This window comes from Georgenia halophila (assembly GCF_039541595.1).
Window position 1 is genome coordinate 172,429 of the sequence record NZ_BAABGN010000002.1, and the last position, 230,686, is coordinate 403,114.

The following is a 230,686-nucleotide window of genomic DNA, read 5'->3' on the forward strand; positions in this document are numbered from 1 at the left end:
CCGGGTGGCCGCACACGGACGTCGACAACCTGCTCTACGGCACCGCACCGACCGACGACGGCGGCCTGCTGGCCCTGTCCACCATGCTCGACGCCCTGGAGAAAGAGGTCCACCGATCGTGAGTCAGCCCCCTATCGGCCCGTCCCCCGCGAGTCCGAACCAGCCCGCCCACGCCGGTCCCCCGCAGCCCACGGGCGACGAGCGTTTCGCGCCGCAGGCGTCGGCACCGTCGGCACCGCGGGCCGGCGGCGACGTCCCGACCGGGCCGACCCCGGGGCCGGCCCCGGCCGTGGCCGAGTCCGTGGCGCGGAGCCGGCTCGGCTCGTTGCGCACCGAGGTCGGCAAGGCGGTCGTGGGCCAGGACGCGGCCGTGACGGGTCTCGTCATCGGGCTGCTGTGCGGCGGCCACGTGCTCCTCGAGGGTGTGCCTGGCGTCGCCAAGACGCTGCTCGTGCGGACGATGGCCGCCGCGCTCGACCTGGGCACCAAGCGGGTGCAGTTCACCCCCGACCTGATGCCCGGCGACGTGACCGGTTCACTGGTCTACGACGCCCGCACCGCCGAGTTCTCGTTCAAGGAGGGCCCGGTCTTCACGAACCTCATGCTCGCCGACGAGATCAACCGGACGCCGCCGAAGACGCAGGCCGCGCTGCTGGAGGCGATGGAGGAGCGGCAGGTCTCCGTGGACGGCATGCCCCGTCTGCTGCCCGAGCCCTTCATGGTCATCGCCACACAGAACCCCGTCGAGTACGAGGGCACGTATCCCCTGCCCGAGGCACAGCTGGACCGGTTCCTGCTCAAGCTGCTGCTGCCCCTGCCCGAGCGTCGCGACGAGATCGAGGTCCTCGTCCGGCACTCCCTCGGCTTCAACCCCCGGGACCTCGCGGCGGCCGGCGTGAGCCCCGTCGGGCGACCCGAGGACCTGGAGGCGGCCCAGGCGGAGGTGCGCGAGGTCCAGGTCGCACCGGAGGTGATCGGCTACGTCGTCGACATCGTCCGGGCCACCCGCACGTCCCCGTCGTTGTCGCTGGGCGTCTCACCACGCGGCGCCACGGCCCTGCTCGCGACCGCGCGTGCCTGGGCCTGGCTGTCCGGCCGCGGCTACGTCACCCCGGACGACGTCAAGGCGCTCGCCCACCCGACCCTGCGCCACCGCGTCCAGCTGCGCGCCGAGGCGGAGCTCGAGGGCGTCACCGCGGAGACGGTGCTCGACGGCGTGCTCGGCACCGTGCCCGTCCCCCGCTGATGATCCCCACCACCCGGGCGGCGATCGTCACCGCCGTCGGCGCCCTGCCGGCGGCCCTGTGGCCGCGGGCGTCGACGCTGCTGCTCTGGGTCGGCCTGGTGGTGCTCGCGTGCGTCGCCGACGCGGTGCTGGCCGCTTCCCCGAAACAGGTCGCGGCCGAGCGTTCGGTGTCCGGGTCGGTACGACTCGGCGAGCCCACCTCCTCGGCGGTCACTCTGACGAACACCGGACGACGTCGGCTCCGGGCCCTGGTCCGCGACGCCTGGCCGCCGTCGGCCGGGGCGGAGCAGAACCGCCACCGGGTCACGGTGCCGGCGGGCGAGCGTCGCCGCCTCCGCACCGAGCTGGTGCCGAGCCGGCGCGGCGACCGGCAGGCCGACCTGGTCACCGTCCGTTCGTTCGGCCCGCTGGGGATGGCCGCCCGCCAACGCTCGCTCCGCGCCCCGGCCACCCTGCGGGTGCTCCCGCCGTTCCACTCCCGGCGCCACCTGTCCTCGCGCCTGGCCCGGCTGCGCGAGATCGACGGCCGGGCCGCCGTCCTGATCCGCGGGCAGGGCACCGAGTTCGACTCCCTGCGCGAGTACGTCATCGGCGACGACGTGCGCGCGATCGACTGGCGGGCCACGGCACGCCGCGCCGACGTCGTGGTGCGTACCTGGCGCCCGGAGCGCGACCGCCGGGTCCTGGTGATCCTCGACATCGCCCGTCTCTCCGCCGCCCGCCTGGGAGACGCCCCGCGGCTGGACGCCCAGATGGAGGCGGCCCTGCTGCTCGGCGCCCTGGCCACGCGTGCCGGCGACCGGGTGGACCTCGTGGCGGTCGACAGCGAGGTCCGGGCGCGAGTGGCCGGGGAGACCGGCCCCCGGCTCATCGGCGCGCTGGCGCAGGCCATGGCGCCGCTGGAGCCGTCCCTGGTCGAGCTGAGCACCACGAAGGTGACGCAGGTGGTGCGGGACACGCTGTCCCAGCGTTCCCTGGTGGTGCTGCTCACCGCGCTGGAGCCCTCGGCGATCACCTCCGGCCTGCTGCCGGCGCTCGGGACGATCGCCGCCGACCACACGGTGGTGCTCGCCTCGGCGTCGGACCCGGAGGCGGTCGAGCTGCGCGCGGACCGGTCCAGCGCCGACGCGGTGTACGACGCCGCCGCGGCCGAGCGGGGCGCGCTCGAGCGCGATGCCGTTGCGGTCCGCCTCAAGCGCCGCGGTGTCGAGGTGGTCGAGGCCGCACCGGACGACCTCGCCCCCGCACTGGCGGACACGTACCTGGCGCTCAAGGCAGCGGGGCGGTTGTAGGTCCCCGCCCGCGGGGCCGGTGCGGCGGGGAGGCCCACAGGGCCGGTGCGGCGGGAAGCCTGTCGCGGGACGTCCGGTCGCTCCTCGGCCATGGTCCCGACAGTCAACCCGGGCCGGCGACCAACCCGGGCCGGCGCCGCGGCCGACGGCCAACCCCGACCGGCGCCGCGACCGGTCAGCTCGACCTCGGCCGATGAGCCTGTCGGTCGTGTGACTCGCTGCGGCTGGAATCCCGCAGGTTATGCCTGCTGAAGCTCGACCGCTCCGCCAGCTGCCAACACGTCGCTGGCTCCGCCGTCGCCCCGGCTGGAGAAGGGAAGGGTATGCCTTCGGAACGGGCGCCGTTGTGCCGGCGCCGCCCAGACCCGCCGAGACGTGGATCCCCGCCGGCAAGCCCCTCGGCCCACGTGACGGGCAAGGGCTGAAATGCCGAAGGCCATGCCTGCTGAAGTCGGACCGGGACACCGGTCGCCCGCCGTCGGCCTAGGCTCGGGGCATGGCGACCGCAAACCCCACCTCGACACGGGTGGACCGGTGGATGTGGGCGGTGCGGCTGTTCAAGAGCCGGTCGCTCGCCACGACGGCGTGCCGGGCCGGCCACGTGCGCGTCAACGGCGAACGGGCCAAGCCCTCGACGACGGTCGCCGTCGGCGACGAGGTGGTCGTCCGGGGCGTGGAACGCGACCGCCCGGAGCGGGTGCTCGAGGTGCGCCAGGTCCTTCTCAAGCGGGTGGGTGCGCCGGTCGCGGCGCAGGCGGTCATCGACCGGAGCCCGGCGCCCGTACCGCGAGACCTCTTTGCGGTGCCGCGGCGCGAGAAGGGCTCGGGCCGGCCGACCAAGCGCGAACGTCGCGAGATCCAACGCCTTCGCGGCTACTGACGCTCCACGACGCGCTTCACCAAAGACCCATCGGGTCGATCGTGGACCCGTTCTTCCACACCTCGAAGTGGACATGGCAGCCGGTGACGGCGCCGGTGGCACCGGTGTAGCCGATGGTCTGCCCCTGGGAGACCCGCTGCCCCTGCGAGACGGCGAACCGCGACAGGTGGTTGTACACCGTGACGTAGGAGGAGCCGTTGATGATGCCGTGGTTGATCATCACCTGGTTGCCGTGCGTGCCGTTGCCGTAGGCCCCCCGGACCGCGGACACGGTTCCGGACGCCGCCGACGCCTGGGCCTCACCGCAGGCTGATCCGAGGTCCACGCCGTTGTGCATGAACCAGCCGCCGGTCATCGGGTACACGCGGTAGCCGTAGGACGAGGTGACGCGCAGCGGCGTGACCGGCGGCATGATGGCGCTGCTGCTGCCACCTCCACCGCCGCCACTGCTGCTTCCGCCGCCACCGCCGCCGCCGCTGCCGCTTCCGCCGCCACCGCCGCCGCCGGACGGCGCGGACTGCTGCTGCTGTTGCTGCGCCCGCTGCTCGGCCTGCTGCTGCGCGCGCCGCTCTGCCGCCGCGCGCCGGCGAGCCTCCTCGGCTGCCCGCCTGCGGTTCTCCTCGTCGATCTTGGCGATCTCCGAGGCGATCTGCTGCTGGTCCTCCTCCAGATCCGCGAGCTGGCTCTGGTACTCGTCCTGCTGCGCCTCGAGCTTCTTCGACAGCTGCGACATCTCGGCCTCGATCTGCTCGATCTCGGCCTTGCGGGCGGCGGCCTCGTCCCGGGCTTCGTTGGCCGCCACGACGGCGGCGTCGGCCTCCACCTTCAGCTCACCGATGCGCACCTTCACGGCCTCGTGGCGCTCCTGCCGGTTGCGGGTGATCGCGGTGGCGGTCTCGAGGTCCCGCAGCACCCGCGTCTGCGACCGGACCGCCGAGGTGGTCACGGAGTAGCTCTCGAGGAAGTCGTCGGTCGAGGAGGCGTCGAGCACGACGTCGAGCGTGGACGTGGCGTTGTCACCGCGGTAGGTGCTCCGTGCGAGGGCGCCCATCGCCGACTCGGTCTGATCGATCTTCTCGGTGCCGGCAGCGATCTCCTCCTCGAGGCTCGCTGCCTCGGCCTCGGCGAGCTCCAGGCGGGCCGCCACCTGCTCCTGCTTCCGCTCGGCGGCAGCGAGTGCCTCCTCGGCCTCGGCGAGCGCCGCCTCAGCCTCCGGCAGGCGGGCACGGGCCCTCTCCAGCTTGAGGTAGGTCTCCGTGAGGTCGGCGTCCACGCCCTCGAGGGATGACTCGAGCTCGGCCTGGCGGTCCTCGTTCCGCTCGCGCTGCTCGACGAGGTCGTCACGGTCCTCGGCGTAGGCGCCGGGAGCGAGCAGGGCGACCGCAAGGACAGCGGCGACGGCGGCCCGGAGGGCGGTCGGTCGGGCGGTGCGTCGGGGGGAAGGACGGCGCACAGTAGTACCTCAGACTTTCGTGTAGCGGCCGAGGGTCACGATCGAGCTGATCCCGGCGAGCAGGATCGCGGCAAGAACGAGGAAGGGCGCGACGGTGAGCACGTCGCCGGTGTCCACGAACTGCACCCACGGTGTCGACGTCGCGAGCCACTCCTCCACCAGGTATCTGACACCGAGGAAGAGCCCGCCCACGGCCAGCACGGCCCCGAAGAGGGCCGCGACGGCGCCCTCGAGCATGAACGGGAGCTGGATGAAGAAGTTCGAGGCGCCGACGAGCCGCATGATCCCGGTCTCGCGCTGACGCGACATGGCGGAGAGCCGGATCGTGGTCGTGATGAGCAGGACGGCGGTGACGATCATGACGCCGGCGAGGCCGATCGAGAGCAGCGTCGTGCGGTTCAGGATGAGGAACAGCGGCTCGAGCTGCTCGCGCTGGTCGACGACGACCTCGACGCCGGGCCGCCCCTCGAGCTCGTCGGCGACGATCTGGTACTGCTCCGGATCGACCAACTTGACTCGGTAGGAGACCTGCATCTGGTCGACGGTCACGGTCTGCGCCCAGACCGTGTCCTCCATCTGCTCCTGGAACGCCTCGTAGGCGTCCTCCTTGGTCTCGACGTAGACCTCCTCGACGTACGGGGCGAGGGCGTCCGAGGCGAGCAGGTCACCGATGGCGTCGATCTGTTCCTGGGTGGCCTCGCCAGTGGCGCAGTTCGGCGTCGAGGAGTTCGCCGGGCACATGAAGGCCGAGACCTCGACCTTGTCGTACCAGTCGCTCTTCAGGTTGTCGACCTGGATCTGCAGCAGTGCCGCCGCCCCGACGAAGGTCAGCGAGACGAAGGTGACCAGGGCCACCGAGATGGTCATCGCGAGGTTGCGGGACAGCCCTTGGAACGTCTGGGAGAGAACAAATCGGAGTCGCATCGCAGTCGTTCCCCTTACCGCGCCGCGCCGTAGACGCCGCGGGACTGGTCACGGACCATGACACCGTCGGAGAGCTCGACGACGCGCTTGCGCATCTGGTCGACGATCTCGTCGTCGTGGGTCGCCATGACGATGGTGGTGCCGGTGCGGTTGATGCGGTCGAGCAGTCGCATGATGCCGATCGATGTCGTGGGATCCAGGTTGCCGGTGGGCTCGTCCGCCAGCAGGACGGCGGGGCGGTTGACCATGGCGCGAGCGATGGCGACGCGCTGCTGCTCTCCACCGGAGAGCTCGTGCGGCAGGCGCTTCTCCTTGCCCTCGAGGCCCACCATCTCGATCACTTCGGGAACGGTGGTCAGGATGTGGTGGCGCGGCCTGCCGATGACCTGCGGCGCGATGGCGACGTTCTCGAAGACCGTCTTGTTGTTGAGCAGCCGGAAGTCCTGGAACACCGTGCCGATCTGGCGGCGCAGATGCGGGACCTTCCAGCGCGAGATCTGGCCGAGATCCTTGCCGAGGGCGTGGATGCGGCCGGAGGTTGGACGTTCCTCTCGCAGCACGAGGCGGATGAAGGTGGACTTACCGGACCCCGAGGCCCCGACGAGGAACACGAACTCGCCGCGCTCGACCTCCAGGCTCACCTGGTCGAGAGCGGGGCGCGCTCCTCGGGCATAGACCTTGGAGACGTTCTCGAATCTGATCACGGCGACTTCTCGGCCAGTCTCGACAATGGGGGAAGGACAACCACTGGCCTCCGCGCAGACTAGGCAGTCCGGGCAGCGCCACCGTCTCCGACACGCCGCTGCGACGGGGCGGAACTGTGCGCCTCTCCCCGGCCCGGTGCCGCGGTCCGGTGGCGCCCCGGAGCCTGGTCAGACCGTCGGCGACGCCACGACCTGGGACGTCGCTCTAAAGACTGGCCACACCAGCCACCCTGAAGGGCGGGACGAGTGCTCGATGCCACAGCGTCGTCGTCGGGCGGTACGCCGGCCGCTTCAGGACCTCAGGCCGCTTCGCTCTCCTGGTTCTTGCGCCAGCGGATGCCGGCGTCGATGAAATCGTCGATCTCGCCGTCGAAGATCGCCGCCGTGTTGCCCGACTCGTACTCCGTCCGCAGATCCTTGACCATCTGGTAGGGCTGGAGCACGTAGGAGCGCATCTGGTCGCCCCAGGACGCCTTGACATCACCGGCGAGCGCCCGCTTCTCGGCGGTCTCCTCCTTCTGGCGCAGCACGAGCAACCGCGACTGCAGGACGCGCAGGGCGGCCGCTCGGTTCTGGATCTGGGACTTCTCGTTCTGCATCGACACGACGGTGCCCGTCGGGATGTGCGTCATGCGGACCGCGGAGTCGGTGGTGTTGACGGACTGTCCGCCGGGCCCGGACGAACGGAAGACGTCGACCTTGATCTCGTTCTCGGGGATCTCGATGTGGTCCGTCTGCTCGATGAGCGGGACGACCTCGACCGCGGCGAAGGAGGTCTGGCGGCGGCCCTGGTTGTCGAACGGTGAGATCCGCACGAGGCGGTGCGTGCCGCCTTCGACGGACAGGGTGCCGTACGCGTACGGCGCCTTGACCTCGAAGGTCGCCGACTTGAGACCGGCCTCCTCCGCATAGGAGGTGTCGAGCACCTGGGTGGGGTAGCCGTGCCGCTCGGCCCAGCGCAGGTACATGCGCATGAGCATCTCGGCGAAGTCGGCGGCGTCGACCCCGCCGGCGCCGGCGCGGATCGTGACGACGGCCTCGCGCTGGTCGTAGGGGCCGGCGAGCAGGGTACGGACCTCGAGCTCGCTCAGGGCCTTGCGGATCGAGGTCAGCTCGGCCTCGGCATCCTCGAGGAAGGCCACCGCGTCGTCGCCCACCTCCTCCTGCCCGAGCTGAACGAGGGCCGCGAGGTCGTCGATCCGCTCACCCATCTTCTCGACCCGGCCGAGGTCGGTCTGGGCGTGGGAGAGCTTGGACGTGATGGCCTGGCCCGCATCAGGGTCGTCCCACAGGTAGGGGTCCGCAGCCTTGTCCGAGAGGTCGGCGATGGTGGCCCGGAGGCCTTCGACATCGGTCACGGCACGGATGGAGTCGAAGGTCGCGCGGAGCTGGTTGATCTCGGCGGAGAAGTCTGTGGCCACGGGCCGCAAGGTTACGCGATACGAGCTGACGACGGCGCAGCGCAGGGTGGGGGCGAGGAACGAGCTCCCGCCCGCAGCGGAGCCCGAGGAAGCGAGACGTCAGGTCCGCCTGTACGCGGGGGTTGCGACCGCCACGATGACCAGTGCGGTGAGCACGGTGCCGAGCATGACGGTGGCCATGGCCGCGCCGTTACCGCCCAGTGCGCCGACCAGCGGAGAGACCGTGCCGGCGATGCCGGCCTGCAACGAGCCCACCAGGGCGGCTGCCGCCCCCGCCCGCTCCCCGTGCTTGGACAGCGCCAGCGCCGAGGCGTTGGGCATCAGGAGCGAGTTCACGGAGATCAGGAGGAACAGGGGAACCAGGAGGGCGATCAGGCCCCCGGTGCCGTCGCCCGCGCTCATGGCGACGCTGAGCAACCAGATGCCGAGGACGGCGGAGGTGGGCGCGACCACACGGATGACGCCGAGCGGCGTGAACCTGCCCATCAGCGCCGCATTGATCTGCGCACCGCCCACCAGGCCGGCGCCGTTGAGCGCGAAGATCAGCGCGAACTGGGTCTCTGTGAGGCCGTACTGCTCCTGGAAGACGAACGGCGAGCCGGCGACGTAGCTGATGATGGCCCCCAGCGCCAGACCCGGCAGCACGGCGAGCGCCATGAACTGGCGGTCACCGAGCAGGGCACGGTAGCTGCGGGCGGCACCGCCCAGGCCTTCCCGGCGCCGTCGCTCCGGCGGCAGGGTCTCCGGCAGCGCGAGCGCCACGACGGCGATCATCACCGCGCCGAGGACGGCGAGAACGACGAAGGTGGCCCGCCACCCCCACCAACCGGCGATGAGGCCGCCGGCGGTCGGCGCGAACAGCGGTGCGACGCCGATCACGAGCATCAGTCGGGACATCAGCACCGACGCGCCGGAACCGGTGTACCGGTCGCGGATGACGGCCATGGCGGTGACCGTGGCGGTCGCGTTGCCGACGCCCTGCAGCACCCGCAGCACCACGAGGGGCCAGATGCCGGGTGTCAGCGCGCACAGCACGGAGACGACGACGTGCAGGCCGAAGCCGACCATGACCGGCAGGCGGCGACCGAAGCGGTCGGAGAGGGGCCCGGTGAGCAGCTGACCGATGGCTCCACCGACGAGCACCCCGGTGATCGTGGCCTGGACGAGCGTCTGTGAGCTGTCGAGGTCGTCGGCCACGGCGGGCAGGGACGGCAGGTACAGGTCGGTGGTGATGGCCGGGAGGGCCGCCATCGAACCGAGCAGGAGGACCAGGGATACGGGGGGCCGCACTTTGGCGGGAAAGCTCACGGCCGTCATCGTTCCACGTCGGCGCCCCTCCGACGACTTCGAACGGGAAGCCCTACCGCCTGGTCAGAACGCCGTACGCACCCTCACAGCGGCTCGAGGGCGGCCGCCACCCGCACCATCTGCTCGAGCACGGCGAGCGTCGCGGCCCGTGGCTCGGTACGCGTGACGCGGTGCCGGACGAACAGTCGCCGAAAACCGAGCCCGGGCAGGGCGACCCACTGCGCGTTCTCGGGCAGCTGCCTGCGGATGGCCAGCTCGGGCAGCAGGGCGATGCCGAGGCCGCCGGCCACCATCGAGAGGGCGACGTCGAAGTCCCGGTAGGTGTGCGCGGCCCTCCGGGTGAGGGACATCTCGGTGGCCAGCCGGCTGAGCGCTCGGGAGGTCGCGCCGCTCTGTCCCGGCATCAGCCAGGCCCGGTCGGAGAGATCGAGCAGGCCGGTCGGCGCGGCGTCGGTGGCGGGGATGGCCACCACCCACGGCTCGTCCAGGAACGGCACGTCGAACGTTCCGGAGGGCGCCGTGGTGGGGACTGCGACGTCCTGTTCCGTGACGAGCAGGTCGAGCTCACCCCGCCGCAGCGCCCGCTGGCCGTGCTCCTCGGCCACCTCGTGCACGATGAGGTCGATGCCGGGCAGTGCCTGCTCGAGCTCTTCGAGCAGCGGGACGAGGACCGCACGGATCACTGTCTGGAAGGCGCCGACCACGACGACGCCCGAGACGTCACCCCCCAGTTCTGCCAGTGCCCGGCGAGTTTCACCGAGCTCGGCCTCGATGCGTTCGGCGACCTCGGCGAGCAGGCGGCCCGCCGAGGTGAGGACCGCACCGGACGGCTGCCGGTCGAGAACTGTGACCCCGGTCTCCGCCTCCAGACGCGCGATTTGCTGCGAAACGGCGGACGGGCTCACGCGGAGCACATCGGCGGCCGCAAGCACTCCTCCCGACCTGCTGACGGCCAAGAGAACGCCAAGTCTGCGTGGGTCGATATCCATGAAGCATAACTGTACTCCGGATGCAGCGACGTTCGATTGAACTTTACTCGTCAGGGCCTCAGGATGGTGGTGTGCCTGAGTTCCTCGTTTCCGTTGTCGCTTCCCTCGGTTGGATCGGCGTCGCCGTCCACCTCTTCGCCTACGCCCGCATCTCCAGTGGTCGCATGCTGCCCGCATCGCTGACCTATCAGACCCTCAACGTCACCGGGGCGCTGGCGGTCGGCGCCAGCTCCGCGGCGAGCGGTGCGTGGCCGTCGGCCGTCGCCAACTTCATCTGGATCGGAATCGGGTTCGTCGCCATCGTGGCGCTGCGCCGCCACATCCTGGAGCGCAGGCTGCGCGCCGCCCGCCAGCGCGCCGCGGAGCTCGCCGAGAAGCGCTTCCGCCGGTCCGCGCGCCGGTCGGTGATCTCACCCGCGGGCGCGACCGTGGACGACTCCTCGGTCGACCTGGAAGCCTTCCCCGAGCGTGCGGCGCCGAGCGCGGCCACCCGCCCGGCGGGCCGCAGCAAGACCCGTCGCCGCCGCTCCAAGGTCGCCGCCTAACCTCGGCCCAGGCGCGGGACTCGCGACGCGAAGGACCGATTCGAGAGCCGGCTCGCTCAGCGGAGCACTTCTAGCAGGTAGAGCCTGTCGGAAGTGCTCCGCTATCGCGTGAGGGGCAGCGGCCCCCTGTTCTGTGGTGTGGATCCGGAAGGCCTTACCTGCCGAAGTCGCGCCACCGGTCGGTCAGTCCTTGTCCTCGAGGCGCGCCAGCGTCCTGCGGGCCTCCTCGACGGCGTCACGCGCCTCCTCGGCCGCGGAGACTGCCGAGTCGCGGTCGTCCTCGGCAGCCTCGAGCCCGTCCTCGGCACTCATGAGCGTCTGCTCGCGTTCGACGAGCTGACGCCGGAGCTCCTCGATCTCCGACCTGAGCTGAAGCGCACGGGCCTCGAGCTTGGAGACCTTCTCCTCGTGCTTGCGCTGCTCGCGCGAGGCCGATTTTGCCGTCCGCTCCGCCTCCGCGAGCGCCTCCTTGGCTCGTTCGAGCGCGGCGCGGCGCTCGGCGGCCTCTTCCTTCGCCCTGGCGGAGTCCTTCTTCGCCTTGCTGCCCTTCTTCTTGCGCCCGCCCTTCGCCGGCTTGGCGCCCCCGCCCCGCTCCCCCAGTGCGTCCGGGACCGCGAGCACGCCGCCGAGGTCGACGGAGTCGAATCCGCTGCTCTCCATGGGTTGGACCAGGAAGCCGGTGCGCAGCGCGGCCGCGGCGTCTTCGTCGGCCATCGCGGCCTGGAGGGTGTCCGCCGTCTGCTCGGCGACTCCGGCGCTCACCTTCTGGCCCTCCTCCTCGGCAAGGTCTCGCGCCTTCCCGACGACGGCGGAGAGCAGCTTGCGGCGCTGCTGGCCTAGGGCCCGGAGCTGCGCGGCGTCGAGCTCGTCCTGGGCCTGGCGCAGCGTCTCGCCGAGCTCGAGGATCTGATCGACCTCGTCCTCCATCTGCCGGACCATGAGATTGGCCAGCCAGGCGGCGACCGACGGCTTGGCCAGGCCCTGGATGGCCCAGGCGAGGTCGGTGTTCCCCTCCTTGCGGACCCCCTTGGCGCGAGCGTTGCGCGTGGAGATGAAGTCGCCGAGCGGCAGGCCGTAGAGCTCGTTCGCGACGGCGACGAGGTCTTGCTGCTGGCTCGGCATGACTCCATTGTGTCGGGCAACGCCGCGACGGCGGCTGTTCTCGGGACCGTACGGCGGCGCCGACGGACATCAGTCCGCACGGGCGCCGGCCGTCACGCGGAGCGTGATGCCGTCGCTCCACGGCACCAAGGCCCACGGGACGAGCGGCGGACGCGAGCGGGCGACGAGCGTGACCTCCGCCGTGGTCCCGTCAGGCGTGCCGGTGGGCTCCGCGACGGCCAGCTCCTCGAACTGGCCGACCACCGGGCCGGGCACGGAGGCGAGGTAGTCGTCCACGGTGCTCCCGGACCAGGGTACGGGCAGCCAGGATCTGGGCAGGCGTCGGTCGATGCGTGACCAGTTGGTCGGTTCGCCAGACACTCAAGCTCCGATCCAGGAGGACGAACGAGTCACGACAGCCACTCTTCGGGATCTACCCGTGCCACGGTAGGTGTAGCCACTCCTGCGTTTATCCGGTTCGCAGCTCACCGAGAAGCCAGCACCATGGGGCCATGACGACTCATGAATAAGCCATCGAGTCCGTGATCCCCGGTCTGGCGTTCCTGGTGCCTTCACCGCCGGCGCACCCATGCAGGCGTTCGGCACGCTCCGCACGGAACGCTTCGAGTGCGTGTGGAAGCGGCACACTGCGTGGCTCGCCGTCGGACAGCCAGCCAAGGAGCAGCCGTTCACCTCTGACGAGCTTTCCGCTCTGGCTCGAGGATCTCCTGCGTCCGCTCGATGCAGACGTTGTCGAGGCGATCCGCGAGAGGCATCGAGCCGACGAGAACCCACACAAAGCGTGGATCATCGTCACCCCCAGCAAGCACGCCGTGCTGACGACGACAGCCGAGGACACTGACAACCTTGTCGAGGTCTTCCTTGAGCTCTACGGCAACCTTGTGGACGCCACCGCTTGAGGAGGGGTGGACGCCAGGAGCGCAACCGTCACGGTGTGTAGCAGACCACCTTGAGGAGGTGAACAACCAATGTCCGTAGAGATCAAGGCACTATCGGAGGAAGAAGTCCGAGTGTGGTTCGTGATGCAGATGAGCGGGGTATCGAGCCCACGCCCTCATCGGCAACGACAGCGACTGGGATGAGTTCCGCGACATCAAGTCGCAGGCCGCAGCGAATAACCACCTCCGCGGTACGAAGCGCCCTGGTTCAACCACCAGGGCGCTTCGTCGTGTTTAGGCGCGCTTCGACCGAGCTGCGCGTCGATCGCGCAGCTGCACCCATGCTCGGCGCAAAGCCGCAACTTCTTCAGGACGGAACCCGAGGCTCTCGACGAGCACTCTCTCGTCAACCAGATCGAGTGCGTCTTCAAACCGTCGTTCCCGAACCAGTTCGTCCACCTTCTGGTGCAGCGTGTCAGAGACGACTGTCGGGTCCACAACGGGCAAGAGCCCACACTCACTGGGCTCGAGTTCGAGGATGCCTCCACCGTAACTACGGCCCAGCACTTCCGAGAGGGCGAATGTTGCCGAGTTGAACGCGCCGACAGCTAGGCGCTTCATGTCGACACCGTCCTTGACGCGAACCCGATGGACGGTGTCTGTGCTCGTCGCACCGGCGCTGTTTGCGATCAAGCGTGGGTGAGTTGATATCTGACGCAGCATGAACCCGTCAGGAGCCCACAACGAGGGCACCTCCCACCAGGCTCGGCGGATACGGCATTTGTATCCCTGGGGTACGCCAGCTCCCTCACCGGCTGCGAGGTAGCTAGCGAGTTGGGGATGCTTCTCGAGGTCGACGTCTTGAGACACCGTAAGAAGGCGCGTCCGAGCCGTCGTGCCATCCTGCTCATCCAAGTCCTCGTTCGTGAAATGCAGACCGCCCACCTGGGTGCTTCGAGCAACCAGAGGCATGGTGAAGTCTGCAAGTCCCCGGTGGTCAACTTCTGATTTGGTCATGCAGAAGAACGAGTTGCGTCCTGTGACCACACCGACGTTCACGTCGGCGTATGTGCCCAGTGGAGTCAGGCGGTGGTCTCTTCTCACGCTACGCAGCAGCTCGATGGCTTCAGTGTCGAGGAAGTACTTCGTCCACTTCTCCGAGTCATGCAGCGGAGCTCGAACAGCGGAGGTATCCGTCTCCCAGAAGGCATCTAGATTCGTAGCATCTGTCAGCTCGACTGTCCGGATCACAGCTGGTCCGTCACCGCGCTCGGCGAGCAACAGCACGACCTCCTGCAGGATGCCTGGAAAGACCAGTTGTTTGAAGGCGACCACCGTGATGCTTGAGCAGTTGTCGACCAAGTAGGAACGGAGGGCTGCCGCGTACCCCACCTGAAGGAGTTCCGCTGGGAGAACAAGGCCGACACGTCCACCGGACCTCACCGCAAGTAGAGAACCCACAACGAACGGGACCCATGCGTTGGTGAGCTTGGTCGGGCGCATGCCCTGGGTGCGCATCAGATCAAGGGCAAGCTCGCGCGAACTCGGATCCCAAGATCCGAAACGGATGTACGGCGGATTGCCGGCGACTCCGTCGAAGGTCGCCTGACGCTGGGGCGTCAACCAGGCGAAGAAGTCAGACACCTCCACGTCTGCACCGATGCTCGCCGCCTTCGCCGCCTCCTCGGGGATCAGCTCGACGGCGGTCACTTGGTCAATGCTGGCAGCTCTGACCAAGTGCTCCAGGATGGCTCCGTCGCCGCAGGCAGGCTCCAGAACCTTGGATCCGGCGGCACTCACCCAGTCAGTGATGAAGCGAGCGATTGGCTCCGGGGTGTAGTACCCACCCCGCAGCTTGTCGCCCTCAGGAGCCGCCTTCGCCGTGAACTGTGTCGCCATACGGCTCATCATCGCGCAGAGCACTGACGATCTCGGTACTGGCGTCTCCGGCGTGCCAACGAGGGCTGCCAGCCCCGACCCAATACGGTCAGTTCTGTGCCGTTCCTACGACCGTCGAAGATCGAGGCCAAGGAACAGATGGCTGCGCTGGTCGATGAGTACCAGCAGCAGGCCAGTGACTTGGAGGCCTCCAACTCTCGTTACACCGAGACCGAGGCACGCGGACAGTTCATCGACCGCTTCCTGACGATCCTCGGGTGGGACGTACACAATCTCGCAGGTCAGCCCCAGATCCTCCGTGATGTCGTGCTCGAACGCATCAGCGAGAGTGACGTTGGGGGCCGCCCCGACTACCGCCTTCGTCTAAACGGCAAGGACCGACTGCCGGTCGAGGCTAAGAAGCCATCGGTACCGCTCGCTTCGGCTGCTGCTGCCGCGCGGCAGACTCGCTCCTACGGATGGTCCTTGTCACTGCCCGCTGCAACTCTGACGAACATGGCCGAGACCGTTGTGTACGACACGACGTTCGCGCCCTCCCCCGAGGATGGCCCCGACGTCGCGGTCGTCCCTGACGGAAGGTTCACTGTCGATCAGTACGTCCCACGGTTTGACGACCTGTGGACGTTGCTCTCGTACGAGTCGGTGACGAGTGACGACTACTACGCGATGTACTCCTTCAGTGAGCCACGGCGGGGAACGTCACCGTTCGACAGAAGTTTCCTGGAGCAGTTCCGCTCGTGGCGACTCAAGCTGGCCCGCGACATCGCTTCCACGAACCCCGGTCTGTTGGCCGACGAGGTGGGCCGTAGAACCCAGCGGCTCCTCAACGCATTGCTGTTCCTCCGCGTGTGCGAGGACCGAAACATCGGGCAGTACGAGGCGCTCCTGAAGTCGGCTCAAGGGAACATGCTGCTGGACGCCTTCCGGGATGCCGATCGGGCGTTCAATGCGGGGCTCTTCGACGTCCTTCAGACCACGAACTACACCTCGACGGCCGTCGCCTCGATCATCCGGGAGATGTACTGGCCGCACAGCAAGTTCGCGTTCGGTGTCTTGCAGCCAGACGTTCTGGCAGCTGTCTACGAGCAGTACCTGGCGGAGCGAGTGCAGATCGACACCCACGGCCAGGTACGACTCGAAGAGAAGCCCGAGCTGACCCACGCAGGCGGCATCGTCGCTACGCCCGCTTGGGTTGTCGAGGATCTGGTCGACTATGCGCTGGAGGACAAGCTCACCCGTGGGCTGCCTGTGCCGGCCGGGCTGTCCCTGGTCGATCTTGCCTGCGGTTCCGGGCCGTTCCTGATCGAGGCGATGAACCGACTCATCGAAGCCGAGGAGGAAGCTGGACGCCACGTCGGTCTGGTAGAACGCGCAGCACTAGCGCAGAACCACCTGTACGGCGTCGACATCGACGGAGCGGCTGTCGAGGTAACTAGGCTGTCGATCCTTCTCACTGTGTTGGGTGAGGAAGTTGTGGACCCATCTCGCGACCGTGGCCTCCTGCCTGACCTCTCCCACAACCTGATCGTCGGCAACTCCCTGATCGAGCCGAAGTTCGATCGCGTTGTTCCAACGGCTGCCATGACCCCTGAACGCCGCTCGGCGGTGGCTCCCCTCGACCTTTCAGCGGCCTTCCAATCGGTGTGCGCGGCTGGTGGGTTCGATGTCGTGGTAGGAAACCCGCCGTACATCCGCATCCAGGTGCTGGCCGAGTTCATGCCTGACCAGCTCGACTACTTCCAGGACGCCCGGAGTGGGTACGGATCGGCCCAATCCCACAACTTCGACGTCTACCAGCTGTTTGTTGAACGCGCTTTTCAGTTCCTCAAGGAGGACGGCCGGTTCGCCTACATCGTGCCCAACAGGTTTACGAACTTGGTGCCCGCCGCAACCATGCGCAGCGTCCTCGGTCCTCGCCTCTCTAGGCTCGTGCACTTCGGCGACCAGCAAGTCTTCGACGGCCGGATGACGTACACCGCGTACGTAATGGCAGGGCCGAAGACAGACGAGCCTGCCGAGTTCTCCATCGTCAGCGATCTTGATGCATGGCAAGACTCGAGAGCCTGCTCTACCGTGCGAGTCGACCGGGCAGATCTGACAGCTGCGCCATGGCCTGTTGCTACCGAAGCACGCACCAAGGTTTTCGAGAAGATGGAGCAGACGGCAGTCGCTCGGCTCGGAGACGATGGATGGGTCAACATCTTCGTGGGCGTCCAGACGTCTGCCGACGGCATCTTCTTCATCCACCCTGACCAGAGCAGATCGACGGACGAAGTCGCCGTCTTCATCGACATCAACGGAGCCCGTCAAGAGGTCGAGTGGGGCATTCTTCGTCCAGCGGTGAAGGATCGGACCTTCGAGCCCTACGGACAAGACCCGATCCCCGACTCTTACGTCATCTTCCCGTACGACGTTCAGCCACCTGCACCAGGCCGAAAGCGTGGCACTGCAACGGTATACGACGAAGCGACCATGCGGGCACGCTTCCCGAAAGCGCTCGACTATCTGATGGCTCATCGCCGAACCCTGACAACCGGACGGAACGTCTCGCCTGACCCAGGACCATCCTTCTGGGCCTACGGCAGGTCCCAGTCACTGACCAAGCTTGACGAGCCGAAGCTCATCGTCCGTGTGCTGTCCCGTGCTCCGCAGTACATGTTCGATGAGGCGGGACTGGTGGTCCCTGGTGGTGGCGATGGCGGCCCCTACTACCTCCTCCGTCCCGACAGCGCTTGCCCATACTCGATCCGTGTCATACAGGCCCTGATGTCCCATCCTGCTGTTGACGCCTACGTGGCTTCACGCGGTCGGGCTTACTTAGGTGCGTACATAGTCCACCGCAAGGCGTTCATGGCGTCGGTGCCAATCCCAACGTTGGACGACGCGCAACAGCAAGCTATCGAGGAGGACGTGGAGGAGGTGCAATCGATAGTTGTCCGACTCCGCACCGAGACCGACGCAGCGCTGCGCACGACGCTCCTCGGCCGCATGGAGGTGCTGCAGGCACAGGTGAATCGGCTGATCTCCGACGCCTACATGCTTTCTGACGCAGACACCTCTGCAATCGTCGGTGACTAGGGCGTGTCTGTTTATCGGTGCGTGCGGTGGTAGGTGACGGTGGCAGCCAAGAGCACGCCGCCGAGGAAGGTCAGCGCGTACTTGTCGTAGCGGGTAGCGATCGCGCGCCACTGTTTGAGGCGGTTGAAGCCTCGTTCGACGGTGTTGCGTTCGCTGTAGAGGGCGGGTTCGAACTTCGGTGGTCTGCCGCCGGCCGCGCCCTTGACCTTGCGGCGCGCGATCTGGTCGCGGCGTTCGGGGATGGTGTGCGCGATCCGCATCCAGCGCAGCCTGGCTCGGGTCGAGTCGTGGGAGTAGGCCTTGTCCGCGAGCAGCTGGAACGCCCCGGCCAGGGACCGGCCGGTCTCGGCCCGGCGCTGGTCCAGCAGCGGCCACAGGTTCGGGTTGTCCCCGCCCTGACCTGGGCCGAGCAGGACGCTCACGGGGGCACCGCCCTGGCTGAGAGCCTGGGCTGGACCGTGGCTGAGGTCTACGAGGACAACGACGTCTCCGCGTCCACCGGGAAGGCGGCCGGCGTACCAGCGCATGATGCGCGACGTCGCCGAGGGGCACCTCGACGCGGTCGTCGTGTGGGACGTCGACCGACTCACTCGAACGCCCCGTGAGCTTGAGGACGTCATCGACCACGCCGACCGCGCTGGCCTCAGGCTCGCGTCCGTCGGAGGCGACATCGATCTCGCCACTGAGCAGGGCCGCATGCTCGCCAGGATGAAGGGCACCGTTGCGCGCTACGAGGTTGAGCAGTCGGCCCGGCGGCTGCGTCGCAAGCATGCCGAGCTCGCCGCTCAGGGAGCCCACAATGGGCGCCGCCCGTTCGGATGGGACCTCGCCCCCACCGGCCTCACCATCAACCAGGCCGAGGCCGCCGTGGTCCGTGAGTGCGTGTCGCGGGTGCTCGCCGGCGAGGGACTGTGGCGGATCCGGAACGACCTAACCAGCCGCGGCGTCACGACCACCACGGGTGGGCCGTGGCAGACGCAGACGCTGCGGCGCATGCTGCTGCGCTGGCGGAACTGCGGCGTCCGCACACACAACGGCACCCCGGTCGCGACCGGCCAGTGGAAGCCAATCATCGATCGAGAGACCCACGATCGCGTCGTCGCCACGCTGACCGATCCGGCACGCAGGAGCAACAACCGCGGCACCGCCATCAAATACCTGCTGACGTCGATCGCAGCCTGCGGCGAGTGCGCCCGACCCATGGTCGGCGTGGCCGAGCACACCTACAAGATCCGCGTCCGCCGCGCCTCCGGGCCGGGTATCCAGACCCGCACCTACCCCCGCTCCTACAAATGCCCCCACGCCGGCTGCATGCGCGTCTCCCGAGGCATGGACGACATCGACGACCTCGTCACCCGCGTGGCCATCGGCGTCCTCGAACGCGACGGTGTCCGCGTCCTCGGCGGAGACCCGGACATCGCCGCGGCGGCGCGGGAACGGATCGACGCACTGCAGGCGAAACTCGCCCTCGCGGCGGACCAGTACGCGGACGACATCATCACCGGCGAGCAGATGGCCAGGATCACCGACCGCGTCCGACCACAGATCACCGCCGAGCACGCACGGCTGCGGACGGCGCTGCCCGCAGAGGGTCTCGCGGCCTTCGCCGGACCCGGCGCTGCTGACGCGTGGGACTCCGCTGACGTGGAGACACGGCGCCGGATCCTGACCGCCCTGGGCATCGAGCTGCGAGTCGATCGCGTGGGCCCGGGGCGTGGCGGCGTGTTCGATCCGGAGTCCGTCCAGATCACCTGGGGGCGCTAGGCGCCACCCTCGGCCTCGAGGTAGGCGTCGACGAGCATCTGCCGCTCCCGGCTACGCCAAGGTCCTCCAGAACGACGAGCAACTCAAGGCCGCCCTGACGCTCAAGGGCCTCGACATCAAGGACAACCTGCCGGCCCGCGAGTACGACGTGCTCCTCGACCTGGCCGTGCGTCCCTCGTCCCAGGCCGCGTCCAAGGAAGTACTCGACGCCATTTCGGCCGAGGCCAAGAAGGGAGCCTGACTCATGAGTATCTGGACCGGCCAGTTCTGGAAGGCCACCGCCGAGCGAGCGATCGCCACCGCCGCACAGTCCGCCATCGTCGTCCTCGGCGCGGAACAGCTCAACGTCCTAGAGGTGGACTTCGTCGAGGTCGGAGGGTTCGTCGCCGGCGGTGCCGTCCTCGCGATCCTCAAGGCGCTCATCGCGAACGCCGCCACGAAGGAAGGGCCGTCCACCACACATGCAGAGGTGGTCAACCTGCCCGGCTGGCACGAGGCGTAGTGACGATGCACCCCCAGTGCGACCACTGCCCCAGGGAAGGTGTCGCCGCCCGCTATTGCGCCAACGAGTGTGACACGGCCGACCGCGAGTGGGCCGCCAAGGTCAGGTCCGCCGAGCGGCCGCGGCGAGGTGAATGAGTTAGACGCTCTTCCGTCTGGCCAGATGCTGAGCAGATCCTGTGGACGTTCCGAGGCGGCCTAGAGCCCGACCTGAGCGACCAGGGCTAGTTTTCATTCCAGAGGCGCTGGCGTTTCACCCCCCGCTACGTCAGCACCCCACACAGAGCCCCCGTCCACCCTCACCGGGTGGGCGGGGGCGTTGGTGTGTCTGCGGTCGGCGCGACCATGAGCACGTGCCCGAGATGCGAGTCCTGGCCTGGAACGAGGGACGTCAACGGATCCTGAACGCCCACCCCGTGCCAACCAGGTTCAGCCGCGCTCGAGAGCCATCCCGGTGACGGCCCGGATCGATTGGGAGCGTGACGGCGTCGAGCGCCGGGCCACGGTCGCCACCGCCTGGACGCACAGTCTCGTCCTCGTCGACGTCTCGGACCCACGCAACCTGCTCACCGCCGCGTGGATCCGGCTCGAGCACGTCGCCCGACGTTAACTACGCTCGCAGACGCCCGGAACGTCGACTGACACAACGCCCTACTCGCAGCCGACGCCGTCGCCGTCACGATCGAGATGGGACCCGTAGCCGGGGTCTCCGGCGTAGACGGGGTCCGCGCCGGCAGCTCGAGCAGCGTCACAGTTGTCGTAGTAGACGTTCGCCGGTGCTGGCTCTGGCGCTGGTGCTGGCTCGGGCTCCGGCTCTGGCTCGGGTGCCGCGGCGGCGGCTTCTTCTCGTTGTTGGATCTCCGCTTCGCGTTGATCAAGCGCTGCGGTTCTGGCTTCATCCTCGGCTTCCCGCGCGGCGAGGTCTTCCTCTCGCTTGGCCAGGGCTGCTTCCCCCTCAGCCAGCTCCGCCTCAGCGGTTTCCACCGCCGCCTGGGCGTCCTCCAGTTGCCGATTCGCAGTTTCCAACTTGCTACTCGTGGAGGTCAGTTCCTCTTGCGCCTGTTCGAGCTCATCCTCAAGAGCCATGTACTCCCCGGTGGCCGTCACGTCGACCGGAGTGCTGCCGGCGCCGAAGCCGAGGAAGAAGGCCAGGAGGAAGGCCACCGCGAGGAGAAGCCGTCGGCGCCATGGACGCTTCTTGCGAGTCGTCTCCTCGTGTGAGCTGTCATCAGCCGGCGTACCTGCTGGCTCTGCCGAGTATTCGTGCTGCTGTGCTTGCCATGTCATCGTGTCTGCCCACCAAAGATCACAGCGACCAGCGGGTAGGACCACTTCGTCCAGAAGACCCCGGATACTGGCCGCGCCCGCTCGTCCGTGTTCCGAAGCCTAGGGCGCGGTCCGGCGGAAAGTCCTGGGATCAGTCCGTGGGCGAGCATCCCCCGTATATCGCCAGCACAGCCGCGGTGATCCTCGCGGCGACGTCGCGTCGACGTGGGCGCCGCTCAACGATGTCCACCGGCGCAAGGACAGCGCTAACGAAACTTGCCCGGTTCGTTGATCCAGATCTCCTCGATCTCAGGATCATCCAGATAGCGCTGCAGGGGGCCGAGACCGGCGACGGCGTTGACCACCTCGGTGACCGCACCGTCGGGATCCGTCAGCGGCGGGACGAGCCCGGCCACCGAACGGTCGTCGTAATCGGCGATCGCCGCCGTAGCCAGCGCACGCACACCGTCCGTGTCGCGTGCCGGATCGACTCCGCGGCGGCGGACGAGCTCACGCACCTCTCCCTCGAGCAGCGCGACGCCCTCGTCCATGCCTGCTGCTCCCTGCGCCAGCTCGCCAAGTGGTGTAATCCGTAGACGGGCAACATACGCGAACTGTGAGATTGCGCATAGCCGCCGTCTCAGCCCTGTGGACGAGCACGATCCGCAGGCTCCTCAAGGCCGAGTCGAGGTGGTCCGCCAGAGCACGTCGTCCGCGACGGCGACGGCGGCCGTGCGCGAGGAGACGCCGAGCGTGGCGTGGATGTTCTCGACGTGCTTGCGCACGGTGCCCTCGGCGATCCCGAGCCGACGCGCGATCGCCGCGTTCGTCGCCCCTTGCCGCACCAGGCCCAGCACCTGGCGCTGCCGTGCCGTCAGGGCCGGTCCGCCGTTGGCGCGCCCGGGCGTCTGCTGGCAACCCCGCCGATAGATGCGGGCGACGTGCGGGCGCAGCAGCCCGAGCAGGAACCGGTCTCCCTCGGTGAAGTCCGGGCCGGCAGCGCGACTGAGGCACAGCCGGATCGTGCTGCCGGTCGCGCCGTCCGGCAGCACGAGCAGGGCATGGTGCTCGAGTCCCAGGGGTTTGAAGTACTCGACGTACATGGGGCTCGCGTGGAGCTGCCGGCTGCTGAGGAAGTCCGTGGCGATGGTGACGCTCGCCGTGTCGCCGGTGCGGTCCGGATAGCTGCAGGGCTCGAAGTCCCAGAAGTGCCTCCAGAAGGGTGGCGTGCCGGGGAGGACGTCGGGCCCCGGACCGACACCGCCGAACACGCGGACGCTGCCACCCTCGAGGTCCTGGCTCCACCGGCAGGTCTCACGCAGGCTGTCGACTGCGCGGAAGGTCGCGACGTCCGAGCGCAGCACGTTCGCGAGGGAGCACAGCAAGGACCGCGGCAGGCCCCGACCGGGTGCCGGTGCCCGCTCGGCCTCGTGGAACGCCTCGGCCAGCTCCGCCAGCTCGACACGTCCGGAACGCCGCGAGGTCGTGGACCTCACCGCCGTCGGCTCCTCATCGCCACCATGGGCTCCACCTCGACCGGGGCGTCACCGGGCGACACGCTGCGCACTGACTCGAGCGACCGTACGGGCAGACCGACGGCGGGCCCGACGTCCCGCGGGACCTCGCGCAGGTCCCACCACTCGTCCGGCCCCCAGACCCGCTCCGTCGCGGTACCGGTCATCGCTCCACCGTCCCGGTTCGTGCTGCCTCCATGGTGCCACGATCGTGAGCCGCAGACACCGTCCTTGGTGCGTACGCAGATCTGCGTATGGCGCCGCAGCCGGCACAGGACGACCGTGGAACCGCTCACCGGACGCGACGAGGCGAAGGAGCACCACCATGACTGCTGAGCCGACGACCGAGCCGGCCATCGCCGATCAGGCCCCGAAGCTGCTCGGCCACATAGCCGGCTACGTCGCGCACCGCTGCATCGGCCTCGGGCTGCGCGCAGGCCTGCTCGCCGAGCTGGCCGACGCACCGGGTCTGACTGCCGACGAGCTGGCCGAACGGTGCCGCCTCGATCCCTTCTACGTGTGGGTCTGGTGCCGCGGCACGCTCGCCGCCGGTGTGCTCGAGCGCGACGACAACGGCGGCACCGCCCTGTCCCGCGACGCCCGTTACCGGCTCGCACCGCACATGGCGACCCTGCTGCTCGACCGCGACTCGCCCGCCTACATGGGCGCGGTCTTCTCGGTGCTGCTGCAGCCCGAGATCTTCGAGCGCTTCGAGCAGACCCTGGCGAGCGGTGAACGCATGTGGTGGGAGGACACCAGCCCCGAATGGATCCGCGCGGTGTCCGGCTCCGGGCGTCCCTTCTACACGCGGCTCGTCCCCGCAGGTCTGGACCAGGTCCCCGGCCTGGCCGAGCGGCTCCGGGACGGCTGCCGCGTCGTCGACACCGCCTGCGGCACGGGTACCGGGTTGCTCCGTCTGGCCGAGCACTACCCACGCTGCGAGCTCGTCGGCGTGGACGGGGACGTGCACTCGCTCGACCAGGCGCGTGCCGCCGTCGCCGCGGCCGGGCTCGACCAGGTCGAGCTGGTCCGCAGCCCGCTGGAGGAGATGACGCTCGACCGCCCCGCCGCCGTGGTCATCAACAACATCTCGATGCACGAGTGCCGCGACATCGACGAGGTGACGCGCCGCGTGCACGACACGCTGGAACCCGGCGGGTGGTTCGTCATCTCCGACTTCCCCTTCGCGGACAACGAGGAGGCGCTGCAGACACCACCCGGGCGGGTGATGTCGGGCATTCAGTTCTTCGAGGCGCAGATCGACGATCAGCTCCTTCCCCGAAGCACCTACGACGAGCTGCTCGCCCGCCACGGCTTCACCGACGTCGGCCACGTCGCGCTCACACCCATGCACGCCGTCACCTGGGGCCGGCGCGTCTGAGCCCCCGCTCGACCTCAGCAACCACCACACAGAGAGGAAGGATCATGTCCATCACCGGCCAGCCGACCCGCAACGGGGTGAACGTCGAGCAGCTGACCCAGACGGTCGGCGCGATCCAGGACGACCCGTCGCTGGCGAACTTCACCTTCCGGGCGACCAACACCTGGCTCGACGGGGGCCGCTCGCGCACCTCCGTCCAGGGCTTCTGGGGCGCCGGGCGCGAAGACGACTCGCGCGGCAACCCATTCGTGCTCGAGGGCGACGAGCCTCCGGTGCTGCTGGGCACCAACCACGCCCCGAACGCCGTCGAGACCGTGCTGCACGCGCTGGGCTCCTGCCTGGCCGTCGGCGTCGCCTACAACGCCGCCGCGCAGGACATCGAGGTACGTCACCTCGAGATCGAGCTGGAGGGCGATCTCGACCTGCACGGCTTCCTGGGGCTCTCCGAGGACACCCGGGCCGGCTTCCACGGCATCCGGGTGACCTGCCGCATCGACACCGACGCCCCCGACGACAAGGTCGCGGAGCTCATCGCCCACGTGCGACGAACCTCGCCCGTGGTGGACATCGTGAGCAACCCGGTACCCGTCGAGATCCAGCGCACCTGAACAGCAGGATCGGCCGGGTGCGTCGCCCGGGCGGAACTCAGCACCCGGGGAGGTGTTCCGCCCGGGCCGTCGGGTCCCCGGGCCGGTGGCGTGGTGGCTCCGAGCACTCGTCTCGGGGTCACCGCGGCCGGGTGCACCCGTTCGTGCCCGCCGGCCGGGAGCAGATCCGCCGTCGGGCGGGAGCCTGCAGGCCGTACGTACCGCGAAGAGCTCACCCCTCCACGGCGCGTGCGCCTGGTCCCGCACCCCGGCGCGTTCTAGGTTGGCCGTGTGGTCCGTTCAGCACTCGCTCTCGCCGCCCTCGCCACCACGGCCGTTCCCGGCCTGGACGTGGTGGCGACGCGGCCACCCCAGGCCACGTCGAGCGAGTACCAGACCACCGGCCTGCTCGACGCCGGAGGCCGCAGCTGGGTGGTGCGCGCACCCCTGACGACGGCGGCCGGTGCCGCCCTGGAGGGCGAGGTCGCCCTGCTGTCCCAGCTCGTCAGGGAGGTCGACGAGGGCCGGCTGCCGTTCGACGTCGCCCGTCCGGTCGGTTTCGCCGAGCTGCCCGAGGGCGGCCGGGCCATGGTCCACCGCGCGCTCGTCGGCCGACCCCTGGAGCTCGAGGAGCTCACGGCCGGGCCCGGGCTCTCCGCCGCGCTCGGGCGCGCCATCGCCGCGTTCCACGAGCTCGACGCCGCCGTGATCGCCGATGCGGGCCTGCCGGTCTACGACCCCGACGCCTACCGCAAGCGCCGCCTCGCCGAGGTGGACGAGGCCGCCCGCACCGGCCGGGTGCCGGCCGCACTCCTGAACCGGTGGGAGCACGCCCTCGAGGACGTCAAGCTGTGGCGATTTCGCCCGACGCCCGTGCACGGAGACCTCGCCCCCGAGCACGTCCTCGTCACCGACGGCAGGGTCAGCGCGATGCTCGGCCTCACCGACGCCCACGTGGGTGACCCGGCCGAGGACCTGGCGTGGCTGCAGGCGTCGGCGCCCGAGGAGTCCCTCGACGCCATCGAGGAGGCGTACGCACTCGCGCGCACTGAGAGCGCCGACGAGACGCTCATGGAGCGCGCCCTGCTGGTCTCCGAGCTCGCCCTCGCGCGGTGGCTGCTCCACGGCGTGCGCACTGGCGAGGCCACGGTCGTCGAGGACGCGACCGAGATGCTCCACCAGCTGGCCGACGAGGTCACCGACGCCCCCGAGATCGGGGCTCGCGAACCGGCCCCTGGCTGGGCCTACGAACCGGACGAGACAGACGCTGCGGGCCAGATCGACGAGCCGGACGAGGCTGTGGGCGACGACCCCGAAGCCGACGACCCGGATGCCGAGCAGCCCGACACGGAACCGGACGGTGACGACGCGCCGGTCGAGCCGGACTCCGCGGGTGCGACCGAGGACCTGCACCTGGGCACGAAGCTGCCGGACTTCCTCGCGGAGCGTGAGGACGACAGCGAGACACGCTGACGCGGCCCGTTGACAACCACCTGGTTGACAAGCGCCGCTCTCGGTGCTGTGATCAACCTCATGGTTGACAACATTGGGGCCGAGGACACTGCCCCGGCGGACGAGTACCGACAGATCGCGGCAGGCTTCACCGCACGCGTGCACGGCGCCACGGCGGCCTCCTGGGACAACCGGTCCCCGGTGCCCGAGTGGACGGCTCGCGACGTCGTCCGGCACCTCGTGGAGTGGTTCCCGCCCTTCCTGACGGACGCCACCGGCATCGAGCTGCCGCCCGTGCCGTCGGTGGACGACGATCCTGTCGCGGCGTGGGACCAGCACAGCGCCGCCGTCCAGGCGCTGCTCGACGACCCGTCGCACACCGACACCCCGTTCCGGCACCCGCGACTGCCGGAGATGCCGCTCGGTACCGCGGTCTCGCAGTTCTACACGGCCGACGTCTTCATGCACACCTGGGACCTGGCCAGGGCCACCGGCCAGGACGAGCGGCTCGATCCGGAGCGCTGCCGCGTGATGTACGAGGGCATGCTCCCGCTGGACGAGATGCTCCGGGCGAGCGGGCAGTACGGGCCGCGCGTCCCGGTCCCGGACGACGCCGACTGGCAGACCAAGCTGCTGGGCTTCATCGGCCGCCGGCCGTAGCCGTCAGCCGCCGGCGGCGATCGCGCGCGTGATCCGCGCGATGACCTCTTCCTCGCCGAGGTCGCCGGCACGCACCGTCTCGTCGTGCCCGACGTAGTAGAAAGCACCACGGACCCGCTCCAGCGGGATGCGCCGCGAACGGGACCAGGCGAGGCGGTACAGGGCGAGCTGCATCTCCTTCTCGGCCAGGTCTTCGGCGTCACGTGGCGGCCGACCGGTCTTCCAGTCGACCACCTCGACATCTCCCCCGTCCTCGAAGACGGCGTCGATGCGGCACCGCACGATCGTCCCGGCGACCGGCGTCTCGAGGTCCACCTCGATGTCCGAGGGCCGTCGGCTCGCCCACTGCGAGGCCGCGAAGGTGCGCTGCAGGCGCGCCAGCTCGGCGTCGGTGATCGTGAGGGTGCCCTCGTCCTCCCCGCTGCCGGCGACGTCGTCGACGTCCAGCAGCGCGGCCCGCCCGTAGAAGTGCTCGACCCACTGGTGGAACCGGGTGCCGCGGCGGGAGACGACCGTGGGCTCGGTCGGCACGGGCCGGCGCCGGTCGCGCGCGAAGGACCGCGGGTCCTGGACCAGGCCGACCACGGAGGAGGCCGACAGGTGACCGGCAAGAGGGACGTCGCGCTGCCCGCCGCGATCACGTTCCTTCAGCAGCAGCTCGGCATCCTCACGCCAGCGGTCCACGACCGGCTCACCTGTCCGGGCGGTGAGGTCGACGGCGGAGCCGCGGGCTGCCCGGACCTCCTGCGCCGCTGCCTCGCGCGGAGCCCGGCGTGGCCCCAGCGGGTCGAAGGGCCACTGGACCGGCTCTGCGTCGGCACCGGGGTTCTCGGCGCCGTCGGGCGGCTCGGCGGCCCATTCGTCGAGGTCGTCGACCAGGCCGGCCCGGCGCGGCTCGGCCAGGAACCGCGACGGCGGCAGCGTCGACTTGCCCTCCCGGAACCACGACCCGGACAGCAGCAGGCTGTGGCGCGCGCGGGTGAGCGCCACGTATGCCAGGCGCCGTTCCTCGGCGACCCGGTGCTGACCGGCGGCCACCCGGAACGCGACCCTGGCCTCCTCGACCTCGCTGTGCGTGGCGGCGCCGGCGACGTCCAGCGCGGGCAGCGCGTCGGCATCCTGGCGCAGCGGGTACGGCAGCTCGCCGACGGCGGTCAGCCACGCCGAGCTGGTGACGCTCAGGTCCGGTTTGGGCCTGGTGTCGTAACCGGGGAACTGTGACTCGACGAGGCCGGGGACGGCGACGACGTCCCACTCCAGCCCCTTGGCCGCGTGCACGGTCAGCACCTGCACGACGGCGGAGTCGGGCTCGACGTCGCCGGTCTCGACGGCGTCCAAGCCTCGTTCACGCTCCTCGGCGGCGTCCAGCCAGTTGAGGAACGCGCCGAGGGCGGGCCGCTCGGAGTCGCCGGCGAAGGAGGCGGCGACGTCGGCGAACGCGTCCAGCGCGGCACGGCCCGCCCCGGAACCGCCGGAACGGACGGCCACCTCGATGTCGAGGCCGAGCAGCTGCTCGGTGGCGACGACCAGCTCGGGGAGCGTGAGGTGGCGCAGGGACCGGATCTGTCGCAGCACGCCGCCGAGGCGGCGCACGCGTGCCGCACCCGTTTCGCTCATGGTCTGCCCGCGTGAGCCGGTCCAGCCGGCGTGGGGCGGCTGCTCGACCGCCTCGACGAGGCTCGCCTCCTCGCGGGCGTCGAGGCGCCGGTCCGTCTCGTCGCTGAGCGGCTCGATCGCCTGCTTGGCGAGGTGCCGCGCCCAGTCCTGAAGGGCGTGCAGGTCGGCGACGCCGAGCCGCAGGTTCGTCAGCAGCCGGACCATCGCGTCACCGCGGGTGGCGTCGTCGGCCACGCGCAGGGCGGCGCGCACGTCGACGATCTCCGGCGTGGCGAGCAGCCCGCCCATGCCGATTACGCGGTGCGGCAGGCCACGGTCCTCCAGGGCACGCACCACGCCGGCGAACTGGCTGCGCTTGCGGCACAGCACGGCGGCGGTCCGCTCGCCCGCGGGCTCCCAGCGTTCGGCGAGGAAGCCGGCGACCCGCTCGGCCTCCTCGACCTGGCCGGTCACGTAGAGGCCGCTCACCTCGCCGGGGGCCGCGTCCGGCCGCGCGCGCAGCTGCGGCACCTCGACGTCGGGTCCGCGGCCACCGCCGGCTCGCAACGGTCCGGAGACGGCGTTGGCGGCGTCGAGGATGCCGTGGTCGTTGCGCCACGAGGTGCTCAGCGCGAGCGTCTCGGCGGGCCGGTCCCCGGCCTGTGGGAAGCGCTCCGGGAACTGCGCGAGCGAGGCGGCCGAGGCACCGCGCCAGCCATAGATCGCCTGGTGGGGGTCGCCGACGGCGGTCACCGGGTGGCCGTCCCCGAAGAGGTGGGCGAGCAGTTCGAGCTGGGCGACGGAGGTGTCCTGGAACTCGTCCAGGAGCACCACCCGGTACTGGGCCCGGAGCTGGGCGCCGACCTCGGGCACGGCACGCGCGACGCGGGCGGCGAGGGCGACCTGGTCGGCGAAGCTGATGAGGCCGCGGTCGCGCTTGCGCTGCTCGAAGGCCTCGATGACGTCGAGGAGGGCCGCGCGCTCGTCGAGGGAGGCCACGATCTTGAGCACGTCGGCCTTGGGCGCCTTGAGCCGGTCGGGCTGCTTGTCGACCAGGTCCGAGCGCAGGTCGGCGAGCATGGCGCGTGCCTCGGCGACCGTCAGGACGTTCTCGGTGAGCCCGGCCGCCAGGTCGAGGACGGCCTGGGTGACGGTGCTGACCGCCTTCTCGGTGTCCAGGTCCTCCTGCCAGTTCTGCACGATGTCGTCCGCGAGCTGCCAGGCGCCGGCCTCGGTGACCAGGCGTGCGTCGGGGTCGGCACCGACCCGCAGCGCGTGGTCCCGCGCGAGCGTGCCCGCGAAGGAGTTGTAGGTGGCGATCTGCGGCCGATCGACGTCCAGGCCCGACGTCTGCGCCGCACCGGCCGTCTGGTCCTCGTCGCGCTCCGGCGGCGTGATCCCGGCGGCGCGCAACCCGCGCAACCGTGCCCGGACGCGGTGGGCGAGCTCGGCGGCGGCCTTTCGGGTGAAGGTCAGGCCCAGGACCTCCTCACCGCGGACGTAGCCGTTGGCGACGAGGTAGACGACCCGGGCGGACATGGTCTCGGTCTTGCCCGATCCCGCACCGGCGACGACCAGCAGTGGTGCGAGCGGCGCCTCGATGACGCGGGTCTGCTCCTCGGTGGGCGTCGGCAGGTCGAGACGGGCGGCGATCTCGGCGGCCGAGTACGTCGCCGGACCGGCGGGCTTGGACGTCCCCAGCTCGGGGCCGAAGAGCTCGAGCTGCTCGCTGCGGATGGTCATCGGACCCGTCCCCCGTCCTCCTGCAGCGGGCAGGACGTGCGCACCGGACAGGTGCGGCACTTGTCGTTGACGGTGGCGACGAAGACCGCGCCGCCCATCGTCTCGGCCGCCTCGCCGAGCAGCTCGTGCGCCCACCGGGGGTCCTCGGCCCGGTCGATCGGGTCCTGCTCGCGGGAGGTGGGGCCGCGCTTGCCCGCGCCCAGGTAGACCAGCCGGGCACCGTCCGATCGAACGTCGTCGCCCCAGGCGCCCGACTCGACCGCGACCTGGTAGACGCCGAGCTGGGCGTGGCGCTGGCCGTCGTCCTTGGAGACCGGGGACTTCGAGGTCTTGAGATCGACGACGCGGACCTGGTCCTCGCCCACGTGCTCGACCCGGTCCATCCGTCCGATGAGCCGTGCCCGGCCGACGTCGACGGCGAAGGCGCGTTCCACGTCGACCTCGCCGGGGACGGAGGCGACGTACGCGGCCAGCCGCTCGATCATCTTGTCGGCCTGCTCGCGGCGTCGACGGCCCACCCAGCCGTCGCCCGTGCCGAGCTCGTCCCACCGTTCGTCGAGCGCGTGGCGGAGCTCCTCCAGCGTCCCGTGGGGGTGCTCGGCGGCGATCTCGTGGACCAGGTTGCCGACCGCCTGGTCCGCCGACCCGGCCGTTCGTCCCCCGGCCTGCTCGAGCGCCCAGCGCAGCCCGCAGGTGGTGGCCTGCTCGACCCCGGACGGGCTCACGGGTACCGGCGCGTCCGCAGGACGCAGCGGCTCGGTGGTGCTCTCCGGCTCGAGCCAGCCCCAGGTTGCCGGGTCGGCGCCGGGCACGCCCTGCTCGGCGAGGTGCGCGAGCAGCGCCGCGGCCTCGGTGCGTCGGGAGTCCGCCCCGCCCGCCTCATCCGTCTCGCCGACGGGGCGCTCGAGCACGGTGCGGAGCTCGGCGACCAGTCCGCGCAGGTCGAGCGCGGGCGGCACGTCGCGGACGTCGGTCGGGTCGTGGTCGGGGGCGAGCAGGTCGAAGAAGGCCGAGGGACGCGAGTCCTCGTCGAGGACGGCCGTGACGAGCAGTCGCCGGCTCGCCCGCGAGATCGCGACCGCCAGCATCCGGAGCTCGTCGTCGAGCACCGCCCGCCGGGCCGCGCCGAACGTGTGACCGCCGCCGTTCCCGCCCGTGCCGAACGGGCTGCCGCGGCCTGCCTCGAGGTCGGCCAACGCACCGGCCCCGAGCGTGGAGTCGCGCAGCCGCAGGTCGGGCCACAGCTCCTCCTGCAGGCCGGCGACCGCCACGACCTGCCACTCCTCGCCCGCGGCCCCCGCCGGGGTGAGGACCTGGACCGTCTCGCCCCGCACGCCGTGGGCGGCCAGGCTGTCGGCGGGCAGGTCCTGCGAGCGCAGGTGCTCGAGGAAACCGGCGGGGCCGGCCCCGACGGTGCGGTCGGTGTACTGCTCGGCGGCGCGGAACAGCACCATGACGGCGTCGAGGTCCGCGTCGGCCCGTTCGGCGCCGGGTCCGCCGGACAGCGCGCGCTCACGCCACGGCTCGGACAGGTCTGTGGCGTCCCACAGCGCCCACAGGACCGTCTCCGCCGTCGCGCCGTCGTTCGCCAGCGCCGCTCGGCCGGCGGCGAGGACGGCGGCGACCCGGCCGGCGACCGCGCCGGGGCCTGCCGGCAGCCCGGCGGCGAGCTCGGGGTCGGCGACGACGGCGGACAGCACCTCGTCGACCGGTCGTGAGCCGCCCGCGGCCCGCTCGATCCCGCGGAGGGTGCGCCGGAGTCCGCGCATCCCGACGGCGTCCGCACCACCGATCGGGGAGGTCACCAGCTCGGCGGCCTGCTCCGGCGTCGGGCGGCCCGCGAGGACGGCGGCCAGCGCGACGAGCAGCGGACGTACCGCCGGCTCCTCGCGCAGGACTCCGGGTGCCGCCTGCCCACCGACCGGGACCCGCCAGGCCCGCAGGGAGCGCTGCAGCTCGCGGACGTGCCCGGCGGACCGGGCGACGACGGCCATCTCGGACCAGGGCGTCCCGCGGCGCAGGTGCTCCTCGCGCAGGTGCCGAGCGATCCAGGCTCCTTCCTGGGGTCGCGAGCGCAGCACGGCCGGTTCCAGGCCGCCCGCCGCCCGGGCACCGGGGCCCGCGCCAGCGGTGTCGATGTCTCCGGCTGCGCTGTCGCCGATCTGACGACCCGCCGTGGCGCGGCGCTGGCCGGCGGTACCGGTGGTGGAGATCGCCGAGGTGACCGCCATGGTCACCGCTCGGAGTTCCTCGTCCTGCCGGTGGGCGGTGCTCAGCTCGATCCGGGCGGCCTCGAACCCGCCGAGCTCCTCACGTGTCTCGGCGAGCCCGACAAGAGCGGGGGTGCCGCCGCGGAAGCCTTGGACGCCGGCGTCGGGATCGCCGTGCAGGAGCAGCTGCGCCCCGTCGTCGGCCAGGACCCGGAGCAGCCGCGCGGTGGCGAGGGTGGAGTCCTGGTGGTCGTCGACGACGGCCGCCGACCACCGCGGGCGTGGGTGTGCCGGCACCTCGTCCTCCCAGGCACGCAGGGCCGCGGTGGCCTCGTCGACGATCCGGGCGGCGTCGAGCCGGCTCCCGCGGTCCGGCGTCAGCTCACCGAGCGAGGTGACCTGCTGGTACTCCTCGAGCAGGACGGCGGCGGCCGTCCACTCGGGACGGTCGTGACGCCGGCCACGGTCGGCGAGCTCCTCGGGGCCCAGACCGAGCTCGGCGGCGCGCATGAAGAGGTCGCGCAGCTCGTCCCGGAACGCCCCCATCGCGAGCGTCTCGGGACCGATGGTGTCGGGCCAGTGGACGGGGGCGCCGAGGCCCGCGCGGTGCCCGTCGAGGAGCTCGGCGAGGATCTGGTCCTGCTCGGGACCGGTGATGAGGGTCGGTGCGGGCTCGCCCAGCAGCGTGGCCCGCATGCGCAGGACGGAGTAGGCGAAGGAGGCGGGCGTACGGACCAGCACGCCCGTCGTCGTGCGGCCCAGGCGCCTGGCGACGGCGTCCCGGACCCGGGCGGCCCCGCGCCGTGTCGGCACGAGCAGCAGGACTCCCTGCTCGCCCGGGCGGGCGGACGGCTCCTGGGCGGCGCGGGCGAGGAACGACTCGACCGCCGTCGTCGTCTTGCCGGTGCCGGGCGCGCCGACGACCAGGAGGTGCCCCTCGTCGGCGGGCCAGTCCACGGCAGCGGACTGCTGAGCGTCGAGTCGCGGCGGGGCGGGCGGCTGCTCGGGCAGCGCGAGACGCAGCGTGGTGGTGTGCGCAGCGCCAGGGGATTCCGCCATGTTCACGATGTCATCACGGGCCACCCACATGGCTCCGCGCGCCGCGCGGGCGGACCCTCGACGTGTCGTGACCGTCGCAGGTCTCAGCGGGTGGTGGCGGGCCAGGCGTTCGGTTCGCAGCCGTCGAGGGTGATGGTCTGCTGGACCATGATCGGGGCGGGCTCGCCCGGCGCCGGGCAGTCGACGTGCGGGTTGCCCAGCAGATGCCCCACCTCGTGGCTGACCAGGTACTGGCGGTACTCGGTGATGTTGCCGCCGCCGTTCAGGAACGGCTCGGCTCCCTCGGACCAGCGCACGGCGTTGAGCACGGCGCGCCCGTTCCGGCCGCACGAGTACTTTCCTGCCGTCTCGAGCGGCACGCAGAGCTCGTCGGTGAGTTGCGGCGAGGCCAGTACCACGGAGAAGTCGGCGGTCTCGCCGTCGACGCCCACGAACCGGACGGAGCCGTCGTGGCCCCAGCCTCGGTCGTCGTTGAGAACCTTCATGACGAAGCGAGCGAACGCGGGCCCGTCCACCGTCAGGCCGCGCTCGACCTGGACCCGGACGGTCATGACGTCGACGCCGCCGTCCTCGATGATCGGCGGGTCGGGGCTGCGGGAGATGGTCTCGAGGTCGCCGGACGCCTGCTGCGGCATCGGTTCGGTGGTCGGCAGGCCGGCCCGCGCCCGCAGCGCGAGCGCGAGCTCCTCGAGGGTGCGGGTCAGCCAGGACAGTGCGCCGGCGTCCGCGCCGGGCCCGGCCTCGTCCTCGAGCACCTGCTCGCGGTCCTGCGGATCACGGGTCTCTCGGGCCGCGTCGTCGTCCGTGCCGGCGGAGGCCGTCACGCCGGGAGAGACGGCGTCCGTGATCGAGGGGTCGGCGCTCGCGGGCACCGCCAGAGGCAGCACCAGGCCGAGGCCGGCCAGGGCTCCGAGGGCAACACGAGACGCACGCACGTCCCACATTGTCGCACCACCGGGGACCGGCACGCTTGCCGACCTTCTCTCCGGAGCGTCGGCGCCCCCTACGGAGCGTGCGTCACGGGCAGCCACAGCAGCACAGACGGACACGACCTACGATGAGGTGCAGCAACGCTCCCGCCTGCTCGTGACGAGCGGCGGGCCCTCATCGAGACGAAAGCAGGAGGCCACCAGGTGGAGATCACCATCGGCGTGAAGCACGTCAACCGCGAGCTGACCCTGGATTCCGATCAGAGCACGGACGAGATCCAGGCGGCCGTGGACAAGGCGATCTCCGACGGCACGTCGCTCGTCCTCGGCGACGACAAGGGACGCCAGGTCGTCGTGCCCTCGTCGTCGCTGGCCTACGTCGAGCTGGACGCGAAGGAACAGCGCCGGGTCGGTATCGGCATCGTCTGAGTGCGCCGCCCTCCGGGGCGCACGGATGGCACGAGATGAGGATGTGGTCGCTGCGGCGGCCACATCCTCATCATCGTTCACGCCCGTGTCCCGGCCGGTCTCCCGGGCCTCTTGCGCGGAGTGCGCTGGCGACGCGCCGGGTGAGTCTGCTCACCGCTCCGTGAACTCCTGGCGCCACGCGGTATCCTAGGAGATGTACACGGTTGCCCGGTCGTCACGCAGCCTGATCCGCGTGAACGCACGCGGCGAAATTCACGATCGGCTGCCGAAGCAGGCGCGCCGCCGCCCCCTCCCGACTCATCGGGGTGCCGCGCACCGCGCCACGATCGAAGGTTCACATGACTGACCAGAACACCGGTGTGCTCGATGCCACCATCACCGACGAGATGCTCGCCACCCCGGACGCCCCCGGCGTCACGCCCGACATCACCGAGGAGCTGGCTCCCGCCGACCTCGAGGAGAAGACGTTCGCGGACTTCGGTGTCGAGGACGAGATCTCCGGCTCGCTCCGCGACGTCGGCATCACCCACCCCTTCCCCATCCAGGCGCTCACCCTCCCGGTGGCACTGAGGCGGCAGGACATCATCGGCCAGGCCAAGACGGGCACCGGCAAGACGCTCGGCTTCGGCATCCCGCTGCTGCAGAACGTCACCGGCCCCGGCGAGGGCGGCTGGGACGACGTCGAGGACCAGGGCAAGCCGCAGGCCCTCGTCATCGTCCCCACCCGTGAGCTGGCCAAGCAGGTCGCCGACGATCTCGCGACCGCCTCCCGCCGTCGTACCGTGCGCGTGGTGCAGGTCTACGGTGGCCGCGCCTACGAGCCGCAGATGGACGCCCTGGCCCAGGGCGCCGAGGTCGTGGTCGGCACGCCCGGTCGGATGATCGACCTGATGAAGCAGCGGATCCTCGACCTGCGCCGCGTGCGGACCGTGGTGCTCGACGAGGCCGACGAGATGCTCGACCTGGGCTTCCTGCCCGACGTCGAGACGCTCCTCGCCGCCACGCCCGCTTCGCGTCACACCATGCTGTTCTCGGCGACCATGCCGGGGCCGGTCGTGGCGATGGCACGTCGGTACATGACCCGTCCGACGCACATCCGTGCGCAGGACCCGGAGGACACCGGCGCGACGGTGAAGAACACGCGCCAGGTGGTCTATCGCGCCCACGCCCTCAACAAGGTCGAGGTGCTCGCCCGGATCCTGCAGGCCGAGGGCCGTGGCCTGACCATCGTCTTCACCCGCACCAAGCGCACCGCGGCGCGCGTCGCCGAGGACCTCGCCGAGCGTGGCTTCGCAGCCGCCGCGATCCACGGCGACCTCGGCCAGGGCGCCCGTGAGCAGGCCCTGCGCGCCTTCCGCGCCGGCAAGGTCGACGTGCTGGTCGCGACCGACGTCGCCGCCCGCGGGATCGACGTCGACGACGTCACGCACGTCGTCAACTACCAGTGCCCCGAGGACGAGAAGATGTACCTGCACCGCATCGGCCGCACCGGCCGCGCGGGCAACGCCGGCACCGCCGTCACGTTCGTCGACTGGGACGATATGCCGCGGTGGGCGATGGTCAACAAGTCCCTCGACCTCGGCGTGCCGGAGCCGGTGGAGACCTACCACACCTCCCCCCACCTGTACTCGGACCTCAGCATCCCCGAGGGCATCACCGGCCGCCTCCCACGCTCGGCTCGCACCCGCGCCGGCCTGGGCGCCGAGAAGGTCGAGGACCTGGGCGAGACGGGCCAGAAGAACGGCCGCGGCGGATCCGGCGGCGGAGGCCGCGGTGGAAGCCGTGACGGCGGGCGCGGCTCCGGCCGAGGCTCTCGCGACGGTGGCCGGAGCTCCCGCGACGGCGGACGCCAGGGCGGCCGCAGCGAGGGCGACGGCGAGCGTCCGGCCCGCAGGCGTCGTCGCCGCACGCGTGGCGGACGTCCCGCCGAGGGCAACCAGGGCTGAGGCCCCCGCCTGACGCACCGCTGCGCCGAGAGCAGCAGAATGCGCCGAAAGCAGTCGTTCGAACGACTGCTTTCGGCGCTTTCTGCTGCTTTCGGTGGTCCTTGCGGCTCCAGCGGGTCGAGTGGCTCCGGCTGACCGGCGCCGGCGCCGGCGCGGACTCAGAGCCGGGGGATCCCCTGCCGCAGTCCTTCGGCCAGCTCGCGCACCTGCTCGTCCGTCATGACGAACGCCGGCGAGATCTGCAGCGCTCCGGCTCCGACCGCGCGGGTCGCCACCCCGATCTCGCGCAGAGCGAGGACCAGGCGCGGGGCGAGTGCGGCGTCGTGCAGCTGGACGGCGGCGAGCGCCCCCGTGCCGCACCGGACCTCGGCCACCGCGTCGAGCTCGGCGAGCGGGCCCAGCTCGCGCGCGATCGTCACCTCCAGGCGGGCGGCCTCGTCCAGCAGGCCTTCCCGCTCGATGATCTCGAGGTTGGCCAGGGCGACGGCGGCCGCGGTGGCGTGGCCCGAGTAGGTGTAGCCGTGACGCAGCCACGTCCCGGGCTCCCGGAAGAACGGCTCGGCCACGTGCGGGCCCACGAGTACCGCGCCCATCGGCAGGTAGCCCGACGTGAGGCCCTTGGCGGTGGCGACCATGTCCGGCTCGAGGCCGAAGCGGGTCGAGGCGAACCACGAGCCGCCGATGCGCCCGTACCCGGTGACCACTTCGTCGGCGACGAAGAGGATCTCGTACTCGGTGCAGATCTTGCGCACCTCGGTCAGGTACCCCTCCGGCGGCGGGTAGACGCCACCGGCTCCGAGCACGGGCTCGCAGAAGAAGGCCGCGACGTTCCCCGGACCGATGCGCTCGATCGTCTCGCGCAAGGACTCCGCGGCGTCCCAGCCCACGATCTCCGTGCGCGGACCGAGGTCGCCGTAACCCTCGCGGTTGCCGGGGATGCCGCCCAGGGCCGTCCCCGCGACGTGCATGCCGTGGTAGGCCTTCTGCCGGCCGATCACCACCGTCTTCTCGGGCCGCCCGACCTCTACCCAGTACCGGCGGGCCAGCTTGGCGGCGGTCTCGACCGAGTCTGAGCCGCCGGAGGTGAGGAAGACGCGGCTGCCGGCGACCGGCGCGATCCCGGCGAGCTTCTCCGCCAGCTCGATGGTCGGGCGCGCGGCGTTGTCGCCGAACGTCGAGTAGGCCGCCAGCGTCGCCATCTGCTGCGCGGCCACCTCGCCGAGCTCGGCCCGGCCGTGCCCCACGTTGGCGAACCACAGGCCGGCCGTGGCGTCGAGGTACCGGGTGCCGGCCTCGTCCCACACGTACGCGCCCTCGCCTCGGGCAAGCACGAACTCGCCGGCGCGCTCCACCGCCGCCATGTCCGAGAAGGGATGCCACAGCGCGCCCATGGATGACCTTTCGTGCCGGGTTCGGGGTCGACCCGAAGACTATCGGCCCGCAGGGGCGGCCGTGCCGGAGACTGCTACTCCGGCGGGCGATCTTCGGCACCGTCGTCGGGCGAAGGACCCCGCGCCCCCGTGTCGTCGGATCGACGATCCCTCTCCCATCGACGCACCACGACCAGCTCCGCCTGGTCAGATCTGCGCCACAGCAGAGCGAATGTCACACCGGCTGTCACCGCGAGGATCGCCGCCGCCCACGTCGGCAACACCTCGCCCGGCCCGAGAGACCCGCCGACGAACTGCATGGCGAGGATCATCAACAAGAGAGCCACGAACCTGGGCCACCACGTCCCGGGCAGCGGCGCCTTCAGCGCGATGGCACTCTGGGTGGCCGTGAAGTACGTGTAGCCGGCGCGGCGGCGCAGGACCTCGAGCAGCACGAGGAGGACGAAGGCGAGCACCAGGAGAGCGAGGTGAACCCGGAACGCGACGACTGCCGAGGCGACGACCACGGCAGCACCGGTGTAGTACCACCAGGCCGGCAGACGTCGGTCCTCCACGACCGCTGCGTCGTCGTCGCCATCGGTGGCGCTCATCTGATCACCGTATCCGCCGGTTTCACGCCCCGGCAGACGGTTGCGACGTCTGCACTCCCTTCAACGAGACCGCGATCATGTTCCACCGTTCTCAAGGTAGTCCTCAGCCGGAGAGGCTGTTCTCAGCCGCCGCGCCGTGATTGTGCGCAGCCGTTGGCGCTCCCACCCCCAGACGGCGGCGACCGCGCCCACGACCACAGCGACAACCACCGCCGACCAGGTCGGCAACGCCTCGCGCGGGACCCACGACGTCACGCCCGAGACGAGCAGCACCCCAACGGGGACGGACATGAAGCCCGCGACGTCGAGGACAACGTTCGGCCGAGGTGTATGGCGTCGGATTTCACGATGCCGGTCTTTGATGCGGGTAGCCGCCTCGGCGTTCCAGCAGCGCGAGAACAGCGAACAGCAAGCAGGCCGGAACGAAAAGCGCGAGGTGGCGGAACGCCATGACCCCGAGGGCGGTGGCCGCACCCCCGCCGACGAAGTGCCACCACGGAGGCATGCTGAGGTCGTCCAGGACCCCCTCGTCGTCGCCATCGGTGGCGCTCATGCAAGGACCGTAGCGCGCCTGGGGGCTACAGCTCCTGCTCGATGAGCGCGAACACCGCGTCCGCCATGAGCTGGACGGCGATCGCGGCGAGCAGGAGGCCGGCGAGCCGGGTGACCAGGGTGGTGCCGCCGTCGCCGAGGACCCGGTGGATGACCACCGAGAACCTCATGCCGAGCCACAGGCACAGGTGCACACCGACGAGCGCGACGGCGATCGCGACCCAACCGGCGACGTCTCCGTCGGCGTCCTGGACGGCGAGCATGGCGGCGACGATCGCACCGGGTCCGGCGAGCAGGGGCGTCCCGAGCGGCACGAGCGCGACGTTGACGTTCGCGGAGTCGTCGGACGCCTCGGGCTGCCTCCCCCAGCCCATGAGCAGCTCCATCGCGACGAGCAGCAGGAGCAGACCGCCGGACAGCTGCAGCGCCGGCAAGGAGATCTGCAAGAAGCCCAGGATGTACTGGCCGAACAGGGAGAACACGAGGATCACGCCGAACGCGACGGCCGTGGCCTGCAGCGCCGCCTTGCGGCGCTGGGCGGCCGTCATCCGCGAGGTCAGCGCGAGGAAGACGGGCACGGTACCGACCGGGTCCATGATCACGAAGAGCGTGAAGAAGGTCGTCGCCAGCAGCGTCAGGTCGACGAACTCGCTCACGGCCGGATCAGCGGCAGGCGCCCGGCCTCCTCGATCTGCGCGAGCACTGCCGGGGACGTGAGACGCTCGCCCAGCCTGTTGGGCTTCCCCTCGCCGTGATAGTCGCTCGCCCCGGTCCTCGCCAGCCCGAGCCGGTCGGCCAACGCCGCGAGATGGGCGACGGCGGACGGCGTGTGGTCGCGGTGGTCCACCTCGAGCGCGAACAGCCCGGCCTCGGTCATCGCCTCGATCACCGCGTCGCCGACGATCCGCCCACGGGCGTCGGCTCGTGGGTGCGCCATCACGGGGACCCCGCCCGCGGCACGCACCCGGCCGACGAACTCGACCGCGTCGGGTGCGTCGTAGCGGACGTAGTAGGGGCCCTTGGAGGACACGATGGTCTCGAACGCCGTCGACCGGTCGTCGACCACGCCGGCCGCGACGAGCGCGTCGGCGATGTGCGGGCGCCCGATCGTGGCCTCCCCGGCCGCCTGCGCGCGCACGGACTCCCAGGTGATCGGGTAGTCCTCCGCCAGCCGGGCCACCATCTTCTCCGCGCGCCCCATCCGCGAGTCCCGCGACCGCTCCATCTCCGCGGCCAGGGCCTCGTTCCCAGGATCGTGCAGGTAGCTGAGCAGGTGCACGGAGACTCCGTCGGCGCGGCAGGAGATCTCCGCGCCGCGCACGAGCGCCACCCCGGTCTCGGGCACGACGGCGGCCGCCTCCTCCCAGCCGCGCACCGTGTCGTGGTCCGTCAGCCCGACGACGCGGAGTCCGACGCGCGCCGCGGCTCGAACCAGGTCGGCCGGGCTGTCGGTCCCGTCGGACGCGTCGGAGTGGGTGTGCAGATCGATCCGCGTCTCAGCTGGTGACACAGGAGTCAGGGTACGGCGTCGGCAGAAGTCCACCGACCGCGTCCGAACGTTCGGTCGAGGGGACGCGCTTCACGGTCGAAACTCACGCCGTCCGGGTCAGTAGTCCAAGCTCTCGCCGTCGCGGCGTCCCAGCCGCTCGAGGTGGGTGCGTCGCGCCAGGCGGATCACGGGCCGGAGCACGAAGTCGATGCTGCCGAGCAGGAACATCGTCGTCGCCCACGTCTGGAGCGAGCTGAAGTAGAACATGATGCTGCCGGCGACGAAGAACACGCCGATGAAGATGTCGTTGACGATCGACATGGTCTCGTACCGGTTGCTGATCATAATCTCTTCGTCCGGAGCGACGCGGATCTCGGCCGGCGGATCGGTGTCCTCGTTCGTCTTTCCCATACCGCCACGCTAGGTTCGCCGCGCCGTCGCTGCCCATCGAGCGAACGGCCCGCTTCGGCGACAACCACTACCGGTGCGATCATGGCGACATGACGGACTCCCAGCCGACCACCACGTCCCAGCCGCTCAGCGAGCGCGTCAACAACAGGTCCCAGCGCCCCTCGAGCCAGGCGTTCCGCGAGTTCATCGCCGACGGATGGGCCACGAGGAAAGAGGGCCTGCCGGAGCGCTCCCCGGCCGCCGACTACGCCGCAGCGCGACGCGCCGCCGTCGGCGGGCTCTTCCCCGGCGAGCGGCTGGTCGTCCCGGCCGGTCAGCTGGTCACCCGCAGCAACGACACGGACTACCGGTTCCGGCCGCACTCGGCCTTCGCGCACCTGACCGGCATGGGCACCGACGAAGAGCCCGACGCCGTCCTCGTGCTGCACCCGCTCGAGGGTGCGAGTGCGACCGGCGAGACCCACGAGGCCGTGCTGTACTTCCGCCCGCGGGCCGGCCGGGACACCGAGGAGTTCTACGCCGATGCCCGCTACGGCGAGCTGTGGGTCGGCGAGCGGCCCTCGCTCGAGGAGGTCGCCGCGGCCACCGGTCTGCGCACCGACCACATCGACTCCTTCGCCGACGCGCTCGCCAAGGATGTCGGCGCGGGACAGGTCAACGTGCGGGTGGTGCCGCAGTCCGACGCGGCGGTCGAGGCGCAGGTGACGAGCGTGCGCGAGCGTGCGCAGCTGTCCCAGGGCGCGGCCGCGGCCGACGCGGCCCTGGCCGAGGCGCTCTCGGAGCTGCGGCTGCGCAAGGACGCCTACGAGGTCGAACAGGTGCGGGCCGCCGTCGACGCGACGGCGGCGGGCTTCGAGGAGATCGTCCGCTCACTCCCCCGGGCCGTGAGCCATCACCGCGGTGAACGGGTCATCGAGGGCGCGTTCGGCGCCCGTGCGCGCGAGGACGGCAACGGCATCGGCTACGACACCATCGCCGCGGCCGGCAACCACGCGAACACGCTGCACTGGATCGGCAACGACGGCCAGGTGCGGCCGGGTGAGCTGGTGCTTGTCGACGCCGGCGTCGAGGTGGACTCGCTCTACACCGCGGACGTCACCCGGACCTTCCCGGTCGACGGGACCTTCACGCCCGCCCAGCGCCGGATCTACGGCGTCGTGCTCGAGGCCGCCGACGCCGCCTTCGCGCGCGCCGGGCAGCCCGGCACGAGGTTCCGGGACCTGCACACGGCAGCCATGGAGATCATCGCCGCACGCCTCGCCGAGTGGGGCATGCTGCCCAGCTCCGCCGAGGAGTCCCTGGAGCCGGAGGGCCAGTACCACCGCCGCTGGATGGTGCACGGCACCAGCCACCACCTCGGCCTCGACGTGCACGACTGCGCCCAGGCGCGCCGCGAGATGTACCTCGACGCCGAGCTCGAGCCCGGCATGATCTTCACGATCGAGCCGGGCCTGTACTTCCGTGCCGACGACCTCAAGGTGCCCGAGGAGCTGCGCGGCACCGGCGTCAGGATCGAGGACGACGTCCTCGTGCGCGAGGACGGCTCGGTGGAGAATCTCTCGGCCGCGCTGCCCCGGACGCCCGACGAGATCGAGACCTGGATGGCCTCACTGCGTGGCTGAGGCGCTCCGCCGCGCACCTGACGAAGTGGTCGTGATCCGCCTGCGATCAACGATCACTTCGTCAGGTTCGGCGGCCGGGGCGGCGCACGAACGTCGAGGGCCCCGGCGCCCCGTACGAACGAGACGACCGGAGCCCTCGGCGCAGTACCGACGCCTCAGATGAGGTCGTGCCCCTGCTTTCGCGCCTCGCGGACGTCCTTGACGAAGCCGCGGAAGATCACGCCCATGATGACGAGGACCGTCGCCGGCCACACCAGTACGTACGCGCTCAGGATGGTCTCCATGTCTTCCTCCTAGTCAGGCGAACGATCCCGGCGCGCCTGCCGGGACGTACTCGTCGGGGTCCTCGTCGACGTTCTCGTGATCGAAGTCGCCCGTGCGCTTCTTGATGAGCGCGAAGTCGAAGGACTGCTCGGCCCGGAACGACATGAAGTAGCACACGAGGGTGCTCACCGCGTAGGCGACCAGCGAGGCACTGAGCGTCGTGTACTCGTGGAGGGCGCCGATGGCGAAAGGTGCTGCGGCGATCGACGCCACGGCACCGACGATCTTCGCCGGCTTCAGGCCGAAGAAGCCGAACGTCATCAGGCCCAGCACGACGCCGATCCCGACCACCGAGAGCACGTCGACGACGATGCCGACGACGCCGGCCATCGGGACGAGCGAGAAGCGCACCGGGAGGAAGAGGGCCAGCGCGGCGAGCACGGAGATCGTGAACGCCTTGTTGGTGACCTTGTCCCAGTAGAAGCTCGCGATGACCGGGAAGACCAGCGCGCCCCAGAGCGCACCGACGAACACCAGCAGGTCGAGGATGCTCAGCTGCATGCTCGCGAAGGCGACCGCGAGCGCCGTCGCGATGATCATGGTCACCCGACCCACCAGGAGCATGACCTTGGGGTCGGCCTTCTCCTTGCCGGCCACGTTCTGGCCGTAGACGTCGGCCATCATGATCGACGACAGCGCCGACAGGTCGGAGTCCGCGGTCGAGGACAGCGCCCCGATGATCATGATGAAGAACACCGCGAGCAGCACGGGCGGCAGGAAGGTGGCCGCCATCTGCGGGACCAGGTTGTTCAGGTCCCCGCCCTGCGGCTCGATGCCGAGGTAGAGGGCGAGCACGCCGAGCATCCCGACACCGATCACCATCGCGCCGTACCCGATCGTCGCGGTGACGAACGTCGGCTTGATGAGGTCCTCGCGCACGGCGAAGAGGCGCTGGGCGATGGTCTGGTTGCCGATGGCGTAGGCCAGGACCGCCGCGATGTACGGCGCACCCTGGTTGAGGAAGGCGTCGGAGGAGAAGAAGTTCCCCTGCTGCGCCGTCAGGTTGTCCGCACCGCTGGTGAACACGGTCGGGAAGTCGGCGGCGAAGAAGATGACGGGGACGAGGACGGCAACCGCCCCGAGCATCGCCATGACCTGGGTGAAGTCCGTCAGCACCGAGGCCCGGAACCCCGACCACAGCGTGTACAGCAGCACGCCGCCGGCGACGATGAGGACGCCCTGGACGAAGTTGATCGGCGAGAGCAGCGAGATCAGTGCGCCGCCCGCGATGAAGTTCGACATGAGCGAGATGACGCTGCCGACGATGTTCGAGCCCGCGAGCATCAGCTGGCTGGAGCGTCCGTGCCGGGCGTACATCACCTCGGCCAACGTGTGGGCCTTCGGTGCCACCTTCCGGATGCGCTTCCCGAACGGGTAGATGAACAGGATCATCAGCGCGCCCCAGAGCCCGTAGTGGATGGGCCCGGAGATGCCGTAGGTGTACCCGGACGTGGCCGAGGCGTACATCGAGGACGCCCAGATCCACGTGGCGGTCATGCTGGCGGCCGAGATGCCGAAGCCGACCTTGTTCCCCGCGGTCATGTAGGCGTCGGCGTCCTCGTTCTTCTTGCCGATGCGGGTGGACATGAGGAATGTCCCCCCGTAGAACGCCACCAGCAGGATCACGACGACCCCGATTCCGAGCTGAGCGAGTTCCTGGCTCGCCACACGCACCACCGCCTTCTTGATCGGTCCTTCCAGGTCACGGCGGGGGACGTGTCGTGCGTCCGGGCGCTCGCCGGCCGCGCATCTGCGGCGCAGGCGGGAGCGCACCCGCCACGCGCCGCGTCGCGGCGCGGGCAGCCGGGGTCTGGCCCCTTGCGCGCTGGCGTGCGACCTTGACGAGTCGCGGTCGCGGCCGCGTCGGGGCGGCGGCACCAGCAGGCGGCTGCTCTGTGTGTCGTCCGCAGGCCCGGTGCCGACCGCGTGGGTGGCAGGTCATTTGCGACAGTTTGACGCTTCGATGACCTGGCCCGAGGAACGGCCAAGAACGTACCACATTGCCGTCGAGGGCCGTCCGGAACGTCCGTCACCGGCGGCGAGCAGCCCCGCCGCGCCGTCGCGACCGGGGTCAGGCCTCTTCGGGTGTCCCGGCGACGCCGCCGGAGGTCCTCATCCGTCGTCCGGCCTCGAGGTGCTTACGCGCGAACGTCAGGGAGTCCGCGAGCGCCGATCGGCGCCCGACGGCGGACATCTTCCGGGTGCTGACCTCGACCACGACGGAGCCGCCGAACGCCTGAGCACCGAGCATCCGCAGAACCTCCGCACAGGGCTGCTCGCCGCTGCCGGGCACGAGGTGCTCGTCCATGAAGTTGGGTGTGCCGTCCGCGAGGTGGAGGTGGGCGAGCCGGTCGCCGAGCTCATCGGCCATGGCGAGCGCGGCGTCGTGGTCCAACCCCGCGGTGGCGGTGTGCGACAGATCGAGGGTGATCGAGCGGTAGTCGTGCTCAAGGGGATCCCATCCAGGCAGGTACGCCTGCATGGTGCGCTCACGCCTCCGGGTCCTGACACGCCAGGGGAACATGTTCTCCACGGCCAGTCGCATGCCGTCGAGGCGTTCCCGCTCGGCGATCGCGCCGACGAAGTGCTCCGCGTAGCTGCGCTGCCACCGAAACGGGGGGTGCAGGACCACGACGTCGGCTCCGACGTCGTGGGCCAGCTCGGTGGCCTTGTCGACCTTGTCCCACGGGTCGCTGCCCCACACCCCCTGGGTGAGCAGCAGGGTGGGCGCGTGGATGGCCAGCACCGGCATCCCGTACGTGTCCGAGAGCTGGCGCAGCCGTTCCGGGTGCTGGCTCTCGGGATCGCGCAGCACCATGATCTCGACGCCGTCGTATCCGAGGTCCTGGGCCAGCGCGAACGTCTCGTGGATGCTGCCTGGGTAGACGGACGACGACGAGAGCCCGACCGGGACCGACCGACTCATCCGCGGTTGCCGGCCTCGCCGGAGGCGCTGTCGCGGTCGCCCTCCTTGTGCTCGGGGCGCTGCTCGATGTCCTCCAGACGAAGCCCGTACCTCGGCTTCTCGCGTCGCTCGGGCTCTTCGCCGGCCGGGCGCTCGATGGACGCTCCCGCCGGTGGCGCCCCGTGCCCGGGCGGGACAGTCTGCGCCGCCCCGGACGACGGTGAACCGGACGACGTTGAACCGGAGGACGGCGAAGCGGCCGACGCGGGGCCCGTCGGGCGCACCCGTCCGCCGAAGCCGCCCTCGGTCAGCAGCTGTCCCGCCCTCGCGGCCTCCTCCGCCTCGCACAGGACGGCGTATCGGGAGGCGACCACCTGGCTCGCCGACGTGAAGTCCCGCTTCCCGCCGGTGATGGCGTAGGACACGACACCGGCGAGGATGCCGAACGCGGCACCCATCAGCACGCCGGCGAACAGCGGGAACTCCCCGGAGGGCGTGAACCACACCAGGAGCAGGGAGATCAGCAGGCCGAACCAGGCACCGCTCATCGCGCCCGCCCCGGCGACTCGTGCATAGGTCAGGCGCCCCGTGATCCGCTCGACCATCCGCAGGTCGGTGCCGACGATCGTCACGTGCTGGATGGGGAAAGCCTTGTCGGACAGGTGGTCGACGGCCTTCTGCGCCTCGAGGTACGTGCCGTAGGACGCCACCTCCACACCCGTGGGAGGGGTGGGGACAGAGGTGCGAGGCTGCTTGCCGGTCAATGACATACGTCGATCTTCCTCCGGGGTGCGCTGCAGTGCCAACCAACGCGGGCGTGCCGTGCGCCACCTGGACCGTCGTCAGGCCCCAGGACGGCGGTGCTGGCTAGTCTGGCCTGGTGAGCCAGCCGACCTCCCGACCGACCACCGCGACCCGCGTGTACCTGGCACGGCTCAAGGGCACGGCGGTCTTCGACCCGCTGGGCGACCAGGTCGGCCGCGTGCACGACGTCGTCGTCGTGATGCGGCTCAAGGGCGCCCCGCGCGCCGTAGGCCTGGTGGTCGAGGTGACGGGCAAGCGGCGGGTCTTCGTCCCACTGACCAGGGTGACGAGCATCGACGCCGGCGCGGTGATCACCACCGGCCGGCTCAACATCCGCCGCTTCGAGCAGCGCCCCACCGAGACCCTCGTGGTCGGCGAGCTGCTGGACCGGCAGGTCACGTTCCGCGACGACTCGGGCACGGCGACCGTCAAGGACGTCGCGATGGAGCAGCAGCGCAACCGCGACTGGCACGTGACGAAGCTGTTCGTGCGGCGCGCCGCACGCGGCGGTCTCATGGGCCGGCGCGGCGAGGGCCTGGTCGTCGACATCGAGGACGTCACCGGCCTGGCCGTCAACCCGGCGCACCAGGGGGCCACCGCACTGCTCGCCACGCTGGAGGACCTCAAGCCCGCCGACCTCGCCGACGTCCTGCACGACCTGCCCGACACGCGCCGCCTGGAGGTCGCCGCGGGCCTCCCGGACGATCGCCTGGCCGACGTCCTCGAGGAGCTCGGCGAGGACGATCGCGTCTCCATCGTCTCCGGCCTCGACGTCGAGCGGGCCGCGGACGTCCTCGAGGCCATGGAGCCCGACGACGCCGCCGACCTCGTCAGCGAGCTGCCCGACGCCAAGGCCGCAGAGCTCCTGGAACGGATGGAGCCCGAGGACGCCAAGGACGTGCGGCGCCTGCTGGCCTACGAGCACCTGACCGCGGGTGGTCTGATGACCACCGAGCCCGTGATCCTGCCGCCCGAGGCGACGATCGCGACCGCGCTCGCCCACGCCCGCCGCCAGGACGTCACCCCGGCGCTGGCCGCCATGCTCTTCATCGTGCGACCACCGTTGGAGACCCCGACCGGACGGCTGCTCGGCGTGATCCACCTGCAGCGCGCCCTGCGGGAACCTCCGCACGAGCTCATCGGCGCCATCCTGGACAAGGACGTCGAGCACCTGCTGCCGGACGACGACATCGGCAAGGTCACGCGCCTGCTCGCCACCTACAACCTGACCGCGCTGCCGGTCGTGGACGAGGACCGCCGGCTGCTCGGCGCCGTCTCCGTCGACGACGTCCTGGACAACCTGCTGCCGGACGACTGGCGCGGCGCGGACGAGGAGATCACCGACCAGGCGATGACAAGGACGGCACATGGCTGATCGGCTCGACACGCCGCTGGAGGGCGGGCGCTTCCGTCGCCCGAGGGTCGACCCCGAGTTCTTCGGTCGGGTCTCCGAGGCGATCGCGCGATTCATCGGCACGCCCCGCTTCCTGTTCTACCTGACCGTGTTCTGCGCGGCCTGGATGCTCTGGAACGTGCTGGCGCCCGTGCGGCTGCGTTTCGACAGCCCGGACATGGGCTTCATCGCGCTCACCCTCATGCTGTCCCTGCAGGCGTCCTACGCGGCGCCGTTGATCCTGCTCGCGCAGAACCGCCAGGACGACCGGGACCGGGTCAGCAACGAGCAGGACCGCCAGCGCGCCGAGCGGAACCTGGCCGACACCGAGTATCTGGCCCGCGAGATGGCGGCCGTGCGCCTGTCCCTCGGCGAGGTCGCCACCCGCGACTTCGTCCGCTCGGAGCTTCGAGGCCTGCTCGAGGACATGGTCGAGGAGCGGGAGGAACGCATCCGTGAGCTGGAGCGCGAGCTGGCGCACATGGCTCGCGAAGGCGTCGGCAGCGGGGACGAGCGCCACGGTGATGAGGCCGGTGACGGCGGTCCCCGGGGCGGGTCCCGGGACGGGCCCCACGCCGGACCGCGTACGCCACCTACGATGGAAACATGAGCGCACCCACCGCCGAGGCCGTCCAGGCCGAGCTGGTCAACGTCATGGATCCCGAGATCCGCCGCCCGATCACCGAGCTGAAGATGGTCCGGTCCGTCGACGTCGAACCCAGTGGTCTGGTGGTCGTCGGCGTCGACCTGACGACCGAGGGATGCCCGCTCAAGGAGACCATCACCCGGGACGTGACGAACGTCGTCAGCGCGCTCGACGGCGTCTCCGACGTCCGCGTGGAGATGGGCGTGATGACGGAGGAGCAGCGCAAGGAGCTGCGGAGCACCCTGCGTGGCGGCGCCGCCGAGCCGGAGATCCCGTTCTCCAAGCCGGGCTCGCTCACCCGGATCTACGCCGTCACCTCCGGCAAGGGCGGCGTGGGCAAGTCGTCCGTGACGGCGAACCTCGCCGCCGCGATGGCGGCCGACGGCCTCAAGGTCGGCGTGGTCGACGCCGACATCTACGGCTTCTCGATCCCCCGCATGCTCGGCGTCGAGCTGCCGCCGACCAAGGTCGACGACATGATCATGCCGCCGGTCCAGCACGACGTGAAGGTCATCTCGATCGGCATGTTCACCCAGAACGGCCGGCCGGTCGTCTGGCGCGGCCCGATGCTGCACCGCGCGCTGCAGCAGTTCCTCGCGGACGTGTTCTGGGGCGACCTGGACGTCCTGCTCCTCGACCTGCCGCCCGGCACCGGTGACATCGCGATCTCGGTGGCCCAGATGCTGCCGAACTCCGAGATCCTCGTCGTGACCACCCCGCAGGTGGCCGCCGCGGAGGTGGCCCAGCGGGCCGGCATCATCGCCGAGCAGACCAACCAGCGCGTGGTCGGCGTCGTGGAGAACATGTCCTGGCTCGCCCAGCCGGACGGTACCCGCGTGGACCTCTTCGGCTCCGGCGGCGGCGAGCGCGTCTCCGCCGAGCTGAGCGAGTCGCTCGGTTACGACGTCCCCCTGCTCGCCCAGGTCCCCATCGAGCTGGCGCTGCGCGAGTCCGGGGACACCGGCACCCCGTTCGTCCTGCGCGACGGCGACAGCCCCGCCACCGAGGCCCTGCGCTCCCTGGCGAGCTCGCTCTCGCACCGCTCGCGCGGCCTCGCCGGTCGCTCGCTCGGCATCAGCCCCGTCGGCGGCCGCTGAGTCCCGGCACCCGGCACGTCACCCGTCGAGTCTCTGCCGCCGGCGCGCCAGCCTCAACGGCGCGGCTTCCGAAGGAATCTCCTTCGCAAGTCGCCCCGTTGTCGCGTGGCGGCCGCCCACGGCGTCCGTCCACCGCGTCTCAGGGCGCGAGCGGACCGAGGTACTCCCGCGGCTCGGCGTCGAGCTCGAGGGCGTCGAGGACGGCCAGGAGCTTCCGCTCCTCGTAGCGGAAGTGGGTAGGCCTGGTCGGGCGACGCACCGTCGGCGCTGTCGAGGGCCGTGCGAGTGAGGCTGAGCGCCTCGCGGAGGCGCCGGTGGACGGATCTGAGCTCGTCGCCCCAGGCGACGACGCGGTGGTTCTCGGTGTCGGCGTGATTCTCGGTGATGAGCAGACCTTTCGTACGGGTCGTAGGGTCCCAGACCGGCGCCGGTCGCGGCGATGGCGCGAGCGGGATGCGCGGACGTCAGGAAGCTCGCTCGCGGGTGTGCATGGCGCGTCCGATCGCCGTAGGCGCGGGTGTCGCCGACAGTACGCTTCGACGATGGAGCAGCAGCACCGCACCGGGTCGGACGCCCGGCGCTCCGGCAGCGACACGTCGGCGCCGCAGCGTCGGCGCCAGGCACGGGGCCTGCGACGCATGAACGAGATCCTCGACGCGGCCGCCCACGTCTTCGCCCGCGACGGGTACGAGGCCGCGACGACCAACGGGATCGCCGCAGAGGCGGGGATCTCGCCCGGCTCGCTGTACCGGTACTTCCGCAACAAGGAGGAGATCGCCACCGCGCTCGTCACCGAGTACTCGGAGCGACTGCGTGCCGCGCACGATGCCGCCTTCGGCATGAGTGACGTGGCGACGCTACCCGCCGAGGAGGTCGTCGGCCGGGTCGTCGACCCGATCCTCGCCTTCGACGCCGAGAACCCGGGCTTCCGTGCGCTGCACGGCCGCCCGGACATGCCGGCAGGGCTGTCCGACGCCGTCCGTCCCGTGCAGGAGGCGATGCTGGAGCGGGTGAGCGCGCTCCTGGACGCCCGCAACCCCGGACGGCCGGCGACCGAGCTGGACCGCGTCGCCCAGATGATGATCCGGACCTTCCAGGCGACCATGCCCGCGATCGCCGCGGCCGATCCCGCCGAGCGCCCCGCCGTCGTCGCCGAGCTCGAGGCGATGCTCGGCGCCTACCTCACGGCGTTCGAGAAGCGGTAGCAACCCTTCGGAACGACCGCCCCTACGGACCGACCGCGGCCTCGACCTGCGGCGCGGCGACCCGCCGCCAGCCCTCGGCGGTGACGTCCGCCGGCGCACCGGGGTGGTACTCGACGGCGGCCCCCGCGACGTCGATCGCGATGGTCAGCTTGGTCTCCGGCCGCCGGTGCGGCGGCAGCACCGGGTTCGGCCGTACGGAGATCGCCGGGTCCGGGAGCGCACCGAACGCCAGCGCCCGGTCGAGCGGCGCGGGGATCGCCGCGAGCTCGGCGTGCTCGGTCAGGCACGCCATGCGCGCATAGGTGGTGCTGTCTCCCGCGACCGCCTCGCCGGCCGCGAGCACCGGGTCGAGGAAGTGGTTGGCGTGCACGAGCGGCACGCCCGGTGCGGCGGGCACGACGCCGACGCCGGCCGGCGAGATCTCCAGGCAGGCGGCGGCGGGCTCACGGGTCACGACCGTCAGGACCGTCGACGCGCTCACCGGTACGGACTCGGCGATCCGCACGGCGCCGTCGAGGTCACTCGCCTGCTCGAGGATCAGCCGAGCGAGCACGTGCACCGGGACGCCACCGCCGGCGCCGTCGTCGGCGTGGTTGAGGATGTTGAGGTGTACACCGACGCCGCGGCTGCTCACGCCGAACTTCGCGGCCTGACCGTGCTCACCGACCGTCACGAGGCCGGTGCCGTCCGCCGTGCGGAAGCTGCGGGCGATCCCCTCGTCACCGACCCCGACGTTCCAGTCCCAGGTCTGGAGGGTGCGCGGAGCGCTCCCGTCGCGCGGGAGGTAGACCGCCGTCGAGCACTCCTGGAGGCCGGCCCGCGCGACCGCGAGAATCTCGGTGCGGGCGTTCAGCGCCATGACCTGCCAGGGCTCGAGCCCGCTCCCCCGGGCGACGCCGTCGAGCTCGGCGGCAACGCCGGGCGCGTGCTCGGCGGCCGCGATGCGGGAGGTCTCCGCGAGCTCTCGCCAGTCCTCGGTGGGCATGCCGAAGGCGGCGAAGAGATCGCGGTAGTCCGCGGTGGCGACGGCGAGCTGCGGTGCCCAGCGGGCGCCGTAGGCCTCGCCGAACCGGACGGCGCTCGTCTCACCGCTGGACCAGGTGTCGACCTTCACGACGCCGACGCTACCGGGCTGCTCGGGTGCTCGGGCTGGGTCACTCCATCGAGGTGCGCCACGCGTCGAGGTTCTGCTGGATCTCCTCGTCGGTCTTGTCGGTGATACGGGACATCACGGTCCACCGCACCCCGTACGGGTCCTGGATCGAGGCGAACCGGTCTCCGGTGACCTCGAAGTCGACCGGTTCCTCCCGCACCCGGGCGCCACGGGCACGCGCCTCGTCGGTGACGGTGTCGACGTCCGCGACGTAGATCGCGAGGCTGAAGGTCACGTCATCGGTGCCTGGGGCGTTGCCGACGGTGTGGAACTGCGGGTTCGGGTCCATCACCTGCAGGCGTCCCGTGCCGAGGTCGAGCTCGCAGTGCCACACGGACCCGTCGGGTCCGTCCATGCGTGTGGTGACGCGGGCGCCGAAGACGTCGGTGTAGAAGTCGATCGCCGCACGCGCGGGAGAGACGACGATCAGCGGCGTGAGCGTGGTGAAGCCCTCGGGCCGGTAGGAGGACGGGGTCGGGACGGCGGAGCTGGCGGGGGATGCGGTGGTGTTCATGTCGGCCAGCCTGCCTACAGTCTGGCTCGTGGCCCTTGAACATTCGCGACACGTCCGACGGCCGGCCGGTGTGCTGTGGCCGAACGCGGGGACGGAGGTCTTCGAGACCGCTCAGGAACCGGTCCCGGATCCGGTCTCGCTCGTCGTCGACCACTACTGGTGGGTGTCCTGGCGACGCGACCGCGTCCTGCCCTTTCGGGCGCGGGTGCTCGGGGACCCGGTGGCGCACCTGACGGTCGAGGACGCCGACGGCGAGCTGCACGGGCACGCCATGCCGGCGGCCCTGGTGCACGGGGTGGTCACCCGCGTCTTCACCGTCGATCTGCCGGTGGCCGGCCGGGTCTCCGGCCTCGCCTTCCGGCCCGGTGGGCTCGCCGCCCTGCGCGACGTCGACGCCGGTGAGCTGACGTCGCGGGTTGTTGATGCCTCTGAGGTGCTCGGGCCGGGAGTGGCGGAGCTGCGCACGGCGGTGCTCGCCGAGCCGGACGAGCCGGCACGGCTGCGTCTGTTCCTGGAGTATGCCGCCGAGCTGCTGGCACCGCGGCTCGAGCAGATCGCCGACGACCCGGGGTACGGGACCGTGCGCGAGGCCGTGGCCCTGATGCGTGGCCGCGGCCAGGTGACGCTCGCTCCGGTCGCGTCGGCGGTGCACGTCTCGCCGCGGACGCTGCAACGGCTCTTCGCGCACTACGTCGGCGTCTCGCCGCTGTGGGTGCTGCGCCGTTATCGGCTGCAGGACGCCGCTCGCGCGATCGACTCCGGGGACGGCGCAGACCTTGCCGACCTTGCGGCGTCGTTGGGCTTCTCCGACCAGGCGCACTTCACGCGGGCCTTCACCGGGGTGATCGGCGTGCCTCCCTCGCGGTACCGCAACGGCGAACCGGCCTGAGCGGGACAGCGGCGGCACATGCCCACCGTCGAGACTTCTCCGCGGCCGGCCGCACCGACGGTGCGGTCAGGTCGCCTCGTTGTCGAAGGGGACGACGTAGTCGTCGGTCGCCGTGCCGTTGGCGGCCGCCGCTGTGGTCGGCTCTGCCGAGGCGGTGTTCTCCTCTGCGGTGTCCACCGCGACGGCGGCGCCTGCCGCGGCTGCTCCGGCCGCAGCGGGCGCAGCGGCCGCCGACGTCGCCGGCGTGGCCTTCGGTGAAGCAGCCGCGGTCGATGCGGGGGCGCCAGCCGCGGCCGTCTCCGTCACCCTGCCCGCGGCCTCGGCCGGTTCCGCGCGGTCGCCGGCCTGCGCGCCGTCGGTGGCCTGCGACGCCGGACCCGCCGTGTCCTCAGCGGGCTTGTCCTGCCCAGTGGTGGACTTGCCGGGCCGGTCCTCCCGAGGGGACTTGTCCTCCCGGGTGGATTCGTCATCCTCGGCGGCCTTGTCCTGGGAGGTCGGCCCGGTCCCGGCAGCCGCCGCTGCGCCCGCGGTGGCCGCGGCCGCGGCCTTCCCGGCGCGCTCGGAGGGCCGACGTGCGGCCCGCGGCTTGGGCTTCGGCTTGGGTTCCTCGTCCTCCATGAGTGCCTCGCGCACGATGCGGCGCGGGTCGTACTGGCGCGGGTCGAGCGAGGCGAGGTCGTCGAACTCGGGTCCGAGCTCCTCACGTACCTTCTCCCGGGCGCCGAGCGCGATCCGCTTGACCTCACGGGTCAGTCGGGCGAGCTGCTGCGCGAGCTCGGGGAGACGCTCGGGGCCGATGACGAGGAACGCGAGGATGGCAAGGACGACCAGCTCACCACCGTTGATCCCGAACACCCGCCCAGGATACGGGTCTCAGGCGACCGGGGTGTCCGGGTCGGCCGCGCAGGCCCTAGCCACTGGCCCTTTCGTCCAGGATCACGGTGATCTCCTCGACCTCGCCGCCGCGCCGCACCCCCAGCACCACCTCGTCGCCGGGGGCCCTGGCGCGCACGGCCACGATCAGCTCGTCGGGATCGGTCACGGGGCGGCCCTCGATGCTGACGATGACGTCGCCGGGACGGATGCCGGCCTCGTCCCCCGGGCCGCCCGGAGCGACCGGAGCGTGGCCGTCGACCTCCTGGTCGATGACCCGCACGCCCTCGCCGCGGTACCTGGCATCGAGGGTGACCCCGATGATGGGGTACGTGGCGTGGCCCGTGGCGATGATCTGCTCGGTGGTGCGTCGGACCTGGTTGGACGGGATAGCGAACCCGAGACCGATGCTGCCGGCGGCGCGCCCCGTTCCCGAACCCTGCGCGATCGCCGTGTTGATGCCGATCACCTGGCCGTCGCGGTTCACCAGCGGGCCGCCCGAGTTGCCGGGATTGATGGCGGCGTCCGTCTGGATCGCGTTGATGAACGTCGTGCTGCCGCCGGCGCCGGCGGTCACCGGCCGGTTGAGCGCGCTGATGATCCCGGACGTCACCGTGCCCTCGAGACCGAGAGGGGCACCGACCGCCACCACGGGCTCGCCCACCACGACGCTGTCGGAATCGGCCAGGACGAGCGGCTCGAGGCCCGTCCGGGACACCTTGAGCACGGCGAGGTCGTAGTCGGGTGTGCGGCCCACGACCTCGGCCTCCTCCTCGCTGCCGTCGGGAAACCCGACGACGATCGTGCCGTTCTCGGCGGCGACGTCGATGACGTGGTTGTTGGTGACGATGTACCCGTCCTCGCGCAGCACGAGACCGGTGCCGGAGGCCGCCTCGGTCGGGCCGCCGCGTGCCTGGATGTAGACGGTCGAGGGAAGGACCGACTCGGCGATGCCGGCGACCGACTCCGGCAACGGTTCCGGGCTGGTGGCGGTGGGCAGAGCGGACGGATCCTGCCCACGGGCGAACAGCAGCTGGGCACCGGCACCGCCGAGAATCACACCGGCCAGGAGGGCCACGACGATCAGGAGCATGGCAACCCCGAGAGGCAGACGACGGCGCGCACCGGCCGCCGTCGCGGGGCCCGCGAACCCGATGGCGGCGGACTTCGGTACCGGCGGAGGCGGGTAGGAGGCCGGTCCGCCCGGCGCGGCAAAACCAGGGAATCCCTGCGGTGGCCCGGATTCCGGCGGACCGGGCGAGTACGGGCCGGGTGCGTACGGGCCGGGTGCGTACGAGTCGGGTGCGTACGAGTTCGGTACGTGCCGCCCGTGGGCGTGGTGCTCGTTGCCCTGCGGTCTCGGGGACTGCGGGGGGTCGTACGCCGGCGGGCGCTCGTTGGTCGTCATGCTGGCTCCTTCGCCACCGGGGCGCCCGTCATTGCGGCTGCAGCAGGAGGTCCGTCCATCCGACGAGAGTCTGCCATCCCCGGTCGATCCGGTCGCCCACGCCGGGGCCGGGCTGGCTCGCAGGCATCCCGGCCGCGATCGCGCGCACGAGCTCGGGGCTGTTGTCGCTGGTGACGAGCACCGTCGTCCCGGCGCTCTGCAGCACGACGGTGGCGCTCGAACCGGGCAGCTGGTGCACCTCGTTCTCGCCGAGGTCGACCTCCTCCAGGCCCGCCAGGTCGGCAACCTCGAGGACGCCGCGCTGCTGGACGACCGTCGCCGTGCGCCCGTCCTGGCGGAAGTCGACGACGATGACCTCGTCGTCCTGCGCGCCCACCGGTTGCTCGGGGTCGGCGGGGTGCAGAGAACCGACCGACCCGACGAGCGAGATGCTGGCGCCGTCGGGGACGTGCTCGGGCGCCACCCAGCCGTTCTGCCGCAGCCATGCGAGCGCGGCCTCGGTACTGTCGGCCTCGTCCGCCGACGCCACGGCGTCCGCCGTCGCCATGACTTGCAGCGGGCTCTCGGCGGGACCGTCCACCTCGTTGAGCATGGTGACGGGATCGCCGGTGCGCTCGTACAGGGCGCCGACCAGCACCAGCACACCGAGCACGCTGGCGGCTCCCGCCAGGACGAGTGAGCCGCGTGCGGCCGCTCGGCGCCGCACCGGGCCGTAGGTCAGGGGCTCCCAGGCGCGCCCCACGAGGGCCCGCGCGCCGCGGGGAGCCGGCGGAACGGGGCCCGAGCCGAGCTCCATCAGTCGGGCGGTCAGGTCCTCGCTCGGCAGCACGTCCCGGGCCTCGGAGAGCCGGCGCCGGAAGGCGCGCTCGGCGGCCAGCACGGTGGCGCACTCCTCGCACGCCACCACGTGCTCGAGGGCGGCCTCCGTCTCCTCGGGCGCGAGTCGGCCGTCGACGAGCGCGGTGATCTCGTCGCGGAGATGGCTCATCGAACCTCCTGCCTGGAGGTTTCGACCGCCTCGACCGTCCTGATTGGGCGCCGGTGCGCGAGCTGATCGCGCAGCAGCGCCCGCGCCCGGTGGATCCTGGAACGCACGGTGCCCATCTTGACGCCGAGGGTAGCCGCGATCTCCTCGTAGGACAGCCCCTCGATGTCGCACAGCACGACGGCGGCACGGTACTTCGGCGGCAGTGCGTCCAGCGCGGCCTGGACGTCAAGGTCCAGGTGGGCGTGCTCGAAGCCACGCTCCGGCTCGCCGGAGTCGTGCGCGGCCGGGAGTCGCTCGCCGGCGTCACCGATCGGGTCCATACGCAGCCGCGAGCGCCGACGTGCCTGGTCGAGGAAGAGGTTCGTGGTGATGCGGTGCAGCCAGCCCTCGAAGTTGCCGGGCTGGTAGCTGTGCAACGACCGGAACACCCGGACGAAGGTCTCCTGGGTGAGATCCTCGGCGTCCGCGGTGTTGCCGGTGAGGCGGTACGCCAGCCGGTAGACCCGCGGGGTGTGCTCGACGACGATGTCCTCCCACGACGGCGGCGACCAGACCGGCCGCTCGGCCGCGTCGTCGTCGGGAGCAGGCGCCACCGCGCCGTCGTTGCGCGGTGCCTCGTCCATGGCCGTCCCCTGTCCGCCTGGTGGTGCAGGCGTTGTCGGAAGTCGTGGCGGGTCATGCTACGGAGCGAACCTGAAGACTACCTGGGTACCTCCTGGGCCACCGTTCTTCCGCCGCAGCGGCCTCCCGAGCGTCCGCTGCGCGGCCGGTGGGCGGCCGGCGAGCGGGCCACCGGTACGATCAGCGCAAGCAGCCGTGGGAATCACCCCAGGAGGTCACCATCAGCGCCGACAAGGCCCAGTCCTGGGCCTACACCGAAGAGTTCGTCACCGAGGACGACGCCACGGCCGAGGCACGTGCCCGGGCCGAGGAGCTCGGCGTCACGCCGGTCACTCCCGGTGTGGGTGCGGCGCTGCGCGTCGTCGCGTCCGCAGCCCACGCACGTGCGGTCGCCGAGGTGGGGACGGGCACGGGCGTCTCCGGCCTGTGGCTTCTCGGTGGGATGGCGCCCGACGGTGTCCTCACGACAATCGACGTCGAGCCCGAGCACCATCGCGCGGCCCGGGAGGGTTTCGCCGCCGCCGGGCTGAAGCCGGCCCGCGCTCGCCTCATCGGTGGGCGCGGGAACGACGTGCTCCCCCGCCTGGCCGACGGCGTCTACGACATGGTGCTGCTCGACGGCGACCCCTCCGAGGCGGTCGACGAGGTCTCCCAGGCGATCCGGCTGCTGCGCCAGGGCGGCGTGCTTGCCGTCAACGCCGCCCTGTGGCACGACCGGGTGGCCGACCCCGCCCGGCGGGACGACGCGACGGTCGCGGTCCGTGAGCTCGGCAAGCAGATCCGCGACGACGACCGCATGGTCAGCGCTCTGCTGCCCAGCGGTGACGGCCTGCTCCTTGCCGTCCGCCGCTGACGGGCCGCGCAACCTTCGACAGGTGCGGGCTCGGGAGTCGCCCGATCAGCCGGAGAGGGACTCCAGCCAGCGCAGCAGCAGCCGCGCGCCGTAGCCGGTCGGCGCGTTCGCCGGCAACTCGCTGTCGGCCTTGCCGGAGCGTCCGGCTCCGGCGATGTCCAGGTGTGCCCACCGCGCATCGCCGGTGAATCGCTGCAGGAACAGGGCCGCCGTGATCGATCCTCCGCCGACGTGGGTCTCGCGCACGGCGTGCCCGACGTCGGCGACGGCGGAGTCGAGCGCCGGCCGGTACTCCTCGACCAACGGCATCCGCCAGAGCCCTTCCCCGGTCTCCTCGCCCGCGCGCGTGAGCGCCTCGGCGAGGTCCTCCTCGGCGGCGTACAGGGCGGCGTGCGAGCGCCCGAGACCCAGCGTGGCCGCGCCGGTGAGGGTGGCGACGTCGACGACGTCGTCCGGGGCGAGAGTCGCGACGGTCCAGCCGAGGGCGTCGGCGAGGACCATGCGTCCCTCGGCGTCGGTGTTGGAGATCTCAACGGTGGTGCCGTCGTAGGTCGTCACCACGTCGCCCGGTCGGTAGGAGCTGCCGCTCATCGCGTTCTCGGCGAGCGGCAGCACGGCGGTGACCTGCACGGGTAGGCCGAGCTCGGCCGCGGCCAGGGCGGTGGCCAGCACGGTGGCGGAGCCGGCCATGTCGGTCTTCATCGGCACCATCGACTCTCGCGGCTTGAGCGAGATGCCGCCGGTGTCGAACGTGATCCCCTTACCGACGAGCGCCACGGAGCGCACGGCCTCGTCGGGCCGCCAGGTGACGACCACGAGCCGCGGCGCGGTGGCCGAACCGCCGCCGACGGCGAGGATGGCGTCCATGCCCTGCCGGGCGAGCCACTGCTCGTCGTGGACCTCCACGCCGAGGGTCCCGCCGGTCATCGGCGCGTCCGTCACGAGGGCGGTGGCCTGCCGGGCGATCCAGTCCGGGTTCTTGGTGCTCGACGGCGTCGCGGAAAGCAGCCGGGTCAGCCAGGTGGCGCGGGCGCCGGCGCGGGCCTCCGCCAGGGCCTGCGGGGCGCCCTCGACCCGGCCGACGAGGACCAGCGCCTCGGGCGCCGGCGGTGCCTTCGCGGGTGTCCGGCCGGTCCGGGGCATCCGGTACGCCGAGAGCAGGAAGCCCTCCACGAGGGCGCGCAGGGTCTGTGCGTCCAGCTCGTCGCCGATGGTCAGCGCCACCTCGCCCGTGCCGGCGGCCGCCCGGCCGAGGGCCAGGCCGGCCTCGCGCGCCGCGGCGGCTCCGCCGTCGCCGATGCCGACGAGCACGATGGTGCCGGGCAGCCCTTCCCACGGCAACGCGGGCGTCCCGGGCAACGCCCGTGGCAGCCGGACGACGGCGGTCCACCCGGCCGAGCCGGCGTTGCCGGGCAGGTCACGTTCGGCCTCGGCGAGCAGGTCGACGCCGTACCGGGCGGCGACGTCGGAGCCCTCGCCACCCAGCCGCGCCCGTTCCGCCTCCTCCACCGGCGGGTGGACCGGCACGGCCAGCACCGCCGGTTCCCGGTCCAGCCACTCGGCGCGGCACTCGAGCGGCAGCACCGGCTCGTCGAGCAGGTGGGTCTCCGGGAGGGTGATGGCGGGCGGGTTCTCGGGGTGCGGCACAGCCTTCTCCACACAATGGACATGGCGACGGCCGGCAGGCATCAGGCCGGCCGGCCGTCGATGGTTCGGTTGGGGTCAGCCAGCGACCGCGTTCAGCGCCTCGCTGAGCTCACCGGCCTCGGTGGGAGTGAGCTCGACGACGAGCCGACCACCGCCCTCGAGCGGAACCCGCATCACGATGCCGCGCCCCTCCTTGGTGACCTCGAGCGGCCCGTCTCCGGTCCTCGGCTTCATCGCGGCCATGTGGTGTACCCCTCTTCTCCATGGATCCTCGACCACCCCCGCGGGTGGAGCTCCCCGCCCTGGCGGGGTGATCGCTGGGGCAAGTCTAGTTCACTCGGGGGCGCCCCCCGCGTCGTCTGCCGCAGCAGCCTGCGCCTCTGCTTCCCTGAACAGCTCCTCCATGCCGTGCACGACGGCGTTGACCGCCTCCTCGGCGGTGTCCACGACGGGCAGCAGGCCGAGGTCGGGCTCCGAGATGGTCCCCCGCTCGAGCATGGTGCCGCGGAGCCAGTCGACGAGGCCGCCCCAGTAGTCGGAGCCGACCAGCACGATCGGGAAGGACGACACCTTCTGGGTCTGGACGAGGGTCAGGGCCTCGAAGAGCTCGTCCATGGTGCCGAACCCGCCGGGAAGGACGACGAAACCCTGCGTGTACTTCAGGAACATCGTCTTCCGGGCGAAGAAGTACCGGAAGTTGATGCCGAGATCGACCCACTTGTTCATGCCCTGCTCGAAGGGCAGCTCGATGCCCAAGCCCACAGAGACGCCCTGGGCCTCCACCGCACCCTTGTTGGCGGCCTCCATGGCGCCGGGACCGCCGCCGGTGACGACGGCGAAGCCGGCGTCGACCAACCGACGGGCGACGTCCTCCGCGAGGGCGTACTCGGGGTCGTCCTTCCTGATCCGGGCGGAGCCGAACACCGAGATCGCCGGGCCCAGGTCGGCCAGCGCGCCGAAGCCCTCGACGAACTCCGCCTGGATGCGCATCACCCGCCACGGGTCCTGGTGGAGCCAGTCGATGTCCTGCTCGGGAGCCAGCAGCCTCGCGTCGGTCGTCTCGCGCGGGATACGGCCCCGGCGCAGGAGCACCGGCCCCCGGCTGTAGATGCGGCTGCCGTCACTGTCGCGGTTGCTGCGGACCTCACGGTTCATGGCGCCATTGTCTCTCGGCGCCGGAGGTGGTGCGGTCCGGCGGGGTGTCGCCCCCGGCTGCCCGCCGGTCTCAGGCGAGCCAGGTGTGCAGGGCCCGCGCGCAGGAGCGGATCTCCTCGACGGCGCAGCGCTCGTCGTCAGCGTGGGCGAGCATCGGGTCACCGGGGCCGAAGTTGACCGCGGGGATGCCGAGCTCGGCGAACCGCGCCACGTCGGTCCAGCCGTACTTCGGCCCCGGGGCGCCGCCGGTGACACCGGTGACGGACTCGACGAAGCTCTGCACGAGCGGGTCGTCGAGACCCGGCCGGGCTCCGCCGGCGAGGTCGGTGATCTCGATGTCGAAACCGTCGAAGAGCTCACGGACGTGGGCCTCGGCGCCGGCCGGGTCCAGCGACGGTGCGAACCGGTAGTTGACGGTCACCACGCAGCGGTCGGGGATCATGTTCGAGGCGATGCCGCCGGTGACGCCGACGGCGCTCATCCCCTCGCGGTAGACCAGGCCGTCGACGTCGACCTCGCGGGGCGTGTAGGCGCGGAGCCGGTCGAGGATCTCGCCGGCCGCGTGGATCGCGTTGACCCCGCGCCACGCACGCGCCGAGTGGGCGGTGCGGCCGGTGGTGGCGATCTCCGCCCGGAGCGTGCCGTTGCAGCCGCCCTCGATGCCGCCGGCGGTGGGCTCGCCGAGGACGGCCAGGTCGCCGCTCACCCAGTCGGGGTGGTTGGCCACGAGGCGGCGGAGGCCGTTGTCGTCCGCGGCGACCTCTTCGTGGTCGTAGAAGACCCAGGTGATGTCCCACCGCGGCTCGGTGAGCACGGCCGCGAGGTGCAGGGCGACGGCGACGCCGCCCTTCATGTCGACGGTGCCGCGGCCCCAGAGCTCTTCGGTGCCGTCGAGGGCGGTCTCCCGCCAGGTGGGCACGTTGGTCTTGATGGGCACGGTGTCGATGTGTCCCGCGATGACGACCCGGTGATCGCGCCCGAGGTTGGTGCGGGCGACGAGCGAGTCGCCGTCCCGGAGCACCTCCAGGTGTCCCAGCGGCTTCAGCGCGGCCTCGACGGCGTCGGCGAGCCGGGTCTCGTCGCCGGAGACGGACGGGATGTCGCAGACGGCGGCGGTGAGGTCGACGACGTCTCCGGTCAGCTCGGGCAGGACGGCGGCTCGAGAGTGCGCGGGCATGCCCCGACCCTAGCGGCCACGACCGTGCTGAGGTCGCTGCCTCAGGCGCGGTGCAGCGTCCGTGCCGCCTCGGAGATCGACCCTGTGAGCGAGGGGTAGATGGTGAATACGTTTGCGACCTGGTCCACGGTGAGCCGCTGTGTCACGGCGATCGCGATCGGGTAGATCAGCTCGCTGGCCCGCGGCGCGACGATGACGCCGCCGACGACGGCGCCGGTGGCCCGATCGGAGAACATCTTCACGAAGCCCTCGGTGATGCCGAGCATCTTCGCGCGCGCGTTCCGGGCGATCGGTAGATGGGTGACGTGGCCGTCGATCTCGCCGGAGTCGATCTGCTGCTGGGCGACGCCGACGGTGGCGATCTCCGGCGCGGTGAAGATGTTGGCGGTGACGGCGCTGAGGTCGAGGGGGGCGACGGCGTCGCCGAGGGCGTGCCACATGGCGATCCGGCCCTGCATGGCGGCAACGGACGCGAGCGGCAGGACGCCGGTGCAGTCCCCGGCGGCATAGATGCGGAACGCACGGGTGCGCGAGACCCGGTCGACCTGGATGTGACCGGACTCGGAGAGCTCGACGCCGGCCTCCTCGAGGCCCATCCCGGAGGTCGACGGCACGCCGCCGACCGCGACCAGGCAGTGCGAGGCGCTGACGATCCGGCCGTCGGTGAGCTCGACGTCGACACCGTCCTCGGTGCGGCGGACGGCGGCCGCGCGGGAGCGCGAGAGGACGGTCATCCCACGACGGCGGAACACGCCTTCGATGAGCTCGGCGGCGTCCTCGTCCTCCCCCGGCAGCACGCGGTCCCGGGAGGAGACGAGCGTGACCTTGGCGCCGAGCGCGTTGTAGGCGCCCGCGAACTCCGCCCCGGTTACGCCGGAGCCGACCACGACGAGGTGCTCGGGAAGATCGGTGAGGTTGTACATCTGCGCCCAGGTGAGGATCCGCTCGCCGTCCGGCTCCGCCGTCGGCAGGACGCGCGGCGTGGCACCGCTGGCGACGAGGATGATCTCGGCGTCGAGCGTCATCTCCTCCCCCGCAGCGGTGGTGACCCGGACGCGGCGGGTGCCCACGCGGCTGATGTCCGGCTCGACGTGGCCGGTACCGTCGACGATCTTGATGCCCTCGCGCTCCAGGCGCCCGTGGATCTCCTGGGACTGCGCCTTGGCCAGGCGCACGACCCTGTCGTCGACGACGGCCATGTCGGCGTCCAGCGTGCCGGGGTCGCCGTCCGGACCGCCGTCGGACCTGATGCCCAGCTCGGGCGCCTGCTCGGTGACGGTCAACCACTCGGCCGTGGCGATGAGGGTCTTGGAGGGCACGACGTCGGTCAGCACGGCCGAGCCGCCCATCCCCTGCCGCTCGACGACGTGGACGCGCGCACCCAGCTGTCGTGCCACGAGTGCGGCCTCGTAGCCGCCGGGCCCGCCCCCGAGGATGACGACACGGAATCCCTCACGTACCGGGGAGGCGCCGGCAGCGTGGTCGCGGCGCGCCTCCTCGGGTACGCCGGTCGTGTGCTCGGCGGTCGGTGGGGCGGAAGTGGGATCGCTGCTCACCCAAGGCATTGTGCCGAAGATGTCCTCGGGATGCCGCCGCGACCCGGCGGGCGCCGGCTCACAGCAGCCCGGGGACCACGACCGCGGCCACGGCGTCGGCCACCTGCTCGGTCATGCCCAAAATCATGCCGGAGGCGGTAGCTCCTGAGCATCGAGCCAGCCCAGCAGCCGGTCGGGCCGGTCGGTGATGATCCCGTCGACGCCGGCCACCGTCGCCGCGGCCCAGTGGGCCGCCTCATTCAGGGTCCAGACCATGACCTGCATGTCCCAACCGTGCAGGGTGTCCACGAGCTCGGGGTGGTCGACGAGGAGGCGGCCGTGCGGGTTGCAGGCGGTCACGCCGAGCTCGGTGCACACGTCGAGCATCTCGGCCGTGAACCGGCTGACGAGCAGCCCCCTGCGCAGCTCCGGCGCCAGCTCACGGACCGTGGCCATGGTGTCCACGGACGCACTCTGGGCGAGCACGCGGCCCCCGATCCCGGCGTCGCGGATCGTCGCGAGCAGCGCGCGGGCCGGCTCGGCCGGCCAGGCGCCCTTGAGCTCGAGCAACAGCTCGAGGTTCGGGTACCGGACCAGGAGCTCGACGACCTCACCGAACAGCGGCATGGTCGTACGGGCGTAGACCGGCTCGAACCACGAGCCGGCGTCGAGGTGGCGGACCTCGTCGGAGCCCAGATCGGCCACGCGGCCGGAGCCGTCAGTGGTCCGGTCGACCGTGTCGTCGTGGACCACCACGCCGCCGCCGTCGGCCGAGATCTGCACGTCGATCTCGATCATGTCCGCGCCCGCGAGCGCGGCAGCGACCAGGGCCGGCATGGTGTTCTCCGGTGCGATCGCCGAGCTGCCCCGGTGGGCGATGACGAGCGGGCGGCCGGTCACAGGTAGGGCTCCACGTTGTCCGCGTACGCACGCTCCAGCTCGCTGGTGACGTTCGGGAACACGTCCTCGGCGGAATCGCCGTTGAGCACGATCCGCTCGAGCCCGTCGGTGAGGATCTGGTCGCCTCCGGGGGTGAAGACGCGGACGTAGTCCTGGGTGCGGGTCTTCTCCTGCAGCTGGTTCACGGAGGTGAGGAACTGGGGTGTCTCCTCGTACAGGGCGCTCATGATGTCGCCCTCGATGGCGGAGGTGCGCACCGGCATGTAGCCCGTGGTCTGAGAGAACCGGGCCGTGTTGTCGGTCGCGGTGAGGAACTTCAGGAACATCGCGGCCGCGAGCTGCTGCTCCGGCGTCTTGTCGGCGGCGACGGCGACGCCGGTGCCGCCGGTGGGCACGTTCGGCCCGGACACCGGCCCGTCCGGGAGGTACGCCGTCCCCAGCTCGAACGGTGCCGCCTCGAGCAGACCCGCGAGGGAACCGGTGGAGGCGATCATCGAGGCGTAGAGCCCACCGGCGAAGTCGGCGTTGGTGTCGGAGCCGAAGGAGGCGAAGGCGTTCTCGCCGTTGTACATGTCCCGGACGAAGTTGCCGGCCGTGAGTGCCTCGGGGGTGTCGAGCGTGACGTCCCACTCCTCGCTCATCGCACCGCCCTGGCCCCAGATGATGTTGGAGAACCACCAGGCCGACCACGACGGGCCGATGCCGTTGCCCAGCGGCGCGCCGTCGGCCGGGACCACGTCACGCAACGCCGTCGACCACTCCTGCAGCTCCTCCCAGGTCTGCGGACCGCGGTCGGGGAGGCCGGCCTGGGACCACAGGTCCTTGTTGTAGTAGAACAGCGGCGTCGAACGTGCGTACGGGGCCGCGAAGTGCTGCCCGGAGTATACGTAGTCGCTGTAGAGCGTCTCGACGTAGTCCGCGGTGTCGACCTCGAGGTGGGAGAAGACGTCGTCGACCGGGATGATCTGGCCGTTGACCATGTAGCGGAACCACCACACGTCCGAGGCGATGACGAGCTCGGGGATCTCGTCGGTGCCTGCGGCCGCCTGGAAGCGCTGGGCGACCTCGTCGTAGTTCGCGCCTGCGGTCACGAGCCGGACGGAGATCCCGTGCTCCTCCTCGAAGGCCGCGATGTACTCCTCCTCCAGCTCCTTGGTGTTCCCGGGGTGGTTGGACCAGAAGGTGATCTCCGTGGCGGGCTCCACACCGGACCAGTCGGTGCTCGCGGCCGGCTCCTCCGGGGCGTCGGCACCGCCGAGAGCCGGCCCGCCGCACGCGGCGATCAGGCCGCCGGCGATGCCGATGCCGCCGAGGGCGAGCACGTTGCGGCGCGACGGCAGGCGCAGCGCGGCGCCGGGGACGCGGCGAATGGTCGAGCTCATGGAAGTCTCCTTGGTTTCACGTCTGGTGGTCAGGTGGGTCGGGTCGGGTGGTCGGTGGGGGTAGGAAGGCATCGGACGGGAGGGAGCGGGCGCGGCGGGCGCCCGTTCTCAGCCGGTCACCGCACCGGCGGTCAGGCCGGCGACGAGCCGGCGCTGCAGGATCAGGAAGAAGACCAGCATCGGCAGCGTCACGAGGACCGTCGCGGCCATGAGGACGCCCCAGTTCTGCATGCCGTCGATGTCCTGCAGGAGCGTCAGCCCGACCGGCAGGGTCATCGTTTCGGTGTTGTCCGTGACGAGCATCGGCCACAGGTAGTCGTTCCACTCGTTGACGAGTGAGATGAGGGTGACCGCTGCGATCGTCGGCATCGACATCGGCACCACGAACCTCCAGAGGCGCCGCCAGTGCCCCGCGCCGTCGAGCTGGGCGGCCTCGAGCACGGAGATCGGCAGGGAGAGGAAGTGCTGCCGGAACAAGAAGGTCCCGAAGGCGCTGGCCAGCCCGGGCACGAGGATGCCCTGGTAGGTGTTGAGCCAGTCGAGCGAGGCGATGAGGGTGTAGTTCGGGATGATCGTGATCTGCCCGGGGATGAGCAGGGCGAAGATGACGACGATGAACGCCGCGTTGCGGAACGGGACGTCGATGAAGACGACGGCGTAGGCGCAGCACAGCCCGAGGAAGACCTTCAGCCCCGCCCCGAGCAGCGTGAGGGCGAGGCTGTTCAGGAACATCCGCCCGATCGGGATGGATGTGGCCACCTGCTCGTAGTTGGCCGGGGCGAAGGCGTCCGGCAGCCACTGCAGCGGGAGGCTGACCATCTCGGCGTTGGTCTTGAAGCTCGCCAGGAACATCCAGATGAGCGGCACGGCCATCACGAGGATCGCGAGGACCAGCGCCACGTACAGCCCGCCGTCGAGCGCGACGGAGGCGGGCCGGCGACGGCGGCGCCCGCGGACCGGCGGACGCTGCGGTGCGGGCGGCGCGGTACCCGTGCCCGGGGCCTCGACGGGCTTGGTCGCGGTGGTCGTCATGAGTAGTGCACCCGCTTCTCCATGTACTTCAGCTGCACACCCGTGATCACCAGGAGGAAGGCGAACAGAATCGTGGCGCTGGCGGAGGCGTAGCCCGCCCGTCCGGTCTGGAAACCCTCGAGGTAGATCTGGTACATCAGCGTGGTCGTCGAGCCCAGCGGTCCGCCGTCGGTCATCGCGCGGATGAGGTCGAAGGACTGCAGGGAGCTGAGCATCGTGGTGATGAGGAGGAAGAACGTCACGGGGCCGAGCAGCGGCAAGATGATGGAGCGGAAGGTGCGCCACCAGGTGGCGCCGTCGAGCGCGGCGGCGTCGCGCAGGTCCTGCGGCACGGCCTGCAGGCCGGCGAGATAGATCAGCGCGACGTAGCCGATGTGCTTCCAGAGATAGACGATGATGATCATCAGCAACGCCCAGGGTGACTGGGTGTACCACTCGGGCGAGTCGAGACCGAGCCAGCCGAGCACCGTCGCGAGCAGGCCGTAGCGCGGGTCGAAGATGTACAGCCACAGCATGCCGACGGCGATGCCGGACAGCACGTACGGCGCGAACGAGACGGTCCGGACGATCCCGCGGCCGAAGAGCTTGCGGTTCAGCGCGAGCGCCAGCGCCAGCCCGATGACGAGCGAGCCGCCGACGGTGGCGACGGCGAAGACCGCCGTCGTGCCGAGCACCGTGGGTGTCTGCGGGTCGGTGAACCACTGGGCGTAGTTGCGCAGGCCGACGAAGCGGGCGGCGGACGAGCCGAGGTTCCACTGCAAAGTCGAGTAGTAGAAGCTGAGCAGCAGTGGCCGGTAGACGAAAATCAGCAGGAGCGCCACGTTCGGTCCGGCAAGGAGCACGAAGATCCCGATGTTGCGCAGGAGCTTCCGCCGTCGCGCGGGCCGACGGTGCTGGTCGTACGCAACGACGTCCGCGTGGGTGAGCGAGCTCATCGAGGAGGAGTGTCCGATCTGTGGCGGCCCGGCCCGGGGCGTGATTGCCCCTGGGGCGACCGCCGAAGGGAGGCGGTCCGAGATGACACTAAGAGCGCCGCCAGGCGAAATCGGCCGTGTCCATCGAAAGATCACCGACGCTTCGTCAAACGTTCATCGGGCGTCTCTGCAGGTGAGAGCGTTGCCGATGAGGTCGTCGGTGCAGAGCGACCGCACTCGCCGAACAAGCCCTGGCGTCCCTTCGGTGACCCAGAACGGGACGCCAGGGCTTGTTCGGCGGGGGCACGAGCTGGCACCGGCGCACGGTCGACCGCGTTACCGTCTCCTCGTGACCCTCGAACCAGACCTCGACGACCTCGCCACCGACCCGTTCGCCGTCGCCCGCGCGGCGGCGGACGTGCTCGCCGAGCGGACCGGCGTCGCCCGGCACGACGTCGCACTCGTCCTCGGGTCCGGCTGGGGCGGGGCGGCAGACCTGCTCGGGGAGACCGTGGCCGACATCCCGGCAGCCGAGCTGCCCGGGTTCAGCGCACCGGCCGTCGTCGGGCACGGCGGCACCATCCGCTCGGTGCGGATCGAGTCGTCCGGCACGAGGCGCCACGCCTTGGTGCTCGGGGCACGCACCCACTACTACGAGGGCAAGGGCGTGCGGCGCGTCGCGCACGGCGCCCGGATGGCGGCCGCGGCCGGCGCGAGCACCATCGTGCTCACCAACGGCTGCGGCGGGCTCGACCCCGACTGGGTGGCCGGCACGCCGGTTCTCATCAACGACCACATCAACCTCACCGGGGCCTCGCCGCTCGAGGGCGCCACCTTCGTGGACCTGACGGACCTGTACTCCGTGCGGCTGCGCGGCCTCGCGCGGGAGGTCGACCCCACGCTCGCCGAGGGCGTGTACGTGCAGTTCACCGGCCCGCACTACGAGACCCCGGCCGAGGTCCAGATGGCCAGGCGGATCGGTGGTGACCTCGTCGGCATGTCGACGGCGCTCGAGGCCATCGCCGCCCGGCACGCCGGCCTGGAGGTGCTCGGCATCTCCCTCGTCACCAATCCCGCCGCCGGCATCTCCCCCGTCCCGCTCTCCCACGACGAGGTCATCGCCGCGGGCGCGGAGGCTGGGCCACGCATCTCGCGTCTGCTCGCGGACGTCGTCGGCCGCATCTGAGACGAAGGACTGGAGACTGATGCAGAGGCCGCTGCACGTCAGCGCAGAGGAGGTCCGAGCCTGGATCGAGGCGGACCCCGACGGCACCACGCGCGCCGAGCTCTCTGAGCTGCTGGCGCGTGCCGGCGCCGAGGACGAGGACGCCGCCCTCGCGCAGGAAGACCTCGACTCGCGGTTCGCCGGGCAGCTGGAGTTCGGCACGGCCGGGCTGCGCGGTGAGCTCGGAGCAGGTCCGCACCGGATGAACCGGGCCGTGGTCCTGCGGACCGCGGCAGGGCTGTCCGACTACCTCGCCGAAGTGGTCGGGCCCGGCTTCACGGTCGTGATCGGCTACGACGCCCGCTACGGCTCGACCGCCTTCGCCCGGGACACGGCCGCCGTGGTCGACGCCGCCGGCGGACGCGCCTCCTTGCTACCCGAGAGGGGGCCGACGCCCCTGCTCGCCTTCGCGCTGCGCCACCTCGGCGCCGACGCCGGCGTCATGGTCACCGCCTCGCACAACCCTCCGCAGGACAACGGCTACAAGGTCTACCTGGGCGGGCGTGCGGTCGCCGGGGCCGGGCAGGGCGTGCAGATCGTGCCGCCGTACGACGCCGAGATCGCCGCGCGGATCGCCGCGGCGCCGCCCGCCGTCGAGATCCCGACGTCGGACGGCTGGGAGGTCCTCGGCGGCGAGGTCCGCGAGGCCTACCTGCAGCGGGTGGCCTCCCTCGTCCCGCCCCGGCACACCCGCGGCATCCGCATCGTGCACACGTCCCTGCACGGGGTCGGTGGCCAGACGGTGCTCGAGGCGCTGCGCCGCGCCGGCTTCACCGATGTCCACCCGGTGCCGGACCAGGCGAGCCCCGACCCCGACTTCCCGACCGTCGCTTTCCCCAACCCGGAGGAGGAGGGCGCGCTGGACCACGCGATCCGCCTCGCCCGCGCCGTCGACGCCGACCTCGTCATCGCCAACGACCCGGATGCGGACCGCTGCTCCGCGGCCGTCCCGGATCCCACGGCCGACGGCGGCTGGCGCCAGCTCACCGGTGACGAGATCGGGTCGCTGCTCGGCGAGCAGACGGCTTCCGCCGCCGCCTTCACCGGTCGCGGGGTGCTCGCCTCGTCGGTGGTCTCCTCGCGGATGCTCGCCCGGATCGCCGGCTCGCACGGCCTCGAGCACCGCACCACCCTCACCGGCTTCAAGTGGATCGCCCGGACCGAGGGCCTGGTGTTCGGGTACGAGGAGGCGATCGGCTACTGCGTCGACCCCGGCGCTGTGCGCGACAAGGACGGCATCTCTGCGGCGGTGCGCCTCGCCTACCTCGCCGCGCAGCTGCGTGACCGCGATCAGACCGTTCCCGGGGCCCTGGACGAGCTCGCGCAGCACCACGGTGTCCACGAGACGGCGCAGATCTCCGTCCGGGTGGAGGACCTGAGCCTCATCACCGACACCATGGCCAGGCTGCGCGCGCATCCTCCGACCACCCTGGCCGGCTCACCGGTGGCGACGACGACGGACCTGTCCCACGGCACGGACGAGCTGCCACCGACGGACGGCATGGTCTTCGAGACCGAGGCCGGCGACCGCGTGGTCGTGCGCCCGTCCGGCACCGAGCCGAAGCTCAAGTGCTACCTGGAGGTCGTCGAGCCGGCCGGGACCGATGTGCCCGCGGCTCGCCGTGCGGCCGGCTCGCGGATGGTGGCGCTGCGCCGGAACGTCAGCGAGGCCCTCGAACTGGAGTGACTGTGAGTGTTGGTCGTGCAGTTCATCTCGCCGAGGGGGCGACGTCTCGGCGAGCGGGTGAGATCTCACCGAGCGGGTGACATCTCAGGCGCCCTGGATCGAGGAGCCGCGCACCACGAGTCGGCACGGCTGGGTGAGGACGCCCTGCTCGACCTTGCCGGACATCGCCGCGAAGAGCTTCTGCGCGGCGCGCCGGCCCATGGCCTCGAAGTTCATGTCGACGCTCGTCAGCTGCGGGACGGACCCGCGGGCAAAGGGCTCCCAGTTGTCGAAGCTGACCAACGCGACGTCCTCGGGCACCCGGCGCCCGAGACCCTTGAGCCCCTCGAGCACCCCGCGGGCGATCTGGTCGCTGCCGCACACGATCGCATCGACGTCGGGCGTCGCCTCGATCACCGCGCGGACGGCACCGCGCCCCCAGCCCTCGGACCAGGTCCCGTAGTGCGGGCGCCCGCCGGCCAGCTCGAGGCCCTGCTCCGTCAGGTAGTCATGCACGCCGTCCACCCGGTCGCGTGCCGCCACCCATGACCGGTCGCCGGCGATGTGGGCGATCCGTCGGCGTCCCAGCGAGACCAGGTGCTCGACCGCCGCCCGGCCGCCGGCGACGTTGTCCGGCACGACGGACAGGTCCTCGGGAGAGTCCGACGGCGCGTACGCGTAGACGACGGGGACCGGCAGCTCGTGCCCCAACGAGGGGCGGGGGTCGGTGCGGCTGCCGACGATGATGAGGCCGTCGACCTGGCGGCTCAGCAACGCCCGGAGGTGGTAGGACTCCCGGATGGCGTCCTCCCGGGCGTCGCACAGGAAGATCGACATCTCACCCGCGCCGGCGGCGTCCTCGGCCCCCATGAGGATCGGGATCGAGAACCGGCCCTCGAGGTCGTTCGTGATGAGGCCGAGCGTGCCCGTACGCCCGGTGTGCAGCGCACGGGCGCTGCTGTTGGCCTTGAAGGAGAGCCGTTCCGCGGTGTCGAGCACGCGGCGCCGCGTCTCGGGGTGCACGTCGGTGCGGCCGTTCAGCGCCTTGGACGCCGTGGACAGCGAGACGCCCGCGAGCTGCGCGACGTCACGCAGCGTCACGGCTTTCTTCGTGCCCGCCCCACGTAGCTCCACCCGGTCCCCCTACATCTCGAAATCGTCACTTTACTCTACCGCTGTTGACCGACGAGAAGCGGCATGCCTACGCTGTCGAAAGCGATTTCGCGCAGTTTCGTGATCTGGGATCGACAACGAGACGTCCGCGATGCGGCGGACGGAAGGAGCTCCGATGCAGCACTTCGATCGACACAAGCGCTCACGCCGGGCGGCAACCGTCGGCGCCACGGCCGCGACGGCCCTGGCGCTGGCCGCCTGCGGTGGCGGCGACGGCGGAGGCCAGGGTGGCGGTGACGACGCCGCGGGCGGCGGCGACAACACCGTCACGGTCTGGCACTACTTCGGCCAGGACAACCAGACCCAGCTCATGGAGGAGTACGCCTCCATGTTCGAGGAGACACACGACGGCGTCACCGTGGAGAACGTCTACGTCCCCTACGACCAGATGAACTCGAAGGTCATCTCGGCCGCCGGGAGCGGGAGCGGACCGGACGTCGTCGTCTTCAACGGCGCCGAGGCCGCGGTCCTGGCGCTCGGCGGCGGACTTGCCCCGCTCGAGCAGTGGGCGAGCTTCGCGGACTCCGGCCAGTTCCCGGACACCGTCAAGCACACCATCAACGACCAGCTCTACGCCGTGCAGGGCTACGTGAACCTGCTCGGCCTCTGGTACAACGCCGACATCCTCGACGAGATCGGGGTCGAGCCACCCACGACCGTCGAGGAGCTCGAGTCGGCGATGGCCGCCGCGAAGGAGGCGGGGCACGAGGGCATCACGCTCACCGGGTTGCCGAACACGCAGGGCGAGTGGCAGGCGTACCCGTGGCTGACCAGTCAGGGCTGGAGCTACGAGAACCTGGACGAGGCCGCACTGGCCGACGGCCTGGCGATGGCGCGCGGCTGGGTCGAGGAGGGCTACCTCTCCCAAGAGGCCACCACGTGGGACCAGACGGTTCCCTTCCAGGAGTTCACCGGCGGCGGCATCGCCTTCGCCGCGAACGGCAACTGGCAGATCGCGGCGGCCGAGACGGACGCGGACTTCGAGTACGGCGTCGTCCCGCTGCCCGTCGGTGACGACGGCGGTGTCTACCTCGGTGGCGAGGGCGTCGGCATCGGCGCGTCCGCGGACGACCCCGAGCTGGCGTGGGAGTACCTGACCGAGACGTACTACTCCGTCGAGGGACAGCTCCTCGCCCTCGACCTGGTGGGATCGATCCCCGCGCGGCAGGACGCGGCACAGGACCCCGCGGTGACGGAGAACCCGATGATCGCGCCGTTCGCGACCACGATCTCCGAGATGGGCGCGATCTACCCGCCCGACGCCATCCCGCCGGAGGCCGTCGCCGACGTCCAGACGTCCATGGGCCAGATGTGGAGCTCGGCACTCGGCGGTCAGGGGTCACCGGAGGACCTGGCCGGGCAGATGACGTCCGAGCTCGAGTCCCTCATCGGCCAGTAGCCCGCCCTGCGGCCCGGCCTGCAGCTCCGCGCTGCGGGCCGGGCCGCCCATCGGCCGTAGCCCGCACCGCCCGGGGACCCGCAGGGCCCCGGGCCGGCACCGAGGACCCATATGACAACCCAGACAACGCCGGCCGCCGCCGCTGCACGGAAGGGCGGACCCACACGCGCCCGCTCCATCTCGAGGAGCCGTTACGTCTTCCTCGCGCCCGCACTCGTCTTCCTCTCGCTCTTCTCGCTGTACCCGTTGTTCCAGCTGGCCCGGATGAGCCTGAGCGACGTGACCTCCGGGACGCTGAACGCCGAGTGGCCCTTCGTCGGGCTGCAGAACTTCGTCGAGGGCTTCTCCTCCGGTGCCACCGGCGCCGCGCTCGCACGTACGGCCGTCTTCGTCCTCATCGTCACGACCGCCGGGATGCTCGGAGGTCTGGCCGCCGCCATCGCCCTGCGGACACGAGGGCGCTGGTCCCAGGTGCTGCTGGCCGTCATGGTCTTCGCCTGGGCCCTGCCGCCCGTGGTCAACGGCAGCGTCTGGAAGTTCCTCTACGCCGATGACGGCCTGCTGAACACCGTCGCGCGCGGGCTCGGGCTGACCGACGACGCCCTGCCGTTCCTGTACGACCAGTACTGGGCCCTGGCCTCCGTCGCCTTCGTCACCTCCTGGGCGGTCATCCCGTTCAACGCGCTGGTCTTCCGCGCCGCGCTGCTGAACATCTCCCCGGAGGTCTTCGAGGCCGCTGCCCTCGACGGCGCGAACCGCTGGCAGGAGGTCCGGCACATCATGGTGCCCTCGGTGCGCCCCACCATGCTGGTGCTGCTGGTGCTGACGATCGTCTACGGCTTCCGTGGCTTCGACTTCATCTACGTCATGACCTACGGCGGACCCGGGTCCGCGACGAACACGCTGCCGTTCCTCGGCTACCTCCAGGCGTTCAGCCGGTTCGACTTCGGGCTCGGTGCCGCGACGTCGCTGGTGGCCGTCCTGTTCGTCCTCGTCCTGGCGGTGCTCTACGCCCGCAGCATCCGGAAGGAGGAGACCTCGTGAACCGCTCCGCGGGTCCCGTCAACGTTCTCCTGAAAGTCTTGTTCACGCTCCTCTACGGCGTGCCGATGCTGTGGATCGTGCTGACCTCGTTCAAGACGTCCGGGGACGTGTTCGGAGAGTCGGCCCTCCTTTTCAGCCCCGTGACCACCGCCTACGCCGAAGCGCTGAACGGCCAGCTCTACACGGCCCTCGGCCAGTCGCTCATCATCGCGGCCGGGACGACGGCGTTCACCCTGGCGATCGCCGTCCCCGCGGGGTACGGCCTGGCCAGGATCAGCGGGTGGATCACCACCATCGGGCTCGGCCTGCTGATCGTCTTCCAGATGCTCCCCCAGACGGCCAACGTCATCCCCTTGTACCAGGTCTTCGGCAGCTGGGGCCTGCTGGACCAGACGGTCGGCGTGATCATCGCCGACACGGCGCTGCTGACCCCGTTCGCCGTCATCCTGCTCCGGCCGTTCTTCCGCGCGGTGCCCATCGAGATGGAGGAGGCCGCCGCGCTCGACGGCGCGCCGGTGCGCCGCACGTTCTGGTCGATCGTCCTGCCGATGGCCCGCAACGGCGTCGCGACCACCGGCACCCTGGTCTTCCTGCTGTCCTGGGGCGAGTTCCTCTACGCGGTCAACTTCTTCCTCTCGCCCGGCCAGTACCCGTTGAGCGCGCTGCTGGCCCAGCAGGTGTCGGCCTTCGGCATCAACTGGCCCGGGCTCATGGCCCTGTCCGTCCTCACCTCCATCCCCGTCCTGCTGATCTACGCGGTGAGCTACCGGCTGCTGCGCGACGGCCTCACCGTCGGCGCCGTCAAGTGAACCGCTCCGCGAAAGGAAGCCACTCCATGTTGAACACCGCTGCCAGCGCCACCCTCGACGGCCGTCCCGTTGCGCCGTCGCACGGACGGCTACGACCCGTCGGCATCCAGGACGTGCGGATCTCCGGCGGGTTCTGGGGACGGATGCAGGAGCTGAACGCCGACGTCATCATCGACCACGCCGAGCGGTGGATGGAGCAGGTCGGCTGGATCGGCAACTTCGACGCTGCCCGTGCGGGGCGCCTGCCCGCGGACCGCCGTGGGCGCGAGTTCTCGGACTCCGACGTCTACAAGCTCATGGAGGCGATGGCGTGGGAGATCGGCCGAACCGGCGACGCCGATCTGGAGCGCCGCTTCGCCGCGCTCACGGACCGGATCGCCCCCGTCCAGGAGCCCGACGGCTACCTGAACACCATGTTCGGCCGGCCCGGGCAGCAGCCGCGCTACTCCGACTTCGAGTGGGGGCACGAGCTCTACTGCTTCGGTCACCTCGTCCAGGCCGCCGTGGCGCGGGCCCGCACCCATGGCCGGGACACCTTCGTCGACGTGGCCGTCCGGGCCGCCGACCATGTCTGCGACGTCTTCGGACCGGGCGGGAAGGAGGCCGTCGGCGGCCACCCGGAGATCGAGACCGCCCTCGCCGAGCTCGGCCGCCTGACGGGCGAGCAACGCTACCTCGACCAGGCGGCGCTCTTTCTCGAGCGGCGCGGGCACGGCCTGCTGGGCGAGATCGAGCTCGGCCAGGACTATTTCCAGGACGACGTGCCGGTCCGGGACGCGGAGGTGCTGCGCGGCCACGCCGTACGGGCCCTGTACCTCTCGGCCGGGGCCGTGGACGTGGCCACGGAGCGGCACGACAGGGAACTCCTCGGCGCCGTGGAGCGCCAGTTCGCCCGCACCGTGGCGAGCCGGACCTATCTGACCGGCGGCATGGGCTCGCGGCACGAGGGCGAGGCGTTCGGGCTGGACCATGAGCTGCCGTCCGACCGCGCGTACTCCGAGACCTGCGCCGGCGTCGGAGCGTTGCAGGTGGCGCAGCGGCTGCTCCTCGGCACCGGTTCGCCGACCCATGCGGACCTCATCGAGCGGGTGCTCTACAACGTCGTCGCCGCGTCCCCCGCCCAGGACGGCAAGGCGTTCTTCTACTCGAACACGCTGCACCAACGCGAGCCGGGCACGACGCCGGCGCAGGACAGTCCCAGCCCTCGTGCGGCCTCCAGCCTGCGGGCCCCGTGGTTCGCCGTCTCGTGCTGCCCGACGAACGTCGCCCGCACGCTCGCCTCTCTCGGCGCCTACGTGGCCACGGTCGACGACGGCGGCCTCCAGCTGCACCAGCACGTCGCCTCCCGCATCGAGACCACAGTCCCCGACGTCGGCACGGTCGGCATCGAGGTGAGCACCCGGTACCCCGAGGACGGCACCGTCGGCGTCACCATCACCGAGACCCCGGACGACCCGTGGACGCTGTCGCTGCGGGTGCCCGCCTGGGCGCACTCCGCCACGGTCCGCCGCGGCGCCTCCGTGACGGAGGCCGGCCCGGGCTACGTCGAGCTCGAGGGGCCGTGGCACCGCGGCGACACCGTGGAGCTCGAGCTCCCGGTGCGGGCCCGCTGGACCTGGCCGAGCCCCGCCGTCGACGCGCTGCGCGGGCAGGTGGCCGTCGAGCGCGGCCCGATCGTGCACTGCCTCGAATCGGTCGACCTGGTCCCGGCCGACCTGGGTACCGACGTCGACACGGTCGAGGTCGTCACGGACGAGGAGCCGGTGGAGCAGGACGGCGAGGTCCTCGTGCCGGTGCGCGTCTCCGGAACCGCCGCAGAGCCGGAGGGCCGGCCGTGGCCGTACCAGGACCACCGGCCGGCGACCGAGCCGCGGTCCGACACGCGTCTCGCCCCCCTGGTGCCGTACCACGCGTGGGCGAACCGCGGCCCGTCGACGATGCGCGTCTGGATGCCGGTCGCCGACTGAGGTCTGGCCGCGTAACTGACGTCTCACGGTGAGCGCTGACGGATCGGCCCAGAGCTGACGTCCGACCATCAGTGGGCCGGATCGTCAGCGCTCAGCGTGGGTGGTCCGGCCCGTCAGTACGACCCGGACTCGTCGTCGGCGTCGCTCTCGTCGTCGAGGTCGGGGACCTCGTCGAGCTGGTCGGCGACGTCGGCCGCGTCGGCCTCGCGCGTGGCGACGGCCAGCTCGGGCTCCGGCTCGTACTCCTCGGGAACGGGCTCGCCGTCCACGTGGTGCTCCTCGCCCACGACGTCGGGATCCAGCTCGATGGCGGTGGGTTCCGGTCGATCGGTACTCACGGCTCCTCCTTCGCACTGGATTCTGGACCAGCCCGATCAGCGTGCCCCCCGCCGCGGGCGGACGCAAGCGGCCAGCGCCGCAGGTCGGGGCGGCTCGTACGCGGCAGCAGCAGCCAGCACACGTGCGTCCAGTGACCGAGCGCCGCGTGCGGCGCGGTGCGTCCGAGCAGGTCGGCGACGGGGACCTGGTGCACGTCGCCGCCCGCGGGCTCGTACAGGTGCAGCACCGGGTTCCCGGCGCCGTCGTAGCCCCGGTTCTTCGCCCTCGCGGGGGGCGGGACCGCGAGCACGACGTGCCGCGGGACGGCGGTCGTCACACCGCGGCCGAGGTCGCCGCCCGCGTAGAGCGGCACCGGCGTCCCACCGAGCGTGGCCTCGTGCGCGGCGGCCAGCAGCGGCGCGGTGGCCGCCGCGGCGTCGTCGAGCGGGAGGTGCTGGTAGCGCACTCCCGGGAAGCGCGCCTCGCGGGCGGCCGTCCACGGCGGCGTCCCGAGGGCCGGCGGCCACGGCAGCAGGCGCAGCGCCCGGGCGGACGTCCGGCGCTGGATGTGCTGCTGGGCGGCCGTGAGGCGGTCCGCCGTCGACGCGAGCCGCGCCACGTCGAGCCCGGGCCCGGGCGCGCGCGGGATCTCGGGAGGGATCCGGTGGGCGGGCAGATCTTCGGCCAGCTCACCTGTCTCGAGCCAGCGGGCGAGCACCGGATCGCCGGTGGCCGCGAGCATGAGCAGCACGGTCGAGCCGCACGTCGTCCCGTCGGTCTGCGTCACGCGCACGCCGCCGAGGACGACCGGCTGCGGCGGGACCGTGCCGAGCGCGCCGCGGTGCCGCCCGGCGGCGCGCCGGCGGCTCATCGCCGCGGTCACCGGCCCCGGCTCCTCCCCGTCCTCCGCCTCGGCGGGTCCGGCACCGGCCAGAGGGCGAGCCAAGGGCGCGACGAGGGCGCCGAGCGAGAGTCGACGCCACAGGTCCATGTCGCCCAGCGTGCCGGACGCCGAGCCCGGTTGCTACTCCTGCGCCGTGATCCTGTCGAGGACGACGGCGCCTCCCGACCGGGAGACGGACCGTTCGGGCTCCGGTGCGACGGCGACGGCGCCCGCCAGCACCTCGCGCGCCCGGGCGAACCGTTCCGGAGTCGCGGTGTGCAGGGTGAGCACCGGCTCGCCGGCCCGCACCCGCTCCCCCGCTCTGGCGTGGATCTCGACACCGGCGACGGCCTGGACGGGGTCCTCCTTGCGGGCCCGCCCGGCGCCGAGCCGCCAGGACGCCACACCGACGGCGTACGCGTCGAGAGCGGCGACGACGCCGTCGTCCTCGGCGACGACGGTCTCGGTGTGTTCCGCGACCGGCAGCTGGGCGTGCGGATCGCCGCCCTGCGCGGCGATCATGCGACGCCAGACGTCCATCGCGCGGCCGTCGGTCAGGGCGTCGGCGGGGTCGACGTCGTCCTTGCCAGCGGCGGCGAGCATCTCCCGGGCGAGCGCGAGGGTCAGCTCGACGACGTCCTGGGGGCCGCCACCGGCGAGCACCTCGACGGACTCGCGCACCTCGAGCGCGTTGCCGATCGTGCGGCCCAGCGGTGTCGACATGTCGGTGAGCAGCGCGGTCGTCCGCACGCCGGCGTCCGTGCCGAGGTCGACCATGGTGCGGGCGAGCTCGCGGGCGGAGGCGAGATCCTTCATGAAGGCCCCGGAGCCGACCTTGACGTCCAGGACCAGGGCGCCGGTGCCCTCGGCGATCTTCTTGCTCATGATCGAGGAGGCGATCAGCGGGACGGACTCGACCGTGCCGGTGATGTCGCGCAGGGCGTAGAGCTTCTTGTCCGCGGGCGCGAGCCCGGCGCCCGCCGCACAGATGACGGCGCCGACCTCTTCCAGCTGGCCGAGGATCTGCGAGCCCGACAGCGTGGCCCGCCAGCCGGGGATGGCCTCGAGCTTGTCGAGGGTGCCGCCGGTGTGCCCGAGCCCTCGACCGGAGAGCTGGGGCACGGCGACGCCAAAGGCCGCGACCAGCGGTGCCAGGGGCAGGGTGATCTTGTCGCCCACCCCGCCGGTGGAATGCTTGTCCGCCGTCGGCCGGGACAGCGACGAGAAGTCCATGCGCTCCCCGGATCCGATCATCGCCGCCGTCCAACGAGCGATCTCGGAACGGTCCATCCCCCGCAGGTAGATCGCCATGGCGAGGGCGCTCATCTGCTCCTCCGCGACGGCGCCGCGGGTGTAGGCGTCGACGACCCAGGCGATCTGCTCGGCGGTCAGGGTCTCGGCGTCGCGCTTGGTCCGGATGACGTCGACGGCGTCGAACGGCTCAGTCATGTCGGAGGGCTCAGTCATGCTCGCCTCAGGTGGTCGGGCCCGAACGCCTCGGGAAGCAGCTCGGACATCGTCCGGACGCCGCCGGTCAGCTTGACCTCGAGGGCGGCTCCGCCGTGCTCCCACAGCAGCTGGCGGCAGCGCCCGCACGGGGTGAGGAGCTCACCTGCGGCATCGACGCAGGTGAACGCGATGAGGCGGCCGCCGCCGGTGCGCACCAGGTCGGAGACGAGGCCGCACTCGGCGCACAGGGTCACGCCGTACGCGGCGTTCTCCACGTTGCAGCCGGTGACGGTGCGGCCGTCGTCGACCAGTGCCGCGGCACCCACGGGGTAGCCGGAGTAGGGCGCATAGGCGCGGCCCATCGCCTCGCAGGCGAGGTCGCGCAGCAGCGCCCAGGTCGCAGTGTCCGCGGTCACCGGTTCACCTCTCACTTGATGTACGGCACGTTCTCGGCGGCGGGCGGCCGGACCCGGCCCACGAACCCCGCGACGGCGAGGATGGTCACGGCGTACGGGAGCATGAGCAGCAGGTCGGAGGAGATGCCCGCCCCGATGCCGGAGAGCATGTTGACCAGGCTCTTGGAGAAGCCGAACAGCAGCGCGGCGGCCACGGCGCCCTTCGGTCGCCAGCGGCCGAGGATCATCGCGGCGAGCGCGATGTATCCCTGGCCGGCGGACATGTTCGTCCCGAAGGCCAGGCCCGAGCCGACGGTGAAGAAGGCGCCGCCCAGTCCCGCGATCGCGCCTCCGACGATCGTGTTGACCACGCGCGTACGGCCCACGTTGATGCCGACGGTGTCGGCCGCCTTCGGGTGCTCGCCGACGGCGCGGGTGCGCAGGCCCCACCGGCTGCGAAAGACGAGGACCTGCAGCACGATCACGGCCACGTACATGACGTACACGAGCACCGTCTGTCGGAACAGCACGGGACCGATGACGGGGATGGACGCCAGCCCTGGGATGGCGATCTCCGGCATGGACTGCCGGGTGTTGAGGGCCTCGGCGTTCTCCGTCATGACGGTCGAGAACAGGAAGCTCGTCAGGCCGAGGACGAGGACGTTGAGGACGACGCCGACGATGATCTGGTCCACCCAGTACCGCACGGCGAAGAACGCGAGCAGCGCCCCGACCAGGGCCCCGGCGACGGGGGCAGCGATCATGCCGAGGTAGGCGCTGGTGGTCAGGGACCCGACGGCGGCCGCGAGGAAGGCACCGCTGAGGAGCTGCCCCTCGATGGCGATGTTGATGACGCCGGAGCGCTCGCACACCACTCCGGCGAGCGCACCGAAGACCAGCGGCACCGACAGCGCAAGCGCGCCGCCGAGCAACGTGGTCAGCGGGATGATCGTCGTGCGGCCGGCCCCGACCCAGGTCAGGAACGCCAGGACGAACGCCACGCCGAAGATCGCCGGCAGCCACCAGCCGACCGGCGCGCGGCGCACGGCTGCCCAGGTCGCCACCGCGGTCAGGACGACCATGACGACGACGAGGACGACGTTGGTCGCCATGGCGGGCAGGACGGCGTCCGGGATCTCGAAGAAGTCCCCGGCGCGGCTGATGCGGAAGATCGTCTGGCCGCTGCGGGGGAACGCGAGCAGCGCGAGCAGCGCGAGCAGCGCGTACGTCACCGGCCACCGCCACCTGACGGGCGGCAGCGTGCGCTCCTCGGCTCGGGGCTCGGGGGTCGTCACGGCACTCACGCCGTCACCTCCTTCGTGGCCGGAGCGGACCTGCTGCGGCGCGGGCGCGCGCCCGGAGCGGGCAGCCGGAAGATCGCCCGGACCAGCGGGGGTGCCGCGATGAGCAGCACGATGATCGACTGGACGACGAGGATGATGTCGATCGACGTGTCGGTGGTGGACTGCATCAGCACACCGCCGGCGCGCAACGCGCCGAACAGCAGCCCGGCGACGAAGGTCCCCAGCGGCCGGGAGCGGCCCAGCAGAGCCACCGTGATGGCGTCGAAGCCGTAGCTGGCGGCGACGCCTCGGGTCAGCACGAACTCGGTGCCGAGGACCTGCGCCGACCCGGCCAGACCGCAGAGTGCGCCCGAGACCACCATCGTCAGCACCACGACGCGTTCCACCGAGATGCCGGCGTTGCGCGCGGCGTGGGGGTTGGCGCCCGCGGCCCGTATCTCGAAGCCGATGGTGGACCGGTCGAGCAGCCACCACACACACGCGGTGGCGACGATCGCGACGAGGAAACCGGCGTGCAGCCGGAACGATTCGCCCAGGAGCAGCGGGTAGGCGGCGGTCGCGGTGCTGATCTCCGGCGAGATCGGGTTCGGCGAGCCGGGAACCTGGAAGGCCTCGGTGCTGAGGAGGTACGCGATCAGGTAGAGACCGATGTTGTTGAGCATGATCGTGACGATCACCTCGTTGGCGCCGGTCTTGGCCTTCAGGAGTCCTGCGATCCCCGCCCAGATCGCTCCGCCGAGCGCCGCCCCGATCACGGCGAGCACGACGTGCAGCACGACGGGGAGGTCGTAGGTGAAGCCGATGAACCCGCCGAAGATGGCGCCGAGGATGATCTGACCCTGACCACCGATGTTGAGCAGTCCGGCGCGGAAACCGACAGCCAGGCCGAGACCCGCGAGGATCAGCGGGGTCGCGAACGTCAACGACTCGGTGATGGGGCGGATCGCTCGCGTGGTGGTGTCCGACTCGAAGTCGTAGATCGCCCCGCGGAACAGGGCTTCGTAGGCGTTGTAGACGGCGTTCCACACGGCCTCGAAGGTGTCCGAGGGTCGGTCGAACAGGTACACCGCGCTGTCTTGGACGTCGGTGTCGGCCAGCGCGATGAGGACGGCGCCGGCGAGCAGCGCCAGCACGATCGCCAGCACGGAGACGATCCAGGAGCCGGAGAGCAGCTCGCGCACGAGCTGGCCGGAGCGGCCCTCGACCGGCCCGTCGGTGCGGCTTCCGCCCGGCTCACGATCCGGATCGCGCGCGGCGTCCGCCTGCGCGGCCTGGTCCGCCTCCGCGCCTGGGTCGCCCGGATGCTGGGCGGGTCGGGTGTTCTCGTCGCTCACGGGACGTCCTCGTGGTCTGCGGCCGCGTCTGCCTCGCCGAGGGTGGTGTGGTGGGCGGTGGCCTGGGCCTGCGCGTCCTCGAGCGGGACGCCGGCCATCATCAGGCCGAGCACGTCGCGGTTCGTGTCGCCGTCGACGATGCCGACCACCCGACCGCGGTACATCACGGCGACCCGGTCGGCCAGGGCGTGCACCTCGTCGAGCTCGGTGGAGACGATGAGGACCGGGGTGCCCTTGTCGCGCTCCTCGACGATGCGCCTGTGCAGGAACTCGATGGAGCCGACGTCGACGCCGCGAGTGGGCTGCGAGGCGACGAACGCGCGCAGCGGCCGCGACATCTCCCGCGCCATGACGACCTTCTGCTGGTTGCCGCCGGAGAGGGTGGAGACCGGGTCGGACACCGAGGTGAGCCGGATGTCGAACTCGGCCACTCGCTGCTCCGCGCCCTCCAGCACGGCGGTCGGGTTCATCGCCACGCCGGACGCGAAGGGCGGCTGGTCGTACTGGTCCAGGACGAGGTTCTCGGCGACCGAGAAGGAGTCGATGATGCCGTCCGTGCTGCGGTCCTCCGGGACGAAGCCCAGGCCGGCCCGCAGGCGCTGTTTGACGGAGCGGCCGACGAGCTCCTGACCGTCCAGGGTGATGGATCCGCTCACCGGTTCCGTGAGCCCGACGATCGTCTCGGTCAGCTCAGTCTGCCCGTTGCCCTGCACACCGGCGACGGCCATGACCTCGCCGCTGCGCACGCCCAGGTCCACGTGGTCGACGACGACGTTGCCGGCCGGGTCGAGCACGGTCAGGTCGGAGAGGACGAAGGCCTCCTCGCCGCGGCCGGTCGAGGCCTTGTCGACGGAGAGCTCGACGGACCGGCCGACCATCATGGAGGCGAGCTCGCTCTCGGAAGTCCCCGGCCCGGCCTCCCCCACGACCTTGCCGCGGCGGATGACGGTGACGCGGTCCGCGATGGCTCGGACCTCGCGGAGCTTGTGGGTGATGAAGACGATCGACGTGCCGGCCGCCTTGAGCTCACGCATGATCCCGATGAGCTCGTCGGTCTCCTGCGGGGTCAGCACCGCCGTCGGCTCGTCGAGGATGAGCACCTGCGCGTCCCGCGAGAGCGCCTTGATGATCTCGACCCGCTGCTGCGCCCCGACGGGCAGATCCTCGACCACCGCGTCCGGGTCGATGTCGAAGCCGAACCGGTCGGAGATCTCGCGCACGCGCCGGCGCGCCGCGTCGAGGTCGAGGAACCCCGCGCCCCGGGTGGGCTCGTAACCGAGGGCGAGGGACTCGGCGACCGTGAAGACCGGGACGAGCATGAAGTGCTGGTGGACCATGCCGATGCCCGCGGTCACGGCGTCGCCCGGTCCCGAGATGGTCACGGGCTCGTCGTCGAGGAGGATCTCGCCGTCGTCGGGCTCGTAGAGCCCGAAGAGTACGTTCATCAGGGTGCTCTTGCCGGCGCCGTTCTCGCCGAGCAGGGCATGGATCTCGCCGGGCTCGACGACGAGGTCGATGTGGTCGTTCGCGACCAGGGACCCGAAGACTTTCGTGATCCCCCGCAGTTCCAGCTTCACGTCGATGCGCTCCTCGTCAGCGTGCCCGCGTCCGGGCCCTCACGGTACCTGCGCACGCGCGCGGCCCGGCCGGTGGCCGGGCCGCCGCGTCGTCAGGAGAGGGTCACGGAGCGTTCGGCGTCTGAACCTCGAGGTCGCCGGAGATGATCTGCTCACGCAGGTCGGCGACGGTGTCCTTGACCTCCTGCGGCACCGCGTCCTCGAACTCGTGGAACGGAGCCAGGCCCACGCCCTCGTTCTCGAGCGTGCCGACGTACGGCTCGGCGCTGAAGCTGCCCTCGACCGCCTGCGAGATGGTGTCCTGCACGGCCTGGTCGATCTCCTTCATCACCGAGGTCAGGACGATGTCGCCGTACTCGGTCGACTCGTGCCAGTCGGAGTCGACGCCGATGATCATCACGTCACCGGCCTCCGCGGCGGCCGCGGCGGCGCCGAGGCCGACCGGGCCGGCGACCGGCATGATGATGTCGGCGCCCTGGGCGATGAACTGCTGCGCCTGCTGCTGGCCGTTCGCCCGGTTCTCGAAGTCACCGGTGAAGGCGCCCTCCTGCGCCTCCTTGTCCCAACCGAGGAGCTGGACGTCGGCGTCGTTCTCCTCGTTGAAGTGGGCGACGCCGTCGGCGAAGCCGTCCATGAAGATGGACACCGACGGGATCTGCAGACCGCCGAAGGTGGCCACCGTGCCGGTCTCGGTGGTGCCGGCGGCGACGTAGCCGGCGAGGAAGGCGGCCTCGGCCGTGTTGAAGAGGATCGGCTTGGCATTCTCCAGCTCGATCGGCTCCTGGCCCTCGCTGAAGGTCTGGTCGACGAGACCGAACTTCAGGTCGGGGTTGTCCTCGGCGGCCGACTGGATGGCGTTCTCGAGCGGGAACCCGACCCCGATCGTGAGGTTGCAGCCCTGCTGGACCATGGAGTCGACGTTCGGACCGTACTCGGACTCGGACTGCGACTCGGCGGTCGCCTGCTCGATCCCGAGCTCCTCGACGGCGGCCTGGAGGCCTTCGTACGCCGACTGGTTGAAGGACCGGTCGTCCCAGCCGCCCGCGTCGGAGACGAGGCACGCGGTGAAGTCGGAGGCGCCGCCGGCGGTGGTCTCCCCGCCTCCACCGGTCTGCTCTTCCTCGGGTGCGGCGCCGCAGGCCGTGAGCGCGAGGGCCGCTGAGGTCGCCAGCGCCGTCGCAAAGATGCTCTTCTTCACGAATGTGTCTCCTGGAGGTTGGGGCCGAAGCCGAGGTGGTTCTCACCCGACGGGAGTCGGCATGACGTTGCGACAGTATGCCGTCGGAGCGGCCGCGGGAACCCTCCGGTGAGGAGGAGCGGGTCAAAGCGTTACCGAACTGTTTCCGCAGCGCACCGCGTGAGCGGCCGGTGGTCGGGTCGAGCCCGGGCCTCAGCCCGGCGACGCCGACGCCGACGCGAGGCTGTCCGTCTCGCCGTCCGCGGCGAGCAGGGCGGTGCGGGCGAGCAGGCGCGCACCGATGCCGATGGCGGCCTCGTCGAAGATGATGTCTCCGCGATGCAGGTCGAAGGCCGGGCCGCCCGGCGTTCGTGTCCCCAGCCGCACGAGCGCCCCGGGGACGCGGGTGAGGTACCAGGCGAAGTCCTCCCCGCCGAGTGACTGCTCGGTGAGCTCGACGGCGTCCGGACCGATGACGTCCTTGGCCGCGGCGTCCACCACCCGCACGGCCCGCTCGTCATTGACCACCGGGGGGATGCCGCGCACGTAGTCCACGTCGGTCTCGACGCCGTACGGCGCGACGACGTGCTCGATGGCGTCCTCCATGATCCTGCCGAGCCGCCGCCACTCCCGGGCGTCGAGGCACCGGATGGTGCCGGTGATGGTGCCGGACGTCGGGATGGCGTTCGCGGCGCGGCCCGCGCTGACGGCCCCCCAGGTGAGGTTGGCGCCGGAGCGGGGGTCCGTGCGGCGCCCGAGGATCGCCGGCAGGGTGGTCGCGAGCTGACCGAGGGCGTAGACGACGTCGCCCGTCAGGTGCGGGCGGGAGGTGTGACCGCCCTCGGAGGTCACCTTGACGGTGAGCGTGTCCGACGCCGCCGTGATCGGCCCGATCCGCGAGCCGACGTGCCCGACCGTGACCTTCGGGTCGCAGTGCAGCGCGAAGATCTGGTCGACGCCGTCGAGCACGCCCTGGTCGATGGCGGCGCTGGAGCCGCCCGGCTGGACCTCCTCGGCGGGCTGGAAGACGCAGCGCACACCGATGGGTAGCAGTCCGGCGTCGTCGAGCTCCTTCAGGGCGAGGGCGGCGCCGACAAGCGCCGTGGTGTGGACGTCGTGGCCGCAGGCGTGGCAGTACCCGTCCCGCTCCGAGGCGAACGGCAGCCCGGAGGTCTCGTGCAGTGGCAGCGCGTCCAGGTCGGCACGCAGGCCGACCCGCCGGTGCCCCTTGGTACGCCGGTCGGGGCCGATGTTGACCACCAGGCCGGTGAGACCCAGCGGGCGCGGGTCGAGCCCGGCGTCACGAAGGACCTGCAGCACGTACGCCGTGGTGTCGTGCTCGCTCCACGCCGGCTCCGGGTGGGCGTGGATGTGCCTGCGGATCTCGATGAGCCGTGGCTCGAGGTTCGCGACGATGTCGTTGACACGCCGGGCGGCGATGGAGTTGGTCGGAGCAGGAACGGCACGCACACCGCCGACCTTAACCGTTTCCCCGAGGAGTGCCGGATGACGGACGGCGCGTGGTCAGCGCAGGTGGTCCCGGGACGGGCCGAGCGACCCGACGACGTTCTTGACCCGCTGCGCATGCTCCCGCGTCGTGACCAGCAGTGCGTCCGGCGTGTCCACGACGACGACGTCCGGCACTCCCAGCAGCGTCACCGTGCGGCCGGTGCCCGGCACGACCAACGCACCGGCCGCGTCCGTGGCCAGCACGTCGCCGTCGCCGAGGACGCGGACTCCGGACTGGTCCTCCTGCAGGAGACCGGCCAGGTTCTCGAAGTCTCCGACGTCGTCCCAACCCATCGCGGCCGGGACGACGGCGACGCCGCCCTGGGCAGCCACCGGCTCGGCGATGGCGTGGTCGATGGCGACCTTCTCCAGGGTCGGCCAGACCCGGGCGAGGACCTCGTCGCGGGCCGGGCCGTCCCAGGCGTCCGCGATCTCGGCGATTCCGGACGCCAGCTCTGGCCGCTGGGCGCAGAGATGGTCGAGGAGGACGTCCGCCCGGACGACGAACATGCCCGCGTTCCACCGGTACTGACCGGTCGCCAGGTAGGCCGCAGCCGTGTCGGCGTCGGGCTTCTCGGTGAAACCGAGGACGTGGCGTGCGCTGTCCGCGACGGCACCGTCCACCTCGACCGGATCGCCGGCGCGGACGTACCCGAAGGCGGTCGACGGGTGGTCGGCCTCGATCCCGATCGTCACGACGTATCCCGCCCGGGCCACCGCCACCGCCTCCCGCACCGCCGCCTCGAACGCGTCCTGGTCGGTGATGACGTGGTCGGCCGCGAAGGAGCCGACGACGACGTCACCGTGACGGCGGCGCGCCACCGCCGCCGCGAGCGCGATCGCGGCCATCGAGTCCCGCGGGCTCGGCTCGGCGAACAGGTTCTCCTCGCCGAGGTTCCCCAGCTGCTCGAGCACCGCGGGTGCGTGGGCGGAACCCGTCACGACGGCGATCCCACCGGCCGACGCCACCGGCGCCAGCCGGTCGAACGTCTGCTGCAGCAGTGTCCGGCCGGAGCCGGTGAGGTCCAGCAGGAACTTCGGCGCGCCGCGCCGCGAGAGCGGCCACAACCGCGTACCGGCGCCGCCGGCGGGGACGATCGCGTGCAGGGGCTCGGCGTGCGGCATGGGCACAGCCTAGGCGGGGGGTGGTGCCGGCATCCGTGGTTCGCGAGGTGACCAGGTCCCGTCGATCGCGACCCTTCCTCGCGAAGGCATGGCGACGCCCGACACGGTCCGGCAGGGTCAGCGCCGGTCGCCGTGGGAGGTGCTGCGGGGGAGCACGGCGTCGGCCTTCCGCGCCTTGGTGAGCCGACGCTCGAGCCGGGCGATCCGGCGTCGTCGCAGGCGCGCGGCGAGGCCTGGGCGCGGTTCGGACACGGGCTCCGGCTCCGGCTCGGGCCGGGCGTTGGCGGGCTCGATCACTCCGGTGAGGGGCTGGTGATCCCACTCGCGGGTCCTCGGGACCGACTCGGTGACGTAGTTCGGTCTCTCGTCGAGGTGGACGTCCTCGGCGCTCTCCGGCCGCACGGGCGCCGGCGGGTTGGCGGTGAACGCCGCGACGACGAGCACGATCCGGGCGGCGACATTGACCCAGAGCATCAGGGCGACCAGTGCGGCGAACGGGGCGAGCAGCGGGTCGTCCACCGTCCCGAGGAGCGTGGTACCGAGGAGGCGGAGGCCGCCGACGGCGACGGCACCGAGCAGGGTGCCGGTCAGGAGGTCACGCCGGGGCGGGCGGACGCCGGCCGTGTACCGGAACAGCATGATGAACACGCCCCAGTCGACGACGAGCGCCATCCCCAGGCCGGCGATCCGCACGGTCAAGCTCGTCACGGCCCCGTCGAGACCGACCAGGCCGAGGACCGTCTCCGCGAGCGTGCTCGCCAGCGCACCGAGCACCGACGAGAGCAGGATGCCGACGGCGAGCACGACGAAGCCGAGCAGGTCACGGACCTTGGAGATGCCGATGTTCTCCGGCGGGGCGACGATGCCGAACATCGCGCGGATGGAGCTGCGGAGCGCCGACATGACCCTGAGGGACGTCCAGACCAGCACGATGAGGGCGACGATGCTCGCCGGCGTGATCGCGGTGTCCAGGACCAGCGTGTCGGGGCTGATCATCCCGTTCTCGTCGTCGGCGGTCTCCTTGAGCAGGCCCGGCAGCGCATCGTCGATCGCCTCGAGCACCGTGGAGCGCAGTCCCGCGTTTCCTCCGAGGACGGCCATGAACGCGGTCCAGGAGATCGTCAGGGCAGCCGAGATCGAGAACAGCGCCGCGTAGGCGATGCCGCCGGCCAGCAGGTTGCCTCGGGCGATGGTGTAGCGGTCGAGCGACCGGCCCGGGCGGGTCCGGCGCAGCCGGTCGAACGCGGCCTTCAGCCGAGCGAACCGCCCCTGCTCCTTCTCGTCGGCGGGCGGCATGGTGCTGAGACTAGTGGCGCGGCGCTACGGGTCTATGACGGGACCGCCGACGGCGCGGTCCCCGCATCGGCACCGTGTGCAGCGAGGACGAACCTTGCCACGGTGCGCCAGACGCCGTCGTCCCCGTGCTCGTACAGGCGCATGCTGCCCTGGGCATAGGTGGCCTCGAAGTCGGAGACCAGGGAAGCGGCCCGGTCGAGCACGTGGTCGTCCAGGTCGTGCGCGACGGTGACGTGCGGGTGGTACGGGAAGCGCAGCTCCTGGGCGAGCAGACCCTGACGCACCGCCACCTGCAGCGCTGCGCACTCCGCCGCCCCGCGCACGACGTTCACGAAGACCACCGGGCTGACCGGACGGAAGGTCCCGGCGCCGCTGAGCCGCACGACGAAGGGCACGGCATCCGCGGCCACCGCGGCCAGGTGGTCGGTCACCTCGGGCATCCCGTGCTTGTCGACGACGGTCGGTCCGAGCAGCGTCACATGCGGCGGGACGGCGTGCGCCATGGGGTCGCCGACCCGCGAGCGAACGGACTGGAGCACGCTGGAGTAGGGCGGCGGAATCTGCAGCGCCACGCCGATACGGACCTGGCCTGGCCGGCGTTCCGGCAGGTGCACGGTCTACCTCCCCCTGCGACTCGAGCGGTCGGAGCGACCGAGGAGGCCGGGCCGGCGGGTCGGACCGTGCCGCTGCACGGACCCACATCGTGGCAGCAATGCCGTGGCCGACGCACCCCGGGCGGAAACGGCGGCGGCCTTCTGCCATCATCGAACCCATGCCGGGCACCACGCCCGAGAAGCATGCCGGGCACCACGCCCGAGAAGATCGCCGAGCGGTGGCGCGAGGTCATGGCCGACGATGTTGTCGAACCTGCTGAGGAGTCCGCCCGATGAGCGAGAGTGCCGAGACCGCGATGCTTCCGGCGTGGGATGCGGTCGAGGGGGCCGAGCGTGCCCGCGAGCTGTTCGCGACGACGTTCGGCGGCGAGGCCGAGGGCGTCTGGTCCGCGCCGGGCCGGGTCAACATCGTCGGGGAGCACACCGACTACAACGGCGGCCTGGCACTGCCGATCGCGCTCCCGCACCGCACCTACGTGGCCGTCGCCCGCCGCTCCGACCGGCGCCTGCGGCTGGTCAGCTCGGCGGCCGATGGCGTGGCCGAGGTCGACCTGGACGCCGTCGGGCCCGTGGGTACCGCGGGCGAGGTGACGGGCTGGCCGTCCTACGTCGCCGGCGTCGCCTGGGCGCTGGAGCAGGAAGGGCTCGCGTCCGGCCTGCCGGGGCTGGATGTCGCCGTCGTCTCCTGCGTGCCGACCGGCTCCGGCCTGAGCTCCTCCGCGGCGCTGAGCTGCTCGGTGGCGGTGGCCTGGGACGAGCTGGCCGGGCTGGGGCTCGCCGGGCCGGCGGACGACCCGTCCGACGCCGGACGAGCCGACCTGGTGACGGCGTGCGTGCGCGCGGAGAACGAGATCGCCGGCGCACCGACCGGCGGGATGGACCAGGCGGCAGCTCTTCGCGCTCGGGAGGGCGACGCCCTGCTGCTGGACTGCCGGGACGGGTCGGTCGAGCACGTGCCGCTCGACCTGGCCGAGGCCGCGCTGGAGCTGCTGGTGGTGGACACCCGTGCCGAGCACTCGCACGCCGGCGGCGAGTACGGGCAGCGGCGCGCGACCTGCGAGGCGGCCGCGAAGGTGCTCGGTGTGCCGGACCTGCGCACGGTGGCCGAGGCACACGTGCACAGCCAGGACACGCTCGACCACGTGCTGCCGCGGCTGGCCGACGACGAGCAGCGCAAGCGCGTGCGCCACGTCGTCACGGAGATCGATCGTGTCGAGTACGTCGTCGCCCGGCTCCGGGACTCGTCGAGGGCCCCGCTCCACGGGGCGACGCTGGAGAACATCGCATGGGCCCTGGACGCGTCGCACAACTCCCTGCGCGACGACTACGAGGTCTCCTGCCGCGAGCTGGACCTGGCCGTGGATGCCGCCCGGGGTTCCTGGGCGCACGCCGCCCGGATGACCGGCGGCGGCTTCGGCGGCTCGGCGATCGCGCTCGTGGACACGCGTCACCTGGACGAGGTGACGGCCGCCGTCGCCAAGGCCTTCGCCGACGCGGACCTCAGGGCGCCGGCCTTCCTGCGGGCCGTCGCGGCGGCTCCCGCCGGCCGCACCGCCTGAGGCGCAGCCAGCCTCTCGCGAGACGTCGCTCCCTCGCCGAGATGCCACGACCCCGCCGCCGAGCTGTCATGCGCCGAGACGTCACTCCCCGGCCGAGTGGTCATCGGTGTGTGCTCAGCCGCGGAAGGTGAAGAGCTCGAACCCGACTGCTCGCTCGGCGTCGAAGCCCGGCTTCGGCTCCGTCACCCTGCCGATCTGGCGGGCCGCCTGCTCCTCCACCGGGGTCGCCGGGTCCAGCACCTCGAGGTAGCGCTGGTGAGCGGTCAGCGAGGCGACCGCTCGGTCGACGGCTGCCGTGACGTCGACGGCATGCGTCGGTGTCGGGGTCGCCACCGCGGCCCACCGGGCGTTCCAGAGGTCGAGGTGGACCAGCTCAGGGAAGATCCATTCGTTCCCCGCGTCGGCGACCGCGTCGAGGGTCGCCCGGCCCAGGGCGCGGTGGTCCGCGCTGTTCAACATGCCCGGACCCCACGTCTCGCCGTAGTGCCCGGTGACCACCAGCTCGGGCCGGTGGCGACGGATGGCGGCCGCGAGGTCGCGACGCAGCTCGGGTCCCTCGATGAGGCGGCCGTCGGGGTGCCCGAGGAACTCCACCTCGCTCACGCCGACGATCGACGCCGACGCTCTTTCCTCGTCCTCGCGCAGCGGGGCGGACTCGGTCGGCGGCAGGCCCGCGATCCCGGCCTCACCGCTGGTCGCCAGCACGTAGCGGACGTCCTTGCCCTGATCCGTCCATGTCGCGACCGCGGCCGCGATCCCGTACTCGATGTCGTCGGGGTGCGCCGCGATGACGAGCGCACGCTCCCAGTCCTGAGGCAGCTGCTCCACGCCGTCGAGATTACTGCGGCATCGCGGTGCACGACAGGGACTGGTCGAGCTCATCCGCCGCTTCGAGGCACAACCTGCCCGGACCGCGTGGACCGTCGCCAGCGCTCCGGCGTCACACCGTGCCACTCCCGGAACCGCCGACCCAGGTAGGCGGCGTCCCGCAGGCCGGTCCGGGACGCGATCGCCGCGAGGGTCAGGTCGGTCTCCGCGAGCAGGCGGCGCGCCTCCACCATGCGGCGCTCGGTGATCCAGTCGAGCAGGGTGCGGCCCGTGCGTTCCCGGACCACGGTGGTCAGGTGGCCGGTCGTGTACCCGAGGGACGCCGCGACGTCGCCGGCCGACACCGGCTCCGTGAACACCGCCTCGATCTCGTCGAAGACCCGGGTCACCAGCTGGTCGGGGACGGACCCGGCCGGCGGCGCCAACCGGGAGGCGGCGACCAGGATCCGGGTCAGGAGCGCGGCGACGGCGTCGCGCGCACCGAGCCGGCTCGGGTCGCTCACCTCCTCGGCGAGCTCGGCGAACCAGGACGACCAGCGCTGCCGGTCGGCCTCGGGGACGAGCGCACGACCGCCGTCGGCCACGAAGATCGACAGGAGCGGGTGCAGCGACCAGGCGAGCGGCGACACGGAGGCGAGCGACGGGACGGCGTCCGGGGTGAAGAAGACCGACCAGCCGTGGCTGTGCGTGATGCGCGAGATGGCGCTCACGCCCATCACCTGACCGGGCGGGACGGCGATGACGGTCCCGTCCCGCAGCTCCCACTCCTCGCCGCCGATCGAGACCGTGCCGCTTCCCTCCTCGACGTAGACGAGGACGAGGAAGTCGTGCGCGTGGCGGTGGTCGGACGGCAGGTCGGACGTGTCGTGATCGACGTGGACCACAGACACCGGTGCCACGCCGGGACGTGCGTCGTAGCGGAAGACCGGGGTGCCGTCCGAGCGCACCGTGCGCAGGCGACCGACCGGTCCGGCGGACGTACCGCCCGAAGATCGTCCGGTCATGTCCGACATCCGTCCTGTCCCGGCGAGGCTCGGCGAGCGAGGCTGTGCAGCAAGACAGCCGGTCTACCACGTTCCGGCACGGCACAGGCACGAGCGATGGGTAGCAGACAGAGACGATGAAGATGACCAGCACGGCGAACGTTCGGATTCTTGACCAGCGCAGCCCACAGGAGCGTGAGCGAACATTCCTGCCCGGCACGGGCAAGGAATGGCTGCTCCCGTTCTACGACGCGTTCAGCCGGTTCGCCGGCATCCGGGCGCTCCACCGGCGGGCCGTCACCCGGGCGGGTATCACCGCCGGCCAGGTCGTCCTCGACGTCGGCTGCGGCACGGGCAATCTGGCGCTCGCCGTGCTCGATGCGGTGCCGGGCGCCAGAGTGACCGGCCTCGACCCCGACGGCCGCGCCTTGCGCCGGGCCGCACGCAAGGCCGTGCGGCGCGGCGTCCCGCTGACCCTCGTGCAGGGGTACGCGGACCGGCTGCCCGGGGCGCAGGCCTCGTTCGACCACGTGATCTCGTCGCTGGCCATGCACCACGTGGACGACGACGGCCGGACGGGTTTCGCCCGAGACGTCGCCCGGGTGCTGCGGCCTGGTGGAATGGTCACGATCCTCGACTTCGGTGGCCCCGGCGACGGCGCAGGTCACGGCCACGGCCACGCGCACCGGCACGGCCTGCGCCGCCGCCGGACCGGGAGCCCGCACGTCTCGCGGAACGTCGACGGCTCCCTGGCGGAGCTGCTGGACGCGGCCGGGCTGCGCGACGCCCGCGAGACCGAGCACCTCGACCACCGCTCCGGTCCCGTCACCATCGTGCAGGCGAGACGCGCCTGAGACCCGCCGGGCGCCCGGTCGCTCGCCGCCGCGCCCGGCGAATTCGCGTCCGCATCCGCCGCGGGGCTCAGATCTGGTAGTCGACCACCACGGGCGCGTGGTCGGAGAACCGCTGGTCGTACGCCGGGGCACGGTCCACCACTGCGGATGTCGCGCGCGCGGCCAGCTCCGGCGTCGCCAGCTGGTAGTCGATACGCCAGCCGGCGTCGTTGTCGAAGGCCTTGCCGCGCCAGGACCACCACGTGAACGGACCCGGCCCGTCACCACCGAGGCGCCGGCCGACGTCGACCCAGCCGAGGTCGTCGAACCACCGGTCGAGGTAGGCGATCTCGCCGTCGAGCGCACCGGAGTTCTTGTTGTAGTTGCCCTTCCAGTTCTTGATGTCGGGCTCGCGGTGGGCGACGTTGACGTCGCCGCCGACGATGACGTCCCGCTCCCCCGCCGCCGCCTGCCGCGCGAGCTCCGAGAGCCGCGCGGTGACCTTCTCGAGGTGCGCGTACTTCAGGTCCATCTTCTCGGTGCCCGCCGTGCCGGAGTGCAGGTAGACCGAGACCGCCGTCAGCGGACGGTCCGAGCCGGGAGCGTCCAGGTCCATCTCGACCCAGCGGCCCGTGTCCACGGCGGCCTCCGGGACCCCGTTGCCGAGGCCCACCCGGACCGCCCGGGCGGGCAGGCGACTGGCCACCGCGACCCCGGCACGCCCCTTGAAATCGCTGGCGTGGTGCGCCGTCGTCCACTCGTGGCCGAGGTGGTTCTCGAGGATCTCGTCGGTCGCGCGAACCTCCTGCAGGAGCAGGACCTCGGGTCGGCGATCGTCGAGCCAGCTACCCATCCCGCGCTTGTAGGCAGCGCGGATGCCGTTGACGTTGACGGAGGCGATTCGCATGCCTCAATCGTGACCGATACGGCAGGCGCGTCGGCCCCCGGTCCGACGATTTCCGGGCATGAGTGCCGATTGTCACGCCGCCCGACCGTCGCGGGTCAGCCGGCCTGGCGCTCCGCAGAGTCGACGACGTTGGCCAGCAGCATCGCGCGGGTCATCGGCCCGACGCCGCCGGGGTTCGGCGACAGCCACGACGCGACCTCCGCAGCGCCGTCGGCCACGTCCCCGCGCAGCCTGGCCTTGCCGGTCTCGGGGTCCTCGACGCGCGAGACGCCCACGTCGAGGACGACGGCGCCGGCCTTGACCATGTCGGGCGTGACGATTCCCGGGCTGCCCGCCGCGGCGACGATCACGTCGGCGTTGCGCACGTGCGAGGCCAGGTCGCGGGTGCCGGTGTGGGTCAACGTCACCGTCGCGTTGATGGTCTTGCGGGTGAGGAGCAGCCCGATGGAGCGGCCCACCGTGGTGCCCCGCCCGACGACGCACACGTCCTTGCCTGCCAGGTCGATGCCGTACCGGTCGAGCAGCTCGAGCACGGCGCGTGGCGTGCACGGCAGCGGGGAGGTGATCTCCTCCGCGACCCGCAGGACGAGGCGACCGAGGTTGGTCGGGTGAAGACCGTCGGCGTCCTTGCCCGGGTCGATGAGCTCGAGCACGCGGTTGGCGTCGACGCCCTTCGGCAGGGGCAGCTGCACGATGTATCCGGTGCACGCCGGGTCCGCGTTCAGGCGCGCGACGGCGGCCTCGACGTCGGCCTGGCTGGCGTCCGCCGGCAGGTCCTCGCGGATGGAGGAGATGCCGACCTCGGCGCAGTCGCGGTGCTTGCCGCCCACGTAGGCCTTCGAGCCCGGGTCGTCACCGACGAGCACGGTGCCCAGGCCGGGCGTGATGCCCCTCTCCCGGAGCGCGGTGACCCGCTCGGTGAGTTCCGCCTTGATCGTTGCCGCTGTCGCCTTGCCGTCGAGAGTCTGTGCCGTCACTGGTCCAGTCCTGGGTAGAGGGGGAAGTTGTCGGTCAGGGCCCGGACCCGGGCACGCATGCCGAGGACGTCCGTGGCCGAGCCGTCGCGAAGGGTGGTGGCGATGATGTCAGCCACCTCCGAGAACTCTGCCGCGCCGAAGCCGCGGGTGGCCAGCGCGGGTGTGCCGATGCGCAGGCCGGAGGTCACTCGCGGCGGCCGCGGGTCGTTCGGCACGGCGTTGCGGTTGACGGTGATGCCGGCGTCGTGGAGGAGGTCCTCGGCCTGGCGGCCGTCGAGCGCGGAGTCCCGCAGGTCGACGAGGACCAGGTGGACGTCGGTGCCACCGGTGAGGACCGAGACGCCCGCGCCGCGCACGTCGGGCGCGGTCAGCCGCTCGGCGAGGATCCGGGCGCCCTCGAGCGTGCGCTCCTGCCGCTCGGCGAACTCCTCGCCGGCGGCCAGCTTGAAGGCCACGGCCTTGGCGGCCACCGCGTGCATGAGCGGTCCGCCCTGCTGCCCGGGGAAGACGGCGGAGTCGAGCCGCTTGGCCCACCGTTCCTTGTCCTGGGCCAGGAGCACACCGGAGCGAGGCCCCCCGAGGGTCTTGTGGACGGTGGAGGACACGACGTCGGAGACGGCCACCGGGTTCGGGTGGAGGCCCGCCGCGACCAGCCCGGCGAAGTGCGCCATGTCGGTCCACAGGTAGGCGCCGACCTCGTCGGCGACCTCCCGGAACGCCCCGAAGTCGAGCTGGCGCGGGTAGGCGGACCACCCGGCGATGATGACCTTCGGGCGGGTCTCGAGCGCCGCCTGGCGGACGAGGTCCATGTCGACGCGGTGGGTGTCGGGATCCACGCCGTAGGCGGAGACGTCGTACAGCTTGCCGGAGAAGTTGAGCTTCATCCCGTGGGTGAGGTGCCCGCCGTGCGCGAGCGACATGCCGAGGACGGGGTCACCGGGCTCGGCGAGCGCGTGCAGCACGGCGGCGTTGGCCTGTGCTCCGGAGTGCGGCTGGACGTTGGCGTACTCGGCGCCGAAGAGGGCGGAGGCGCGGGAGATGGCGAGGTTCTCGGCGATGTCGACCTGCTCGCAGCCGCCGTAGTAGCGCCGGCCTGGATAGCCCTCGGCGTACTTGTTGGTCAGGACGGAGCCCTGGGCCTCGAGAACCGCGCGCGGCACGAAGTTCTCGCTGGCGATCATCTCGAGGGTGCCGCGCTGGCGGTCCAGCTCGCCGCCGAGGACGGCCGCGATCTCGGGGTCCAGCTCGGCGAGCGACTGGTCTGCCACGGGAGTCCTTGTCGTGGTTTGGCTCATACTTCCCTCCGAAGGTCACACGTGCGCGTGGTATTCCACTGGTGACCCTCGGCCCAGGCGTACGACCTCAGGGGTGCTGCTCGTGTCGCTCCCCGGTGGTGATCCACCCGGCGCCAGTCACGACACGTCCAATGTACACACCCGACGGCGGAGCTCGTCCACCCCGGCACCCCGTCCCGCGAGATGTCAGGCGGTCGCGTCGTCCATCGAGCCGAGCACCTCGTCGGCGTCGGGGTCGTCCTCGCCCAGGATGCGACGCAGGTACGCGTAGGTCAGGTCACCGGTGTGCTGGTCGAACTGGTGCTCGTAACCCGCCTTGTTGTACATCGCGAGGTTGTGCTTGGAGTCCTGCCCGGTGAAGACCCAGACCTCCTTGGTCTGCTCGGGCAGGTACGTCAGCACGGCCATGAGCAGCTTGGTGCCGATGCCCCGGCCCTGCAGGTCCGGCACGACCGCGAGCCGCCCCAGCGTGGCCTTCTCCGCCTCCAGCTCGACGCGTATCGAGCCCACGAGACGGTGCCCGAGCCATGCGCCGAGCGTGACGACGTCGGCCCGCTCGATGTCGGCCACCAGCTCGGTGAGCGTCTGCGTCAGCGCCGGCAGGTTCGGGTCGCCGTACAGCTGCGCCTCCGTCACGAAGGCCGCCCGCCGCACGGTGAGCAGCTCACCGGCCCCGTCGGCGGTGATGAGGTCGATCCTGACGTCGTCCATGGGCACAGTTTGGCATCCGGTCACAGATGTCCGCGCACGGAATCAGTCGGCGAAGGCGATGGTGCACGCGTTCTCGCCCGGTATCGGGGTGCTCTCCGGACCGACGGCGATGCCGTGCTCGACCTGCTCGCACACCAGGCCTGTGACACTGCCGCCGCCCTGCCCGGTGTAGATGACCGCAGCACGGCCGCTGCCACGGATCGTGGTGGACTCGAGCGCCGCGACGGCGGTGCCGCCGACCTGGATGCCCGCCTCGCCCCCGGTGATCGTCGAGCCGGTCAGGACGGGGGACGCCGTGTCGCCGGCGTAGAACCCGACCGTGTTGCCGTCGAAGGTGCTGTCCTCGACGGAGCCGGTGGCCGCGCCGAGGAAGCAGATGCCGCACTGGCCGTTCGCCTCGAACGTCGCGCCGAGGACCGAGGCGCGGTGCCCACCCGTCACCGCGATCCCCGCCCAACCGTTGTCCCGGAGGACCGAGTCGGTGATCTCGAGGGTGGTGCCGCGGCCGGAACCCTGCTCGCCCTGGGCGGACATGTGGATGCCCGCCCCGCCGCTGCTCTCGTCGCCGACCGCGCCGCTGAGCACCGCGTCCTCCACCACGAGCGACGCCGAGGGGCCGCCGACCACCACGGACCCGACGGCCGCGCGGTCGCGCTCGAGCGCGAGCGACCGCAGCTCCACGCGGTCGGCCGTCGCGACGAGGATCGTCGCCTCCGGTGCCGACGATCTCAGGACCGTACGCTCCGGGCCCGCGCCGCGGAGGGTGACCCCGCCGAGGAGCACGACCGGCTCCGTGAGGTCCCACGTGCCGGCGCCGAGCTCGATCACGCCGCCGGACTCGGTGGCGGCGACCGCGAGGGAGAGGTCGTCGTCGGGCGTGAGCGGGAGGTCGGGTGCCGCGGCGCCCGTCATCGTGGCGATCGTCCGGTCCCGGACGGCGGTCGCGACCGCGCCGTCGGCGCTCACGGTCTCGAGGCCCTCCGCGATGCCGGCGGCGAGGTCGGCGTCGGCGCACCGGACCTTCGCGGCGACCCGCTGCGCCTCGGCGACGGCGTCGGAGAGGACGTCGGCGGGGGGCTCGTCGCTCGAGGCCGCCTTCTCGGACCCGGGCTTGTCGGCGGATCCGACCGGCGACGTCGCCGTCTGCCCCTCGGCGAGCTGTTCGGTGCCGAAGGAGCCGACGTAGCCCTGCACGGCGTCTACGACGATCGCGACGGGCACGGCGCACACGTCGCGCTCGGCCGCAGCAGTCGCCCGGGTCGCCGTCTCCACCGCCTTGCCGGCACCGGCCGACGGCTGCACGTCGCCACCACAGCCGGCGAGCAGCACGGCCATCGCGGCGATCGCCGCAAGTCTCCTCACCAGGCACTCCCCCCGACGGACCGCCGTCGCGGTCACCTGCCCGGTCCAAGCGTAGGACCGGTCGTGGCCGCCCGTGGCCGATTCGACGCCGTACTTGCACGGCCTGGCTCGCGGCCCGTCCCCCGCATCACGGCTTCTTGCCCCGGCCCTTCCCGTTGCCCGGGTGCGTCGAGCCGTCATCCGCCTCGACCGAGCCGCCGGTGCCTCCGGTGCCGGCCGTGCCGCCGGCGCCGCCGGCGCCGCCGGCGCCGCCGTTGCCGGGCTGAGGGTCACGGGGGCCGCCCTTCTGGTCCTGCCAGTGGCCGGAGTCGCGCTGGGTGACCAGGCCGGTCTCGCCGAACGGCTCCCCGTTGCGGTCGGCGTCGGTGCCGAGCTGCGCGGCGATCGTCCGGTCGGCACCCTGCGCCCACGACAGGTCGTACAGAAACGTGTACATGCCGGGTGAGGGCTGTCGTGAGACGGCGGACTGCCCGAACGGGTTGAACGGCACGACGTAGGAGTTGAGCTCGCCCGACCAGTCGATGAGGCGGTCCTCCTGCGTGTTCGCGGAGAGGACGTCGACCCCGGCGCCGCCGAAGGCGCGGTCCGCCCAGGCCGTGTCACCGTCGACGGTGACGTTGCCGCCGCCGTCGGTGGTCGGGTCGTCGTCGCTGTCGAGGGTGTCGTTGCCCCAGCCGCCCCACAGCGTGTCGGAACCGGTGCCGCCGACGAGCCAGTCGTTGCCGTGGTCGCCGAAGATCACGTCGTCGCCGTCGGTGGTGCGTCCGTCCACGGTGTCGCCGTCGAGATGGTCGAAGCCGAGCACCCAGATCCGGTCGCCGGACGCCGTGGGGTCGAGCGTGCCGGCGGCGGTGAGGGTGACGCGGCGCAGCGGGTCGTCCGGGTTGTAGAGGGCGAAGTAGGTGAGGTCGTGGTCGAACTGGAGCTGGTCCGGCGCCGCGACCGGGCGGTGGAAGTCGTTGCGCACCACCCCGCCGGCGCGGCCGAGCGCGGTGCCCGGCACGTAGGAGAGCGGGAGCGCCTCGGCGCCGGAGATGCCGTCGTCGCCACCGCCGCCGTGCAGGAAGTCGGTACCGAGGCCGCCGAAGATCAGGTCGTCGGCGTACATCGGTTCGAAGTACGGGTCGTGCGCGGAGCCGGCGGGCTGCAGCGACCACGGCGTGAGGTCCACGGTCTTCGTCAGCGTGCCGGTCGGGTTGACGACGGCGACCTGGTGGTTGCCGGGGGTGGAGATGGTCCGCTGCGTGGTCGGTGTCGTCACGCCGGCGAGCGGCTCGAGCGAGCCGTGGCGCGAGGTGACGATCCGGCCCTCGTCGCCGAGGATGCCGTCGGTGCCGGTGCCGCCGGAGAGCCAGTCGCTGCCCCAGCCGCCGACGAGGTCGTCGTCGCCGGCGTCGCCGTAGACGACGTCGTTGCCGCCGCCGGCGTAGACGGTGTCGTCGCCGCCCTCGCCGTGGATCTCGTCGGGGGCCCAGACGTCGGCGGTGGCGCGCCCGGCGGCGGCCACGTCGGCCTGCGTGACGTCGAACAGGTCGGGCCGCACGTCCGGCCCGCCGGGGGTGCTGTCGAGCAGCGTGACGGCGCGGGGCAGGAGGCGGACCGGGTCGTCGTGGGTGTCGTAGACGAACGTCAGGTACGCGCCGTCGGCACCGACGAGGCGGTGGATGTCGCCGTTGTCGCCGACGACGACGTCGGAGTCGCTGCCGTGGCCGCCAACGCGGTCGTTGCGGTCGTGCGCGTCGCCCGCGCCACCGAAGATCAGGTCGCCGGCGTCCGGACGCTGGGCGATCGTGTCCAGCCCGTACATCGAGGAGGAGCCGCCGACGAGGTCGTCGCGGCCGAGGCCGCCGAGGACGACGTCGGCGCCGCCGCCGCCCTCGACGTAGTCGTCGCCGTCCGCGGCGCTCCCGCGGCTCGGCGTGACCACGAGGAGGCCGGCGGCGTCGCGCGCGGGGCCGACCCGGGCGCCCTGGCCGGGCGCGCCCGTGTCGACGACGCCGTCGCGGTCGAGGTCGATCGAGCCGTCGCCCTGGATCACGTCGTCACCGAGGCCACCGAACAGCAGGTCGTCGTGCAGGCCGCCCGCGAGGTAGTCGTCGCCGTACCGCGTGGCCGGCGTGGTCTCGGTGTGCTCGGTGAGCACCAGCCGCAGGTCCGACCAGTCGGTCGGGCCGTCGGGGCTGCGGCTCCAGGCGGTGGAGACGTTGGCGGCGCCGGCGTCGGCCTCGTCGGTCGAGTAGATCAGCGCGTCGGTGAGCTCGCGCATCCGGGGGTCTCGGTGGTCGAGGACGCGGGTGAGCCGGGCGGTGTCGCCGACGACAAGGTCGCGGCCGGTGCCGCCGTCGACGGCGTCGGAGCCGGTCCCGCCGAGCAGGACGTCCTCGCCGGACCAACCGAGCACCACGTCGTCGCCGCCGAGGTCGACGGCCACCGAGACGATCGACGCCACGGCGAGCGCTCCGGACACCTCCGCCCAGGTGAGGCTCGCGTGGTCACCGGCCGCGAGGTCGTGGCCGCCGCCGAGGTCGATCCGGTCGGCGCCGAGGCCACCGAGGACGACGTCGACCTGGTCGCCGCCCCAGATGCGGTCCGAGCCGCCGGTCCCGGGGGCGAATGGCTCGAGGGAGTCCGGTGCGAGGAGCTCGTTCCACCGCAGCGGCTGGTCACCGTCGGCGGTGAGCCGGGCACCGTCGCCGGTCACGACGTTCCTGCCGTCGCCCGCGAGGACCAGGTCGTCGCCCGTGCCGGCGAGGACGACGTCTCCTCCGGAGCCGGTCACGACGACGTCGTCACCGCCGAGCTCCGGGTGGGTGCTCCAGGCGCGGTCGACGTCCGAGGGGTCACCGTCGAGGAGCTGCATGTCGACGAAGCCGTGGTCGCCGAGCACCACGTCGGCCCGGTCGACCGGGCCGGCGGCGCGCTCGCCGGTGTTGGTGCCGATGATGTCGCCGCCGAGACCGCCGAGAACGATGTCGGCCCCGACGCCGGAGGTGATGACGTCGTCGCCGCCGATCGTCGGGTCGACGGTGACGACGAGGCCGACGAGCCGCTCGACGCCGTCGGTCGTGTCACCGGGGCCGCCGTGTCCGGAGATCGCCGCCGCGAGCTCCTGCAGCGCGGCGAGCTGGTCGGGAGTGAGCACGCCGTCGCCCGGGAGGTCGGTGCCCGGCTCGAACCAGAGGACCAGGCCGCGGTCGCCGAGGATGACGTTGCCGCCGCTGCCGCCGTGCAGCGAGTCCGAGCCCTGCCCGCCGACGATGACGAGCGGCAGGGTCGAGGTGTCGCCGCGCACGACGTCGTCGTCGCTCTCCGCCACCTGCGGGCCGGTGACCGTCCGGGTGAAGGTGCGGGTCACCTCGACGACCACGTAGGGGTCGACGCCGGACCGGGGCGCGCCCGCGTCGAAGGTGACCGTGCCGTCCGCGGCGAGCACCGCGTCGACCTCGACGCCGTTGACCAGCACGCGGACACCGGTGACCGTGCCCTCGCCGTCGCCCAGGTCGATCGTCCGCACGCCGCTCCAGCGGCCGGTGACGGTGCTGACCTGCTGGACCGTCGCGCTGACGGTCGAGCCGAGCGGTGGCGTGTCGAGCAGGCCCACCGTCCCGGCGGCGAGGTCGACGACGTAGCGTCCCGGCGCCACCGGGGTGCCGTCCACGCTGACGGCGACCACGTCGGAGGCCACCGGTCCGTCGCCGCCGCTGAGCCGGCGGACGAGGTCGATCAGCCGCAGCAGCGAGTCGTACTGGCCCTGGGCGTTGACGACGAGGTCACCGTCCTCGCCGAGGTGCAGGTCGAGGAGGACGAGGTCGTCGCCGAGACCCGTGTTGAGCCAGGTCTGCGTGCGGACGCCGGCACGGTGGTGCGTGCCGTCCACGCGGATCCGGTCGGCGCCGGAGCCGGTCCAGACGCGGACGCCGTCGGCGAGCGTGCCGCCGGGGCCGACGCGGTAGGAGATCGAGCCGCGCGCGAGGCCGAGCATGGCGATCTCGGCGTCGGCGGCGACGGTCGCGTCGCGGTCGCGGGCCGCGGAGGTCTCGTCGGTGATCAGGACGTCCCGGTCCCCCGCCCACGCTCCGGCGTCGGAGACGAGCAGGGTGTGGCGGCCGTCGCCGAGGTCGAGGTTGAGGGTGGCGTGGAGGTCGTCGAGGTCGCCGGCGAGGAAGGTCGGTCGCCCGGTGCGGCCCACGGCGGCGAGCGAGGAGACGTAGACGCGGTCGTCGCCACCGTGGGTGCGCATGTTCGTGACGGCGGAGGTGCCGCGCACGTTGAAAACGTCCGTCCCCGAGCCGAGGTCGATCTCGAGCCACTCGTCGGTGAGGCCGTGGTAGCCGATGCCGTCGACGCGGAGGCGGTCGTCCGCTGCGCCGGCCGACCCGGTCGCCGTGACGGTGAGCCGCAGAGGTGCGGTCTCGTCGTTGACCTCGCCGTGGAAGCCGACGTAGAAGTCCGTCCCGAGCTTCCAGACCCACACCGACCGGGCGCAGTCGCTGCGGCCGGCGCTGCCGCAGGACGCCGCGTCCGGGAAGAGCAGTTCCTGGATCGCGGCCGCGAGCACCTCGGCGGTGGTGGCGGAGGTGAAGGTGAGCGCGCCGATCCCGACGACCGTGAGGGTGACGGTGCCGGCGCCCGCGGTCGAGACCTGGTAGACGCGGTCGACGCCGCCGCGGGCGACCATGTCCAGGCCCTCGATGGACGTCGGCGTGATGGTGCCGACGTCGCCGGTGGTGTCGGCGCCGTCGTCGACGTGCACGACGTCCGTGCCGGTGCCGCCGTCGAGGACGAGCAGCGCGTCGATGCCGGCGAGGCTGCCCGGCCCGTCGGTGCCGCGCACGCCGGCGGTGGAGCCGACGGCGATCGCGTCGTCGCCGGCGCCGCCGTGGACGGCGGTGTGGCCGTCGACGGTGCGCACGTTCACGACGTCGTCGCCGCGGCCGGTGCGGACGACGGTGGTGCCGGCGTGGGTCGAGGCGACGGTGAGGGTGTCGGGGCCGTAGCCGAGGAGGAGGTCGAGGGTCTCGAAGCCGTCGTAGGTGATGCCCCCGGGCACCGGGACGCCCGCGAAGACCCGGTCGCCGCCCATGCCGAATCCGGTCAGCCGGCCGGCCGTCAGGACGCCGGTCGTGGTGCCGGGGCTGTCCTCGTCGTGGACGACGAGCACGTCGACCTGGGCGCTCTCGCGCACCTCGACCGTGCCGTTGTCGGGCTCCTCCGGGTGGTCGGAGGTCTCCCCAGGCAGCAGGATCGGCAGGTAGTCGTCGAGCGAGATGTCCCAGACCGGGTCGGGGTCGAGGCCGCCCTGGACGTACAGCGGGCCCTGGATCCTGGTGAGGCGGTCGGCGGTGTCGGCGAACGACTGGAGGCCGTTGCCGTCGACCACGTCGTCGTCGATCGCGCGCAGCACCACGCGGCGCTCCTGCCACCAGGTCGCCGGGCCGAAGTCGAGCCACAGGCTGCCGTCGGCGGCCACACGCACCCCGTCCGATGCGGCGACGTCCACCTCGACCTGCACGTTCGTCCGGTAGGTGCCGCCGTCGGTGCCGACCACGGTCGGAGTCGGGACGGGGTCGATGCGGACGCTGACGACGCCGGCGGGCCGCTGCGTGAGGCGCACGGTGTAGTCGTCGGTCTCGCCCCCCTCGGTCAGGCGCGTGCTGCCCCGCGACGGCGTGACCACGACGCCCGGGGTGTCGCCGTCGTGCACCTCGATGGTGAGGATGCCGACCTCTAGGCCGTCGTAGTCGGCGTCCGTACTGGTCACCGTGGTGACGAGGCTGACCGCGTGCCAGCCCTCGGCGGCGCCGTCCAGCGGCGCCCACAGGGTGAGCGTGCGGGCCGTCATCCAGTTCGCCGCGGTGAACACGAGGGAGACGGACGCCGGACCGCCTTCGCCGAAGCGGACGTTCCCGTCGGTGGTGAGCGTGACCGTCACCGCGGCCGTCGGGGCCTTCGCGAGCCGGACGGTGTAGCCGGCCGTGGTGCCGCCGCCCGAGGTCGGCCCCTCGACGACCGTGAGGCCGCCCACCGGCTCGGTCACGACGACGTCGGCCGCGTCGTCGTCGACGACGAGCACCGGCAGGAACGGGAGCTGGAGCGCGTCGTAACCGTTCGCACCCGTCGTTCCGTTGGCGACCGCCGAGATCATCGCGGTTCGGGCGCGCTCGGGCGCGAGCTCGGCCGTCGCACGCACCTGGACGGTGGCGGTCTGGCCGTACCGGAGCGTCACCGTGACGCTGGTCCGCCACGCGCCGTCGGTGCGCAGCTCGAGCGAGCGTGTCGGGTCCCCGGAGAGCGGGTGCACCGGCGGGCCGGCGAACGTGACCTCGACCGGGCCGCCGACGTCGTGGGCCAGCCGGACCGTGAACGAGTCCGTGCCGCCGGCCTCGTCGACCCGCAGGGATCCGTCCGCCGGCGAGATGACGAGAGCCGGGGCGTCGTCGTCGGTGATGTCCGCCGCCACCTGGTCCGCCTGGACGCCGTCCCAGCCGGCGAGGACGGACTCGACCGTGTGCGACGTCAGGCCCGAGTGGCCCAGGAGGTCGTCGGCCTGGACGGCCGGGGCGTCGCCCGCCACCTCGATCCGGTCGCTGCCGAGGCCGCCGATGATCCGGGTCGCCACGTTCGCGTCGGTGGACTTCACGAAGATCCGGTCGTCACCCTGCTGCGCGTCGAGGACGAGTCGCTCGATGGCCACGTGGGTGACGAACCGGCCGGCGCCGAAGATGCCGTCCTTGGTGACGACGAAGGTGTCGGCGAGCTCCGTGCCGACCACGATGATCGTGTCGAAGCCGTCGCCGCCGTCGATGCCCACGGGGGCGTTCATCGCGTAGTGCAGGAGGTCGCTGCCGCCCCCCATGTCCACGGTCGTCGTGTCCGACTCGCCGACGAAGGTCCGGATGACGAACACGTCGTCGCCGGCGTCCCCGTTCAGCTGCACCGCGGCCACGTTCCGGAAGACGTCGAACACGTCGTCGCCGGTGCCGCCGTAGAGCACGGTCGGGCGGGTGACGCCGTTGGTGAGCCAGCCGCGCGTGGAGTCGAACATCGCGGACTCCGGCACGCCGAACTCGTCGGACCGGAGGTAGGAGACGAGGAGCTGTCCGACGCGGAAGAGGTCCTCGCCCGCCCTGCCGTAGACCGAGAGCGCCGCGATCGCGTCGTCGAGCGCGAACGCGTCGTCGCCGTCGTGGCCGTCGATCACGACGCCGCCGGTCATCCGGTCGGTGTAGACGATCATCTCGGCGCTGGTGAACAACCCGTTCGCGAGGCGGGCGCCGAGGCTGGCCACGAGGCCTCGGGTCGGGTCGTCCCGGCCGGCGCGGCTGAGGAACGTGTCGGCGCCGTCGGTACCGTCGACGATCAGCACGTCGGTCTCGTCGGGCCCGCCGGTGTCCCTGACCTCGACGCGCGAGTCGCCACCGCCGAACGTCTGGACGACGGTCGTGTCGTCACCGTGCTCGCCGTCGAGGTAGAGCCCGCCGACCAGGGTGTTGGGGTCACCGAGGTCGAAGTCGGGGTTGACGAGGAGCCGGTCGTCGCCGGCGCCGGTCGAGACCCACGTCGGCCCCGCCGTGCCCTCGACCGCCACGAGGTCGCCGGCGGAGCCGAGCTGGACGACGTTCTCGTGCTCGAGCGTGCGGTGGACGGCGAGGTCGATCCGCCCGCTCCCGAGCAGCTCGGCGTACAGCGCCTCGAAGCCGGCGTGCTCGACGCGCCCGTCCGAGATGGTCGCGACGGCGGTCGTGACGCTCTGGTCGGGGTGCGGCACGGCGTCCGCCACGACACCGGCGATGTGGCGGGCCCAGCCGGCCGCACCGGCGAGCGTGCCGGTGAACGCGACCATCCAGCGGCCCGGCACACCCGTCACGCGCACCGTGCCGGCGCCGAGCACGGCCTCGAGTGCGGCCTCGACCGCGGCAGGCAGGGCGCCGACAGCGATCGGCGCCGTCGTCGCGACCGAGCCTCCCGGGCCCTGGAGCCGGAGGACGAACGTGCCGCCGATGGCACCGGTGACGGTGACGACCTGGACCAGGTCGCCCCGCTCGGCGGAGCCGCCGAGGGTTGCCCCCAGGCCCGCGACGACGCGGTCGGTGATGTAGCCGACACGGCCCTGGTTGCTGTCGTCGAGGATGAGCAGCCGGTCGAGGGCGCCGTCGTCGGTCGGCTCGCCGTCGTCGTCGAGCGGCTCGCCGCGGACCGTGACGAGCGCCTGGATCAGGGCGAGCCGGCCGGTCTCGTCGCCGTCGAAGGACAGGACCAGGCGGTCCGCGCCGCGGCCGAGCTCCACCCGGGTGGGACCGCTCACGGTGTGCAGCGAGACGACGTCGTCGCCGTCGTGTGTCCGGATCTCGGTGGTGCGACCGGCGCCGACGTGCGTGCTGTCCACCTGGAGCGTGTCGCCGCCGGAGCCGAGGCCGAGGAACAGCCGGAGCAGCTGGTGGTAGCCGAGGGCCAGGGGCCCGAGCTGGAGCCACGAGCCGGACATCCAGCCGGTGCGGCCGCCGGTGTCGGCGGTGTCGTCGACGTAGAGGCGGTCGTACCCGGCCGGGGTGGTCGAGCGACTCGGACCGTCCCCGGTGACCGTGCCGAGGCTGCCGTCGCCGGCGACCCAGAGCGTGCCGGTGATGCCGTCGATCGTGCCGCCCGCGTTCGGCCAGGCCACGTCCGTCGCGCCGAGCCCCGCGGCGCTGCCGACGGCGATGTCGTCGTCCCCGGCGCCGGCGTAGACGTGGTGCTCGGCGCGCATGGCCCGCACGGCGATCCGGTCGCCGCTGCCGCGGGTGTCGAGGTCGGCGTTCTCGGTGTCGTAGGTGACGCTCACGAGGCCCGTCGCTGCGCCGCCACCCAAGGGGACCCCGAGCGAGCGGATCCGGTCCCTCGTCCCTCCGTCGCGGGACGCCCGGTCGACGACGACGTCGTCGCGCTGGTCGGTGCCGAAGACCTGGACGGTGTCGGTGCCGGCACTGCCGACGACGTCGATGTCCGCACCGTTGGCGCCGGGCAGCTCGACCCGGACGATGTCGTCTCCGCCGCCGGCCCGGACGGCGAGCGTGCCGGTCCACGGGCTCGCGGCCCATCCGGCGCCGCCGACCCGGATCGAGCCGTCGGCGTCGCCGACGAGCACCACGTTCGAGGAGGCGCCGCCGCCCAGGGCGGCGTTCTCGAAGATCCCGTGCAGGTCCTCGACGACGCCGGAGGCGAAGTCGGTGCCGGTGAGGTGAGGGTGGACGTCGGCGGCGGTGACCGGTGTGCGTGGCACGGAGCCCACCACGAACCGGTTGTCGTACAGGCCGATGTCCGCGTCGAAGATCTCGACGAGCGTGTCGTCGCCGCCGGCGTCGGCGAACGTGTCGCGGCCCAGCCCGCCCGTGACGACGTCGTCGCCGTGGCCGCTGTCGAGGTGGTCGGCGAACGGCGATCCGATGAGGGTGTCGTCGCCGGCCCGGCCGAGGAGTCGCAGCGCGGCGACGTCGCGGGTGACGCCGGAGGCGTCGAGCACGTCGTCCGTGGGGTGTCCGGGCTCGCCGGCCGGCGGAACCGTCGGGTCGGCGTCCAGCGTGACCGTGTCGCCCTCGGCGCGCGCGGCTCCGTCGACCCAGACGACCGGCCCCGCCGAGTGCCCGATGCGCAGGTCGCCGCCGAGCCGCTCGGCCGGGTCTCGCACCGGCGTCGTCACGGTGAAGCTGTCGGCGGCGGCGGAGCCGTGGACGACGACGACGTCGGCGGAGCCGTCGTCGCGGCGGATCTCGTTGGGAACCTCCTGGGTGAAGGTCTCCTCGCGGCCGGTCTCCGGGTCGAGCTCCTGGAACGTGTCCAGGCGGGTGCCGTCCACGGTGACCAGCTTGCCGGTGTCGACGACGACGTTCTGCACGTCGGTGCCCGCGAGGTCGCCCACCGTGATGCGGTCCGCGCCGCCGCGGCCGTCCAGGACGAGGTTCTCGATGCCGGCCAGCGTGGAGGTCTTGCCGTTGAGGGAAAGCTTCAGCTTCCCGGCGGTTCCGGCCTCGAGCGCGACCGTGTCCGGGGAGGCGCCGAGGGTGAGGTCGAGCAGGTCGGTGCCGGCGCCGCCGTCCACCGTGGGCATCGCGCCGGACACCGTGACGATGATCGTGTCGGCGTCGTCCCCGCCCTTGAGCGTGGCCGCCGGGCCCTCGAGCCGGTCGACACCGGCGCCGCCGCGCAGGACGTCGGTGCGGGACCCGCCGACGAGGCGGTCGTCGCCGGCACCGCCGGCCATGGTGACGGTGCCGGACCCGACGTGCATGAGCGTGTCGTCACCGCAGCCGCCGTCGATCGTTGCGGAGGCCGGTCCCTCGACCGAGATGTAGTCGCGGTCCGCCTCGCACCCGTCGCCGGTCAGGCCCGCTGCCGAACCGTGCAGAGTGACGTCGGAGGCGAGCCCCGCCGAGGTGCCCTCGTAGCTGATGACGTCGGCGCCGCTGCCGCCCCTGATCACGACCGGGACGGCGACCGACGGTGCGATCACGACGGTGTCGTTGCCGTCTCCGAAGTCGGCGTGGATCTTGGTGACGCCCTCGTAGGTGTTGGACCGTCCGAAGGCCGTGACGACGATCGTGGCGCCGTCGGCGGTGGAGCCGGTCTGCTCGATCCGGACGGACTCCGACCGCTCGTCCGTGCCGATGTTGCGGGCCACGGCCCGCTCCCCCACGTTGAGGTACAAGTCATCCCCGTCGAAGGTGCGCCGATCGTCTTCGCTCGTGCCGTAGCCGCCCGCGAGGTAGGTGGGCTTCGGGAACTGGATGTAACCGAGGGTGAAGGTGAGGGTCTCGCTGATCTCGAAGAAGAGCAGCTTGATCTTGAACTTCACGCGCAGCTGGATCTTCACGCGTCCGTCATCGCCGGCCGTGGCGGTGTCGAGACCGAAGTTGAAGGACAGCCCGACGCTCGCGAGGGTGAAGCCGAACGCGCGGACCGACACCTCAGCGCCGCCGCCGAGGCTGAACAGGTACGTGCCGTCGCTCCGGGCGATCGAGGTGACGTGGAAGTGGAAGTCGCCGCGCAGGCCGAACGAGTTCGACCCGATGACCATGTGGCCGGACAGCCGGATGTCGAAGCTGCCGCGCGAGTCCAGGTAGATCGAGCCGGAGAGCGTCGCGAGCCCGAAGAAGCCGGCCTCGATCTGGGCGCGGAACGCCCACTGACCGTTCGCCACGACGACCTGGAACGAGGCGTCGAAGCCGATGATCTTGAGGATGTCGACGGTGCCGTCGAGGTCGAGCTGGAACGAGTTCGCCGCGATGCCGAGCCGCTCGGTGCCGGAGGTGTTGAGCTCGAGCAGGCCGGACGCCTCGATGAAGAACACCGGTCCCGCGTCGGCGACCGCGGTCACCTGGAGCCGCATCGCGAAGCCGGGGTCGTCCGTGTAGATGCCGGCGCCGCCGGAGGCCTCGAACTTCAGCCCGCCCAGGGCGAATCCGACGCCGAGCTGGATCTCGAACGCCGTCGGGGTGGCCTTGATGTGGGCGAAGCCGTAGCCGCCGGCGAGTCCGAGGAAGTTGATCCGGCCGTCGATCTTCAGCAGGAAGCCGGGATCGACCGTGCTCGCCGCGACGTCCGACGGGAGGTCGGCCGCCCCGGTGACCGGCGAGAACTCGACGGATCGGCCTGTGGTGTTCAGCTCGAGGAGGACGGAGGCGTTGAACCCGAGGCCGATGTCCGCGCCGAAGCCGGCGTCGAGCGTCAGGTCGACGCGTGCGACGAGGCCATCATCGGAGATCCGGAAGCCGGAGTTCGTCAGGCGCAGCTCGCCGATCGGGTCCACGGCCATGCGGCCGTTGACGATCAGCTCGAGGCCGGCGCCGCGGTCACCGCCGAGGTCGCCGATCCGGAACAGGACGTGTCCCTCGATCGCGAACCGGTCGACCAGGACCAGCGAGCCACCGAACTCCACCTTGACGCCGGTGAGGATCGTTTCCTCGGCGATCTTGAGCTGCCCGGTCGGTCCCCGTTCGAAGCCGGCGAAGACCCCTTCGTCGCGCTGCGTGGCGAAGGTCTGGATCGTCATCGAGTGCCCGGCCGTGTTGATCTCGACCATGAGGTCGCCGGCGAGCTCGACACCGGGGACGCCGCTGGAGCCGAGCGACAGCTGGATGCGCCCCACCACGGCCGTGGGGTCACCGACGAACACGGCGAGGTTGATCGTGCCGGCGACGGCGCCGAGCACGGCCATGGTCCCGCCCACCGCCCCGTCGACCCGCAGGTACCCACCGGACGCGTTCGCCGCCGCGGTGATGCCGATGTAGCCGTTGAGCGTGAGGAGGGTCCCGAGGGTGATTTGCGCCTGGACGATGGCCTGGACGTAGACGGCGGGACGGGCGGACGGGTTGCGCTGCCCGTCGAGGCCCGGAGGGGCGCCGAACACGGTGATCGACGTCGGGTCGCCCTCGCTCAGCAGCGGCAGCATCGACTCGGGGATCTGGAAGGTGATGTCCTGCTGCGACGTGTTGAACACGACGGTGACCGAGCCGCTGATGCTGAAGGCGCCGGCGCTCGGGATGCCGATGCCGGCACCGGCGGAGATGACCGCCTGGCCGGCGACGCCGCGCCCGTCGGCGACGAGGAACACCGTCGCCTCGCTGTAGGTGACCATCGCGGAGCCGACGCCGAACGAGAGCTCCGCGGTCGCGAAGATCTCGAAGCTCGGGTTCTCGTCGACGGAGAGCGCCAGGTAGAAACCGCCCTGCAGCCGCAGGATTCCGGGCGAGCCGGGGCCGCCCGGCTTGAGGAGGAGCTGACCGAGGAGCTCGACGCCGAAGCTGCGCGGCCCGAGCACGTAGGTGCGGCTGCCGATACCGGGCAGCTCGAGCACCTCGGTGCGAGTCTGTCCGCTCGTGTTGATCTGCAGCGTGGCGGCGCCGGTGAGGAAGACGCCGTACTCCTCGAGGAAGTCGAAGTTCGTCTCGATGGTGGCGACGCCCCAGAACTGCGGCTCGGCGGAGAGCCCGTCGCCCATGTCGAGGACGAACCGGCCCGCGGCCGCACCGATCGTCCCGATGTGGATGACGTTCATCTGCCCCTGGAAGGTGAGGATGAAGGTGTTCCGTTCGGAGTCGATCTCGAGCACGACCTCGGCGAGGATCTCGAGGATCGGCTCGTCGGTGAGGCCGGCCGCGTTCAGCTGGATGCCGCCGGAGATGGAGATGTAGAAGCTTTCCGCGGGCTTGATGACCTGGAAGCGGCTGGTGCTCCCGGCACCCGCGTTCCCGGCGGTGTCGAGCCATCCGGCGGCGATGGTCACGGTCACCGTGCCCTCGGTCAGCGACTGGCCCGCGTAGACGTACCGGAAGGTGTTCGCGCCGACCTGGTGGACGCCCATGAAGGTGAGGCCGTCCGCGCCGGCGCCGCGCAGGCTCAGCAGCTCGGCGCCCCGCTCGAGGATGTCCGCGGCGTCGACGCGCTCCCCGGCCACCGGGGTGAAGGTGATGTCGATCCACGTGCCCGCGTCGCCCGGCTCCGAGCCCGGGTCGATGTCCTCGCCGTACTCGTCGTCGCCCTCCATGTAGGTGGTCGAGGACCACACGACGCCGTTCGTGTTGGCCCAGGTCCGGTCCAGGTAGCTCACCGTGATCGGCGAGCCGTCCCAGCCGGTGAAGAAGTAGCGGAACGTCCCGTCTCCGAGGTCGACCGGCGCGGCGACGAGGGTGAGAGTCGTGCCGCCCGCGGTGAGGGTGATCTCCGCGCCGGCGTCCAGGATGGTGGCCGGGTCGACGGCGGCCTGGACGTCCCCGAAGGAGGGGAAGTCGATGTCGATGTAGCCGCGGCCGGCGATCACGGGGCCGCGGACGGTGGAGCCGTTGTCGGGGTCGGTCAGCTCTGCGGTCGGGACCTGGAGCGTGAGGTGCTCGGTCTCGGCGGTGTTCAGGACGCCGGCGGCGTCCGCGAACGTGTCGGCGACGATCTCCACCGTGTAGGTGCCCGCCGCGAGGTCGCCGAGGATCTCGTAACGGTACTGGTCGGTGCCGGTCACCCGGACGGGGCCGCCGAGCGGGACGATCGCGCCGGCCGGGCCGCGGAGGACGATCTCGTCACCGTCGATGGTGGCGTGGTCGACCTGGTTGCCGAGGGTGGCGCGGAAGCGGATCTCGAGGTAGCCCAGTGCGACGAGCGTGTCCAGGCCGATCGTCAGGCCGTCGAGGCCGCGCACGGTCTCCGGTGTCGTCTCGGTCTCGGGGACGGTCTGGACGACGTCGGCCGTCGAGCCGACGACGTCGAAGGTGAAGGTCTGGCTCCAACCGGCCGGGGGTCCCCGGGCGTCGGGCAGGCCGACGGCAACGCTCCCCACGAGGACCTCCGCCGTGACGCTGCCGACGACGAACTCGCCGCCCAGGAAGAACCGATACGTGTTGCCCCCGAGCGCGACCGGGGAGATCTGCAGGACCGTGACGCCCGACGCGCCGGCGCCGGAGAGCTGCAGCAGGCCCCAGTCGATCGAGGACGAGTCGATCTGCCGGAGGGTCGTCGGCGTGAAGGTGACGTCGAGGTAGCCGGTGATCTGGTCGCCGTCGACGTCCACGCCGGCCGGCAGGCCGTCGCGCCAGTCCCGGCCGTTGACCTGGCCGACATCCACCGTGGCGCCGTCCTCCTCCAGGGAGGCGGTCACGCCGGTCACGGTGAACCCGAGGGTCGTCGCGGCGTTGCCCACGCCGTCCAGGCGCCGCACGAGGTCCGGGCCCACGGTGACCACGTGGTCGCCGACGCCCCAGTCGCCGGTGGGGAAGGTGAACCGGAAGATCGCGGAACCCTCGGCCGCGGCCGCCGCCGCGAGCAGCTCGGACTCGTCGGCGCTGCCGCCGGCCTCGCCGTCACGTGCCCGGACGTACTCCTGCTCGGTGAGGACCCTGACCTCCGAGCCGTCCGGCAGCATGTAGTAGACGTACTGGCCGTCGCCCGAGCCACCCACCTCGAGCACGGCGGTGGTCACGCCGCCAAGGGTGGTGATCTTGACGACCGGGGCGACTTCCAAGGAGTCGATGCCGCCGGTGCTGCCCGGCACGGTCAGCGTGATCCGGCCCTGCCGCAGCAGCGTGGCGATGTCGAGCGCGCCGCCCGAGCGAATCACCAGGTCGATCCAACGGGCGCCGGCGTGGGCGTCGTTGATGTCGTCGACGTCGATCGTCCCGCCGCCTTGTGTCGGGCCGCCGAGGTCGACCGTCGGCGGCGGTGTCGGGCCGGCCGGGGCGCGGTCGTCGTGGACGTCGAAGACGACCTCCTGCCCGGAGGCGTCGCGGAATCCCATGCGCAGCTGGCCGTGGATCGTCAGCAGGCGCACCTGGTCCGGGATGTCCGCCAGGAACAGCACGGCGGCCTCGCCCTCGTCGATGTTGGAGAAGTCGGCGTAGAGGCGGCCGGAGAGCGAGATCGCACCGGCCGCGAAGTTGAGCTTGCCGACGATGAGGAACTTGCCGTCGGTGGAGATCTTGATCTGGACCTCGCCGTTGAACACGGCGTCGGAGGCGAAGGCGGAGTAGATCTTCGCGCTGCCCGTGATGATCATCGGTGCGCGGAAGGCCGCGAGGAAGTCGGCGGGACGAGTGCCGGAGTCGACCAGGCGTGCCTGGGCCGCCACCTGCTGCTGCAGGGAGACGAGCCACTGGTCGGCGGTCAGTACGGTCGGGGGCCGGAAGGCGGTGCCACGCAGCGCGGTCGGGTCCTCGATCGAGGGCAGGGACTTGAAGAACTCCACGCCGGCGGAGAAGTCGTTGAGCACCAGGCCGATCGGCGGGAAGATCGGGATGCCGCCGGGGACCTCGACGTTGATGAACACCTGGAGCGGCCCGTACTCGGAGAGGCCGAGGCGGATCGTGAAGCCCGCCATGCCGGCGATGGAGAAACCGCCCTCGATGCCGAAGTAGAGGATCCGGTCCGCCACCGGCGTGGTGGTGTCGAGCACGGCGATCGGTAGGCCGTTCTCGTCCAGCTTGAGCATCCCGCCCACCAGGCCGGCGTCGAGCTCGCCGCCGAACAGGTTGCCGGAGATGCGGACCGCCATCGCGTCGATGCCGGTGATGGGGAAGCGGCCCTCGGCGAGCAGGGCGGGCGCCAGGCGCACGCCCTGGATCGAGCCGGAGAACTCGACCCCGGGGATGCCCTTGATGCCGGTGACACTGAGCGAGAGGACCAGCTCGAAGTCCGCCGGGCGGTTCTCGATGTCTGCCCACTGGATGCCGATCGAGTCGATCCGCACCGGCAGGTAGGAGGGCCACTGGAACGACGCGCTCGTGGCGCTGCCGACGCCGAGGAAAATCCCGAACCCGGGGGCCGGCTCGAACGCGCCGTCGCCCATGATCCGGACGCCGCGCGCCTCGCCGCTGAGGTCGAGCGGGCCGACCTCGACCCGGGCCGAGGCGGAGGTGAAGGCGAGGAGCACGTCGTCCCCGTCGCCGATCGCGCCGGTGTCGAGGCGCAGGTTCACCGCGGAGATGGTGACGAACCCACCGAGCTGCAGGCGGAGCGTGTCGAGCTCGAGCTCGAACGCGTCCACCCTGCCCTCGGTGAAGGTGACCGCGACGCGGAACGCCTCATCGTTGATCGTGCCGTCCGGACGGACGTCGTCGGCGGTGTTGCGGCTGGTGATGCGGGCGTTGAACGACTGGCCCGGGAACAGGCTCGCGCCGCCGGAGGCAATGTAGATCTCGCCGGTGAACGCCGCGAACGGGTCGGGCCCGAAGGTCACGGCGAGGCCGGAGATGCCCACGCGGATGTCGTCGAGGACCACGACGCCGCCGATGGTGATCTGTCGGTCGGGCGCGGTGGGGGTCATCGGGGTCGGGATCGGCTGGCCGGGCAGGGGTGCCGTCGACCGGCCGTAGGCGAGCTCGACCGTGCCGAGCTGGAAACCGCTCTCGCGGACGACCAGACCGGGTACGCGCCCCGGCGCGAGCTGCTCGTCGTTCGCGGTGTCGTAGTTCCTCCGGGTCACCGGGTCGTACGGGCGGATCGAGCCCTCCACACCGAGGGTCGGCAGGACGAGGCGTGCCGAGTTGATGACGAGGAGCTCCTGGTCGGTGTCCTCCGCGTCCGGCGCCTCGGGCTTCCAGCTGAGCCGCACGCCGTCGGCGTAGAGGTCCATCAGGTTCGGCACGTGCGCCTCGAGCGAGGAGACGTTCAGGCTCCACGCGCCGGTCAGCCCGATGTCGAACGTGCCCGACAGCATGCCGAGCACGTCGACCTCGAGGTCGAAGGTGCCGAGCAGGCCGATGAGGTCGACGGTCACCCCGCTGGACGTGCGGGCGCTCGAGGCGCTCGAGCCGCCGAGGTGGAGCGAGGCGCGGTCGACGCCGACCGCGATCGTGAGCACGAGCTTGCCGGAGGGGCTGAACCCGAAGTCGGCCAGACCGACCCGCGGACCGGCGAACGAGAGCGGGCCGAGCGTCGTCGGACCGGTGGCCACCTCGCCGGGCGCGTTCGGCTGCACGGTGAAGGAGGCGCGGCCGCCCGCGATGCCCGGGTTCCCGAGCGTCGTCGTGCCCTCGCTGCGCCAGCCGCCCGTGAAGATGAGCTCCACCTCGCCCGGCTGGAAGAGCCGGACAGTGTTGTCCGTGTCCCGGTCGCGGAAGAAGTACCGGACGGTGACGACGGTGGCGTCCGCCTCCTTGCCGGCGATGACGTACGGCAGGCCGACCAGGGTCGGGCGGTTGCGGACCCGCAGCAGGTCGGCGGTGACGCCGGCGCCGCTGATGGTGAAGGGCGCGATGCCCGTGGTCAGGCTTCCCTTCACGATCGGCGTGCCGTCCAGGCTCCGGTACGTGACGTCGACGTAGCCCTGGGCGTTGATCTCGTTCAGCTTGATGGAACCGCCGGCGCCCGGCGTCACGAGCACGGCCATCGGGCCGGGACCGGGGCTGGTGAGCGTGGGGGTGTGGACGACGAACGTCTCCGTCTCCACGAGGTTCAGCGACCCGCCCAGGTCGGAGAACGAACCGGCGATGAACCGCACCGTGACCACGGCGGTCGCCGGGACCGCGGCGTTGAAGGTGTACCGGTAGGTGCTCACGGTGCCCTCGACCAGCACCGGGACACCGGCTGCCAGCACCTGCGTGCTGCCCACGATGAGCTCGATCTCGGCGCCGGCGTCGAGGATGGTCTCGCGGCGCAGGCCCTTGCCGTTCACGTCGTTGAAGACGACGTCGATGGTGGTGCCGAGCTCACCCTGGGTGACGACGGCACCACGGAAGGGGTCGGCGAGGTCGGCCGTCAGCGGCAGGACCGGCCGCTGCGTCCCGGGGGTGCTCGTCGGGCCGGTGCCGCCACCGGCGCCGCCCAACGAGGATCCGCTGACGGCGAAGGCGTTCAGGCGGAACCCGGTGACCGGGTCGATGGTGAAGGAACCGTAGCCGGTGAGCCGGGCCACCTCGGCACCGTCCACGCGCACCGCTACGGAGGCCGGCGCCAGAGTGAGGTCGAGGGTGCCGTTGGGCTGGCGGTGCACCCGGAGCGTGCCGGTGAGCTCGACCAGATCGGCGACGGCGATCCGCACGTTCGTGACGTCCAGCCTGAACGTGAGGCCGTCCACCTTCACACCACCGGGGTGGGCGGCGACCGCACCGGTGTTCCACAGCAGGAGCACGGTCCCGGAGACCTCGAGACCGTCGAGCCCGAGGAGGGCGAAGGTGCCCTCGACGCGCAGTGCGTAGCCGGTGGTGCCCTCGCCCCTGAGGTAGTCCAGGGACGCGTTGCGCACCAGCAGGCCGACGGCCCCGGGGGCGACGGTGCCGTCCGGGCCCCAGGCCGGGCCGCTGCCGACGAAGATCTCGACGTCGTTGGCGCTGAACTGGCCGTCGGAGCCCGCCGTGATCGTGCCCTTGACCTCGAGGAAGCCGAGGTCGATGTCGAGGCTGGCACCGACGTCGTAGGCGAACCTCGTCGTGCCGGCGATGGAGATCCGGTATCGCTGGCCGTTCACGAAGACGGTCTCGTCGACGTCGAGGCCCGTCGTGTTGATCCGGATGCCGACGGCGGCCCCCACGGCCACGTCGTCACCCGCGTCGACCATGACGCTGCCGGCGAGCTCGCCCGCGAAGCCGGTGCCCGTGGCGGGGATGAACAGGACGCCGGATCCGCCGACCATGCCGCCGGCGGCGTCCGGGTCGGTGGGGTCACCGCTGAGGATGAGCTCGACGTCGGTGAGCGCCACGAACGTGCTCGCCGAGCCGTCGGCGTACGTGATGCGGCGGAACACGACGTCGGCGCGTAGGGAGATCCCCGCGCCGCTGCCGTCCGCGGACTCGTTGCCGATGGTGAGCACGACGTCGGTCGCCGCCGCCAGGAGGGTGGCTGTGATGGCGCCGGTGCCTGCGACGTGCTGCAGCGTGAGGTCGGCGGTGACGGCGAGGTCGCCAACTTCGAGCAGGGCGTCGGTGGCGACGAACCGGACGAGGGTGCCGGCCGGCAGGCCGATCTCCCACGGGGTGCCGTCGGCGCGGGTGATGGTGTGGTTCACGGCCGCGCGGACGGTGCTGACCTCGAATCGGAACTCCCCGGTGCTGACCGTCCAGCTGTCGCCACCGAGGTCGAGGGTGCCGCTGAGGACGGCGACCATGCCGGTGGGTAGGACGAGCAGCGCACCCTCGCCGTCGACGAGGCTGAACCCGGTGTCCTCGGTGCCGAGGGTGATGTTCACCTGCTCCAGCATCAGCGCGACGACGCGCTGTCCGCTCGCCGTGCGCCGCTGCTCGATCGTGACCACGGCCGTCAGGGACTGGCCGGAGATCGTGAGGTCGATCGGGGTCTCCGGGGTGCCGAGTTGGATCCGAAGGTAAGGACCGGCCGGGAGCTCCTCGGTGCCCGGTTCCTCCTGTGCGCCGGGCTCCGGCAGCGCGGGGATGGTCATCACCCGGTTGGCGGTGTTGATGGCGACGGAGCCAACGAGGGTGTTCTCCAGCCCGGGCACGCCCGGCACCGTGATCTCCGCGCGGACCCGGCCGGCCATCCCGGCGCGGGTGAGGACCATAGACCCGCCGAGTGCCGCGGTCGCGATGGTCTCGCCGCCGTCGGCGATCCGCAGCGAAACCTGCAGGAAGACAGTGATGTCGCCGGTGACGGCGTGCCGGCTGAACTCGACCGTGCCGCGCAGCTGCTGGCCCTGCACGTCGATGGTGATGTCCTCGCCGCGGACGACCACGCCGGGCCGCACCGTGCGGCTCGTCTCGCCCTGCTCGAGGACGTAGTCGTGACCGAGCGTGCTGATCTCGACGCCGAACGTGCCGCCGACCGTCACGCCCGGCACGTCGACGGTGATCGTGGCTTGAAGGGCTCCGACGAAGCCGCCCGGGATCGTCGTCGGTCCGTCGGCGCGCGCGGCGACGAGGTCGAACGCGCCGCTGCCGTCGGTGACGGTGACCGGGCCCAGGCTGACGCCGAGGTTCGCGAGGCGGACCTTGAGCTCGGCCGGCGACGCGGCGGTGAAGGTGCCGTCGTCGGCGAGCACGGTCTGCCGCAGCACGCTGACGTCGGCGGTGACGGTGAGGCCGCCGATGCTCAGGGTGAGCGCGTCGGCCACGACGCGCAGGTACGGTCCGGCGGGCAGCGAGAGGGTGCGGGTCTCGCCGCCGACCACGAACTGCTCCTCGACGGGGAGCGGGACGAACGTCGTCGGGTCGGCATCACTCGCGCGGCGGAGCTGGTTGATCTCGACCGTGACGGTCGTCGAGGCGACGATGTCGGGGGCGAGGCGGAGCGTCGCGGTGCCCGAGATCGTGCCGGCGAGGCCGTCCGGCCCGAGGATCAGCATCAGGCTGCCGTCGGAGACCCGGACGCCCACATCGTTGGCACGGTCGTCGTCGGGCGACCGTGCACCGAGGAAGAGGCCGATGTCGGAGCCGGCCAGGCGGATCACGCTGAGGTCGTCGGTGGTGCCGGGGCGGCCGTCCGGGCCGGCGGAGCGGGTCTGCTCGAAGCTGAACGACCCGTTCAGCTGCTGCCCGGCGACCTCGAGCGTGGCGGGCTGTGCCACGCCGATCTGCACCCGGAAGAGGTGGGCGGCGAGATCGACCGGCTCGGTCGCGTCGCCGTCGGACGGGTCCGCGGTCGGCACGTCGAGGGTCACCGCGGCGCTGGTGGTGTTGATGTCGAGCCGGGCGTCCACGTCGAGGACGACACCGGGAACGCCGACCAGCTCGATGCGCACGCCCACCACGCCGGCCACGCCGCCGGCGGCGAGTCGCACCACCCCGCTGCCCTGGGAGACCTCGAGGCCGGCATCGGCGCTGCCGAGCGTGAGCCCGACGTCGCGCAGGGTGATCTCTGTGACGCGAGCCGCGCCGGTGCCGCGCTGGCTGAAGGTGAAGGAGCCCTCCAGGCGCTGGCCGGCGACCTCGAGCACCACGTCGGTCACCGCGACCTCGAGGTATCTGTCGGCGGGGTCCGTGCTGATCCGCAGGCTGGCCGAGGCCTCCAGCGTCACGTCGGGGACGAGGACGCGCAGGTCCGCGGAGAGGTCGCCGACGAGGCCGCTTCCGATCGTCAGCTCGCCCTCACCGTTCTCCACGACGACGACGTCCTGGGTGGCAGAGCCCAGCCGCAGGGTGACGTCGGCGAGCACGAGCCTTGTCACGGCGGTCCCGGCCTCGGTGACCTGCTCGATGGCGACGGTGCCGCTCAGGGTCTGTCCGGCGATGGTGAGCCGGGCGTCCCGGGCCTCGACGCGCAGGTACGGGCCGGCGGCCACGTCGAGCGAGACGGTCTCCTCGCCGAGCTCGACCGTCTCCTCGACGGCGACGCCGCTGCGGTTGATCAGGAGTGCGAACGTCCCGCTCAGCGAGGCACCGGGGATCAGGTCGCCGAGGTCGATGGTCGCGCTCAGGGAGCCGGCCAGCCCGCCCGAGGTGGCGGTCGGGCCGCTGCCGGTGGCGGGGACGAGGACGAGGACGCCGCGGACGTCGGAGAGCAGATCGGGCATGCCCTCGAGACTGAGGCGACCGCCGGCGACGGCCACGACGGTGCGGGTGCCGCCGGCTTCCGTGCCGGTCTGGCTGAACCCGACGGAGGCCGTGAGCACCACGCCGCCGAACGAGAGCTCGAGGTTCTCGCCACGGACCGCGACGCCCGGGTCGAGGACCTCGCCGTCCGCCGTGGCCGGTGCCGGGGTCGTGTTGATCTCGACGTACAGGTCGCCGGAGATCTCGACCCCGGGCAGCTGAATGCCGGCGGCGAGGTGGGCACGGGCCACGACGCCGTCGGGCCGCACCACGAGCTCGCCGTCGAGGTCGACCCGGCCGACGCCGGCGAGGACGAGGGACCCGTGGTCCAGGTCGACGGTGACGACGGTCGCCGTGCCGTCGACGGTCCGCGAGATCGTGACGGCGGCGGAGATGACGACGCCGCCGACGGTGATCTGGAGGGGCTCCGCCTCGGTGCCGCCGACGATCGTCACCGACCCGGGCGCGAAGGTGACGTCCAGCGCGCCGGTGATGCTGACACCGGGAACGAGGAGCTCGACCCGGCCGCCGAGCGTGCCCGTGGTGCCGGTCGACGTGACGTCGATGGTCGCGGAGCCGTTGGTGACCCGGACGTAGTCGGTGGTGCCGTCACCGAACGCGAGCGTGACGTTCGCCAGGCCGAGCGTGGTGGTGGTCGCCGTGATGGTGAGGTCGACGTCGCCGGAGAGGCGCTGCCCCACGACGTCGACGAGGATGTCCTCGCCCACCACTCTGGTGGTGTCCGCGGCGAGCTCGAACGAGACGACCTCCCCGTCGACCACCTGGTCGACCGCGACCGTGTCCACGCCGGTGTTCAGCTCCAGCAGCAGCGTGCCGGCGAGGGTGAGGTCTGCTCCGCCGGCGATCTCGACCCGACCGCCTAGGCGGCCCGCGAGGCCGTCGGCGCCGAGAACGAGGACGCCGTTGCCGTCCGTGACGGAGACGACGTCACCGGGCAGCGTGATCGTCACGTCCGCCATCCGCAGAATCGTGGTGCTCGGTGCGGTGGTGCCCGCCGGGGCGCCGGGTGCCATCGGGCCGGGGATGACCTCGACGCTGAAGGCACCGTCGAACGTGAGGCCGTCGACGGTGAGCTCGACGCTCGAGTCGGGCGTCCCGATGGCGACGAAGATCGAGCCGGCGGCGATGTCGACCGCGACCGCCGGCTGGCCGCCCGCGGGCACCATGACCGTTCGCTGCCGGTCGGTGGTGTTGATCCGGAGCTGACCGGTGGCGGTGAGGACGCCCGGCACGCTGACCTCGGCCTCGAGTGCGGCCACCAGTCCGGCGGGGTCCGTGGACAGGGAGCCGTCGAGGGTCAGGGTGACGGTGCCGAGCGTCATCTCGACGCCGGTGACACCGATGGTGAGAGTGCCGTCTGCATCGGAGGTGATGTCGAAGGCACCCGACATCGTGAAGCCGCCGACCACGAGGGTGAGCGTGCCGCTGATCAGCAGGGTGCCGGCACTGAGGACGACGACGTCGGCTTCGCCGCTCAGGGCGACGCCCTCGACACCGACGAGCTGGACCTCGCCCTCGGCGTCGACCGTCCCGGCGGCCTGGTCGTACGTGCCGGTGACCGAGATGTACAGGCCGGATGCGGATGCCAGCAGGTTGCCGTCCTCGTCCATGCCGGGCCCCTGGCCCACGAAGACCTTCGCACCCGCACCGAAGCGGCCGGGGTCGCCGCCCGTGCCCGCGTGGATCTCCAGCGGCGGGATCTCGACGGCGAGCTCGGCGGTCCAGAGGAGGTAGGCGCCGGTGGAGGTGGCGACCTCGTCCGGGCCGAACACCAGCGTGACCGTGCGTCCGGCGACGGTGACGGTCTCATGGACGGGGCTCGTCGAGGTGTTGACGCGGACGAGGCCGTTGGCCCCGATGTCGGTGCCCGAGGCGACCGAGCCCGTGATCTCGGCGGCTATCCCGTCCGGCAGGATCGCGATGACGCCGCGACCCTCGAGCTCGAATGTCGGGCTCGCGGGGTCGCCGATCTGCAGGCTGGTCCGCTCCAGCGCGAGCAGCATGGTCGCGGCCGGGGTGTTCGTGGCGGCGAGGAGATCCGGCCCGACCAGCAGCACGTCGAGGTCACCGTCACCGTCCACGTCCGCGAGGCGCAGGCCGTCCGCCGGCGCGGAGCCGACGACGGCACTCGCGGCGAGCCGGTTCCCGTTCCCTCCCGTGGCACCCAGGTTGCGGTAGAGCTGGGGCGCCGAGCCGGCGGTGCCGGCCACCACGTCGGCGCGGCCGTCGCCGTCGACGTCGCCGACGGCGAGCGCCGTGACCGCGTCGTCGAGGAGCACCTGGCGGGCGTAGGCGGTACCGGTCCGGACGTAGAGCTCGAGCACGTCACGCGCCACGACGACGTCGTGGAACCCGTCGCCGTCGAGGTCGGCCACCGCGAGGTCCGCTACCACCGGCGGCGCAGGGTCGGCATCGGGTGCCGGCGCGGGGACGACGTCGGTCGTGGCACCGCCGGTGAACACCACGTGCACGCTGTACCGGGTGGCGACGACCAGGTCGGCGACGCCGTCGCCGTCCATGTCGGCGACGCGGACGTGGCGGATGTCTTCGATCGACGTGTCGGTGGTGGCCGTGCCGAGCGTGGTCGACGCCTCCCCGACGACGACCGGGGTGACGGTGAGTCCGCCGGTGCCGCCGACAACGATCTCGGCGACGCCGTCGCCGTCGCGGTCGGCGAGCGCGAGCGCCGCTCCCCCGCGGTCGGCGGTCGTCGTGGTGAGGGTCTCGCCGCCGAGCACCACGGTGAGGAAGCTCGCGGTCAGGACGACGAGGTCGATCACGCCGTCGCCGTCGAGGTGGGTGACACGGAGGCCCGTGACTGCCTCCGCGGGGACGTCCTCGAGCTGTGGGCCGGCCGAGAAGGCACCTGCTCCGGTGCCGGCGTAGACGTGGGCGCCGGAGTCGGTGCCGACGATCAGGTCGGTGATCCCGTCGCCGGTCAGGTCGCCGGTGACGACCGCGGTCGGGTTCTGCGCGAGTGGCGTCGCGCCCACGGTGAAGCCCGGACGGCTGCCCTGGACCAGGGTGAAGTCGGTGGTGAGTGTGAACGCGTCCGTGATCGACAGGCTCGCCTGGGTCGCGGTGACCTCGACGAACGGCCCGCCGCCGAGCGCGATGTCGACCGTCTCGGTCACGGTCTCGGAGATCTGGACCTCGATGCTCTCGTCGACCGCGGTGCCACCGGTGTTGACGTTGAGGGAGATCGCGCTGGCGGAGACGGTGACGGGGCCGAAGGCGAGGCTCTGCAGCTGTTGCGTCTCGAACACACCGGCCGCGCCGCCCGGCCGGAGGATCATCGCGCCGTAGAAGTCCGTGAGCTCGAACCCGCCGACCCGGATGCGCACGCCCGTCATGGCGATCGTGGTGGCGTCGGCATCCGCACCGACGAGGAAGGAACCGGACAGCTCGACCGGACCGGCCATGACCGTGACGCCGGCGGCGGTGACGCCGAAGGTCGCCTGCCCACCGGTGGTGTCGATGGTGACGTCGGCGTGCGGGACGTCGATGTCCAGGCCCGGCACGTCGACCGTCACGCGGGCGGTGAGCACGGCTCCGATGCCGGTCGCGCCGGCAGTGATCGAGCCGTTCACGCCGGAAAGCCTGACGATGCCGGCAGCGCCGACGGCGAGGGAGCCGCGGTCGATCGAGATCTCGGTGCCTTCGGCCGGGTCGGACGGGACCGTGATGGTGAGGTCGGTGCTGATCTCGAACACACCGCCCACAGAGAGGTGGACACCCGTCCCGGTAACCGTCACGGCGGTCTCCGACAGGTCCACGACCACGGTGCCGGCGAGGTCGAGGCCCGGCACCAATAGTTCGACGGTGCCGCCGATCTCGCCGGTGACGTCTCCGGCGGCGGGGATCACGAGGTCGGCGGTGCCGCCGCTGAGGCGCGCGACCGGGGCCGCGCCACCGAGCGTCATCTCGACGGCGGTCAGCTGGAGGTGCGTCCCGGTCGCAGTGGTCGTGAGCGCGAGGTCGCCGCGAAGACTCTGGCTGGCGACCTCGACGGTGACGCCGGTCCCGGTGATCCGCAGGTAGGGGCCGGCGGGGAGGTCGACGACGGTGGTGGCGCCGCCGATCGCGATGGTCCGGTCGATCGGGCCGGTGCCGGTGTTGATCGCGAGAGCGAGCGCGCCGCTGATGGTGAGGGCGCCCTCCAGCGAGACCGTGGCGACGAGGGTACCGGCGCTGCCCGAGGCGGTCAGCAGCAGCGCACCGCCGATGTTCTCGATCTGCACCGCGTCACCGAGCGACATGGAGCCGTCGCTCAGGTGCACGGCGACCGCGCCGTCGGCGCCCCGCTCGAACGCCACCGTCGCGTCGAGCTGCTGGTCGAGGACGTCGAGGGTGACGTCACCCGAGATCGCAAGGTACGGGCCGGCCGGCACGCCGAGGGCGGGCTCCGGCGTCGAGTTGACCTGGACGGCGACCGTTCCGCCGACCGTCAGGCGGGGGACGGTCACGTCGATGGCGACGGCGACGGAGCCGACGAGGCCGTCGCTGGTGAGCCGGAAGTGCGCCTCGCCGACCTGTGTGAGGTTGACCAGACCGTCGCCGAGGACCAGGGACACGTCGGTGGCGGTCACCGCGACGACCGTGTCTCCCGCGGCGTCGGTGCTGCGGGTGAACGTCAGGTCGCCGCGCAGCGTCTGGCCGAGGACGTCGAGCGTGACGCCGCTGCCGACGACGCGGACGTACGGGTCCGGGTCACCGGTCGTGCTGATCTCGACCACGAACGTGCCGCCGAGGGAGACACCCGGGACGGCGAGCGAGACGGTCCCTGCGACGTGGCCGGCCAGCCCGGTTCCGTCGAGGAGGAGGGTGGCGCCGCCGTCGCGGAGCCGGACCACGCCCCCGAGGTCCAGCGTGACGTTCGCGAGCGCGAGACGGGTCAGGACCGTCGCGCCGTCCGTGGTGCCCTCGATGCGGACGTCGCCGCCGAGGGTCTGGCCGAGGACGTCGAGGGTGATGCCGTCGCCCTCGAAGCGGAGGTACGGACCGGAGGCGAGGTCGAGCTCGAGCGACCGGCCGCCGACGGTGACGGAGGTACGGACGGCCGCCGTGGTCGTGCTGATCGCGAGGCTCAGGCTGCCCGAGAGGCTGACGGCGTCGGGCAGGTCCAGGCTGATGGTGCCGTCGAGACGGCCGGCGACGCCGCCGGCGGTGATCAGGAGGAGGCCCTCGCCGCCGGTGAGACGCGCGGCGCCGAGCTCGAGATCGACGTTCGTCAGGGCGAGCGTGGTGGCCGTCGCGCCGTTCGAGCTGCCCTGCTCGACGACCAGATCGGCGGTGAGCGTCTGGCCGAGGATCGTGACGGTGACCGCCGCCGCCTCCACCCGCAGGTATGGCCCGGCGGGCATGTCGATCGTCCGGGCGACGCCGTCCACGGTGACGGTCGTGGAGGTGGGCGTACCGCTGGTGCTGACGGCGAGCGACAGGTCGCCGGCGACCGTGACGTCCGGCACGTCGAGCGAGATGCTGCCGGTGAGTCGGCCGACCAGGCCGTCGGCGCGCAGCAGCAGCACCCCGCCGGCGTCGGTGACCACGACGCCACCGATCGAGGCCTGCAGGCCATCGGCGAGGAGCACGAGGCCGTCCCCGGACCGCTGCACGGCGATCGCGCCGCTGAGCTCCTGGCCGCGGACCGAGATCAGGGCCTCGGTGACGGCGAGCTCGGTGACGAGGGCGCCGGTCGCGAAGTCGACGACGACGTCGCCGCCCGCACCCGGCAGCGCGATCGTCCGGTCGACGGCGACGCCGGTGTCGTTGACGCGGAGGGTGGCGGTTCCGCTGATCTGGACGCCGCTGATGCCGGCCAGGCGGACCGTGCCGGCAGCGACGGTCGCGTGCCCGGCGCCGGCTCGGACGAGGCCGATGGTCGCGTCGGTGAGGGCGACGCCGGTGGCGAACGGGTTCACCGATCCGTCCGCGAGCCGGTAGGGGCCCGAGCCCACGAACAGCGTCAGGCCCGTCCCGGCGAACGTGCCGTCGCTGGAGAACGCGACCGATCCCTCGATCGTGACGAAGTCACCGATGGTGATCACGGCGTCGGAGATCGAGACGTCGACGAGCGGGAGGTCCGCCGGGTCGGTGGGTCCGAATCTGATCGCCAGGGTCCGGCCGTCGACGGTCACGGACGTGTCGATCGCGGCCGCGAAGGTCTTGAGGCTGACGGCGACGGCACCTGCCGCACCGCCGCCCTCGACGTCGATGGTCCCCGCGCCGGCGAGGTGGCCGGCGACGCCGGCCGCGGTGACCACCAGCGCGCCGGTCGCTTCGCTGACCGAGCCGGCGGCGACGTCGAACGTGCCGTCCGCGATGCCGAGGACCGTCGCGGAGGTGCCGTCCGGGAGGCGCCCCTGCTCCACGGTGAGGTCCGCGTCGATCTCGAGCGCGTCGGTGATGGTGAGGGTCGCGTCGGTGAACGAGACCCGCAGGTACGGGCCGGCCGGGAGACGGACGCCACCGAGGGTGGTGGCCGCCGGCAGGGTGGAGAGCTCGACAGCGACCTCGGTGGCGGCCAGCTCCACGACGCCCGCCAGGCCGGCCGTGAAACCGGTGACCAGCAGCCGGCCGGCCGTGCCGGCGCTGGTGATCGCGAGCTCGCCCGTGGCGGCGGTGATGCTGACGACCACGCCGGCGCCGGCGCTGATCTGGAGCATCGGTCCGGAGGTCGGGGTGGACAGCCTCATGGTGAGCCCGCCGTCCTGGTCGGACGTGAGCGTCACGTTCGCGCGGAGCGTCTGGCCGGCGACGGAGACGGTGACGTCGGTGCCGGAGAGGGTGACGGAGGCGCCGTCGAGCTCGACCGTGAGGTCACCGTCGATCGTGACGCCGGGGATGTCGAGGGCGACACTGCCCCGGACGGTCCCGGTGAGGCCGAGCCCGTCGATCGTCAGGTCGGCCGAGGCGCCGGTGACGCGGACGAGGCCGGCGACGTCGAGGGTCGCGTCCTCGACGGTGAGCGTGGCCGTGGCGGCGGCGACGTCCACGGTGATGCGGCCGGTCAGCGTGGCGCCCGGGACCGCGATCGTGATGTCGTCGCCGGCGACCCGCACGAGGCCCGGACCGGCCGGCAGGACCAGGGTGAGCTGTTCGCCGCGGACGGTGAACCGCTCGTCGACGGGGCCGTCCAGGTCGTTGAGCTCGACGTGGAGGGTGCCCGAGATGTCGACGCCGGCGACGTCCAGCGCGACGGTGCCACCGATTCTTGCGGCGATGCCCGTCGCGGTGACGAGGAGAAGACCGGTGCCGCCGGTGAGGGTGGCGACCGGGTCGCCCGCCGGGCCGAACGTCGCCGTGGCGCCGGTGACCGCGACGCGGAGGATACGGCTACCGTCCGCGGCGGTGGCCTGCTCGATCGCGAGGTCGGCGGCGAGCTGCTGGCCGGCGACCTGGATGGCGGCGGCCGTGGCCTCGACCCGTGCGTACGGCCCGGCCGGCAGCGTGACACCGTCGAGGTCGACGGCAGCGCCGACGGTGCTCACGCGCACCGTGACGCCGCCGAGCGTGATGCCCGGGAGGTTGTTCGTCACCACCGTGGCGGTGAAGGACCCGCTGACGCCGGCCGGGCCGACCCGCATGTTCCCGGCGAGGTCGAGCTCGAGGACCGGCTCGGGGTCCGCGCCGGTACCGGTCCGCAGCGCGAGGCGACCGTTGCTGATCTCGACGCGCCGCGTCGCGGCGGGGCCGTCGACGGCGATCCGCAGGTCCGCGACGATGCCCTGGCCGGCGATCGTCAGCTCGGCAGCCGCGGCGGTGAGCACCATCGAGCGGCTACCCAACGTCACCGAGAGCGCACCGGCGGTGAGCGTCACGGCGTCCGGCATCGTGGAGAACGCGAACGCGACCATCGTGTCGCCGAGCGTGACGCCGGGCGCGTGGACGGCGAGGCTGCCCTGGACGATCGCCGTGACGCCCTGACCGGTGAGGACGACCTCGCCGGAGCCGCCGGTCAGCGACAGCACGGGCGAGTCGCCGGCCGAGATCGCCAGCGCCACGTTGTCGGCCGTGAGGGCGATCTCGTCTCCGTCGAGCTCCACCGTGACGTCCGCCGTGAACGCCTGCCCCACCGCGGAGACCGTGAGGCCGAGGCCGCTGACCGAGACGAACGGGGCCGTGGCGTCACCCGTCTCCGCCGCGGTGAAGGCGACGCGGACGTCGCCGGACCCGTCGGCGAGGGCCACGGTGCGCTCGACCGCGGCGCCGGAGTTCACCCGGACGTCCACCGTGCCGGACATAGCGACGTCGCCGAAGCCGACGAGCTCCACGGTGCCGCGGACGACGATCGCGGTGCCACCTCCGGCGTGCTCGACGACGCCGATCACTGCGTCGCGGATGAGCAGGCCCCGCGCGAGCGGGTTCAGGCTGCCGTCCTCGAGGAACGCCGTGCCGTCGCCGACCCAGACGAGCAGGTTCCTGCCCGCGAAGGCGCCGTCGGTGACCTGGACGTCGCCGCGGACCTTGACGGGGCCGAGCTCGAGCGAAGCGCCGGAGAGGGCGAGCGCGAACGTCGCGGCCGGGTCGTCGAACCAGATCTCGACGGTCCGGCCGTTGACGGTGATCGCCTCGTCGACCGGTGCGCCGGTCGTGTTCATGCGGATGGTGGCGCTCGCGCCGGCGGAGGCGCCGTCGCCGCCGACCGTGGTCGTCCCGCTCAGGTAGCCGGCGAGTCCGCTGCCGGTGAGGATCAACGCGCCGCTCACGTCGGTGACCGTGACCGTCTCCCCCACCGTCGCGGTGGCGTCGCCGACCACCACGACGGTCGCGGTCGCCGTCGACCGGACGGCAAGCGTGCCGGCGAGGGTGCCGAGCGGCGAGCCGGCCGGGCCGATCTCGACCGGCGTGGCGATCGTGACGACCACCTGGGCGTACGGGCCGGCGGCGAGGTCGGTGACGCCGGTGCTCTCGCCGATCGTGGTGGCGGTCGGCAGCGTCGACAGCTGGATCTCGACGGCGATGTCCGTGGCGTCGAGGATGCCGGGGATCGCGACGTCGGCGGTGCCGGTGGCGACCCCCGCCACGCCGTCCGCGTTCGCTCGGAAGCTGCCGGTGACGATCGTGGACACCACGTCACCGATCTCGAGCGTGACGCTGTCGAGCCGGAGCGTGAGCCCGTCGCCGGCGCTCGACGCCCACACTCCGCCGTGCATTGTCTGGCTCGCGACCTGGAGGTCGACGGTGCCGGCACCGATCTCGAACGTGCCGGCGCCGGTGTCGATCCGCACGCCGAGCGCCCCGTCGACCCGGACGCCGGGGACGTGGAGGCTGCCCAGCCCGCTGATCGAGCCGACGACGCCGTCGGTGGCGGTCGACGTCAGCGTCGCGGTGCCGTCCGTGAGGGTGGCGAGCCCGTCGCCGAACGAAACCGAGGCGCCGGTGAGGGTGAGGGTGACGACGCCGCCGGCCTCGGTGACGCGGAGGTCGCCCGCGACCTCCTGGCCGAGAACCTGGACGCCGACGTCCGTGCCCACCACGGCGAGCGCATCGGCCGGCGCCAGGAGCCGGCGGGTCTCGCCGCCGAAGGTGAGGGTGACGTCGACGTCGTCGCCCGTCGTGTTGACGGTCGCGAAGAGCGTGCCGCGGACGTCGACCGCGCCGACGCCGAGGTCGACCGTGCCGGTGAACGAACCGGCCGCGCCTGCGGCGGTGACGACCAGCAGGCCGGAGCCGCCGCTCAGGGTGGCCGGGCCGACGGCGACCTCGACGTCCGTGGCGCCGACCGTCAGCCCCGCGTCGGAGCTGACGAGCACCAGGTCCGCGGACAGCGCCGCACCGGCGATCGCGAGCTCGGCGCCGGTGATCTGCATGCGCAGGTACGGGCCGGCGGGGAGCACGACGCCGTCGGACGCGACGGCGTCGTGCGTCGTGTTGACGACGACGGCGGCCTCGGCCACGTCGAGGCCGATCTCGGGGACCTGGAGACCCGACGCGACCAGCGTGCCGGCCAGGCCGGCCGCGCTCGCCTGGAGGTGGCCGGTGAGCGTGACCTGGGTCGCTCCGAGATCGAGCGTCGCACCGTCCAGGGCGAGGGTGGTGGTGCCGCCGGCGACGTCGAGCGAGATCGGACCGGAGAGGCTCTGACCCGCGACCATGAGGTCGGCCGTGGCGGTCAGGCCGAGGTACGGGGACGCCGCGACCGAGGAGGCGCCGTCGCGGTGGACCACGATCGCCCCCGCGGTGGCGGCGACGAGCTCGAGGTCGGTCACGGTGGCGACCGTGACGCCCGGCAGGTCGAGCGTGAGTGCCCCGGTCAGCACGGCGGCCGCTGCGGCGCCGTCGCGCACGGTGACCACGCCGTGGTCGACGGTGACCACGGCGATCGGGGACGTCGACGGCAGCAACGCGCGACCACCGGTGACGTCGATGCGCACCACCTCCGTACCGCCGCCGGACGCGTCGACGACGGTCTCCGCGAGCACCAGCACCTCGGCCCGGATCCGTTGGCCGGCGACGACGAACGTGACGTCCGCCGCGCGGATCTCGAGCGCGGTCTCGTCCGAGGTCGTCGCGGCGTCGTCCGTCGTGACCGTCACCGTGACGGCGGCGGTGAGGCTGAACGCGTCGCTCGCTACGCTCACCCGTCCGGACAGCGTGCCGGCCACGTTGCCGGCGATCGTGAGATCCCCGGACAGCTCGCCCACCACCAGGACGCCGTCGGCGAGGGCGATCTCGGCGTCGTCGAGAACGATCGTCGTGGTCGTCGGGGTCAGCTCGACGACCAGTCCGCCGGTGAGGACCTGCCCGCCGACGATGAGCTGCGTGTGCGTCGCGGCGACGCGGGCGTACGGCCCGGCGGCGAGGGTGCGGCCGTCGATGACGGCGGCCGCGGTGGACGTGTTCACCTGGAGCTCGAGGTCCCCGGCCACCGTCATGCCCGGCGCGGTCAGGGAGGTGACGTTCAGCGTGCCCGCGACGCCGGCAGCGGCGAGCCGGAGGGTCCCGCCGTTGCCGGTGACCTGGGCTTCGCCCGGCAGCGCGATCGAGAAGGCGTGCACCGCGAGGTCGAGCGCGGCGTCGGCGGCGGTCACGGTCACCGCGGCCTCGGCGACGAGGCCGTGGAGGACGAGCTCCAGCGTGCCGGCCACCTGCGCGAACGGGTCGTCCTGGGTGCCCACCTCGTCGGTGGTGAAGTCGAGGACGACGTCCGTGCCACCCACCGGCACCGTCGCGCTGTAGGTGCCGCCCGAGGTGTTCACCCGGGCGCCGACCGCGCCCGACACGGTGACGCCCGGGAAGCCGGTGAGGACCACGGTGCCGTCGGCACGGAGCACGTGCCCCGCGCCCGCCTCGACCAGCACGAGCGTCGCGCCCGTGACGTAGAGGCCGCGAGCGAGGGGGTTCCGGCTGCCGTCCCCCATCCACGCCGGCCCGTCGCCGAGGAACAGCTCCGCGCCGGTGGCCGTGAACGTGCCGTCGGTGAAGGACACCTCGCCCTTGATGGCGAGCGGTCCCAGGACGAGCTGGGCGGCGGTCCCCTCCAGCTCGAGCACGTCGCCCTCGTCGAAGGTCAGCGTCACCTCCTGGCCCGAAGCCGAGCGCACCGTCGCCGAGAACGCCGCGTCGGTGGTGTTGACCCGCACGATCGCCGTCGCGGAGGCCGCGGCGTCCCCCTGTGCCGCCGCGACCGTCCCGGTGAGCTGGCCGGCGTAGCCGCCGCCCGCCGGGAGAACGAGCAGTCCGCGTGCCTCGGTGAGGCCGATGCCGGCCGTGGTGCTGCCGAGATCGACCGCGTGGAGGAGCAGGACGGTCGCGGCGTCCTGGACCTCGACCGTGACCGAGCCGCCGAGCTGGGCCCCGCCGATGCCGAGGTCGAGGAGGAGCGCGGGGACCGCGAGGCGGACGTACGGGCCGGCGGGGAGGCCACCGGCCGCGTCGTCGGCGGTGTTGACGGTCAGGGCCGCGAAGGCGGTCCCGCTCGTGCCGGGCAGGTCCAGCGTGGCCGCGGCCTCGACGGTCGCGGTCACCCCGGTGCCGGTGAGGCGGAGCGTGCCCTGACCGTCCTCGATGGTGAACGCACCCGGGACGGTCACGCCCACGCCCGTGAGCGTGACGCTCAGCTCGTCGAGCGCGCCGTCGACCAAGATCGCGGTGCCGGCCGCCTGGGCGGTGACGTCGACCTCGAGGACGGTGACCGCGAGGTCGCCGGCGAGAGCGAGCGTCGTCGTGCCCCCACGCACCTCGACCGTGACGTCCGCGGTCACCTCCACGTCACCGAGCGCCAGGCCGACGTCCTCCAGGGCGACCCGCGTGAACGGTCCGGCCGGCAGCCCGCCAACCGCGGCGGCCCTGCTGTTCCATGCGAAGGACCCGGTCAGGTCGGTCCCGGCGAGCGGGCCCCCGGCGGCGCCGTCCGCGGTGATCGTGAACGACGCGGTGACGCCGTCGGGCGTGATGGTCAGGCTGCCGTCGCCGCCGGTGACCGTGACGACGCCCGGGATCCCTGCCGCGACGTTCTCGACGGTGAGGGTGCCGGTGGCCGCACCGCTGCCGGCGACGTCGGCCTCGACGGTCGTGCCGAGCACGGCGACGGTGGCGTGCCCGGCGTAGGTGAGTGCGCCGGCCGCGATGGTGACGGCGTCCGCCCCCTCGCCGAGGGTGACGTTTGCTGCGGAGCCGTTGTACGCGACCGTCCAGCCCGAGCCGGTGAGCGTGGCGTGGTCGGTGGCGAGCGAGGCGGTGCCGCCGGTGAGCAGGAGCGCCACCTGCTCGTCGAGGGCGACCGTGACGCTGCCGGTGACGGCGAGGTCCACGGCGCCGTCGATGGTCAGGGTGGCCGCGGCGGCGATGATCGAGGACCCGGACCAGGTGGCGGCATCGGCGGTGAGGCCGACAGAGCCCGCCGTCAGTGCCAGGTCGGTGACGGCGAGGTCGCCGACGGTCCCGGCGGCCGGGTCCACGGTGCCGGCGACGCGGGCCGCCAGGGCGGCGTCCCCGATCGTCGCGGTGGTGGCACCGGTGAACGAGATCGTCCCGCCGGGCTCGAGCGTGGTGCCGTCGAGCTGCGCGTCGCCGCCGGTGCCGTTGTAGGCGATCGTCCAGCCGGTACCTGCGAGCGCGACGTCGCCCGCGGTCAGGGTCGCGGCGGCGTCGCGGAGCAGAAAGGCCGCGTCGCCGCCGGCGATCACCAGATCCAGGGCCCCGGTGGCGTCGAGGACGGCGTCGGTGCCGCTGCCCTGCGTGACGACGATCGAGGTGGCCGCGGCGGTGAGGTGAGTGAGGCCGGTGCCGGTGCCGGTGCCGGTGCCGGCGTCGGCGGTGAGGACCACCGGACCGAGCGTGATCTCGACGCCACCGGTGAAGCCGAGTGCCTGGCCAGGCTCGAGGAGCGACCCGCCGAGCATCAGCTCGCTCTCGGTGCCGTTGTAGGTGAGCGTCCAACCGCTGGCGTCGATCTCGACGTCGCCGAGGTCGAACGTGCCGTCCGCCTCGCGGACCTGGAAGGCGAGACCGTCGGCACCGGCGTGGACGCTGGTCGGGCCGCTCAGCTGAAGCTCGGCGGTCTCGTCACCGTCGAGGTCGAACGTGACGGTGGTGGGGTCGGCCTGCGGGTCCTCGCCATCGGCGGTTCCCTCGGCGACCAGCTCGAAGCCGTTGCCGCCCCAGACCGCCGTGGCGGCAGTGACTGAGAGTACGGCGGCACCGCCGAAGGTGCCGGCGATGGCCAGGGTGCTGAGGTCGATGTCCAGGGTCCCGCCGGTGACGTCCCCGGCGTCGCTGCCGAGGGTGACGGCGTAGGACCCGTTCGCACCGGCGGTGGCCGTGAGACCCGCGATCCCGATGGTGAGGTCACCGGTCAGGGTGACCGTGAAGTCGTCGCCGGAGCCGGGGGTGTGGGCGTCCCACGCGAGGCGGGCTCCCGCGAGCGTGATGTCGGCGACGCCGTTGTCGAGGACGAGGTCTCCGAGCTCCTCCTGCCCGGCGGCGATGCCGTCCTCGGTGATCGTGACCGCCGCGACGACGAGGTCTGCGATGCGCTCGAACGGCGACGGGCCGAGCGGCGCGCTGTCCGCCGACGTGGCGGAGGCGTGGGTGGAGGAGTCCGCCGGCGGCCCACGGGACCTGGGCGTCACCGGCGTTCCGCCGGCGGCGTCCTGCTGGGTGTCGTCCGGGCCGGCGAGGGCGCCGTCCGGTGTGACATCGACGGTGTCCGTACCGGTGGCGGGGGTGCCGCCCTTCCCGCTGGTGCCGGGTGTGGCGGTCGAGCCGCTGGGCGGGGACGACTCCGCGAGCTTACGCGTGACGTCGACGCCGTCGGCCTCCACCAAGGTGACCTCGCCGTCGAGCATCGTGATCGCGAGCTCGCGGACCGCGACACCGTCCGCGACGACGAGGGCTGCCGGTGACGGCTCCGCGGGGTTGTCCGCGCCGTCCGGCGCGGGAATGGAGATGTGTGCCTCAACCACCACGGCGGCGCTGTCGTCTACCTCGCTGGACGTGCCCGTGCCGGTCTTGGCGCCGGAGTCGGAGCCGTCGTCGAGCGAGGCGGCCGCGCTCGTGCCGCCGGTGACCACCCGCAGGGCGCTCACCCCGTCGAGCGCGAGCGACGCGGACGTCGTGTGCGCCGCGGTCGTGACCGTGGCGGTCAGCTCGCCCGACGCGGGGTCGTAGGTGATGGTGAGCGTGCCGGTGAACGGCCCGACGTGCAGGGTCGCGACCTCAGCGTCGACGGCCCATCCCACCTGCGGGGCCGCCGGAGCGTCGCTCTGCGGCTCGGCGGCGCCCGGGGCGGGCATGGCGTCCTCGGTCGTCTCCTGCGGTATCTCGGTGGTCGGCGTCTCGGTGGTCGCCGGGTCCGCCTCGCCGTCCTCGTCCTGGGTCGCCGACCGGCCCGAATCCTCGGAAGACGCCTCGTGACCGGCGCCGTCCTCCGGCTCGGCAGTCTCCGACGCCGGCTCACCGCCCGCCTGCGGCTCGGTGGTCTCGGCCGTCTCGGTGCTCGCGGTCGTCTCGGCAGTCTCGGGCTTCTCGGACGTCTCGGTCGCCGCGGTCGGCTCCGCTGCAGCGATCTGCTCGGGCTCGGTCTGCTCGGGCTCGGTCTGCTCGGGCTCGGCGGTCGGGGCAGCGGGCTCCGGCTCGACCGGGGCGGGCAGGTAGGCGGCGGAGACACCGTGGCTCGCGCCCGGCGCCAGCGTGGTCGACATCAGGCCGTGCGAGTGGCCGGCTCCGAGGACGTGGCCCACCTCGTGCCGGACGACAGTCATGAGATTCATGGCGCCCCAGCCCCACCCCGCGGCGTCCACGTCCACCATGACCGTGGAGCCGGACGACTGGCCGAGCGTCGCTCCGGGCAGGTCGGCGACCGACGCGGTGACGGCCGAGGCATCCGCCCCGACCGCGGACCACTCGGCCCGCACCTGCGCCAGCGCGCCGGCTAGCGTGGCCTGGTCGAGACCGGGGCCGGCGGCGACCGCCTCGGGCAGCGACGCGGCACTCAGCAGCTCCGCGGTCTCCTCGTCGGTGGACGCCGTGCTCTCGTCGGACGGCGCCTCGCCGCCGGACTCCTCGGACGTCGGCTCGCCGTCCTCGTCCGACTGGTCCGGCTCGGTCGGGAGCTGGTCCGGCACGGGGATGTCCGGGACCTCGGCGTCGTCGGGGTCGGTGACGTCCGTGCCGCCGTCGCCGCCGATGACGGCACCGCCGTCGTCCATCGGGCACGAGATGGAGGCCTGCTCGCCGTCCGTGCCGCCGCCCGTGGTGCAGGCGCTCGAGCCGAGAGCCTCGGCGAGCGCCTGCAGGGCCTCCTGGAGGCGGCGCATGGCCTCGTCCGTCGCCGCCTGTGCCTCGTCCTCAGCCTGCTGCGCCGCCGTCGGACCCGCCTGGCTGCCGGTGGCGGTGCGGCCCTGGACCGCGGCGTCCGGCGAGACCGTCGCCTGCTGCACCGCCGCCTGCCGCCGCGCCGCGAGCCGCTGCTCCTGCTCGGCCCTGGCCTGCGCCGCGACATCCCGCTGCGCGCGGGCCTGAGCGGCCATCGCATCGAGCTGGGCGCGTGCCTCTGCGGCGCCGAGGTCCGGGAGGACGAGGACGACGGCGTCGCGCAGCGGCTCGTGCGTCGTGCGATCCGTGGTTGCGGGACCGGACGGGCGGTCCGGGCGCGGGGCTGGGACCTGCGACGACATGGCGTTGTGGTGCTTGCCGATGGTGTGCGCGGGCGGCGCGGCGACCGCGACGTTGGCCGACAGCACGAGCGCCATCACCGCGATGGTGATGACTGCGCACAGCCAACGCCCGGCACCTGGCCAGGCACGCACTCCGAACAATGGCCCCCCTAGGACGTCTTGCAGGTTGCCCCGAACAAGCCCGTTGCGACGCGACTTTGCGGCGAACGCGGCTCTCACGGAGAACTATGGAGTGACCCGGATCACGTGTCAAGGAGTTCGGGGCCATGGCGATCGGGACCGACCGCCGTCGGACGTACAGCATCTGGCCAGGTCTTGTGGGAGACATCTGATATCTGATAACTTCGTCCTCGACGACCCCCAAGGACGGTGGTAGATCATGTCTCAGACGAACACCCGGCCCCGCTCGATCGGCGCCAGGACCGCTCTCGGCGGTCTCGTCGCGTTGTCCCTCACGGCATGCGGCAGCTTCGGCGGTGGAGGCGAGAACACCGAAGAAGCCACGCCGGAAGGCGACGGCACGATCAGCTTCTGGCACTACTACGCCGACCCCCACGGCATCCCCCTCACCAACGTGCTCGAGGCCTACGACGAGGATCACGACGAGGTCGAGATCGACGTCCGGCATATCCCGTTTCCTGACTTCAACCGCACGCTGCAGCAGGCTGCGGCGACGGGAGAGGTGCCCGACATCGCTCTGATCAACGCCTTCGACACTCACGCGATGGCCGAGGCCGGAATCATCGAGGACCTCAGCGACCGCGTCGAGAAGTGGGGCGAGGAAGACGCCTACTACGAGACCAGCTGGGCGACCACGCAGGTCGACGGATCGACGTACGGCATCCCGCATGTGGCGGACGATTACGCCGTCTACTACAACCAGGACCTGCTCGACGAGGCGGGCGTCGAGCCCCCCGAGACCTGGGCCGAGATGGAGCAGGCGGCCGCGGAGCTCTCCGAGCACACGTCGCACGGCATCGCCATCTGCGGCCGCGAGGGCGCAGAGGGAGCGACCGGCATCCTGCTGCGCACGCTGGCGGCAGGCGGTTCGCTGGAGCAGTTCAGCGACGGCGGCCCCGAAGCGCTCGGGTCCTTCCAGACGATGGTCGACAACGGCGGACTCTCGCAGGGTTTCCTCACCTGGAGCGAGGAGGACGCGAAGAACCAGTTCGCCACCGGGCAGGCCGCGATGATGATCAACTCCGCGACCTACGTCAACATCCTCCGCGAGGAGGCGCCCGACCTCAACTGGGACGTCGTGCCCATGCCGACCGACGAGGTGAGCCGAACCTTCCTCTCGGCGGAGAATCTCGCCATCGGCGCCGGCAGCGGCGACGCCGACGCGGCTTGGGACCTCATCGCCCACCTGCAGCAGCCGGAGGTCCTGGAGGAGTACCTTCCCAAGCGCAACAAGCTGCCGGCCCGCGACGACGTCCCCGGCGCGGTCGAGGACCCGGTGCGCCAGACGTTCGCCGAGGAGCTCGAGAACGCGTGGGCGCCCCAGGGCGAGCTGGCGACGCACTCGAACGAGGTCCTGGCCGCGGTGCAGGAAGCGATGCAGGCCACGATCAGTGGTTCCAAGAGCCCTGAGGACGCCGCCGCCGACGCGCAGGCCCGGATCGACGAGATCCTCTCCGCTTCGTCGTGAGCATCCTGCTGCGGAGCGGATCGGTACCGGCGTCGGGGAACGTGACGAGGCGGCGCGTTCCCCGCCGTCAGGTGCGGCGCACGCTGGCCAATCACCTCTTCCTGTCGCCCGCCGTCGTGTTCGTCCTGCTCACGGTGATCTACCCGCTGCTGTACAACATCGCCCAGAGCTTCTTCGACGTCGGCCTACGGGAGGTTACCCAGGGCGGTGCCAGCTGGGTGGGCCTCGACAACTATGCCGACCAGTTCGGGCGCCCGGAGTTCTGGCACGCGTTTCGAATCTCACTCGTCTACTCGTTCGGCACCGTCGCCCTCACGTTTGCGATGGGTCTCGGGATGGCGCTTCTCTTCCGGAAGCCGTTCCAGGGCGGAACCGCCATGCGTGCGCTGATCCTGCTCGCATGGGTGCTGCCGACCGTCGTCAGCGCGAACGTGTGGAGGTGGCTGCTCGACGGCAGCTACGGGCTTCTCAACGCCGTGCTTCGAGAGCTCGAACTCATCCACGGCGACGTGTTCTGGCTGGGCGAGCCGAACACGGCGGTCCTTGCCGTCATCGTCGCGACGGCCTGGAGCTTCGGCCCGCTGGCGATGATCCTGCTCTCGGCCGGCCTGCAGGGCATCCCCCAAAACCTCTACGAGGCGGCGCGGATCGACGGCGCCTCACCCTGGCAGCAGTTCCGTAGCCTCACGTTCCCGCTGCTGCGCCCAGTGAGCCTCACTACGGCCCTGCTGGTCTTCATCTTCACGTTCAAGACCTTCGACACGATCTTCCTGATGACCGGCGGAGGGCCGGGCGGCGCTACCGAGATCCTCCCGGTCTACGCGTACAACGAGGCCTTCGAGTACTCCCGATTCGACACGGCGGCCGTCGCGACGACGACGCTGCTGGTGGTGCCGATCGCAATGTCGATCCTGTACTTCCGCGCGCTCAGGTCCGAGGAGACGGCATGAGCAACGCCCAGACCGGACAGCGGCCCGAAGGGCGGTCGCGACAGCAGATCGTGCAGCGAACCGACCGCCGGCCCGGACAGCCACGGCGCTCGACTCGATGGCTGCCGATACTCGCGCTCGCCGTCACTGTCGTCTACCTGATCCCCATCTACTGGATGCTGAACACCTCGTTCAAGATGTCGAGCGACATCTTCGCTGTACCGCCGGACTTGGTGCCGCTGCCGCCGACGCTCATCTCGTACACCCAGGTGGTCTTCGCCGACGTCGACGTGGCACGCGGGATGCTCAACAGCTTCATCATCGCCGTGGGAACGACCGTAGTCACGCTGCTCGTCGCACTGCCCGCGGCCTACGGGTTGGCGCGGCTGCGCATCCGGCTCATGCCGGTGGTCCTGATGCTCTTCCTGATCGTGCAGATGGTTCCATCGGTCAACCTCGCGCTGCCGATGTTCGTGCTGTTCAGCAGCGTCGGCCTCGTGAACTCCTACGTCGGGCTGATCGTCGCGAACTGCTCGCTCGCGATCCCGCTGGCGGTGACGCTCCTGCGCCCGTACTTCCTGAACCTGCCAGGCGAGGTCATCGAGGCGGCGACCATCGACGGCTGCACCCAGGGGTCAGCGTTCTGGCGGATCGCGGTGCCGCTGAGCACGCCGGGCATCATCACCGTGGCCGTCGTCAGCTTCCTCCAGGCGTGGGGCGAGTTCGTGTTCGGACTCGCACTCGCCCCCGACGAGCGGCTCCAGCCGATCACCGTCGTGCTCGCCCGGCTGACCACGGCGTTCGGGACAAGGTGGAACGATCTGATGGCGGTCTCCGTCGCCGTCGCCGTGCCGGTGATCCTCGCGTTCGTCTTCCTGCAGCGCTACATCGTTGCGGGCCTCACGGAAGGTGCCTCAAAGTCATGAGCCGACTCGAGATCTGGGCCGCGGTGCCCACACCCTTCGACGACGAGGGCCGCCTCGACACGTCGGTCGTCCCTCGCCAGGCCGCCCACCTACGGGCGACCGGGGTCCGCGGCGCGTTCGTTTGCGGCACCACCGGGGAGTTTCCGGCGCTGTCCGTCCGCGAGCGTCTCGATCTCGTCAGGGCCTGGTCGTACGCCCGTCCCGAAGGGCTCCGGCTCGGCGTCCACGTCGGTGGGACCGACCTCGCCGGAGTCGCGGAACTCGCCGCCCAGGCCGAGGAGCACGGGGCCGACTTCGTCGCCTCGGTCGCCCCCTACTACGGCGAGGCGCCGACCGTCGCACTCGTGCTGCGGCATCTGGAGGAGGTCGCGAAGGCCGCCCCTGCGACGCCGCTGTGCTATTACCACATCCCCGGGATGACCGGCTCGACGCATCCTCCGAGCGAGGTCACCGCGCGCGGTGCCGCCGCCATCCCGACCCTGCGGAGCGTCAAGTTCACCGACAGCGACCTGCTGGAGTACGACCGGATTCGCTCGCTCGACGGCATAGAGGTCTTCCTCGGCCAGGACGAGCTGCTGCCGGCCGGGCTGGCGTTCGGCGCACGCGCCGTCATCGGTAGCCTCTACAACGGCCTCGCCCCGGTGGCGCACCAGGTCACCGAGGCCTTCGACCGTGGTGAGCACGACCTCGCCCTCGAGCTGCACCGGCCGTTCCGGGACATCGCCTCGGCGAGCGGCCGCCACGGCGGGCTCGGGTTCGTCAAGGAGGTCATGAACCGCCTCGGACCGGACTGCGGACCGCCGCGGAACCCCTACGGGCCACTCGCAGAGGCCGACCACGACGCGGTGGCCGCGCTGCTGCCCGGCCTACGCACCGCGCTGGAGGCAGCCGGCGAGACCGCCGACGAGCCGAGCACGGCATGAAGCGGGGCTCGCTCTACCGGCACGCGCAGGACCGGCTACGTGCTTTCATCCGCGAGGGCAACCTCCGACCCGGGGACCGGTTGCCGCCCGAGGCCACCCTCGCGACCGAGCTCGGTGTCAGCCGGATGTCCCTGCGCGAGGCCACCCGCAGCCTGCAGACCCTCGGGGTCATCGAGGCGCAGCCAGGCAACGGGCTGTTCGTCGCCGAGTTCTCGTTCCGGCCGGTCATCGAACAGCTTCCGTACGGCCTTGCCGACTCGGGACGTGCGTTGGACGAGATCCTCACCGCCCGTGAGGCGATGGAGACGGGCCTGATGCCCGCGCTCGTCCGGCTCGGTGTCCAGGAGGACCTGACCCGCTGCGCGGAGCTCGCCACCGAGATGAGCAGGCTCGAGGCCCAGGGGAAGTCCTACGCCGAGGTTGACCGGGCGTTCCACCTCTCGCTCTACCAGCCGCTCCACAACCCGCTCGTCGACAACCTCATCGAGCTCTTCTGGGAGCTGTACAGCCGGCTCGGGGACGCCATCCCGGCGCCCGAGCACGATCGTGGCGAAGCACATCTGACCATCGTCCGCGCGCTTCAGGATGGCGACGCCGCAGCCAGCGTCGCCCGGATGCAGGAGCACTTCGACGACCTCCGCTCCCGCGCGGCACGGCTGCAGCAGGCGACCCAGGAGGAGGCACGTCCGTCGTGACCGACCGACCGAACGTTCTGGTCGTCATGAGCGACCAGCAGCAGGCGTCGACGCTCGACCCGGACGGACCTTGCGAGACGCCGAACCTCGACCGCCTGGCCGCTGCGGGCGCCAGGTTCACCCGCTGCTACACACCCAACCCGGTGTGCTCACCCGCACGCGCCAGCTTCATGACGGGACTCCTCCCGCACCAGCACGGCATGGTCGACGTCGAGCACACCGTCCCGCCCTACCGGGCCGACCTCGCGGACGGCCTGCCGATGTGGAGCCATCGTCTGCACGACGCCGGCTACCGGACCGGCTACTACGGCAAGTGGCACGTCGAGCGCAGCTACGACATGGCCCGGTTCGGGTTCGACCATTCGCACGCGTACCGCGACCACGAGGCGGACTACCGCGCCCACCGCGCCGCACTGGGGCTCGCCGGCAAGCCGGTCCTCGGCGAGCTCTCGCACACGCTCACCCACCCCGGCTACCGCGACCTCCCCCTCTACGGCGTCACCGACGAGCCTGTCGAGAGCACCCTGGAGCACTTCACCGTCTCGAACGCTCTCGGCTTCCTCGACGAGGCGTGCGACGGCGACACCCCGTGGGCGCTGATGGTCAGCACCAAGGCGCCCCACGAGCCGTACGTCGTGCCGCGCCCGTACCTGGACCGCTACCGGCCCGAGGCGATCGAGCTGCCGGACAGTTTCGACGACGACCTCGCCGACCGACCGGCCATCTACCGACGGCAGCAAGGTGTCTGGGCGGACCTGACCGCCGACGACTTCCGCGCCGCCACCGCCTGCTACTACGCGCTCTGCAGCATGGTCGACGGGCAGGTGGGCCGGCTCCTGGACCGGATCGATGCCGCCGGAGAACTAGAGAACACGCTCGTGGTCTACACCTCCGACCATGGCGACCTCATGGGCGCGCACCGGCTGCTCCTCAAGGGCGTCCCGGGGTTCGAGGAGGTCTATCGCGTACCGCTGGTCGTCAGCTGGCCGGCGGCCATCGCCCCCGGCCAGGTCATCGACGACCTCGCCCAGAGCCACGACGTCGCCGAGACGCTGGCGCGCCTCGCCGGTCCGGGCCTCGACGGCCACGCTGTCGACCTCATGCCGCGGCTGACCGGCGGTGACGAACCGCCGAGGACCACGGCGTTCGCCGAGCTGCACGGCCAGCGGTTCTCCTACACGCAGCGGCTGGTCTGGCAGGACCGGTGGAAGTACGTGTTCAACGCGTTCGACTTCGACGAGCTCTACGACCTCGAGGCCGACCCGACGGAACAGACCAACCTGGTGGACGATCCCGCCCGCGCCGACGTGCTGCGCCGGATGACCGGGCGCATGTGGCAGGTCGCCCACGAGACGGGCGACTTCACGCTGACCCAGGCTCAGGACGGGACCTACCGCTATCTGGCGGTGGGCCCGCAGGGATCGGTCGACCAGAGGGTCTGAGAAGACCTCGACCAGACCGAGGCCCTTGACGGCGTCCCGCTCCTCGACGAGCTCCTGCACGGACGGCTCGTCCTTGCCGCGGGAGAACTCGTCGATCTCCAGGTCCTGGACGATCTCCCAGGACCCACCCTTCGAGCGGACCGGGGCGTCGGAGGTCTCGACAGCCGGCCTTGGGTTCGACACCGACACAGCCGGCCCCGACTTGGCCCTCGCAGAGCGGGCCTACGTGCCTTGGTTGAACTTCCGCAGCAAGTCAGAGCGACCCGCTCGCGGAGATCGCCTGGTGTGTCCGGAAGACGTCGTGCGGATCCCAGCGGCGTTTCACCGCGGCGAGGCGCGGGGCGCTCGTCCCGTAGGCCGATCTCATGCGTGTGTGCCCTTCTTCGCCGAGGAAGTTCGGGTAGGCCGCGCCCGTCGACCAGGGCTGTACAGCCTGGCGTAGCGCTCGTGCGATCGCGCGGTTGCTCTCGTCGTCGGCCGGGTCCTGCCACATCATGAGCGGGTGGACGACGAAGCGCGACTCGCGGCCGGCCAGCGGTGAATGCTCGTGGCCGAAGCGGGGTACGGCTCCGCCCCAGGCGACGATGAACAGCTGCGACGGTCCCGCGGGCAGGTCCGTCGCCCGGTGCACCAACTCGTCGATCGCCTCGTCCGGGAGGTCGACGACGTTCTCCGCCGTCCAGTAGTTGCGGTACCCCGGCGGGTCATCCACCGAGCACTGGAAGTCGGCGTACGCCGTCGGACCGAAGGAGTCCGCGTCCGGATGGAGCGCCCGGATCGGCGCGAGCGCCTGCTCCCCGTCGGCCATGCTCCCCGCCCACATCCCGAGGACGTCGACGACGGCCGAGCCTCGCAGGTTGGCCGGAACCGTATCGTCGTCGGGGGCGGTTGCCAGGGCGTACGCGAGCGACAGCTCGTCTGGAGCCTTGTTCATGACGTCCCGGAACGCACGGAGAACCTCGCCGGCCCGGGAGGCCGGGAACAGCGTCTCCCCGGCGAAGACCTCCGGGCCGACGGGATGCAGCGCCAGCTCGAGCGTGGTCACGACGCCGAAGCCACCGCCGCCGCCCCGGAGCGCCCAGAGCAGGTCCCGGTTCTCGTCCTCCGACGCCCGGACGATCCGGCCGTCCCAGGTGACCATCTCGGCGCCGACGAGGTTGTCGCACGCGAGGCCGTACTTGCGCTCCAGCCACCCCGAGCCACCGCCGAGCGTCAGCCCTGCCGTTCCGGTCGTCGACACCCGCCCGCCCGTCGTTGCGAGCCCGTGGACCTGCGCCGCACGATCGACGTCGGAGCTGATCGCGCCGCCGCCGACGCGTGCGAGACGTCGCCCGACATCGATGTCGACGTCGGCGATGCGCCGAACGTCGACCACGACGCCGTCGTCGCACAGCGAGCGGCCCGCTACCGAATGTCCGCCGGCACGGACGGCGATCGGCAACCCGTGCTCGCCGGCGAAGGCCAGGACCGCCACGACATCGTCAACGGTCACGCACTCGGCGACCACGCGGGGCCTGCGCTCGATCATCGTGTTGAACAGCGTGCAGCTGTCCTCGTAGTAGTCGTCGCCCGGGCCGTGCAGGCCGCCCTGGAGGCGGAAGCGGAGCTCGTCGACGCTGGCGGCCGTGGCCGTGATCTCGGTCATGAGCTCAGTCTCCGGCGCAGCCGCCCCGCGCAACTTCCCCGGAACGGGCCATCCGACGCGATGGCCGAATCCGGCCAGCGCCGGTCATAGCAGGCCGTGCCGTGCGGCCTGACCGACCGCCGCCGCACGTGAGGACACGCCCAGCTTGGTACGAATGTTCGCGATGTGCCGATGCACCGTGTGGGTGCTGAGGAACAGCCGTTCGGCGATCTGGGCGTCGCTGCGGCCGTGCGCGACGAGGCGCAAGATCTCGACCTCCCGGAGGCTCAGCTCGTCGTGAGCGGCGCGGCGGCCGGCGTTCGGGCTTGCTCCCAGGAGAGCGAACGCCTCCCGGGCCGCACGCTCCTGTCCGTCCGCCTGCTCGTGCCGGCCCAGGTTCGCGAATGTGGAGGCCAGCACCAGCCGTGCCTCGGCCGTCTCGTACGGCGCCGCGCACTCACCGAAGAGATCTATGGCGTCCTCTGCCGCCCGGCGCGCGTCATCATGCTCGGTGGCTGCCAAGGAGACCTGCGCGCGAACCATGCGGCTACGCCCGCGCATGTACGGCGTGGACACCAGCTCCGCATCGCGCTCGAGGCGTTCCGCCGCCGCGTTCGCGGCCTCGTGGTCTCCCGCTGCCGCGCGGGCGCGCGCGAGCAGCTCCAGCGCTGGGAAGCGATCCAGCACGCTCGCTGCACCCAGGCGTCGCAGAACGCGATCGGCGGCCTCCAGGGCCGCCATGGCGTCGCCACGAGCGAGTTCCAGCTCCCCGAGCGCGAGGATCGCCTGCGGCAGCGGCAGCGCCGCCTCGAACAAGACACGTGCCTCGTCGACGTCGCCCTGACGCACCCGGAGCCGACCGAGGCGGACGGCCGTCGGCGCGGCGAGCGCGGGACGCATCGCCCGAACGTCGGCCATGGCGGTGCGGAGCTCCTGCTCGGCCGGGAGCCACTGACCGCCCGTCGCCAGCACGTCGCCGTACGCCGTACGGCAGACGCCGAAGAAGTGGCGGGACCGCCACGTCGTCGACCATGCGTGCAGCACCCGACACCACTGTTCCGCCCGCCTGAAGTCGCCGGCCTCGGCGCATGCCGACACCGTGTGGCACAGCGCCCAGCCCGGGGACGCCGTCTCGAGGAACTCCTCCCCCACTGCCAGTGCCGCGGACTCGTCGAGGCGCTCGAACCCGTTCTCGCTCGTGCCGGACGCCACCAACGCCCAGCCGAGGGTCGCGAGGGCGACGACCTCGACGCCGATGTCGCCGATCTCGTGCGCGACCTGCAGTGCCTCGCGGGACCGGCGCTCGGCGGTTCGAGGATCGGACCGCGCGAGGGCGAGGTCGGCCTCGATCAGGAGGAGGTAGCCCGTCTCGGAGCAGGGGCCGACGTCGTCGACCAGCGCCCGTCCGCGGCGCACCCACGCGGACGCGACCGCATCGTCCCCGCGGAAGTCGAGGTGGTCGGAGGCGATCCACATCGCCATCCGTGCCGCGCCGCGCACGTCCTCGACGCCGCGGTACGCGCGATAGGCGCGCCGACGAGCCGAGAACGTCGCCTCTTGATCGCCCTGCCACCAGGCCGCGCGCCCCAGACCTTCCCAGGCCTCGGGCGCCTGACCGGCGGCGACAGCCTCCTCGAACCGAGCCCGCGCCTCCGCCCAGTCGGCGCGCGCGAGCGCCGCACGACCAGCCGCCAGCGGTTCGAGGTCGATGCTCGTCGCACCCACGTACGTACGCTACCCGAGGCACCCCATCGGGGTCCGCCGAAAGCTTGGGCTGTCGGGCGCCGACCGACCATCGCGAGGTGGTCCCTCGCTTCGTACTGGTGCAATGCGCTGCATGACACGAGCGGCTCCGGTCGGATCCGGCAACTCACTCGCTCGTCATGCGGATGCAGGAGCGGCGCCGGCAACGAATGCCCGCCGGCGCCACCCTCGCGCCTCAGATCAGGCCGAGGCCCTTGACGGCGTCCCGCTCCTCGACGAGCTCGTGCACGGACGTGTCGATCTTGCCGCGGGAGAACTCGTCGATCTCCAGGCCCTGGACGATCTCCCAGGACCCACCCTTCGAGCAGACCGGGAAGGAGGAGATCAGACCCTCCGGGACGCCGTAGGAGCCGTCCGAGACGATGGCCGCGGACGTCCAGGAGTCCTCCGACGTGCCGTTGACCCAGTCGTGGACGTGGTCGATGGCGGCGTTCGCGGCCGAGGCGGCCGACGAGGCCCCGCGGGCGTCGATGATGGCGGCGCCCCGCTTGGCCACCGTCGGGATGAAGTCGTCCTCGAGCCAGTTCTGGTCGACCAGCCCCGCGGCCGGCTCCCCGGAGACGGTGGCGTGGAAGATGTCCGGGTACTGGGTCGCGGAGTGATTGCCCCAGATCGTGAGGTTCTTGATCTCCGACACCGGCGCACCGGTCTTGCCGGCCAGCTGGCTGAGAGCCCGGTTGTGGTCCAGCCGCGTCATGGCCGTGAACCGCTCGGCCGGGACGTCGGGGGCGTGCTGCTGGGCGATGAGGGCGTTGGTGTTGGCCGGGTTGCCCACCGCGAGCACCCGGACGTCGTCCGCGGCACGGGCGTTGATGGCCTCACCCTGCGGCCCGAAGATGCCGCCGTTGGCCTCGAGCAGGTCGCCCCGCTCCATGCCCTTCGCCCGGGGCCGGGCCCCGACGAGCAGCGCGACGTTGGCACCCTCGAACCCCTGCTCGGGGTTGTCGAAGATGTCGATGCCCTCGAGCAGCGGGAAGGCGCAGTCCTCGAGCTCCATGGCGGTGCCCTCGGCGGCCTTGACGCCCTGCGGGATCTCCAGCAGCCGGAGCCGCACGGGCGTGTCCGGCCCGAGCAGCTGGCCGGAAGCGATCCGGAACAGCAGGGCGTAGCCGATCTGGCCGGCCGCACCGGTCACGGTCACGTTCGTGGTCATCGAGGCACTCCTTCGTGGGGTGAGAGGTATCTCGTCATCAGCATCGGTCACGGGCTCCTCAGCCGAGCTGGGCGAGCGCCGCGTTGAGCGTGGCGGAGGGTCGCATGACCGCGGAGGCCTTCTCGTCGTCGGGCTGGTAGTAACCGCCGATGTCGACCGGCGAGCCCTGCACACCCAGCAGCTCGGCGTTGATCGTCTCCTCGCCCTCGACCAGCGTGCGCGCGACCTCCGCGAAGTCGGCCGCCAGCTCGGCGTCGTCCGTCTGCGCCGCCAGCTCCTGCGCCCAGTAGCGAGCGAGGTAGTAGTGGCTGCCCCGGTTGTCGAGCTCGCCGACCTTGCGGCTGGGTGACCGCCCCTCCAGCAGCAGGGTCGCCGTCGCCTTGTCCAGGGTGTCTGCGAGCACCTTGGCGCGCGCGTTTCCCGTCGAGGTCGCCAGGTGCTCGAACGAGGCCGTCAGGGCGAGGAACTCACCGAGGCTGTCCCACCGCAGGTGGTTCTCCTCGATCAGCTGCTGCACGTGCTTCGGTGCGGAGCCGCCGGCGCCCGTCTCGAACAGGCCGCCGCCGTTGATCAGCGGCACGATCGAGAGCATCTTCGCGGAGGTGCCGACCTCGAGGATCGGGAAGAGGTCGGTGAGGTAGTCGCGCAGCACGTTGCCCGTGACGGAGATGGTGTCCTCGCCGCGGCGGATGCGCTCCAGCGAGAACCTGGTCGCCTCGACCGGGGACATGATCTCGATCTGCAGCCCCGAGGTGTCGTGCCCGGGCAGGTACTCCTTGACCTTCTCGATGAGCTTGGCGTCGTGGGCACGCTCCGCGTCGAGCCAGAACACGGCGGGCGAGCCGGTCTCGCGGGCGCGCGTGACGGCGAGCTTGACCCAGTCCCGGATCGGTACGTCCTTGGTCTGGCAGCCGCGCCAGAGGTCGCCGGGCTCCACGCGGTGCTCGAGGAGCACGTTCCCGGCGGCGTCGACCACCTGGACGGTGCCGGTCTCGGCGATCTCGAAGGTCTTGTCGTGGCTGCCGTACTCCTCGGCTTTCTGCGCCATCAGGCCGACGTTGGGCACCGAGCCCATGGTGGTGGGGTCGTACGCGCCGTTCGCGCGGCAGTCGTCGATGACGGTCTGGTAGACGCCGGCGTAGCTCGAGTCCGGGATGACGGCGAGGGTGTCGGCCTGCTCGCCGTCCGGGGCCCACATCCTGCCGGAGCTGCGGATCATCGCCGGCATGGAGGCGTCGACGATGACGTCGGAGGGCACGTGGAGGTTGCTGATGCCCTTGTCGGAGTCGACCATCGCGAGCTCCGGTCCCTCGGCGAGCCCCCGGTCGATCGCGGCCCTGACGCCGTCGCGCACCTCGGGCTCGAGGGCGTCGAGGCCCGACAGGATGCCGGCGAGCCCGTTGTTCGGGTCGAGGCCCGCCGCGGCGAGCTGCTCGCCGTAGGTGGCGAAGACCTCCGGGAGGAAGGCCCGGACCACGCGGCCGAAGATGATCGGGTCCGAGACCTTCATCATCGTGGCCTTCAGGTGCAGGGAGAACAGGACGCCCTCGGACTTCGCCCGCGCGATCTGCTCGGCGACGAAGCGGTCCAGCGCGGCGGCGCGCATCACGGTGCCGTCCACGACCTCACCGGCGAGGACCGGCAGTGACTCTTTGAGCACGGTGGTGGTGCCGTCCTCCGCGACGTGCCGGATGGTGAGGGTGTCGTCCGCCGCGACGACGACGGACTGCTCGTTGTCCCGGAAGTCGTCGGCTCCCATGGTGGCGACGTCGGTCTTCGACTCGGGGCTCCACGTGCCCATCGAGTGCGGGTTCTGCCGGGCGTAGGCCTTGACCGAGGCGGGGGCCCGCCGGTCGGAGTTGCCCTCGCGCAGGACCGGGTTCACGGCGCTGCCCTTGACCCTGTCGTAACGGGCGCGGATCTCCTTCTCCTCGGCGGTGGCGGGCTCGTCCGGGTAGTCCGGGAGGGCGTAGCCCTGCGCCTGGAGCTCGGCGACGGCGGCCTTGAGCTGCGGGACGGAGGCGCTGATGTTGGGCAGCTTGATGATGTTGGCCTCCGGCGTCTTCGCGAGCTCGCCGAGCTCGTTCAGGTCGTCGGGGAGGCGCTGATCCTCGGTGAGGTGCTCCGGGAAGTGCGCGATGATGCGCCCGGCAAGGGAGATGTCGCGCGTCTCCAGCTCCACCCCTGCGGTCGAGGCGTAGGCCTGGATGATCGGCAGGAACGAGTAGGTCGCCAGCATGGGCGCTTCGTCTGTGTGGGTATAGATGATCGTGGCCAAGAGACGGATCCCATCCGGTGGTGGCAGCTTGTTCGACATCAAGATATCGGTTCCAGGTACCGGCCGTTCCGTCGGCTCCGGTGACTGGGCCTCAGCCGCCCACGACGGTGGCGTTCCCCCAGAGGCTGAGGTACCCGAGCGCGGCGGCGAGCACCAGCAGGAAGGCGACGTCGAAGGCCCGCGAGCGAGCCCCGGGGATGACGGCAGTCGGCGAGACGGCGCGGACGAGGCCGGCGGCGGCGAGTGCCGCGGCGAGGACGACGATCGCGACGGACACCCGGACCAGGACGGTGAGCAGACACACGGCGACGAGTGTGCCCAGGACGGCGGTGAGGGCCGTCATGCGGAGGGTGCGCGTGCTGGTCACGCCTGCGAGGCTACCGTGGACGGGTGCCCGAACACCCCGTCCCCCGGTCGGTCCTCGTGCTCGGCGCCGGACTGGCCGGCCTGCGCACCGTCGCCGAGCTCCGTGCACGGGGATTCTCCGGCGAGGTCACGGTTGTCGGCACCGAGACGGTGCCGCCGTACGACCGGCCCCCGCTGTCGAAGGAGCTCTTCGCCCGCACCGAGCCCCGGTGGCTCTCCGACGACGGGCTCGGTGACTTGACCGAGCTGGCCGACCGCGTCGTGCTCGGCCACCGGGCCGTCGCCATGCGTGCCGGCGAGAGCTGGGCCGAGGTCGACGTCGAGGCGGTCGAGACCGGGACGGGAGCCGGGGCTGGGGCCGCGACGTACCGGGCGGACGTCGTCGTCCTCGCCGTCGGCGCGCACGCCGTCGCCCCGTCCTCCTGGCGTGGCGCGGTCACGCTGCACCGGGCCGACGATGCCGACCGGCTGCGTGGGCTGCTGCGGCCGGGGCGCCGCCTCGTCGTCGTCGGGGCCGGGTGGATCGGTGCCGAGGTCTCCGGACTCGCCGCGGCCCAGGGCTGCGACGTCACCGTCGTGGAGGCGGCGCCGGCGCCGTTGGCGCGGCAGGTCGGCACCGCCGTCGGGCGGCACCTGGTGCCGTGGTACGCGGAGGCAGGTGTGGACCTGCGCTGCTCGACGCCCGTCCACGACGTCCGCCCGGGCGAGGTGGAGCTGGCCGGCGGCGAGGTGCTGCCGGCCGACGTCGTCCTCGCCGCGACGGGCGTGCGGCCGGCGACCGCATGGCTCGAGGGTTCGGTCCCGCTCACGCCGGGCGGCGCGATCCCCGTCGACGCCGCAGGCCGGGTGACCGGCGCGCCACCGTCCGTCCGCGCCGTCGGCGACTGCACGGACATGACGGTGGCCGGGCTGGGCACCGTGCCCGGCGGGCACTGGGACGCCGCGCTGACCCAGCCCGCCGCCGTCGTCGCCGGTCTGCTCGGCGGCGAGCAGCCGCCGACGCCGGCGCCGTACGTGTTCTCGACCCAGTTCGGCCGCCACCTGACCCTGGTGGGCCGGTCCGGTGATGGCGCACGGGTCGTCTACCGCGGCGATCCGACGGGTCCGGCGTGGACGGCCCTCTTCGTCGAGGACCGCCCCGGCTCGACCGTGCGCCTGGTGGCCGGGTTCACCGCCGACCGGCCGCGCGACGTCGGGCCGTTGCGCCGCCTCCTCGTCGGAGGGGCCAGGCCGGCGCTGGACGTCGAGAAGGCCGCCGACCCGGCCGTTCCGCTCAAGAAGGCGCTCGCCTGGCGCGATCGCGCGTAGCCGAACGGACCAATCGGCTCCGGGCCGGCACGAGCGGTACCACCCCAGTCACATCCGACACACCAGTCCCCGAACGGTCCGTTCGGCTACGACACTCGGTCAAGGACGCCGGTAGCTGCGCGGGTCGTAGGTCGTCTTCGGGCGCTCCGGCTCGTCCGCCGCCTCGCGGAACTCCCCGGAGAATTCACCGGGAACCTCCTCGGCGAGCTCCTCGGCCGTCCCGCCGGACTCCTCGGCCGCCTCGGCGATCGACTCCATCCGCGGTGCGAGCACCTGGATGACGACCGCCGCACCGACCAGCGCACCGGCGACGGTGAGGAGCACCCGCTCGACGGAGGCCATCATGGGCGAGAGCCACGCCATCGTCATGTAGAAGCCCTCGCTCGGACTGTCGTAGCCGCCGACCTCGCCCCAGAGGGCCGGCATGCCTCGTTCGAGGAAGACCCGCCACGCGATGCTCAGCGTGAACCCGACGACGGCGAGGATCACCGCGGCGACGACGCACTTCTTGCTCGCAGGATGCACACCGGGCTCCCAACCTCGACCACAGGACCGGTCACGACGCTACGCGTGCCGCCACGCCGCCCGTGGTCGTTCCGTGACGCAGGTTCCCGCGGCTCAGTGGAAGAGACGCAGGTTCCCGCGGCTCAGTGGAAGAAGTGCCGCGTGCCGGTGAGGTACATGGTGACCCCGGCGGCCTGCGCGGCCTCCACCACGGCGTCGTCCCGCATCGACCCACCCGGCTGGACGACGGCGGTGACGCCGGCGTCGAGGAGCACCTGGAGCCCGTCGGGGAACGGGAAGAACGCGTCGGAGGCGGCCACGGCACCGTGCGTGCGCCGCGGAGCGGCCCCACCGACGTTCTCGGCTCCACCGGCGCCGTCGACGTCTGAGGCGACCTCCACGCCGAGGGTGTTGGCGCGTTCGACGGCGAGGCGGCAGGAGTCGACGCGGTTGACCTGGCCCATGCCGATGCCGACGCTCGCGCCGTCGTGGGCGACGAGGATCGCGTTGGACTTGGCCGACCGGCACGCCTTCCAGGCGAACGCCAGGTCGGCGAGCAGCTCGGGAGAGGCGGCCTCGCCTGCAGCGAGCGTCCAGGTGGAGGGGTCGTCGCCGTCGGCGTCGACGTGGTCGCGCATCTGCACGAGGATCCCGCCGCTGATCTGGCGGATCTCCGCGGGCCGCTCCCCCGTCGGCGCCGGGCAGCGCAGGACGCGGATGTTCTTCTTCGCCTGGAGGACCTCCAGCGCGCCGTCCTCGTAGTCGGGTGCGACGACGACCTCGGTGAAGACGCCGGCGACCTGGTTCGCCATCTCCACCGTGACGGGCCGGTTCGTCGCGATGACCCCGCCGAACGCGGAGACCGGGTCGCAGGCGTGCGCCTTGCGATGAGCCTCCGCGATGTCGGCCCCGACGGCGATGCCGCACGGGTTGGCGTGCTTGATGACGGCCGCGGCGGGCTCGTCGAAGGTGTACGCAGCGCGGCGTGCGGCATCGGTGTCGACGTAGTTGTTGTAAGACATCGCCTTGCCGTGGAGCTGCTCGGCGCCGGCGAGGCCGGCGGGTCCGGCGGTGTCGCGGTAGAGCGCTGCTGCCTGGTGCGGGTTCTCGCCGTAGCGCAGCGCCTCGCCCTTGTCCCAGGTCTCGCCGACGAAGTCGGGCCAACCGTCCTCGGCACCGACGTAGGACCCGGCGAACCAGTTGGCGACCGCGACGTCGTAGGCCGCGGTGTGGGCGAACGCCTCGGCGGCGAGCTGCTTGCGCTGATCGAGGGTGAATCCGCCCGCGGCCACGGCGTCGAGGGCGTCGGCGTACCGAGCGGGTGAGGTGACGATCGCGACCGAGGGGTGGTTCTTCGCCGCCGCGCGCACCATGGACGGGCCGCCGATGTCGATCTGCTCGACGCACTCGTCCGGGGTGGCGTCGGAGTCCACGGTCTCGGTGAACGGGTAGAGGTTCGAGACGACCAGGTCGAACGGCTCGATGCCGAGGTCGGCGAGCTGGTTGACGTGGGTCTCGAGGCGCCGGTCGGCGAGGATGCCGGCGTGGACCCGCGGGTGCAGCGTCTTGACCCGCCCGTCCAGGCACTCGGGGAACCCGGTGAGGTCCTCGACCTTGGTGACCGGGACGCCGACCTCGGTGATGAGCCGGGCGGAGCCGCCGGTGGAGACGAGCTCGACACCGGCCTCGTGCAGCCCGCGGACCAGGTCCTCCAGCCCGCACTTGTCGTAGACGGAGACGAGGGCGCGACGGACGGGCACGCGGTTCGAGGCGGTACCGGCGGGCTGGCTGGTCAACTGACGCTCCTGGATGTGTCGACGACGGGGCTCAGGCACCCGGACGGGCACCCGATCCCGGCACCCAGGCGTGCGGTGCGCTGCAGGGTGGTTCCGGCCGCTCCCCGGTGGTGTGCTCCACCTTCTCGCCAGTCACGGCCGGGACCCACTCTAGCGAACTAGGCGGGCGGGTGAAGCGGCGCGGTCGACCGGGTCAGGCCCCGATGCGGACCCTGCGCCCCTCGATCTGCCAGCCCTCCCGGGCCAGCCGCCCCACCAGCTCGACGAGCTGTCCGCGCTCGGCGGCCTTGATGCGTTCGGTGAGGCTCTCCACGTCGTCGTCGTCGAGAACCGGGACGGCGACCTGGGCGACGATGGCGCCGGTGTCGACCCCGGCGTCGACGAAGAAGAGCGTGGCGCCCGTGATCTTGACGCCGTAGGACAGCGCGTCCCGCGGCCCGTGCATGCCCGGGAACGCGGGCAGCAGCGAGTTGTGCGTGTTGAGGTAGCGGTCCTCGAAGCGTTCGAGGAAGAGCGGTCCGCTGAGCTTGAGGAACCCGGCCGAGACGACGAGGTCGGGGTCGTGCGCGGCAACCTGCTCGGTCAGCGCAACATCCCACGCGGCCCGGTCGTCGTGGTCGCGGACCCGCTCGACGAAGGTCGGCAAACCGGCCCGGCGAGCCAGGTCGATCCCGCCAGCACCTTCTCGGTCCGCGCCGACGGCGACCACCTGGGCGCCGTACTCCGCGTCACCGGTGGCCTCGAGCAGGGCGGCGAGGTTGGAACCTCCGCCGGAGACGAGCACGACGATCCTGGCCGGACGGCGCGTCGTGACGGAGTGGGAGTCGATCACCTGGGCGAGAGTAGTCGGCTCGTGGGACATGATGGGTTCATGCCCGACCAGCAGTCTCCGCCACCCTCACCACCCGGCAGACCGTACGGCTCGCCCCGAGACCAGCACGAGGAACCCGACGAGGAGACCCAGAAGAGGGCGATGCGCCTGGTCCGGGTCTTCGGTCTCGCGCTGCTGATCACGGTCGCCCTCTCGCTCATGGCGCCGCCGTGGCCCGTCCCGATCGTGACGGCCGTCGTGGCGGTCGGGTCGCTCGTCCTGGGCATCGTCGCCCTCGTGCGGGTGCGTTCCGCCAAGGTGCGGGGGGCCACGCCGGCGGTGCTCGCCGTCGGGCTCGTGGTGGCGGCGTTCATGGCGCTGACGATGTCCGGGCAGATCGTGCTGTGGCGCGAGTACAGCGCGTACTCCGAGTGCATGGACTCGGCGATCACGCAGCAGGCGCAGGACGGCTGCCTCGCCGAGTTCGAGAACTCGCTCCAGGAACGGATGGACGAGATGCAGCAGATGATGCAGACCGGCTGAGGCCGCACCGCGGGGCGCGGCGGGACGGCGAGCCCTTCCTCACCCAGCGCTGTCACAGGGGCGAGCCCTGCCTCAGGGACCGGCGTCGCGGGACCACGCGGACAGCGATGGTCCGCTCCAGCCCTCCCCGACTCGTGGCTCCTGCGCCGGCCCGGACAGTGCCTCTTCCGCCGGCGATGCCTCCTCCGGCGTCCCGGCGCTGCGGTCCGGGGCGGCGCCGTCCTCCTGCCGTTCTTCGCCGTCGCGGTCGGTGTCCTCGCGGTCGGCCTCCTCGCGGTGGGCGTCGTGGGCTTGCCCGGTGGCGGTCGCCACGTCCGCCGCAGCAGCGACCGGCCCGACGCTTCTGCGCCGGGAGAGCCGTTCGGAGGCCCCGGAGACCCGTTCCCGGGCACGGCGGGCGCCGAGGCCGACCAGCTCCGCCGTGCGCGGGTGCAGGACGACCACGGTCAGCAGTAGTGCCGCCCCGACCTCGGCAAGCAGCATGCCGGCCACAGCGGGCGGCTCGGCGCCGATCTCGGCCATGCGTCCCGGGCCGATTCCGCCGGACGCCGCGTACGTGAGGACCGCAGCGGCGAGGGCCACGACGACGGCGGCCAAGATCGCGGTGCCGACGGACTCCGCCAGGGCTCGTCCGGAGGCGCGCCGGTGCAGCAAGACTCCGACGATCACACCGACCGCGACGGGCACGACCACCACCCACGTCGGCCCCGGTGCCTCCGGCGAAGGCAGGCCACCGAGCAGCGGGATTGCGGGCAGGGGTGCCGGCACGGCCTCCCCGGCGGCGAAGTGTGTCCCGGCGCCGAAGGCGAACCCGGGGCCGGCGCTCCACGCCAGTGCCCACACGGCCACAGTGGGCAGGTAGAGCAGCTGGGCCGCCGTCATGACGACCAGACCGACCGGGGCGAGCATGTAGGCGTCCTGGACCATCCGGACGCGGTCCCAGCCGGTGACCAGGGCCACGACCACCAGAGCGAGGGACACCAGCGCCAGGGCCAGCAGGATCCAGCCCGCGCCGCGGAGGCCGTCACGGACCCACGCGGGAACGCCGGCCGACCATGCCGGGGCCGGCGCGCCCGAGCGGCGCGCCGCGAGCACCGTGCCGAGCGTCGACACCACCGCACCACCGAGCAGGGCACCGAGACGTCCACCCGGCGCGGCCAAGGTCGCCACCAGCACCGACAGGACGAACCCGACGACGGCGAAGGAGGCGGCCCCGTAGCCGGCGATCCGTAGCCGCCGGACGGCGGCGTAGACGACACCGACGCTCAGCAGCGTCATCCCGAGCGGCACCACGGACACCGTGCCCTCGCCGACCGTCATGTCGCCGCCGTGCGCCAGGAGCCACAGCGCGGTGCCGGTGCCCGCGGCGCTCTGCCAGGAGGCGTCGCCCAGCGCCGGAGCCGCTGCCGTTGCGATGTAGGCGGCCACGGCGGGCACGGCGACAGCGAGCCAGCTCAGCACCGCCGCCTCGACTCCGCTGACCAGCCCGCGCAGCCAGCCCTCCGGCAGCCGACCGGACCCGCCGGGTCTCGGGGCGCCGGCCGCCCGGGACGGGCGCGTCTGCGTGGTGGTGGCCATCGCCCCATCGTCGCCCCGCCGCCGCGCCAGCCCCGCCTGCCCGTGCGGCGTGTCGGGGGCGAGCTGGACGTCAACATGCGTTGACACGGCCGCAGCGTCAACCTACATTGACACCATGACGCTGACCGACACGGCTGATGCCGCCCAGAGCCCGGACCCGACCACCGGCCTCCGTGCCGTCCGCGCGCTTCGTGAGCTCGCAGAGCGGCTGGAGGTTCTCCAGGTCGAGCGTGCCCGGCAGCTCGGCTGGTCCTGGCAGGAGATCGCCGCCGAGCTGGGTGTGAGCCGGCAGGCGGTGCACAAGAAGCACGGGCGCCGACGCGCCTGACCGGCCTGACCGGCCTGACCGGCCTGACCGGCCTGACCGGCCTGACCGGCCGACCAGACCTCACTTAGATGGAGGACCAAGACATGTTCGAACGCTTCACCAAGGACGCCCGCGCCGCCGTCGTGCTGGCCCAGGAGATCGCCCGCGAGGCGAGCTCCGCGAGCATCGGGCCGGAGCACGTCGCGCTCGGCGTGCTCGACGTGGACGGCAGCGGCGCTCGTGCGCTGCGCGACGCCGGGATCGACCCGGCCTCGGTGGCCGACCGGCTCCGGGACATGGTCCGGGAAAGCGGTCTCGACGCCGACGCGCTGGCGTCGCTCGGCATCGACCTGGAGCGGGTCAGCCGGAGCGCAGACACGCTCTTCGGCACCGGTGCGCTGGAGCGGGCGGGCCGGGCCCTGCGCGGGAAGGGTCGGCGCGGCAGCCACATCCCGTTCACCGCGGACGCGAAGAAGGCGCTCGAGCTGTCCCTCCGGGAGGCGCTACGGCTGCAGGACAATGAGATCAACGACCGGCACGTGCTGCTGGGCGTTCTGCGTGGCGGTGGGCCGGCGGCTGAGGCACTGACAGGCACCGGCACGCAGGTCGCGACCGTGCGCACCGCCCTCGAGACGCGCCCCGAAGCGGCCTGAGCCCCCGGCGACGCCGCCCGCAGGTCACGCTCCGAACGAGAGTGTCGATCTCGTCGTCATAGCAGCAAGATCAACACTCTGGTCCCCGGCCGAGCCGCGACGGCGGGCGCACCCGGCGGGAGCGACCGCCGTCGTCGGGCTGGAGTGGCTGGAGCGGCCCCCGGGTGCTCAGGCGAGCAGCGAGCGAGCCAGGCGCGCGGTCTCGGACGGCGTCTTGCCGACCTTGACGCCGGCCGCCTCGAGGGCGACCTTCTTCGCCTCGGCCGTGCCCGAGGAGCCGGAGACGATGGCGCCGGCGTGGCCCATCGTCTTGCCCTCGGGTGCGGTGAAGCCGGCCACGTAGCCGACGACCGGCTTGGTGACGTTGTCCTTGATGTACTCGGCGGCTCGCTCCTCGGCGTCGCCGCCGATCTCACCGATCATGACGATGACATCGGTGTCCGGGTCCTCCTCGAAGGCCTTCAGCGCGTCGATGTGGGTGGTGCCGATGACCGGATCGCCGCCGATGCCGAGGCACGTGCTGAAGCCGACGTCCGACAGCTCGTACATCATCTGGTAGGTCAGCGTGCCGGACTTGGAGACCAGGCCGAGGCGCCCGGAGTCGGTGATGTTCGCCGGGGTGATGCCCACGTTCGACTCGCCCGGCGTGATGATGCCCGGGCAGTTCGGCCCGATGAGGCGCACGCCCTTCGACTCGGCGTAGGTGAAGAACTCCGCGGTGTCGGCCACCGGGATGCCCTCGGTGATGATGACGATGAGCGGGATGCCGGCGTCGACGGCCTCGACCACCGCGGCCTTCGTGAAGGCCGGCGGCACGAAGATGACCGAGACGTCCGCCCCGGTGGCCTCCCTGGACTCGGCGACAGACCCGAAGACGGGTACCGAGACGGTGCCGGCCTGCCGGTTCTCGGCGCCCGGGCCGAGCGGCTCGACGTCGAAGTCGACGGACGTGCCCGCCTTGCGGGGGTTCACGCCGCCGACGATCTGGGTGCCGGAATTGAGCATCCGCAACGTGTGGACCTGCCCCATGGAGCCGGTCATGCCCTGGACGATGACCTTGGAGGAGGAGTTGAGAAGGATCGACATGTGGTTGCTTCCGTCCTTACTTCGCAGCCGCGAGCTCGACAGCCTTGGCCGCGGCCTCGTCCATCGTGGGTACGACCGTGACGAGCGGGTGGTTGGCGTCGGCCAGGATCTTCCGCCCGGCCTCCACGTTGTTGCCGTCGAGGCGGACCACGAGCGGCTTCGAAGCGGTGTCGCCCAGGATCTCCAGGGCGCTCACGATGCCGCTGGCCACCTCGTCGCATGCGGTGATCCCGCCGAAGACGTTGACGAACACCGAGCGCACCTGCTCGTCACCGAGGATCACGTCGAGCCCGTTGGCCATGACGGTGGCGTTCGCGCCGCCGCCGATGTCGAGGAAGTTCGCCGGCTTCACGCCCTGCTGCTCGCCGGCGTAGGCGACGACGTCGAGAGTGGACATCACCAGCCCCGCCCCGTTGCCGATGATGCCGACCTCGCCGTCGAGCTTGACGTAGTTGAGGTCGAGCTCCTTGGCCTTGGCCTCGAGCGGGTCGGTCGCCGCCTGGTCCACGAGCTCGGCGTGGTCGGGGTGCCGGAACGCGGCGTTCTCGTCGAGGGTCACCTTCCCGTCGAGAGCGATGATGGCACCGGCCTCGGTGCGTACCAGGGGGTTGACCTCGACGAGCGTGGCGTCCTCCTCGTCGTAGGCCGTCCAGAGCTGCTCGATGACGGCGGCGACCTCGTCGGCGATCTCCGGCGCGAACCCGGCTGCGGAGACGATCTCGGCGGCCTTCGCCTTGTCGACGCCGGCGATCGGGTCGACTGCGACGCGCGCCAGCGCCTCCGGACGCTCGACCGCGAGCTGCTCGATCTCCACACCACCCTCGACCGAGGCCAGTGCCAGGTAGCGGCGCTCGGCGCGGTCCAGCAGGAGCGAGAAGTAGTACTCCTCCGCGATCGAGGCGCCCTCGGCGATCATCACCCGGTGCACGGTGTGTCCCTTGATGTCCATGCCGAGGATCTCCGCCGCGTGCGCCTCGGCCTCCTCGGGGTTGTGAGCGAGCTTCACGCCGCCCGCCTTGCCGCGGCCACCGGTCTTCACCTGCGCCTTGACGACGACGGTCCCGCCGCCCAGCTCCTGGGCCGCAGCCTTCGCCTCGGCTTGCGTCGTCGCGACGATGCCCCGCAGCACGGGTACTCCATGCTTCTCGAACACGTCACGAGCCTGGTACTCGTAGAGGTCCACGCCTCTGGTCCTTCCGTTGGCTTCAGTCGTGATGTTTCGACATCGAGACATCCGCCGAAAAGCCTACAGCGCTGCGCCCGAGCGCCACTCCTCGGCCAGGCACTGAGACATCTCGGCCAGCTGTTGGGACGGCGGACTCAGGCGCTCCCGTCCTCCGTGTCGGCCGGCTCCTCGACCGGGATCCCGGTCAGGCGTTCGGAGAGGGACCGGAAAGCGTCTTTGACCACGTTGGCGTAGAGGTGTGCGCCCTCGATGTCGGGATGGATCTGATCGGCCTGGAGGAGCGTCGTGTGCTCGGCCGCGGCGGTGTTCCAGTCGCCGATGATCGCGTTCGGGTAGTCGGCCACGATGTCGGCGAGCGCGGCGTTCGACCCGGGCACCCAGTGGCTGCTGCCGTAGATGTTCAGCACCACGATCATGCGGCCCGCACCGAGATCGTCGAGGACCCCGCGCACCAGGTCCGGATCGTCCACGCCGGCGTTCGTGCCGAAGTGGAGCACCACCGCCCGCCGCACGGTGCCCTGGTCCAGGGCGTCCTGGACCACGGCCGGCGCATCGACCCACTTCCGGTTCGATCTCGCGTCGAGCAGGATGCCCGGGAGGTGGTGCTCGAGGCCGTCGGCGCTCGTCACGACCAGGGAGTCGCCGAAGGCGGTGATCTCCTCCCCGGTGGGCATGGAGGCGTCCAGCTCGGGATCGGCCTCGGTGACCACGTCCGCCGTCGCTGCGTCCGCCGCGAGGCGCGCCTCGGTCGCCTCGATCTGTGCCTGGGTACTCGTGCGGTCGGGTGCGGCGGCGATCGCGACGCCGGCGAGGATCACGAGCATCGCCGTCGTCCCCGCGGTGGCGCGTGCAGCCACCCGCCGGGCCGGCACGGCGGTGACCAGCGACCGCCGGAACCGGCGGATGGCTTCGCTGAAGCCCAGGTTGCGCACCGGCGTCTCCAGCCACCGGTAGGAGGCGGCGGAGAGGGCGAGCGTGAGCAGCAGCGCGACGCACAGGATCGCCCAGCGCTCGGCAGAGTCGTGAGCCGTGGGGACCAGCAGGGTGAGGATCACGATGACGGGCCAGTGCCACAGGTAGATCCCGTACGAGCGTTGCCCCACCCATTCCACGGCCGGTGCCCGCATGACGCGCTGGAACAGCGTCGGCCTGCCCAGCAGCGCGGCGATGAGGACCGCGCTGAGCAGCGCGGCGAGCAGGATGCCGCCACGGAAGGTGAACGCCGTCGACTCGCGCAGCGTCAGCATCAGGACGGCAAGCCCGCCCAACGCGCCGAGGGCCGCGCGCTGCTGCCAGTGTCGCCAGGCGTCGCTCGACAGAAAGCCTTCGGGCTGCGACCACCAGAAGGCCAGCGCGACGCCGACGAGCAACGAGAACGCGTGGGTGTCGGTGCCGTAGTAGACGCGGGTGGCGTCCTCGCCGGGTGTGAGCTGCAGCGCCATGAGGGCGGCGGAGAGCCCGGCGGCCACCAGCGCGATCCGGACCCGGGTGCGCGCAGCGGCGGTGGCCGACATGATGACGACCAGCAGGAGCGGCCAGAGCAGGTAGAACTGCTCCTCGACCGCGAGCGACCAGAAGTGCGCGAAGACCTGTGGTGCGGTGGTGTCGAAGTAGCTGGATCCGGCCGAGATCTCCAGCCAGTTCGTGGAGAAGGTCAGCGCACCGACGCTCTGCCGCGCGATCCCGACGAGCAGGTCGGAGCTGACCGCCCACGCCGCGGGCACGCAGACGAGCACGACGGCGAGGAGGGCGGGCAGCAGCCGCCGCGCCCGGCGCAGCCAGAACCCGGCGAGGTTGATCCGCCCACCGGCCATCTCACGCAGCAGGAGTGTGGTGATGAGGAAGCCGGAGACGACGAAGAACACGTCGACGCCGAGGAAACCCCCCGGCAGCGACTCCGGGCGCAGGTGAAACACGAGGACCGCGACGACGGCGATCGCGCGCAGTCCGTCCAGCCCTTCGATGCGTCCGCCGCGGGCCTTGGGCGACATCTGTGCACCAAGCCCGGAGGGCCGCACCGCGGCGCCGTGGGATGACGAGGCAGCGCCATGGCCAGCGCGTTCTTGCACCTGCGTCATGTTGCGCCTCCGGCCCGACGGCTTGTCGCTCCGAGGCTAGGCAGGAGCACCGACGCTTCCGTGGAGGCGCGCGGACGGGCGCGCCCGCAAGGGCTACAGCTTCGTGACCGGCGAGTACCGCAGCAGCAGCCGCTTGAGGTGGCCGCTGCCGAAATCGATCTTGGCGACGGCGGAGGAACCGGACCCCTCGAGCGCGACCACCGTGCCCAGTCCGTAGCTGTCGTGGGTGACCTTGTCCCCGACGTCCAGGCCGAGTCCTTCCGGGTGCTTGGTTGCGGCCTTCGCCGCCGCGCCCGACGTCGTGGCCGAGCTCGTCGACGCCGTCGACGCGGCGGGGCCCGTCGGACCCGTCGAACCCGCAGCGGTCGTACCGACGCCCAGCTTGCCCGTCCGGACCGGCCCGCTGCGGCCCCCCACGAGGTTCCCGCCGCGGTCGGGAGGGCCGGAGCCGAAGCCGCCTCCGTACCCGGACCTGGGCCGGCGCAGCGTTTCCATGGAGGACTCCGCCCGGCGCCACTCCACCAGCTCCGAGGGAATGTCGTCGAGGAAGCGCGAGGCCGGCAGCTCGTGCGGCATCCCGAACGCGGTGCGCACGGCCGCGCGCGAGATGTAGAGCCGTTCCCGTGCCCGGGTGAGTGCCACGTACGCCAGACGACGCTCCTCGGAGAGCTCGTTCTCCTCGGTCAGCGAGCGCTGGTGCGGGAACGTGCCGTCCTCCATGCCGGTGACGAACACGACCGGGAACTCCAAGCCCTTGGCCGTGTGCACGGTCATGAGGGTCACTTGGCCGGCGTCGTCGGCGTCGTCGGGCAGCTGGTCGGTGTCGGCCACCAGCGAGACCCGTTCGAGAAAGTCGCCGAGGCCGCCCTCGGGCTCGGTCTCACGGAACTCGTCGGCCACGGCGTGCAGCTCCGCGAGATTCTCCACCCTGGTCGCGTCCTGCGGGTCCTCGCTGGTGCGCAGCTCGGCGAGGTACCCCGACTTGTCGAGGGCGGTGTCGAGGATCTCGGCCGGGGCGGCTCCCGAGGCCTCCATGTCCCGCAGCTCGGTGAGCAGCTCGTGGAAAGCCTTGACCTGGGCGCGTGCGCGCGTGGCGAGGCCGATGACCTCCGGAGTGGTGTCCCGCTCCTCCCCTTCGGCAGAGGCGTCGGCGAGCGCCTGGCCGAACGAGACGCGGTGCTTCTCCGCGTGGGTCGCCAGGACGGACTCGGCCCGGTCTCCCAGGCCCCGCTTGGGCACGTTGAGGATCCGGCGGACGTTGACGGCGTCGTCGGGATTGGCGACGGCCCGCAGGTAGGCGACCGCGTCCTTGATCTCCTTGCGCTCGTAGAAGCGGGTGCCGCCGACCACCTTGTACGGCAGGCCCGCGCGCACGAGGACTTCCTCCATCGCCCGGGACTGGGCGTTGGTGCGGTAGAAGATCGCGACGTCGCCGGGCCGGGTTCCGCGCTCGTCGCCGAGCCGGTCGATCTCCTCGGCGATGAACCGGGCCTCCTGGTGCTCGGAGTCGGCGACGTAACCGACGATGAGCGGCCCCTCGCCGGCGTCGGTCCAGAGGTTCTTGGCCTTGCGGCCGGCGTTGCGGGAGATGACGGCGTTCGCCGCGGAGAGGATCGTCTGCGTGGAGCGGTAGTTCTGCTCCAGCAGGATCGTCCTTGCCTGGGGGTAGTCGTCCTCGAACTCCAGGATGTTGCGGATGGTCGCGCCGCGGAAGGCGTAGATCGACTGGTCGGCGTCTCCGACCACGGTGAGCTCGGCGGGCGCGAGGCCCTCGTCGTCGGCCGAGTCCGCCTGCCCGCCACCGCTCGTCCCTCGCTCGCGCTCGTCGACACCGGCCAGCTCGCGCACGAGCGCGTACTGCGCGTGGTTGGTGTCCTGGTACTCGTCCACGAGCACGTGGCGGAACCGGCGCCGGTAGTGCTCGGCCACGGCGGGGAACGCCTGGAGCAGGTGCACCGTGGACATGATGAGGTCGTCGAAGTCGAGGGCGTGCGCCTGGCGCAGCCGATCCTGGTAGAGGCGGTACGCCTCGGCCAGGTGCGAGTCGAAGTTGTTCGTCCCGCCGGCCTGGTTCGCGAAGTCGTCGGGGTCGATGAGCTCGTTCTTCAGGTCCGAGACCTTCCGCGAGAACATCCTCGGCGGATACCGCTTGGGGTCGAGGTCCAGCTGGCGGCACACCAGGGTCATCAGGCGCTGGGAGTCGGCCGCGTCGTAGATGGAGAAGCTGGAACGCAGGCCGAGCGTCTCGTGCTCGCGCCGCAGGATCCGCACGCACGCGGAGTGGAAGGTGGAGACCCACATGCGCCGGGCCGAGGGCCCGACGAGGTCGCTCACCCGCTCGCGCATCTCGGCGGCCGCCTTGTTGGTGAAGGTGATCGCGAGGATCTCCCCCGGGCGTGCCCGACCGGTGGCGAGCAGGTGCGCGATGCGGTGGGTCAGCACCCGGGTCTTGCCCGAGCCGGCGCCGGCCACGATGAGCAGCGGGCCGCCACTGTGGACGACGGCGGCACGCTGGTTCGGGTTGAGCCCCTCGACCAGGGCGTCGGGATCGATGCCGTACGAGCCGGCGGGCCGGTCGTCCGCGTCCGGTCCGGCACCGCCCGGGCTCCTGTCCCCGTCACCGCCGGAACCGCTGGCCGCCCGGCGGCGGGCCCGCTCCACCGGGTCGTCGCCCTCGCGGCCGGCCGTGCCCTGACCGTCGTGGGGCTGCGTCGCGCCGTCGTCCTCACGCGGCGGGACGGCGGCGGGCAGGCGCTGCTGCGTGCCGGAGGAGCCGGGCAGGGGGAGATCGTCGAACAGGGAGAGCATCGTGCTCTCCATGCTATGTGGCGGCACCCACCTGGGGCGGACCGTGTGGACGGCCGCCGGGTGAGGCTCGACTCAGTCGCCGACCGGCGCGCGGAAGCTGCGCACCGTCACCGAGACGGTGACGTCCACCGGGTCGGGCAGGTCAGCGACGGCCTCCTGGAGAGTCTCCGCGGCGACGTGGTGGCTGCTCGGTCCCATGGCGACCTCGTCGAGCACGTCGTGACGGCTCATCGGCACCCGGTACTCGATCTCGCGGGAGCTCTCCGGCGCCAGCTCCGCCAGCTGGGCGGCGAGCCGGCTCTCCTTCTCCGGGCCCACGCGCACCAGGCCGAGCGGCTCGACGAGCTCGTGCAGGTGCCGCGGCGTCGGGGTCGCGACGACGAACCGGCCGCCCGGCGCGAGGACCCGCCGGATCTCGGGCACGTTGCGGGGCCCGAAAACGGACAGGACGACGTCCGCGGCGTCGTCGAGGAGTGGGAGCGCCTGCCACACGTCGGCTCCCACGGCCGCGACGCGCTCGTGCGCTCGGGCGGCTCGCTTGAGGGCCGGCGTCGAGGCGTCGAGCACCAGCCCGGTCAGGTGGGGCCGGTCCGCGACGACGGCGGCCAGGTAGTATCCGGTGCCGCCGGCTAGGTCGACGCACAGTCCCGACCGGTCGCCGACGGCCTCGGCGACGGCGTGCGCGAGCCGCCCGTAGTGCCGGCGGGCGAGGAACGCCTCGCGAGCGGCGACCATGGCGGCGTCGTCGCCGGCGAAGGCACGGCGTCCGCCCAGCAGGGTGACGTGACCCTGCCGCGCGACGTCGAAGGCGTGCCCGGCCGCGCACCGGACCGTTCCGTCGTCGAGCGTCAGCGGTGCACGGCAGACCGGGCAGGCGAGGTGGTCGACGACCCGAGACAGCGCCCCCGCCCTGCCGGGCCCGCCGGGGCCTGGGGCGCCGCCGTCGTCGTTCACGTGAGGAGGAGTCCGATGACCCATGCTCCGGTGGCCAGCATGGCGCCGCTCAGCTCGATGAGGATGGTCCAGCCAGTGGCGCGCAGCGCCTGGACGGTTGCCTGCCGCGCCTCGCGCTGGACCCTCAGCCGGTAGAGCTCGGCTAGGTAGACGCCTAGGATGAAGCCGAGCGGGAGCCCGATCACGGGGACGACGAAGAAGCCGACGACGCCGAGGACGCCGCCGAAGAGCAGCGTGCGGTTCGGTACGCCGGCGGCCTTGAGGTACTTCCCGGCGTAGAGGTACTTCCCGATCCCGGCGACGGTCACCGCGACCAGGGCCACGGCCACGACGACCCAGCCGACCACGCCGCCGGTCGCCACGCCCCACGTCCCGACGGCGGCGAGGACGATGAGGCTGCCCGGGTAGACCTGGACCACCGCGCCGACGAGGCCGACGGCGATGACCAGTGCGACGAGGAGCTCAGCGAGCGGGGACATCGGTCAGCCCCAGAGCACGGCGACGCAGATGTTGACGATCACCAGGCCGGCGAGCGTGACGAGGTAGCCGCGGGTGACCTTCTCCTCGTTGCTCGCGCCGTAGATGCTCATGCCGAGGACGCCGAGGCCCACGATCAGCTTGACCCCGACCCAGGCGTAGCTGAGCTCCCAGCCGCTCATCTCGGCCGCGCCGACCATGAGGATGCCGACGATGACGGCGGTCCAGGCACCGTGGGTGACACCCTTCGCGAGCCGTGGCTGGCGCAGGCTGGTGAGGGCGGCTCCGAGCACGATGGCCCAGCCGATCATGTGGAAGACGAGGAGGATGCCCATGACGATGTCCATGGGGTCACTCTAGGAGCGGCCGCCGCCGCGCTGCCGAATGGTCCGTCCCGCCGAGTGCCGCCCGGTGTCCGGCCCTGCCGCTGCGGGCGCCGCCGTGCTCAGAGCAGGCGACGGTCGGCCGCCCACCGGGTCAGCTCGTGCCGGGAGGACAGCTGCAGCTTGCGCAGCACCGCGGAGACGTGGGTCTCGACCGTCTTGATCGAGATGAACAGCTCGGCGGCGACCTCCTTGTACGTGTAGCCGCGAGCGATGAGCCGCATGACCTCCCGCTCGCGGGCCGTGAGCCGGTCGAGCTCGTCGTCGTGCACGGCCAGGTCGCCGGCCGCCGTGCCGAACGCGTCGAGCACGAAGCCTGCCAGCCGCGGGGAGAACGCGGCGTCGCCCGCGGCGATGCGGCGGACGGCGTCGGCAAGGTCGGGGGCGCTGATCGCCTTGGTCACGTAGCCACGGGCACCCGCGCGGATGACCGCGACGACGTCCTCGCTGGCGTCGGAGACGGACAGGGCGAGGAACCGCGTGGTGGTCAGCAGGGGCGCGCAGGCAGCCACCACCTCTGCGCCCCCTCCCCCGCGACCACCGGGCAGGTGGACGTCCAGGAGGACGACGTCGGGGCGCAGCGCGTTCACCGCGGCGACGGCGCCCTCGACGTCCTCGGCCTCCCCGACCACCTCTAGGTCGGTGGCGTGCCGGGTCAGCTCCGCCCGCACGCCGCTGCGCACGAGCGCGTGGTCGTCGACGATGAGGACACGGATCTTGTCCTGCTCAGGTTGCTCGCTCACTGCTGCCCCTTCGTTGGCATGACGAGGTGGATCTCGGTGCCGCCGACACCGGACCGTACGTCGGCCGTGCCGCCGTGCCGCTCCATGCGCCCCACGATCGAGCGTCGCACGCCGTGGCGGTCGTCGGGGACCGTGGCCAGGTCGAATCCGTCGCCGCGGTCGCGGACGAAGACCTCGCTCTTCTCCGCCGCGACCTCGACGTACAGGCTGACCGGTGGGCGCCCGTGTGCCACGGCATTCGTCAACGCCTCCCGGACGGCGGCGGTCAGGACCTCGGTACCGGCGTCGGGGACGGCGTCGCCCGCAGTGACGACGTCGATCGGCACACCGCGGACGTCCTCGACCTCGCCGGCGACCTGACGGATCTCGTCGGCGACGGACGTGCCCGGCGCCGGCCGGTCGGTGTACAGCCACTCGCGCAGCTCGCGTTCCTGGGCGCGGGCCAGGCGCGAGACATCGGGATCCTGCGCGCGAGCCCGGATGAGTGCGAGCGTCTGGAGCACGGAGTCGTGGAGGTGGGCGGCGATGTCCGCACGCTCGGACTCGCGAGCGCGCGCCTCGCGTTCCGAACCGAGCTCACGCACGAGCCGCAGCAGCAGCGGCGCGAGGACGACGGCGACGCCCGCAACCACAGCCAGCCCGGCCAGGGTGGCCTCGACCATCTCGGGCAGCGACCGCCCGGGCGCCACCACCAGCAGCGCGCCGATCACGGCGAGCACGACGCCGGCGCCGACCCGCACGACCAGCGTTCCCCGAGAGGTCTCCCCACGGCTCGCCGCCGCGAGCTGACCCCACGCGATGGCCGCACCGGCCGCGACGAGCAGTGCGGGCAGCAGCCATGTGCCGAATCCGGTCACCTGCCAGAAGAGCAGCTGGACGGCGACGAGCAGCAGCACGGCCGCGATGATCACGTCCCGGGTGACCGAACCCGTCCGTGCGTCTCGGAGACGCGGCGCGAGCCGGCCGAGGGCCGCCGGACGGCCGGCCTCGGTGGGCTCGCCGACGGGAACCGTGAGCCACAGCCACACGTACAGCAGCGCGCCGGCGCCCAGGAAGAAGATGCTGACGACTGCGCCGAGGCGGACCCAGAGCACCGGGAAGCGAAGGTGGGCAGCGAGCCCCGCGCACACGCCCGCCAGGCGCCGCCCCCGGCGGGGACGGCGCAACGGTAGGCGGCCCGAGACGGGCGCAGCAGAGGTGCTCACAAGCCCCATCGTCACACGCCGGGAGCCGTAAATCGGCGGCCTGAGGCGGATTCCAGGGTTTCCGCCGAGGCGAATCAGGGTCCGACCAGGGTGCTCCCCGATGGTGCGGCGGCGGCCCGGTGGAGTTGGCTTGTCATCATGAGCACCAGCAGTGGGCGCCAGGAGCGCCCCCACACAGCACCGGGTGGCCACGGCCCTCCGGCCGGTACACCGGGGCCGCCCCCGCAGGCCGACCCGTACCAGCAGACGCACGTCCGGGGCCCGGCTCCCGGCTTCTTCGACTCTCTGCGCCGGACCGGCATCTGGCGCACGCAGGAGCGGTGGATCGGTGGCGTCGCCGGCGGGTTCGCCCGCCGCCTCGACGTCGATCCGCTGCTGGTGCGCGGCGTCCTCGTCGTCATGACGTTCTTCGGCGGCCTCGGTCTGCTCCTCTACGGGCTGGGCTGGGCCCTGCTGCCCGAGGAGTCCGACGGCCGCATCCACACCCAGGAGGCACTGCGCGGCAACGTCGACGCCGCACTCGCCGGCGCCGCCGTCTTCGCTCTGATCGGCCTCGTGCGGCCGGCGTTCTGGTGGGACGAGAGCTACTGGTTCATCGGCGGGTTCCTGCCCACGCTCGTCCTCCTCGGGATCGTCGGACTCATCCTGGCTCTGATGCTGCGTCGTCGTGACTCCCGCCCGAACGTGCCCCCGGGCGCGCCAGATGCCGGGTCCCCTTCTTGGACCGGCGCCCCCGCTCCTGGGCCGACCGCCGGTTATGGACCTACCCCGGGCTACGGGCCGACCCCGCATATGGGGACACCGGGTGTCACGACGCCGCCTCCGCCGCCCGGCGCGAGCGTCTACCACGCCGCAGGTGCCGGTCCTGCCGCCGGACCGACCAGCTGGTCGCAGGCCGGGCGCGGTGACGCGTCCCCCACCGACACGACGTCGGAGGCACCGCCGGCAGCGTCCGGTGATACCGCCGCCGGAGGCACCCCGTACGACACCGCCGGTGGCGCGCCGTACGACACCGCCTACGGTCGCGCGACGTACGACGTCCCCGAGACGACGGCTACCGGAACCACGGTGCCAGGAACGACGGCGCCAGGAGCACCCTGGGATCCGGCGATGGAAGGTCGGTCGGCGCCCAGCGCGCCACCAACTCCCCCCAAGCCACGCACGCCCGGTCCGGGGCGCGGCACGGTCGGCGTCGTCCTCGGGCTCTGCCTGCTGCTCCTGGCAGGTCTGGTGATCTGGGACCGGCTCGTTCCCCAGCTCTTCTGGCCGGGATCCGACGACGGCTGGTTCGTGGCGCTCGCCGCCGGCGGCGCCATGCTGGTCGTGCTCGGCGTGGGCGTGGTGGTCTCGGCACTGCGTGGCCGCCGTGGCCGCGGGCTCTCGGCGCTCGGCGTGCTCCTTGCCCTGGTGGTCGTGCCCGGGATGATCACCGCCACCCTCGCGGACGACTGGTACGACGGTCCCGGCCGGACGGTCGCCGACGTCTCCTTCGCGCCGACCACTGCCGCTGCCGCCGAGGACGGCTTCTCCCTGATGGCGGGGGACATGGTGGTCGACCTGACCGGGCTCGACATGGACGGGCAGAACGAGGTCATGGTCCCGATCGAGATGGCGGCCGGCATGGTGCGCGTGATCGTCCCGGACGGCGAGGCCGTCGAGGTCGAGGTCGAGATGGGAGCCGGCGACCTGACCGGCTTCACCGAAGGCAGCTGGCAAGGCCGTAGCAGCGGCGGGACCGGATCCCTCCCACCGACGTTCGAGCTCAGCGGCTCGTTCCGCGAGTCGTACCGCTCGCCGGAGGTCTCGGACGACGACGCCGACCTGGTCGTCGACGTCACCGTCGGCACCGGCGCCATCATCATCGAGGAGGAGCAGTGAACGACAACCGCACCGACGGGCCCGAGAACCGCATCGATGGGCTCAGCCCCGACGAGCCAGCGACCGGCGAGTCCACGACCGATCCCCACGAGGAGCCGGGGCACGCCGAGACCGCTGCCTCGCCCGACGCCGTTCACGACGAGATGACGGAGACCATGCGTACCGAACCCCTCACCGCCCACCCCACCGCCACGCTCGAGACGCCTCCCACGCAGCCACTTGCCGGCGGGCATGAACCGCCCCCGCCGGGTGTCGGGGACGAGGCCTGGATCGCCGCAGCACCGGCCCCGGGCGAACCCGCGCCAGGCTCCGCAGACCAGCCCGCGACCCGTGCCGAGGCGCCCTCCGCGGCATCGGCGGGGACGCCTTCAGCACCGGTCTGGTCCGCGGCGACCGTCGCCGAGGAGACTCCCGTGCCGCCACGCCGGACGCGCACCGGCACGCTCGTCCTCGGCATCGTCCTGGCACTGATCGGTGTCGGCGCGATCGTGACCGGGCTCGGCTACCAGCTCGACCTCCAGCTCGCGCTCGCGGCGCTGCTGGTCGTCGCCGCGGTCGTCCTGCTGGTCACTCCGCTCGTCCAGCGCGGCAGGTCGTCGGAGTCCCCCTAGTTCCGAGCTGCGCACCCATCGCGACGTCTGCGCCATCCACTCGCGACGTCTGCGCGTAGCCGAACGGACCGATCAGCTCTGCACCGTCTGCAGCGCCGCCTCATGAGTCACACCGGTCACAGGAGCCCCGAACGGTCCGTTCGGCTACGGCCCTGGCGAACACACAGTCCGAGCTCCAGCAGCCACAGCCCCTGTGGATAGAGCACGAGCGGCGCCCTCGGCTGCGGGCATGCTCAGGACTCGTGTCCGTCGTGGAGGAGCTGCTCCGGCTCGGTGGTGTCGCCACGCGATCAGCACTGATAGCGGCGACATCCCGTCCCGAGGTCGACGCAGCCCTGCGCACGGGCGAGGTCACACGGCTCGCACGCGGACGGTACGCGCTGCCACAGGCGGACGAGGCCCGTAGCCGGGCACACGCCCTCACCGGTGTGATGTGCCTGCTCAGTGCGGCGCTGCACCACGGCTGGGCGGTGAAGCATCCTCCGGACAGACCGCAGGTCGCCCTGCCACGCAACCGCAAGGTACCCAGCGACGTCGTCGGTTCCGTCGAGATCAGACGCCTTCGCCTCGCGCCCGACGACGTGGTCGACGGCGCCACGAGCAAGGATCGGACACTGCTCGACTGCTTGCGGGCTCTGCCGTTCGACGAGGCTCTCGCGGTCGCAGATTCCGCGCTTCGCGACGGTTATCCGCACAAACGTCTCGAGGCCGTGGCACGGGACGCGCGCGGACCGGACTCCGTGAGGGCGCGCCGGGTCGCACGGGTGGCGACCGCATTGGCGGCGAACCCGTTCGAGTCCGTGCTGCGCGCCATCGCCATGACCGTCGCCGGCCTGTCGGTGAGGCCGCAGGTCTCCCTGTACCGCCGGAACGACTCCGTCGTCGGAGGCCGGACCTTTCTCGGTCGACCAGACCTGGTCGACGAGCAGCTCCGCATCGTGCTCGAGGCCGATTCCTTCGAGTGGCACGGCGGCCGGACGGCGCTCAGATCGGACGCTCTGCGCTACAACGGCCTGGTGGTCGACGGTTGGCTGGTGCTGCGGTTCACCTGGGAGGACGTCATGTTCGACAGCTCGGCGGTCCGCGTCATGCTGGAGCGCGCCGTAGCCGAACGGACCGATCAGCTGTGCGCCGTCTGCGGAGCCGCCTCCTGAGTCACACCGGTCACAGCAGCCCCGAACGGTCCGTTCGGCTACGGGCCTTTCCGTACAGCGCGTCGGCCGCCGCGACCACGTCGGACCAGTCGGCCGCCGGCGGCACGGCCGCGTTGTGCGCGAGGATCCCGGCAAGCAGGCCTTCCTCGGTCGCGAGGCGCACCAGCGCGTCCGCGAGCGCCTCGTCGGCCGCGGCGTCGTCCAGCCCGTCGGCACGGTCGCTGGTGAGCAGGCCGTCGACGCCGTCGGTGACGAACTGGCTGATGCCGGTCCCCCGGCCGGCGACCACGGCGAGCCCGGTCGCGCGGGCCTCCAGGGCGGCGATGCCGAACGCCTCCAGGCGGGCCGGTGCGAGGAAGACGTGGCGCTCCCGGTACCGGGCCGCCAGCCGGCCCCTGGGCAGGCGGCCGGCCACGGTGACGACGTCCTGCAGCCCTCGCCGCGACACCTCCGAACGCACCGCACGCTCCTCGGGACCGGACCCGACGAGCTCGAGCTGCACGCGCGGCCGACCGGCGTCGTCACGGCCCAGCCGCTCGTGCACGCGGGCAAGGACTCGGACCAGCGGCAGGGCGCGCTTGCGGGGGGCCAGCCGCTGCGTCGCCACCACCCGCAACGGCCCCGACGGCGGAAGCGGTCCCCGACGGCTCGCCTCCGGTGCCGTCGCCGCCGGCAGCCAGGCCGCGACGTCGAGCCCGTTGGGCACCACCGCCACCTCGTCCGGCTCGCGGCCCAGCACCTGGGCGACGCGCTCGGCGGCGACCCCGGAGACGGCGCTCGCGGCCAGGGAAGCCCGGTTCCAGCCGAGCACCCGTGCCCCGGTGCGATAGAACGGAGTGACGCCATCGAGCATGCAGTGCCAGGTGATCGCGAGCGGCAGGCCGGCGCGGCGGGCGGCGCGGGCGCCGGCGTACGCGAAGGGTGAGACGACGCCGGCGTGGACGTGCACGACGTCGGGCACCAGCTCGCGCAGTACCGGCGGGAGCAGCACGTCCTCGAGGGGATGGAAGGGCAGCCCGAACGTCGCCGCGGAGGCGAACCGGTGGACGGTCACGCCGTCGGCCGTGGTGCTCTCCGCTCGGCGACCATTCGGCAGCGCCGGGTCCGCCGTCGCCGTCAGCACGTGGATGTCGTACCCGGCGCGGGCCTGCTCGGCCGCCAGGTCGTGCACCTGGGTCTCGATGCCGCCGACCCGGGGCGGGAAGCAGTCCGAGACGTGCACCACCCGCAGCGGCTGCGTCACTCCCACTCGATGGTGCCGGGTGGCTTGGAGGTGACGTCGAGGGTCACGCGGTTCACCTCCGGCACCGTGTTCGTGATCCGGTTGGAGATCGTGGCGAGGACGTCGTACGGCAGGCGCGTCCAGTCGGCGGTCATGGCATCCTCGGACGAGACGGGCCGCAGCACGATCGGGTGACCGTAGGTCCGGCCGTCACCCTGGACCCCGACGGAGCGGACGTCGGCGAGCAGCACCACGGGGCACTGCCAGATCTCCTGGTCCAGGCCGGCCCGGGTGAGCTCCTCGCGCGCGATGGCGTCGGCGGCCCGCAGCACCTCCAGGCGCTCGGCCGTCACCTCGCCGATGATCCGTATCCCGAGGCCGGGCCCCGGGAAGGGCTGGCGCCACACGATCGACTCGGGCACCCCGAGCTCGAGCCCCACGGCGCGGACCTCGTCCTTGAACAAGGTGCGCAGCGGCTCGATGAGCCGGAACTGCAGGTCCTCGGGGAGGCCGCCGACGTTGTGGTGGCTCTTGATGTTGGCGGCACCCTCGCCACCGCCGGACTCGACGACGTCGGGGTACAGGGTGCCCTGGACGAGGAACTTCACCTCGCCGCCGGCCGTGGTGCCCTCGGTCTCGGCCTCGGCCACGACCTCGCGCGCGGCCTGCTCGAAGGTGCGGATGAACTCGCGGCCGATGATCTTGCGCTTGGTCTCCGGGTCGCTCACGCCGGCAAGGGCAGCGAGGAAGGTCTCGGAGGCGTCGACGACCTTGAGGTTCACACCGGTGGCGGCGACGAAGTCCTGCTCCACCTGCTCGGCCTCCCCGGCGCGCAGCAGGCCGTGGTCGACGAAGACGCAGGTGAGCTGGTCACCCACGGCCTTCTGGACGAGCGCGGCGGCCACGGAGGAGTCCACGCCGCCGGACAGCCCGCAGATGACCCGGTCGTTGCCGACGGCCGCACGGATGGCCTCGACCTGCTCGGCGATGACGTTGCCCGGGGTCCACTCGGGGGCGAGGCCGGCGCCGTCGTAGAGGAATCGCTCGAGTGCCTCCTGGCCGAGCACCGAGTGCTTCACCTCGGGGTGCCACTGCATGCCGAACAGCCGTCGACGGCGGTCCTCGAACGCCGCGACCGGGGACCCCTCGGACGTGGCGAGCACCTCGAAGCCCTGCGGGGCGGCCTCGACGGCGTCGCCGTGGGACATCCACACGGTCTGCCGCTCGGGCGAGCCGGCGAGGAGCTCGCCGGACCCGGCGCCCTCCGTCACCTCGACGACCGTCCCGCCGTACTCCCGGGTGCCGGTCTGCGCCACCGTGCCACCCAGGGCCTGCGCCATCGACTGGAAGCCGTAGCAGATGCCGAGCACCGGGACGCCGGTGTCGAACAGGGCGGGGTCGGTGCCGGGCGCGCTGTCCGCGTACACCGACGCGGGGCCGCCGGAGAGGATGATCGCCGCGGGCTCCTTCTCCAGCATCTGCTCGACGGGCATGGTGTGCGGGACGATCTCGGAGTAGACGCGCGCCTCGCGGACCCGACGGGCGATGAGCTGGGCGTACTGTGCGCCGTAGTCGATGACCAGGACCGGGCGGGGCAGCGCGGGCGCCGGCTCTCCCTCGGGTGCCGCCACGGCGGCCGGAGCGTCGTCGGGCACGGTCTCGGCGGTGGCCGGGACGTCCGGCTCTGGGCTGCTCACGCGAGCCAGGATATCGGCCCGCTCCCGACCGGACGGCCACCTACGGCGTCGGGCTCGTCACGCCGTCGGTGTGCGCCCCGGTGGCGACGGCCCGTCGCTGTTCCGTGGGTCAGCGCTGGTGGAGCGCGGCCACCCGCTCGAGGATCCCGGGCAGGTCGTCGTCGAACCAGCCCCGCGCACGCCGCTCCATGACGAACGACAGCACGGGGACCACGCCGCCGGCGATCAGGACGACGACGCGTCCGAAGCCCCAGCGCATGATCGACCAGATGTTGAACACGGTGGCCAGGTAGACGACGTAGATCCAGCCGTGCACGATCGCGACCCAGTCGCCGATGACGGCCGCACCGTCGTTGAACACGTACTTGAGGACCATCTCCAGGCACAGCAGCAGCAGCATCCCACCGGTGACGAACGCCATGACCTTGTAGGCGCGGAAGGCGCTGCGGGCCTTGCGCTCGCGCTCGGCGACCGCGGGGACCGGCGCCGAGCCGTCGACCGGCTTCGCCTGACGGTCGGGCTCCGCAGAGTTCTGCTCCCGGGCGGGTTCGGTGCTCACTGTGCTCCTCGTCTCGGCTGGTCGGCGCCATTGTCCCAGACCGGGTCCGGTGTCCGAGGACCCCGCCGGCTGCGGGGCTCGGGCCGTGGTGGGACGTCGGCAGCCCTGTCCTTCTCGATGGCCGCCGCCGAGTGGGACGGCGGCGGCACGTCGACGCCGGTCACCCCCTTGACCTCAACCTAAGTTGGGCTTTGAGGATGGCTTCATGGCAGCCACCCAGACCCTGCGCGACGCCGTCGAGGAGCCTCCGCCGAGCCCGAGAAAATCCGTAGGGGGCCCTGCTCAGGGCCGCGTAACCTTGCCTGTCGTGCTCACCGCGCTCCAGGGTCATCCTGGCCACCCCCCGCTCACCCGGCCCGGCGCCTATCTCGGATGGCTGATCCGCCGCCAGGCCGGCGTGCTGACGTTCGCCGTCGTCTTCGCCGTCCTCGAGGCCGCGTCGCTCGCCGCCGTGCCGTACCTGCTGGGTGTCGCCCTCGACCAGGGCCTCTCCGAGGGCATGAGCCGCGAGCTGCTCATCACCGTCGGCTGGCTCCTCGGCCTCGGCCTGTTCGGCGCGATCACCAGCGCCCTCGGCCACGTCGGCGACACCTCCTCCTGGCTGCACGGCTCCTTCCGGACCTCCCGGCTGGTGGGCCACCACGTCACCCGCACGGGCGATGCGATCTCCGACGAGCTGCCGACCGGCGAGGTGGTCTCGACGGTCGCCTCCGACGCCTTCCACATCGGCAACATGATGGAGATCTTCCCGCGGCTCGCAGGCTCCGTGGTGGCGTACCTGGCGGTCGCGGTGCTGGTGCTCCAGCAGTCGCGGACGCTCGGCCTGGTGATCCTCATCGGTCTGCCAGTCACGGCGGCCGTCCTGTCCCTGCTGGTCAAGCCGCTGCACGTGCGGCAGGCCAAGCACCGTGAGGAGTCGGGCCGGCTCACCACCCTCGGCTCGGACACCGTCTCCGGGCTGCGGGTGCTGCGCGGCATCGGCGGCGAGGACGCCTTCGCGGCCCGGTACGCCCAGCAGTCCCAGCAGGTGCGGGGGGCCGGAGTCGGCGTCGCCGCGACCGCCTCCGTCCTGCAGGCGATGCAGGTGCTGCTGCCCGGGCTGTTCATCGCCGGCGTCGTGTGGTTCGGCGCCCGCCTGACCCTGACCGGGGACATCACCCCGGGCCAGCTCGTGGCGTTCTACGGGTACACCGCGTTCCTGGCGATGCCCCTGCAGGCCGCCACCCAGTTCATGCAGATGCTCACCCGCGCCCGGGTCGGCGCCCGCAAGGTCATCGCGGTGCTCAGCGTGCCACCCATGGCCGGCAGCATCGCCGAGTCCGAGGCCTCCGACGACGCTGCGTACCCGGGCGACGCCACGCGAGCCGACGACCGCCCGCGGCCGGCCCCGGACCTGCGTGACGCCACCTCCGGCGTGCAGATCCGACCGGGCCGGTTGACGGCCCTCGTCTCGCCCCGCCCGGACGAGTCGGCCGAGCTGGCCACCAGGCTGGGCCGGTTCGACGACGCCGACGGTGAGGTGCTCTACGGCGGCGAGCCCCTGACGTCCCTCCCGCTGGCGCAGGTCCGCGAACGGATCGTGGTCTCGGCCGCGACGCCGCAGCTGTTCACCGGAACGCTGCGCCACGAGCTCGACGCCCGCGACCGCGCGGACGAGGCCGACCTGTACCAGGCCCTCGAGGTCGCCGACGCCCACGACGTCCTCTCCTCCATGCCCGACGGGCTGGACGGCGAGATCACCGAGAAGGGCCGGTCCCTCTCCGGCGGTCAGCGCCAGCGCGTCGCCCTCGCCCGTGCGCTGCTCACCGAGCCCGAGACCCTCGTGCTGGTCGAGCCCACCAGTGCTGTCGACGCGCATACGGAGGCACGCATCGCCGACCGGCTGGCCCGCCACCGCGCCGGCAGGACCACCGTCGTCGTCACCGCATCACCGCTCGTCCTCGAGCACGCCGACGAGGTGGTCTTCCTCGACGGCGGCCGCGAGCGCGTCCGCGGCAGGCACCGCGAGCTCCTCGACCGGGCGAACGCCGGAGACCCGGACGCCGCGGCGTACCAGTGGGTCGTCGCCCGGCAGACCGGGAGCCCCGGCGAGACTGCCGCGTCCGCGGCCAGCCCCGAGACCACCGCAGAATCCGTCCAGGAGGTGCACTGATGCAGCTGCCAGTCGCAGACGCGGCCATGGTGCGCGCCCGTTCGTTCGCGCTGCTGCGCCAGCACCGAGGCAAGCTGACCCGCGTGGTCGGCCTGCAGGCCCTGGCCGCGATCGCCGCCCTGGCGCTGCCGTGGCTGCTCGGTGACCTGATCGACGCCGTCGCCGCCGGGACGACGACGGACTACATCGACCGCCTCGGCCTCGTCCTGGTCGGTGTGGTGCTGGTCCAGGCGTTCGTGGTCCGGTACGCGCACCGCGACGCGATGATCCTCGGTGAGGAGGTCTTCGCGCAGCTGCGTGAGGAGTTCCTCGGCACGGTCACGCACCTGCCGCTGTCCACGGTCGAGCGTGCCGGCACCGGCGATCTCCTCGGCCGCACCACGAACGACGTCGACCGCGTCCAGTGGATGATCCGCTTCGGTGTGCCGCGCGTGCTGGTGCTGACCGCGACCATCCTGCTGACGGTGGTGGCGGCTCTGCTGGCCTCGCCGCTGGTGGCGATCTCGATGGTGGTGGGAGTCCCGATCCTGGTGGTGGCCACCCGCCGGTACATGCGCCGCGCGACGCCGGCGTACCTGCGCAACTCCGAGGAGTACGCCCGGCTCAACGGCGTCCTCACGGAGTCGGTGGAGCACGCAGCAACGATCGACGCGCTCGCGCTCGGGCGCCGACGCCGCACAGTCACAGACGCCTCCATCAAGGAGACCTGGGACACCGAGATCGTGACCCTGAAGATGCGGCTCAGCCTGTTCTTCTGGCTCGGTGTCTCCTTCATGCTGCCCATCGCGGCCGCGCTGCTGTGGGGCGCCTGGCTGGTCGAGGCCGACCTGACCACGATCGGTGCCGTCACCACCGTGGCGCTGTACTCGATGCAGGTCCGGCCGTCGGTGGACGAGCTGCTGTTCTGGGTCGACGAGCTCCAGGTCGCGCTCGCCAGCCTGTCCCGCATCTTCGGTGTGGGCCTGGTGGAACCGGACCGGACGCCGTCGGGCGAGGAGCCGGCGGACGAGCACATCGAGGCGCAGGACGTGCGCTACGCCTACCGGGAGGGTCAGGACGTGCTGCACGGCGTCGACCTCGACCTGGTCCCGGGCGAGCGTCTCGCCGTCGTCGGCCCCTCCGGCGCCGGCAAGTCCACCCTGGGCCGCATGCTCGCCGGCATCCACCCGCCCACCGGCGGACGCGTCACGGTCGGCGACGTCCCGTTGGTGGACCTGCCGGAGGAGGACCTGCGCCAGCACGTCTCTCTGGTGACCCAGGAGCACCACGTGTTCGTCGGGACGCTGGCGGACAACCTGCGCCTGGCCGACTCCGGCGCCGACAAGTCACGCCTGCGCCGGTCGCTGGCCGCCGTCGACGCGCTGGGCTGGGTGGACGAGCTGGACGAGGGCCTGGAGACGGGGGTCGGCTCGGGAGGCCTGGAGCTGACGCCGGCGCAGGCCCAGCAGCTCGCCCTGGCCCGGTTGGTGCTGCTCGACCCGCACACCCTCGTCCTGGACGAGGCGACGTCGCTGCTCGACCCGCGTGCGGCGCGGCACCTGGAGCGCTCGCTCTCGGCGGTGCTGGAGGGACGGACCGTCGTCGCGATCGCCCACCGGCTGCACACCGCGCACGACGCCGACCGCGTGGCCGTGGTCGAGGACGGCGACATCGTCGAGCTCGGCTCGCACGACGAGCTGGTCGCCGCCGGCAAGGAGTACGCGGCGCTGTGGCACTCCTGGCAGCAGGAGTAGCAGTACCGGACGCCCCGGGCGGCCACCGCCGAGCGAGGGCTACTCCTGACCGCCGAGGGCTACAGGCAGAACAGTGGCCCTCGGTGTTCCGAGTAGCCCTCTCGATTCCGGGGGCAGTGGGGCGAAAGGAACCCTCGCGGCCGGGGGTTCAGAGCCGGGCGTCCTCGCGGCGGACGCGGACCTCGTCACGCAGCATGCGAACCCAGAGCGCGAGGGCGAAGCCGCCGAAGATGACCCACTCCAGCGCGTAGGCCAGGTTGCGGATGTTCGGGCCGGTGTCCTCGGCCATCCCCGGGGGCGGCGTGTGTCGCAGGCCAGCCGGGGACACCTCGGCCCGTCCGTCGGGCGTCTGGGTGAACGCGACGACGTAGCCGCTCCAGCTCGGCCCGCCCCACAGGCCGGCAAGCTCCGCCGAGCTGATCGAGGAGACGACGTTCGGCGGGCCACTGCCGGAGCGCGCCAGCTCGCTGTCCTTGAGCCAGCCGGTGACCGTGACCTCGCCCTCCGGGACGGACAGCGCTGCGGCGGCCGCGTCGTCCACCGGGCCGACGGGGCCGTCGTCGGGCCCACCGTCGTCCAGGCCGACGCTCTGCGGGCTCACCCAGCCGCGCAGCACCGGCATCATCGCGCCGGCGTGCGGCCCCTCGGTGACCCACAGGGCCGTGACCACCAGCACGGCGTCCTCGCCGTCGATCGACCTGCCCGGCACGTAGACCTGCTGGTCGGCGCGGTACTCCCCCGTCACCTCCACGGGCACGCCCAGGTGCTCCGCCCGGAAGGACGTCTGCGGCGCGAGGACCTCTCCCACGGGCACGGGCTCACGCGCAACGATCTCCGCGTGCTCGGCCTCGGCCTCCTCGGCGCCGCGGACGCTGGCCCGGTCGAGCTGCCAGGCCCCCAGCCGCACGCACACGAGCGCCGCGGCGACCAGGAGGACGAGCAGGCCGAGCATGCGGGGGGTGAGCACGGTCCGCCAGTAGTCCCGGGCCGTGCCGTCCGCCGTCGGTCGCGGGGAGGTACGGCCGGGCGTCACGCCCCAAGGTTACGTGCGCGCGAGCCCTGCTCCGGCCCCGCGCCGGCGCCCCTCCAGGCTCCTTCCCGTCTCGGTCGAGGCACCATCCCTCCCTCCCGACCTGCCGCGACGGCGGTAGATGGGACAGACTGTCGACGTAGGCCTCATCGGGTGGTGAGGCTCCGGTTCGACGACGACGAACCCTAGGAGACCGGCATGACTGCGACCACGTCCTCTTCCACCTCCGCCTGGCCCAGCCGGGCCGACGCCACGACCGGGCCGCTCGAGGACTCCACCCTCGAGCAGGTCAACTCCTGGTGGCGGGCCGCGAACTACCTCTCGGTCGGCCAGATCTACCTGCTGAACAACCCGCTGCTGCGCACCCCGCTCAGCAAGGATGACGTCAAGCCGCGGCTCCTGGGTCACTGGGGCACCACGCCCGGCCTGAACTTTCTCTACGCGCACATGAACCGGGTCATCCGCGAGCGCGAGCTCTCCGCCTTCTACCTGACCGGCCCGGGCCACGGCGGCCCGGGGCTGGTGGCGAACACCTACCTCGAGGGCACCTACTCGCAGACCTACTCCGACATCACCGAGGACGAGGAGGGCCTGCGGCGCCTGTTCCGCCAGTTCTCGTTCCCGGGTGGTATCCCCTCGCACGTCGCCCCGGAGACACCGGGGTCGATCCACGAGGGCGGCGAGCTCGGCTACTCGCTCTCGCACGCCTACGGGGCCGTCTTCGACAACCCGGACCTGCTTGCCTTCACCGTCGTCGGCGACGGCGAGGCGGAGACCGGGCCGCTCGCGACGTCCTGGCACTCGAACAAGTGGCTCAACCCGTCCCGTGACGGCGTCGTCCTGCCCGTGCTGCACCTCAACGGCTACAAGATCGCCAACCCGACCGTGCTCGCCCGCATCCCGGACGACGAGCTGGCCGACCTGATGCGCGGCTACGGTCACGAGCCGTACTTCTTCACCGGCGGGTTCTCCGAGGACACAGCGGAGGAGTTCCGATCGACACACCGCCGCTTCGCCGAGCTGCTCGACGAGGTCCTCGACGAGATCGCCCGGATCAAGGCCCGCGCGGCGCAGGACCCCGACGGCCAGCGCCCGCGCTGGCCCATGATCGTCTTCCGCACCCCGAAGGGCTGGACGGGCCCGAAGACGATCGACGGCAAGCGCGCCGAGGGCTCCTGGCGCTCGCACCAGGTCCCGCTGGCCAGCGCCCGGGACACCGATGAGCACCTCCACGAGCTCGAGGCCTGGCTGCAGAGCTACCGCGCCGAGGAGCTCTTCGACGCAACCGGACGCCTGAAGGACGAGATCAGGGCGTTGGCACCCCACGGCCACCTGCGCATGAGCGCCAACCCGCACACCAACGGCGGCCTGCTGCTCCAGGACCTGCGGATGCCGGACTGGCACGACTTCGCCGTCGACGTCGAGACGCCCGGCGCGCCGGTCGAGGAGCCCACCCGCATCCTGGGCCAGCTCCTTCGCGAGGTGGTGCGGCTGAACCCCGACAACTTCCGCATGTTCGGACCGGACGAGACGGCGTCGAACCGGCTGCAGTCGGTCTACGACGTCACCGCCAAGCAGTGGAACGCCGAGTACGAACCCACGGACGACGACGACCACCTCGCCCGGGCGGGCCGTGTCATGGAGATGCTGAGCGAGCACCAGTGCCAGGGCTGGCTCGAGGGCTACCTGCTCACCGGCCGGCACGGGATGATGAGCTCCTACGAGGCCTTCATCCACATCGTCGACTCGATGTTCAACCAGCACGCCAAGTGGCTGGAGGTCACCAACGACATCCCGTGGCGCCGGCCGTTGGCGTCGCTGAACTATCTGCTCTCCTCGCACGTGTGGCGCCAGGACCACAACGGCTTCACCCACCAGGACCCCGGGTTCATCGACCTCGTGGCCAACAAGAAGGCCGAGATCGTGCGGGTGTACCTGCCGCCGGACACGAACACGCTGCTGTCGACGTTCGACCACGTGCTGCGCTCCCGCCAGTACGTCAACGTCGTGATCGCCGGCAAGCAGCCCGGCCCGAGCTTCCTCTCGGCCAGCGAGGCCGCCAACCACTGCGCGCGCGGCCTGGGTATCTGGGACTGGGCCGGGACGGAGGTCGACGGTGAGTCCCCCGACGTCGTGCTCGCCTGTGCGGGCGACATCCCCACGCTGGAGACGCTCGCGGCCGCGGACCTGCTCCGCCAGCACCTGCCGGACCTGAAGGTGCGGGTCGTCAACGTCGTCGATCTGATGCGGCTGCAGGACGAGAAGGAGCACCCCCACGGCCTGTCCCACGCGGAGTTCGACACGATCTTCACGACGGACCGGCCGGTCATCTTCGGGTACCACGGCTACCCCTGGTTGATCCACCGGCTCACCTACCGCCGGACCGGGCACGCCAACCTGCACGTGCGCGGGTACAAGGAGGAGGGCACGACGACCACCCCGTTCGACATGGTCATGCTCAACGACCTCGACCGGTACCACCTCGTCATGGACGTCATCGACCGGACGCCCGGGCTGGCACAGCGCCACGGGGGCCTGCGGCAGCGGATGGTCGACGCGCGGCTGGACGCCCGCCAGTACACCCGCGAGCACGGCGAGGACATCCCGGTCGTGCGCGACTGGGTGTGGCCGGACGTCGGTGAGACCGCCACCCAGGAAGGAGGCCCGAACGCCACGCGGGTCACCGCCGGAGACAACGAGTAGCGCGACCGGTGGCACGCAGCATCTACGTCGCCTCCGCCGAGGGGCACACCGGCAAGTCCGCGATCGCGCTCGGCCTCGTCGACCTCTTCGCCCGGCGGGTGGAGAGCGTCGGCATCTTCCGGCCGGTCACGCGCAGCCAAGACGAGCGGGACGGCGTCGTCGATCTGCTGCGGGCGCACCCCGGCGTCGACGTCTCCTACGACGACGCGCTCGCCGTGACCTACGACGACGTCCACGACGACGGCGAGCAGGCGCTGAGTCGCATCATCGAGGCGTACCAGCCGATCGGCCGGGAGCACGAGGTGACCATCGTCGTCGGGTCGGACTACACGGACGTGGCGTCCCCTGCCGAGCTGGCGTTCAACGCCCGGGTGGCGGCCAATCTCGGTGCCCCCGTGCTGCTGGTGGTCTCGGGCCTGGACCGCACTCCGGACGAGATCGCCCGGCTGGCCGAGGCCGCCGTCGCCGAGATCGCGCACGAGCACGCCGCCACGGTCGGCGTGCTCGCCAACCGGTGCGACCCCGACCAGCTCGACGCGGTGCGGGAGCGCCTGGACGCCGACGGTCGCGCGGCCTGGGCGCTGCCCGAGGTGCCGCTGCTCTCGGCGCCGGTGGTGCGCGACCTGATGGCCGCCCTCGACGGCGAGCTGCTGCTGGGTGACGAGGCGCTCCTCGACCGCGAGGCCGAGCACCTGCTGGTGGCCGGCATGAACACCGAGCACATCCTCGAGCGGCTGCGCGAGGGCCAGCTGTGCATCGCGGCGGCGGACCGCCCCGAGGTGCTCGTCACGCTCGTGGCGGCCCACGCGTCCGACCAGTTCCCCACCCTGGCCGGCATCGTGCTCAACGGCGCCTTCCAGCCCTCCGAGCAGGTGCTGCGGATGGTCGACGGCCTGGGGCAGCGACTCCCGATCATCAGCACGTCGCACGACACCTACCCGTCGGCGTCGCTGGTCGCGGGCAGCCGCGGACGGTTCTCCCGCGGCACCCAGCGCAAGCGGGACATCGCGCTGTCGCTGTTCGAGGAGCACATGGACGCCGCGCAGCTGCTGGCGGCGCTCGACGTGCCGGCCACCGAGGTGATGACGCCGCTGATGTTCGAGTCCCGGCTGCTCGAGCGGGCCCGGTCCGACCGCCGGCGCATCGTGCTGCCCGAGGGAGAGGACGACCGGATTCTGCGGGCCGCCTCGACGCTGCTCTCGCGGCACGTCGCCGACCTGACACTCCTGGGCAGCCCCACGCAGCTGAGGACCCGGGCCGCCGAGCTCGGCCTCGACCTCGACGGCGCGGACGTCGTCGACCCGGCGAGCTCGGACCTCCTGGAGCCGTTCGCCCAGGAGTACGCGCAGCTGCGCGCGCACCGGGGGATGACCGTCGAACGCGCCCGCGAGGTGGTCCAGGACGTGTCCTACTTCGGCACGATGATGGTGCACACGGGTGCCGCGGACGGGATGGTGTCCGGGGCGGCGCACACGACGGCGCACACGATCCGGCCGTCGTTCGAGATCATCAAGACCCGCCCGGAGACCTCGATCGTGTCCTCGGTGTTCTTCATGTGCCTGGCCGACCGGGTGCTCGTCTACGGCGACTGCGCCGTCGTCCCGGACCCGACCGCGGAGGAGCTGGCCGACATCGCGATCTCCTCGGCGGGGACGTCGGCGCAGTTCGAGGTCGAGCCCCGGGTGGCGATGCTGTCCTACTCCACGGGCGAGTCCGGCACGGGCGCGGAGGTCGACAAGGTGCGCACGGCGACGGAGCTGGTCCGCGAGCGCCGTCCCGACCTCGTGGTCGAGGGCCCGATCCAGTACGACGCCGCGGTCGACGCCTCCGTGGCGGCCGCCAAGCTGCCCGGCTCGGACGTGGCCGGGCGGGCGACGGTGTTCGTCTTCCCGGACCTCAACACCGGCAACAACACGTACAAGGCGGTCCAGCGCACGGCCGGCGCCGTCGCGGTCGGGCCCGTGCTGCAGGGCCTGAACAAGCCGGTCAACGACCTCTCCCGCGGCGCCCTGGTCCAGGACATCGTCAACACCGTCGCGATCACGGCCGTGCAGGCCCAGCAGGGGGCCGTGCAGGCCCGGGAAGGGGCAGGCGCGTGAGCCCGCCGAGCGGCACCGTCCTCGTCATCAACTCCGGCTCGTCCTCGATCAAGTACAAGCTCCTGGAGCCCGGGTCCGGGGAGTCGCTGGCGTCCGGGCTCGTCGAGCGCATCGGGGAGGACACCGGGCACCTGCGCCACGAGTCCGGCTCGGACTCCACCGAGCGCTCGGACCCGGTCCCCGACCACGCGGCCGGGCTGCGCACGGTGCTGGACCTGTTCGAGGAGGTCGGCCCGTCGTTGTCCGAGGCGGGCGTCGTGGCGGTCGGGCACCGCGTGGTGCAGGGCGGCCTCCGGTACGACGGGCCGGTACTCATCGACGACTCCGTCACCAAGGAGATCGACCGCCTCTCCCCCGTCGCACCCCTGCACAACCCCGCGAACCTGGCGGGCATCCAGGTGGCGCGAGACCTGCTGCCCGACGTGCCGCACGTGGCGGTCTTCGACACCGCGTTCTTCCACCACCTGCCGGCACGCGCCGCCACGTACGCCCTGGACCGCGAGGTGGCCGAGGCGCACCGGATCCGCCGGTACGGGTTCCACGGCACCTCGCACGAGTACGTCTCGGGTCGCGCGTCGGAGCTCCTCGAGCGCCGCGACCTGCGACAGGTGGTGCTGCACCTCGGCAACGGCGCGTCGGCGTCGGCCGTCGTGTCCGGGCGCCCGGTCGACACGTCGATGGGGCTGACACCCCTCGAGGGCCTGGTGATGGGAACCCGTACCGGCGACATCGACCCGGCCGTGGTCTTCCACCTGGTCCGCAACGCCGGCATGTCCATGGACGAGATCGACGACCTGCTGAACAAGCGGTCCGGCATGAAGGGACTGACCGGGCACAACGACATGCGTGAGGTATGGCGCCTGGTCGACGACGGCGACGAGCACGCGGCCCTCGGCATCGAGATCTACCTGCATCGGCTGCGCAAGTACATCGGTGCGTACGCGGCCGTCATGGGCGAGATCGACGCGCTGACGTTCACCGCCGGCGTCGGCGAGCACGACGCCCGCACCCGGGCGGCCGCCGTCGACGGGCTCGGCTTCCTCGGGATCGAGATCGACTCGGACCGCAACGGCGGCGAGTCCGGCGAGCCGCGGGTGATCTCGCCCGACGGTGCACGGGTCAGCGTCCTGGTGGTGCCCACGAACGAGGAGCTCGCCATCGCCCGCCAGGCCGTCTCGCTCGTCTGACCCGCCCACCTTCGCGCCGACTCGTCACTCCCTCGCCGACTCGTCACTTGGCCCGAGTTCCGTCGCTGCAACAAGTTCGCCGTCCCCACGGAGAACGTCCAACGCCTCCGCGCGTGAGGAGACGCCGAGCTTGCGATAGATGCTGCGCAGCTGCGTCTTGACCGTGTTGGGCGAGACGACCAGGCCTGCCGCCAGCTTCCCGACGGAATCGAAGCTCGCGAGCGCATCGAGTACTCGCGCCTCTCCAGGTGTCAGCCTCGCTCCCCTGTCCGTGCCGAGGTCGTCGCGTGCCTGCGCCAGCCCCGCGACGAACAGGCGCACGTCGCGATCCAGGCGCATGTGCTCGGCCTCGGCCACGGCGAGGCCGAGCCAGTCGAGTCCTTGCTGGGCGAAGGGCAACAGCTGCCCGGTCCGCGAACCGAGCAGCAGGGCTTCCTCCAGCGACTCCCGTGCGAGCGTGGTGCTCCCCGCGCGGTGATGCGTCATGAACAGCAGCACCAACGCGCGTATGGCTAGCCGCTTCGATCTGGACCGGACCCGGGAGTGGACCGCACCAGCCAGCTGCACTGCCTCATCGACGCGGCCGAGCTCCAGCAGCCCGGCCGCGCGGTGGAGCTCCGTGTTGGGAAAGGCCTCGGGCGGGAGCGAAGCAGCGTCGAGGAGCTCGACGGCGTCAGCGTGACGTGCCGCGAACAGCAAAGCCTCGGCGCGGACAGCCGTCATCCAGGCACTCTGGGTCGGCGAGAAGCGTGCGGGCTCGACGCACGACTCGAGCAGCTCGAGCTCGCTCAGCGCGCGGCGCGGCTGCTGCAGGATCCCGTACGCGAGGACTTGCTGCCCGACATCGATGATGCGCAGGGTCAGCGGATCGTCGAGCTGCAGCGGGGACATCGACGCGATCACTCTGCGGACTCGGGGTATGTCGAGCGCAGTCAGGGCCAGACCCAGCTGCATGACATGTGCCGAGAAGCCCCGGTGTGCCGGAAACCCACCTCCCGAGTCCCGCTGAGCCTCGTGCGCAAGTGTGTCGTGAGAGAGGTAGGCAGCGACCGATCCGAGCTCGGCGGCCCACTGCTCGATCCGCGGGCGACCGTGGACCCGGGCCGACAGCCGCGACCCGGCGAACGCCTCCACCGCACGGTCGAGCACTCCGAGCTCGAGCGCCGTCAGGCCCTTCTGCACGAGCACCGCCGCACGGTCGCGCTCGGCCGGGACTACCGCGTCGAGGGCGTCGAGACGGCGGTTCGAGACGTGATGACGGCCGGCCAGCCGCTCGACGGCGGCACGCATCGAGATCAGGATGGCGACGTCTTCGGGGTCGAGTCCGGCCGCGTTGGCCTCGAGACCGTCGATGAGCGCCCCGGCCGCCTCGCGATCGGCACGCGGGATGCGCCCGGAATGGCCACGGTGCGAGACGTCCACGAGCGCTCGGACCAGAGCAAGCCGGAGGCGAGGGTCTGCGTCGAGCTCCGGCACGCCGCCGAGTGCTTCCCGCACGAGGCCGGCGGGTACCTCGAAGAAGTCCCGCCAGCGCTCGGCGAGGCTCCGGGACCAGCTGCCCGGCAGGCACACGGTCAGTCGCAGCGATTCCTCGACGTCACCCCGCTGCGCGAGCGAGCCGGCTGCCTGGCGAACGACGCGGACCGCCCGGGAGCGGGTGGCGCCCGTCTCGGCGTGACGCACCGCTGCGCCCGCGAGTCCCGGCGCCAGCGCCCAGTCCGTTCTCGGGGAGCTTGCGGCGATCAGCCCGGAATCGCACAACGTGTCGAGCATCGCCTCGCCGTCGGCCGGCTGTGCCCATACGGAGCGCAACGTGTCGCCGGCCATCTCGCCGCAGAGGGCCGTGGCCACGAAGGCGCACCACTCGGCGGGCGAGATCAGTCCGTCGGCCGCCCGGCCGGCGGCCCGCGCCACGACGCGATCACATGCGCGGCGCACCGCCTCGTCCGTCAGGAGGCCGACGCTCGCGGCCTCCTCGACCGCAGCAACGGCGGCAGCGACGTGCCCGGCCGTCGCCTCGATCACCCGCTCGGCGTGGCGACCCGAGAGCTCGATGCCTCGCCGCGCGCCCAGCGCCACGATCTCGTCGCTCGTGAAGCGAAGGTCATGGCCGGAGAGGATTCGTTCCGGGCGCACGCCCCTGGTGCTCAGGGCGTCCGGCCACCCGTGGCGGCCGACCACCACCAGGGTCGCTCGCGGGTGTCGCCGGCGAGACGCAGAGATCGCCATGGCGTCCTCGAGGCGTCTCGACGCGAGCGTGAGCACGACGACGTCGGGCGACGAGGGATGGCCGGACAACAGCGGTGGGCGTGCCCCCCACCGGACGACGGTCTGTCCGGTCTGCTCGATCCACTGGTCGATGAGCGAACCGGCACCGGCGCCGTGGGGCGCCCGGACGAGCACCGTCGAGCCGTTCGGCACCCGACGCCAGAACGCCAGCAGGCGAGGCCGGGGCAGCGTCGCATCGGACGGCATATCGGAAACCGCCCCCCTCGGGCCTCGCCTCGCTTCCCGTCGAGGGACATGCGTCGACGTACGAATGGATCCGAGACTCAGTGTTCCGTACCGCGCCAGCCAGCGGCAACGAAACCGCCGAGACGTCAGGAGCATGAGCCCAGGTGCGGTGACCCGCACCTGAGGTGTCGTTCCGCCGTCGCGTCCGTCAGTCTCGTGCGTCTGCGCCGACGGGCACTTCCTCACGGCTCTTGGTGGCCGCCTCTCTGCGGCTCAGCACTCCGAGGGCGACGACGGCGAGGACGACCACCACGGTCGCGACGAGGAGCCACCAGTACACCCGGGCGCCGACCGCGAGCCAGTTGCCCGGCTGCGGCACGACGATCGCCGCGAGCGCCACCGCGCTGACGCCCACGAACGCGAACCAGCTACGGCGTGCACGGCGGAAGAGCGTGTCGCCGGCGAAGACCTTCAGCGGCAGCAGCTCGACGAACGTGGTCATCACCGCGATCACCGCCGCCGTGACGAGCGCGTCATGGACCAGCAGCGCGCCCCAGCTGCCCTGGGACGGGACGATGCCGGACAGCACCCACGCGGCTGCCCCGACCGACAGCGCCACGGCGAGCCGCAGGCGAAGAACCCGGACACGCACGGCCGGCACCGAGGCATCGTCCAGTTGCAGCGTGACGCCGCTCAAGAGTCCGGGGGTGAACGCGAGCAAGCGCGACGCGAGCACTCCGAGGGAGGCGACCACCAGGCCCCACGGCGCCGGCCGGAGGGTGACACGCGCGCCCCACCGGGCGCGTGCGACTGCCAGCGCCATCAGTCGGGGAAGCAGGGCGCCCACAACGGTGCCGAGAACGGTCGAGGCCAGGAGGCGCAACGTCACCGGATCGAGCCCGATCCCTGGATCGACGAAGCCGAGAACCGCCCCATTGAGCGCGATGAGCACCGCCAGAGCCAGCACTCTCCCCGAGGCGAAGAACGACCCGATCGGCCGGGCGAGTGCGCTCACCCGGGGCAACCGCCGTTGAATGCTCGCGGTCCAGCCGTCGTAACGAGTGCTCATGCCGAAGTCGAGGGCGCTGGTCGCCAGCGCTAGGAGCAATGTCCACACCAGCCCCACCGATGCCGCCCAGGCGATCCTCTCCGGGTGTGCGACCAGATCGAGGGCGCTCGGGATGGACGCCGTGAGAGCACTCGGAGCCGCCGGATCGTCGCGCTCGATGCCGATCGCCGCGGAGCCGGCACCGTCGTCTGCGGCCGTGGCGGCTCGGGTGTCACCCGCGGGGGCTCTGGCGGCCGGTGCCTCCGCCGAGGAGGCCGCCTCCGGCAACTCCTCGACCGCTCCGGCGTCCGGCCCCTCGGGCCCGGCTGTGCCGGTTGCGCCGATTGCACCGGTTGCGCCGGAGGCAGGGCCCCCAGGTTGGGCCACCGGGAGCTGCGGGAGTGTCAGCCCAGGTTCCGGCGACGGCCCAGGTTCCGGCGACGGCCCAGGTTCCGGCGACGGCCCAGGTTCTGGCGACGGCCCAGGTTCCGGCGACGGCTCGGGTTCCGGCGACGGCTCGGGACCGGGAACCGAACCGAAGCTGGGTGCGTAGGTCGTCACCCGATGGGGCTCGACGACGATCTCGTCGGTTCGCGACTCTTCTCCCGGTAGCACCGTCTCGATCACGTAGGTTTCCGGAGCGGGAAGTGTCCCGAACCGGCACCCGCCGGCCTCGTCCGACTCCCGGCTCTGGAGGATGGCTCCGCCCGCGCTCTGACGGACGTTCACGGCCACACCGGACATGGCGCCGTCCGGGCCGGAGAGCTCGCAGGCGATTCCGCCGGCGTGCACTGGAAGCTCCGTGGCGACCTCCACGGCCCCAGCAGTCGTCGGCTCGAGGGTGACCACCTGCTCGTGCTCGAGATCGAGAGACCGGGAGGGCCAGCTCGTCGTGACGACGTACGACGTGCCGTAGTCACCGTCGAACGGCACGTCCTCGAAGACGTACGAGCCGTCAACGTCCGTTCGGGCCTGGCGCGTCCCCGACTCGACCGTGCGCGCCGATGGCGCCCGCACGGCGGGCCCCCCTTCCGCGGACAGCGTGACGCGCGCCCCCTCCAACGGGCCGTTCTCGACCGATACGGCACCCGTCACCGTGCCGTGCCGGAGGTTGACCGGCGCATCGTCGACGGTGACTGTGCACGTCACGCCACCGACCTGAAGGAATACGAGGTTGCCCTCCATGGGCGCCTCGTGGCGACCGATCCGGCAGGTCCAGCTCCCGGGCACGTAACCGTCCGGACCGCGCACAGCCAGCAGATAGCTCCCCGCCGGTGCGGGCACATCGGTGACCGCAGCGCTCCCGCTGGGCCCGGACATCGTGGGGCTCTTCAGGCTCTGCAGCTGGTAGCCCCTCGCTTCAGCAGTGAGCACGAAGTCGCCCGCCACCGCCGATCGGCCGTCGTCATTGACGACCTCGGCGGCCAGTGTCAGCGTCGACGGCAGATCGTCGTTGACGATCGTGCACGTCGCGGTGGCGCCCGGCGCGAGCGTGACGACATCACGGGTGAGGCTGCCGCCGGTGCACGTCCAGTCGCGCGCGGCGTATCCCGGCACCTCGTCCTCCGAGAGAGCGTACCGACCCGCCGGAACCGATACGCCGGTGACGTCGTCGCTTCCGCTCTCTCCCGAAACGGTCGCTTCGTCGCCGTTCGCGGTCAAGGTCACATACTCGGCCCGTAACCATCCGCCGTCGTCGTTGACAACTTCCTTGACCAGGGTCAACGATGCTTCTCCGTCGCCCGCGACCGCCTGTGCGGGCCCCGTGAGGAACGCGGCCGCGCCACCTACCGTCAACCCGCCCAGCGTCACGAGCACGACGGCGGCCAGCAAGGAGGGCATGCGCCGCGTGGCCGCGCCTGCAGGCATGATCAAAAGGTCTCCGTTCCGCAGCTTCTCCTCCTGCCGGCAAGGAGCGCGCCCCGCGATCGGCAGCAGCGCCGCGAGCGCTCGTCGGAGGGAGCACCGCGACCATGTCCGACCCGGATCACGGCCGTGTCCGCGAGGGCCAGCAGCGCCGAACGTGCCGGACAGGGGCCGATGGCCGGGCCGGGATCACCCGGACGCTAGCAGCGCCCGAGAGCTCCGGTCCGCGTCGTTGCCGAACCGATATCTCCGCTCTGCGCGACACCGACCTCGTCGCGGCCGATGGCGACGGGGCGCACGGACAAGAGCGTTGCATCCCCGGGCGGGAACATCACCGAACACGTCGCGACCGCATGCCTCGACGTCGGGAGAACACGACCCGGGTGAAGGGCAGGGTGAGGCGTTCGGCTCGGCGTCGTTCACGATCGGCGTGCTCTACCCGCTCGTCGACCGCAGAAACCCTTGACCACCTGTTGACCGGCCGGGTGAGCCGGAGGACGATCGGCGCATGTCGTCGATGCCGCACATCACCCCGGATGCGCGGTGGATCGCTGACGTCCGCGACGAGGGGCGCGGCGTGCTCATCTCCGGCAGGCCGGAGGTCGGCCTCGTCACCATGAGCGTGTGGCGGGACAACGTCTGCGTGGCGACCGTCCGGCTGGCGCCGGATCAGGCGGCCGACGCCGTCGGCGCGCTCGCCGACGGCCTGGTGAGCGTGGGCGCGGCACCCGCCGCCCCGAGCTCCCGGCGGGTCAGCGTGCCGGGGAGGCCGTCGCGCGGACGTGCGGAGCCACCTCGAGCCGCTCCGGCGTGACCCGGCGAAGCCTCACCGCCGCACCAGCAGACGACGCATGGAGCCCACGTAACGCATGGCCATGTACTGCTGGCCCAGCCGACCGGCGGTTTCGAACGCCATGAGTAGCCGGTGGTCCGTGGCGGATCTCGAGGAAACGTCGAGGCGCAGGCGTCCGCCGTCGGTGCTGAGCTCGAAGGTCTGCTCACCGCGCTCCGCGTGCCCGGGTCGGGTCCGGTAGGTCAGGCGGGCCAGACCGTCTGTCTCGATGAGCTCGGTGACCTCGTCGGTTCCGCCCATCCGCGCGAACCGCGGCCCCAGGAAGAGGTCGACCCGACTGCCGACTGCGGCCGGTCCCGACGCCCGCACGCGCAGGCCGGCCCGCCGGTGGACCCGCCAGCTCACGAGCGCGTCCCAGGCACGGGCGAGATCGGTGGCTGCACCGACGTCGGCTCCGTACGCCAGGAGCACCGCCGGGTCCGGCGAGGTCGTCATCCGGTTAGCCCTGCGCCGGCCCCGTCATGGATCGGACGTCCAGCGCCGCGTCGAGCTGCTCCGCGGTGACCTCGCCGCGCTCGACGTAGCCGAGGTCCTCCACGGCGGCGCGCACGGTGATGCCCTTCGTCACCGAGTGCTTGGCGATCTTCGCGGCCGCCTCGTAGCCGATGATCCGGTTCAGCGGGGTGACGATCGACGGCGAGGACTCTGCCAGCGCGAGGCAGCGATCCACGTCGGGCACGAGCCCGTCGACCGTGCGGGTCGCGAGGACCCGGGACACGTTAGCGACGAGCGTGATCGACTCGAGGATGTTGCGGGCCATGACGGGCAGCGTGACCAGGAGGTCGAAGTTGCCCTGCGAGCCGGCGAAGGCGATGGCGGCGTCGTTCCCGATGACCTGGGCGGCCACCATGACCGTCGCCTCCGGGATCACGGGGTTGACCTTGCCCGGCATGATCGAGGATCCCGGCTGCAGGTCGGGCAGCTGGATCTCGGCGAGGCCGGTGTTGGGTCCGGAGCCCATCCAGCGCAGGTCGTTGGCGATCTTGGTGAGGGAGACGGCAATGGTCCGCAGCGCTCCGGAGGTCTCCACGAGCGAGTCCTGGGCCGCCTGCGCCTCGAAGTGGTTCCTGGCCTCGGCCAGCGGCAGGCCGCTGTTCTCGGCGATCAGCGAGATGACCCGTGGGGCGAAGCCGGCCGGGGTGTTGATGCCCGTCCCGACGGCGGTCCCGCCCAGCGGCAGCTCACCGAGGCGCGGCAGCGTCGCCCTGACGCGCTCGATGCCGTAGCGGATCTGCGTGGCGTATCCGGAGAACTCCTGCCCCAGCGTGATGGGGGTCGCGTCCATCAGGTGGGTACGTCCGGACTTGACCACGTCCTTGAGCTCGTCGGCCTTGCGCTCGAGCGAGTCGGCGAGGGTCTCCAGGCCCGGCAACAGCTCCTCGACCACAGCCTGCGTGGCGGCGATGTGAATGGAGGACGGGAAGACGTCGTTGGAGGACTGCGAGGCGTTGACGTCGTCGTTCGGGTGAACTCTGCTTCCGAGGCGGGTGCTCGCGAGGTTGGCGATCACCTCGTTGGTGTTCATGTTCGATGACGTCCCGGAACCGGTCTGGAAGACGTCGATCGGGAAGTGCGCGTCGTGCTTGCCGGCGATGACCTCGTCGGCAGCCGTGACGATGGCGTCGGCGACGTCCTGCTCGAGCACCCCGAGCTCGGCGTTGGCGATCGCCGCGGCCCGCTTGACCTGCCCGAGGGCTGCGATGTGGTGCGAGGCGAGCCCGCGGCCGGAGATCGGGAAGTTCTCGACGGCACGCTGGGTCTGCGCGGACCAGAGCGCGTCACTCGGGACCCTGACCTCGCCCATGGTGTCGTGCTCGATGCGGTAGTCCGCTGCGCCGGCGTCGTCCTCGTGGGTCACGCTGCTCCATGCCTCTCGTTCGTCGGTTGTGTCCCGCATGTCATTGTCCCACCTCTCCAACGGCGCGACGACGGCCGGAAGCCGGGACCGGCGAGGGCCATCGTCAGGTGTCGAGGTCCTTGGAGATGAGCTCGGCGAGCTCGTCCAGCACCTTCTCGGCATCAGCGCCCTCGGCAGTCAGCGTCACTTCGTCGCCCTGGTCGGCGCCGAGCGTCATGACCGCGAGCACGCTGCCCGCGTCGACCGGTTCGGCGCCTCTCTTGGAGATCTTCACGGGGATCCCGCTCTCCGCGGCCGCCTTGCTGAAGACGGCGGCCGGTCGGGCGTGCAGCCCGACCTTGGAGGCGACGACAGCACTGCGCTGGGCCATTGACGGTCCTTCCTGCTCAGGTGCGGCCCGTTCCGCACCATCGGGGTCGGTGGCGAGCGTACGACACGGACATGTCCACCGATGCCGTGCCGGGACCGACGCCGTCAGCCACCTACTGCGCCAGCCGGCGGACCAACGGAAGACGCGACGGCGCAGCAGCCATAGCACCGAGGACCGCGAGAGCAGGGATGACGATGATCGTCGCTCCCAGCAGCAGCCAGGGCACCGAGACTCCGAACCGGGGGTCGATTCCTGAGCTTCCGGCGGAGAAATCCACGAACACGGCGCCCATGACGATTCCGGTGGCCACGCCCAGCAGCACACCCGTGACCGCGAGAACGGCCGCCTGCCCACCCGCCACCCAGCGCCGCATCGCCGGTGATGCCCCGATGGCCGCGAGCGTCGCCAGGTCGGATCGAGACTCGGCCGCAGCCAGTCCCACGCTGATCCAGGTCGCCACGACGCCGAGGAGTGTCGCGCCCGCGAGAAGGACGAGCATGTCGATGCTGGTCTCCACGACCGGTGAGCTCTCGACCGCGACATCGATGTCGCCGCTCACGGATTCCGCGGCGGCCCTCGCCGCTGCCACGTCCGCGTCGCTCGCCGGCTCGTCCGGGACGAGGATCATCCCTACGACCTTGGATTCCATCCCGAGCTCTGCCGCGGCCGCCGGCGGGAGGATCACGGAGTACTGAGTTCTCGACCATTCCACCGACTCGGCGGCCACCTCGATGGTCTCCGTCGTCTCAGCGGACTTCCCATCGGAGGTCTCGAAGGTGATCCGGGCGTTCCCGTCAGACCAGACGGCGTACCGGTCGTTGACCACGGCCTTCCCGTCGGCGAGCGCGGCCGCCGCTTTGTCCGCACCGGGCAGTCCGACGAGCGCCGTGGCGGTGCCGTCGTCGACGTACGTATGCGGGCCGGCCCATGCACGCCGACGCGAGTTCTCCGCGAGGCGGCCGCACCGTGGATCGTCGAGCGCGTCGGCGTGCTCCTGCTCGGTCGGCCGGCGACCCAGGCCGGCGAGCGGGCACGCGTTGCCCGGGCTCGGCTGCGCGCGGATCGAGGTCAGCAGCTGGTCCGGCAAGTCCCCCACCGGTACGCCCACGGAGACCGACGCCTGGTCTGCGATCGGGAGGACCTTGCCCACCGCGTCGGCCGCCGCCGCGAGATCGGCGCTCCGGTCCTCGTTCGCACCATCGAGACTGGTCAAGCCGATCTCCAGAGTGCCCTCAGCGAGACTCGGCCGATAGATCGCCTCGCGGTAGCCTGCCTCCGAGGTGACGTAGACGCTCACGGCAGCCATGCCTGCGACGGCGGCCACCACGGCGGCGAGAGCGGGAGCGGTGCGCCCGCGCTGCCTGCCGGCGTCACGCAGGGCGAGCCGAATGGCAGCGGGGAACCGGGGTGCCAGCTTCGCGATGAGTGTGACGATCCCGCCGGCGGCGACGATGATGCCGATCTCGAGGAGCACGGCGCCGGCGAGAAGTGCTGCCGTGTGCGTCGTCGACGCCCCGTACCCGTCCGTCCCGACCGTCGCGCCGTAGGCACCGTACGAGGCGACGGCGAGACCGAGCGCGGCCAGCCCGACGCCCACCCATGGCACGGCCCGATGCTGGCGGGCCTCGCGCCTCCGACCGGCGAGCGTGGCGACGACGTCGTCCTTCGCTGCCCGACGTGCGGGCAGCAACGCCGCGACAGCCCCGAGCACGACGGCGAAGCCCACGAGCGCGATCAGCAGGAGCCACGGGATGACGATGTTCGGCACCACCAGCTCGCCGCGTGCCACCATCACGGCGTTGAACGCGAGCGCGAGGAGCACACCCACCATGGCTCCCAGCACACCGGCAAGGAGCCCCAGCACCAGGCCTGAGGCGAGCACCACGCGGCGCATGTCCCGGGGCGTGCCACCGGTCGCGGCAAGGATCGCGAGCTGCCGTGAGCTGCGGCGCGCACCGACCGTGAACGCCGGACCGACGAGCAGAATCACCTCCAGCAACCCGACTCCGACGACCGCGCCGACGATGCCGATGCTCTGGAGGTCCGTCCCTCGGCCCGTCTCGTGACCCGTCAGGGGCATCTCCGCGGGATCCGGGGGGTCCTCGATGACCGACCGGCTGATCACCCGCATCCCCAGGTCGTTCAGCGCGAGCACCTGCTCCCAGCTGACGGGATCGCCACGAACGAACCACGAGTGGGGCGAGGGTCCGGGCTCCGCGTACGAGGCGAGTCCCGGCACGGTGCCTGGATACGCCACGCTGCCGGGGCTCAACCACTCTTCGGCGAGGACGCCGACGACCGCGGCCTCCGCGGTGACGACGTCGTGACGAGGCTTGGCGTCGGTGCCCGGATCGGCATCGGCGCCCTGCGCTGGCTCGACCTTGACAGTGATGGTGTGGCCGATCTCCACGTCGAGCGAGTCGGCGTGGTCTTCGGTCAGTGCGACCTCTCCGGGCCGCTCCGGCAGCCGCCCCCGTCCAGCGGTGAACACGCCGGGGACCCGGGACACGTCGACCTCGTCGACCCATATCTGCCTCGACCGGTCGCCGGTCGACGCCTGGACTCCCCCGGTCAGCGACCGCACCAGCTCCACGTCACCCAGCGCCGCCACGAGGTCGGCCTGGGTCGGCTCTCGCCGATCCGGACCGGCGTCGAAGCCGGCGTCGGCGCGAGCCTCCACGTCAGGCTCGGTCTGGACATCGGCCTGGCAGACGCTCCAGGGTCTCTCGCCCCGCACGTTCTGCAGCACCGGGCCGGCGCACCTCGCCTGCAGCAGCTGCGCCTGGGCGGTGTCCCCCAGATTCATCTGGACGTAGGTCTCGTCTGTCGGTCGCCCCGAGGTCACCGCCGTCAGGGCAATGGCGCCCACGATGACCGGCAACATGATCATCACGACGACGAGCGCCGTCCGCCCGTTGTGCCGCCGGGCGTCGCGACTCGCGATCCGCAGTGCTGGCACCCATCGTGTCAGGCTCCGCATCATCGGCCCTCACCGGCTCCGGGCGAGAAGGCGCTCGGCAGGGTCGTCACCCGTGCTGTCGACCACGCGGCCGTCGCGCAGGAAGACCGTCCGGTCGGCCCACGCCGCGAACCGGGGCTCGTGGGTGACGAGCAGGCCGGCGGCTCCCTCGTCCACCCGTGCGCGAAGCACCTTCATCACGGCCTCGCCCGTCAGCGAGTCCAGCGCGCCGGTGGGCTCGTCGGCGAGCACGAGCCGCCGCGGGCCCACGAGCGCCCGGGCGATCGCCACCCGTTGCTGCTGACCGCCGGACATCTCCTCGGGGAACCGGTCGGCGAGGTCCTTCACGCCGACCTCGGCGAGCGCCTCGAGCGCCTCCGCGCGGGCCTTCCGCAGGGCGACGCCGTCGAGCTCACGCGGCAGCGAGACGTTCTCCGCCGCGGTCAGCGCGGGGATGAGGTTGAGGTCCTGGAAGACGTACCCGACCTTGCGACGTCGCAGCGCGGCGCGCTTCTTCACGTCCAGGCCCGAGATGGCGTCGGCGGCGAGATCCACCGTGCCCGACGTCGGGGTGTCGAGGCCGCCGGCGATGTTGAGCAGCGTCGACTTACCTGATCCCGAGGGCCCCATGACGGCGACCAGCTCGCCGACGCGGACCTGGAGGTTCACCTTGTCTAGGGCGTGCACCTCGGTCGGTCCATCTTGGTGCACGCGGGTGACCTCGGCAATGGTCAACAGCGTCGGTCCTGGTTCGCCGGCCAGCGGTCCGGCGGCGCGTCGCCCGTGCGGCGCGTGTCCGTTCTCCTCGCTCATCGGCTCGACCTTTCGTCGGCCACGTCGTCGTGCGCCGCCGTGCCCGCGCCTCGGCGGGGCGTTGGCCGGCCGGCGGCGCGCACCACGGCCGCCTCGATGTGGTCCAGCCATCGGATCTCCGCCTCCGCGGCGAAGACCAGGTTGTCGAGCACGAGGGACCAGGCGAGGTCGTCCGGGTCTTCCGTGCCGGTGCGGGCCTTGAGGCGGGTGTAGTCCCGCAGCGAGCGCATCGACTCCGTGCGTTGCGCCTGAACGATCGCGGCGACGTCGACGCCAGGCGCGGTGACGGCGAGCGCGATCTTGATGACGAGCTCGTCCCGCCCGGGATGGTCCCGGGCCACCGGCGTCGCCCACCACTGCGCCAGCTCGGCCGCACCCGACTCGGTGAGCCGATATTCCTCCACCTCGCTGTCCGCGGCGGCCGGCTCGATGAACCCGTCGCGCTCGAGGCGCTGGATGGTCGTGTAGACCTGCCCGATATTAAGCGGCCACGTGCCACCGGTCCTCGACTCGAAGTCCTTGCGGAGCCGGTAGACGCCGGCAGAGCCCTCACCCAGGAGCGCCAGCAGACCGAGCCGGACCGACATCAGCGGCCTCCCTCGGTACGCAGACCACCCGCGGCGGCCATCTGTGCCCGCACGGCCATCTGGTCGAGCCGCCGCGCCACCAGTCGAGCCTGCCTGTCCCGCGCGCGGCGCCGTACCTGCCAGGAGAGAAGGAAGATCTGCCGGCGAACCTGACGCTCGTCCTCGTGCTCGTGCCTGCTCATGACCGCCCCGTTCGGCTGCGCTGGTTACTCGGTAACCGGGACATTACCGAGTAACCATGGCGTTGTCACGGAGGCACGTTTGGCCGTCGGTGCACCAGCCGACGACACCAGCGAGCGGCCCGGCCGACGACACCAGCGAGCGGCGACTACACCAGCCAGCGCCCCAGCACGGTGACGTGCTGCGTCTCGTACCCGCGTTCCTCGTAGAAGCCGGCGACCGGGTTGCCGTCCCGCACCATCAGCTGGACCTTGCGGGCGCCGGTGTCGGTGAGCCACTGCTCGGCATGGCACAGCAGCTCCGTGCCGAGGCCCCTGCCGCGCTCGGACTCGACCACCGCCAGGTAGTAGACCCAGCCGCGGTGCCCGTCCAGGCCCGCCACGACCGACCCCACGACGCGGTCGTTCCTGCGGGCGACGAGGACGGTGGAGGTCGGAACACGGCGTGCCTGCGCGATATCGGCGTGGGGGTCGTTCCAGGGCCGGGTGAGCCCGCACTCCTGCCACAGCGCGACGACGGCGTCGGCCTCACCGTCGCGAAGCTCGCCGATCTCGGGGGCCGCAGCGCCGTGCCGTGCCACTAGAACGGGCTGTAGGGCGAGACGACGACTTCGACCCGCTGGAATTCCTTCAGGTCGGAGTAGCCAGTGGTGGCCATGGCCCGCCGCAGGGCACCCACCAGGTTCAGCGTGCCGTCGGCGCTGGAGGAGGGGCCGTGGAGGATCTCGGCGAGCGTGCCGACCGTCTCGACACGGACCCGTTCACCGCGCGGCAGCTCGGGATGGTGCGCCTCGGGCCCCCAGTGCCAACCCTGGCCCGGCACGTCGCTGGCGCGGGCGAGCGCGGCACCGAGCATGACGGCGTCCGCGCCGCAAGCCACGGCCTTGACGATGTCGCCGGACCGGCCGACACCGCCGTCGGCGATGAGGTGGACGTACCGACCACCGGACTCGTCGAGGTAGTCACGGCGGGCGGCTGCGACGTCGGCCACCGCGGACGCCATCGGAGCGTGGATGCCGAGTGCGACGCGCGTGGTGTGGGCCGCTCCCCCGCCGAACCCGACGAGCACGCCGGCCGCGCCGGTGCGCATGAGGTGGAGACCGGCCGTGTACGTGGCGGCGCCGCCGACGATCACGGGCACGTCCAGCTCGTAGATGAAGCGCTTGAGGTTCAGCGGCTCGGCCTGCGAGGACACGTGCTCGGCGGAGACGGTGTTGCCGCGGATGACGAACAGGTCGACGCCGGCCTCCACGACGGTGCGCCAGTGCTCCTGGGTGCGCTGCGGGCTCAGACTGCCGGCGACGGTCACCTCCGCGTCGCGGATCTCGCCGAGGCGCTGGGTGATCAGCTCGGGCTTGACCGGTTCCGCGTAAAGGCTCTGCAGTCGCTTGGTGGCCTCGGCCGGGTCGACGTCGACGATCTCCTGGAGCTTCGAGGTCGGGTCCTCGTACCGGGTCCACAGACCCTCGAGGTCCAGGACCCCGATGCCGCCCAGGCGGCCCAGCTCGATCGCCGTCGCCGGTGACATCACCGAGTCCATGGGCGCCGCCAGGACAGGGATGTCGACGTGGTACGCGTCGATCTGCCAGCTCACCGACACGTCCTCGGGGTCACGGGTGCGGCGGGAGGGCACGACGGCGACGTCGTCGAAGCTGTAGGCACGCCGGGCGCGCTTGCCCTGGCCGATCTCGATCTCGGTGGTCACCGTGGCAGGCTACCTGTCCGGCACCCACACGCCGTCGGTGTCCCGGCGCAACGCCACCTCACGGCCGGCGTCCCACTCGCCCGCCCAGCCGAGCTCGTCGAGGACGTGGTCGAGGAGGTTCGCCGTCATGCCCCACACGATCCCGTCGTCCAGGTGGAAGCCCGGGCTGCGACGGCCGGCGAACGTCACGGTGCAGCGGGTGTCCCGGTCGACGAGCGTGGAGACCGAGACCCGCAGCGTGTGCAGCACCTCGCCGGGCTCGACCTCGGTGGCCTCGTCGGCGCGGTGGGTCCAGCCGAGCACCGGGGTGACGACGAAGCGACTGTGCGGCATGAGGAGCGGCGTGAGCTCGCCGAGCACCTCGACGTGGTCCGGATGCAGCCCGATCTCCTCGTGAGCCTCACGCAGCGCGCCCGCGACGGCGTCCTCGCCGGGTTCGAGGCGCCCGCCGGGAAGAGCGACCTCGCCCGGGTGGTTCCGCAGCGCGCGGGAGCGCTGGACGAGAAAGAGATCCGGCCGGGCGCCAGCACCGCCGCGCGACGCCGCGGCCTGGGAGCCGTCCGACGACGCAGCCTCGGCGGGCGGCGCGAAGAGCAGCAGCACCGCTGACGCCCGGTAGCTGCGGGCGAGCTCGGCGTCGTAGGTGTGGTGCCCGCCGAGCGGCACCAGGCTGCCGTCCTGCGCCCGGGCGCACAGGTCGAGCAGGGACGCCCGTTGGCCGGCCCAGATGTCCGCTCGCTCGTCCACGACGCTCCCTTCGTTCCCCGGCATTCGACCACACACGGTTGCCGGTGCGCGCGCGTCGAGTGGCTCCGGTGCACGTCGGGCAGGCGACATGCCGAGCAGGTCCTGCGCCTCGATGTGGGCGGGCCCTGGCACAGTGCTGTGCGTAAGGGAGGTCAGCATGAGCAGCTGGTGCGACGGCGAGTTCCTCGGGTTCGACACCGAGACGACCGGCGTCGACGTGACCTCCGACAGGATCGTCTCCGCCGCCCTCGTGCTCCGCCGGGGCGCGACGTCGCGGGTGCGGACCTGGCTGGTGGACCCCGGTGTGGAGATCCCCCCGGCGGCGAGCGCCATCAACGGGATCACCACGGACCTGGTACGAGCATCCGGCTCTCCTCCCGCCGTCGCCCTCGAGGAGATCGCCAGCGCCCTGGTCAGGGCCCAGCGTGACGGCGTACCCCTGGTGGCGTACAACGCCGCCTTCGACCTCGTGCTGCTCGACAACGAGCTCGTCCGGCACGGCCTCCCCCGCCTGGCCGAGCGCCTCCGACCATGCCTGCCCGTCATCGACCCGCTGCTGCTCGACCGTGCGCTCGACGGCCTGCGTGACGCGCCACGCACGCTCGGCGACCTGTGCATGCACTACGGCGTGGCCACGCGGGCGGACCTGCACACCGCGGAGGTGGACGTCCTCGCCACGCTGGACGTGCTCACCGGGATCGCCGCGGCGTTCCCGCAGATCGGCGAGATGTCGTTGCCGGACCTGCACAGCTGGCAGGTGACGAAGTACCGCGAGTGGGCGGAGGGGCACAATGCCCGGCGGGCCGCCGAGCAGCGCCCCGGCCGGGACGTGGATCCCGGTTGGCCGATGCCGGTCGAGGAGCTCGCGTCTGCGAGCTGAAGGGCTGAGGCCGAAGGGCTGAGTGACGCTCTCAGCCGGCGTAGTTGGGGGCCTCGACGGTCATCTTGACGTCGTGCGGGTGGCTCTCCTGCAGCGAGGCGGAGGTGATACGGACGAAGCGACCCTTGGTCTGCAGCTCCTGGATGGTGCGCGCGCCGATGTAGAACATCGACTGGTGCAGCCCGCCGGCGAGCTGGTGGGCGATGGTGGCCAGCGGACCCTTGAAGGGCACCTGGGCCTCGATGCCCTCCGGGACGATCATGTCGTCGCTGGTGACCTCTGCCTGGAAGTACCGGTCCTTGGAGTAGGACTTCTTCCCGCGGCTCGACATGGCAGCCATCGAGCCCATGCCGCGGAAGGACTTGTACTGCTTCCCGTTGACCAGGACGGTCTCGCCCGGGGTCTCCTCGGTGCCGGCCAGCATCGAGCCGACCATGACGGTGTCGGCGCCGGCGACGAGCGCCTTGGCGATCTCGCCGGAGTATTTCAGTCCGCCGTCGGCGATGACCGGTACCCCGGCCGGCCGGCAGGCGAGGGAGGCCTCGTAGACCGCGGTCACCTGCGGGACGCCGACGCCGGTGACCACGCGGGTCGTGCAGATCGCGCCCGGGCCGACGCCGACCTTGACGGCGTCCGCCCCGGCGTCGACGAACGCCTGCGCACCCTCGCGCGTCGCGACGTTGCCGCCGATGACCTGGACGTGCCGGGTGGCGGGGTCGCTCTTGAGCCGCTGCACCATCTCGATCAGCATCCGCACGTTGCCGTGGGCGGTATCCGCGACCAACACGTCGGCGCCGGCCTCGACGAGGGTGGTGGCGCGCTCCCAGGAGTCACCGAAGTAGCCGATCGCGGCGCCCACCATGAGCCGTCCCTGGCTGTCCTTGGAGGCGTCGGGGAACTGCTCGGACTTGACGAAGTCCTTGACGGTGATGAGCCCGGAGAGCTTGCCGCCGGCGTCGACGAGCGGCAGGCGCTCGAGCTTGTGCTTGCGCAGGAGCGCGGTGGCCTCCTCGCGGCTGATCCCCGCCGACCCGGTGATCAGCGGCATCGGGGTCATCACGTCGCGGACCCGGGTGGCCGCCCATTCGGCCACCGGCGTGAACCGTAGATCGCGGTTGGTGATGATGCCGATCAGCTTCTGGTCGGCGTCGACCACCGGGAAGCCCGAGATCCGGTACTGGCCGGCGCGGGCGTCCAGCTCCTCCAGCGTCGCGTCCGAGCGGATGGTGACCGGGTTGGTGATGATGCCGGTCTGCGTCCGCTTGACCAGATCCACCTGGTAGGCCTGGTCCTCGATCGACAGGTTGCGGTGAAGGACGCCGAGGCCGCCCTGGCGGGCCATCGCGATCGCCATCCGGGACTCGGTCACCGTGTCCATCGCGGCGCTGACCAGGGGCACTCGCAGGTTCAGCTCACGGGTGAGGCGGGAGGTGGTGTCGATCTCGTCCGGAGCGAGGTCGGAGTACCCGGGCAGCAGGAGGACGTCGTCGTACGTCAGGCCGACGAAGCCGAACGGGTCCCGGGCGTCGGGCGTGGGCTGCTGCGCGGTCTCAGGGTCGGCGGCAGGCAGGCCCGTATCGGTCGCGGGTGCATGCTCGTTGGTCTGCGTCACCGTCTCTGCCACGGCACGATCCTACGTGGGCGGGCGGGGCCCGCGTAGTGCCGTGGCCGTGGCGACAGACACAGGCGCTCGTCGGTCTCAGGATTCCCCGCGGCTCGCGGCCGCGATCTCCTCGACGGCGGCTCCGAGGGTGCGGACCCTGTGCACGTGCGGCAGCCACAGGTCCGGCGGGTCGTCGCCCAGCAGGAAGATCTCGATGTCGCCCCGTCCGGAGGCCGCACGCACCACGTCCTCGACGAAGGGTGGGTTGCCCAGCACGGCGAGCACGCCGGCGTGGCGCCGGTCGATCGCGTCGAGCACCTGCTCGGGATCGCGCACCTGCTCGGCACGCAGCACCCGGGCGCGGATTCCGTGCTCGGCGAGCCCGCCGCCGACGACGTGCGCCTGCAGTCGCTCCTCCTCGCCCGAGCAGAGCAGCACCAGCTCGCCGGCGGGCTCCCCGCTCGCCGACTGCCCGACGGCGTAGCGCACGGCCGTGAGGAAGGCGGCGCGCAGCACCGACTCGGGCTCGACGCCAGGCAGGTCGGTCTTGTCCCGGCGGGCGAGCATGCTCAGGGCGGGGCCGGTGATCGACGTCCAGGTGCGCACCACGCCCTGGTCCTCCACCTCCTGCTCGACCATGCGCTGGACGCGCAGCGGATCCGGTTCGACCGCCGCGGCGGCGAGCGAGAGCGGGTCGACCAGGACCCGGAGGCGGGGCTGCGTCTCCTGTGCGAGCGGGACCGGGGGCGGGGCTGCCTCCGGGTCTGCGGGGTCGAAGGCGCTGGCCGCCCGGGCGGCGTCGGACGGCGCGACCCCCTGGAGCGTGAGCTGACGCATGCGCTCGAGCCGCGCGACGTCGTCGGGGGTGTACTTGCGGTGGGCGCCGGCGACGTGGGACGAGGGTCCGAGGCCGTAACGGCGGTCCCACGTGCGCAGGGTCGACGCGGCCACGCCGAGCCTGCTCGCCACACCGGCCACAGTCAGCGGTGCAGCACTGCCCGCGTGCCGGTCGAGATTCGCGTTGCCGCGCTCGCCCGCACGGTTTCCGCGCGGCATGTCGTTCGGATCTTGCTCGGTCTGCGCCGAGCTGCTCCCGGACGGACCGGCGCCGCCGTGTCCCGTCGTCATGGAGTCGATACTGACGCGATCACGCAACGCACGCCACTGCGACTCGCCCATCGGACGAACCTGCTCGCCGACGGCGAATGGCCCGAGGCGGACGAAGCTCCTGGCGAACAACTCTGAACAAGGGGCTTGAACAAGTGGCGCATCGGTTGCTAAGTTGCTCACCAAGTTGTTCAGTGCGTTGTTCATCGCCTTGTCCAACGAAGTAGGAGACCAACGCACGTCCCGACGAAAGGATCGCTGACATGGCTGAGCTGTCCAGGCTTCCCGGCCCGGTGATGGATCTCTGGGAGTGGCAGTACCAGGGTGCGTGTCGCGAGGCCGACCCCGATCTGTTCTTCCACCCGGAGGGCGAGCGTGGCGGGACGCGTCGCCGCAGGGATGCGGCCGCGAAGGCGGTGTGTGCCACCTGCCCCGTCATCGAGCAGTGCCGGCAGGCCTCGCTGGCCGTGCGCGAACCGTACGGCGTGTGGGGCGGCCTCAGTGAGGACGAGCGTCAGGAGGTTCTGGCGCAGCGGTCGACGGCGGTGCCGTACCCGGCCGCGTCCTGACCATCCGGTTCTCGACCTGATCCGCCCGGGGCACGCACCGGCCCCCGGACACGACGAAGCCCCGGCCATCTCGGCCGGGGCTTCGTGCGTGTTCGAGCTACCGCGTCACTTGTCGACGACGGCGAGGATGTCACGCGCGGCGAGGATGAGGTACTCCTCGCCGGCGTACTTCACCTCGGTGCCGCCGTACTTGCTGTAGATGACGACGTCGCCTTCCTTGACGTCCAGCGGGATGCGGTTGCCGTTGTCGTCGATGCGGCCCGGACCGATCGCCAGGACAGTGCCCTCCTGGGGCTTCTCCTTGGCGGTGTCAGGGATGACGAGACCAGACGCCGTGGTCTGCTCGGCCTCGAGGGTCTGCACGACGATACGGTCCTCGAGCGGCTTGATGGAGACCGACACTGCGGACCTCCCCTTCTTCGCATGAGATGGGACGGACATAGGTTCATCACCGTCGCCGGAGCGGCCGCCGTCGCGGGGGTCGGACGCACCGTCTTCGGTGAAGACTGCCGCGACCAAGGGTCGCGCCTCCGCCAAATCTAGGCCTGAGTTAGCACTCGGTCAAGGCGAGTGCTAGACGCGCTGGTCGATGGTGCGTCCGAGCCGCCGGCAGCTGGGTCGTCGCGGATCCCAGGGAACGGCGTGCCCATAGGATCGACCGGTGGATTCCGCAGTGATGGCCGGCCTGAGACGCCTCCTCGAGCCGGATGGCTGGGGCTTGCTCGAGACGCTTCCCCCGTACTCGGAGGAGACCGCCATGCGGCTCTCCGAGGGTCTCCGGTCGCGGGGCGTCGACCCTGATCTCGTGGCCGCGGCACTGACCCAGTCCAGGCTGCGCGGGCGAGCAGCGTCGAAGTTCGGCGACTTCGCGTCCGGGATGCTCTTCACCCAGGCCGGGCTGGAGCAGGCCACCCGCCTGAGCGTCGGCGCGCACCACGCCCGGCGGTACGTCGCTGCTGGATCGGACCTGGTGGCGGATCTGGGCTGCGGGCTCGGCGGGGACGCCATGGCGCTGTCCGCGCTCGGTGTTCCCGTCCTCGCGGTCGAGGCCGACGAGGCGACGGCGGCGCTGGCCACGGTCAATCTGCGCCACTTCCCGACCGCGCGGGTCCGGCATGCGGACGCGATGAGTCTGGACCTGGCTGCCGAGGGGGCGGACGCGGTCTTCGCCGATCCCGCTCGCCGGACCCGCGGCGGACGCCGCGTCTTCGACCCGGCCGCCTACCAGCCTGCCCTCGCCGACCTGCTGGCCCTCCGCGAGACTGTGCCGGCCCTGGGGCTGAAGGTGGCACCGGGGATCCCGTACTCGGCGCTCCCGAGGGACACCGGTGCGCAGTGGGTCAGCGTCGACGGGGACGTCGTCGAGGCAGGGCTGTGGTTCGGTCCCCTCGCACCCGAGGGACCGGGACGGTCCGCGCTGGTGCTCGCCGGGGACGACGCCCACATCCTCACCGAGTCCGAGAAGGTCGCCGGGACCGACGCCGGCGCGCCGGACGCTCCGGCCCGGGCGGGCGAGGTCCGCGCCGTCGGTGAGTACCTGTACGAGCCCGACGGCGCGGTCATCCGCGCGGGCCTGGTCGCCCGGTCGGCCGAGGACCTGCGCGCGGGCCTGGTCAGCGAGGGGATCGCGTACCTGACCGGGGACGAGTTCGTGGACACCCCGTTCGCCACCGGCTACCGGGTGCTCGATCACTTCGTCTTCGGCCTCAAGCGCCTGCGCGGCTACCTCCGCGAGCGAAGCGTGGGTGCGGTAGCGATCAAGAAGCGCGGGACCGCCGTCGAGCCGGAGCGGCTGCGACGCCAGCTGGCGCTCAAGGGAGACGGCGAGGCGACGATCGTGCTCACGCGGCTGGCCGGGCGCCAGAGCGTCCTGGTGGTCGAGCCGCTCACGTAGTCCGCGCGCGCCCGCCCTCGGACCGGCACACTGGCCCCCGTGAGACTGGACTTCGCGCGGTCGCAGAGATCATCGGTCGGCATCGAGTGGGAGCTGCAGCTCCTCGACGCCGACGACGGCGACCTGCGCCAGGCTGCCGAGACCATCCTGGCCGAGCTGGCCGGCGCGGACGGCGAGCCGCACCCGAACGTGCATCCCGAGCTCCTGCTCAACACGGTCGAGGTCGTCTCCGGCGTCTGCCGCACCGTGGGCGACGCGCTGGCGGACCTCGAGCACGCGATCACCGACCTGCGCCGCGTCACCGACCCGTTGCGCATCGAGCTGGCGGGCGCAGGCTCGCACCCTTTCGCTCAGCCCGCCTTCCAGAAGGTCACCAACCGCGAGCGATACGCCAGGCTCATCGACCGCACCCGCTGGTGGGGTCGCCAGATGCAGCTCTACGGGGTCCACGTCCATGTCGGCATCGAGGACCGGGCCAAGACGCTGCCGATCATGCGCGCGCTGCTCACGCGGTTCGCGCACCTGCAGTCGCTCTCCGCCTCGTCGCCGTTCTGGAACGGCCAGGACACGGGGTACGCCTCGAACCGCGCCATGATGTTCCAGCAGCTGCCCACCGCGGGCGTCCCGTACCAGTTCGACACCTGGTCCGAGCTGGAGCACTACGTCGACGACCTGACCCGGACCGGCGTCATCGACACCTTCTCCGAGGTGCGCTGGGACATCCGGCCCTCTCCGGCCCTCGGCACCGTGGAGGTTCGGGTGTGCGACGCCGCGACGAACGTCGAGGAGCTGCGCGCCACCTCGGCGCTCACCCACTGCCTCGTGGAGCACTACTCGTCCATGCTCGACGACGGCAAGGACCTTCCGACCGCGCCGCGGTGGTTCGTCGTCGAGAACAAGTGGCGCTCCGCCCGGTACGGGATGGACGCGGTCCTGATCCGCGACGGCGGCGGCGAGGAGGAGCTCGTCACCGAGACCGTGACAGCCATGCTGAGCGAGCTCGAGCCGGTGGCCGACCGGCTGGGGTGCCTCGAGGACCTGGCATGCGTGCAGCGCATCCTGCACGACGGCGCCTCGTACCAGCGGCAGCTCCGGGTCGCCGAGGCGGGCGGGCTCAACGCCGTTACCGACTCGCTGGTCGCCGAGATGAGGGCGGGCCGCCCACTCTGAGCCTTATACCCAGTACTTGGCGTAACCGAGTAGTGGGTATAGCGTCCTTGCATGCCCGCCTCGACGCCCGCCGCACGGGACCCCCAGCTCCTGAAGGGTGTGCTCCCCATGCTCGTCCTCGCGCTGCTGCGCGAGCAGGACTCCTACGGCTACGAGCTCGTCACACGGCTGCAGGACGCCGGCCTCGTCGACGTGGCCGCCGGCTCGGTCTACCCGGTTCTCGCCCGGCTCGAGCGCGACGACCACCTCACCTCGTACCTCGTCCGGTCCTCCGCCGGCCCCGTGCGGAAGTACTACACGCCCACCGACGCCGGCCTCGAGCACCTCGGCCGGCAGCGGCGTGGCTGGCACCAGCTCGGTGACGTCGTCGCCGTCGTCCTCATGCCCGGCCCGGGCCGGGCCAACCGTCACTCTCCACGAGAGGCCCCAGCATGACCACGCCGACATCCGCCACGACCGCCTCCATCCGTCCGTCCTTGCGGGACAGGCTGCGCAGGGAGCGCTACCTGCTCGCCCTGTCGATCTGGATGGACGACGTCCCGGCCAAGGAACGCCGACCCGTGCTCTCCCAGCTCCGCGGCGGGCTGGACGCGGCGGCCGCCGACACCTCGATGCGCGAGGCGGTCAGCGGCCTCGGCCCCGCTCGGCTGCTCGCGGCCGAGTACCGCGCCCTGCAGGACCCGGGGCTGCCACGGTGGACGTTCGGCGGGTCCGTGGCGCTCGGATGGCTGTTGTTCTGCCTCGTGGCGACGGCGGTCTTCGCGTCGGCATTGTGGCAGGTTGCGCCGGCCGCCGGCGGATCGGCGACGGCGCGCCTGCTGGGGGCGGAGATCACGATCACCAACAGCGAGCAGGCGGCATCGTTGGAGTGGTCGGGCTTCCCTTGGGCCTGGGTGGTCGCGCTGGCCCTCTTCCTCGTCGCGGCGCGCGCCTGGCGCCTGGCTCCCGCCCTGCGGCGGCGTGCGGCGGGGGCCCGCGCCGACTGAACGGTGCCTGCCGCACGGCTCGGCGCCCGAGGTCAGACCCGCACCGTCTCCAGCGGCATGCCTGAGTCCGTGGGCAGGTCGAGGGACGACGGCGCCGCTCCCGAGCGCACGAGGGCCGAACCCAGCGCGGCGATCATCGCGCCGTTGTCCGTGCAGTACCGGATGGGCGGGATCCGCACGGTGATGCCGCGGTCCTCGGCCTCCTCGGCGGCGAGCTCCCGCAGCCGGGAGTTCGCGGAGAATCCGCCGCCGATCACGAGGGTGTCGCAGCCGTTCCGCTCGCAGGCGGCGAGCGATTTCGTGACCAGCACCTCGGCGACCGACTCCGAGAACCCTGCCGCGACATCGGCCGCCGGCACGTTCTCGCCGCGGTCCTGGTAGCCCTCGACGTAGCGCGCCACCGCCGTCTTCAGGCCCGAGAAGGAGAAGTCGTAGGCGTACCGTTCCTTGTCCTTCCCAGCGGTCAGGCCTCTCGGGAAACGGATCGCCTCCCGGTCCCCCTCCCTGGACAGCCGGTCCACGTGCGGGCCGCCCGGGTACGGCAGACCCAGCAGGCGCCCGACCTTGTCGAACGCCTCGCCGGCGGCGTCGTCGAGCGTCTGTCCGAGCTCACGGACTCCCGTGGCGATGTCGTCGACGAGCAGCAGCGAGCTGTGCCCGCCGGAGACGACGAGCGAGACGAATCGCTCGGGAAAGGGCCCGTGCACGAGCTCGTCGACGGCGGCGTGCCCGATGACGTGGTTGACGCCGTACAGCGGCTTGCCGGTACCCAGGGCCAGCGCCTTGGCCGCGGCGGCCCCGACCGTGAGCGATCCGACGAGACCGGGCCCCGCCGTCACGGCGATCGCGTCGACCTCGGACAGGTCGACGTCGGCCCGCTCCAGGGCGGTGTCCAGCGTGGGGAGGAACGCCTCGAGGTGCGCGCGCGAGGCCACCTCGGGGACGATGCCGCCGTAGCGGGCATGCTCGTCCATCGACGACGCCGTGACGTCGGTGAGGAGCTCGCTCCCCCGGACGATGGCCACGCCGGTCTCGTCGCAGGACGTCTCGATGCCGAGGACGAGGGGTTCGCTCACCGGATCAGGGTAGTCGTGGGCCGCTAGAGACAGAAATGGCCCGGCGATGCCAGACTCCGCGGCCGATTTTCGCTCGTGGTCAGGCTGCCTGCGAAGGCCGTCGCGGCACTGGACGCGCCACGAAGACGGTCCTGGCGGCCGAGCCGACGCGGGCGGCGGGGCCTACTTGTTGCGGACGAGCGCGTTGCCGAGGTCGGAGTTCAGCATGCTGATGACGTCCAGCGGGATCTCCTTGGGGCACACCGCGGCGCACTCGCCGATGTTGGTGCACCCGCCGAAACCCTCGGCGTCCTGCTGCTGCAGCATGTTGACCACTCGAGCCTCACGCTCGGGCTGGCCCTGCGGGAGCAGGCCGAGATGGGCGACCTTTGCTGCGGTGAACAGCATCGACGACGCGTTCGGGCAGGCCGCGACGCAGGCTCCGCAGCTGATGCAGGCGGCGGCCTCGAAGGCCTTGTCGGCGTTCTCCTTGGGCACCGGGGTGGCGTGCGCGTCCGGGGCGGCACCGGTGTTCACCGAGATGTAGCCGCCGGACTGGATGATGCGGTCGAACGAGGACCGGTCCACCACCAGGTCCTTGATCACGGGGAAGGCACTGGCGCGCCAGGGCTCCAGGGTGATGGTGTCGCCGTCCTTGAAGGAACGCATGTGGAGCTGGCAGGTGGTGGTGCGCTCCGGGCCGTGCGCCTCGCCGTTGATGACGATGCCGCACATGCCGCAGATGCCCTCGCGGCAGTCGGAGTCGAAAGCGACCGGGTCCTCGCCGCGCTCGGTGAGCTCCTCGTTGAGGACGTCGAGCATCTCGAGGAACGACATGTCCTCGGTGACGCCCATGAGCTCGTAGTCGACGAGGCGGGGCTCGGCGCGCGGGCCCGCCTGCCGCATGACCTTGAGGGTGATCTTCACTTGTAGCTCCGCTGCTTCATCTCGACGTACTCGTAGCTCAGGTCCTCTTTGTGCAGCACCGGCGCCCCGTCCGGCCCGTCGGGCGACTCCCAGGCCGCCACGTAGGCGAACTCGTCGTCGCGGCGCAGCGCCTCGCCGTCCTCGGTCTGCGACTCGGCGCGGAAGTGGCCGCCGCAGGACTCGCGGCGGTGCAGCGCGTCGATGCACATCAGCTCGCCGAGCTCGATGAAGTCCGCGACCCGTCCGGCGCGCTCGAGTGCCTGGTTGACCTCCTCGTTCGTGCCGAGCACGCGCACGTCCCGCCAGAACGCTTCCCTGAGCTCGCGGATGCGGTCGATCGCGTACCGCAGGCCCTCCTCCGAGCGCTCCATGCCGCAGTACTCCCACATGATGTTGCCGAGCTCCTTGTGGAAGGAGTCGACGGAGCGGGAGCCGTTGGCGGAAAGGAACGCGTCGATGCGCGAGCGGACCGACTCCTGTGCCTCGCGCACCGCGGGGTGGTCCTCGGGGACTTTCTCGAACGGCGCGTCCGCGAGGTAGTCGTTGATGGTGTTCGGCAGCACGAAGTAACCGTCCGACAGGCCCTGCATGAGTGCGGAGGCACCCAGCCGGTTCGCACCGTGGTCGGAGAAGTTGGCCTCGCCGGTGACGAACAGGCCGGGGACGGACGACTGCAGGTCGTAGTCCACCCACAGCCCACCCATCGTGTAGTGCACGGCCGGGTAGATGCGCATCGGTACCTCGTAGGGGTCTTCACCGGTGATGCGCTGGTACATGTCGAAGAGGTTGCCGTACTTGGCGGCGACGGCGGAGCGACCCATCCGCTCGATGGCCTCGGCGAAGTCGAGATAGACGCCGCGGCGCACACCCTCGACCTCGGGGCCGACGCCGCGGCCCTCGTCGCAGACGTTCTTTGCGGCGCGGGAGGCGATGTCGCGGGGCACGAGGTTCCCGAACGCGGGATAGGTGCGCTCGAGGTAGTAGTCGCGCTCCTCCTCGGGGATCTCGCGCGGGTTCCGGGTGTCGTTCTGCGCCTTGGGCACCCAGATGCGGCCGTCGTTGCGCAGCGACTCGCTCATCAGGGTGAGCTTCGACTGGTAGTCGCCGGCGACGGGGATGCAGGTCGGGTGGATCTGCGTGTAGCAGGGGTTGGCAAAGTACGCCCCCTTGCGGTGTGCTCGCCAGCCGGCGGTGACGTTGGAGCCCATGGCGTTGGTGGAGAGGAAGAAGACGTTGCCGTACCCACCGGTGGCGAGCACCACGGTGTCCGCCAGGTGCGTCTCGACCTCACCGGTGACCAGGTCGCGGGCGATGATCCCGCGTGCCCGCCCGTCGACGACGACGAGCTCGAGCATCTCGTGGCGGGAGTACGACTGCACCGTGCCGGCGGCCACCTGCCGCTCGAGAGCCTGGTAGGCGCCGATCAGGAGCTGCTGGCCGGTCTGCCCGCGGGCGTAGAACGTGCGCGAGACCTGAACGCCGCCGAAGGAGCGGTTGTCCAGGAGGCCGCCGTACTCACGGGCGAACGGCACGCCCTGTGCGACGGCCTGGTCGATGATGTTGGTGCTGACCTCGGCGAGCCGGTAGACGTTCGACTCGCGAGAGCGGAAGTCGCCGCCCTTCACGGTGTCGTAGAAGAGCCGGTAGACCGAGTCGTTGTCGTTCTTGTAGTTCTTGGCCGCGTTGATGCCGCCCTGGGCGGCGATCGAGTGTGCGCGCCGGGGGCTGTCCTGGTAGTAGAAGACGCTGACGTTGTAGCCGGCCTCGCCCAGCGTCGCCGCGGCCGAGGAACCGGCGAGGCCGGTGCCGACGATGATGACGCTCATCTTGCGGCGGTTGGCCGGGTTCACGAGCCGGGCGGAGAACTGTCGCTTCTCCCAGCGCTCGCCCAGCGGCCCCTCGGGCGCCTTGGTGTCGGCGACCGGTGCGCCTTCGCGGTACAGCCCCGCGACCAGCTCGCCGGTGGTCGTCTGCGTGCTCTCGGTGGTCGTCATAGAAGTCCTCAGTTCACGAATCCGAGCAGGATCGCCGTCGGGGGCGCCATGAACCCGATGAGCAGCGCGGCGGCCACGAGGTAGGCGATCCAGTTGATCGCCGCCTGCCTGGTCCGGTCGGAGGCGCCCAGGGTCTGCAGCCCGCTCCACACGCCGTGGCGCACGTGCATCGTGAGCGCGACGATCGCGATGAGGTAGGTCACGTAGACCCACCAGTGCTCCGGGGAGAAGGCCACGACCAGGCGCTGGTATGGGCTGTCGAAGCTGCCGCCAACCTCGATCGTCACGGTCGTGAACTGCAGGATGTGGAAGACCACGAAGGCCAGCAGGATCACACCGCCCCAGCGCATCGTGCGCGAGGAGTAGGTCTGCACCGTGGACTTGTGCGCCACGTACTTCTTCGGGCGCGCGGCCCGAGCTCGCAGCCACAGCACGGCGGCGGCGTAGACGTGGACGATCAGCGCGAGCGTCAGCACCACGCGCTGGATCCACAGGAAGCCCATGTGCGGCAGGTACGGGTACAGCAGCTCGCGAAGGCTCTCCGCGTAGCCGTCGAACGCCTCCTGCCCGGAGAACGCCTTCAGGTTGCCGTACATGTGCACCAGGACGAACAGGACGAAGAGGATCCCGGAGATCGCCATGGCCCACTTGAGGGCCACCGTGGTGTATCTCGCCCGGCGCGGGACGGTCGGCGCAGGGGGCGCAGCGTTCGTGACCATGACCTCGATCCTAGCGACGACCTGCGCCCGGCCCGGAACGACGGTGCCCGGCCGCGGCACGGGCCACCGCCCCGGCGCCCCGGGCCCGACAGCGGAGGCGCGGAATGACGGGCACGCGGCGCGGGACGACGGGCGCGCGGCGCAGTTCCGTGATGTCACTCACGTCTGGGTGAGACACACCGCGAACCGGCTGGAGCCGGGTCGGTCGGGTGGCGTACGCCGGTGGCGCCGGGCCCTCAGTGAGTCTGCCGGCTCTGCTCCCCCGTGGCCGCCGGCCGCCCAGGATCCGCGGACCACTGGGACCACGATCCCGGGTACAGCGCCGCGTCGACGCCGACGCTGGCCAGCGCGGCGATCTCGTGCGCGGCCGTGACGCCGGAGCCGCAGTAGACGGCGACGTCGGAGCCGGGGATCGCACCGAGGGCGGCGAACCGCTCGCGCAGCAACCCGGGCGGGCGGAAGGCTCCTGACACGGCGAGGTTCTCGGTCGTCGGGGCGCTGCGTGCCCCGGGCACGTGCCCGGCCCGCGGGTCCACGGGCTCGCGCTCGCCGCGGTACCGCTCACCGGCGCGCGCGTCAAGCAGCACGCCGGTCCAGGAGGCGACGCCGTCGGCGTCGGTGGTCGGCATGGCGGGTGGCGCCGTCCCTGCGGCCAGCGGCAGGACGACGTCCCCGGGCTCCGGCGTCGCCGGACCCGCCTCCAGCGGGCCGCGGGCGGTCCGCCACCCGGCGAGACCGCCGTCGAGGATCCGCACGTCCGGCAGGCCGGACCAGCGCAGCAGCCACCACGCGCGCGCCGCGGAGGTGCCCCCGACATCGTCGTAGACGACCACCCGCGCGCCGTCTCGGAGCCCCCAGCGGCGCGCGGCGGCCTGCAGGTCGGCCGGCTCGGGGAGCGGGTGGCGTCCCGCGGTCGGGCTCGGTTGTCCGGCGAGCTCGGACTCCAGGTCGACGAACACCGCTCCCGGGAGGTGGCCATGCTCGAAGGCGTCCCGGCCGTCCGGCTGGGCGAGGGACCACCGCACGTCCAGCAGCACGGGCTGCGCGTGGTCGGCCGGGTCGCCGCCGAGCTCGTCGGCCAGCTCGGCGGCCGTCACGAGCACCCGGGCGCGCGTCGGGTCGGTCACGACCCGCTCCCAGCCGGAGGTGCGCCGCCACCCGTGTGCTCGGATCCCACCGGGCCGGGCGTGCGGGTCAGCCGTGCCCGCATGACGACGGCGTCCTCCCCCTCCGCCTGGTAGTAGCCGCGACGCACCCCGATGGGGACGAAGCCGGCACGGGCGTAGAGCCGCTGCGCCACGTCGTCGCTCGCCCGCACCTCGAGCAGCGCCGTACGCGCGCCGCCCGTCCGGGCGGCCGAGAGCAGCGCGTCGACCAGCAGCGCACCGATGCCACGTCTGCGGTACGCGGCCTCGACGCCGACCGTCAGGACCTGCGCCTCGTCGCCCGCGGCCAGGCCGCCGTAGCCGACCACTCGCTCACGGCCGTCGTCGTCGACGACCGCCGCGACGTAGGTGCGCCCGTACGCGGAGGTGAGCTCCTCGACGTAGGCACCGCGGCTCCACGCGCCCGGGCCGAAGAGCGCGTCCTCGAGCTCCATCACCCGGTCCACGTCGTCGAGGGCCAGGGGACGCAGCCTGACGTCGGCGCCGCTCGGGTCCGCGGGAGTCATGGCTCAGCCGACCCGCTTGGCCGCGCCGGGTAGCTGGACGTCGGGCCGGCGCAGGTACCGCGGCTCCAGGCCGAGCTCGACCTCCTCGCCGGCGGACCGGCGGGCCAGGCGAGCCAGCACCAGCCTCGCGAGCACGGCCGGCTCGACGGCGGCCGGCAGGTCCTCCCGGCCGGCCAGGACGTCCGAGTACTGCACGGCTCCGCCGCCCGCCACCACGAGCCCACCCTCGACGGTGGTGGCGTGCCGCTCGGCGACGGCCGCCGGGGCGGCGACCTCCGGACCGGCCAACCGTTCGACGTCGTCAGGTCCTGCGGCGCGGTAGCGGGCCCAGTAGACCTCCCGGCGGCGGGCGTCGGTGACGACGAGCACCTCCGTCGCGTCGTCGCCGAGGACGTCGAGCGTCTGGCGAGCGAGGGCGTCCAGCGAGCACACGCCGTGGACCGGCACGCCGCGGGCGCGGGCGAAGACCCGCGCCGTGACGATCCCGGCCCGCAGGCCGGTGAACGGGGCGGGGCCGGTCCCGACGGCCACGAGCTCGGGGCCGCTCGGGCGAAGGCTCAGGAGGCGCTCGATCATCGGGGCGAGCACCTCGGCGTGGCGGCGCGGATCGGCCCCCTCGTCGTGGCCGAGCACGGTCAGGCCGTCCGAGAGGTCGTTCGCCGCGGACTCCACGAGCGCGACGCGGGAGCCGCCGGAGGTGTCGATGCCGAGGGTGAGCACGGGCTCAGGGTAGTTGTCCGGCGACTCTGGTCCGATGCGCGGTCGTTGGTTGGGCGGTGCGGGGCCGTCAGCCGCTGTCTCGCCGCAGCCACACGATCGTCGCCGCCCACGCCAGCAGCAGCAGCAGCACGGAGCCGGCCCATGCAACGGGTTCCCACGTGGGGACGGTGTCCGCCGGCTGCTGCCCGGTGCCGGTGTCGCTGCGGTACCGGTCGGCGACGAATGGCTGGTACGCCTCCACCGGCAGCGTCCCGGCGAGGGAGTTCTGGGCCGCGTCGTCCAGGGGCCGGACCTCACCGTCCATGATCGTGAACCAGGCGTCCAGCACGGGGTCGTGGATGACGAGGTCCCCGGGGGCCAGGCTCAGCAGCACGTCGGCGAGCCCGGCGGTGGGCATCAGGCTGGCGTCCCCGACCTCGCCGTCCTCGCCGAGGGACACCTGCAGGACGCCGACCCCCTGGCTGTCGAGCCGGACGGGGGAGATCCACTGCTCGGCCTCCACCGTGGGTGGGTCGGGGTCGGTGCCGGCGATGTAGCCGGGTGACCAGGTCGAGACCGTCCGGACGAGCCCGAGGGTGGCCTCGTCCCGCTGGCCCGGCTCCAGCTCCAGCTGTGAGCTGGCGCGGTTGGCCAGCACCTCCCAGCCTTGGGTGCGGAACCACCGCGCGACCTCCGAGGGCACGTCGGGCTCCGCCTGGGGATCCGCGACCGGGGCGCCGGGCGTGGGCGTCGCGTACGCGGGCGGGACGGCGAGCACCGCCAGCACGGCCGTGGCCACGGCGAGCAGGACGGCGCGGGCGCTCATGGCGAGCGCAGCTCCGCCAGCTCGGCGCCGGCCCACCGCTCGCCGACGCCGCGGAGCGTGACCTCGCGCGGAGCGGGGGCCGCGAGGTCCGCCGGGCTCTCGCCGGAGGCGCCGTGCGGGCGGCGGATGTCGATCTCGAGCCGGTTCGGGGTGAGGCTCTCCATCTTCCCGGTGCCCCACTCGACCACGGTGACGGAGTCCTCCAGCGCCGTGTCCAGGTCGAGCGCGTCGACCTCGTCGAAGGACTGGAGCCGATACGCGTCCACGTGCACCAGGTCGGGTCCGTCACCGAGGGCAGGGTGCACCCGGGCGATGATGAAGGTCGGCGACGCCACCTGCCCGCGCACGTCCATGCCGGCGCCGATCCCCTGCGTCAGGGTGGTCTTGCCGGCGCCGAGGTCGCCGGAGAGCAGGACCAGGTCGCCGGCGCGCAGCATCCCGGCCAGACGGCTGCCCAGGCGGCGGATCGCCTCGGCGTCGTCGACGATGAGGGTGAGGGGTTTCATTGGTCTCGCTCCGGGTCCACGTACACCCGCGGGACGCGCCCGCCGAGCCGGCTGACGATCTCGTAGCTGATGGTGCCACTGGCCGCCGCCCAGTCGTCCGCCGTCGGGCCGCCGTCGCTGCCGTCACCGAAGACGACGGCGACGTCACCCTCCCGGACATCGGCCCCCTCGGCACCGAGGTCGACGACCGACTGGTCCATGCAGATCCGGCCGGTGACGTGCAGGCGCCGTCCACGTACGCTCACCGGGCCGGCGTCGGAGGCGATACGCGGCAGGCCGTCCGAGTAACCGAGCGGGACGACGGCGAGGGTGGTGTCCGTCGTCGTGCGGGCGGTGTGGCCGTAGGAGACGGGCGTCCCGGCGGGGGCCGCCTTGACGAGGGTGAGCCGCGCCTCGAGCCGCATGGCGGGCCGCAGGCCCAGCTCGGCGGACGAGCCGGCCGCCACGGCGGGCGTGAGGCCGTAGACGGAGATGCCGGGGCGGACGAGGTCGAAGTGGGTGTCCGGGTGGAACAGGGTGCCAGCGGACTGACCGAGGTGGCGGACCTGGGGTTGGATGCCCCTCCGGGCGGCCTGGTCGAGGGCTGCGGTGAACACGGCCGTCTGCTCGGACGTGGCGGGGTGATCCGGCTCGTCGGCGCGGGCCAGGTGGGACCAGATGCCGACGACGTCCACCGCGCCCTCGGCGCGGGCACGGGCCGCGGCGTCGAGGAGCTCACCGAAAGCCTCGGGCCGGGCACCGCCGCGGCCCATGCCGGTGTCGACCTTGAGATGGACCCGGGCGGTGCGCCCCGCCTCCCGGGCCGCCGCCGCGATCTCCTGAACGGCCCACGGCGCCGAGGCCGACAGGTCGAGGTCGGCGGCGAGCGCCCGGCTCAGCGGCGCACCGGGGGCGAACAGCCACGTCAGGATCGGGGGCCGCAGCCCGGTGGCGTCCAGACCGGCGCGCAGCTCCAGGGCCTCGTTCAGCTGGGCGACCCCGAGCCAGCTCGCGCCGGCGTCGAGGGCCGCGTCCGCGACCCGCAGCAGCCCGTGGCCGTACGCGTCGGACTTCACGACCGCCATGACCTGCGCCGTCGGCGCCTTCTCGGCGAGGGTGCGTACGTTGTGCCGGATCGCGCCGAGGTCGACCACGGCACGCGCGGTGGCGCCCTCCGGCCAGGAGGTTGCCGGTTCGGTGGTTGTCATCGGGGCCAAGTCTTGCACCGGCTCAGCGCAGGATCGTGCGCAGTGCCCTCGGCAGCGCGTCGGCGACGTCCGTGGCGGTGATCGGCACGCCGCGAGGGGCCGCCGGGTCGGGCCTGCCCGGACGGGTCGGGGACACACCGGCGGCGGAGCGGGCGGCACGGCCGTGCACCAGGGCGGCGGCCGCGGCGATCGTGGCGGGCAGGCCGGTGAGCGTGCCGTCGTCGGCGGCGAGCGCGTCACCGTAGGCGGCGAGCAGCGCCCCGAGAACACCGGCGAGGACGTCGCCGGCGCCGGCGGTGGCGAGCCAGGGCGTGGCGTCGTGCTGGGCATAGAGCGGGCCCTCGGGTGCGGCGACCACGGTGGTCGAGCCCTTGAGGAGGATCGTCCCGCCGGTGATCTCCGCGGCCAGCCGGGCGTGCCGGGCAGGTGCCGCCGTGACATCGTCCCGGCCGGTCTGCTCACCTCGGGCGGTGAGCAGCTCGGCGAGCTCGCCGGCGTGCGGGGTCAGGACGGCGGGGCCGGTCAGGTCGTTGTCGTCGTCGTGCAGGAGGGTGAGGGCGCCGGCGTCGAGGACGACGGGCAGGCCGCGGGCGGAGGCATCGGCGAGATACTCGGCGAGCTCGGCCATCCTGGCGGCATCGTCCGGCGCCACGCCGGAGCCGAGCACCCACGACTGGACCCGTCCCGGCACGGTGACGACCTCCGGGTGACGGTGGCGCACCAGGTCGGTGGGAACCTCGGGCCCGGTGTAGCGCACCATGCCGAGGCCCGTGCGCAACGCCCCGGCGGCCGCGAGCGCGGCAGCCCCCGGGTAGGTCTGCGAGCCGGTGGCGAGGCCGAGGACGCCGCGGGTGTACTTGTGGTCCTCCGGCCCCGGCAGGGGCCAGAGGTCGGAGACGTCCGCGCCGGTGAGCGAGCACGCGGCGGGCGGGTGCTCGGCCAGCGCGAGGTCGAGATCGAACACCTCCACGTGCCCGGCCAGCGCGGCCGCGGGAGGCAGCAGCAGCCCAGGCTTGGCCGTACCCATCGTGACCGTGCGGTCGGCGGGCAGCACCGGGCCCTCCACGGTGCCGTCGTCGACGCCGATGCCGCTGGGGACGTCGACGGCGACCACCGCGGGTTCCGCCGGCCACGCCGAGCGTTCGGCCGTGAGTGCGTCGACGACGGAGCCTGCGGGCTCGCGCAGCGGCCCGCGGGCGCCGATGCCGGTGAGGGCGTCGACCCAGGCGTCGCTGCGACGGGCCAGGGCGAGGGTCTCACCGACCGCATCGCCGGAGCCCAGGACCTCGTGGACCCGTACGCCGGCGGAGCGTGCTGCGGCGAGCCCGCTCTCGTGCGCGCGCTCCGTCAGCAGCGCGGCGTGCACCTGGCAGCCCCGCCGTACCAGGTGCGTGCCGGCGTACAGGGCGTCGCCGCCGTTGTTGCCGCCGCCGACGAGCAGCAGCACCACGGACCCCGACACCCCGCCCCGGGCGCGCAGCTCCCCCGCGACGTGGGTGGCGAGAGCGAAGGCGGCGCGGGCCATGAGCGGCTCGCCCGCCGCGAGCAGCGGCTCCTCGGCGGCCCGGACGGTGGCGGCGCTGTGGGCTCGGATCATGGCCCCATCGTGCCCTGCCCCCGCGCCACGGTGCCCGCCACGCGCCCGGAAGCCCCCGCCCCGGCGGCGACTCGTCAACTCTGTGCCGACTCGTCATCCGCGCGCACCCGCGCCCCGCCCGTCACCTGATAGCCGAACGGACCGTTCGGGAGCAGCGTGACCGCTGTGACGCAGGAGGCACGTGTTCCAGGCCTGTCGCGTCGATCGGTACGTTTGGCTACGTCCCCTCGGCGACGACCATGGCCGAGGCGATGCCGGCGTCGTGCGAGATCGACAGGTGCCACCGGCTGATGCCGAGCTCGACGGCACGCGCGGCCACCGTCCCGCGCAGCTCCACCTCCGGCGGTCCGCCGGCCACCCGGTGCACCGTGCAGTCGTGCCAGCGCATCCCGGCCGGAGCACCGAGCGCCTTGGCGATGGCCTCCTTCGCGGCGAACCGCGCGGCCAGTGAGGAGTCGGGCAGGTCTCGCTCCTCCTCGGTGAAGAGCTTCTCCCGCATGCGCGGTGCGCGCTCGAGCTCGGCCATGAACCGCTCGACGTCGCACACGTCGATGCCGACGGACACGATCACGGGGGCACCTCGCTGGTCCCGCGCATCCCGCCTACCTCGCCCGCAGGTTCACTCGACCGTCACGGACTTTGCGAGGTTGCGGGGCTGGTCCACGTCGAGACCCTTCGCCGCCGCGAGCGCGGCCGCGAAGATCTGCAGCGGCACCACGGTCACCAGCGGCATCATCAGCGTCGGGGTCTTCGGGACGCGGAAGACGACCTCGGCGAACTCGTCCACCGTCTCGTCGCCCTCCTCCGCGATGACGAGCGTGCGGGCCCCGCGGGCCCGGACCTCCTGGATGTTCGAGACGACCTTGTTGTGCAGCATCGGGCGCCGGGGCGTGGGCACGATGACGAACACGGCCTGGCCGGGTTCGATGAGCGCGATGGGGCCGTGCTTGAGCTCGCCGGCGGCGAAACCCTCCGCGTGGATGTAGGCGAGCTCCTTGAGCTTCAGCGCGCCCTCGAGCGCCACCGGGTAGCCGACGTGCCGGCCGAGGAACAGCACCGACGCGGTGTCCTTCATGGCCGTGGCGACGGACTTGACCTCGTCCTCGGCGTCGAGGAGCTGTTGGATCTTGTCCGGCAGCTTGCCGAGCTCTTCGAGATAGTCGGCGACCTCGTCGACGTACTTGTAGCCCCGCAGCTGGGACAGGTAGAGCCCGAGCAGGTAGCAGGCGGTGATCTGGGACAGGAAGGCCTTGGTGGAGGCGACGGCGACCTCGGGCCCCGCGTGGGTGTAGAGGACGGCGTCGGACTCCCGCGCGATGGTCGAGCCGTGGGTGTTGACGATCGCGAGGACCTTCGCCCCCTGCTCGCGGGCGTGGCGGATCGCCATGATCGTGTCCATGGTCTCCCCGGACTGGGAGATCGCCACGACGAGGGTGCGCACGTCGACCACGGGGTCGCGGTAGCGGAACTCGTGCGCGAGCTCGACCTCGACGGGGATGCGGCACCAGTGCTCGATCGCATACTTGGCGACGTGCCCGGCGTAGGCGGCGGTGCCGCAGGCGACGACGATGATCTTGTCGACGGTGCGCAGGACGGACTCGTCGACCCGCAGCTCGTCGAGGACGAGGTTGCCGTCGTCGTCGTGTCGGCCGAGCAGGGTGTCCGCGACCGCCTTGGGCTGGTCGTGGATCTCCTTCTCCATGAAGGTGTCGAAGCCGCCCTTCACGGCCGCCTCGGCGTCCCAGTCGACGGTGTAGCGGCGGCCCTCGACGGGCGCCCCGTCGGCGTCGACCACCCGGACGTCGTCGGCGGTGATCGTGACCACCTGGTCCTGACCGATCTCCATCGCGTGCGTGGTACCGGAGATGAACGCGGCGACGTCGGAGCCGAGGAAGTTCTCGCCGTCGCCGAGCCCGACGACGAGCGGGGAGTTCCGGCGGGCGCCAACCACGGTGCCGTGCTGGCCGGCGTGGACGGCCAGGAGGGTGAAGGCTCCCTCGAGGCGCGCCGTGACGGCGAGCATGGCGGCCGTCAGGTCGCCGGAGTCTGCCTGGGCGCGGGCCAGCAGGTGTGCGACGACCTCGGTGTCCGTCTCCGAGGTGAAGCGCACGCCGGCGTCCACGAGCTCGCGCTTGAGCGCGCTGAAGTTCTCGATGATCCCGTTGTGGATGACGGCGAGCATGCCGTCCTCGCTGACGTGCGGGTGGGCGTTGACGTCGGTCGGGCCGCCGTGGGTCGCCCAGCGGGTGTGACCCAGCGCCGCCGTCGCCGTCGGCAGGGCCGCCTCCTCGAGCGACTGCTGAAGGTTCGCCAGCTTGCCGGCCCGCTTCCTGGTGGTCAGCCCGTCGGGGCTCACGACCGCGACGCCGGCCGAGTCGTAGCCCCGGTACTCGAGCCGGGCGAGACCCTGGAGCGTCACCTCCAACGGCCGGTCGCTGGGCGTTCGAGGTCCCACGTATCCGACGATTCCGCACATGGGGAGCAGCATACGTTTCGGCCCGGGCTCAGCCCGACGGCTGTGTCGGACCCCACGGCACGCCGCTCGGGGTTCACGCGGTAGAAGCGTCGCGTTGGTCGCGACGGAGTTCCACGCGGGCTGCGGAGGCCGCGGACCGGCCGCGGCGGGCGACCCGGCGCGACCATTCGGCGCGGTGCGAGAGACTGGGAGGCGTGTCCTTGCCGCGCACGGTTACCTCGCAGTCCCCACCGACGCCGTTCGTCGAGTTCGACCGAGCCTCGTGGTCCCGGTTGTCCGCCTCCACGCCGCTGCCGCTGACGGGCGCCGACGTCGCGAACCTGCGAGGTCTCGGCGACCCGGTGGACCTGACGGAGGTCGACGACGTCTACCGGCCGCTCTCGGGCCTGCTGCAGCTCTACGCGGCCGCGAACGGCTCGCTGCACCGGGCGACCTCGACGTTTCTCGGGGAGACGCCGACCAGGACGCCGTACGTCATCGGCATCGCCGGTTCGGTGGCGGTGGGCAAGTCCTCCACCGCACGGCTGCTGCGGGAGCTGCTGCGCCGGTGGCCGCAGACCCCACGGGTGGACCTGGTCACCACGGACGGGTTCCTCTACCCGAACGCCGAGCTGCGCCGCCGCGGGCTGCTGGAGCGCAAGGGCTTCCCCGAGTCCTACGACCGGCGCGCCCTGCTGCGGTTCGTCGCCGAGGTCAAGGGCGGCGCCGAGGAGGTCAGCGCCCCGCTGTACGACCACGTCACCTACGACGTCCTCGAGGACCAGCGCCAAGTGGTGCGCCGCCCGGACGTGCTCATCATCGAAGGCCTCAACGTGCTCGCCCCGGCCCGTGCGACGGCGGACGGCACGTCGTCGCTGGCGGTGAGCGACTTCTTCGACTTCTCCATCTACGTCGACGCCCGCACCAGGGACATCAAGGAGTGGTACGTCGACCGGTTCCTGGAGCTGCGGCGCACAGCCTTCTCGCAGCCGAGGTCGTACTTCCGGCGGTACGCCGATCTGGACGACGAGGCTGCCGTCGCGAGGGCGGAATCGATCTGGGAGACGATCAACGCGCCGAACCTGCGGCAGAACATTCTGCCGACCAGGGGGCGGGCACGACTGGTGCTCATCAAGGACGCCGACCACCGGATGCACCGCATGCGGCTGCGCAAGCTCTGATCAGGGACCGCTCGCGCCGACCCTCTCGTCGGAGGCGGACCCTGACCCGCCGTCGTGCTGGGTGCCGTCGCCGTCTGCCGGCTCGTCGACATGCATCTTCTCCTCGGGGGCCGGCACCTCGGGGAACCAGCGGCGGTGCACGACTCTGAGGAGCTTGTCGACGGCGAAGCCGACGAGGACGCCGCCGACCACCCCGGCCGCGATGGCGATGAGCGGGTGCTCGTGGAGCAGGTGGCCGGCGCCGACGCCCATCAGCGTGGAGTAGCCGGCCCAGACGACGGCGGCGATGGCCGCGATGATCAGGAAGCGGGCGCGCGGGAAGCCGACGGCGCCGGCGGTCATGTTCACGGCCACCCGGCCGATCGGGATGAATCGGGCCGAGAGGATGAAGACGCTGCCGCGCTTGGCGAGCACCCGCTTGGCGCCCTCGAGGGCGGCATGTCCGCGGCGTCCGCGGAACAGCCGCATCTCCTCGACGGGGATCTTGGTGCCGATCGTGTAGGCGATGACGTCACCGACGAAGGCGCCGACGGCTGCCGCCAGCACGAGCAGCCACAGGTTCGGTCCATCGCCCGACACCGAGAGGACCGCCACCGCGATGACGATCGACTCGCTCGGTACGGGCGGGAAGAAGCCGTCGATGGTGGCCAGCAGCACCACCGCCAGGAGTATCCACGGCGAGGCGCCCAGGGAGAGGACGAACCCCTCGACGGCTGCCATCAGCTCCATGGCTGTCCTTCCTCGATGCCCCGCCCGCCGCCGTACCGCTCGGGCGCCGGTCGCCGCTCCAGGCCTGTCACGGTACGGCAACGGGCCGACCCCGGGATATCGGTAATCCCCCCGAACGTGACCCTGAGAGCCGTCCGCCGTCCCCTGAGCGAGAGCCCGTCGTCGCCGCGGCTCACAGCGCGAGGCGCTCCTGAACGACCCCGGCGAGGCGGTGGGCAACGACCTCGGCCTCCTCCACCGTCTCAGCCTCGACCATGACGCGTACCAGGGGCTCCGTCCCGGACGGCCGCAGCAGCACCCGTCCGGTCTCGCCGAGCCGCTGCTCGGCCGCCTGGACCGCCGCCGCGACGCCGTCGTCCGCGTCGGCCCGGGCCTTGTCCACGTCGGGGACGTTCACAAGGACCTGCGGCATCCGGGTGACCACGGAGGCCAGGTCGGCGAGCGGGCGCCCGGAGGCGACGACCCGGCTGGCGAGCAGCAGCGACGTGAGGATCCCGTCACCGGTGGTGGCGTAGCGCGAGTTGATGATGTGGCCGGACTGCTCGCCGCCGAGGCCGTAGCCGCCGGCGCGCATGGCCTCCAGGACGTACCGGTCCCCGACTGCCGTCTGCACGGTGGCGATCCCGGCGTCGCGCATCGCGAGGAGGAGCCCGAGGTTGGACATCACGGTGACCACGAGGGTGTCGTGGGCGAGGATGCCGGCCTCCTTCATCGCGGTGGCCAGCAGCCCCATGATCTGGTCGCCGTCGACGAGCGCACCAGTGTGGTCCACGGCGATGCAGCGGTCGGCGTCGCCGTCGTAGGCGACCCCGAAGGCGGCGTCGGAGGCGACGGTCACCGCCTGGAGCTGCTCCGGGTGGGTGGAGCCGCACTTCTCGTTGATGTTGCGCCCGTCCGGCGAGGCGTTAATGACGACGACGTCAGCGCCCGCCTCCCGCAGCGCCAGCGGCGCGATGTCGGACGCGGCACCGTTGGCGCAGTCCAGGGCGATGCGTAGGCCCTCCAGCGGTTGGTCGGCCGCGGCGACCAGGTGGTCGATGTAGGTCCGGTCCGCGAACGCGGAGTGATCGGCGATCCTGCCGACGTGGGAACCGACGGGCCGCTCCCACACCGCGCCGAGCCCGGCGGCGATCTCGTCCTCGACGGCGTCGTCGAGCTTGAACCCGCCCCGGGCGAGGAGCTTGATGCCGTTGTCCGGCATGGGATTGTGCGACGCCGAGATGACGACGCCGAGGTCGACGTCCGTGCTGGCCGTCAGGTGCGCGACGCCCGGCGTGGGGAGCACCCCCACATCGGTGACGTCCACGCCGGCGCCGGCCAGACCGGCGCAGATGGCGGAGCCGAGGAACTCGCCGGAGATGCGGGTGTCCCGCCCGACCACGGCGCGGGGACGGCGCTCGCCGGTGTCCTGGCGCGCGGTCAGCACGCGGGCGGCCGAGGTGCCCAGGTCGAGCGCCAGCTCGGCCGTGACATCGCGGTTGGCGACGCCACGAACGCCGTCCGTACCGAAGAGTCGTGCCATGTTCTCCCTCGTCCCTGGTGCGCTGGTGCGCGCCCCATCGTGCCACCCTCGGTCTCGAAGCCCCTGCGCGTCGTGGCCACTTCCCGGACGCGCCGCCCTGTTGCGCCGGCTCGGCCCAGACCTCCTTGACGCGCGAACGGCCCCGCCCGAGAAGTCTCGGACGGGGCCGTCGTCAGGCGTCGATCAGCGCTTGCACAATCCGACGCGCTTCCTCGGCTCCGCTTCAGCCGGACGCTCGTTCCTCGCGCCCAACCTCCGCTGCGCCTTCGTCAGCGCTGCACCCCACTGACACGCTTCCTCGGCTCCGCTTCAGCCGGACGCTCGTTCCTCGCGCCCAACCTCCGCTGCGCCTTCGTCAGCGCTTGCCTTCGTCAGCGCTTGGAGTACTGCGGGGCCTTGCGGGCCTTCTTCAGCCCGGCCTTCTTGCTCTCGACGGCGCGGTCGTCACGCGTGAGGAACCCGGCCTTCTTCAGGACCGGACGGTTCGACTCGGTGTCGATCTCGTTGAGCGCCCGGGAGATGCCCAGACGCAGGGCACCGGCCTGGCCGGAGATGCCGCCGCCGTTGATACGAGCGATGACGTCGAAACGGCCCTCGATGTCGAGCAGCGAGAACGGGTCGTTCACGAGCTGCTGGTGCAGCTTGTTCGGGAAGTAGCCCTCGAGCGAACGCCCGTTGATGGACCACTGGCCGGTGCCCGGCACGAGGCGGACCCGGGCGATGGCCTCCTTGCGGCGGCCGAGCGCCTGGCCCGGAGCCGTGAGGGACGTGCCCTGGCCGGCGGCCGGGCCTTCGCTCTCGGTGGTGTAGCTGTCGGGGACGTTCTCGTCCTCGACGTCGATCTCGGGAGTGGTCTCAGCCACAGTTCTCCTTCAGTCCTGTTCTGTGCCGCAGGCGCCCGGAGGGCGTTACTGGGTCACCTGGGTGATCTCGAAGGTCTGCGGCTTCTGCGCATGGTGCGGGTGCTCCGCACCGGCGTAGACCTTCAGCTTGCTGAGCTGGGCGCGCCCCAGGGAGTTCTTCGGGATCATGCCGCGGACGGCCTTCTCCACGGCGCGCTCGGGGAACCGCTCGAGGAGCTCGGTGTAGCTCTTGGTCTTCAGTCCGCCCGGGTAACCGGAGTGGCGGTACGCGATCTTCTTCTCGCGCTTGTTACCGGTCAGGGCGACCTTGTCAGCATTGATGATGATGACGAAGTCCCCGTTGTCCACGTGAGGGGCGAACGTCGGCTTGTGCTTCCCACGGAGCAGGGCCGCGACCTGGGTCGCGAGCCGGCCGAGGACGACGTCGGTAGCGTCGATGACGTACCAGCTCTTCGTCACGTCGCCAGGCTTCGGTGAATACGTGCGCACGGGCGTAGCCTTCGTTTCTTCAGCGTTCTTCCGGTGCAGCGATGGCAGCACTGCGACCCATGGTCAGGTGTAGCTCGTTGCTCTCGTCCGCGCTCGAGAACCGGCGAGTGGGATGACACCGGCGAGCGCACGCTGACGTGCAACGCGAACCCAGAGTACCGGTCGGGCGTATAAGGGGTCAAAGGACGGCGAGGTCGGTTCTGGTGAGACCTGCCACGTCACCGCGCCCGGACGCCGTCGTCCTCCCAGACCGGTTCGGCGGTCTCGACGACCGAGCCGTCGGCGCGGACCTGGAGGAAGCGGTCGAATGACCTGGTGAACCACCGGTCGTGGGTGACGGCGACCACCGTCCCCTCGAAGGCGGCCAGCCCCGCCTCCAGAG

The 230,686-nt window shown here is 71.9% G+C and carries 173 protein-coding genes, 2 pseudogenes and 2 riboswitches (2 of these 177 running past the window's edge); of the genes and pseudogenes, 56 read left to right on the forward strand and 119 right to left on the reverse strand.

All coding sequences use genetic code 11. The features are described from left to right. From ABD907_RS02415 to ABD907_RS02430, 4 genes are all read left to right on the forward strand, one after another. On the forward strand, positions 1 to 122 hold the 3' portion of the coding sequence (locus ABD907_RS02415; RefSeq protein WP_345214894.1) for a DUF4350 domain-containing protein. 1,087 nt of this gene lie to the left of the window's left edge; 122 of the gene's 1,209 nt are visible here — the last part of the coding sequence; its start codon lies off the left edge, out of view; it ends in the stop codon at positions 120 to 122. Then, positions 119 to 1,246, forward strand: a complete 1,128-nt coding sequence (locus ABD907_RS02420) for an AAA family ATPase (RefSeq protein ID WP_345214895.1) — start codon at positions 119 to 121, stop codon at positions 1,244 to 1,246. Before ABD907_RS02415 ends, ABD907_RS02420 begins: the two co-directional genes overlap by 4 nt. Next, entirely contained in the window at positions 1,246 to 2,538 is a 1,293-nt protein-coding gene (locus ABD907_RS02425) for a DUF58 domain-containing protein (protein ID WP_345214896.1), read from the forward strand. The genes ABD907_RS02420 and ABD907_RS02425 overlap by 1 nt, the downstream gene beginning before the upstream one ends. Before the next feature lie 496 nt (positions 2,539 to 3,034). Beyond that, a complete protein-coding gene (locus ABD907_RS02430) occupies positions 3,035 to 3,418 on the forward strand; it encodes an RNA-binding S4 domain-containing protein (RefSeq protein ID WP_345214897.1) in 384 nt (127 codons plus the stop codon). A 16-nt stretch (positions 3,419 to 3,434) separates the two neighbouring features. Here ABD907_RS02430 and ABD907_RS02435 read toward each other — a convergent pair whose 3' ends face one another. From ABD907_RS02435 to ABD907_RS02460, 6 genes are all read right to left on the reverse strand, one after another. Next, entirely contained in the window at positions 3,435 to 4,871 is a 1,437-nt protein-coding gene (locus ABD907_RS02435; RefSeq protein ID WP_345214898.1) for a peptidoglycan DD-metalloendopeptidase family protein, read from the reverse strand. 9 nt (positions 4,872 to 4,880) lie between these two features. Next, on the reverse strand, positions 4,881 to 5,795 hold the full coding sequence (ftsX, locus tag ABD907_RS02440; protein WP_345214899.1) for a permease-like cell division protein FtsX: 915 nt from the start codon (positions 5,793 to 5,795) through the stop codon (positions 4,881 to 4,883). A gap of 14 nt (positions 5,796 to 5,809) precedes the next feature. Continuing rightward, complete coding sequence (gene ftsE / locus ABD907_RS02445) at positions 5,810 to 6,499, reverse strand: cell division ATP-binding protein FtsE (protein ID WP_345214900.1); 690 nt, start codon at positions 6,497 to 6,499, stop codon at positions 5,810 to 5,812. Positions 6,500 to 6,798: 299 nt separating this feature from the next. Beyond that, the gene (gene prfB / locus ABD907_RS02450; protein WP_345214901.1) at positions 6,799 to 7,920 is read right to left on the reverse strand and encodes a peptide chain release factor 2; all 1,122 of its coding nucleotides are present in this window, start codon (positions 7,918 to 7,920) and stop codon (positions 6,799 to 6,801) included. A 99-nt stretch (positions 7,921 to 8,019) separates the two neighbouring features. Further along, positions 8,020 to 9,237, reverse strand: coding sequence for a multidrug effflux MFS transporter (locus ABD907_RS02455; protein ID WP_425555660.1), 1,218 nt, complete (start codon positions 9,235 to 9,237; stop codon positions 8,020 to 8,022). A gap of 74 nt (positions 9,238 to 9,311) precedes the next feature. Next, a complete protein-coding gene (locus ABD907_RS02460) occupies positions 9,312 to 10,217 on the reverse strand; it encodes a LysR family transcriptional regulator (protein ID WP_345214903.1) in 906 nt (301 codons plus the stop codon). Positions 10,218 to 10,288: 71 nt separating this feature from the next. Here ABD907_RS02460 and ABD907_RS02465 point away from each other — a divergent pair, with 71 nt between their 5' ends. Further along, on the forward strand, positions 10,289 to 10,762 hold the full coding sequence (locus ABD907_RS02465) for a CBU_0592 family membrane protein (protein ID WP_345214904.1): 474 nt from the start codon (positions 10,289 to 10,291) through the stop codon (positions 10,760 to 10,762). Between the two features lie 183 nt (positions 10,763 to 10,945). Here the strand turns inward: ABD907_RS02465 and ABD907_RS02470 are convergent, their stop codons facing one another. From ABD907_RS02470 to ABD907_RS02480, 3 genes are all read right to left on the reverse strand, one after another. Further along, on the reverse strand, positions 10,946 to 11,884 hold the full coding sequence (locus tag ABD907_RS02470; RefSeq protein WP_345214905.1) for a hypothetical protein: 939 nt from the start codon (positions 11,882 to 11,884) through the stop codon (positions 10,946 to 10,948). Between the two features lie 69 nt (positions 11,885 to 11,953). Next, the gene (locus ABD907_RS02475) at positions 11,954 to 12,244 is read right to left on the reverse strand and encodes a hypothetical protein (protein WP_345214906.1); all 291 of its coding nucleotides are present in this window, start codon (positions 12,242 to 12,244) and stop codon (positions 11,954 to 11,956) included. Positions 12,245 to 13,056: 812 nt separating this feature from the next. Further along, on the reverse strand, positions 13,057 to 14,661 hold the full coding sequence (locus tag ABD907_RS02480) for an N-6 DNA methylase (protein ID WP_345214907.1): 1,605 nt from the start codon (positions 14,659 to 14,661) through the stop codon (positions 13,057 to 13,059). Between the two features lie 96 nt (positions 14,662 to 14,757). Here ABD907_RS02480 and ABD907_RS02485 point away from each other — a divergent pair, with 96 nt between their 5' ends. Further along, on the forward strand, positions 14,758 to 17,739 hold the full coding sequence (locus ABD907_RS02485; protein ID WP_345214908.1) for an Eco57I restriction-modification methylase domain-containing protein: 2,982 nt from the start codon (positions 14,758 to 14,760) through the stop codon (positions 17,737 to 17,739). 11 nt (positions 17,740 to 17,750) lie between these two features. Here the strand turns inward: ABD907_RS02485 and ABD907_RS02490 are convergent. Beyond that, a pseudogene (locus ABD907_RS02490) lies at positions 17,751 to 18,176 on the reverse strand (transposase); the annotation flags it as partial. A 25-nt stretch (positions 18,177 to 18,201) separates the two neighbouring features. Here ABD907_RS02490 and ABD907_RS02495 point away from each other — a divergent pair. The 3 genes from ABD907_RS02495 to ABD907_RS02505 all read left to right on the forward strand — a co-directional run bounded on the left by ABD907_RS02495 (position 18,202) and on the right by ABD907_RS02505 (position 20,614). Next, positions 18,202 to 19,503, forward strand: coding sequence for a recombinase family protein (locus tag ABD907_RS02495; RefSeq protein ID WP_345215411.1), 1,302 nt, complete (start codon positions 18,202 to 18,204; stop codon positions 19,501 to 19,503). 244 nt (positions 19,504 to 19,747) lie between these two features. Then, positions 19,748 to 20,005 (forward strand): holin, encoded by a 258-nt coding sequence (locus ABD907_RS02500; RefSeq protein ID WP_345214909.1) that lies wholly within the window; start codon positions 19,748 to 19,750, stop codon positions 20,003 to 20,005. 453 nt (positions 20,006 to 20,458) lie between these two features. Next, a complete protein-coding gene (locus ABD907_RS02505; RefSeq protein ID WP_345214910.1) occupies positions 20,459 to 20,614 on the forward strand; it encodes a hypothetical protein in 156 nt (51 codons plus the stop codon). A 41-nt stretch (positions 20,615 to 20,655) separates the two neighbouring features. Here ABD907_RS02505 and ABD907_RS02510 read toward each other — a convergent pair whose 3' ends face one another. From ABD907_RS02510 to ABD907_RS02525, 4 genes are all read right to left on the reverse strand, one after another. Next, the gene (locus ABD907_RS02510; RefSeq protein WP_345214911.1) at positions 20,656 to 21,291 is read right to left on the reverse strand and encodes an excalibur calcium-binding domain-containing protein; all 636 of its coding nucleotides are present in this window, start codon (positions 21,289 to 21,291) and stop codon (positions 20,656 to 20,658) included. 245 nt (positions 21,292 to 21,536) lie between these two features. Further along, on the reverse strand, positions 21,537 to 21,821 hold the full coding sequence (locus tag ABD907_RS02515; RefSeq protein WP_345214912.1) for a hypothetical protein: 285 nt from the start codon (positions 21,819 to 21,821) through the stop codon (positions 21,537 to 21,539). Positions 21,822 to 21,944: 123 nt separating this feature from the next. Beyond that, positions 21,945 to 22,766, reverse strand: coding sequence for a helix-turn-helix transcriptional regulator (locus tag ABD907_RS02520; RefSeq protein WP_345214913.1), 822 nt, complete (start codon positions 22,764 to 22,766; stop codon positions 21,945 to 21,947). Then, on the reverse strand, positions 22,763 to 22,951 hold the full coding sequence (locus ABD907_RS02525) for a hypothetical protein (RefSeq protein WP_345214914.1): 189 nt from the start codon (positions 22,949 to 22,951) through the stop codon (positions 22,763 to 22,765). Before ABD907_RS02525 ends, ABD907_RS02520 begins: the two co-directional genes overlap by 4 nt. 158 nt (positions 22,952 to 23,109) lie before the next feature. On the opposite strand from ABD907_RS02525, the gene ABD907_RS02530 reads away from it, so the two are divergent. The 4 genes from ABD907_RS02530 to ABD907_RS02545 all read left to right on the forward strand — a co-directional run bounded on the left by ABD907_RS02530 (position 23,110) and on the right by ABD907_RS02545 (position 26,864). Further along, positions 23,110 to 24,165 carry a class I SAM-dependent methyltransferase gene (locus ABD907_RS02530; protein WP_345214915.1) on the forward strand — a complete coding sequence of 352 codons (1,056 nt, stop codon included), beginning with the start codon at positions 23,110 to 23,112 and terminating at the stop codon, positions 24,163 to 24,165. 44 nt (positions 24,166 to 24,209) lie between these two features. Continuing rightward, positions 24,210 to 24,773 carry an OsmC family protein gene (locus tag ABD907_RS02535; RefSeq protein WP_345214916.1) on the forward strand — a complete coding sequence of 188 codons (564 nt, stop codon included), beginning with the start codon at positions 24,210 to 24,212 and terminating at the stop codon, positions 24,771 to 24,773. A 270-nt stretch (positions 24,774 to 25,043) separates the two neighbouring features. Beyond that, positions 25,044 to 26,225 (forward strand): phosphotransferase, encoded by a 1,182-nt coding sequence (locus ABD907_RS02540; protein WP_345214917.1) that lies wholly within the window; start codon positions 25,044 to 25,046, stop codon positions 26,223 to 26,225. A gap of 60 nt (positions 26,226 to 26,285) precedes the next feature. Further along, the gene (locus tag ABD907_RS02545; RefSeq protein WP_345214918.1) at positions 26,286 to 26,864 is read left to right on the forward strand and encodes a TIGR03086 family metal-binding protein; all 579 of its coding nucleotides are present in this window, start codon (positions 26,286 to 26,288) and stop codon (positions 26,862 to 26,864) included. Between the two features lie 3 nt (positions 26,865 to 26,867). On the opposite strand, the gene ABD907_RS02550 is transcribed toward ABD907_RS02545, so the two are convergent. The 3 genes from ABD907_RS02550 to ABD907_RS02560 are packed head-to-tail and all read right to left on the reverse strand — an operon-like array spanning position 26,868 to position 34,407. Next, a complete protein-coding gene (locus ABD907_RS02550) occupies positions 26,868 to 30,203 on the reverse strand; it encodes an ATP-dependent helicase (RefSeq protein WP_345214919.1) in 3,336 nt (1,111 codons plus the stop codon). Beyond that, entirely contained in the window at positions 30,200 to 33,496 is a 3,297-nt protein-coding gene (locus ABD907_RS02555) for an ATP-dependent helicase (protein ID WP_345214920.1), read from the reverse strand. Before ABD907_RS02555 ends, ABD907_RS02550 begins: the two co-directional genes overlap by 4 nt. Positions 33,497 to 33,555: 59 nt before the next feature. Next, the gene (locus ABD907_RS02560; protein WP_345214921.1) at positions 33,556 to 34,407 is read right to left on the reverse strand and encodes a DUF3152 domain-containing protein; all 852 of its coding nucleotides are present in this window, start codon (positions 34,405 to 34,407) and stop codon (positions 33,556 to 33,558) included. A 198-nt stretch (positions 34,408 to 34,605) separates the two neighbouring features. On the opposite strand from ABD907_RS02560, the gene ABD907_RS02565 reads away from it, so the two are divergent. Both ABD907_RS02565 and ABD907_RS02570 read left to right on the forward strand, forming a co-directional pair. Continuing rightward, positions 34,606 to 34,830 carry a DUF3107 domain-containing protein gene (locus ABD907_RS02565; protein ID WP_345214922.1) on the forward strand — a complete coding sequence of 75 codons (225 nt, stop codon included), beginning with the start codon at positions 34,606 to 34,608 and terminating at the stop codon, positions 34,828 to 34,830. Between the two features lie 338 nt (positions 34,831 to 35,168). Then, positions 35,169 to 36,776 carry a DEAD/DEAH box helicase gene (locus ABD907_RS02570; protein ID WP_425555662.1) on the forward strand — a complete coding sequence of 536 codons (1,608 nt, stop codon included), beginning with the start codon at positions 35,169 to 35,171 and terminating at the stop codon, positions 36,774 to 36,776. A gap of 158 nt (positions 36,777 to 36,934) precedes the next feature. Here the strand turns inward: ABD907_RS02570 and ABD907_RS02575 are convergent, their stop codons facing one another. The 6 genes from ABD907_RS02575 to ABD907_RS02600 form a co-directional block, all read right to left on the reverse strand. Then, positions 36,935 to 38,167, reverse strand: coding sequence for an aminotransferase family protein (locus tag ABD907_RS02575; RefSeq protein ID WP_345214923.1), 1,233 nt, complete (start codon positions 38,165 to 38,167; stop codon positions 36,935 to 36,937). 74 nt (positions 38,168 to 38,241) lie between these two features. Further along, positions 38,242 to 38,757 (reverse strand): hypothetical protein, encoded by a 516-nt coding sequence (locus ABD907_RS02580; protein WP_345214924.1) that lies wholly within the window; start codon positions 38,755 to 38,757, stop codon positions 38,242 to 38,244. A gap of 343 nt (positions 38,758 to 39,100) precedes the next feature. Next, complete coding sequence (locus ABD907_RS02585) at positions 39,101 to 39,310, reverse strand: hypothetical protein (protein WP_345214925.1); 210 nt, start codon at positions 39,308 to 39,310, stop codon at positions 39,101 to 39,103. Between the two features lie 25 nt (positions 39,311 to 39,335). Then, complete coding sequence (locus ABD907_RS02590; protein ID WP_345214926.1) at positions 39,336 to 39,965, reverse strand: MarC family protein; 630 nt, start codon at positions 39,963 to 39,965, stop codon at positions 39,336 to 39,338. Next, complete coding sequence (locus ABD907_RS02595) at positions 39,962 to 40,819, reverse strand: PHP domain-containing protein (RefSeq protein WP_345214927.1); 858 nt, start codon at positions 40,817 to 40,819, stop codon at positions 39,962 to 39,964. Before ABD907_RS02595 ends, ABD907_RS02590 begins: the two co-directional genes overlap by 4 nt. Before the next feature lie 96 nt (positions 40,820 to 40,915). Further along, a complete protein-coding gene (locus tag ABD907_RS02600; protein ID WP_345214928.1) occupies positions 40,916 to 41,209 on the reverse strand; it encodes a YrhK family protein in 294 nt (97 codons plus the stop codon). 89 nt (positions 41,210 to 41,298) lie between these two features. On the opposite strand from ABD907_RS02600, the gene ABD907_RS02605 reads away from it, so the two are divergent. Continuing rightward, positions 41,299 to 42,831 (forward strand): aminopeptidase P family protein, encoded by a 1,533-nt coding sequence (locus tag ABD907_RS02605; RefSeq protein ID WP_345214929.1) that lies wholly within the window; start codon positions 41,299 to 41,301, stop codon positions 42,829 to 42,831. A gap of 155 nt (positions 42,832 to 42,986) precedes the next feature. On the opposite strand, the gene ABD907_RS02610 is transcribed toward ABD907_RS02605, so the two are convergent. The 4 genes from ABD907_RS02610 to ABD907_RS02625 all read right to left on the reverse strand — a co-directional run bounded on the left by ABD907_RS02610 (position 42,987) and on the right by ABD907_RS02625 (position 46,830). Beyond that, on the reverse strand, positions 42,987 to 43,115 hold the full coding sequence (locus ABD907_RS02610; protein ID WP_345214930.1) for a putative transporter small subunit: 129 nt from the start codon (positions 43,113 to 43,115) through the stop codon (positions 42,987 to 42,989). A 13-nt stretch (positions 43,116 to 43,128) separates the two neighbouring features. Continuing rightward, positions 43,129 to 44,823: a sodium:solute symporter family protein gene (locus ABD907_RS02615; RefSeq protein WP_486334043.1), complete on the reverse strand. Its 1,695-nt coding sequence runs from the start codon at positions 44,821 to 44,823 to the stop codon at positions 43,129 to 43,131. A gap of 403 nt (positions 44,824 to 45,226) precedes the next feature. Further along, positions 45,227 to 46,081 (reverse strand): sugar phosphate isomerase/epimerase family protein, encoded by an 855-nt coding sequence (locus ABD907_RS02620; protein ID WP_345214931.1) that lies wholly within the window; start codon positions 46,079 to 46,081, stop codon positions 45,227 to 45,229. Next, positions 46,078 to 46,830 (reverse strand): general stress protein, encoded by a 753-nt coding sequence (locus ABD907_RS02625; protein ID WP_345214932.1) that lies wholly within the window; start codon positions 46,828 to 46,830, stop codon positions 46,078 to 46,080. The genes ABD907_RS02620 and ABD907_RS02625 overlap by 4 nt, the downstream gene beginning before the upstream one ends. 110 nt (positions 46,831 to 46,940) lie before the next feature. On the opposite strand from ABD907_RS02625, the gene ABD907_RS02630 reads away from it, so the two are divergent. The 4 genes from ABD907_RS02630 (at position 46,941) to ABD907_RS02645 (ending at position 51,205) form a co-directional block, all read left to right on the forward strand. Continuing rightward, entirely contained in the window at positions 46,941 to 48,239 is a 1,299-nt protein-coding gene (locus ABD907_RS02630; protein ID WP_345214933.1) for a magnesium transporter MgtE N-terminal domain-containing protein, read from the forward strand. Next, a complete protein-coding gene (locus ABD907_RS02635) occupies positions 48,232 to 48,867 on the forward strand; it encodes a DUF1003 domain-containing protein (protein WP_345214934.1) in 636 nt (211 codons plus the stop codon). The genes ABD907_RS02630 and ABD907_RS02635 overlap by 8 nt, the downstream gene beginning before the upstream one ends. Continuing rightward, on the forward strand, positions 48,864 to 50,000 hold the full coding sequence (locus ABD907_RS02640; protein WP_345214935.1) for an Mrp/NBP35 family ATP-binding protein: 1,137 nt from the start codon (positions 48,864 to 48,866) through the stop codon (positions 49,998 to 50,000). The genes ABD907_RS02635 and ABD907_RS02640 overlap by 4 nt, the downstream gene beginning before the upstream one ends. Before the next feature lie 542 nt (positions 50,001 to 50,542). Continuing rightward, a complete protein-coding gene (locus tag ABD907_RS02645; RefSeq protein WP_345214936.1) occupies positions 50,543 to 51,205 on the forward strand; it encodes a TetR/AcrR family transcriptional regulator in 663 nt (220 codons plus the stop codon). A 22-nt stretch (positions 51,206 to 51,227) separates the two neighbouring features. Here ABD907_RS02645 and ABD907_RS02650 read toward each other — a convergent pair whose 3' ends face one another. Together ABD907_RS02650 and ABD907_RS02655 are read right to left on the reverse strand one after the other, a co-directional pair. Further along, positions 51,228 to 52,319 (reverse strand): C45 family autoproteolytic acyltransferase/hydrolase, encoded by a 1,092-nt coding sequence (locus tag ABD907_RS02650; protein ID WP_345214937.1) that lies wholly within the window; start codon positions 52,317 to 52,319, stop codon positions 51,228 to 51,230. Between the two features lie 40 nt (positions 52,320 to 52,359). After that, positions 52,360 to 52,872: a VOC family protein gene (locus ABD907_RS02655; RefSeq protein WP_345214938.1), complete on the reverse strand. Its 513-nt coding sequence runs from the start codon at positions 52,870 to 52,872 to the stop codon at positions 52,360 to 52,362. Positions 52,873 to 52,900: 28 nt separating this feature from the next. Between ABD907_RS02655 and ABD907_RS02660 the strand changes: the two genes are divergently transcribed. After that, positions 52,901 to 53,761: an AraC family transcriptional regulator gene (locus ABD907_RS02660; RefSeq protein ID WP_345214939.1), complete on the forward strand. Its 861-nt coding sequence runs from the start codon at positions 52,901 to 52,903 to the stop codon at positions 53,759 to 53,761. Between the two features lie 66 nt (positions 53,762 to 53,827). On the opposite strand, the gene ABD907_RS02665 is transcribed toward ABD907_RS02660, so the two are convergent. From ABD907_RS02665 to sigE, 4 genes are read right to left on the reverse strand one after another with little or no spacing between them, the layout of a single operon-like run. Next, entirely contained in the window at positions 53,828 to 54,616 is a 789-nt protein-coding gene (locus ABD907_RS02665; RefSeq protein ID WP_345214940.1) for a twin-arginine translocase TatA/TatE family subunit, read from the reverse strand. A 55-nt stretch (positions 54,617 to 54,671) separates the two neighbouring features. Then, positions 54,672 to 56,042 (reverse strand): S1C family serine protease, encoded by a 1,371-nt coding sequence (locus ABD907_RS02670; protein WP_345214941.1) that lies wholly within the window; start codon positions 56,040 to 56,042, stop codon positions 54,672 to 54,674. Between the two features lie 28 nt (positions 56,043 to 56,070). Beyond that, positions 56,071 to 57,030: an anti-sigma factor family protein gene (locus ABD907_RS02675; protein ID WP_345214942.1), complete on the reverse strand. Its 960-nt coding sequence runs from the start codon at positions 57,028 to 57,030 to the stop codon at positions 56,071 to 56,073. After that, a complete protein-coding gene (gene sigE, locus ABD907_RS02680) occupies positions 57,027 to 57,653 on the reverse strand; it encodes an RNA polymerase sigma factor SigE (RefSeq protein WP_345214943.1) in 627 nt (208 codons plus the stop codon). The genes ABD907_RS02675 and sigE overlap by 4 nt, the downstream gene beginning before the upstream one ends. 218 nt (positions 57,654 to 57,871) lie before the next feature. Between sigE and ABD907_RS02685 the strand changes: the two genes are divergently transcribed. Further along, entirely contained in the window at positions 57,872 to 58,504 is a 633-nt protein-coding gene (locus ABD907_RS02685; protein ID WP_345215414.1) for an O-methyltransferase, read from the forward strand. Positions 58,505 to 58,549: 45 nt separating this feature from the next. Here ABD907_RS02685 and ABD907_RS02690 read toward each other — a convergent pair whose 3' ends face one another. From ABD907_RS02690 to ABD907_RS02730, 9 genes are all read right to left on the reverse strand, one after another. After that, a complete protein-coding gene (locus ABD907_RS02690) occupies positions 58,550 to 60,151 on the reverse strand; it encodes a leucyl aminopeptidase family protein (protein WP_345214944.1) in 1,602 nt (533 codons plus the stop codon). Between the two features lie 75 nt (positions 60,152 to 60,226). Further along, entirely contained in the window at positions 60,227 to 60,394 is a 168-nt protein-coding gene (locus ABD907_RS02695) for a DUF3117 domain-containing protein (protein ID WP_345214945.1), read from the reverse strand. A gap of 90 nt (positions 60,395 to 60,484) precedes the next feature. Next, positions 60,485 to 61,306 (reverse strand): LOG family protein, encoded by an 822-nt coding sequence (locus tag ABD907_RS02700; RefSeq protein ID WP_345214946.1) that lies wholly within the window; start codon positions 61,304 to 61,306, stop codon positions 60,485 to 60,487. A 70-nt stretch (positions 61,307 to 61,376) separates the two neighbouring features. Then, positions 61,377 to 62,483 carry a succinyl-diaminopimelate desuccinylase gene (gene dapE / locus ABD907_RS02705; protein ID WP_345214947.1) on the reverse strand — a complete coding sequence of 369 codons (1,107 nt, stop codon included), beginning with the start codon at positions 62,481 to 62,483 and terminating at the stop codon, positions 61,377 to 61,379. 41 nt (positions 62,484 to 62,524) lie between these two features. Beyond that, positions 62,525 to 64,039 (reverse strand): NAD(P)H-quinone dehydrogenase, encoded by a 1,515-nt coding sequence (locus ABD907_RS02710; protein WP_425555664.1) that lies wholly within the window; start codon positions 64,037 to 64,039, stop codon positions 62,525 to 62,527. 123 nt (positions 64,040 to 64,162) lie between these two features. Next, positions 64,163 to 64,918: a glycerophosphodiester phosphodiesterase gene (locus ABD907_RS02715; RefSeq protein WP_345214948.1), complete on the reverse strand. Its 756-nt coding sequence runs from the start codon at positions 64,916 to 64,918 to the stop codon at positions 64,163 to 64,165. Further along, positions 64,915 to 66,300: an ABC transporter substrate-binding protein gene (locus ABD907_RS02720; RefSeq protein WP_345214949.1), complete on the reverse strand. Its 1,386-nt coding sequence runs from the start codon at positions 66,298 to 66,300 to the stop codon at positions 64,915 to 64,917. The genes ABD907_RS02715 and ABD907_RS02720 overlap by 4 nt, the downstream gene beginning before the upstream one ends. Positions 66,301 to 66,408: 108 nt before the next feature. Beyond that, entirely contained in the window at positions 66,409 to 67,332 is a 924-nt protein-coding gene (locus tag ABD907_RS02725) for a carbohydrate ABC transporter permease (RefSeq protein ID WP_345214950.1), read from the reverse strand. After that, on the reverse strand, positions 67,329 to 68,267 hold the full coding sequence (locus ABD907_RS02730) for a carbohydrate ABC transporter permease (protein WP_345214951.1): 939 nt from the start codon (positions 68,265 to 68,267) through the stop codon (positions 67,329 to 67,331). The genes ABD907_RS02725 and ABD907_RS02730 overlap by 4 nt, the downstream gene beginning before the upstream one ends. A gap of 328 nt (positions 68,268 to 68,595) precedes the next feature. On the opposite strand from ABD907_RS02730, the gene ABD907_RS02735 reads away from it, so the two are divergent. Together ABD907_RS02735 and ABD907_RS02740 are read left to right on the forward strand one after the other, a co-directional pair. Continuing rightward, the gene (locus tag ABD907_RS02735; RefSeq protein WP_345214952.1) at positions 68,596 to 69,432 is read left to right on the forward strand and encodes a purine-nucleoside phosphorylase; all 837 of its coding nucleotides are present in this window, start codon (positions 68,596 to 68,598) and stop codon (positions 69,430 to 69,432) included. A gap of 19 nt (positions 69,433 to 69,451) precedes the next feature. Beyond that, positions 69,452 to 71,158 carry a phospho-sugar mutase gene (locus ABD907_RS02740; protein WP_345214953.1) on the forward strand — a complete coding sequence of 569 codons (1,707 nt, stop codon included), beginning with the start codon at positions 69,452 to 69,454 and terminating at the stop codon, positions 71,156 to 71,158. Positions 71,159 to 71,242: 84 nt separating this feature from the next. On the opposite strand, the gene ABD907_RS02745 is transcribed toward ABD907_RS02740, so the two are convergent. Beyond that, on the reverse strand, positions 71,243 to 72,238 hold the full coding sequence (locus ABD907_RS02745) for a LacI family DNA-binding transcriptional regulator (protein WP_345214954.1): 996 nt from the start codon (positions 72,236 to 72,238) through the stop codon (positions 71,243 to 71,245). A 187-nt stretch (positions 72,239 to 72,425) separates the two neighbouring features. Here ABD907_RS02745 and ABD907_RS02750 point away from each other — a divergent pair, with 187 nt between their 5' ends. The 4 genes from ABD907_RS02750 to ABD907_RS02765 all read left to right on the forward strand — a co-directional run bounded on the left by ABD907_RS02750 (position 72,426) and on the right by ABD907_RS02765 (position 77,529). After that, complete coding sequence (locus tag ABD907_RS02750; protein WP_345214955.1) at positions 72,426 to 73,709, forward strand: sugar ABC transporter substrate-binding protein; 1,284 nt, start codon at positions 72,426 to 72,428, stop codon at positions 73,707 to 73,709. 111 nt (positions 73,710 to 73,820) lie between these two features. Next, positions 73,821 to 74,753, forward strand: a complete 933-nt coding sequence (locus ABD907_RS02755) for a carbohydrate ABC transporter permease (protein ID WP_345214956.1) — start codon at positions 73,821 to 73,823, stop codon at positions 74,751 to 74,753. Next, positions 74,750 to 75,562, forward strand: coding sequence for a carbohydrate ABC transporter permease (locus ABD907_RS02760; protein ID WP_345214957.1), 813 nt, complete (start codon positions 74,750 to 74,752; stop codon positions 75,560 to 75,562). The genes ABD907_RS02755 and ABD907_RS02760 overlap by 4 nt, the downstream gene beginning before the upstream one ends. A gap of 26 nt (positions 75,563 to 75,588) precedes the next feature. Further along, positions 75,589 to 77,529 (forward strand): glycoside hydrolase family 127 protein, encoded by a 1,941-nt coding sequence (locus tag ABD907_RS02765; RefSeq protein ID WP_345214958.1) that lies wholly within the window; start codon positions 75,589 to 75,591, stop codon positions 77,527 to 77,529. 113 nt (positions 77,530 to 77,642) lie between these two features. Here the strand turns inward: ABD907_RS02765 and ABD907_RS02770 are convergent, their stop codons facing one another. The 12 genes from ABD907_RS02770 to ABD907_RS02825 all read right to left on the reverse strand — a co-directional run bounded on the left by ABD907_RS02770 (position 77,643) and on the right by ABD907_RS02825 (position 90,510). Then, complete coding sequence (locus ABD907_RS02770) at positions 77,643 to 77,867, reverse strand: hypothetical protein (RefSeq protein ID WP_345214959.1); 225 nt, start codon at positions 77,865 to 77,867, stop codon at positions 77,643 to 77,645. Continuing rightward, entirely contained in the window at positions 77,864 to 78,838 is a 975-nt protein-coding gene (locus ABD907_RS02775) for a hypothetical protein (RefSeq protein WP_345214960.1), read from the reverse strand. The genes ABD907_RS02770 and ABD907_RS02775 overlap by 4 nt, the downstream gene beginning before the upstream one ends. Positions 78,839 to 78,871: 33 nt before the next feature. Beyond that, positions 78,872 to 80,179 (reverse strand): thymidine phosphorylase, encoded by a 1,308-nt coding sequence (locus ABD907_RS02780; RefSeq protein WP_345215416.1) that lies wholly within the window; start codon positions 80,177 to 80,179, stop codon positions 78,872 to 78,874. Between the two features lie 14 nt (positions 80,180 to 80,193). Then, the gene (locus ABD907_RS02785; RefSeq protein ID WP_425555666.1) at positions 80,194 to 80,595 is read right to left on the reverse strand and encodes a cytidine deaminase; all 402 of its coding nucleotides are present in this window, start codon (positions 80,593 to 80,595) and stop codon (positions 80,194 to 80,196) included. Between the two features lie 11 nt (positions 80,596 to 80,606). Then, positions 80,607 to 81,878, reverse strand: a complete 1,272-nt coding sequence (locus ABD907_RS02790) for an ABC transporter permease (RefSeq protein WP_345214961.1) — start codon at positions 81,876 to 81,878, stop codon at positions 80,607 to 80,609. Further along, positions 81,875 to 83,212 (reverse strand): ABC transporter permease, encoded by a 1,338-nt coding sequence (locus ABD907_RS02795; protein WP_345214962.1) that lies wholly within the window; start codon positions 83,210 to 83,212, stop codon positions 81,875 to 81,877. The genes ABD907_RS02790 and ABD907_RS02795 overlap by 4 nt, the downstream gene beginning before the upstream one ends. Further along, positions 83,209 to 84,789, reverse strand: coding sequence for an ABC transporter ATP-binding protein (locus ABD907_RS02800; protein WP_345214963.1), 1,581 nt, complete (start codon positions 84,787 to 84,789; stop codon positions 83,209 to 83,211). Before ABD907_RS02800 ends, ABD907_RS02795 begins: the two co-directional genes overlap by 4 nt. 103 nt (positions 84,790 to 84,892) lie before the next feature. Next, on the reverse strand, positions 84,893 to 85,987 hold the full coding sequence (locus ABD907_RS02805; RefSeq protein WP_345214964.1) for a BMP family lipoprotein: 1,095 nt from the start codon (positions 85,985 to 85,987) through the stop codon (positions 84,893 to 84,895). A 192-nt stretch (positions 85,988 to 86,179) separates the two neighbouring features. Then, positions 86,180 to 87,436, reverse strand: a complete 1,257-nt coding sequence (locus ABD907_RS02810; protein WP_345214965.1) for an amidohydrolase — start codon at positions 87,434 to 87,436, stop codon at positions 86,180 to 86,182. A 54-nt stretch (positions 87,437 to 87,490) separates the two neighbouring features. After that, positions 87,491 to 88,600 (reverse strand): mannose-1-phosphate guanylyltransferase, encoded by a 1,110-nt coding sequence (locus ABD907_RS02815; protein ID WP_345214966.1) that lies wholly within the window; start codon positions 88,598 to 88,600, stop codon positions 87,491 to 87,493. A gap of 117 nt (positions 88,601 to 88,717) precedes the next feature. Continuing rightward, the gene (locus ABD907_RS02820; protein ID WP_345214967.1) at positions 88,718 to 89,896 is read right to left on the reverse strand and encodes a YihY/virulence factor BrkB family protein; all 1,179 of its coding nucleotides are present in this window, start codon (positions 89,894 to 89,896) and stop codon (positions 88,718 to 88,720) included. Between the two features lie 32 nt (positions 89,897 to 89,928). Then, a complete protein-coding gene (locus ABD907_RS02825) occupies positions 89,929 to 90,510 on the reverse strand; it encodes a 2'-5' RNA ligase family protein (protein WP_345214968.1) in 582 nt (193 codons plus the stop codon). Between the two features lie 272 nt (positions 90,511 to 90,782). Here ABD907_RS02825 and galK point away from each other — a divergent pair, with 272 nt between their 5' ends. Beyond that, positions 90,783 to 92,069 (forward strand): galactokinase, encoded by a 1,287-nt coding sequence (gene galK, locus ABD907_RS02830; RefSeq protein WP_345214969.1) that lies wholly within the window; start codon positions 90,783 to 90,785, stop codon positions 92,067 to 92,069. A gap of 114 nt (positions 92,070 to 92,183) precedes the next feature. On the opposite strand, the gene ABD907_RS02835 is transcribed toward galK, so the two are convergent. Both ABD907_RS02835 and ABD907_RS02840 read right to left on the reverse strand, forming a co-directional pair. Beyond that, positions 92,184 to 92,897 (reverse strand): PIG-L deacetylase family protein, encoded by a 714-nt coding sequence (locus tag ABD907_RS02835; RefSeq protein WP_345214970.1) that lies wholly within the window; start codon positions 92,895 to 92,897, stop codon positions 92,184 to 92,186. Positions 92,898 to 92,947: 50 nt separating this feature from the next. After that, the gene (locus ABD907_RS02840) at positions 92,948 to 93,901 is read right to left on the reverse strand and encodes a helix-turn-helix domain-containing protein (protein ID WP_345214971.1); all 954 of its coding nucleotides are present in this window, start codon (positions 93,899 to 93,901) and stop codon (positions 92,948 to 92,950) included. Between the two features lie 116 nt (positions 93,902 to 94,017). Between ABD907_RS02840 and ABD907_RS02845 the strand changes: the two genes are divergently transcribed. Continuing rightward, positions 94,018 to 94,734: a class I SAM-dependent methyltransferase gene (locus tag ABD907_RS02845; RefSeq protein ID WP_345214972.1), complete on the forward strand. Its 717-nt coding sequence runs from the start codon at positions 94,018 to 94,020 to the stop codon at positions 94,732 to 94,734. A gap of 67 nt (positions 94,735 to 94,801) precedes the next feature. Here ABD907_RS02845 and ABD907_RS02850 read toward each other — a convergent pair whose 3' ends face one another. From ABD907_RS02850 to ABD907_RS02875, 6 genes are all read right to left on the reverse strand, one after another. Continuing rightward, positions 94,802 to 95,620: an exodeoxyribonuclease III gene (locus ABD907_RS02850; RefSeq protein WP_345214973.1), complete on the reverse strand. Its 819-nt coding sequence runs from the start codon at positions 95,618 to 95,620 to the stop codon at positions 94,802 to 94,804. A 95-nt stretch (positions 95,621 to 95,715) separates the two neighbouring features. Beyond that, a complete protein-coding gene (locus tag ABD907_RS02855) occupies positions 95,716 to 96,597 on the reverse strand; it encodes a bifunctional methylenetetrahydrofolate dehydrogenase/methenyltetrahydrofolate cyclohydrolase (RefSeq protein WP_345214974.1) in 882 nt (293 codons plus the stop codon). Then, positions 96,594 to 97,892, reverse strand: coding sequence for a serine hydroxymethyltransferase (gene glyA / locus ABD907_RS02860; RefSeq protein ID WP_345214975.1), 1,299 nt, complete (start codon positions 97,890 to 97,892; stop codon positions 96,594 to 96,596). The genes ABD907_RS02855 and glyA overlap by 4 nt, the downstream gene beginning before the upstream one ends. Before the next feature lie 44 nt (positions 97,893 to 97,936). After that, a riboswitch (ZMP/ZTP riboswitch) is annotated at positions 97,937 to 98,023 on the reverse strand. 55 nt (positions 98,024 to 98,078) lie between these two features. Continuing rightward, positions 98,079 to 98,603, reverse strand: coding sequence for a GNAT family N-acetyltransferase (locus ABD907_RS02865; RefSeq protein WP_345214976.1), 525 nt, complete (start codon positions 98,601 to 98,603; stop codon positions 98,079 to 98,081). A 42-nt stretch (positions 98,604 to 98,645) separates the two neighbouring features. Next, entirely contained in the window at positions 98,646 to 99,965 is a 1,320-nt protein-coding gene (locus ABD907_RS02870) for a right-handed parallel beta-helix repeat-containing protein (RefSeq protein WP_345214977.1), read from the reverse strand. Between the two features lie 127 nt (positions 99,966 to 100,092). After that, complete coding sequence (locus ABD907_RS02875; protein WP_345214978.1) at positions 100,093 to 138,117, reverse strand: FG-GAP-like repeat-containing protein; 38,025 nt, start codon at positions 138,115 to 138,117, stop codon at positions 100,093 to 100,095. Between the two features lie 304 nt (positions 138,118 to 138,421). Here ABD907_RS02875 and ABD907_RS02880 point away from each other — a divergent pair, with 304 nt between their 5' ends. Genes ABD907_RS02880 through ABD907_RS02905 form a run of 6 tightly spaced genes read left to right on the forward strand, consistent with a single transcriptional unit; the run spans position 138,422 to position 144,605 of the window. Then, positions 138,422 to 139,690, forward strand: coding sequence for an ABC transporter substrate-binding protein (locus tag ABD907_RS02880; protein ID WP_345214979.1), 1,269 nt, complete (start codon positions 138,422 to 138,424; stop codon positions 139,688 to 139,690). Then, complete coding sequence (locus ABD907_RS02885; RefSeq protein ID WP_345214980.1) at positions 139,687 to 140,640, forward strand: carbohydrate ABC transporter permease; 954 nt, start codon at positions 139,687 to 139,689, stop codon at positions 140,638 to 140,640. Before ABD907_RS02880 ends, ABD907_RS02885 begins: the two co-directional genes overlap by 4 nt. Beyond that, entirely contained in the window at positions 140,637 to 141,545 is a 909-nt protein-coding gene (locus ABD907_RS02890) for a carbohydrate ABC transporter permease (protein WP_345214981.1), read from the forward strand. Before ABD907_RS02885 ends, ABD907_RS02890 begins: the two co-directional genes overlap by 4 nt. Further along, positions 141,542 to 142,468 carry a dihydrodipicolinate synthase family protein gene (locus tag ABD907_RS02895; RefSeq protein WP_345214982.1) on the forward strand — a complete coding sequence of 309 codons (927 nt, stop codon included), beginning with the start codon at positions 141,542 to 141,544 and terminating at the stop codon, positions 142,466 to 142,468. Before ABD907_RS02890 ends, ABD907_RS02895 begins: the two co-directional genes overlap by 4 nt. After that, a complete protein-coding gene (locus ABD907_RS02900) occupies positions 142,465 to 143,163 on the forward strand; it encodes a FadR/GntR family transcriptional regulator (protein WP_345214983.1) in 699 nt (232 codons plus the stop codon). The genes ABD907_RS02895 and ABD907_RS02900 overlap by 4 nt, the downstream gene beginning before the upstream one ends. Beyond that, the gene (locus tag ABD907_RS02905; RefSeq protein ID WP_345214984.1) at positions 143,160 to 144,605 is read left to right on the forward strand and encodes a sulfatase-like hydrolase/transferase; all 1,446 of its coding nucleotides are present in this window, start codon (positions 143,160 to 143,162) and stop codon (positions 144,603 to 144,605) included. Before ABD907_RS02900 ends, ABD907_RS02905 begins: the two co-directional genes overlap by 4 nt. Positions 144,606 to 144,614: 9 nt before the next feature. Here ABD907_RS02905 and ABD907_RS21205 read toward each other — a convergent pair. The 6 genes and pseudogenes from ABD907_RS21205 to ABD907_RS02935 all read right to left on the reverse strand — a co-directional run. Further along, positions 144,615 to 144,758: pseudogene (locus tag ABD907_RS21205) on the reverse strand (malate dehydrogenase); the annotation flags it as partial. A 100-nt stretch (positions 144,759 to 144,858) separates the two neighbouring features. Next, on the reverse strand, positions 144,859 to 146,250 hold the full coding sequence (locus tag ABD907_RS02915; RefSeq protein ID WP_345214985.1) for an FAD-binding oxidoreductase: 1,392 nt from the start codon (positions 146,248 to 146,250) through the stop codon (positions 144,859 to 144,861). Positions 146,251 to 146,334: 84 nt separating this feature from the next. After that, on the reverse strand, positions 146,335 to 147,954 hold the full coding sequence (locus ABD907_RS02920) for a LuxR C-terminal-related transcriptional regulator (protein WP_345214986.1): 1,620 nt from the start codon (positions 147,952 to 147,954) through the stop codon (positions 146,335 to 146,337). Between the two features lie 214 nt (positions 147,955 to 148,168). Next, positions 148,169 to 149,146, reverse strand: coding sequence for a malate dehydrogenase (locus tag ABD907_RS02925; protein WP_345214987.1), 978 nt, complete (start codon positions 149,144 to 149,146; stop codon positions 148,169 to 148,171). 58 nt (positions 149,147 to 149,204) lie between these two features. Beyond that, positions 149,205 to 151,424: an NADP-dependent isocitrate dehydrogenase gene (locus tag ABD907_RS02930; RefSeq protein ID WP_345214988.1), complete on the reverse strand. Its 2,220-nt coding sequence runs from the start codon at positions 151,422 to 151,424 to the stop codon at positions 149,205 to 149,207. Positions 151,425 to 151,515: 91 nt separating this feature from the next. After that, positions 151,516 to 151,791 (reverse strand): DUF3017 domain-containing protein, encoded by a 276-nt coding sequence (locus ABD907_RS02935; protein WP_345214989.1) that lies wholly within the window; start codon positions 151,789 to 151,791, stop codon positions 151,516 to 151,518. A gap of 23 nt (positions 151,792 to 151,814) precedes the next feature. On the opposite strand from ABD907_RS02935, the gene ABD907_RS02940 reads away from it, so the two are divergent. After that, positions 151,815 to 153,098 (forward strand): NAD(P)/FAD-dependent oxidoreductase, encoded by a 1,284-nt coding sequence (locus ABD907_RS02940; protein WP_345214990.1) that lies wholly within the window; start codon positions 151,815 to 151,817, stop codon positions 153,096 to 153,098. Between the two features lie 99 nt (positions 153,099 to 153,197). Here the strand turns inward: ABD907_RS02940 and ABD907_RS02945 are convergent, their stop codons facing one another. From ABD907_RS02945 to purN, 3 genes are all read right to left on the reverse strand, one after another. Beyond that, on the reverse strand, positions 153,198 to 153,623 hold the full coding sequence (locus ABD907_RS02945) for a hypothetical protein (protein ID WP_345214991.1): 426 nt from the start codon (positions 153,621 to 153,623) through the stop codon (positions 153,198 to 153,200). Between the two features lie 122 nt (positions 153,624 to 153,745). Next, entirely contained in the window at positions 153,746 to 155,398 is a 1,653-nt protein-coding gene (purH, locus tag ABD907_RS02950; RefSeq protein ID WP_345214992.1) for a bifunctional phosphoribosylaminoimidazolecarboxamide formyltransferase/IMP cyclohydrolase, read from the reverse strand. Between the two features lie 55 nt (positions 155,399 to 155,453). Then, positions 155,454 to 155,544: riboswitch (ZMP/ZTP riboswitch) on the reverse strand. 47 nt (positions 155,545 to 155,591) lie between these two features. Next, positions 155,592 to 156,227, reverse strand: a complete 636-nt coding sequence (gene purN, locus ABD907_RS02955) for a phosphoribosylglycinamide formyltransferase (RefSeq protein ID WP_486334053.1) — start codon at positions 156,225 to 156,227, stop codon at positions 155,592 to 155,594. 42 nt (positions 156,228 to 156,269) lie between these two features. Here purN and ABD907_RS02960 point away from each other — a divergent pair, with 42 nt between their 5' ends. Next, positions 156,270 to 156,752 (forward strand): hypothetical protein, encoded by a 483-nt coding sequence (locus ABD907_RS02960; protein ID WP_345214994.1) that lies wholly within the window; start codon positions 156,270 to 156,272, stop codon positions 156,750 to 156,752. 72 nt (positions 156,753 to 156,824) lie between these two features. Here ABD907_RS02960 and ABD907_RS02965 read toward each other — a convergent pair whose 3' ends face one another. Then, positions 156,825 to 158,417 carry a cell division protein PerM gene (locus ABD907_RS02965; protein ID WP_345214995.1) on the reverse strand — a complete coding sequence of 531 codons (1,593 nt, stop codon included), beginning with the start codon at positions 158,415 to 158,417 and terminating at the stop codon, positions 156,825 to 156,827. A 28-nt stretch (positions 158,418 to 158,445) separates the two neighbouring features. Here ABD907_RS02965 and ABD907_RS02970 point away from each other — a divergent pair, with 28 nt between their 5' ends. Both ABD907_RS02970 and ABD907_RS02975 read left to right on the forward strand, forming a co-directional pair. Next, complete coding sequence (locus tag ABD907_RS02970; protein WP_345214996.1) at positions 158,446 to 158,658, forward strand: helix-turn-helix domain-containing protein; 213 nt, start codon at positions 158,446 to 158,448, stop codon at positions 158,656 to 158,658. An 83-nt stretch (positions 158,659 to 158,741) separates the two neighbouring features. Then, on the forward strand, positions 158,742 to 159,290 hold the full coding sequence (locus ABD907_RS02975; RefSeq protein WP_345214997.1) for a Clp protease N-terminal domain-containing protein: 549 nt from the start codon (positions 158,742 to 158,744) through the stop codon (positions 159,288 to 159,290). A gap of 168 nt (positions 159,291 to 159,458) precedes the next feature. Here ABD907_RS02975 and sucD read toward each other — a convergent pair whose 3' ends face one another. The 9 genes from sucD to ABD907_RS03020 all read right to left on the reverse strand — a co-directional run bounded on the left by sucD (position 159,459) and on the right by ABD907_RS03020 (position 170,219). Beyond that, complete coding sequence (gene sucD / locus ABD907_RS02980) at positions 159,459 to 160,376, reverse strand: succinate--CoA ligase subunit alpha (protein WP_345214998.1); 918 nt, start codon at positions 160,374 to 160,376, stop codon at positions 159,459 to 159,461. A 16-nt stretch (positions 160,377 to 160,392) separates the two neighbouring features. Next, positions 160,393 to 161,559 carry an ADP-forming succinate--CoA ligase subunit beta gene (gene sucC, locus ABD907_RS02985; protein WP_345214999.1) on the reverse strand — a complete coding sequence of 389 codons (1,167 nt, stop codon included), beginning with the start codon at positions 161,557 to 161,559 and terminating at the stop codon, positions 160,393 to 160,395. 137 nt (positions 161,560 to 161,696) lie between these two features. After that, positions 161,697 to 163,553 (reverse strand): acyltransferase family protein, encoded by a 1,857-nt coding sequence (locus tag ABD907_RS02990; protein WP_345215000.1) that lies wholly within the window; start codon positions 163,551 to 163,553, stop codon positions 161,697 to 161,699. Positions 163,554 to 163,733: 180 nt separating this feature from the next. Beyond that, positions 163,734 to 166,448 (reverse strand): UvrD-helicase domain-containing protein, encoded by a 2,715-nt coding sequence (locus ABD907_RS02995; RefSeq protein WP_345215001.1) that lies wholly within the window; start codon positions 166,446 to 166,448, stop codon positions 163,734 to 163,736. Positions 166,449 to 166,520: 72 nt separating this feature from the next. Continuing rightward, positions 166,521 to 167,402 carry a putative RNA methyltransferase gene (locus ABD907_RS03000; protein ID WP_345215002.1) on the reverse strand — a complete coding sequence of 294 codons (882 nt, stop codon included), beginning with the start codon at positions 167,400 to 167,402 and terminating at the stop codon, positions 166,521 to 166,523. Further along, a complete protein-coding gene (locus tag ABD907_RS03005; RefSeq protein WP_345215003.1) occupies positions 167,399 to 167,881 on the reverse strand; it encodes a DUF456 domain-containing protein in 483 nt (160 codons plus the stop codon). The genes ABD907_RS03000 and ABD907_RS03005 overlap by 4 nt, the downstream gene beginning before the upstream one ends. Positions 167,882 to 167,884: 3 nt before the next feature. Beyond that, positions 167,885 to 168,226 (reverse strand): hypothetical protein, encoded by a 342-nt coding sequence (locus tag ABD907_RS03010; RefSeq protein ID WP_345215004.1) that lies wholly within the window; start codon positions 168,224 to 168,226, stop codon positions 167,885 to 167,887. Between the two features lie 98 nt (positions 168,227 to 168,324). Then, complete coding sequence (locus ABD907_RS03015; RefSeq protein ID WP_345215005.1) at positions 168,325 to 169,005, reverse strand: LuxR C-terminal-related transcriptional regulator; 681 nt, start codon at positions 169,003 to 169,005, stop codon at positions 168,325 to 168,327. Further along, entirely contained in the window at positions 169,002 to 170,219 is a 1,218-nt protein-coding gene (locus ABD907_RS03020) for an ATP-binding protein (RefSeq protein WP_486334054.1), read from the reverse strand. Before ABD907_RS03020 ends, ABD907_RS03015 begins: the two co-directional genes overlap by 4 nt. A 129-nt stretch (positions 170,220 to 170,348) precedes the next feature. Between ABD907_RS03020 and ABD907_RS03025 the strand changes: the two genes are divergently transcribed. The 3 genes from ABD907_RS03025 to ABD907_RS03035 all read left to right on the forward strand — a co-directional run bounded on the left by ABD907_RS03025 (position 170,349) and on the right by ABD907_RS03035 (position 173,853). Further along, positions 170,349 to 172,088 (forward strand): PspC domain-containing protein, encoded by a 1,740-nt coding sequence (locus ABD907_RS03025; RefSeq protein WP_345215007.1) that lies wholly within the window; start codon positions 170,349 to 170,351, stop codon positions 172,086 to 172,088. Further along, entirely contained in the window at positions 172,085 to 172,699 is a 615-nt protein-coding gene (locus ABD907_RS03030; RefSeq protein WP_345215008.1) for a hypothetical protein, read from the forward strand. Before ABD907_RS03025 ends, ABD907_RS03030 begins: the two co-directional genes overlap by 4 nt. 242 nt (positions 172,700 to 172,941) lie before the next feature. Further along, positions 172,942 to 173,853, forward strand: a complete 912-nt coding sequence (locus tag ABD907_RS03035; protein WP_345215009.1) for a hypothetical protein — start codon at positions 172,942 to 172,944, stop codon at positions 173,851 to 173,853. A 10-nt stretch (positions 173,854 to 173,863) separates the two neighbouring features. Here ABD907_RS03035 and ABD907_RS03040 read toward each other — a convergent pair whose 3' ends face one another. The 3 genes from ABD907_RS03040 to ABD907_RS03050 form a co-directional block, all read right to left on the reverse strand. After that, the gene (locus tag ABD907_RS03040) at positions 173,864 to 175,096 is read right to left on the reverse strand and encodes a glycosyltransferase family 4 protein (RefSeq protein WP_345215010.1); all 1,233 of its coding nucleotides are present in this window, start codon (positions 175,094 to 175,096) and stop codon (positions 173,864 to 173,866) included. Then, a complete protein-coding gene (gene guaA, locus ABD907_RS03045) occupies positions 175,093 to 176,706 on the reverse strand; it encodes a glutamine-hydrolyzing GMP synthase (protein WP_345215418.1) in 1,614 nt (537 codons plus the stop codon). The genes ABD907_RS03040 and guaA overlap by 4 nt, the downstream gene beginning before the upstream one ends. A gap of 175 nt (positions 176,707 to 176,881) precedes the next feature. Further along, positions 176,882 to 177,331 (reverse strand): DUF3817 domain-containing protein, encoded by a 450-nt coding sequence (locus ABD907_RS03050; RefSeq protein ID WP_345215011.1) that lies wholly within the window; start codon positions 177,329 to 177,331, stop codon positions 176,882 to 176,884. A 307-nt stretch (positions 177,332 to 177,638) separates the two neighbouring features. On the opposite strand from ABD907_RS03050, the gene ABD907_RS03055 reads away from it, so the two are divergent. Together ABD907_RS03055 and ABD907_RS03060 are read left to right on the forward strand one after the other, a co-directional pair. Further along, entirely contained in the window at positions 177,639 to 179,483 is a 1,845-nt protein-coding gene (locus ABD907_RS03055) for an ABC transporter ATP-binding protein (RefSeq protein ID WP_345215012.1), read from the forward strand. After that, the gene (locus ABD907_RS03060; RefSeq protein ID WP_345215013.1) at positions 179,483 to 181,216 is read left to right on the forward strand and encodes an ABC transporter ATP-binding protein; all 1,734 of its coding nucleotides are present in this window, start codon (positions 179,483 to 179,485) and stop codon (positions 181,214 to 181,216) included. The genes ABD907_RS03055 and ABD907_RS03060 overlap by 1 nt, the downstream gene beginning before the upstream one ends. A 148-nt stretch (positions 181,217 to 181,364) precedes the next feature. On the opposite strand, the gene ABD907_RS03065 is transcribed toward ABD907_RS03060, so the two are convergent. Beyond that, on the reverse strand, positions 181,365 to 182,249 hold the full coding sequence (locus ABD907_RS03065; RefSeq protein WP_345215014.1) for an SURF1 family protein: 885 nt from the start codon (positions 182,247 to 182,249) through the stop codon (positions 181,365 to 181,367). 195 nt (positions 182,250 to 182,444) lie between these two features. On the opposite strand from ABD907_RS03065, the gene ABD907_RS03070 reads away from it, so the two are divergent. Genes ABD907_RS03070 through ABD907_RS03080 form a run of 3 tightly spaced genes read left to right on the forward strand, consistent with a single transcriptional unit; the run spans position 182,445 to position 188,235 of the window. Next, a complete protein-coding gene (locus ABD907_RS03070; RefSeq protein ID WP_345215015.1) occupies positions 182,445 to 184,949 on the forward strand; it encodes a phosphoketolase family protein in 2,505 nt (834 codons plus the stop codon). A gap of 8 nt (positions 184,950 to 184,957) precedes the next feature. After that, on the forward strand, positions 184,958 to 187,048 hold the full coding sequence (gene pta, locus ABD907_RS03075; RefSeq protein ID WP_345215016.1) for a phosphate acetyltransferase: 2,091 nt from the start codon (positions 184,958 to 184,960) through the stop codon (positions 187,046 to 187,048). After that, entirely contained in the window at positions 187,045 to 188,235 is a 1,191-nt protein-coding gene (locus tag ABD907_RS03080; protein ID WP_345215017.1) for an acetate/propionate family kinase, read from the forward strand. Before pta ends, ABD907_RS03080 begins: the two co-directional genes overlap by 4 nt. Positions 188,236 to 188,259: 24 nt before the next feature. Here the strand turns inward: ABD907_RS03080 and ABD907_RS03085 are convergent, their stop codons facing one another. Continuing rightward, entirely contained in the window at positions 188,260 to 190,710 is a 2,451-nt protein-coding gene (locus ABD907_RS03085; RefSeq protein ID WP_345215018.1) for a LuxR C-terminal-related transcriptional regulator, read from the reverse strand. A gap of 187 nt (positions 190,711 to 190,897) precedes the next feature. Further along, positions 190,898 to 193,606 carry a hypothetical protein gene (locus ABD907_RS03090; RefSeq protein ID WP_345215019.1) on the reverse strand — a complete coding sequence of 903 codons (2,709 nt, stop codon included), beginning with the start codon at positions 193,604 to 193,606 and terminating at the stop codon, positions 190,898 to 190,900. 505 nt (positions 193,607 to 194,111) lie between these two features. Between ABD907_RS03090 and ABD907_RS03095 the strand changes: the two genes are divergently transcribed. Then, positions 194,112 to 194,417 (forward strand): hypothetical protein, encoded by a 306-nt coding sequence (locus ABD907_RS03095; RefSeq protein WP_345215020.1) that lies wholly within the window; start codon positions 194,112 to 194,114, stop codon positions 194,415 to 194,417. Between the two features lie 12 nt (positions 194,418 to 194,429). On the opposite strand, the gene ABD907_RS03100 is transcribed toward ABD907_RS03095, so the two are convergent. The 10 genes from ABD907_RS03100 to ABD907_RS03145 all read right to left on the reverse strand — a co-directional run bounded on the left by ABD907_RS03100 (position 194,430) and on the right by ABD907_RS03145 (position 203,674). Beyond that, positions 194,430 to 194,891, reverse strand: coding sequence for a DUF1990 family protein (locus ABD907_RS03100; protein ID WP_345215021.1), 462 nt, complete (start codon positions 194,889 to 194,891; stop codon positions 194,430 to 194,432). 4 nt (positions 194,892 to 194,895) lie between these two features. Beyond that, complete coding sequence (locus ABD907_RS03105) at positions 194,896 to 196,353, reverse strand: class II fumarate hydratase (RefSeq protein ID WP_345215022.1); 1,458 nt, start codon at positions 196,351 to 196,353, stop codon at positions 194,896 to 194,898. A 64-nt stretch (positions 196,354 to 196,417) separates the two neighbouring features. Continuing rightward, positions 196,418 to 196,684: an HPr family phosphocarrier protein gene (locus tag ABD907_RS03110; protein WP_345215023.1), complete on the reverse strand. Its 267-nt coding sequence runs from the start codon at positions 196,682 to 196,684 to the stop codon at positions 196,418 to 196,420. Between the two features lie 112 nt (positions 196,685 to 196,796). Further along, positions 196,797 to 199,643 carry an ABC transporter permease gene (locus ABD907_RS03115; RefSeq protein ID WP_345215024.1) on the reverse strand — a complete coding sequence of 949 codons (2,847 nt, stop codon included), beginning with the start codon at positions 199,641 to 199,643 and terminating at the stop codon, positions 196,797 to 196,799. Between the two features lie 30 nt (positions 199,644 to 199,673). Beyond that, positions 199,674 to 200,456 carry an ABC transporter ATP-binding protein gene (locus tag ABD907_RS03120; protein WP_345215025.1) on the reverse strand — a complete coding sequence of 261 codons (783 nt, stop codon included), beginning with the start codon at positions 200,454 to 200,456 and terminating at the stop codon, positions 199,674 to 199,676. Further along, on the reverse strand, positions 200,453 to 201,043 hold the full coding sequence (locus ABD907_RS03125; RefSeq protein WP_345215026.1) for a PadR family transcriptional regulator: 591 nt from the start codon (positions 201,041 to 201,043) through the stop codon (positions 200,453 to 200,455). Before ABD907_RS03125 ends, ABD907_RS03120 begins: the two co-directional genes overlap by 4 nt. Continuing rightward, a complete protein-coding gene (locus ABD907_RS03130; RefSeq protein WP_345215027.1) occupies positions 201,043 to 201,225 on the reverse strand; it encodes a hypothetical protein in 183 nt (60 codons plus the stop codon). The genes ABD907_RS03125 and ABD907_RS03130 overlap by 1 nt, the downstream gene beginning before the upstream one ends. Positions 201,226 to 201,371: 146 nt before the next feature. Continuing rightward, the gene (locus ABD907_RS03135) at positions 201,372 to 201,803 is read right to left on the reverse strand and encodes a GNAT family acetyltransferase (protein WP_345215028.1); all 432 of its coding nucleotides are present in this window, start codon (positions 201,801 to 201,803) and stop codon (positions 201,372 to 201,374) included. Continuing rightward, the gene (locus ABD907_RS03140; protein ID WP_345215029.1) at positions 201,803 to 202,927 is read right to left on the reverse strand and encodes a GuaB3 family IMP dehydrogenase-related protein; all 1,125 of its coding nucleotides are present in this window, start codon (positions 202,925 to 202,927) and stop codon (positions 201,803 to 201,805) included. The genes ABD907_RS03135 and ABD907_RS03140 overlap by 1 nt, the downstream gene beginning before the upstream one ends. A gap of 9 nt (positions 202,928 to 202,936) precedes the next feature. Continuing rightward, complete coding sequence (locus ABD907_RS03145; protein ID WP_345215030.1) at positions 202,937 to 203,674, reverse strand: NUDIX hydrolase; 738 nt, start codon at positions 203,672 to 203,674, stop codon at positions 202,937 to 202,939. Positions 203,675 to 203,831: 157 nt separating this feature from the next. Between ABD907_RS03145 and ABD907_RS03150 the strand changes: the two genes are divergently transcribed. Then, entirely contained in the window at positions 203,832 to 204,554 is a 723-nt protein-coding gene (locus ABD907_RS03150) for an exonuclease domain-containing protein (RefSeq protein WP_345215031.1), read from the forward strand. Positions 204,555 to 204,585: 31 nt separating this feature from the next. Here the strand turns inward: ABD907_RS03150 and guaB are convergent, their stop codons facing one another. Both guaB and ABD907_RS03160 read right to left on the reverse strand, forming a co-directional pair. Continuing rightward, entirely contained in the window at positions 204,586 to 206,052 is a 1,467-nt protein-coding gene (guaB, locus tag ABD907_RS03155) for an IMP dehydrogenase (protein ID WP_345215419.1), read from the reverse strand. A 201-nt stretch (positions 206,053 to 206,253) separates the two neighbouring features. Then, positions 206,254 to 207,285: a MerR family transcriptional regulator gene (locus ABD907_RS03160; RefSeq protein ID WP_345215032.1), complete on the reverse strand. Its 1,032-nt coding sequence runs from the start codon at positions 207,283 to 207,285 to the stop codon at positions 206,254 to 206,256. 242 nt (positions 207,286 to 207,527) lie between these two features. Here ABD907_RS03160 and ABD907_RS03165 point away from each other — a divergent pair, with 242 nt between their 5' ends. Further along, the gene (locus ABD907_RS03165) at positions 207,528 to 207,833 is read left to right on the forward strand and encodes a WhiB family transcriptional regulator (protein WP_345215033.1); all 306 of its coding nucleotides are present in this window, start codon (positions 207,528 to 207,530) and stop codon (positions 207,831 to 207,833) included. Between the two features lie 105 nt (positions 207,834 to 207,938). Here the strand turns inward: ABD907_RS03165 and groES are convergent, their stop codons facing one another. Further along, positions 207,939 to 208,235 carry a co-chaperone GroES gene (gene groES / locus ABD907_RS03170; protein WP_345215034.1) on the reverse strand — a complete coding sequence of 99 codons (297 nt, stop codon included), beginning with the start codon at positions 208,233 to 208,235 and terminating at the stop codon, positions 207,939 to 207,941. A gap of 259 nt (positions 208,236 to 208,494) precedes the next feature. Between groES and ABD907_RS03175 the strand changes: the two genes are divergently transcribed. The 4 genes from ABD907_RS03175 to ABD907_RS03190 are packed head-to-tail and all read left to right on the forward strand — an operon-like array spanning position 208,495 to position 211,883. Continuing rightward, positions 208,495 to 209,727 (forward strand): THUMP-like domain-containing protein, encoded by a 1,233-nt coding sequence (locus tag ABD907_RS03175; RefSeq protein ID WP_425555669.1) that lies wholly within the window; start codon positions 208,495 to 208,497, stop codon positions 209,725 to 209,727. 39 nt (positions 209,728 to 209,766) lie between these two features. After that, positions 209,767 to 210,897 carry a glutamate--cysteine ligase gene (locus ABD907_RS03180; RefSeq protein ID WP_345215035.1) on the forward strand — a complete coding sequence of 377 codons (1,131 nt, stop codon included), beginning with the start codon at positions 209,767 to 209,769 and terminating at the stop codon, positions 210,895 to 210,897. A 51-nt stretch (positions 210,898 to 210,948) separates the two neighbouring features. Further along, entirely contained in the window at positions 210,949 to 211,332 is a 384-nt protein-coding gene (locus ABD907_RS03185) for a PadR family transcriptional regulator (RefSeq protein ID WP_345215036.1), read from the forward strand. Further along, on the forward strand, positions 211,329 to 211,883 hold the full coding sequence (locus ABD907_RS03190) for a hypothetical protein (protein WP_345215037.1): 555 nt from the start codon (positions 211,329 to 211,331) through the stop codon (positions 211,881 to 211,883). Before ABD907_RS03185 ends, ABD907_RS03190 begins: the two co-directional genes overlap by 4 nt. Before the next feature lie 32 nt (positions 211,884 to 211,915). Here the strand turns inward: ABD907_RS03190 and tsaD are convergent, their stop codons facing one another. The 13 genes from tsaD to glmS form a co-directional block, all read right to left on the reverse strand. Further along, the gene (gene tsaD / locus ABD907_RS03195; protein WP_345215038.1) at positions 211,916 to 212,959 is read right to left on the reverse strand and encodes a tRNA (adenosine(37)-N6)-threonylcarbamoyltransferase complex transferase subunit TsaD; all 1,044 of its coding nucleotides are present in this window, start codon (positions 212,957 to 212,959) and stop codon (positions 211,916 to 211,918) included. Between the two features lie 162 nt (positions 212,960 to 213,121). Continuing rightward, on the reverse strand, positions 213,122 to 213,865 hold the full coding sequence (locus tag ABD907_RS03200) for a succinate dehydrogenase/fumarate reductase iron-sulfur subunit (protein WP_345215039.1): 744 nt from the start codon (positions 213,863 to 213,865) through the stop codon (positions 213,122 to 213,124). Then, on the reverse strand, positions 213,862 to 215,859 hold the full coding sequence (locus ABD907_RS03205) for a fumarate reductase/succinate dehydrogenase flavoprotein subunit (protein ID WP_345215040.1): 1,998 nt from the start codon (positions 215,857 to 215,859) through the stop codon (positions 213,862 to 213,864). Before ABD907_RS03205 ends, ABD907_RS03200 begins: the two co-directional genes overlap by 4 nt. 8 nt (positions 215,860 to 215,867) lie before the next feature. Beyond that, positions 215,868 to 216,578 (reverse strand): succinate dehydrogenase cytochrome b subunit, encoded by a 711-nt coding sequence (locus tag ABD907_RS03210; protein WP_345215041.1) that lies wholly within the window; start codon positions 216,576 to 216,578, stop codon positions 215,868 to 215,870. A gap of 236 nt (positions 216,579 to 216,814) precedes the next feature. After that, entirely contained in the window at positions 216,815 to 217,705 is an 891-nt protein-coding gene (locus ABD907_RS03215; RefSeq protein ID WP_345215042.1) for a sulfurtransferase, read from the reverse strand. Beyond that, positions 217,702 to 218,250, reverse strand: a complete 549-nt coding sequence (gene rimI, locus ABD907_RS03220) for a ribosomal protein S18-alanine N-acetyltransferase (protein WP_345215043.1) — start codon at positions 218,248 to 218,250, stop codon at positions 217,702 to 217,704. Before rimI ends, ABD907_RS03215 begins: the two co-directional genes overlap by 4 nt. 3 nt (positions 218,251 to 218,253) lie before the next feature. Beyond that, positions 218,254 to 218,970, reverse strand: coding sequence for a tRNA (adenosine(37)-N6)-threonylcarbamoyltransferase complex dimerization subunit type 1 TsaB (gene tsaB, locus ABD907_RS03225; RefSeq protein ID WP_345215044.1), 717 nt, complete (start codon positions 218,968 to 218,970; stop codon positions 218,254 to 218,256). Positions 218,971 to 219,037: 67 nt separating this feature from the next. Continuing rightward, the gene (locus tag ABD907_RS03230) at positions 219,038 to 219,775 is read right to left on the reverse strand and encodes a hypothetical protein (protein WP_345215045.1); all 738 of its coding nucleotides are present in this window, start codon (positions 219,773 to 219,775) and stop codon (positions 219,038 to 219,040) included. Beyond that, on the reverse strand, positions 219,772 to 220,281 hold the full coding sequence (gene tsaE / locus ABD907_RS03235; protein ID WP_345215046.1) for a tRNA (adenosine(37)-N6)-threonylcarbamoyltransferase complex ATPase subunit type 1 TsaE: 510 nt from the start codon (positions 220,279 to 220,281) through the stop codon (positions 219,772 to 219,774). The genes ABD907_RS03230 and tsaE overlap by 4 nt, the downstream gene beginning before the upstream one ends. Next, entirely contained in the window at positions 220,278 to 221,468 is a 1,191-nt protein-coding gene (gene alr, locus ABD907_RS03240; protein WP_345215047.1) for an alanine racemase, read from the reverse strand. Before alr ends, tsaE begins: the two co-directional genes overlap by 4 nt. A 22-nt stretch (positions 221,469 to 221,490) precedes the next feature. Beyond that, entirely contained in the window at positions 221,491 to 223,065 is a 1,575-nt protein-coding gene (locus ABD907_RS03245; RefSeq protein WP_345215048.1) for an NAD(P)H-hydrate epimerase, read from the reverse strand. Between the two features lie 217 nt (positions 223,066 to 223,282). After that, positions 223,283 to 223,636 carry a holo-ACP synthase gene (locus ABD907_RS03250; protein WP_345215049.1) on the reverse strand — a complete coding sequence of 118 codons (354 nt, stop codon included), beginning with the start codon at positions 223,634 to 223,636 and terminating at the stop codon, positions 223,283 to 223,285. A 48-nt stretch (positions 223,637 to 223,684) separates the two neighbouring features. After that, positions 223,685 to 225,541 (reverse strand): glutamine--fructose-6-phosphate transaminase (isomerizing), encoded by a 1,857-nt coding sequence (gene glmS / locus ABD907_RS03255; RefSeq protein ID WP_345215050.1) that lies wholly within the window; start codon positions 225,539 to 225,541, stop codon positions 223,685 to 223,687. 194 nt (positions 225,542 to 225,735) lie between these two features. Here glmS and coaA point away from each other — a divergent pair, with 194 nt between their 5' ends. Further along, entirely contained in the window at positions 225,736 to 226,701 is a 966-nt protein-coding gene (gene coaA, locus ABD907_RS03260) for a type I pantothenate kinase (RefSeq protein ID WP_425555670.1), read from the forward strand. Here the strand turns inward: coaA and ABD907_RS03265 are convergent, their stop codons facing one another. The 5 genes from ABD907_RS03265 to ABD907_RS03285 form a co-directional block, all read right to left on the reverse strand. Beyond that, positions 226,702 to 227,430, reverse strand: coding sequence for a DedA family protein (locus ABD907_RS03265; RefSeq protein WP_345215051.1), 729 nt, complete (start codon positions 227,428 to 227,430; stop codon positions 226,702 to 226,704). Positions 227,431 to 227,602: 172 nt separating this feature from the next. Continuing rightward, positions 227,603 to 228,952 (reverse strand): phosphoglucosamine mutase, encoded by a 1,350-nt coding sequence (gene glmM / locus ABD907_RS03270; RefSeq protein ID WP_345215052.1) that lies wholly within the window; start codon positions 228,950 to 228,952, stop codon positions 227,603 to 227,605. Between the two features lie 371 nt (positions 228,953 to 229,323). Beyond that, positions 229,324 to 229,815: a 30S ribosomal protein S9 gene (gene rpsI / locus ABD907_RS03275; RefSeq protein WP_345215053.1), complete on the reverse strand. Its 492-nt coding sequence runs from the start codon at positions 229,813 to 229,815 to the stop codon at positions 229,324 to 229,326. A 45-nt stretch (positions 229,816 to 229,860) separates the two neighbouring features. Next, positions 229,861 to 230,304, reverse strand: a complete 444-nt coding sequence (gene rplM, locus ABD907_RS03280) for a 50S ribosomal protein L13 (protein WP_345215054.1) — start codon at positions 230,302 to 230,304, stop codon at positions 229,861 to 229,863. A gap of 218 nt (positions 230,305 to 230,522) precedes the next feature. Then, positions 230,523 to 230,686, reverse strand: the 3' end of a protein-coding gene (locus tag ABD907_RS03285; RefSeq protein ID WP_345215055.1) for an ATP-binding cassette domain-containing protein. Its footprint extends 1,516 nt past the window's final position; 164 of the gene's 1,680 nt are visible here — the last part of the coding sequence; the start codon falls outside the window, past its right edge; its stop codon occupies positions 230,523 to 230,525.

Bases quoted from the DNA above. Each gene is read 5' to 3' on its own strand.
- ABD907_RS02425 (WP_345214896.1), top strand. From the start codon at position 1,246: ATGATCCCCACCACCCGGGCGGCGATCGTCACCGCCGTCGGCGCCCTG.
- ABD907_RS02430 (WP_345214897.1), top strand. From the start codon at position 3,035: ATGGCGACCGCAAACCCCACCTCGACACGGGTGGACCGGTGGATGTGG.
- ftsX (WP_345214899.1), bottom strand. From the start codon at position 5,795: ATGCGACTCCGATTTGTTCTCTCCCAGACGTTCCAAGGGCTGTCCCGC.
- ABD907_RS02455 (WP_425555660.1), bottom strand. From the start codon at position 9,237: ATGACGGCCGTGAGCTTTCCCGCCAAAGTGCGGCCCCCCGTATCCCTG.
- ABD907_RS02460 (WP_345214903.1), bottom strand. From the start codon at position 10,217: ATGGATATCGACCCACGCAGACTTGGCGTTCTCTTGGCCGTCAGCAGG.
- ABD907_RS02470 (WP_345214905.1), bottom strand. From the start codon at position 11,884: ATGCCGAGCCAGCAGCAAGACCTCGTCGCCGTCGCGAACGAGCTCTAC.
- ABD907_RS02480 (WP_345214907.1), bottom strand. From the start codon at position 14,661: ATGGCGACACAGTTCACGGCGAAGGCGGCTCCTGAGGGCGACAAGCTG.
- ABD907_RS02500 (WP_345214909.1), top strand. From the start codon at position 19,748: ATGAGTATCTGGACCGGCCAGTTCTGGAAGGCCACCGCCGAGCGAGCG.
- ABD907_RS02510 (WP_345214911.1), bottom strand. From the start codon at position 21,291: ATGACATGGCAAGCACAGCAGCACGAATACTCGGCAGAGCCAGCAGGT.
- ABD907_RS02515 (WP_345214912.1), bottom strand. From the start codon at position 21,821: ATGGACGAGGGCGTCGCGCTGCTCGAGGGAGAGGTGCGTGAGCTCGTC.
- ABD907_RS02525 (WP_345214914.1), bottom strand. From the start codon at position 22,951: ATGACCGGTACCGCGACGGAGCGGGTCTGGGGGCCGGACGAGTGGTGG.
- ABD907_RS02530 (WP_345214915.1), top strand. From the start codon at position 23,110: ATGACTGCTGAGCCGACGACCGAGCCGGCCATCGCCGATCAGGCCCCG.
- ABD907_RS02535 (WP_345214916.1), top strand. From the start codon at position 24,210: ATGTCCATCACCGGCCAGCCGACCCGCAACGGGGTGAACGTCGAGCAG.
- ABD907_RS02545 (WP_345214918.1), top strand. From the start codon at position 26,286: ATGGTTGACAACATTGGGGCCGAGGACACTGCCCCGGCGGACGAGTAC.
- ABD907_RS02550 (WP_345214919.1), bottom strand. From the start codon at position 30,203: ATGACCATCCGCAGCGAGCAGCTCGAGCTCTTCGGCCCCGAGCTGGGG.
- ABD907_RS02570 (WP_425555662.1), top strand. From the start codon at position 35,169: ATGACTGACCAGAACACCGGTGTGCTCGATGCCACCATCACCGACGAG.
- ABD907_RS02575 (WP_345214923.1), bottom strand. From the start codon at position 38,167: ATGGGCGCGCTGTGGCATCCCTTCTCGGACATGGCGGCGGTGGAGCGC.
- ABD907_RS02580 (WP_345214924.1), bottom strand. From the start codon at position 38,757: ATGAGCGCCACCGATGGCGACGACGACGCAGCGGTCGTGGAGGACCGA.
- ABD907_RS02585 (WP_345214925.1), bottom strand. From the start codon at position 39,310: ATGAGCGCCACCGATGGCGACGACGAGGGGGTCCTGGACGACCTCAGC.
- ABD907_RS02600 (WP_345214928.1), bottom strand. From the start codon at position 41,209: ATGGGAAAGACGAACGAGGACACCGATCCGCCGGCCGAGATCCGCGTC.
- ABD907_RS02605 (WP_345214929.1), top strand. From the start codon at position 41,299: ATGACGGACTCCCAGCCGACCACCACGTCCCAGCCGCTCAGCGAGCGC.
- ABD907_RS02610 (WP_345214930.1), bottom strand. From the start codon at position 43,115: ATGGAGACCATCCTGAGCGCGTACGTACTGGTGTGGCCGGCGACGGTC.
- ABD907_RS02620 (WP_345214931.1), bottom strand. From the start codon at position 46,081: ATGAGTCGGTCGGTCCCGGTCGGGCTCTCGTCGTCGTCCGTCTACCCA.
- ABD907_RS02625 (WP_345214932.1), bottom strand. From the start codon at position 46,830: ATGTCATTGACCGGCAAGCAGCCTCGCACCTCTGTCCCCACCCCTCCC.
- ABD907_RS02635 (WP_345214934.1), top strand. From the start codon at position 48,232: ATGGCTGATCGGCTCGACACGCCGCTGGAGGGCGGGCGCTTCCGTCGC.
- ABD907_RS02640 (WP_345214935.1), top strand. From the start codon at position 48,864: ATGAGCGCACCCACCGCCGAGGCCGTCCAGGCCGAGCTGGTCAACGTC.
- ABD907_RS02645 (WP_345214936.1), top strand. From the start codon at position 50,543: ATGGAGCAGCAGCACCGCACCGGGTCGGACGCCCGGCGCTCCGGCAGC.
- ABD907_RS02655 (WP_345214938.1), bottom strand. From the start codon at position 52,872: ATGAACACCACCGCATCCCCCGCCAGCTCCGCCGTCCCGACCCCGTCC.
- ABD907_RS02670 (WP_345214941.1), bottom strand. From the start codon at position 56,042: ATGACGACCAACGAGCGCCCGCCGGCGTACGACCCCCCGCAGTCCCCG.
- ABD907_RS02675 (WP_345214942.1), bottom strand. From the start codon at position 57,030: ATGAGCCATCTCCGCGACGAGATCACCGCGCTCGTCGACGGCCGACTC.
- sigE (WP_345214943.1), bottom strand. From the start codon at position 57,653: ATGGACGAGGCACCGCGCAACGACGGCGCGGTGGCGCCTGCTCCCGAC.
- ABD907_RS02695 (WP_345214945.1), bottom strand. From the start codon at position 60,394: ATGGCCGCGATGAAGCCGAGGACCGGAGACGGGCCGCTCGAGGTCACC.
- ABD907_RS02700 (WP_345214946.1), bottom strand. From the start codon at position 61,306: ATGAACCGTGAGGTCCGCAGCAACCGCGACAGTGACGGCAGCCGCATC.
- dapE (WP_345214947.1), bottom strand. From the start codon at position 62,483: ATGCCCGCGCACTCTCGAGCCGCCGTCCTGCCCGAGCTGACCGGAGAC.
- ABD907_RS02720 (WP_345214949.1), bottom strand. From the start codon at position 66,300: ATGAGCTCGACCATTCGCCGCGTCCCCGGCGCCGCGCTGCGCCTGCCG.
- ABD907_RS02725 (WP_345214950.1), bottom strand. From the start codon at position 67,332: ATGACGACCACCGCGACCAAGCCCGTCGAGGCCCCGGGCACGGGTACC.
- ABD907_RS02730 (WP_345214951.1), bottom strand. From the start codon at position 68,267: ATGAGCTCGCTCACCCACGCGGACGTCGTTGCGTACGACCAGCACCGT.
- ABD907_RS02740 (WP_345214953.1), top strand. From the start codon at position 69,452: ATGCAGAGGCCGCTGCACGTCAGCGCAGAGGAGGTCCGAGCCTGGATC.
- ABD907_RS02750 (WP_345214955.1), top strand. From the start codon at position 72,426: ATGCAGCACTTCGATCGACACAAGCGCTCACGCCGGGCGGCAACCGTC.
- ABD907_RS02755 (WP_345214956.1), top strand. From the start codon at position 73,821: ATGACAACCCAGACAACGCCGGCCGCCGCCGCTGCACGGAAGGGCGGA.
- ABD907_RS02765 (WP_345214958.1), top strand. From the start codon at position 75,589: ATGTTGAACACCGCTGCCAGCGCCACCCTCGACGGCCGTCCCGTTGCG.
- ABD907_RS02775 (WP_345214960.1), bottom strand. From the start codon at position 78,838: ATGGACCTGTGGCGTCGACTCTCGCTCGGCGCCCTCGTCGCGCCCTTG.
- ABD907_RS02780 (WP_345215416.1), bottom strand. From the start codon at position 80,179: ATGACTGAGCCGTTCGACGCCGTCGACGTCATCCGGACCAAGCGCGAC.
- ABD907_RS02815 (WP_345214966.1), bottom strand. From the start codon at position 88,600: ATGCCGCACGCCGAGCCCCTGCACGCGATCGTCCCCGCCGGCGGCGCC.
- ABD907_RS02820 (WP_345214967.1), bottom strand. From the start codon at position 89,896: ATGCCGCCCGCCGACGAGAAGGAGCAGGGGCGGTTCGCTCGGCTGAAG.
- galK (WP_345214969.1), top strand. From the start codon at position 90,783: ATGAGCGAGAGTGCCGAGACCGCGATGCTTCCGGCGTGGGATGCGGTC.
- ABD907_RS02840 (WP_345214971.1), bottom strand. From the start codon at position 93,901: ATGACCGGACGATCTTCGGGCGGTACGTCCGCCGGACCGGTCGGTCGC.
- ABD907_RS02845 (WP_345214972.1), top strand. From the start codon at position 94,018: ATGAAGATGACCAGCACGGCGAACGTTCGGATTCTTGACCAGCGCAGC.
- ABD907_RS02850 (WP_345214973.1), bottom strand. From the start codon at position 95,620: ATGCGAATCGCCTCCGTCAACGTCAACGGCATCCGCGCTGCCTACAAG.
- glyA (WP_345214975.1), bottom strand. From the start codon at position 97,892: ATGAGCCAAACCACGACAAGGACTCCCGTGGCAGACCAGTCGCTCGCC.
- ABD907_RS02865 (WP_345214976.1), bottom strand. From the start codon at position 98,603: ATGGACGACGTCAGGATCGACCTCATCACCGCCGACGGGGCCGGTGAG.
- ABD907_RS02875 (WP_345214978.1), bottom strand. From the start codon at position 138,117: ATGGCGCTCGTGCTGTCGGCCAACGTCGCGGTCGCCGCGCCGCCCGCG.
- ABD907_RS02880 (WP_345214979.1), top strand. From the start codon at position 138,422: ATGTCTCAGACGAACACCCGGCCCCGCTCGATCGGCGCCAGGACCGCT.
- ABD907_RS02890 (WP_345214981.1), top strand. From the start codon at position 140,637: ATGAGCAACGCCCAGACCGGACAGCGGCCCGAAGGGCGGTCGCGACAG.
- ABD907_RS02895 (WP_345214982.1), top strand. From the start codon at position 141,542: ATGAGCCGACTCGAGATCTGGGCCGCGGTGCCCACACCCTTCGACGAC.
- ABD907_RS02900 (WP_345214983.1), top strand. From the start codon at position 142,465: ATGAAGCGGGGCTCGCTCTACCGGCACGCGCAGGACCGGCTACGTGCT.
- ABD907_RS02915 (WP_345214985.1), bottom strand. From the start codon at position 146,250: ATGACCGAGATCACGGCCACGGCCGCCAGCGTCGACGAGCTCCGCTTC.
- ABD907_RS02925 (WP_345214987.1), bottom strand. From the start codon at position 149,146: ATGACCACGAACGTGACCGTGACCGGTGCGGCCGGCCAGATCGGCTAC.
- ABD907_RS02960 (WP_345214994.1), top strand. From the start codon at position 156,270: ATGCCCGACCAGCAGTCTCCGCCACCCTCACCACCCGGCAGACCGTAC.
- ABD907_RS02970 (WP_345214996.1), top strand. From the start codon at position 158,446: ATGACGCTGACCGACACGGCTGATGCCGCCCAGAGCCCGGACCCGACC.
- ABD907_RS02975 (WP_345214997.1), top strand. From the start codon at position 158,742: ATGTTCGAACGCTTCACCAAGGACGCCCGCGCCGCCGTCGTGCTGGCC.
- sucD (WP_345214998.1), bottom strand. From the start codon at position 160,376: ATGTCGATCCTTCTCAACTCCTCCTCCAAGGTCATCGTCCAGGGCATG.
- ABD907_RS02990 (WP_345215000.1), bottom strand. From the start codon at position 163,553: ATGTCGCCCAAGGCCCGCGGCGGACGCATCGAAGGGCTGGACGGACTG.
- ABD907_RS02995 (WP_345215001.1), bottom strand. From the start codon at position 166,448: ATGCTCTCCCTGTTCGACGATCTCCCCCTGCCCGGCTCCTCCGGCACG.
- ABD907_RS03005 (WP_345215003.1), bottom strand. From the start codon at position 167,881: ATGTCCCCGCTCGCTGAGCTCCTCGTCGCACTGGTCATCGCCGTCGGC.
- ABD907_RS03010 (WP_345215004.1), bottom strand. From the start codon at position 168,226: ATGGACATCGTCATGGGCATCCTCCTCGTCTTCCACATGATCGGCTGG.
- ABD907_RS03020 (WP_486334054.1), bottom strand. From the start codon at position 170,219: ATGGGGCTTGTGAGCACCTCTGCTGCGCCCGTCTCGGGCCGCCTACCG.
- ABD907_RS03025 (WP_345215007.1), top strand. From the start codon at position 170,349: ATGAGCACCAGCAGTGGGCGCCAGGAGCGCCCCCACACAGCACCGGGT.
- ABD907_RS03060 (WP_345215013.1), top strand. From the start codon at position 179,483: ATGCAGCTGCCAGTCGCAGACGCGGCCATGGTGCGCGCCCGTTCGTTC.
- ABD907_RS03070 (WP_345215015.1), top strand. From the start codon at position 182,445: ATGACTGCGACCACGTCCTCTTCCACCTCCGCCTGGCCCAGCCGGGCC.
- ABD907_RS03085 (WP_345215018.1), bottom strand. From the start codon at position 190,710: ATGCCGTCCGATGCGACGCTGCCCCGGCCTCGCCTGCTGGCGTTCTGG.
- ABD907_RS03090 (WP_345215019.1), bottom strand. From the start codon at position 193,606: ATGCCTGCAGGCGCGGCCACGCGGCGCATGCCCTCCTTGCTGGCCGCC.
- ABD907_RS03095 (WP_345215020.1), top strand. From the start codon at position 194,112: ATGTCGTCGATGCCGCACATCACCCCGGATGCGCGGTGGATCGCTGAC.
- ABD907_RS03100 (WP_345215021.1), bottom strand. From the start codon at position 194,891: ATGACGACCTCGCCGGACCCGGCGGTGCTCCTGGCGTACGGAGCCGAC.
- ABD907_RS03105 (WP_345215022.1), bottom strand. From the start codon at position 196,353: ATGCGGGACACAACCGACGAACGAGAGGCATGGAGCAGCGTGACCCAC.
- ABD907_RS03110 (WP_345215023.1), bottom strand. From the start codon at position 196,684: ATGGCCCAGCGCAGTGCTGTCGTCGCCTCCAAGGTCGGGCTGCACGCC.
- ABD907_RS03120 (WP_345215025.1), bottom strand. From the start codon at position 200,456: ATGAGCGAGGAGAACGGACACGCGCCGCACGGGCGACGCGCCGCCGGA.
- ABD907_RS03125 (WP_345215026.1), bottom strand. From the start codon at position 201,043: ATGTCGGTCCGGCTCGGTCTGCTGGCGCTCCTGGGTGAGGGCTCTGCC.
- ABD907_RS03130 (WP_345215027.1), bottom strand. From the start codon at position 201,225: ATGAGCAGGCACGAGCACGAGGACGAGCGTCAGGTTCGCCGGCAGATC.
- ABD907_RS03150 (WP_345215031.1), top strand. From the start codon at position 203,832: ATGAGCAGCTGGTGCGACGGCGAGTTCCTCGGGTTCGACACCGAGACG.
- ABD907_RS03160 (WP_345215032.1), bottom strand. From the start codon at position 207,285: ATGACGACGGGACACGGCGGCGCCGGTCCGTCCGGGAGCAGCTCGGCG.
- ABD907_RS03165 (WP_345215033.1), top strand. From the start codon at position 207,528: ATGGCTGAGCTGTCCAGGCTTCCCGGCCCGGTGATGGATCTCTGGGAG.
- ABD907_RS03185 (WP_345215036.1), top strand. From the start codon at position 210,949: ATGCCCGCCTCGACGCCCGCCGCACGGGACCCCCAGCTCCTGAAGGGT.
- ABD907_RS03190 (WP_345215037.1), top strand. From the start codon at position 211,329: ATGACCACGCCGACATCCGCCACGACCGCCTCCATCCGTCCGTCCTTG.
- ABD907_RS03205 (WP_345215040.1), bottom strand. From the start codon at position 215,859: ATGACGACCACCGAGAGCACGCAGACGACCACCGGCGAGCTGGTCGCG.
- ABD907_RS03210 (WP_345215041.1), bottom strand. From the start codon at position 216,578: ATGGTCACGAACGCTGCGCCCCCTGCGCCGACCGTCCCGCGCCGGGCG.
- rimI (WP_345215043.1), bottom strand. From the start codon at position 218,250: ATGACTCCCGCGGACCCGAGCGGCGCCGACGTCAGGCTGCGTCCCCTG.
- ABD907_RS03230 (WP_345215045.1), bottom strand. From the start codon at position 219,775: ATGAGCGCCCGCGCCGTCCTGCTCGCCGTGGCCACGGCCGTGCTGGCG.
- tsaE (WP_345215046.1), bottom strand. From the start codon at position 220,281: ATGAAACCCCTCACCCTCATCGTCGACGACGCCGAGGCGATCCGCCGC.
- alr (WP_345215047.1), bottom strand. From the start codon at position 221,468: ATGACAACCACCGAACCGGCAACCTCCTGGCCGGAGGGCGCCACCGCG.
- ABD907_RS03245 (WP_345215048.1), bottom strand. From the start codon at position 223,065: ATGATCCGAGCCCACAGCGCCGCCACCGTCCGGGCCGCCGAGGAGCCG.
- glmS (WP_345215050.1), bottom strand. From the start codon at position 225,541: ATGTGCGGAATCGTCGGATACGTGGGACCTCGAACGCCCAGCGACCGG.
- ABD907_RS03265 (WP_345215051.1), bottom strand. From the start codon at position 227,430: ATGGAGCTGATGGCAGCCGTCGAGGGGTTCGTCCTCTCCCTGGGCGCC.
- glmM (WP_345215052.1), bottom strand. From the start codon at position 228,952: ATGGCACGACTCTTCGGTACGGACGGCGTTCGTGGCGTCGCCAACCGC.